A 174,888-nucleotide genomic window follows, 5' to 3' on the forward strand; every position below is an offset into this window, starting at 1 on the left:
TCTCAAGATAGGTAGAAACTATAATAATAAAGGACGAAAATAATGTAGTTTTTGTAGCTGGTCTTATTCCTTTAAATTCTGCCATTCTAAAAAATTCTAATAATGCTAAATATGTAAGCAACGCAGTTGCCAACGTAAAAAACCATCCCCCCAACAAAACAACAATTAAACCAAAAATTCCTATAATTAATCCGCTTCTTAATCTCATATGAAATTGCTATGTTTCTAAGACTCTTATATTAAAATTTACCAGATCCTTGTTACATAAACTTTGATTATTTATCCAATTAAACCTATCTATATCAATTTTTTCGCCAGGAACTAGTAAAGGTATCCCAGGAGGATAAGGGCAAATAATATCTCCAGATATTTTATTTAATGATTGTGAGAAAGGAATATTCCGACTCTTACTTCTCCAAGCAATTCCAATTTCGATTTCGGGAGCTTGAACTAATTTAAAGGGCGATCTGAGCACTTCTAAACTTTTTGATTTTTTGGAATTTAATAGTAATTTTCTCCATAACTTTTCAAATAAATTAAGAAAATCTTTTTGATTTCCAAATCCCAAGCAAAAAGTGAGAGTCATCATTTCTGGCAATTCGGCAATAAGGCCATTTTTATAAAAAAATTTATCAGCAGCAAAACCATCAATCCCAGCCTCAGAGGTATTTACTACAATTTTTAGGGGGTCTTGAGTTTCTATGAGAGGAATATTTCTTTGAATTAATTTTTTATAGATACTTTTTGCCTCTAATATTCTTTTTTGATATTTTGATAAACTTTTTTTATTAAGCCAGTCCCGAATAGACTCTTCACAAGAAGAAAGTAATAAGGAACTTGGACTGGTAGTTTGAAGCAAATTAATACTTTTGATTAAATTACCTTCATTTATTAGATTGCCTTTGTACCAAAGTACCGCCGTTTGAGTTAATCCATTGAGCGACTTATGCAATGAATTAACGACTAAATCAGCGTTTGAGGATAAGGCCGGTTCTGGCAGATTAAGGTTTTCACAAAAAAGGAAATATGAACCATGGGCTTCATCAACTAAAACAGGTAAATTTTTTTGATGACAACAATCTATTAAAGGCTCTAAATCACTGGCATAACCATGATAAGAGGGATTTACAAGAATAACCCCTGCAATTTTATTCTCATCAAAATTTAATTTTTTAAATACATTTTCCAACCAAATTTTTGTAATTGGTTTGTAATGACCGGTTTCGGTTGAATACTCTAGGTCAAAAAATATTGGATTTATATTCTGCATCGCACAGATTTTTATAACACTTATATGAACATTTCTAGGCATTAGGATATTTTCGCCTGGATTTGCCATTGCGATTACTGCCGATTGTATTAATCCGGAAGCTCCATTAACTCCAAAAAAACATCCTTTAGCTCCAAATTTGTGGGAGAATTCTCTTTGAGATTTAGCAATCAATCCGCTTTGGGATAGTGGGGAACCTATCTCTGGTAGTTCGGGCAGGTCCCAATACCCGGGTGGATATTTTAATAACTTTACTAATTTCTTTGGTAAAGCTGCCCCTCTGTTATGAGCGGGAAAGAATAAAGACTTTAAAAACTTTTTAGTCAGAAAGGATGAAATGCTCATAAAGTATTATTGACATATATAGAATGGTCTACATGGTAATGTTTTTTGATACTTTTTAACTTTAATGAAAAGTTCTTATTCGAAATATTCAGCAAAATATGACTTATTTTGGTTAATTTTGAGACCATGGATCTTTATCCCAAGAGTTTTATATATCCTTTTAACTTTTATTTTTCTTTTTTTAAGAATACTTTTTCAAGGTAACAGTAAAAATAAAAATGTACAAAAAAATCTCTCGAAATATCTTTTTGATGTAATAACAGATTTAGGCCCTTGTTTCATCAAATTAGGCCAAGCACTCTCAACTAGACCAGATCTTGTTAGACAAGATTGGCTTACAGAACTTACAAAATTACAAGATAATCTCCCAGCATTTGATCACAAAATTGCGTTAAAAATCATTGAAGAGGAACTTGGAACCCCTGCTGATGAATTATTTGAAGAGTTTCCAGATAGTCCTATTGCTTCAGCAAGCTTAGGTCAAGTTTATAAAGCAAAATTAAATAATTCTTATCTAGCTGTGAAAGTACAGCGGCCAAATTTATACTTTCTCATAAGAAGGGATGTTGTAATTTTAAGGTTTTTAGGAACTTTTTTATCCCCACTTTTACCTTTAAATATAGGTGTTGGAATTGGAGAAATAATAGATGAATTCGGTAAGGCACTTTTTGATGAAATTGACTATCAAAAAGAGGCCGAAAATGCTTTGCGATTTGCTAATTTATTTAAAGAAAACCCAAATATTTTTATACCTAAATTAGAAAAACAGTTTTCTTCCAAAAAGGTAATCACAACTTCTTGGATTGATGGAGTTAAGTTAAGAGATCGAGCTTTACTAGAGGAAAATAACTTAATACCTGCTTCGTTTATAAAAACATGTGTAATTAGTGGACTGCAGCAATTATTTGAATTTGGATATTTTCATGCAGACCCACATCCTGGAAATATGTTTGCTCTAAAAGGAGGAAATGCAGATTGTGGAAATTTAGCTTATGTTGATTTCGGAATGATGGATACTATTACAAATTCAGATAGACTTACTCTTATTAAGGCAATTGTTCACATAATAAATGAAGAATATTATCTCCTAGCAGAAGATTTCCAGAAATTAGGTTTTTTAACCAAAGAACAAGATCTTCAAAAACTTGTTGAACCATTAAAAGAAGTTCTAGGAGGATCTTTTGGCGCTGAGGTTGGTAATTTTAATCTTAAAAATGTAACTGACAAATTCTCAAAACTAATGTATTCCTATCCTTTCAGAGTTCCCAGTAGGTTTGCCTTAATAATAAGAGCCGTAGTTAGTCAAGAAGGTTTAGCACTAAGGTTAGATCCTGAATTTAAAATTTTAAAAATAGCTTATCCATATATTGCTAAAAAACTATTGACCGATAATTCTGATGAGATTTTAGACATCCTTTTAGAAGTCGTTTTTGATAAAAAAGGTCAAATCCAAGTAGAAAAAGTTGAAAGTTTATTAAATATTTTATTTAGAGATTCAGAAAATATTAATTCAGATCTGATACCCGTTGCGAACGCTGGATTGAAATTATTTGTCAGTAAAAAAGGATCCGAAGTTAGGAAGAATCTTCTTTTAAGTCTTATAAAAGATGAAAAATTAGAATTTACTGATGCAAAAAAACTCTTAGCTTTAATTAGAGATACTTTTAGCCCTCTGAATATTGCAAAAAGTGCAGTACAAAATATTATTTCTACAGTTTAGTTTATATTTAATTTGATTAACTTAATTATGATTTTAATTCGATTAGAATTGGATGTAATGTTTAAAAAATAAGAAGTAAAAAGTATTATTTTTTTTTTGGAAATTAAATGAATATTTTGAAAAATCTCTTTTTACTTAACAAAAAATCTGAAAAAAATAAAGATTTAATTTCTGGACTGGTTGATCAATATACTGAAATTTCAAAGTTAGTAAAAGAAGCAAGAATGCAACAAAACCTTACAGTTAAAGAATTGTCATACATTTCAAAAATTCCTGAACGAATAATAAACTCTATTGAAAATAATAATAAAAATATTAGGCCAGATTATCCTTTTATAAGATCTATTCTAATTAAATTAGAGGAATGCTTAGTATTAAAAAAAAATACATTATTAGATTTAGCAGTTAAGGAAAGAAAAATTTTAAAGAAAGAGGGAAAGAAATTTGTGTTCAGGAAATTCGATCTTATCAATACATGGCAAGGAAGTCTTTTGTATTTTTTTATATTAGTTCTAACTATATTTTTATTGAAGAGATACTTTATTTTAAATGTAAATGTCATAGAGATTCAAAATATTGAAAATCAAATCATTGATAAATAATTTTTAACAAGATCTACTTTATAGTTCTCCCAAAATTATTTCCTAGCTCGCTAAACATTCTTATATTATCTTCTATTTCTTCTAAAGGACGATTTAACTTCCATTTCCAGTTATTTTTTGTGGTCCCAGGTTTGTTTAATCTACTTGAATCGTCTAGAGATAATAGATCTTGTAATGGGGCGATAAAGAGATTAGCATTTGTCTCCATCCCAATTTCGATTAAATCCCAAGAAGGATTCTCTGCAAATTTATACTCATCTTTTATTCTTTTTTTGGATTCATAATCTAAATTTTCCCACCATGAAAGAGAAGTAGAGTTGTCGTGAGTACCTGTATAAACAACCCAATTTTCTCCTTCAATATTTTTGGGCAAATAAGGATTATCTTCATTGCCATCGAAAGCGAATTGTAATATTTTCATGCCAGGCAGTTCAAAATTTTCCCTTAAATTCTCTACATCTGGAGTTATTACTCCTAGATCCTCCGCAATAATTGGTAGATAGTTAACCCCTAGATCCTTTTTTACTTTATTTAATAATGTTTTACCTGGAGAATTTATCCATTTGCCAATAATTGCTGTTTTAGAACTGCCACTAACTCTCCAGTAACCTGCTAAACCCCTGAAATGATCAAATCTTAATATGTCCACAAGTTCAAATTGTCTTTGAAATCTTTTTCTCCACCAATTGAAACTAGTCCTTTTATGCTTTGACCAAAAGTAAGTTGGGGTACCCCATAATTGTCCTGTTGAAGAAAAATAATCAGGTGGAACACCACTTTGAAAGATTAAATCTCCATTTTTAAAAATTGAAAATAATGATTTATTACTCCACACATCTGCACTGTCTCTGGAGACATAAAAAGGCAAATCTCCTATCAGCTTAATATTTCTTGAGTTTGCAAAGGTTTTAATGTCGCTCCATTGCTCATCAAGATGCCACTGTATTAATTTTTTAATAAGTATTTCTTCACTTTTTTTCTTAATCCACGATTTTAAGAAACTTTTATTTTTTATTTTAAATTCTTTAGGCCATTCCCACCAAGGCAACATATTAAATTCTTCTCTTATAACAACAAATGTTGCATAATCCTCAACCCAAGAATTTTTACTGATCCATTTGTTGAAGTTTATTTTTCTTTCTTCAGATTGTGAACTCCAACCTTGCAAAAGGAGGAGACCTAATTTCTTTGTTAAGTCATCAGCAATATCAAATTCAAAATGATCTTTATTCTGATTAGTTGGAACTAGATTTTCTTTATCTGAAATGAAGATAAAACCTTTTTCGATTAAATCATCTATATCCAAAAACCATGGGTTTAGTGCAAAACTAGATGGGGAGCTATATGGAGAACCAGTAGAGTCAGTAGGTGTAAGAGGTAAAAATTGCCAGTATTCAATTCCATGCTTATGTAGTTTTTTAATCCACTCTTTAGCTCCTTTACCAAAAGTTCCACATACTCTTCCTCCTGGAATAGATGTTGGATGCATAAGTACGCCTAATGATTTTTTTGCAATAATTGAATCTTTAGGCATGTTTAAATATTTTTTGATCCTTTACACTTAAAGTGTTTTTGATTCTCTAAATTCAACCATATACAAATTTTATTTAATTGACAAATATCATGCCTAGTTTTAAGTCTAAAAAAAAATTTCTAATTTTTAATAAACAATTTTTTGCTTAATTGATGTAAATTTTGAAAACATCTAGTCATTATCTTTTGCGAAATTCACATAAACGACTACGATAAGAATATGGTTTTATGGTGCAAATTTCGTGACAAGTTTTATCACGGCAATGCAGAATAAAGAATCGAACTTTAATCTAACTAACAGTAGATTAAGGCTTGTAAGTGGAACAACAAATCCTAAATTAGCTGAAGAAATTGCATCATACTTAGGTATTAAAAATGTACCTTTAATATCTAAAAGATTTGCAGATGGAGAACTTTATGTTCAGATTCAGCAATCTATTAGAGGTTGCGATGTATTCCTTATCCAACCTACGTGCGCTCCTGTAAACGATAGTTTAATGGAGCTTATGATAATGGTGGACGCATGTAAGAGAGCGTCTGCAAGACAAATAACGGCTGTAATTCCTTATTTTGGATATGCAAGGGCAGATAGGAAGACCTCAGGAAGAGAGTCAATAACTGCAAAACTAACTGCTAATTTACTAGAGAAATCAGGAGTTGATAGAGTTCTTGCTATGGACTTACACTCGGCTCAAATACAAGGCTACTTTGATATACCATGCGATCATATTTACGGCTCACCTGTATTAATTGATTATCTAGAAACTTTAAATCTAGAAGAAATAGTTGTAGTCTCTCCTGATGTAGGCGGGGTGGCAAGAGCAAGAGCATTTGCAAAATTAATGAATGATGCGCCCTTGGCTATCATAGATAAACGAAGATCTGCTCATAATATCGCAGAAAGTCTAACCGTTATTGGTGAAGTCAAAGGTAAAACAGCTATTCTTATAGACGACATGATAGACACCGGAGGTACAATTTGTTCTGGGGCAAATTTACTAAAAAAAGAAGGAGCTAATAGAATATTTGCATGTGCCTCACATGCTGTATTTTCTCCTCCTTCTTATGAAAGATTAAGTACAAAGAATCTTTTCGAACAAGTTATTGTGACTAATAGCATACCAGTTATACATAAAGATAATTTTCCTCAGTTAAAAGTTCTTTCTGTCGCAAATATGCTGGGGGAAGCTATTTGGAGAATCCACGAAGAAAGTTCTGTTAGTTCTATGTTTAGATAAAAGAAATTATTTTTTTATAACCCTTGTAATTTCTTGAGTCTTTCAGTTTCAATTTTAAATTGTTTTTCTATTTTTTCAGGAACATTATCTGGACATACTTGAAGAGCTGATTCAACTAATTGCAGAGATGCAATAAATTGTAATTGTTTCATATCAACTGTTTGTTCTTTCTTCTTCTCTATTATTTTCCCTCCATGTTTTTGTGATACTACTGATGCGAACGTTGCTGAGGCAACGTTTAATGTTTTTGGGAAATCTAAATCAAATCCTTTTCTTGTCGCATTACATAGAAATGAAACACCCATCCCATGATATAAATCTAAATCATTTTTATTGGCAGGTGAATTTTTAACATTTGCATTTACTTTATTAAATTCATTATTTGCATCAAAGAAAAAATATGAAAAAATTAGAGGGATTGCAAAAATTCTAGAAATTTTAAAACTCATATTTGATTTATTTTTATTCATATCACTTAAAGATAACATTTTTTATTTTTTAAATTAAATCTGCCAACAGAATTTATTTAATAATTTTAATTTCGTGATGATTTTCTACTATTTTAAGCATATCTTTGTTCCATGAATATATAACTCTAAATCTATAATTATCAGAATCTACAAGTCTTGTATGTTCAAGAATATACCAATCTTTGTAAGAAGATTCAAAAATCATTTCGTGTTCGTCGACTTGCTTAATATTTGAAATACCTTCATCATTACTTAAATAAAAATTTTCCCTCTTAAGTTGATGGCCTTTTAAAAATGCATGCATTTCTCCTCGTTCTTTATACTGGGGATTTTCGTCAAAGAAATTGTATTTTTTTTCTGGATACCAAGTAAATTTATAATGCGACTCCCATTCTGATTTACTCTCAAGAGCTTGAATATTTATATTCATAATTAAATTATAAGTTTTTTGTGCTTCATCGAGAAAATACGTTCTATTAGATTTCCATAATCCAATATTCCTAGAAAACCACCTTTTTAAATTGCTATTTAAATTGATTTCAGGAGGGTTTTCACCAAAATGTGAATTTTTCTTTGGATTAATAGCAACCATTTATAAAAAAGTCATATTTATTTAATAGCCTATATGTAAAATAAAAAAAAATATCTTAAGGTGTTTATAAGGATTAACAGCTTTTCAACACTTCAGAGGAATTCATTTGAATGATAAAAAAGAGCTAAAACTAATACTTATAGCAGCTAGAAATCAACTTTCTAGTAGTGATATTAAGTCCCTAATAGCTTACTTAGAATCAGATGATTGTGAATTTAAGATATCTCTTCAGATCTCTGAACCCACAGAGCAGCCAGAATTACTTGAACTACATAGATTAGTCGCTATTCCTGCTCTTATAAAGCTTTCCCCAGCTCCAAAGCAAATATTTGCTGGAAGTAATATTTTCTCTCAATTGCAAAAATGGTTACCAAGGTGGTCACAGGAAGGCTTAACTAAAAATCTTGGCATTAATTTGCAGCCATCTAAAATTGATTCAATAAGAACTCAAAAAGAATTTCTATTGGAAGACGAACTTCTTGTTTTAAGACAAGAAAATGAGACATTAACAAAAAGAATAGAATCTCAGGAAAGATTATTAAGAATGGTCGCGCATGAATTAAGAACACCTTTAACTGCTGCTACCTTAGCTGTTCAAAGTCAAAAACTCGGACAAATAGATATTTCAAAATTACAGGAGGTAATTAAAAGAAGACTTGAAGAGATTGAACTCTTATCTCAAGATCTTTTGGAGGTTGGAACAACTAAATGGGAAGCATTATTTAATCCTCAGAAAATTGATTTAGGTAATATTAGTGCTGAAGTAATACTCGAATTAGAAAAATTCTGGAGATTAAGGAATATTGAAATTGATACTGATATTCCATCTGATCTGCCAAGTGTGTTTGCAGATCAAAGAAGAATGAGGCAAGTATTTTTAAATTTAATTGAAAATGCTATTAAATTTTCTAAAGATTCTGGATCTATAAAAATCACTATGATTCATAAGACAAATCAATGGGTAGAAATAACAATTTGTGACAAAGGTGCAGGTATTCCTTTGAGCGAACAAAAAAGAATTTTTCTTGATAGGGTTAGACTTCCCCAGACTTCTGAAGGAACTTCAGGATTTGGTATAGGGTTATCAGTATGTAGGAGAATAGTACAAGTCCATGGAGGAAGAATATGGGTGGTATCTGAAGTTGGAGAAGGTTCCTGCTTCCATTTCACAGTTCCTGTGTGGCAAGGACAAAACAAAGAGCAACAATACTTGACGAAAGGCTAGCCTTACTCTTAGTTTTTAATAAGCTGTTATGCTAATTTCCTGGCCCCATCGTCTAGAGGCCTAGGACACCTCCCTTTCACGGAGGCGACAGGGGTTCGAATCCCCTTGGGGCTATTAATTTAAATTTATAACGATCTTTTTGATGATTTTGCTTGCCTGTCTACGGCAATTAAATTTTCTGAAAGATCCTTTTTTAGTCTTTTCTCTATCATCCCTATTGGCATCCACTGACAACCTTGAACAGTAAGATCATAAATTAATGAGTTTGTTGAAGTATTTTTAATATTTTGAATTTTCCAACTACCCTCAAACTTTCTAAAATCTCCTTTTATTAAATTAAATTTTAAGAGGCCAAGCTCCTTATCCTCAAATAAATCTATAGTTACTTCAGCTGAAAACTTCATGCCAAGGAAATCCTGAGCTCCAACTTGTTTAAGATGGACATTATTTCCCTTCTGAAATATTTTTTTGCTCGATAAAAGATTTGGTATGTACAGATTTAGCCGATCATAATCTGTTAAAACACTCCACAAAGAATCAAAACTCGCAGAAGTTGTAAGTTGAGCTGCCAGTCGTCTTGTCCCGCCGGAAAACTTCTCCATCGTCTGCTCAATTGTCCTGTAATCATTGTTCTTAGAATGATCTTCTGATTCTTGAGGATTATTCATAAATGAATTTTTTAATTAGATAAAAAATTATTTCTGTGTAACTATACTGATAAAAACAACAAATACTGAAAAATTAAAATAATTTCTTTTATTTATCCCGATCTCAAAACGTAACCATTTTTGTAAAATCACTACAAATTAAACTACAAATTGATAATCTTTTATAAAAGAAATCTAAAAAATGTATTCACAAGCAAAAGTAATCGCAGGCGGATTAGCTCATATACCAGTAGTAATAGCTGTTTTTTATTTTATACTCACAACTTTTAATAAAAGAGCTTTAAAATTTGTTGAAGAAGCCAAAACAAAAAAACCTGAGTCAAAAGCTGTGGAACCTAAAAAAGTCGCTGTTTCAAAAATAGAAGCTCCAAAAGCAGAAGCTCCAAAAATAGTTAAGAAAAAACATGCAGATGTGCCAGTCAATATTTATCGTCCAAAAACACCATATGAGGGAACAGTCATTGAAAACTATAGTCTTCTCAAAGAGGGAGCAATTGGTAGAGTTAATCACATAACTTTCGACCTTAAAGATAGTGATCCATTTTTAAATTATGTAGAAGGTCAAAGTATTGGTATCATGCCTGCTGGTGAAGATGCTAATGGAAAACCTCATAAATTAAGACTATACTCAATAGCTAGCACTAGACATGGTGATGACTTTAATGGAAATACAGTTTCTCTTTGTGTAAGACAGCTTCAGTATGAAAAAGATGGTGAAACCATTAATGGTGTCTGCTCTACTTACTTATGTGATATTAAGCCTGGAGATAAAGTAAAAATAACAGGTCCTGTTGGTAAGGAAATGCTTCTCCCTGATGAAGAGGACGCAAACATTGTTATGTTGGCAACTGGAACAGGAATAGCACCAATGAGGGCTTATTTAAGAAGAATGTTCGAACCAACTGAAAAAGAAAAAAATAAATGGAATTTCAAAGGTAAAGCTTGGTTATTTATGGGCGCTCCAAAATCAGCTAATTTGTTATACGAAGAAGATCTTCAAAGATACATTGCTGAGAATCCAGATAATTTTAAATATACAAAAGCTATTAGTCGCGAGCAGCAAAATACAAAAGGTGGAAGAATGTACATTCAAGACAGAGTTTTAGAGTCAGCTAATGAACTGTTCAATATGATTGAAGATGAAAAGACACATATATATCTATGTGGATTAAAGGGTATGGAACCAGGAATAGATGAAGCAATGACTAAGGCAGCAGAAGAAAAAGGATTGAACTGGTCAGAATTAAGACCTCAACTAAAAAAAGCAGGAAGATGGCACGTAGAAACTTACTAAATCTTTGATATTTAGATTTAAGCTTCGCCAATTAAATACTTTTTGGTTTAGACACAATATGTAGCTAATATTTAAAAAAAAGAGGATTTTAAATAAAGAATACTAAAAATATGCCTTCAACTTTAAGGAATCCTCTAAGATTAGGTTTGCGGCAGGAAAGAGTTATATCTCCACAATGTTTAGTAATTTTTGGCGCTAGTGGAGACCTTACTCATAGAAAATTAATACCAGCCTTATTTGAACTCTATTTGCAAAGAAGAATTCCTAGTGAATTTGGAATAGTTGGTTGTGCGAGAAGACCTTGGACTGATAATGATTTTAGAGAAAAGATGAAAGTAAAGTTATCAAATCAAATATATGGTAAAGAAAGGGAGTGGGATCAATTTTCTAATTATCTTTTCTATGAACCAGTTGACCTACAACAAAGTGATCATGTCGTAAGGCTTTCTAGAAGATTAAATGAAATTGATAAAACACAAGCTACTCATGGGAATAGAACATTTTATTTATCAGTATCTCCAAATTTCTATGCAAGTGGATGTAAAGCTCTTAAAGGGGCTGGTCTTTTAGAAGACCCTAAGAAAAGTCGTTTAGTAATTGAAAAACCTTTTGGAAGAGATTATTCAAGTGCAAAAAAATTGAATAAGATCGTTCAAAGTTGCGCTGAAGAAAGTCAGATTTATAGGATTGATCATTATTTAGGTAAAGAGACGGTTCAGAATATTCTTGTTTTGAGGTTTGCTAACACTATCTTTGAACCAATCTGGAATAGGAATTATATATCAAGTGTTCAAATTACTTCATCTGAAACAGTTGGTGTTGAAGATAGAGCAGGTTATTACGAAAGCTCTGGTGCTTTACGGGATATGCTTCAAAATCATATGACTCAAATGCTTGCAGTTACTGCAATGGAACCTCCCGGAAAATTTGAACCAGAAGCAATAAGAAATGAAAAAGCTAAGGTTCTTCAAGCTTCAAAACTTGCTGACGAAAATGAACCGTGGAATTGTTGTATAAGAGGTCAATATGGAGAGGGAGGGAATATTTCAAATCGACTCAAAGGATATAGGCAGGAAGATGGTGTTAATAGTAATAGCACAACAGAAACTTATATTGCGACAAAAGTTTTCGTGGATAACTGGCGTTGGCAAGGGGTTCCTTTTTATTTGAGAACAGGTAAAAGACTTCCTAAAAGATTGGGAGAAATAGTCTTGACTTTTAAAGATGTTCCTGTTCATTTATTTGAATCAACAATAATAAATCCTGCCCCAAATCAACTTATCCTTAGAATTCAGCCAAATGAAGGTGCTACTTTCAAATTTGAGGTAAAATCTCCTGGTTCTGGAATGAAATCAAGACCTGTTGAGATGGAATTCTCTTATGATGAATCGTTTGGAGAACCCTCTGATGAAGGCTATGTAAGATTATTAGCTGATGCGATGCTTTCTGACCCAACCTTATTTACTCGAAGTGATGAAGTTGAGGCAGCCTGGAAACTGTATACGCCATTAATTGAATTGATGGATAATTCTCCTTGGAAGTTACCTATTTATAATTATGAATCTATGACGTGGGGTCCTCCAGAATCTGATCAATTAATTTCAAAAGATAATATTTTCTGGCGTAGACCTTAACAATGAAACCTCAACTAACACTCCAAACCCCTTTAGAGCTGCCTTATCAGGAAATTTCTAACTACCTTAATAAATTATGGATTTCAGAAGATAAAGATAATAGTGGAGCTAATACTTTTACATTAATGGTCTGGCAGCCTGCTTGGCTAGAACAATGTTTGGTTCAAAAAGGATTAGTAAATGGACCAATTACTGGAAATTTAAGTCCAGAGATAATTGAAGTTGCTAAAAAATTTATATTAGATCAAGGACTTCCTATCACTACTTCGCTCAATAGTGAAGAATTATTGAATTTGTTAAAGGAAAATTTATCTAATAAAGATTTTGAAGATTTAAGAGGACAATTTTTTGAATCATCAATAAGTACATTGAATCCAAGAAGATTAATAACTCTAGCGCCAACATTAAATAAAAATTCAGATGTCAAAACTTTTGTATCCGCCTACTGTCCTTTAAGTGATATGCCAGCTATGCAAACTATATGTGGGGATTTAGTTGTTATTAGGGGGGACTCGGCTTCAATATCTAATAAAGGATTAAAAATAATTGATGAATTATCTATTGCTGAATTACCTTCATGGTTGTGGTGGAATGGAAGCTTGGATGAATCGCCTGAAATCTTCGAGTATTTCACTAATTCTGGCCAAAGGTTAATAATTGATACTGCTCTTGGATCGCCTGCAAGATGTTTAAAAGTTTTAGATCAATTAAATAAGTCCAATAAAGCTATTAATGATTTGAATTGGGTTAGATTGAAAAATTGGAGGGAATCATTGGCAATGATTTTTGATCCGCCTTCGAGGAGACCAATTTTAGATCATATTACTGATATTGACATTGATATTGCAGGAGATCATATGATTCAAGCTTTGTTTTTGATTTCATGGATTAGCGATAAACTTGGTTGGTCTTTCCTAAGAGTTGAAAGGGATACCGACTCAACAAAAATAGAGTTTGAAAGAATTAATGGCGAAAAAATTTCTGCAACAATTAATCCCTTATCTTTGGGAAATCCAAGTATTCATTTAGGACAAGTTATTGGATTGAGGCTGATTTCAAAAATTAGTGAGGTTCAAAAAAATAACACTTGTGTAATACTTGGCTGTGAATCAGTGGAATGCATGAGACTTGAAGCAGGGGGAATGGCAAATATGGAATTAATAGAACAAGTTGTTCCAAATTCTTTTTCTACATCAGAGTATGATGTTAGTAAATTATTGGGAAGTAGTAGAGGAAATACAAGTCCTCTTTTTGAAAATTCTATTAAAATAGCCCTTCAAATATTTAATGGTTTTAAAAACTAATAGATGCCTTGTGTAATATCTTCTCCTTCAACTGATAGTGGAAAAACTACTTTATCTCTTTTGCTATCTTGTTGGGCGTTCTCAAAAGGTATAAAGATACAAACTTTCAAAGTTGGCCCAGATTATCTTGATCAACAACAACTTAGTTCGATTGGCCAGCCTATTTGTAGAAATTTAGATATTTTTTTAAGTGGTGAGGAATGGGTTCAAGAAAGTTTTTTTAAACATTCTTTGAAATATGAATTCTCATTAATTGAAGGAGCGATGGGTCTATTTGATGGATTAGGTCCAACAACTTATTCCAGCACAGCAAATATCTCTAAACTTCTCAATGCTCCAATAATTTTTATTGTTAATGCTAGAGGTCAAGTAGCTTCTCTTTTAGCGACAATTAGAGGTTTTAGAGATTTCGATAGTGAGTTGTCAATAGTAGGAATTATATTTAACAACGTTAATTCAGATAGACATAAAAAATTAATAAAAGAAGTTTTTAAAAATGAAGACTTCGAAATTCTTGGTTTTTTACCATCTGATTCAAAAATAACTTTAAACAAAGCTAATTTAGGTTTAATATCTCCAATCGATAATGGAAAAGAAATTGATGTTGAATACTTTGCGAATTTTGCCGAAAGAAATCTTGATGTATTTTCCCTTATTAAATTCCTGAAATCTCCTCAAAAGAAAATATTAAATTCTGTTAATTTTAAAGATTTTAAAATTGATAAAACTAAACCTATCGCAATTGCAGAAGATAAAATCTTTCATTTTCAATACCCTGAAACTAAGGAGTTTTTGAGTGAAATAGGCATACCATTGATTTCATGGAGTATTTATGATGATGAAGAAATACCTAATGAGGCTTCTTCTTTAATTATTCCTGGGGGGTTTCCTGAAAAATATGCTGATCATATAAGTAACTCTACAAAAAGCTTAAATTCGTTAAGGAAATTCCGCAAAAATGGATTTATATATGCAGAGTGCGGAGGGATGATGATTTTAGGAGACTTTATAAAAGATGAAAATGGTAATAATCATAAAATGAGTGGCATACTCCCTTTTAGATCAAAGAAAAGTAAACTTTCAGTAGGTTATAGATACATTCAGGGTTTAAAAGATACTCCGATGATTAAACGAAATCAATTAATTAGAGGACATGAATTTCATTATTGGGAAATTGAAAATAATTTATCTGAACCTGATTTTGGAAAAGCTGAGCATCAAAAGAAACTTTCTTCCCCATGGAAAATTAAATCTTGGAAAACCGAATACAAAAATGAAGGCTTTTTTGATGAAAAATTACATGCAAGTTGGATTCACTTACATTTGCCAAGTTCTCCAGAACTCGCAAAAAACTTTATAGATACCACCCAAATTACTTTTTCAAAGCATTCTTAATTTGTTATCAAATCAAATATTTTGAGAGGTGAACCTAAAAAAAACATTCCAGGCAAAGTGATTAATGGTCCTAAAAAACTCCCCACCAAGACCTCAATTTTTGTATGACCCAGGGTTTCTTTTAACAGTAATTCAGATTGAGGTTCTAATTTTTTTGATAGTTTATTAATTTCTGCAGCTTGAATTCCAGCTGATTTTCGAACACCACTAGCGTCATACATAATTATAAGTGCTACCGCAACTGATAATGCGAATATTGAGCTATCAAATCCTAATTCATAACCTATACCAGATGTAGCACCAGTTATTAAGGCGGAATGACTTGAGGGCATACCACCCGTCTCGAACATAATCCCAAATCTTATCTCTCCAGTTGAAAGGAAATTGAATACAATTTTAAAAAATTGAGCTAGCAAACAGGATAATAGGCTCCAGAAAAGAACTGAATTATTAAAAAAAGAAAAAAAATCAGACATAAATTAAAAATAATTATCTGTCTCTATTTGTAATAAAGTCGGCTAATGATATTAAATACTTTGCATCTGCACCCCAAGGTTGTATTGCTTTTTTTGCTTTTTCAACTAAATCAAATGCTCTTTTCTTTGACTCCTCCATTCCAAGTAATTTAGGGTAAGTAGTTTTGTCAGCTAAAAGATCTTTGCCGGCAGTTTTCCCAAGCTTTTCACTGCTGGAAGTTAAATCAAGAATATCATCTATTATTTGGAAGGCTAAACCAATTCCCTCTGCATATGTAGTCAGAGCTTGTAATAGTTTTTCGTTAGCTCCTGCGATCATCGCGCCTGTTCTTACGCAGGCCTTTAATAAAGCCCCAGTCTTGTGAAGATGAATATATTCGAGAGTTTCAAGGTCGACTTCTTTACCTTCGCATTCCAAATCAACAACTTGTCCCCCTACTAGGCCTGGTGCACCAGCAACTAGGGATAATTCTCCAACTACATTTAATAATCTATTTGGATCGACTCCAGGGCTTCTTAAAGAGACCATTTCAAAGGCCCTTGTTAATAAAGCGTCGCCTGCAAGAATAGCTATTGCATCTCCGTATACTTTATGATTTGTCGGCCTACCTCTCCTCAAGTCATCATTATCCATGGCGGGTAGATCATCATGAATCAAGGACATTGTATGGATCATTTCTATTGCTACCGCAGTAGGAACTGCAAGAGATGGTTCTCCTCCAGCCAGTGAGCAAGATGCTAAACATAAAATTGGACGTATTCTTTTCCCTCCAGCTAAGAGGGAATATCTCATTGACTCTCTCAATATTTCTGGATTCTCAGGGCCCAAGGAAAAATCAAGTGCTTCTTCTACAACTTTTTTAGTGTTTTTAAGATATTTTTCAAAATCAGAAATGCTATTTATAACTTCAGTCATTTTATACCTTCAGTAAAAAAAAAATCATCTTGGAGTTTATGGCAAAAGGTCATTAAGTGTTGATGATAAACCAAATTGTTTTTGCCAGCTAAAAATAGTATTTACAAGTAACATTGTTACTGTCATTGGTCCAACTCCTCCTGGTACAGGTGTGTAAGCAAAAACTTTAGAAATTACATCTTCTAATAATACATCGCCGCATAATCTAGTTTTATTTTTATCTAAACTTTTTAATCTATGTATCCCAACATCAATAATTATTGCTCCTTCTTTCACAAAACTGGAATCTACAAGATTGGGTTTTCCTGCAGCCGCAATTAGAATGTCGGCTTCTTTACAAACTTTATTCAAATTTAATGTTTTAGAGTGAGTAATTGTTACCGTGCTATTTAGATTCAATAACATAAGTGATAGGGGTTTCCCAACAAGCAAACTTCTTCCTATGACAACAATTTTCTTCCCTTCAATTGCAATATTTTGGGATCTCAATAAATTAATAATTCCTGCTGGCGTGCATGATCTCATCGCAGGCTCATTTTTCACTAGTTTGCCGATGTTTACCTCATTTAGTCCATCTACATCTTTGCTTGGATTAATATGGCTGATCAGTTTTTGCTCGTCAAACTTCTTTGGGATGGGAAGTTGTAGTAACATGCCATCAATATCCTTATCAGAATTAAGTTTGATTATTAATTGTTCAACTTCTTTTTGCTCTACATTATCTTTTAGATGAAAGATAAAGCTCTTTATTCCAATCCTTGAACATGCTTTTTCCTTATTATTAACGTAAACACCACTTGCAGGGTCTTCACCTATCCTTATTACAGCTAAACCGGGAGCTCTTTTTGCAATTTTTTTATTACTGGAGATATAATCAGTTAATCTTTCTTCGATTTCAAGAGATAATTTTTTACCGTCTAATTTTAATGACATTTAGAAAAACATCTCCTTTTTACCCCTAGCATGCCTATAATTTTAAATTATTCAAATAGATTTATCTATATTCTGTGCAAAACATCACAACTATCTTAAAGAAATTGCTTTATCTGTGGAGGCGAAGTCAAGTTCCAGTAAAACAACCAATTAAAATTTCAAGGATAGATAATCTCATAATTTTTTTAGTATGCATTTTAATTTCAGTAATTTCTTCTTATAAATTACTTCTTATCTCGCCTTTAAATTCTGCAGATATTTTTTCTTGGTTTTGGACCTTTACTGAAATACTTATTAGTTGCGAAGTTTTGATATTAGTTTCAAAAAAAGAAAATCCTACAATTTCTTCAAGACAGATCTTCTTGATCATTAACCTTCTTTTAGCAGTACAAGTTACGAAATTAGCCTTAGCTTCAACCATAAGTCCATTATCTATGATAATTCCACCGGCATTAATAATATCTCAAGGAATGGGAAGCATAACATCTTTAGCTTGGGTATCAATAGCGAGTCTTATTTGGCCTGAACCAGAAATTATTATCAATAACAATTTATTTTTTATTTTATTAGTTTGTGCTTCAATAGTATCTCTTCTTGGAGGAAGAATAAGAAGTAGAGCTCAGTTACTTCAACTATCCATTTTTGTTCCCATTGGATCGTTATTGAGTCAATGGATATTTATAGGTAAAGATAAAATATCTTTTTTTAATAAGCAAGATTTTGTTTTAGCAAATGGGGATATATTTTCTGATTCCTTGCTATTGGCAATAGCTATGCTTTTTACAATCTTATTTATGCCCATTTTTGAATCGATATTCGGATTATTAACCAAAGCAAGATTACTCGAATTGGCTGATAAGGAGAAACCTCTAATTAGAAGATTGTCTCTAGAAGCTCCTGGCACTTTTGAACATACCTTACTTATATGTGGTTTAGCGGAGGAAGCAACAAGAATGATTGGTGGAGATATTGATCTAATTAAAACTGGAGCTTTATATCATGATGTTGGCAAATTACATGCACCTAATTGGTTTATTGAAAATCAGGATGGTTCAAAAAATCCTCATGACGAATTAGATGATCCGATTAAAAGTGCAGAAGTATTACAAGCTCACGTTGATGAAGGATTGAAATTTGCAAGAAAAAATAGACTACCTAAATTGATAGCTAATTTTATTCCTGAACATCAAGGTACCCTTAAAATGGGATATTTTTTTCAAAAAGCTAAAGAAAAAAATCTAAACATTAATGAATATTATTTTAGATACAAAGGTCCTATTCCTCAGTCTAAAGAAACAGCTATTTTAATGCTTGCCGATGGATGTGAAGCAGCACTAAGAGCTATGAATATTAATGCATCTGATAAAGAAGCTTTGAAAACAATTTCTAATATTATCTACTCACGTAAAAAAGATGGGCAATTAGATGATAGTAATTTATCGAAAGGTGAAATTTTTCTAATAAAAAGGTCATTCTTGAATGTGTGGAAAAGAATTAGACACAGAAGAATTCAGTATCCAACTAACAAGAATAATACTTTTTCTTAATTTTCAATTTATAACCTAATACTTCTTCGATGTTTTGGATTACACCAATAAAGAAGAGCTAACGTACTTAATAATGTTGTTATCAGAGTAAACCCACCAACTCCATAAATGTCTTTAAGAGTTATGAGCCTTACAACTGAATAAGGACCCATACCAGAAATTACCATTGATAAAGATACCAAAGTTAAAGTTACTCCCCATTTTCTCTCTGCTAAAAGAGCTGCTGAAGAAACTATTCCAACAATTGCAGCAGGCCATCCAAGACTTATGGCGAGAGTTATATTCGCAACTTTTAGTGGAGGCCCATAACTTATTATTAACGCGATTATTGGAAGTGCAATTATGTTGCCGATTAAGCCAACCCACGAAAGTGCCCAATATCCAAATACCCTTTCTCTCATTATTTACTGCTTTAACTATTAATTTAATCTACATTATTAAGAGACTATTTTTAATGCTACTTAATAATGCTAAGAAAATTATTTAATTTGCAGGATTAGATAGAAATTTATTATCAGAATTCTCTAAATTATCAAATTGTGGATGAATTGAATTTTTTTTCTCAGAAAATACAAGTCTATTTAAAGCATTTACGTAAGCATTCGCTGCAGCAACTACAACATCTGTATCAGCAGAATGACCAGAATATATTTTATTATCTCTTCTTATTCTTATTGTTACTTCGCCCAAAGCATCAATTCCTTCTGTTACCGACTTAACAGAAAATTCAATTAATTCATTAGGAACTTTAGCTAATTTATTTAAAGCCTCGCATACAGCATCTACGGGTCCAGTGCCTATTGATACAGCAGTATCCTCACTATTATCTTCTGTGTTTAGAAGCGAAATGGTGGCAGTAGGTTTTGAGGCGTTACCACAACTTACTTGTACAAGACTTAATTGAAATTTAGCTTCTGGGAGCTGTACTTGTTCACTAACAATTGCTTCTAAGTCTCTATCAGTAATTTCTCTTTTCCTGTCAGCTAAATCCTTAAAACGTGCAAAAGCATCATTTAAATCTTCTCGGCTTAAGTCATAGCCCATTTCTTCTAGTCTTGCTCTTACTGCACTTCTTCCACTTAGTTTCCCTAAGGATATTTTGTTGTCACTCAAACCAACAGTTTTTGCATCGATAATTTCGTAAGTTAGTCTATTTTTTAAAACCCCATCCTGATGAATTCCTGATTCATGTGCGAAAGCGTTAGCTCCCACAATTGCTTTATTAGGTTGTACAGTCATTCCAGTTAGGTTAGAAACAAGTCTAGAGGTTTTTGTTATTTCTTCTGTTCTTATAGCCGTAAGAGGAGTTGGGGAATCTGGATTTCTTTTGAAAAAACTATTAAAAAAACTTTTCCTAACATGAAGTGCCATTACTAATTCTTCTAGAGAGGCATTTCCGGCTCTTTCACCAATTCCATTGATCGTACATTCAAGTTGTCTTGCGCCATTTTTTACTGCCTCAAGAAAATTGGCTACTGCTAAACCTAAATCATTATGACCATGAACCGAGATTACTGCATCATCAATATTTGGAACATTTTTATTTATATCGGCAATTAGTTTGCCAAATTCACTAGGAGTAGTAAATCCAACAGTATCAGGGATATTTATTGTTGTCGCTCCTGCAGAAATTGCCAGTTGAATCACTTCGTATAAAAAATCAGGATCACTCCTTGAGGCATCTTCACAAGAAAACTCAATATCATCTACTAATGATTTTGCATAATTAACCATTTCTGGAACTATTTGAAGAACATCTTTTCTGGATTTTTTAAGTTTATGTTTAAGATGAATATCACTTGTTGCAATAAAAGTATGTATTCTTTTCTTGGGAGCTGGACTTACTGCTTCGAAACATGCTTTTATATCTCCTTTAGACGCTCTAGCTAAACCGCATATTATAGGACCATTTTCTTTCCCTACAGCATTAGCAATTTTATTAACAGCTTTAAAATCTCCTGAACTTGCGAAAGGGAATCCAGCTTCAATAACATCTACTCCTAATCTTGCTAATTGATGGGCGATAGCAAGTTTTTCTTCGAGATTTAAACTTGCACCAGGAGATTGCTCTCCATCTCGAAGAGTTGTATCAAATATTAAAATTCTTCCAGTATCTTTTGACATCAAAGGGAATATACTAAGCTTATATTAAGCTAATTAAAAAAATTTGACTAGATTTAGATCAATAAAAATTTGCTGAAAGTTTAAAACTTAAACAATATTGGTTAAAATTCTGAAAAAAAAATCAAATACTTAAATTTTTAAAGTATTCTTTTAAGATTAAAGCCTTCTTTTTGTAGAAAATAATTTCGATTTTTTATAGAACTTTAGGCATAAATTTAAAAAGTATGAATGGGCAATACTCTAAAAATAATCTTTTAGGCCAGCTAGCGATAGTTTTACATGCTCATCTTCCTTATGTCAGAAAAAATGAAAAAAACTCCTTAGAAGAGGATTGGTTATTTCAGGCGATTTTGGAATGTTATATACCACTACTTCAATCAATAGAATCTTCCAAAAATGAAAATCCTTTAAATACCAAACTTACTATTAGTTTGTCTCCAACATTATTATCACTTCTAAATAATAAAAAAATTCAAGAAACATTCCCAGGCTGGATTGAAACAAGAAAAGATTTCTTAAACGAACTGCCAAAAGAAGAAAAAAATGCCTCTAGATTTTTAATGAATAACCTTAATGACAAATACTTGTATTGGCAAAAATGTTCTGGAAATTTAATTGAGAAGTTTAGAGTTTTAAAAAACTCTGGAAATTTGGATATTCTTACTTGTGCTGCTACACACGGATATTTGCCCATTTTAAGGGAGAATCCAGAAACTGTTAAAGGACAAATCAATACAGCCATTAGGAACCATGAAAATATTTTTGGAACTAAGCCTTTTGGTATATGGTTACCTGAATGTGCATATTATGAGAATTTAGATGAAATACTATCTAATTCCGGAATTAGATACGCTATTTTAGATGGCCACGGTATTCTAAACGCTACACCAAGGCCTAGGTATGGTGTTTACGCTCCAATATGCTCGAAAAAAGGAGTGGCCTTCTTTGGAAGAGATAGTGAGTCAACATTGCCCGTTTGGTCTGCAAAAGATGGGTTCCCGGGAGACAAAGTTTATAGGGAATTTCATAAAGATTTGGGATGGGAATTACCTATCTCCAAACTCCAAAAGAAAGGTATCTCAACTAAAAGACCTTTGGGTTTGAAGTTTCATAAGATTACAGATGATAAGGCTCCATTAGGGGAAAAGGCGTTTTACTTAGATAAAGAAGCCAAAAAGAAAGTTGCAGAACATGCTGATTCTTATCTTCTCGCGAGATCCAAACAATTAGAAAAATTAACATTATCCTCTTCCTTTAAGCCCTTATTGGTAGCTCCATTTGATGCAGAGTTATTTGGTCATTGGTGGTATGAGGGACCTTTTTTTATTGAAAATATTTTAAAGAACTCTACTAAATATTCAATAAAGCTTACAAATTTAAAAGAATTCTTACTTCAAAAGCCAAATCTTCAGATTTGCGATCCATCACCATCAAGCTGGGGACAAGGAGGTTACCATAATTACTGGATTAATGATGCAAATGCATGGATTGTTCCAGAGATCACAAAAGCAGGCTCAACTTTCGTAGATTTATGCTCGAAAAATTTTAAAAATGAATTATCTCAAAGACTTTTTAAGCAAGCAGCTAGAGAATTACTTCTCTCTGAGTCATCTGATTGGAGTTTTATCCTAAGAGCCGGAACTACAACTGAGCTTGCAAAAGAAAGGATAGAAAGACATTTGTTCAGGTTCTGGAAAATAGTTGAAATGATTAAAAATCATTCCAATATTAATTTAAAATTTCTTGAAGATATTGAGGAAGAAGATAAAGTTTTCCCAGATATTAATATTGATGATTGGCGAAAATAAAAATTACTAATTTAACTTAAGCATTCCTAGTTTTACTTTTAGAGGTGAATTTATAAACATCTTAGTCATAACGTAAATTAGTTTTGGAAGTGGAAGTGTATTAGTAAGAAAACCTACCCATTCATTGGTCGATAATCTAAAGAAATTTGAGAAAAAGCTTCTTAATCTACTTTCGTCAAAACTCATCAGTCTTCTTAAACCATATTGGTAAAGTTTATGCCTTTGTATTAACTCGTAAGGCCATAGGATCTCCCAACCTTTTGTTGCCAGTTCAAGAGAACTGAGATTAGGTTCTTTTAAAAAGATCGCTAATTTTTTTGCAAGGAGCGGAGCTCTTCTTAATAAAGATCCGATCATGTATCCTGATGCAGGATGCACCATGCTTGCAGACCCTCCAAAACCAAGTACAAACTGTTTTTTAAATGGGAGGGGTAAATTCATTGGGAAAAGGCAATTCTCTTCATGAAAAATTTCACTTACCTGAATACCCTTATTATTTAATCTTTTAAAAAGTCTTTTTTTTAGATTTTCTTGGGATAAGGCAGGATAACTAGCTAATGATGTTTCTTCAACAAAAAAAGTTTCATTTCCAAGATCCATTGCATAAAGAAAGGAAGGAGATGATAACTTTTCTTCATTGTTTAAATGATTTGGACGAAAATCCATTAAAACAAACTGATCCTTATTAACTGGTGGCGATGAAAATTTACCGACAATCCCATACGCAGCTTGTTGAGCGACTTCATTTTGGAATGGTCTTTTTATGAAATTACTTTTATGACCACTTGCATCAATGACTAACCTCGCTTTTATTCTTCTACCTGAAAAACAAATCACCTCAGATAGTTTATTTTTCTCTTTAATATCTTTTGCTGTTTCATTGAACCATTCAATTCCGTTACACTTTTTTAAAAGTTCATTTTGAAAAGCTTCTTGATTTATCAAACCATAATCGTAATTATGTTTTGTAGGATTATCTCCTTTTATATTTTCGCCATTCCCAAAAAAACTAACTGTTTTGCACCACCGATGAGATAACAAAGACTCTAATCCTAATTCCTCTAATTCAGAAGCCCAAATACCATATGTATTCTCCCATCTTTCATTTGGAGATTTGGTTGATATACCCTTAATATTTAGATCTTGCTTTGCTAACTCTGAAGCCAAGCATAGTGCTGCAGGCCCAGAACCTAAAATTAGAATATCAAGTATTTCCATATTAACTAATAAATCATTGTCTTTTAATTTTCTACACCTTGGTTGAATTGGTCTGTTTCTTCTGTCTGTTCATGAGGAACTAATACAACTTCTGATAAATGATCACCCTCATCTAATCTTTGTAATTTTACTCCAGTAGCGGCTCTAGATTGCTGGGATATTTTATCTGCTTTTGTTCTAACTATCACGCCTTTTTCGGTCACAAAAAGTAATTCTTCTCCTTCTCCAAGGACCTTCAAACAAACTAATGCATCATCTTTAATCCTGAATTTTATCGCTCTCAAACCCATGCCTGCTCTTTTTTGTAATCTAAACTGAGTTACAGGTACTCTTTTGCCCAGTCCAAATGCACTGGCTATTAGTACCCAAGGACCCTCTGAAGAGTTAACTTCAAGATTTTCATCAGACTCTTTCGTGAGATCTTCACTTTTAGCTAATTGATCAACTAAATCAGATGTTAAAACATCCATAGATACAAGATTGTCTCCTTTCCTAAGGTTCATAGATTTAACCCCCCTTGCGGTCCTGCCTAGAGGCCTTAATTCGTTAATATCTAGTCTGAAATGAATCGCCATTCCCGTTCTTGATCCAATCAAAACACTGTCACCTTCTTTTGATAATCTAACCCAAGTTAAAGCATCTCCATCTTCAAGATTTATTCCTATTAATCCATTAGATCGGATTTTTGAGAAAGCAGAAAGTGAAGTTCTTTTTATAAATCCAGCCTTTGTAAGCATTAATAGATAACAATCGTTATTAAAAGAATCTACTGCAACTAACGAGGTTATCTTTTCTTCTCTTGGTATTGGGAGAAGTTGAACGGAAGGAGTACCTTTAGCTGTTCTGCTACTCATGGGAACTCTATATGCTGGCAAAGCATAAGATATCCCTCTATCACTAAAAAGCAAAAGAGTATCATGATCATTGCAGCTTATAAATAGTTTTACTTCATCATCTTCTTGCGTTTTTGTTCCCGCTTTACCTCTAGACCCACGACTTGTAGATTCGAATTCATTAACAGGCATTCTTTTTAAATAACCTGCTTCAGTCAATAAAACTACAGATCTGTCATTAGCTATAAGATCAATATCATCTAGACCACCGCCTAAATCAAGTATTTCTGTTTTTCTTGGAGAGGAAAATCTTTCATCGATTTTATTAAGTTCTTCAAGAATAATTTCAAAAATTCTTTCTTTACTATTTAATATTTGCTGATACAAGTTGATTTTTTTGGTTAACTCATCATGTTCCCCTTTAATTTTATCTGCTTCTAATGCTGTTAATCTTCTTAATTGCATTTGTAAAATGGCTTCTGCCTGTGTGGCAGATAACTCATGATCAGTTTGTAATTTTTCTCTGGCTGAAACTGTATCTTTTGCGGATCTAATTAGATTAATAATCTCATCCATAGAACCCAATGCTAATAAAAGACCTTTTATAATGTGATCCCTCTCTTCAGCCTTTTTTAATAAAAATCCTGTTCTTCGTCTAATTGTCTCCACTCTGAAGTCTAGAAAAACATCTAACATTTTTCTAAGTGAAAGTGTTGTGGGTTCTCCTTTTACTAAAGCAAGGATATTTGCACTAAAGTTATTTTGTAGAGGTGTTAACTTAAATAAATTATTTAAAACTACTTGTGGGTAGGCATCCCTTTTTAATTCAATAACAATCCTCATTCCGTCTCTATCACTTTCATCTCTAATATCAGAAATACCTTCCAATTTTTTTTCATTAACCAGATCAGCAATTCTTTCTATCAATGCCGCTTTATTAGTTTGAAATGGGAGCTCTGTAATTATTACTGCATCTTTTTCTGCTCTACCACTTGATTTAATTTGCTCAATATTTGCTACACCTCTCATAGTTATTGAACCCCTTCCTGTCTTGAAAGTTTCTCTGATACCATCTCTGCCTAAGATTTGACCACCTGTGGGGAAGTCAGGGCCCTTAATTATTTCAAAAAGTTCTCTATCTTCAATCGAAGGGTTATTAATGATTGATTTAAGGCCATTAATTAATTCCCCTAGGTTATGAGGTGGAATATTAGTTGCCATTCCTACTGCTATTCCAGATGATCCATTTAAAAGTAGTTGAGGAATCCTAGCAGGTAAAACTGTTGGTTCTTGCTGAGAACCGTCAAAATTATCGGCGAAATCTACAGTTTCAGATTCAATATCCTCTAATAAACTTTCATCTGTAAGAGACTGTAAACGAGATTCTGTATATCTCATCGCTGCTGGAGGGTCGTTATCAACAGAACCAAAGTTTCCATGGCCATCTATGAGTGGCATCCTCATAGAGAAGTCCTGAGCCATCCTAACCAAAGCATCATAAACAGCAGTATCGCCATGAGGGTGGTATTTACCTAGTACTTCTCCAACAACTCTTGCACATTTTCTGTATGGTCTACCGCTAGTTAAACCAAGTTCATACATTGCATAAAGAATTCTTCTATGAACAGGTTTTAATCCATCTCTTGCATCTGGAAGAGCACGACCAACTATAACGCTCATTGCATACTCAAGGTATGAGCGAGACATCTCATTTCTTAGGTCAGTTTGAATAATTCGGTCGTTATCTTCGCTTAATCCTGAGTTATCAGAATCTAAAATATCAGACATATTAAAATCCTTTCTTTAATAATAATCCCTGAATGTCATAATGAATAAAAAAAAATATTTATTTAATTCCCAAATACTTACATTTACACACAAATCAAAATAAAACCTGTTGTTTTTGAATAAACCTTGGCTTATTACCCCTTTAGTTGTTAATTTAATCAAAATAAAGAGAAAAATTCCGTGAATATTGAACTTGGTTTAAATAAAAAAGTCAGAAGGGCTTATGGCATTGATGAAATTGCTTTAGTCCCTGGAAATAGAACACTTGATTACGATTTGACTAATCCTTCTTGGTCAATAGGTGATATCAAAAGAGAAGTACCGATCATAGCTAGTGCCATGGACAGTGTTGTAGATGTCAATACGGCTGTAGAACTCACAAAATTAGGTTGCCTAGGGGTTATTAATATGGAAGGCATACAAACAAGATATGAAAATCCTGATGAAATATTGAACCAAATAGCATCAGTTGGGAAAAATGATTTTGTTCCGTTAATGCAGAAAATATACAGTGAACCCGTCAAAGAGGGATTGATTTTACATAGAATAAATGAGGTCAAAGAAAGAGGAGGTATTGCTGCTCTTAGTGGTACTCCTCAAGCTGCTATTAAGTTTAAAGAAACACTTAATAATTCCAAAATAGATTTATTTTTTCTTCAAGGAACAGTTGTTTCAACTGAACATCTCGGTAAGGAAGGTAAGGAAACCTTAAATATTAAAGATCTTTGCCAATCTATGAATATCCCAGTTGTAGCGGGAAATTGTGTTACTTACGAAGTTGCAAAACTTCTCATGGAAGCTGGAGTTGCAGGATTAATGGTTGGGATAGGGCCTGGAGCAGCATGTACATCAAGAGGCGTATTGGGAATTGGAATCCCTCAAGCAACTGCAATAGCTGATTGTAGTGCGGCAAGAAATGATTACTTTAAAGAAAGCGGTCGTTATATTCCTATTATTGGTGATGGAGGAATTGTAACGGGCGGAGATATCTGTAAATGTTTAGCATGTGGAGCAGATGCTGTAATGATTGGATCCCCAATAGCTAAATCCTCAAACGCTCCAGGTAAAGGATTTCACTGGGGTATGGCTACCCCAAGTCCAATATTGCCAAGGGGCACAAGAATTGAAGTTGGTTCCACAGGATCCTTAGAAAGAATAATTAAAGGCCCTGCTTTACTTGATGATGGGACGCACAACTTATTAGGGGCTATTAGAACCTCAATGAGTACTCTTGGGGCAAAAAATATTAAAGAAATGCAAGAAGTTGAAATAGTTATCGCACCATCGCTTCTTACAGAGGGTAAGGTTTATCAAAAAGCTCAGCAGCTTGGGATGGGTAAGTAGTTCATCTAGAGCAAAATCATAAAACCTTAGTTAATTAAGTATTAAATTGAAAAAATTTCTAATTAAGAGTTATTATGAAATGATGGGGGAAACCCCATACTCCTCACACACTAAATCGCCCGATTAATCGGGCTTTTTTTTAGATATTTTGTTACTTATATTATTTTATCTGTAATGAAATCATCACTTAAAAGAATTGCCTGCTAAATTTTCAAAAAGGAATACTTAAATTATGTCATCAGCTCCAGCCGTAACTGATTCTTCATTTGACAAAGATGTACTGCAAAGTGATCTACCAGTATTGGTTGATTTTTGGGCACCATGGTGCGGTCCATGTAGGATGGTCGCTCCAGTTGTAGAAGAAATCTCAAAAGACTTTGAAGGAAAAATTAAAGTTTTTAAATTAAATACAGATGAGAATCCAAATGTAGCCAGTCAATATGGAATTAGAAGTATTCCTACATTAATGATCTTTAAAGGAGGTCAAAAGGTTGATACAGTTGTTGGTGCAGTGCCAAAAGCAACTCTTTCGAGCACTTTAACTAAGCATTTATAAATCCTAAAGCTTTGCATAAAATTGGACTAATAGACTATGGAATGGGTAATATTCATTCTGTGACAAAATCTCTAGAAAGTCTTGGAGAAGAAATTATATTAATTAAAAACTTTAATGATTCCAATCTTTGTAAGGCGATAATACTTCCTGGAGTTGGAGCATTTGATCCAGCGATGAATAATCTCATAAATACTGATTTGATAAATGATTTGAAAAATTGGATTAAAAGTGGGAAGTCCTTTTTTGGTATATGCTTAGGTCTCCAACTCCTTTTTGAATCTAGTGATGAAGGAAAAGTTCAAGGGCTGGGAATTTTAAAAGGAAAAATACAAAAAATACCCAATATTGTTAACCAAAGAATCCCACACATGGGTTGGTGCCAACTTTTACCTACAAAAAAAAATACTTTATTTGGGACTGAAGAGTTCAATAATTGGGTCTATTTTGTACATTCCTATCATGCAATCCCAGATGATTTAAATATTATTGCAGCTCAGGTTAATTATGGATCTGAAAAATTAACTGCAATGATTGAGAATGATAATTTATTGGCCTGTCAATTTCATCCGGAAAAATCTGGAAAAACCGGTGAAAAACTTTTGAGAAGATGGCTGAGTAATATTCAATAAAAGATGTTTAGGGATGAAAACTAACTTAAGGTTAATAGGTGGTAAAAAACTCCAAAGTCCAAATAATTCTTATACCAGACCTACAACTTTGAGAGTGAGAGAGGCCATATTTAATATATTGAATAATAGAGTTGAAAATAGTAACTGGTTAGATTTATTTAGTGGAACAGGGTCCATATCTTGCGAAGCCTATAATCATGGGGCAAGCAAAATACTTGCAATTGAAAAAAACAAAATCAACTCAAAAATTTGCTTAGAAAATTTACTCTCGTTGGAGAATATAGAGAATAGGAAAAAAGATATCGAAGTTATTTGTAAAGACGTTTTGAAATGGACAAAACCAAATTATGAAAGAAACTTATCATCTAGAAATATGGATTTAAACAAATTAAAATTTGATTTTGTTTATCTAGATCCTCCCTACGATGTTGATTTCCATGAATTAGTCTTAAATCAATTATTCAATTGTAATTTTTTAAAAAAAGATTCAACAGTTATTTGTGAACATTCTCCAAAACTATTTATTAAAAAAAGTACTTTGTGGGAAACTATAGATATAAGAAATTATGGGCAATCCAAATTAACATTTTTAATCAATGTCCAGCATCCCTGAACCTCTTCTGTATTGATTCCATGCACTTACGAATAATCCAAGAAGAGTTATTGGAACTAAACCTAAAACAATTCCACATAGAAGAGGCTCGATCATTTTTTGCTTTTTTTGAATTTCTTAACCACAATTGTTACATAGAGACTATTTTTTGTGTCAACATCTTCATCAACTGCAGCAGAAAGAGACTTTAAAAAAGAATTCTTAAAAATTGTTTTTATTGTATTTGGATTTTTATTGATTTGTTTTTCAATATATTTCCTGAATCATCATGAAAATAACAAATATATTATTAAAACTCTCAAACTTAATGGCTCTGCTGAGGAAGGAGATGCTCTTTTTAAGATAAATTGTGTTGGATGTCATGGCATTACAGCAAGAGGATTAGTGGGCCCAGACCTTCACTCAATAACTAAACGTTTGAATGATAAAGAGATAATAAAACAAGTTACTGGAGGCCTAACTCCCCCTATGCCTAGTTTTGAAATTGATCCTGTAAATATGTCCAACTTATTGAAATATCTTCATAGCCTTGAATAATTTTGGGAAAAAATTTTTCTAATTTAAAGGTAATATTAGTTGAACCAAATGGCCCTTTAAATGTAGGGAGCGTTGCAAGATTATGCAGTAATTTTGAAGTTGATGAATTAAGAATTGTTTCTCCTAAATGCGACATATTTTCTTTAGAAGCAAAAAAAATGGCTCTTAAAGGTCAAAAATTTCTTAAACATTGTAAGGTTTTTGATAATATTCAAAATGCAATTTTTGATTGTGATTTGGTTCTAGCATCTTGTGGAAGGATTGATGTAAATAAAGATTCATTTTTTGTATCTTCTGAAGATATATTTGATTGGACTTTATCCTTTAAGAAGATTAATAATTTAGCAATTATATTTGGAAGAGAAGATAGAGGTTTAACTAACAGTGAATTGCTTTTGGCAAATAAAACTTTTAATATTCCAACTTCCCAGAATAATCCTTCATTAAATCTTTCTCACGCTGTTTCAATAGTTTTGTATGAATTAAATAAGTCTTCTAAAAAGAATTTAAATAATGAATTAAAAGTTTTTAACTTAGCATCATCGAAAGAAGTACATGATACATTTGTTGAGATAGAGGAAATGCTTTTGGGAGTTGGATATCTCTTAAAACATACCTCCAAGGCAAAAATCAGTAAATTTAAGAATTTTATTTTGAGAGCAAATACATCAATGCATGAAATAAATGTTTTAAGAGGTATTGTCCATCAAATAAACTGGTTTTTGAATAATTCAAAACAAAATAAGTAATTATAAATTTGATTAGTTATAACTCACTACTTGTTTTAATTTGAAAGGAATATTTACTAAAAACAATTTCTGAAGTAGCATCTATGGATTATTTGAATATTTAAGAAAACTAAAACTGTGCCTACAACAAAGAAAAGAAGAGTTTTTCCTTTTACAGCAGTAATAGGTCAAGAAGAAATGAAATTAGCTCTCTTGTTAAATGTTATTGATCCAAGAATTGGAGGAGTGATGATAATGGGTGATAGAGGGACTGGAAAGTCTACTACAATAAGAGCCTTAGCTGATTTGTTGCCTGCAATCGATGTTGTTAAAGACGATCCATATAATAGTTCACTAGTCGATCCTGATTTACAAAGTAAAGAGGTTTTGGAAAAAATTACTCAAGGAGAAAATCTAGAAAGTATTCAAAAACAAGTGCCTATGGTTGACTTGCCTTTAGGAGCTACTGAAGACAGGCTTTGTGGAACTATAGATATAGAGAAAGCTTTGAGCGAAGGTGTTAAGGCATTCGAACCAGGTCTATTAGCAAAAGCTAATAGGGGTTTACTATACGTTGATGAAGTGAATTTACTTGATGATCATTTAGTTGATGTACTTTTAGATTCGGCCGCTTCCGGATGGAATACAGTTGAAAGGGAGGGGGTCTCAGTTCGACATCCTGCGAGGTTTGTTCTTATTGGTTCAGGAAATCCAGAAGAAGGTGAATTAAGGCCTCAACTATTGGACAGGTTTGGAATGAGTGTTGAAGTTAAGACAGTTAGAGATGCTGAATTAAGAGTTCAAGTAGTAGATCAAAGGACTTCGTTTGACGATAATCCTGATGAGTTTTCATTAAGTGTTGAGAAGCAACAGGATGAACTTCAACAAAAGGTTATTAAAGCACAAGAAATATTAAATTCTGTACAGATGGACGATGACCTAAGGTTGAATATTTCTGCAATCTGCGGGGAACTAGATGTTGATGGTTTACGTGGAGATATTGTTACGAATAGGTCTGCAAGGGCAATTGCAGCTTTTGAGGGTAGAACTGAAGTTCAAGAAGATGACATAGCAAGGGTTATTTCTTGTTCATTAAGACATAGACTAAGAAAAGATCCTCTAGAACAAGTTGATTCAGGTGAAAGAGTCATTCAAGCTTTTTGTAAAGTATTCGATTTAGATGAAAAAGAGAATCTTTCAAAATTTCAATTATCTGCTGAAGCTTAATAACAGTGAGAATAATTGGGATTGACCCTGGATTGGCTCGAGTTGGTTATGGAATAATTGAAGTAAAAAATGAAAGCAAGATATTATTAGATTGCGGCGTTATTGAAACAGGTAAAGATAAAAAAGAAGAAGATAGACTTTATGAGATATTCCAAGATCTTAATGAATTAATAAATCATTGGAACCCAACTGCAGCAGCTGTAGAAAAATTTTTCTTTTACAGGTCAAGCACTACCATTAGTGTGGTTCAGGCTAGAGGCGTGATTATGATGGTATTGGCATCCAAAAAAATTCAAGTTAGTGAATATGCACCTGCTCAGATAAAATTAACAATTGCTGGTTCTGGAAAGGCATCGAAGAAAGATATTCTTGATGCTGTTATGAATAACTTAGATCTTAATAAACCTCCAAAACCTGATGATTCGGCAGATGCATTGGCGATAGCACTCACAAAACTAAATGAAGATGGCTTTAACTGAAAATTTGATATGAAGATCTTCGAAAATAAGAAATTGGAGAGGGATACATTTAGAAAACTAAGAGATGGGATTTCTCTTAATCAAAGAGAAAATGTAGAAAAAAATGTAAGATTGTATATTGATTCATTTGTAAAAGAACATAAAAATATTGGTTATATAGCAATATATTGGCCTCTTAAAAATGAAGTAGATATAAGAAGTCTTAAGGAAAAATTTACTTTAGCTTTGCCTAGATGTAAAGAAAAAAAAGAGTTGTTATTTTATCCATGGGATAGAAAACCTCTTACCAAGGATTTTGAGGGGATACTAAGTCCAAATAACTCTTGCCCATTAAGTCATTTGCAGATAAGCATGATACTTGTTCCATGTCTTTCCGTTGATAAAAATTTAACAAGATTAGGTTATGGAGGAGGTTATTTTGATAAATTAAGGAGAGATAATGATTGGAGAAATGTCCCATGCATTGGAGTATTAACTTCTAATTGTGTAAGTACGATTCCATTAACAAGAGCTGAGTGGGATATTCCTTTATCTGGCTTTATCACAGAAAAAGAAATATTTGTATAATAGAAGACTAATAAAGTGTTTAATTTATATTTTTAAAAAATGGAAAATCAAGAAAAATTCGATAATTTATCCAAATTAATAGATAAGTTAAAGAAGTCAGAAGATCCAAAAAGAAAATATGAATACATTTTGTGGTTAGGCAAAAAACTGAAAGAACCAGATAGTGAAATCCTTGTTGAAGAGAATAAAGTTAAGGGATGCGTTTCAGAAGTTTTTGTTAAGGCAAATATTAAAGGAGGTAAATTATTTTGGGAAGGATATTCTGATGCTCTAATAACCAGGGGTTTATTAGCATTTTTAATTACTGGGTTAAATGAATTAACACCAAATGAAGTTGTTGAAATAGATAAGAAATTTATTGAAGATACTGGTTTGAAAGCAAGTTTAACACCTTCACGATCAAATGGTTTTTTAAATATATTATTGAAAATGCAGTCTCAAGCAAATGAATTTTTGTAGGTCTAATAATATAAAATTAAATTCAAAGTAAAAAGAAATAAACAATGAGAAAATGCAAAATTGGTATTGTAGGTTTTGGAACTGTAGGTTCAGGGATTTATAAAATATTAACTTCTGAACTTGATTCACATCCAATTCTAAAAGAAATAGAAATTTCAAAAATAGCAGTTAAAGATCTAAATAAAAAAAGAGATATTGAGCTAGATAAAAATTTATTAACTGATGATCCATTTAAATTAATTAATGACCCATCCATAGATGTAATTGTTGAAGTAATGGGTGGGGTTGATTTAGCGAAAGAAATTATTCTGCAATCATTAAAATTAGGTAAATCTGTTGTTACCGCAAACAAAGCAGTTATTGCGAGATATGGAGAAGAAATATATAAAACTGCATCTAAGGAAGGAGTGTATATATTGTCAGAAGCCGCTGTTTGCGGGGGGATTCCAATAATTGAACCCTTAAAAAGATCATTAAAAAGTAACAGTATAAAAAAAATGGTTGGGATAATAAATGGCACAACAAATTTTATTCTTTCAAAGATGGCAAATGAAAAAGCTGATTATAAGGAGACTTTAAAATTGGCCCAAAGCCTTGGTTACGCAGAATTTGATCCAACTGCAGATGTTGAGGGCCATGATGCTGCTGATAAGATTTCAATCCTTAGTGAACTCGCATTTGGAGGAAAAATCAAAAGAGAGGAGATACATTGTGAGGGTATTAGTAAAATTAATCTCAAGGATATCGAATATGCCAATAAATTAGGATTTGAAATAAAACTTTTAGCGCTCTCAGATAGGGGACAAACAAATAGTAATGATTCACTTGCTTTGAATATTTGGGTAGGACCTTCTTTAATTCCAAAATCTCATCCATTGGCAACAGTTAAGGGAGTTAACAATGCCTTATTGATAGAGGCTGATCCTCTTGGAGAGATAATGTTGTATGGTCCAGGTGCAGGGAGTGGCCCCACTGCTGCATCTGTAGTATCAGATATATTAAATCTGCATGCTGCCTCAGTAAAAAATAATAATTCAGTCGACCCATTGTTATCTTTTGATTTCTGGAGAACCTGTCATATCATAGAATCTTCACAAATAAACAAAAAAAATTACCTTAGAATTATTTGTCTTGATAGTCCAGGCGTCATAGGAAAGATTGGAGATATTTTTGGAAAGAATAATGTATCAATCGAATCAATTGTTCAACTTGATGCAAGTGAGGACAAAGCAGAAATTGTCGTTATTACTCATGAGGTGAATAATGGAGATTTTGAGAAATCGAAAGATGAAATAAATTCGCTAAATGAAGTCAAAATTATTGCAAGTCAATTAAGTTGTATTTAAAAAAATAGTTTGCAAATTTCTTTATAGCTTGGTAAACCGAAGAAAGTAAGTGTTTGGCTTTAACAACTTAATGATTCATTCAAAACTATTAGACAGTGAAAATAATAATAATTTAATTTCTTCTGAAAACCTTTATAAAGGTGCTTGTGTAAAAATTAAAAATAGCAATAAGACTTTTCAAGTAATTGGTTTAAATATAAGTAAAGAAATTTGTTGGGTGAGAGAGTGGCCTTTTGCCTGTAATTCTAAAAAAACATTTGCTTTAGAAATAAATCAAATAACCTTACAAATTTTCTGCTCAAATAATTCTTCAGAAAAACTAAGTAATTATGAAATATGAAAAAAAAAGTTGTTTTATCAATATTTATTATTTTAGTTTCTTTTTTACAGAATTCTTGCGGCTCAAAAAGAATATCTAAAAAAATCATAGTAGCAAGTTCTGGAAAAATTGAATCTTTAGATCCAGCTAGAGCAAATACTCTTAAAGCAATTCAATTAATCAGTTCTCTTGGAGATACATTATATGAATTAAATACTGATGGAGAATTAATCCCTCAATTAGCCTCGGGGATGCCAGTTATTTCAAAGGATAGACTTCAAATAACTATCAATTTAAGAAAGGATGTTTTTTTTCATGATGGAACTGCATTTAACTCAAATGCTATGAAGTTTACCTTTGATAGATTCAAAAGAATTGGAACGATGAACTATATTTTAGGAAATAAGATTAAATCAATAGAAACGCCAAGTGAATATTCAGTCAAAATAAATTTGAATAAACCATCAAGTTCTTTAAATGGTTTACTAACATCAGTAAATTTAACTCCAATATCACCTACATTTTACAAACAATATTCTGATAAGTTTCTTAATAAAAAATTTGTTGGTACTGGCAAGTATGTGCTGACTAGTTTTTCTAATGAAGTTCAATCAATTGATCCATATTTGAATTATTGGGGTGAAAAGCCCTTGAATTACGGCGTTAATTTTGTGGGATATTCAAATTCATCATCTCTTTTTGGGGCTTTAAAAAGTAAACAAATTGACGTGCTTTTATCAAATTCAATTGATGATAGTCAGAGAAAAAGTTTAAATAATTTAAGCAAAAATAAACAGTTTAATGAAGGTAATAGCCCTTTCACTGAATTAAGTTTTATAAGCCTTAAAACTAGTTCTTATCCCCTAAATAATCTTAATTTAAGACTTGCTTTGGCAAAAAGTCTTAATAGAAAATTGATTAGTGAGAAAGTAAGTTATGGATTAAGAAAGCCCTCTAGATCAATTATTCCACCAATATTAAAAAAAGATAATCAAGAACTGTGGCCTAAATACGATTATTTAGAAGCAAGAAGGTTATTGCAAAAAGAAAATTATTGCAATGGAAATATTCTAAAAATACCCCTTACTTATAGATCGAATGTACCAGCTGACAAGCTTATTGCTCTGACATGGCAAGAAGAAATTAATAGTTCTTTGAAAGATTGTATTGATATTGAACTCAATGGGGTTGAATCTACAACAGTTTATAAGAATTTAAGTTTAGGAATTTATACGGCAGTTCTTCTCGATTGGACTGGAGCTTATTCAGATCCAGAAGCCTATCTCACCCCTCTTTTAAGTTGTAATGAAATAGTTGATGGCATATGTAAAAAAGGAGAATCAGTTTACAGCGGTAGTTTTTGGGGATCTAATAAAGTGGAAAGTTTATTTCTTGAGAGTGAAAAAATAGGTGGAATTAAAAGATTAGAAAAACTTGTTGAAATTGAAAAAATAGCAGCACGTTCAATACCTTATATTCCTATTTGGATATCCTCTCAAAAAGCATGGTCACAAAATAAAATATCAAAGCCTATTTTTAATGGTGCAGGAATAATTTCATTGAGTGACCTTGAGTTAATTAATGAGTAGAAATTTAAATAAACTACTAAATTATTCCCTATTAAAAATTTCATTAATACCCTTAATGTTATGGATAATTTCTTCATTAGTTTTTATTTTATTAAGAGTTGCTCCCGGCGATCCTGTCGATGCAATACTTGGGACTGGTGCAGATGAGGTTTCTAGGGAACTTCTAAGAAATAAATTGGGACTAAATGAACCTTTAATAAATCAATATTTTTCATATATTAAAAATATATTGCACTTAGATTTTGGTCAATCTCTTAGTACCCAAGAGCCTGTCCTTAATATTATTATTAAGTCATTGCCTGCAAGTCTTGAGCTTGGATTCTTTTCAATATTAAGTGCCACACTAATAGGATTCCCATTGGGATTACTTGGCTTAAGAAATAGAGGGAAAAAGACTGATTATTTTACGAGAATATTAGGAATTGCCACATATGCGATCCCTCCTTTTTGGGGTGCAATGTTAGCGCAATTATTATTTTCTGTATTTTTTAATATTTCCCCAATTGGAGGTAGATTTCCAATATTTCAACAACAACCTCAAATTACAGGTTTTCTAGTTTTAGATAGTATTCTTTCAAAAAATATTATTGCCTTGAAAGATAGTCTTTATCATCTCGCCCTTCCTTCGATTACCCTTGGCTTTTTATTAAGTGGTATATTCAGCCGCTCATTAAGAGTAAATTTGGATAAGACATTAAAAAGTGATTATGTAAATGCTGCTATATGTAGAGGAATATCAAGGAAAAAAATATTTTTAAACCATGCATTGCCTAATGCTCTATTGCCAATTGTCACTATTTCTGGCTTGACTATGGCCTCATTAGCAGGAGGTGCTCTATTGTTCGAGGTAACTTTTTCATGGCCAGGTATTGCTTTAAGATTGCATGAAGCTATTTCTCAAAGAGACTATACCTTGGTTCAAGGAATTGTAATTTTTACCTCTATGCTCATAGTTTCTTTAAATCTCTTCGTAGATATTTTAATCGCATATTTAGATCCACGAATAGAGTACTAATTTTTGGAAATTTCTTTTATTGTTTCAAGATCTAAAAGATGGAAATCAAGTCCTAAATCTCTTTGGTTTTTAACTACTGTAGGGATCTTTTGGTCTTTAATATTTTTTAAAAATTCAACTATAAATTTCTTAGATAAATCTTGAACTAATATTGGTTCTGAACCAATAAAAGATTCACTTATTTTGAAAACATCATTATTTTCTTCATGGCTTTTATTAATTCTTATGGGAGAAAAATGACTTGCCCCTTCAATAATTAAAAATCTATTTGATGGATTATTTAAAGCAGAAAAGACTCTAAATTGTTCATTCATCAATGGTGTTATAAGGTCAAACGTACCACCTATTAGAAGAGTTGGTATTTTAATGCCTGTACTATTTTCTTTTGGCCATAATAAACTGCCAAATGAATTAAAACCTATAATCGCACTGGCCTTACTAGTGTTATTTTTCTTAGGGAATGGTATTTCGCTCAACTGACATTGAAGTAATTTAGATAAATTTGTTACTGCAAAGTCTTTTAATGCCGAATCGCAATTTTCTTCTAGTTGATCAGTAGGTTTATTGCCTTCATATAAAAGTGCAATTAAGGCACCAAGTGAATGCCCCATTAAAATATAAGAATCATTAGGTAAATCAAATTCTCCATTTTGATGAGCTTTTAATACAGCATCTAAATCTTTAATTCTATATAAGAAAAAGTCTGCACTTCCTGGAATTGTTCCCTTACCTTCAAGAACTTCTAAGAATGAATCTAAATTACTCCCTCTATGATCTATGAATAATATTGGCCAACCTCTTTTAGCCAATTCGTTGCCTATCCATTTGAAATTATTAATTTCGCCTCCAAGTCCTGGCATAAAAATTACCAGTTCTTTATCATCATTTGTTTTACTGTTTTTCCATATTTCAATTTCAAAAGGTTTTGCTCGGTGTGAGGCATTAATTTTTTTATCAATTTTTATTAGATCTTGAGTTGATTCTTTTTCGGTTTTTTTAAAGGAATTATGGGTCGTTTTTTCAAGTTTATTTAATTTGGATAAAAGTTCTTGTTGCATTGATAATTCATTTTTCCAAGATGAAATTATCAAAATTAAATTATCAATATCTAGTGAAATTTCTTCTGATGGTAATGCCTTTATGATTTCTAGAGTTGAAACTTCTTTTTTTTGATCTAATAAATTTTCAATAGTATTATATATTTCTGTTCCATTATTGTCATTTGGAACTTTAATGCTTTTGCTTAATTCTGTAAGAATTTTGCGCCCTATCCAACTTCTTAATATTTCTCTATTTAATCCCTCTTCTTTGAAAACTGGAAATTCTAAAAATTTTGATAATTCAAAAACCCTCATAAATCCATTTTTTTTTAACCAAATTAATAATTCTGTTGAATCATCTTTGTATTTTTCTAATTTTGATAATTGTTCTATAGTAAGAGGGATTTCCATCTCTTCAAACTTAATATTTATCTTTTCAGCAGCTTTTAAACCATTATTAAAAAATAAACCACAAAAACTAAAAAAAATTATAAAAATGTATTTCACTAGTGATTAGTCCAAATAGTTTACAAATTAGCAAAAATTGGTGGATTCAATTTCCATATCATTTGAGGTTAATAACCAAGATAAGATTTTTCGCTGCATTTGGAGCAGGAGGTGTTATTTATTTAACATCACTTATTTTTAATAACCTAGGATTATCGGCAACAGATATTGGCTTGGGGTTTACCATTTCAGCAATAATTGGAACTCTAACAAGACTCTTTACAGGTAATTATCTTAATAAAACAGGGAAAATACAATTTCCAATAATTTCTTCTTCAATACTAAGTATTGTCTCTAGCTTATGCCTCATTTTTTCTAGAGATACTTTTTTGTACATAATTGGACAATCACTTGTTGGGGCTGCTGCAGGCATATATTGGCCTGCTGCCGAGTTTGGGGTACCCTATTTTTGTCATCCTATCGAAACACGCAAAGCGTATGCACTTGTTAGAAGTTCGGAGGCTTTAGGAATATTTCTAGGGGTATTCTTAGGGGGGTATATGACGAATTTTTTGTATTCTAAATCAATTTTTATTAATGATATATTTTGTATGATAGCAATCATATATTTAATATCTAGAAATAGTTCTTCTATTAAAAGTAACTTAGAAAATTTCCAAAAAAAATTAGTAGATCCAATTAATCAGGGACAATTGAAATGGAATAAAAATTCAACAATAATAATTTTATCTATTTTATTGATAACTACCTCCTTAGCTCTGATTCAAGTAACTTTGCCTCTGGATCTTGTTAAAGGTGGAGTATATCGCAATGCATTGAGCAAAGAAATTATTAGTCTTATAATTTCTATTCAGTTAATTTTATTGTTGTTTTTACAATGGCCTGTCGGTTCTTGGATATCTAAGAAAGGAAGATTATATGGCTTGAAATTTAGTTTAATAAATTTCTCTTTCGCTTCATTTTTATTATTTATTTCTAGTTATCTAAATATTCCAGCATTTTATTTAATTTCTTTTTCATTGATATTAGTAAGCTTAGGGACTGCTTCATTTCTTCCAACTTCAACAGATGTCGTTTTCAGAATAGCTCCTTCAAACAAAAAAGGTTTTGCACTTGCTCTACTATCACAATGTTTCGCTATGGGTTATTTTTTTGGACCATATATTTCGGGACGAATATTAGATATATTTGGTTATGCATCAATAATCTGGCTTTCCATTTCATGTTGTTGCTTTATTGCATTTGCAATTCTATTTAAAAGATTATTTAATTAATCCTTTCTAATTCAATAATTCTTCTCTCTCTTAGAAATAAGAAAAAAGGTGCAGAGAATGCGAAGGCTATAAAAAAAGTTCCAATATATACAACCCACATATTCTTCATGTTTAGTTTTTTTGATTCATTTAATATCCATATAAAAATAGCGCTTGCACCTACTAATAAGTCTCTAGAAATTGACTGTGCTGCAGGGTTTGCATTCGCTAAAGAAATGAAGTTATTTATATCAAAGCTGTTTCCATATTCCCTAGCAAATTCTAAATTTGCCATCATTGGCAGTACAGCACCCAAAATTGATAGAAAAAGGTAAAGATAAGATAGTATCTGTTTATTATCTTTTAAAATGTTAAATGAATTCACTTGTCAAAAATATTTCTTTTAATAATAGTATTTAAAAGCTTATGGTTGTTGAAAAGAATAATAATATTGAAGACTATAAATTAAAAAAAGGAAATTTAAATCTTGCTGTGGTTGGTCATATTGAGTGGATAAATTTCTTAAAGGTTGATCAATTACCAAAACCCGGAGTCATTTCTCATTCTGAAAAGTCCCTTGAGTATCCAGCTGGTGGTGGCTCCATTATCGCAAAAATACTTTCTGATTTAACTTCAAACCAAATTCATTTTTTTACGTCATTAGGTAATGATGAATATGGAGATAAGTGTTTCAAGATTCTCTCAAATATGGGAATTAAGATGCATGTAGCTTGCCGTGACAAACCAACTAGAAGAGGATTTAGTTTAATTGACTCTAAGGGTGAAAGAGCAATAACAGTTATTGGTGAAAGGTTGGCTCCAACTCATAAAGACAAGTTGGAATGGAATATTTTAAAAAAAATGGACGGAATTTTTATTACGGCATCTGATTCAGAGATTTTTAAAATGGCTAGATCAGCTTCAATACTTTGTACGACACCAAGGGTAGGATTAAACACAATTAATAAATCAAATGTTCTTTTAGATGGATTGATAGGCAGTAATCTTGATCCCGGAGAAGTTTTTTCTTTTTCTGATTTATCTTTAAAACCCAAATATACTATTAAAACCGAGGGAGAGAAGGGAGGTATTCTATTTCCAGGAGGAAGATATAAAGCTCTTAAAAACAAAAAATTAAAGGTTGATTCTTATGGATGTGGTGATTCTTTTGCTGCGGGTATTCTTTATGGAATGGCATCAAAATGGGATATAGATAAAAGTTTAAATCTTGCTAAAGTAATGGGAAGAGACGCTAGTGAATTTTTCGGTCCATATGCAAATAGTTACTAAAAATAATTGATTTCAGACTTATATGAGTAATTTAGTTAGCAAAAATAAAAATCTACTTGTAGAAAACATTATTCTTTTCTTTTTATTTACTGTTTTTATAGTTTTTAAATCTTTAAAAACTTTATCAAAAATTTTTACCTACGGAATCATAAAAAAAGAGATATTAACTAATAAAAGTGACTTAGGAGTAGATATTAAAATAAAAATTAAGTAATGAAAATATTTTTAGTTTTTCTAATTTTAGGAGTTATTTTTTTTGGCTTCAAAAAAATTAATTCTAAAAAACCAAAGAATCTAAAATTAGATAAATTTAAAAATAAACTGCAGAGCACGCAAACAAATATTGATAGAATTTTTTTAAGAGAGGAAGAAAAAACCTTTTCAAATCCTAATATAAATATTTATATTGGAGTTTATGATAACGAAGAAAATATCAATAGAAAATCCAATATACACAGAGCAAGGCTTTCAAAATTTAAGAAATCAAAATTAAATGGTGAGATGTTATTTCAAGACGAAGAACAAAGGATTTATAAATTTAATAATGGTAAGAAAGTTTACTTATAATTTTAATGCTAACTACACTCAAGACTTTCTCTAGTTGAAACGCCTGTTGTTGGATTTATTCCATCCGCAATTTCACAAAGATTTCTTTGGTCTTCGCTGTCAAGAATAGCGTAAGAAAAATCTGCTCCTTCTATTTGAGCTCCTGCAAAACTGCTGCCTGATGCGATCATATTTATTAAAACGGCATTTCTAAGATCTGTTTTTTGGAAATTAACTCGATCAGAAAGAGTATCGGTTAGGTCAATTCCATTTAAATTAGAACCTTTTAAATCAGATAGAGTTAAGGTTGTCCCATGTAAATCGACGTCACTGAAATCTGCATCTCTTGCCACTGCTCCAGCTATAGATGACAAATGAAGATCCTCTCCATGGAAATCAAATCCTGTAATATTAGATCTTACATAACTTGGAACTTCATCACCTTCTCCCTTAACAGCAACATTCGCTCCAGCAAGAACTGGAGAGGATAAAACTAAAAAAGAAAAAGTTATGCATAAAAAATATTTTAAAAAACTTAAAAATTTCATATTAAAAAATCGGAATAAATTTATTTTATAACAATTAGATAATTTTTTAAATTGATGTATAAATTTGGAACTCGTTTTTAAGATTATTTAACACTGTAAATTTTAAATCTAGGCTCTAGATTGGTTATACAATCTAAAAGTTTTTTGTTGTCTTTGCTATTCGTAACCTTAAATTCAGATTCAACTGTACCTTCTTTATCTCTAATGGCTTGATTTAAAACTATGGAACCGTTTTCATCAGATACTGATCTATGAAAAGTTCCTCTAGGTATTCTTAGAATATATCCGCAAGATTCTAATCTAACTTTATAAAAAGGATAATCCCAGCCAAAATTCACAAGAAAAAATGTTCTTCCTCCAGAGATAGCCAGTAGATTATCTTCTTGATTGTGATGTATGTAAAATTGCCAATTATTAAATTTTTCATCATTTGGCGGACTAACTGCAGGACCACTGTGAATAACTAAATCTCTATAGTTTGATTCATTAACACTAATATCAAAAAATCTTACATCTTTTGTATCGCGAAATTTTTCATAGCTTATCAATTCAAACATTTTTGATTTGTTTGATTTGATAACTGGAATTTCTAAGCTTGAGTTCAATTTTCTTTAAAGGTTAAACAAATGAAAACAGATATATATATCCAAGAACGTATCAATTAACACTAAAAAAGAAACATATTATTATTTATGTTTTTTGTTATTTTAAGAAATTAAATATTTAGTGTTTATTTAATTTCAAGAGGTTTGATTTCCCAGGATAAAGTATTTTCTAAATTATTTTTTCCTATAAAGTTTCCTGTAATTACAGAGGTTAAATTAGATTTTGAAGATGATACCAATGTTAAATATCTATCATCTATTAATCCTTTCCCGCTTGGATCAAAACCTCTCCAACCAGCACCAGGAATATATAATTCAGCCCAAGCGTGTAAATCCAACTCAGAGGGTAACGGATCTTCAAAATGATAACCACTTACAAACCTACTTGGGATACCTATAGACCTGCAAGCTTCAACCATCAGCATTGCTAAATCTCTGCATGAACCTATACGTTCCCTAAGTGTTCTGCTAGCCGGCCATGCTGGACCTGTATGTCTTTTGGTATATTTAACCCGATCCTGAATAATCTCTATTAACTGGTAAGTAAATGATAATGCGTTATTAATGCTTCCTGCTAAGGCTTCTTGGGCAAGTTCTACAGCAGAGGGGTCGTGTTGCCCATTAGGCATCCATCCCTCTAATGCTCCCTGCAAATCTCTGTTAATAATACTTCTACAAAAAGGTAATGTTAAATCTCTATTTTTAACTCCATCAATAATGTTTGGATGTTTAATAGTTTCAACTTCACTGATTGATTCAATAATTAAATTTTCTGTTAATCCATTGAATCTAATTCTATTAATCTCTTCTCCGCTGGCAGCAAGTAATGGATAAATAATTTCTGGTTCTGGGGTTATTTTTAATTCAAAATTCTTTAGCTTTTGGAATCCATTTGACCTTGGCTTTATACATAATCTATGCTCGCCTAATTGAACAGGGTCTTCGTATTTATATTCAAGTTTGTGAATGTATTTAATTCTCATTAATAAACTTATTAATTAATAAAATATTTTTCTTGAATGAGATCATTTAATTTATTTAAATCTATTTGCAATGAATCGATTGCCTCATGCAAACCATCATTAATTATATCTTCAATTCTGATATAACTCCACTTTGCTTTAAGCAAACCTCTCATGCATTCTAATTCTGATGGATTTTCAATACTTGGAGATGTATCTATTGTTTTAAGAGTATTGCTTATCCCATCAAGACAGTATCTTACTGATCTAGGGAAAATTGGATCAAGTAAAAGAAATCTCGCAACTGAATTAGGCTTTATAGAATTTTGCACTGCTTTCCTAAACATTTGATAAGCTCCAGCTGAACGTAAAAGAGCAATCCATTGCAGCTCATCAAGAACTCCTCCAAGTTCATCTAAGCTGGGTAGGAGTAAATAATATTTAACATCTAAAATTCTTGATGTTTTGTCAGCTCTTTCGATTAATCTACCAAGTATGCTGAATCTCCAGGCAAGATCTTTGCTTAAAGTCGCATCTGTAATTCCATAAAAAAGCTGACATTCCCTCCTTATTTCACTTAATTGTTCTTGTCTTGGTTTATTCCATATGGCTTCTCCTTCTTGCATATTCCAATATAAAATATTAATTTGTTCCCACATTTCGGTGGTCATGACATCTCTGATTTGTCTTGCATTTTCTCTTGCCATTTGAATGCAAGAAATTATGCTATTTGGATTTAAACGATCTCTTATTAAAAAATTAATAACGTCATCAGGTTTTTTCTCTGGGAATCTTTTATCAAAAGATTCTCTGTCACTAGAAGCGTCAATTAACGGTAGCCAGGGTTCTGCACTTCCTGGCGGACAATCTAATGACATTGCTTCGCTTACTTCAACGAAACGAGATATGTTTTCAGCGCGTTCTAAATAACGATTGATCCAATAAAGAGATTCTGCTACACGACTTAAAAGCATATTATTTACCTACAACCCATGTATCTTTGCATCCTCCACCTTGAGAAGAATTAACGACTAATGATCCTTTTTTTAATGCTACTCTCGTTAGCCCGCCTGGGCTAACCCATGAATCTTTTCCTCTTAAGATATATGGTCTTAAATCAACATGACATGGATATAGTTCTCCATCACATAACGATGGCACAGTAGATAATTCTAATGTTGGTTGTGCTATGAAATTTCTAGGATTATTTTTAATTTTATTAGAGAATTCTTCTATCTCACTCGTTGTTGAGTGAGGGCCAATTAACATTCCATAACCCCCAGCTTCTGCGACAGACTTAACAACAAGTTTTGATAAATTTTCTAGAACATATTCACGATCCTTTTGATAATGACAAATATACGTTTCTACATTCTTAATAATAATATCTTCATCAAGATAATATTTAATCATTTTGGGAACAAAAGAATAAATCATTTTGTCATCTGCTATTCCAGTACCAGGTGCATTTGCTAAAGCAACATGACCTGCCTTAAAAACATCAAGTAATCCGCTAACACCAAGGCAGGAATCTTTTCTGAAATTAAGAGGATCTAAGAAATCATCATCAATTCGCCTATAAATGACATCTACTCTTTTTAATCCAGAGGTAGTTTTTAAATATACATAATCATCATTACAAACTAAGTCATGACCTTGAACTAGTTGGATGCCCATTTCTTGAGCTAGATAACTATGTTCAAAATAAGCACTATTAAAAATTCCTGGAGTTAGTAAAACTATCTTGGGAGTATCTGTCCAAACTGCAAGTTCTTGAAGAGTTTTTAAAAGATATGATGGATATTCATCAATTGGTTTTACTATTCTTCCAGAGAAAAGATTAGGAAAAATATTCTTCATAACTAATCTATTTTCTAAAAAATAAGCAACTCCAGAAGGGCATCTTAAATTATCTTCTAAAACATGCCAATCTCCTTTTCTATCCCTTATTAAATCAAGTCCTGAAATTTGACACCATTTATTTAGTGGAGGTTTGAAACCTATCATCTGAGGTCTCCAACCTTCTGAACTCTCTATTAATTCTCTTGGAATTATTCCATCATTTATTATTTTTTGAGAATTATAAATATCATCTAGGAATAAATCTATTGCCTCAAGCCTTTGTTTTAGGCCTTTTTCTAACGTTACCCAATCATCTTTACTAATTATTCTGGGAAGTGGATCAAAAGGTAATATTCTCTCAGTACCTTTTAAACCAGTATCGTTTAATCTAAAAGTTGCACCATGTCTTAGTAATAATTTTTTTGCGGCAGAGTGATTCCTGTTTAATTCTTCAAGTCCCATATTATCTAAAGATGAAAGAAGTGGAATCAATATTTCTCTAGCAGAGTTAACATTATCCTTAAAGTATTCATCAAAACTATTTTTAGGCTGATAACTTGAAAACATATATTTCATCGTTTAGTAACTTTTACTTTAGCTTTATATCTTTATTCGTATTTATGGCTACCAAAAATAATATCTCTTGACTAGATCTATATCATTATTTTGATCATTGCAGTATATTTCTTAAAAATCTAAAAAGCATGGGTTCTAGTAATTGGCAATTTGTTTTTTTTAGATATTTCGCAAGCTTTCTTTTTATCCTCTCTCATAGTTTGCTGGTTCTTGATCATCTGCCAGTAGGGGCGGCACTTCACGGACTTGGGGAAGTTTTTATTGCACCTTGGGCTTTTAGGGAAAGAGCATGGGATCTTGTTGTTATTGCAGTTTTATTTTTCTTCTTCGATATCTGGGGACTTATAAACACTCCTTGGAATTAACTGATATTATTTATTTACTAAATCTGGGAAAATCATAATAAAAAATGAATTCTTATTTTAATCAAATTTATAAAATAATTTTTCTTTTATTATTTATTAATAGTTCCAATTTACATGCACATAATTTATTTAATGGTGGTTGCAAAGAACATTGTGGGCATAAAGTTAAAGTAATAAGTAATAAAAACAAATTAAAAAATATTGATGATCAAATAAATATTGAAAGTAAAAATTCTTGTTTAAATAAATCACTTTGTAGAGGTTGACCTCTTGAGATTTTTTTAATTGTTTTAAGCAGTTTGATCTTTGATAATTATCATTAAATTACCATTTGCTTGATAATTTTTATTAGGAGGATTTATTTGATTTTTAATTAAAAAAATAAAAGTATAAATCAACGGTAGAAGTAATGATGAAGCAGCAACTAAAGCGATTATTTGGTTTAACTTAATATATGGTTTTTTTACGAGATCCTCTCCGCATAATCCACAAATCAAATTTCCTTTTAAGGATTGTTTTTGAAATTGATATTTAGGATTGCAATATGGGCAATAATATCGAACCATTTTTAAATTTTATTGTTTTAATCATTATCTATAAAACTGGAAGAAAGTCATCTTAATAAAAAAAAGAGGGCTTATTAAAGCCCTCTTTTATCTCTTACTTATATTTTTTACTGAAGTTAATAACGCACCTAAATCATGGATCCTTGTTGCTAACTTCTATTAAGCTAATGCTCACCAAAATTAACTAATTGTCTTTAACTGGGGCAAAAACTCTAGAATTAAGCTTGTTTCTTAAAGGGCACCTAAACGATGCAGAAGAAGGAAGCTTAGACATTAATAAAAAATAATTGGAGCAGTTAATTAAATTAGTTCGGTTTATTCCGAAATTTCAGGCAGGCTATCGATCATTTTGAAAGACCTCCTAGAACTCAACAATATAAAATTAGGAAAATATCTCACTAAAGACAATCCGTTTTTATACGCATTGCTTTTTAATTAAAAATGTCCGAGAGTAGTAATCAATCGTACTAATTTTTTTGAGGTATTTTTAGTAAGTTTTGCTTATTTCTTTTGATATTTAATTCGACTATCTTAATTTTAAATAATTGAGGTTATCTTTTATGAAGCAGTCGAAAGAAGTTAGTAAAACTGATGAATCTAATCCTGTAGATGAATATTTTCAATGTCTCTCATATTGCGATATTCACCCAAAAGGAATAGATAATGACTGTGAGGTCATTTGTATGGAAAGACATTTAAAAGCCAACTATTGGTAATTATAAATTTCTACTTTTTACTTAAATCCCTTTGAAAAAAGGTTAGTACGAACTTTAAATTTCCATACATTTACAACACCTTTTGCATTAACTGCTGCAAGTGCACAATCATCAGGTCTCCAAGATATTGCCCCTACTAAATCTCCAGCGAATGCCGCCCCAACGGGATCACCATTGCCGTCATTCTTTAGGAAACTTGCGACAACAGAACCATCCCTAGATCCTGAGGCTACGAGCATACCTTTATTTGAAAAGGCTAGGCTCGAAATGGGTTCTGTATGGTGACATAGCTCTCCTGGCATAGTCCCTTCTGGACCATTTCCTATAAAGCTCCAAACTGTAATTCTTTCACTGCCACTAGTTGCTAATAATTTTCCGCTGTCATCAAAAGAAAGATGACTTGGTTTACCAGGGTATCCAGTCATTTCGGCATCCATTCCTGTTGATCTTCTCCAAAAATGAACAGAATTGTCTTGACTCCCACAGGCGACTATATCTCCATCGGGGCTTAATTCCATAGATACCAATGATCCTTGCCATTCGAGTTTTTGATTCGTTTTATTATTAACTATGTCAAAGAATGTCACTCTTCCATAGCAAGCAGTTGCTAGCTCATTTTTATTTGACCACGTTATTGCACTTACTGTGCTCGGATGGTCTTCCGAGATCCATTTCTCTTCACCAATTTCATTAAAAACATATACTTTTTTTGAGGAAGCTATGGCAAGAAATAAACCGTCATTAGACCACTTGAGGTGTTCTACCCAACCTTTGCCAAGATCAAGTGTTTTAATAACTTTACCTTCATGGCAATTACAAATTTGAACATTTCCATCCTGACCTGATGATGCAAAAATTTCACCCTCTGGATGAATTGCCATTGCTAGTAGACCACCAGAGTGAGTATTTTCTTTTTTCCAAATAATTTTTCCAGTATCTCCTTCGAATGCAAAAATACCACCTGCTACGTCACCAACAATAAATTGTTTTCCTTTAAGAGCCCAACCACATGCTATGGCGTAATCGTTAACTTCAGCAGTCCATCCTTCATGGAACATGCCTCTTGGGCTAAATGGTTCTATATCAGGCATTTATCAAAGCCTTCTTGCATCTCTTTCTCATTTAAATTTCTACCGATAAAAACAAGTTGATTTCTACGAGGTTCGTTACCCCATTCTTTATCAGGTTGTGCAGTAAATAACATGTGAACTCCCTGGAAAACTATTCTCCTTGGGTTACCTGAGTAACTTATGAAACCTTTAGTTCTGAATATATCCACTCCTTTTTCTGATAGAAGTCTTCCCATCCAAGTATTTAGTTTTTCTGGGTCAACATCTCCAAAACGCTCTATAGCAATTGAGCCTACTTCATCATCATGTTCGTGCTCTGCTTGCCAGAATCTTTCAGTATTAAATGGAATCTCTTTATTTTCGCCACTTTTAATGACTTTCATATTGAATTCTTCAGCAGTATGCTGTGTAAACAAACCTATTTTTGTTGGTTTTTCTATGTTCAGGATGAAGGATTTATTTCCTTTATCCTCCAATTTGAGATTTATATGTTCTCCATATGGGATAGTATTTCCAGGATCTAAACTATTAGCTTTTTCTGCATAAAGTCTCACAGAGGATTCAGCACCATCTTTAAGTTCCTCTTCACTCTCTCCTTGGTTAGCGAGGGCTACTAAGGACATTTCTGGATCGGGTCCTTCTTCTAGCATTAATTCATATTTACCTGCATCAAGATCGTAAACACCTGTCCATTCAAAAGGATATTCTGGTTCAAGGAATGTTGGCCTGCGTTTAAGGATCTGATCAAGATCAAATGCACTTAGATTTAAGACTGTTTCAATTGGTACTTTGGCATTCTCGGCTCTAATAATGCGAGTCATTCGATTCATATCTCTCAATCTTGATTCAAGGGTATCTAATGCATCATCAGAGACTAAATCAGTTTTATTAAGGACAAGAACATCTGCAAATGCCACTTGTTCTGAACTTTCTTCACTCCTGCCTAGCTGTTGATCAATATGTGCAGCATCAACTAAAGTCACAATTCCATCAAGAGTAAATTCAGAACTAATCTCTTCATCCATGAAAAAAGTCTGAGCAACTGGGCCTGGATCTGCTAATCCTGTAGTTTCCACTAAAACATAGTCAAACTTATCTCTTCTTTTCATAAGGTTGCCAAGGACTCTTATTAAATCACCGCGAACAGTACAACAAATGCACCCGTTTGACATCTCAAATACTTCTTCATCGGCATTAATTACGAGACCTTGATCTATACCTACTTCACCGTATTCATTCTCTATTACGGCTATTCTTTTCCCGTGCTCTTCACTTAAAATTCTATTAAGCAAAGTAGTCTTCCCTGAACCTAAGAAGCCAGTGAGGATGGTTACGGGAACTTTATCTTTGATGCTCATTTACTGATTTTTACTATATAAACAATAGTTTAATAATAGTAATAATAAAAAATGAAAACCGTTTTTATTAGAAAAATTTAATCTGAAAGTTTGTACCATTCAGACTCAAGATTGGAGCCAGATTCTTTATCACAACTTCCACCTAATGAATCAACAATTGTACAAGTATTGTGAACAGCTACTGAAACAGTATTACCATCCATCATCAATCCATCAACAAATATTTGATCAGGAGAAATAGGAATAGAACTTTGTCTGCTTAGATTTCTTAACAGTTTGGAAGCAGGTTTTTGCTCTGGGAAAAGAGCCAAAACATTATCTTCTTTAAGTTCTTTAAGTACAGACTTTATATTTTCCGGTCTTAAGCTTGAGGAGTCTCCAAGAAAGTCAAGTAAACTAATGGTTTCAAAACCAAAAGCATCACCGTAGTATTCCATCGCCTTGTGTTTAGACACAATTACTCTGTTCTCCTCAGGAATGGAGCCTACTTGTTCGACGATCCAACTATCCAAGTCTTCCAAGATAGAATCAGCCTTTTCAAATCTTTCATTAATTTGCTTTCTTATGCTTCTCTTAGAAGCATCCTTCTTTAAACTTTCGTTTATAATGTTTCCCATTTTTATAATGTTATGAGGATCATGCCAGACATGAGGATCTAGTCCTCCATGATCATGATGATGATGCCCCTCTCCTTCATCTGGTACTTGTGCTATCGGCTCTACATCACTATTCAATGCGTCTTTAAAAAAGTGCTCATTTGCCTCAAACTCAAAAGGCATGTGTTCAGTAAAGAATGTATATTGACCATCTTCTTTAATTTCCACGTTGAAAACTGTGCTTTCTTTTCGTTGATCAAAGTTAAGCACAAAAGCTTTATTACTTGCTGTAAGAGTCCCATTATTATTTCTCTTTGTTGAGAATCTAGATCCTAATAGTTCTTTAGCTAAATCTTCCGATCCCTCTATGTCATTAGATTTTAGAATTACCATTTTCATTGCAGGATCTGCATATTCGCCATCAACTTTTGCGAATGACCATTTGTAGGATCCTTTAGATAACTGGAATTTACCTGCCCATTCAAAAGCTCCTTCAGCGTGGTCATCATGTCCACCATGATCTGAGTGATCGTCATGACCTCCATGATCAGAGTGGTTATCTACCTTAGCTGAATGTTCAGCGTGATCATCATGTCCCGAATGATCAGAGTGGTCATCTACTTCTATTGCGCTAACACCTATAACAACTGTTTGCTTTTTGCTTTCCCAATTTCTCATACTTGGAGTCATTTCTTTACCAAGAGTGAATACTTTATCGGCGTTATTAAGTAATTGAGCTTGTCTTGGATTGATCTTAAAGTCATGAACATCCTGCTTTCTATCTACTAAGCATGTAACCTCGTCTGAAGGTAATGCAATTGATTTAACTAAATCACAAACTAGTGGTTCTACTGCTACGTAAGACTTTTCCTTAGCCAAAACATCCTGCCCAAAACCAGAAAATATTATTGTTCCTGCTATCACGGAATTTTTGATTATTGAATTACTTGAATTTTTTTTATTTGTTAAAAGTCTTTTCAAAATTGACATAAAAAATTATTAAATACTTAAAAATGATAATCATTTTCATTATACATAGCAAGTAAAAGTATCAAATGTTATGAAAATAATACGCAACTTGTATTATTGGTAAGCTTGTAAAGTGACTTTTTTAAAAGATTAATTAATGGCTACTTTAGTCGCTGAAAATTTAACCTTTGCATACTCAAAAAAAAGTAAGCCAGTTTTGAATAAGGTATCGGTTGAGATTAAACCTGGAACTCTAACAGCGTTAGTTGGCCCAAATGGCGCAGGTAAATCAACTCTTTTGAGAATTTTGCAAGGACAAAATACTCCAGATAAAGGCGAAATAAAAATTGATGGTGAAAATTTATATAGATCTAGAGCTCTTGTGGCACTTATGCCTCAAAGAAGTTCTATGAATTGGAAGTTCCCCATCACAGTTGAAAAATTGATATCTCTTGGTCAAATAAAGTATTCAAAATCAAGAAGTAATAACCCATTTCAAATTAAGACTCTTCTAGCATATCCTAATTCATGGATTAATAAATGTTGTGAATTAGAGGCGACAATGCAGAGAGTAGGCATTGCAAGTTTGGCGAATAGAAGACTCGATTCTCTTTCAGGAGGACAGCAGCAAAGAGCTCTATTAGCAAAAACTCTTATGTCCCCGGCAAAAATATTTCTTTTAGATGAACCTTGTGCAGCTTTGGACCCACCTGCGAAGGAGGATTTTCTTAAAATTGTTCGTCAACTTGCCGATGCCGGACTTTCTTTGCTCGTAAGTAGCCATGATTGGGGCGATTCTTTAAATAACTATGATCAAGTAATCGTTCTTGATAAAAGTGTTTTGGCAGTTGGTAGTCCTGACCAAATACAAGATAAATTAGAAGCAATAAACATTAGCTCTATAAACGAAAATAATTTCTGTGATTAGAGAATGTTACTTTTTAATTCTGAGCTTGATAACAGTTTTGGCAAAGCCCGAAATACTCCAGGGTATGAAACAACAATTGGAATTTCTTTGGATTTGTTTTGGGTGTATGAATATCTTTTACCGGGCATCCTTCCATTTTTGATGTCTCACCACATTGAACACAGGTCAAATGATGAATATCTCTATCTACGGGAGTGTAAAGAACCTCTCCAGTTGGGAGATGTCTAGAACGTATTAAGCCATGCTTTATCAGAACTTGAAGATTCCTGTAAACAGTCGTCAGTCCCATAGCCTTTCCGCTTTCTATCAATTGTCTATGCAACTCTTGACCAGTCAATTCATCCTCGCATTTATTAAGTTCTTCAAGAAGTTGTTCTTGTCTTTTGGTAATGTCAGACTTAGTTACCATTGTTTCCGAAATCTTTTTTTGTCCCGTATTTTTGATCATACCGAATCATTCGAATAATGTCTTTTATTAATAACAACTGGTGGCTGGTTCCATTAATAATAACTATATTCTCTGGGATTTTATGCCCAGCTATGGGAACTGTATTAATCACGCATAAGAGATTATTACAAGTTAATTTAATCTCTCATTGTGTGTTGCCTGGACTTGCTCTCGCATTAGCGCTTGGAATTCACCCCTCAATTGGTGGTGTTATAAGTGGTCTTCTGGGCTCAGTAATTGCGGAAAGTTTAACTAATAGAAAAAGTGAAAATTATGAAGCAGTTATGAATACTATTCTCGCTGGAATGCTTGGATTTGGGGTCCTTATAATCCCTTTACTCGGAATAAGGATTGATTTGGAGGCAGTATTATTTGGCGATTTATTGACAGCAAATTTTGGAGATTTACTGAGAACAATTATTGCTTTTTTAGTATTTATACTTTTAATGACTTTTGGATATGAAAAAGTTGTTTATGTGGGATTGGATCCAGAAGGTGCATCCGCGAGCGGTATAAACGTTTCTTTATTGAATCTTGCTTTGAGTTTAACAACGGCATTAGTAATTGTAAGTTCAATGTCAGCAGTGGGAGTAATTCTCGTTATTGCTCTTCTTTCTACCCCAACACTGTTAGGGCTTAATAAGGCTCATAGTTTAAGAATTGCAATGATGAGGTCTTCATTTTTTGGATTATGTATCTCACTTTTGGGCTTTATTCTCTCTATAGTCTTTAATTTGTCGCCTGGACCTGCAATTAGTGTTATTTGTGTCGCATCTCTTTTGATTCCTAAACTTCGTAAATAATTAAATCTTAAATGTCCAATCAGAGTTCAATGCTTGAGCTTCTGGATTGTTTTTTAAAGCTAATTCCATAGCCTCTTTTTTATTATTAGCTATAACAACTTCATCAAATTCCTTTCCATTTTTTTTGAGACTTACTTTGAAACGCATAAAAATTTTTTAATTAATCAAAAGTTAACCACTAAGCAAATAGATTTAAATACTTTTAAAAGTTAATTGATGAAATAGAAACTTTAGTTATTTTGAAGTTTTTCTACTACAGATTCTTTCTCAATTTTAGCTACATCTTGTAATCCATTAGCATCAAACCAAGGAGCGTTTTCCCAATTAAATCCTTCACCAAACGTATTATCGGGAGCAGCTACGTACCAGTGACATGAAGAATCGGGAACATCTACAGCACATTTTGACCAGTCAGCTTCCCACTGTGGAACTTGTACCCACATCACAGATGCTAATAAAAAAGAAAAAATAAAATTCATAATTATCGGTTAGCAAAATTTTGAAAGATTTTTTTCACATTCTTTCTTTCTTTTCTTCCAGTAATTCTCAAGTATTTGATATTTATGCTTATTTTTGAATTGACTTAAATGAATATTATTCTGATTAAGAACTGAAGTATTTTTGATTTTCATGACTCAAGCTGTCTACGTAGAACATATTTAAGACACTTTATAGATTTTTTGAAGTGAATTTATACTTAATTTTGTCTTACTTTTGTGTAGGTAAGTATTTTTCGGGATTATTTTCAATATAAGTAAGCGAATATTTGACAATACCTACTATTACTGAAAAAAGAGCAATTGCCGAAATAAGAAAAATGATTTTTTTGTAAATGCTTTTCATTAATTTTTTATGTTTTTGATTATTTTTTTCATCAACGCCCAATTTTTCTGAAAGATTTAAATAATTAGTAATTTATACTGTAGCCTTTTAAATTACCTACGGAGTAAATTAAATACATCAGAAACTCCTCACACACTTTTTTCTGATAACTTTAAAAGTACTCAACTGCAATGTTTGAGTACTTTTTGTATTTTTTTGCGATGTGACAGTTAAGATAGAGGTCTATTAGGCATTACATATTTTGAAATTAAGTGTGATATTAAGTTTGTGTGTAGGAGGAATTGATTCATTTCAGTGGAAACAAGGAAACACTTGATTTAAATCAATTTTAAAAAGATCTCTCTCTGAGGGGTCTTTTTTTTTGGGTTATTAGAAATAAATATTAAATTCTGAATATAAAAACATATATGCTTTCTTCCAAAATAATTAGATACGTCATTACAAATTAGTAATTTAATTCGTTAGATTATGCTTCGTTAAATATTTCTGTTAATGAAAATACTTTTTTTAGCAATTTTAATTTGTTCAAGCTTTTTATTCCCTTCTTCATCATTTGCCTCACATGTAGAACTAAAACCTTGTGTAGAGATCGCTCATTGTGTACGCGAAGAATGGGAGGTTAACAATATTGAGAAACCTTTTGAAGAGATTAAAACATTTATCGAAAACACTCCAAGAACTGAGATTGTAGAAATAGATGGCGATTATCTTCATGCTGAGGCAACCAGTAAATGGATGAAGTATGTAGACGACTTAGAAGTATCCTTTCTACCTGAATCAAACATCTTATCAATAAGATCAGAATCAAGAGTTGGAGAAAGTGATTTGGGAGTGAATCAAAAAAGAGTTGATTTACTAAAATCAAAAATGTTTTAAGATAAAAAAGTTAAAAAAAATTTTATTTTTATTGTTTTTTGTATAACTTTTCCATTTTTAAAAAAAATTAGCAGATAAAAAAGTGATAATTGTCATCATGCCTTGAATAATGGCAAATTTATTAGATTTTCTCTGAAAAGATGATCATAAATTTTATATATTTATTGTTATCTAGTTTTGTTTTTTTCTGGTTTTATATAAATATTAAAAAAACTGGAGTTAAATGGATAATCAAAGGTCTTTTGCAAATTGGAATATTGGTATTATTCATTGGAGGGTTTTTCAAAATATTTTTCACCTTACCCCCTAATTTATTTATAAAAATATTTTTTTTTATTATTTATACATGGTGCACTGTTGGAATAAATGTAAATTTCATGATCCCTTTGATTAGTTTGATTGACCAAAAAATAGTAAAAAAATAAAACTAAAATATGCCTTAATTCTCAGTACAAAAATAAATCTATTTCTTTAATCTGCAATATTAAAATTTATAGGATTTATTTTTTCCTTTTGAAAGTCTTTTTCTTGTATACCTAGTCTTTAATGCCAAGTCTGTCATTATATATATTCCAAATAAAAGAAGGATTATTCCAATAAAGTATTTCATTATTTTTTATGTAATTACTATGTTTGAGATTTATAATTATGCCAACTAATTTTAATATCTATTTCTTGAGATAAATTTCTTGTGACTGGACATTCTTTGGAAGCTTTTTTCAAAAAATCAATAGTTTCATTAGAAGTGTTCTTTGGTATAAAAATATCTATTATTAGTTCTTTTATCTTCCTCTCGCTATTTTGTGTCATTACTTTTTCAATATTTAAATATATACCTTTCAAATCAAATCCTTTCAATTTAGCTTTGATGGCCATAATGGTTAGCAGGCAAGTACCTAGAGATGTTGCTAATAAATCAGTTGGAGAAAAACTTTCACCTTTACCGCAGTGATCTAAAGGTGCATCAGTTCTAATAAGACTTCCAGATTGTAGATGAATAGCCTCACAGTTTAAATTTCCTAAATAAGAACATTTAACTTTAGTCATTTTAAAAAATTAAATTAGGAAAATATTATTAGTAAAAAATTATGGAACATAACAAGATTATTGATGAGAAATTTTTTATTTGCATATTAGTGGAGTATTAAGGAAATTCATCATTCAAGTTTTGAAATCAGTTTTTATATCCATATTCCTCTAAGCAATACTCAATTAATTCAATTGATTTATTAAGAGTTCTTTTATTTTTATTTTCTAGATCGAAACATTCATTTAAAACACGTATAGATTCATTTAAGAATGATTCTTCTTTATTTTTTATATCTTTAACTTGATTTATATAAATTAATTTTTTAATCCCAATTAGGGAAAATATGATTATTGATATTGTAAAAATTGCTATTTTGAATTTATTCATACAATTAGTTATTACCAATATTTTAATTTACTTAATATCTGAAAACTTTACATAGCTTATAGAACTAAGTAATTACATACGTAGCTGCTGTTATTGCTATGGCAGTAATTGAAATGAAGATGTATGGAACAACCTTTAAAGGTATATATAGATTATTTTTAGACATAACTAGAACCTTTATACAAATAATTACATTCCCTTTAAACTTTATAAGTCTTCAAATATACAAATTAATTTTCTTTGTATAAATTCAATCCTTTTAAAGATTAACAAATTTATATTCATTGAATTTTCATTAAATAAAGTATCTCTAAATCTTGTCTTGAGTCCGATATTTTTCTTTTTAAAAAGATTAATTCTTCTTGGCTCATTTTTGATTCTTTTATAATCAATTCTGCTTGTTCAATAGCATGTTCTATATTTCTAATTTTAATATCTCTTATTGAGGGATCATCTTTACATGCTTTTTTAGTATTTGCATCTAACATATGTACGAAAATATTACCTTGAATATAATCTAATTTAAAACTTCATTATGCTACAACCGCAAATTTAATTAAAATAAATTATTATTAAATTAAGAACTTTAACCTTAGCTAACCCTCTCTTCAATTGATCGAGTGGGTTTTTTTTATGGTGTAATATACTCCTAGCATTTACTATTAATTTGGAAGATTCAAAACTTAATCCTGAGGAAAATAATTCAATCGAATCGTTCCCCAATTTGAATGAAGACAATAAAGATCTTAATGAGGGGAATAAAAAAGAAGAAAATGTTAAGGCATTTACAGAATTTCTAGAGAAAGCAAGTAATCAAGATTCTTCAGAAGAAAAAGTAAAACTTGATTCTGAACAACAAAAACTAAAAATTGACAAATCACTTTTTAAAAGATTTCTTAATAATGGATTTGATGGCATTTCAACTAATCCAAACTATAAAATGTTGGCATTATTAATAGTCCTTTTAATTAATCTGTCTCTATTTTTTGTAATTGGCAATATGGGTAAAGCGTTTTTAAGAAGTGCAGGAATTATGGGTTAAAAATTATTTATTTCTTTTTGGATATTCATCTTTACAATTTTGATTCTTCAAATGAAACTGTGATATTTTCTTGTCAAATTAATATTTAAAAAAAATTTGGATAATAAAGAGCCAGAAAATCCAGTAGTTTATCTTTCTAATTTAGTCAAAAAATTAGATGTAAAAAACAGAAATGGTTTAGTAGCCTTAGCAATAGTAAACCTTTTAGTGATTCTTTTATTTAAATTTTATTTAAAAGGATCAGGATTATTATCTTGAATTTAACTGCTGGTAGTATTATTCAGCATTCTCAAATTGTTTTGCTAATCTAAATGCCTTCTTAATTATTAGAAAGCCACCATATGCTCCTGCCAGTAAAGGTAATACTATTAAAGGGTTAGGGGAATAATTTGAATAATTTTTCACACCCTCAACATATTCATAACCTGAGCATTTAAGAAATATAAAGCTAAAAAATGTGATACTCCAACCAATGATTGATAAAAAGCCACCTTTTTTATCTCCTTCGTAGAATCTGTCTAGACCTAAGCCCCAACCTCCTATTAGGAATATTCCTCTAACAACTGAATTTTTTTCTTGATTTCTAAGCATAATAAAAAAATGTTCATAATGAACATAACCTATTTGTATTTAAGATGTGAGATGTTTTTATTAATTAATCTTTAAAATAAATTTTTGATGGTTTTTTTTTAATTACAAAATTATTATTCAGTGTTTTAGTTAACCATTAGAGATTGTATTTGAATTCAACATGGAAATTGAAGGCCTTATATAAATAAAAATAGACCCATACATATCCTGCATTATTCTCATTTCATCGTCTAAATATACAATTGAAACCTGGCAATTTGGCGATTCTTTATTCCAAGGTAACTTATTCCATACCTCTTTAACTGGATACCATCTATCCATAAGTAATTCACTAAATAATGGAATCTTATTAAGTCCATCAACTTTGGAAACTTTTGTCTTTTGTAAGTTCATATCAAGTAAATTATTTCTTAAAACTAAATCACTTGCTACGGTTATTACTCTTCCACCAAAAGTAGGCAATAGTTTGAACCAACCCAAGATAGGAATTGTTGTGAGCCCAAATATTGTAGTGTCAAAAGTAGATATAAATTCTTTTTTTTCAAAATCAATCTTTTGAGCAATTCTCCCAATAGTTGATATGCCAAAGGATCCTACTTGCAATTGATGTAATTTAAAAAAAAGATTACTTTTAAATTCATCATTTAATGCCTTTTCAATAGCAAGGAAGAAAGGAGAACTTCGAAATAATTCAACATTAGAAAAAATCAATTCCCACTCTCCAGACAATAATTCTTCTGACATTTCAAAACTAAAATCCTTAAGAGCATCAATCAATTTATCCATTTCATTAGCTTTTTCCTCATACATAGGAGAAATTAATTTATTTAATCTTTGCCCTCTATCTGTAACAGCAGCTATTTTATATATATTTGACTTTATCTCTCCAATTTCTTTCATAATTACAATACAAGAAATACTGATTAATCTTAGGAATTTAATTTGAAGTTGATGGCAATTTTAATAATGCTGGTAATAAAATCAATTAATATTCTCCCCACCTTTTACCAATATCAAAACCCCATTCAGTGGTTAATCTAATTACTTCATCATGATTCTTGCATTTTGAAAGGGATAACTTTTTACTAGGATTATTTTTTATTAGCTCAGCAATTTGATTAAGTTGCTCTATTTTTTTTAGAAAATTACTTAGATCTTTATCTGACATTTATCTAGGAAGTAAATTTTTGATCATAAGTAAATATGTAATAAAGAACCCAGGCAACACCAATAATAAGAATTGCAATCATTATATTTACTGACCAAACCACTTCTATCATGAAATTTTTCTTATATATTTTTAATATATCCAAAATTTAAATTAAATTAACCGTTAATAATTTAAAACAAGAACAATACACTACTTTTGCTAAGTGTATAAAATAGTCTTAAATAGTTTAAAAATTATGGGAGAAGCTAAGAGAAGGGAAGAGTTAGGCTTACCACCTAGAGAAAAGAAAAAGGAAAAACAAATATCGAAAAATCAACTAAACAAAATTTTAAATAAATATCCTTATTTACCTTTCATTTTAGGTTTTTCATTACTAGCAATATTAATTATCGATTTAGTTAATTACTACAAATAGATATATAAAAAGGGGATACTTTTAGCAGAAGAGAAGATTATCTTCGCAATTGCGAAATTATTTTTCCATAATAAAAATAAAACTCATGAAACCGATTAACACCTCATGCGCCTTAATTTTAGGGGTACTAACTTTGTTTTCAACATCTAATGCAAATGCAGGTGGCTGCAGTTCTCACACTGAGAAGAAGGCAGAAATTGAATGCTTGTCTGATGATAAAAAATGTATAGAAGCGAAAAAAGAATCACTATACAAAGTTGAGGCCTAAATGTTTGATAATATTGGAACTGCTCTAGTACAGGCATTAGGCTTCTTTGCTGTTTTTGGTTTTTTTGTATATCAAACTTTATTTGCAGATAGCAAACCCAAAAATTCAAAATCAAATCCTAAAAAAACAAAGATTTCCGACAAAAAAGAATCAATTAAAAAAGAACCTAAAAAAGGCTTATTTAACAGAAAATCTAAACCTGTTGAAGAGAATTTAACAGTCCAAAAAAAGGGATTATTTGGGAGAAAAAAAGAAGTTATTAAAGAAGAGATTAAACCAAAGAAAAAAGGTTGGTTTAAATAGGTAAAGGTACTTAAACTCTTTTTTGATATCTTTTATACAAAAACTTTTTTTAGTAACTTTATAATTTATATAAGATAATAACCAAAATGAACCATAGAGAAATCACAAAAAAATATAGCGAATTACTTAACAGGGCTGAGTTTGCTACTGGCCGTAAGGAAGTTGTAGGTCTTTTAAAAAAAGCTGCCAAATTGAAATCTCAGATTGAAATCAATTATTAGATTTTAAAATTAGTTTAATTCTAAATGTAAAAAATTTTTTTAAATAAGTTTTTACATGAGATAATCTGCTTAGATTATTTTTCTTATGAATAAAAAAGGTTATACAACCGAAAGCGGTGGTAGACAAAATGGTTTTGCAATTGAACCAGAAATTAATCCCATATCAGAAGGCGAATCAAAGAAATCCATATTTTTGTTTATTGGAATATTATTACCTTTTCTAATAGGCGGTTTTTATTATTTAAGGACTCTGAATATATTCAGATAATTTATAAGCCATTTTTAGTAATATAATCTTCTGAGCTAACAATATCTTGCATTAAGCTCTCTGATGAAGGATTAAATCCATTTTGCTCTAAAAAAGATTTAACCTTTTCAAATTTTTGCTGAATTTTTTTTGTATATGGAGTTGTCATCAAATAATCGTCCTTTTCTGTTGAATAGTTCATTTGATTAACGAATTACTTTTACAATTAAATTTTGCAAAATATGCTATTGCTGGTGAAGTTATAAATATTACATAAATAATTTAATAGTAATAAATACTTATAAGTTGATTGTGTGAGGTTGATATGGGTTGATTTTTTTAAAAAGTACTTATAGTAACTAGTTCCATTAAATCTCTAGACTGCAGATATTTTTGAAATACTTCAGAATAAAATGCTTTTTTAGCAGCAAATTTTGATTCGAATTCAATTACTAATCCAAGCTGCCCTCCATCCCATTCATTTGAGGTTGATTCTTGTATTAAATCTCTTTTTACTATTACTCCTCCCACAGATTTAATCCAAGGCAATACTGTCCTTATATATTCCAGAAATAAATCAGCATTTGGAATTGAAATTTTCTTAAGCCAATAGCTCTTTGTCATCAAATCAACATATTCTGGGTAGAATATAGCACATGGAGGTAAGTATTTATCCTTAGCTATATACTCCAGCTTTTATTAAATGGAAACCGAAAGTGATTTATTAAATTTACTTCTTAAATCTCCAAATTCAGAGGGTATACGTAATATTGCCGAACAACTTGAAATTGATCATAATTTTTCCTTTAGCAAAGATAGAAATGATTTGCAGGGTGTTTGGGAGCTCAGGTGGAGTAGTTCTAATAGTCCTTTTTTAAAATATTCTCCTCTCATTGATAACCTTCAAATTCTTGATCCCTTTAATTTAAATGGTCTTAATTTACTTAAACCTAGAGGAATAAGATCAATTATTGGTACTGGTATTTTAATAAGACTTAATTACATTAATGAAAAAAAAATTGGGGTCAAATTTACACATGCTGGTGTTATAGGTCCTAAATTTGGAAGAAAAAATATAAAGGTTATGAAAGAAATTAATAATGAACAATTAGGGTGGTTAGAGATAACTTATTTAAGTAATAATCTTAGAATTTGCAGAGGTGATAAAGGAACTTTATTTGTTTTAAGAAAAATAAATTCTCCGACTTTATTCAATAATTTTAAAGAATTTATTAAAATCTATTAGAAATATAAATTAATTCTTTATCCAAATAGACTTTAATACGAAATAAATTGGTAAATATTTAAATGATTCTTTAGGTATTTCATAACTTAAGAATTTTAATGCTTCTTCTAACCAGTAACCAATATCAAATCCTAAAAGAATTTTTTCTACAACAAACCAAAATTCTTTATCAAATATAATTCTGAAATTTAAGTAAATATATTCCCAATGAAAGGTATTCCAATATTGGGTTAAAAATGAGGATAAAATAAGCCAAAGTGATATAAATATAAAACTTTTAAGAAATTTATAAAATTTTTTCATATAACAGCAACTGTCTTATTGAATTTCAAATATCCCTTATTATTATTATGATCAAATTTTATTTCCATGAAATATATCCAAAAAGATATAAAAATATTGCAAAAATAGTAAATTTTTGTGGAATTAATAATCTATTCTTCTTTTTTTAGATTCTGGGCCTTTATATTTTTATTCTTAAGAAAAAATCCTAAAAACAGAAAAGCAAAATATATTAGTAAACTAATGGCAAAAATTAAAACTATCTTTGAAATATCCATAAAAGATTTTTAACATAAATTACAGCATTTTTTGCAAAGTTTTATCTATGGTTATGATTTTTCATTTATCACGATAACGAACTTCAATTATTAAGCTAATAATAATATTTAAATCATATGCAAGTAGCTTTTGCCTGGAGCCTTTGTCTATCAGTTGGTGTTGTTTTATTATCAATTATTCCATTAACTATAGGGAGAGTTAAAGCGGGATATTCTGTTGAAAATATGTCTGCTCCAAGGGCTTTATTCGATGAATTACCTTCTTTTGGAAAAAGAGCAGTTTGGTGTCATCAGAATTGTTGGGAAAGTATTTCACTACATGCACCCGCATGTCTTCTTTGTTTGATGACTTTAACTGACTCTAATATTGCAATAATTGCAGCATTGATTCATCCTATTTTTCGTTTTTTATATATTGGTGCATATGTATTTAATATCCCCACAGCTAGAGGTTTAATGTGGGCCTCAGGTATTTTTACAACACTTTTGCTTTACAAAGAGGGCTTAAATCAATTGATATAAATTATTTAAACAATAAATTTTTCTAAATCTTTTAATTGATATTCATTGATTAGTTCTACTTTATTTGATTTTGCTAGTTGATGAGCAGACTTTGTAAAGCCAGATTTTGAGACTATTATTGCATGTGTACCTTTCCAAAATAATTTACCAGCTGAAATTTCCTGAACTGCTTTATTTCCAATGGCTTTTTCATGATCTTTGCATTGTATACATATTCTCAAATCATTTATTGACGCAATTAAGTCAACCCCTTGATCTCCTGTATTAGGGGTTTCTTTTACTTCCCAGCCATTTTGTTTGAGAATTTCCATACAATGATTTTCAAATCTAATACCTTTTTTGTAGTTTCCCTTGTTTTTACTTGAGTAGTTTTTTTCTATTAGGTTTAAGCATGATTTCTCTATTTGACTTGCTATGAAGACAAACCAATCTTCAGTCTCGAGTTTTCTAATAGATCCAACTATCTCATCATCAATAGTGGGATTTTCATTACAATATGATCTCCACTTTTTGAAAAATAATTCCACATTGCCAAATTTTTTTAAGATTACTTTTTCCCAGAAGTATGGTATACCCTCTTTAAATCGTTTAGATCCATTAAATATATTTTTCTCAATGGCTTTTTCATCAAGAGGTGGATTGCCAATCCATTTTTTATAATCCTCGTTACCGTAAGCATCTATTTCCCTTAATCTGATCCTCTCCTCTAACAAATTGTATTTGTTCTCGTCTATTAAATTATTAATTGTTTGAATAAAGAAATTGGAATTTAAGGCATTATTTATTTTTAACTTTTTCTTTTTAATTTGATAATCTCTCACAATTATAAAAATTAAAAAAATGATAAAAATAATTAAAATAAAAAAAAATTTCATTAAAGATTTTTATTTTCTATCTAAAAAGTTTTTGTTTTTCTAATAACAAAATTATTTTTTGTTATTACTGAAGATTCATTTACTTCAAACCCATTAATTGCTGATATTTCTCCTTTTATGCCTTCTAATGTTAATTGCTCGATAATCCCTTTTATTACTTCATCCTCGACCAATTTTCTATCAATTCTTTCAGGTGTAATATCTGTAAGCCATTTTGAGGTCTTTTTTTTTACTACCTCTGTAGGGTTAGTTATTTTTAAGTAGATAGCCATTTTTTAAGTCATTCAGTTGAATTATAAGCATTAAATCTTCTTAACTTTTATTATTGTCATTACTTTCCCACTCAAGAAATTGAAAAACAAAAATTGCAAAGATAGAGAAAAATACTATAAATAACCCTAACCATCCTATAAATTTGTGCTCTGTAAAAAGATTTGTGAGCATTGATTTTTCTTGATATCTTGATTCCATTTCATATTGATAAGAATCAATAACTTGAAATATATTCATAATTAATAAATTAATAAATCGTTTAATTAGTGGATAATAATTTCAACCGTTTAATTTACTAAAAGCTTCCGATAAGAAATCTGGCCTTTTTCTTATTATAGAAAAATTCAGTTTATTTATTAAGACTAAATTGACTTCGGCAATCGTTAAGATTTCATTTTTCTTGTTAAGAAATTCTGAAATTACATTAATCCTAGGACTTTTATTAATATTGAATTCGCTCTCGATTATTATTTTTTCACCAAGAAATAAAGGAGATTTATATTTTATTGAAGTATTGATTAAAGGTAAATCAAAGCCATTTTTAGTTAGTTCGAAATAGCTTATACCTACTTCCGAAAGTGCATTTATTCGGCTTTCTTCAAGCCAATTAAAATATTTACCGTGCCACATCACGCCTGCATGATCTACATCTTGAGGTAAAACAATTTTTTCTATTTTCCAAACTGGTTTCGAGTTCATCTTTTATTTAAAAAATATTTTTATTCAATGAAATAAAATTATTTTGATATTGTAGATTAATTTTGTTTATTAACATAAGAATCATCAAGACTATATTTATAAAGTTATGTTTAATCGTAAAAATAGAAGTAGAAAAATGAAGAAGATTTTTCAATGGGAAGAATATTTAAATTGGAAAAATATGTCAAAGGAACAGAAATTAAATTTTAAGAGGGCGTGCTTGTTCCCATTTCTCGTATATATAGTTTATGTTTTTCTTAATCATTACTCCTTGGCAATTCTTTTGTTACTAGGTCTTTATTTTTTAATTAGATTTAAAAATAGAAATAAATTGGGAAGATGAATATTTTTTTATTTTGATTTATTTAGATTTGTTTTAAAATTATATAGATTTTCTAAATAACTTTATTGGCGTATGACAATAGTATTAGATAAATTTTTTTTATGAAAAGAATTATTTTGTTTTTATGTGTATTAGTTTTTTCAATATTTTCTAATACGAATAATTTATTAGCAAAAGAAATTGAAAATAACATTAAAGATAATATTTCTAATGAAATTGAAGAAATTAAGCCTGATAATAAAAAAAATAATATTTCTAATTCTTCAGCAGAAGATATTTTTGGTGATGAACAAACTTTTCCATTCGTTGCAGGTTTGGGAAAAAATGCAGCCCATTGATTTCAATGTTCTTGATAATTTTGAAAAAGATTTTTTAAATACAAATGAAAGGTCTTAGGGTTCTAGAGCTTTCTGAAGCACTTAATGTTGATAGCGCTGATTTATTGGCTGTTTGTGCAATTTTAAAAATAAAAGCCACATCTAGATTAAGCATGCTTTCATTTGAAGAATGTAAAAAGATAACTGATTACTATGAAAATAAAAATTAGAATTTTTTTATAAATTATTTTATTTTTTAATGTCTTTAATCATTGATACTAAAGTTGAATGAATTTCTTCTTCAGATATTTCATTTTTAAAATTGATAATTGCTGATTGACCATCGTAATTGATTTTTATATAACTATTATTAATTTCTTCCATATAAGCATTCTCAAATCTTGATATCTTTCCATAATGAATAAGATATTTGTGCACTGAATCTATGTGATCATTGTTCATGTGATCACAAACTCTTTTACTTGTTTCTTTACTAATAATTTTCATTTAAAAAATAAATTTGTTTTAAGCTAATCAATTTTTTTCATTATTCAAAGTTTTAATCATTTTAATTATTAAATTTTTAACTTCATTTTTATCAACAGCTCTAACCAAGTTATTTCTCAAATTTGATGCTCCTTTAAAGTCTTTGCATGTCCATGAGATATGTTTCCTTGCAATTAGCAATCCGTGATCTCCTTTTTCTTTGATTAATTCATCAAGATGCTCAATAATTAAATATAGTTTTTCTTCTGTGTTTGGTTCTTTAAAATTTTTATTTTCTCTAAGGGCATAATCTATTTCTCCTATTTTCCAAGGGGATCCTAAAATTCCTCGTCCAATCATTACACCATCAGCATTTGTTTTTTTTAAACAATTAAGAGCGTCATCTGGATTTTTGATATCTCCATTAGCAATTACTGGAATTTCCAACAACTTTTTAAGTCTCCCGATCATTTCCCAATCTGACTTGCCTGAAAAACCCTGTTTTCTTGTTCTTCCATGAAGTGTGATCATCGTTGCTCCCGCATCTTGAAGTTTAAATAAGAAATCCTCTATATTTTCTTCTTTGCTATCCCATCCGAGTCGTGTTTTTACTGTTACTGGAACCCTAACAGCTTTAACAACATTTTTGACTAACTCTATAGCAAGTTTTCGATCTTTAATTAAAGCACTGCCTCCACCTTTTTTTGCAATTTTTTTTACTGGACATCCCATATTTATATCAATTAAGAAAGCTCCAGAGTCCTCAGCTTGTTTCGCAGCTTCAGAAACTGCATATGGCCTATTATCAAATATTTGTACTCCAATTGGACCTTCTTCTAAATCTATTTGATTGATTTTTTGTGTGCCATATCCTTTTTTAAGACTTGTGGCATTTATCATTTCTGTAAAAAGTAAAGAGTTTGGAGCCCATTTACGTACAAGTCGTCTAAAAATGTTATCTGTAACTCCTGCTAATGGCGATAGCATTACCTTACTCGTAATTATCCTGTTAATTCCCCTTCCTTTTAGTCTTATATTTGAAGACATATAATTTAAATTTATTTAATCTTTGTTTATTATAAATTCAGATATAGAGCTGATTTTATGTTTTCTATTTATTTCTTAATTTATAATAAGTGCTTTTACTTAAAAAGGCCTAATTGATTTTTTTTTTTGCTAGTTTATGTTGAGTTGAAATTTAAAAAGGAAATTTTTTCTTGTTTATATTAGTATCTATTTTTCTTCCAATAATTATTTTTATTGCACCTATAAATGTAAATGCTATACAAGGTAATTTAGATTTATCAAGTGCTCAAACTTCAGTAGGCAAAAGATTTGCTAAAGTTTTTTGTGATGCTAAGAGGGAAGGTTTAGATTCTGATTTTGCTAGTGAATATGCTTTGAATAATACATATTTGAAATTTGTAGCATTTCCAGATGATGACGAATATTTGGCTGATTTATGGCACTTCACTCATAATAATATATTAGATAATTGTGGTGAATTTGTAGATATAAATGATCTAAAAGACCTAGAGATTTTTTTTAAAGAAGAAGGTTTAATTGCATCAAATAGGGAACTATATTTACCAACTTTTGAGAATAATTAGATTAAATTTTTAGCATGTACTAAAATATAAATAGAATATGAAATTTTATGAAACTATTAGGTTTAAATTCACCTGAAATATTCATAATATTAGTAATTTTGCTTTCAATTTTAGGTCCAAAAAGAGTTGAAAAAGGTTTCTTATTATTCAAAAAACTATTAAAGTTCCTCTTAAGTAAAGATGAAGATCAAAGCTCAGCAAATTCACAAGTAAAATCAGAGGAACCAGAAGAAAGTGAGGTTAAAGAAGAAACAATAGAGTCAGAGGTAAAATCAGAGGAACCAGAAGAAAGAGAAGTTAAAGAAGAAACAATAGAGTCAGAAGTAAAATCAGAGGAACCAGAAGAAAGTGAGGTTAAAGAAGAAACAATAGAGTCAGAGGTAAAATCAGAGGAACCAGAAGAAAGAGAAGTTAAAGAAGAAACAATAGAGTCAGAAGTAAAATCAGAGGAACCAGAAGAAAGAGAAGTTAAAGATGAAATAATAGAGCCAGAAGTAAAATCAGAGGAACCAGAAGAAAGAGAAGTTAAAGATGAAATAATAGAGCCAGAAGTAAAATCAGAGGAACCAGAAGAAAGAGAAGTTAAAGATGAAATAATAGAGCCAGAGGTAAAATCAATTAAACCTAAAAAAAGAACTGTTAAAGATGAAATAATAGACGTAGAAGTTGATTCTGATAATAAATAAGATTTAAAGTAAATAAAAGGATACAGGCCAAGCTTGAATCTTAAAAAAAGGAAATTTTAGGATAATTTCCTTTTTTTTGAATTAAGTATAAAAGTCTTATTTTTAATATTTTAATTTGAATTATAAGAAGGTTTTTATGAATCTAAAGCTACTTCTATGGCTGCGATTAAGTTTTCGTCAAATGGTTTAACACCTGGCTTGAATCTTGCAATTACTTTACTATCTTTCCCTATCAGAAACTTCTCGAAGTTCCATTCAACATCTCCTACAGGTTCAGTTTTGTTAAGGGTTGTGTATGGTTCTGTGGTGCTGCCTTTGGCATGAACTTTTTCATAGATTTCAAACTTAACTCCATATTTTGTTGTGCAAAAATCTTGTATTTCTGAAAGAGAGTCGGGTTCTTGTTTTCCAAAATCATTACAAGGAAATGCAAGTATTCTTAGGCCTTTGCTTGAATATAAATCATGTAGCTTTTGAAGATCCTCATATTGAGCGGTATTCCCGCAATAACTAGCTACATTAACAACTAAAATTACTTCCCCTGAATATTCACCTAGTTTTATGGATGATCCGTCTGCGGAAAGAACAGTAGTATTTTGTACGTCAACTTGCATGTCTAAAAAAATTCACCCCTTGAAGATAACATTGTATAGACTTTATTGTGTTTAATTTATATGGTAGTTTTGTTTATTTCTTTTATAAGTTTTAATTTTTCATCTATTAAACCATTTATAATTAATATTATTAATCAGTTTAAATTTGGACCCTTTAGACCCACTTACTGAAATTATATATTCCGGTCAAGGATTTTCATCTGCAATTGCTTTAGAAAGAATTATTTGGGCAATGATTGGAATCTTTTTTTTGGGATCAATTTCAAGATCAATAACTAATAGTATTCGAAGTCAAAATTGGTTTGGTAGAAATTTTTTATTTAGTTATTCTAAAGATAAAAAAATTACAGATGATAAATCTTCACAACCTTTTGGTGATGAGGAATAAGTTTTATATATATGAAAGAATCAATTTTTTCTAAAAAGAGAATTTTGTTACTTGGTAGTGGCGAGCTTGGAAAAGAATTAGTAATAGAATCCAAAAGATTAGGATTAGAAGTTATTGCAATTGATCGATATGAAAAAGCTCCGGCAATGCAAGTTGCTGATTATTCAAGAGTAATTGATATGGGAGATAAAAATATTTTAAAAAATGTCATAAAAGAATTTAAGCCTGATTATGTTGTTCCAGAAATAGAGGCACTTTCAATTGAAGCCCTAAAAGAACTCGAGGATGAAGGATTCAATATTGTTCCCAACGCTAGGACTGTAGAAATTACAATGAATAGAGATAAAATTAGAGACTTAGCTTCTAAAGATTTAAAAATTAAAACTGCAAAGTTTGATTATATTTTTGAATTTGATGATTTAGAAAAAAAAGCAGATGAAATTGGATTCCCACTTTTACTTAAGCCTTTAATGAGCTCTTCAGGAAAAGGGCAGAGTTTGGTTGAAACAAAAAATGATTTACAAAATGCTTGGAAACAGGCACAAGCAAATTCAAGAGGAAAGGTTAAGGGTGTAATTATTGAAGAATTTATTAATTTTGATTTTGAGTTTACTCTTTTATCTGTAAGAAAAGAAAATGGTGAAAATATTTTTTGTTTACCAATTGGACATCTTCAATCTAATGGAGACTATCAATGTAGTTGGCAACCCTTAGAGATCAAGAAGTCCTTAATTATTGAAGCTAAGAGAATGACAAGTAGAATATTAAATAATCTTAATGGAGCTGGATTATACGGAGTAGAATTTTTTATAAAAGGAAGTGAGGTTATATTTTCAGAATTATCTCCCAGACCACACGACACTGGTATGGTTACATTAGTTAGTCAAAATATTAATGAATTTGAATTACATTTAAGGGCTTTTTTAAATTTACCAATACCGCGTATAGATCTAATAGAGCCCTCTGCAACCAGAGTTATACTCTCAAACCAAGAGTATCCTAATCCTATTTATGAGGGTCTTAATGAAGCTTTAGAATTTGAAAAGACCAAAGTGCTGATATTTGGCAAACCAGTTTCCAGAAAAGGCAGAAGAATGGGTGTTGTTCTCTCATCAAATTCTGACATTAATTTGGCTAGAAAAAATGCAGATGAAGCTGCTCTTAAAATAAAAGTCAGTACTACATAAATATTAAATAAAAATAACGAAAAAAATACTTATTTCCTTTGTTTTTGTTAAGTGTCTCTCTGAGTATTATTTAAATATGTTCTCTCTTTCTCAATGATAGAAAATTATAAAGGTTGGGATATAACTTTAAATTGGGATAATAAAAATTATCTCGAGAGGGATACTACTAAAAATAATTTTTTTAATCAAAAGGAAAAATGGATTGGGGTTCACTTAAATGGTGAAAAAATCTATGGCTCTTCTCTGAAAGAAATTAGACATATTATTGATTACCCTAGCTTGCATGCAAGGTAGGGTAAAAGATTTTATTAATTATCCTGATTATTTTCATTATCTTCAATTAGTTCATTAGCAAGTTTTCTTAAATCTCCCTTAATCGAGACCCATGTAAAGGCAATTATAAAAATTGAAGCAGATATTGCAACAGTGATTTTTTCGACAGGGGACATTCCAAGTGCAATAGCAAACATTTCAAACCAAATACTAATTTTTTATTATATTGAATTTTTTTAAATAGTTAGAAACAATTTTTTTTTTGCAATGATATTTAATTAATCAAAATATAATAAATAAAATTTAAATTACTTATTTTATTTATTGTTTCTGATTTCAATTTTATTCAGTAAGATTAAATTATGGAAAAAAAAAAGTGCCCCCAATGTAAAAATTTAATTTTAAATACTTCTCCAACATGTTTATATTGTGGTAGACCTAATAAATTTATAACTAAGGAATACGTAAATAAAAAGTGGAATAGAGATAATAATAAAAATGTATTTGATTATATTTTTATTAATAAGTATATTGTATTTATTTTATTATTAATATTTACAATCGTTATTATTAAATTTATTTAAATATCATCAAAAATCACTCTATTATTGCATCTAAAACTTCTTTTGTATTTTTTGATAGTTTATTTTTTTTAATCTCCTTTATTGTTTCTATCATATTACTTTTGTAAGGTTCTGAATAATAATTATATCTACTAAATACTTTTATAAAACGGGAAATTACTATTGGATTTAATTTATCAAATTCAATTATCTTTTTTGCAATATATTTATAACCAGAACCATTAATCGCATGAAAAGTACTATTTCTTGTTACGAATGTATTTAATATAGCTCTTAAAGTGTTTGGCGATTTTGAATCAAAAAACTTATTTTCAAATAATTTTTCAATAATGCTTGTTTTTTCATCAATTTCTATAGATGCATTAAATGAGAACCAACTATCCAAAACGACACTATTATTTTTCCATTTATTGAAGAATATATTTGAAATAATTTTTCTTTCAGGACAATTAATTCTACTGAAAGAATTCATTGCAGCTTTTGCTAGCGTCATAGAATTACTATCGACATAATTAATTATTGTGCCTTTAATTTCCCTATCATCACTGCTTAAGAGTAGTTTCCAAATAGTTTCGATTAGTTTTCTTTCATTTTTACCTTCTGGCCAAACTTTATCTAGATTTTTCTCTATTTCTTGGAGCTTACAATGTAATTCTTCTTTTAATTTGGTACCGAATAAATGATTTAATTCGTCAATAGTTTTATATATCTTTAAAGGGTCTATATTTTCTATCTCCGATTCAATTTCAGCAAATGTCGGAATACTTAGTAATTCTGATAAAAGGGATAAATTAATATCTTTATTTTTTATAAATGTTATTAAGGTGCTTATTAATTTATTTTCAATTTTATGATCTGGTTTTTCATCTAATCTGCATAAAATAATTTTTTTATAAAATACTTTTACAGTATTAGTTAGTGTAAAAAAATCTTTTTCATATTCTAAGATTAAAAATTTTTCATCCAAGGTAGTGTCTGATTCCCACTCAACAGGTGAAGAGAATTCGCGAAAATAAGTTACTAAAGGAATTTGGATGTGAGATCTTAAATTTCTAAAAATGAATTCTTGTTTTTTTGTTTTTAAAACAACTGTTTTTTCTATCGTTATATTATCACCGCAATATATAGCCAGATTTATAGGAATTATTAGTGGTAAATCATTATATGGGTTCTTCTTTATTGGATTACTTTGTGAGGCTTCAATTGTAAGTTTTTCTCCTGTTTGATCCCAGATTCTCTTGAATTTAATTTTTGGAGTTCCATTTTGCTTGTACCAGATTTTAAACTTTTCAGGATCAATTTCCTTATTGTGCTCTAAAATTTTATCGACAAATTGGTCTATTGTTGCTGCCTTTCCATCATATGTTGAGATGTAATTACTAAATCCCCTATAGAAATTTTCATCTTTTACAAGCTTATTAAGCATTCTAATTATTTCTGCACCTTTCTCGTAAATCGTGGTCGTATAGAAATTGTCTATTTCTTGGTATCTCTCTGGCATTACAGGATGTGATGTTGGACCAGAATCCTCTCTAAATTGACTTCTCCTAAGAAATTTCGCATCATCAAGTCTCTTGATTTCGCAATTATGAACATCTGCAGTGAATTGTTGATCTCTGAATACTGTTAAGCCCTCTTTTAGAGATAGTTGAAACCAATCCCTACAAGTCACTCTATTCCCCGTCCAATTATGGAAGTATTCATGGGCGATCACGCCCTCAATTCTTTCTAATTCTTCATCAGTTGTTGTTTCAGAATTAGCGAGTATTAGTTTTGAGTTGAAAATATTGAGACTTTTATTTTCCATTGCTCCCATATTAAAGTGCCTGACTGCAACAATATTGAATAATGACAAATCGTATTCAAGGTTATATTTATCCTCGTCCCACTTCATAGATTTCTGTAATGAACTTATTGCATGTTGAACATATTTTTCATCGCCATATTCAACATAAATATTTATTTTTACTTTTTTATTCGATTTTGTTATGAAATTGTCTTTTACACAATTAAGTTTTCCTGCTACCAATGCAAATAGATATGAGGGTTTCGGATATGGGTCTTCCCAAATTATTTCATGTCGATTATTTGCAAGATTATTTTCTTTTACGACGTTACCATTTGAAAGTAAGACAGGGTAATCATTTTTGTCTGCCTCAATTCTCACGGTGTATTTGCTTAGAATATCAGGCCTATCAGAGTGAAAACTTATCCTTCTAAATCCCTCCGCCTCACATTGCGTAGTTATAATCCCATTGCTCTCATACATTCCTAAAAGAGATGTATTTTCCTTAGGTTTAATTATGCCTTCTATTTTTAATAAAAAATTATCTTTGTTTATATTTTCAATTTTTAAATTATTTTTTTGCTGTTTGTAGTATTCCTTTCCCAGTAGTAAGTCATCTATAAATATTTTTTTTATTAATATATCTGTACCATCAAGAATTAGATTTCCGGTATTCTTATTTTTTTTAACCAATTTTAGTTTGGTCGTAACATTTACAGCATTTTTCTTAATTACGAAGTCCAAAAAGATTTCTGGAATTTCATAATCAAAAACTTTGTAATCTTCAAGTTTTACATATCTTGAAATATTATTTTGGTTTTTTGGATTGTTCATCTATACAAAGACGTTCAGAAGTTAAAAAATCTAGAATACTTATTTTGAAATTATAAGTTTGGCTTGTTATCTTCTGTTTCACAAAAATGTGTTTTAACCTCCCCAGAAGGTAGTAATTCGTATAAAGAAGGATTATTTATGTCAGGCGATCCGTCCTTATTATATTGATACCTCCAGTCCCATTTTTTATCTGTAAAGGAAATATAATCTTTTCTTAGAGAATATGGGAGCATAAGCTTTTTTTTATTCCAATTAATATTTATAAATGCTCCTGGCTTTAACTCAGATATCTTTTTTACTATAGAAAAGTCACCATTAATATTATTTCTCATAACAAGATCAAGCTTTGAATTTTCACATACATAGCTATTATTTAAAGCTAATAAAAGTATTGAGGTAATAAAAAATGAATGAATTTTTTGAGCTCCTTTTAAAGTAGATTTACTTTCAAGCTAAATGACTTAATTAAAGATCTTTTAGGATCGTTTTAAATCATAATAGATTGCATACTCTTTAGATCTACAAGATTACAATCTAATTCCTCTTCATAATCCTGAACTGAAATAAAATTATTTAAAAAACCTGAATATTTTGCATCTCCACCTATGGTGCTTGAAAGTATATATTTTGGATTGAATTTGTTAATCAATTTAGGGATTACATCAGCACCTCTTACAAAAGAACCAACTAGGGGTAATTCTAAATTTTTAGTAGGAGTAATAACTGCATCAAGACTTTGATTGTTTAAATTTTCATCAAGATATCCATGGGGTTCTATATAAAACCCATTATCTAGATCGTCTTTAACAATATATCCGTTTTCTATTTGTGGCACTGGAGCACCAGCAGTTGCTTCAAAACTTAAATTAAGAAGATTTGTCTTTTCAGTTGGCTTAATCACTTTAATTGAACTAAAACCAATTTTTTTTAATGTTTCAACAGCACTTTTAGGGCAAATTATAGGAATATCCTTTCTGAACATTTCTAATGTTGGAACGTGACAGTGGTCAGGTAATCCTTGGGTTAACAAAATAATATCTATTTTTTTATCTATTGAAATTTCTTCTTCTAATGATCCTTTAAAAAACCACTCACCTGGAGGAAATATTAAATCTCCCTTGAGCCAAGGATCAATAATTAAATTTGTTTTTTTAAATTTTATAAGCCAACCATTTGAACCAAGGTAGGTCGCTTCAAAAGTCATTATCAATTAATTGTTTTATTAGACTATAAGGTACTTTTGGCTTTATCGAGAAATTAATAATAAAGATTAGTTTGCTTCATTTAAGATTTGAAATGACTTTCTTTTTAGATTAAATATTAAAACTTGATTATCTTTATAATTAATCTCGAAGTTTTCTTTTTCTAGCATTTGTATTGGTATTAGAGCTAATCCTCCTGTTCCTGAAAATATGATTGGCATGGTGCTATTTTTAGTCCCATTCATTTTTTGTAAGTCAATAGCTTGAGAAACTATTTTTCTGGCTTTATCAAATCCGTAGTCTTCTATTAATTCAGGCCATAAAAAGTTAACTAATTCATATTTCGAAAACTCAATTTGTACTGTTTTCATTAAAAAATAATAGATATATAGCGATTAAAAGATAAAAATATAAAATTAATTACTATTTTTAAACCTATCCATGACTAGTTGCAACATATCCACTACATCACCATCAGTTAAATTTAAATCCTTCTTTAAATCATTACAGGTTAAATTCATTTCAAGTGCCGCTTCAGCCATATGATTAACTTTTTGGTTATCACCGCCCAATGAAATAAAGGGATTGAAGTTTTCTATCATTTAATACTTGTTGTTACCACCTAGTTCTAGCTAAGAAATAATCAATTATCATTTATTGAAACAGAAGCTTATAAATATGTTATTTAATATTTAGAAAGGTTTTATTTTTATACTAGGGATATTGATATACCTTTTGATATCAATGCAAATCTTCTGGCTCTGACTAGTAAAGGAAATATCAAATTTGTTCGTTTAGTTGATTTAAACACTCTAGATAGTATCAAAAGTAAACTACTTGAGGGATTATTTATTTGTTTGCAAATAGTATTAATTGCATCTGCCCCATGAAAGATCTCTTCATCTTTCAGGAGAATAGCTCCTTTATCAAGGTCATAACCTTTATCTAGGAGGGATTTAATTAGAGTTAAATTTTTACGACCATCCAAAATTTTAATATTATTTAACTTGCTTTTGATCTCAAGAAGCTCAGCAAAATGATTGCAAAATGGGCATTCTCCGTCATAAATAAAGGTATAGTTGGAAGTCATTAGAAAAAACAGTCTTGATGGTATTAAAGTGCGCCAACAAAATAGTAATGCATTGATAATAAAATAAATAATAAAAAATTTGTGGATTTTTTAAAAGGGATAGCTAAACGATTCTAATAATTACGAAGAAATGTCTCAATATAGGTATATTTTTCATAAAAATCTGTATGCTTACTCGAAGATATTATGTTTTAAAATCATGAATTTATTAGCTTCTTTTGCTTTAGGTGGTTTCAATCCTTGGGCTGCAGGCTTTGGAATTGGTTCTTTAGTCCTTTTTGGTCTTGTTGGTCTTGTTGCTGGTCCAAACCTAAAGAATTTTGACCCTGATGCATAAATCATCACATTTAATATAGATTTTTAAAAGGCTCATTTGAGTCTTTTTTTATGCGGTTTTTTAAATTTATTTTTAGAATTGATATAAATTACATTCCGTCAAAAATGTTGTTGAATCCTTTTTATCCATTTACTTTTCTGAAAATCTCTTCTCTTAAAGCCACTATTGTTTTTTTATCAATACTTTTAATTAAATCAAATTTGCTCAGATTAAAAGGGGGTCTAATAGGAGGTCTTTTTGCCTTGATACTCATATCAGGGATTTTTGCCTCTAGTGCCATAGCTTTAGGATCTTTAGTTTATGTCTATCGATTAAAGAACAAATCTAATTCTGATGATAATCAAATGCAGGATTTAGAAACTGTAAATGTTTAAGATATTTTGTGAATAAAATTCAGATGGATAACCTAAAATGGAGTTCCAGGTACAAAATGCAAGACTAAAAATCCAAAACCGGCAGCAAAAACTATTGATACTGCGATGATAAGGAGACCAGATGCCATCCCCCCTTCGTTAAACGCCATTTAGTTAGTTATTTTTAAATTAATAATAGAACATATTTGTTCCCAGGTAATAGTTCTAATTACTCATATATCATCCAAATCTATTATTAATGGTGAATAAAAGTAAAAAGATGGAAGTTAATGAGATGATAAAACCAAATATTATTAATGGAGTAGATTTGACGTTTTCTTCCTTCTTAAGCTTATTTTTTGAAGAATCAAAATTTTTATCTTTTTTTTTATAAATAAGATTGGAAAAAGGTTTAATCACGATAATTTTTAGATTTAAGCTAATTAAACTAAAGTTTTGAACAAATCTTTATGATAATCAACAACATTTTGACAACTTATTACAGGTGTAAATTCCATATGAATTCCAAATTTGGCTCTCCATGGAGCAAAATGCTCGAAAATTTCTTTATCACTCTCTGCCTTACATAAACAAACTACTCTACCCTCCCCAGGAGCATGAACTCTAAATAACATTTCAAATTTATCTGTTTTGTCTGATTTTGCAATTTCACCGTTTTCCCAAGCTTCTACGAATAATTGATAAGCTTTCACTTGATTCTCAATATCAGGGAATTGGCAGTCAGCAAGAAATAATTGCATTGGAGTATTTTAGGGTTTTACTCATTATCCCTCAAATACTTATTTATTAATGGGACTGTTTGAATTTGAAGATCAGAAAAAAAATATTTTCCTAAATAAAGTGCGAAGAGAGAGTCTCAAGGAATTTTCCAATATCTTTTTTATATAAACTATCTGTGATTTTTAAAGAGAATAATTCATAATCATTTTTATCTTTTTTTTTATCAAAATTTATATTTCCCTTTAATGAAATATTTTTCATGATTTTATTGATCACTATTTAAAATTTAAACAAATATAAGTAAAAGACAAATTTCTTTACATTATGTTTTTTATGAGAGAAGATTCTAAGTCTATTAAATAATAATTAATTTATTTAAAAGTTAACTAATTTTTCTAAAATAAATAAGAAAGAATTAGTTAAAGAAAAAATTACAGTTAATAGAGATGCAATAACGGGTAATAAATTGAACCACAATTGTGAAGTTGTCATTTTTGAATCAATAGGCAGAAAATTGTTTCTTTTTTTAATTCTTATTTGTAACCAAAAAATAGATAATGGATAAATAATTCTTGAGAAAGTAATTAATATCGAAGGCAAAATCCCTTTGTATGAATAAAGTACAAATCCTGAAAAAAAGTATAATGCCCAAATTAGAACCCTTTGAATCAGAATTAATCCCTTGCTTTTGCGAGACATTATTAATTAATTAATTTTTATAATTTTAGTCATTTTATATCTTTCAAAAAAAATGTTATTTATAATAACTTTTTCTTTACGTATAATTTTCCATTCATTTTTAAGAAATAATTCATAACTTATTAAGCTCGCTTCAGTGTAAAGAGAGTCTAAACCTTCTCTCTTTGATTCATCTTCTAATTTATGTAGTAACTTAGAGCCGTAGCCTTTTCTTTGGAATTCACCTTTACAGTAAAATAGAGAAATTCTGTCAATGGGATATCTTGTAGCAAAAGCAATAATAATGCCTTGTTTACTTATTAGCCATCCTTTTCCTTTAATTATTGACTTATCAAAATTTGGGTTATTCCAAGCTTGGCTTGACCAGGCTCTTTTTTGTTCTTTACTATAAATTTTTTCATCTAAAGATTGAATTGAATCAAAATAAACCTTCTTTAATTCCAGTTGATCTTTAATGGTAATTTGTCTTAAATTCATATATAAATCTATTATTTAATATGCCTAGTAAAAATATAGTGGCAATTGGGGGAGGGGGGTTTGGACGTTCATTAGGATCTCTTGAAATTGAAAAATATATAGTTTCTTTGAGTAATAAAAAAAGACCTAAAATTTGCTTTATTCCAACAGCATCTGGCGATAGTAGTTTGTACAAACTAAATTTTTATAGAGCATTTTCTAAACTTGATTGTATAACAAGCCATATTGATTTTTTCTCTAGAACAGAAAACTTAGAAGAGATAGTTTTAACTCAAGACATCATTTATGTTGGCGGAGGAAATACAAAAAGTATGTTAGCTGTTTGGAAAGAATGGAATTTACATAAAATTTTGCGAAATGCTTATGAAAAAGGAATTGTAATGAGTGGTGTAAGTGCTGGGGCTATTTGTTGGTTTGATAAAGGTATAACTGATTCTTATGCTAGAGAATTAGCTATAATTGATTGCTTAGGAATAGTTGAAGGTATTGCCTGCCCGCATTTCGATGAAGAGAAAGAGAGGGAACCTTACGTTAATGATGTTATTCAGAAAGAAATTATTAAATCTTGTATATGTATTGAGGGCAATTGTGCCTTGCATATTAAAAATGATTTTGACTATACCTCAATTGATTTTGGTAATGGTAAAAACTGTTTTAGAGTTGCAAGGGAAAATAATATAGTAAAGAAAAAAATTATTTGAAAAATATTTTTAATATCTTTAGATCTCATCATTCTTTGAGATAGAAGTAAATTCAATCCCTTTGTATTTTACGAAAGATGCAGTCCATACTTCTTTTGAGAGATTGCCAAGGTATTTTATAAACTGTTGTGTATCTCCATCTCTTATCCATTCTGATTTAATGAATGGAAGTTCTTTCTGCATTCTTTTAGGATGCATATGAACTAGTAGCAAACCTTTTTCTTCAGAAGCCCTTTTTAAAGCACCTTCATCACTTCTTTGAAATACTCTCATTAGAAGATTTAAAATTACCTCTTCACCAAGTTTCTTGAAATTTTCTGATTCCTCTAAATTATCTTTAATTTCTTTACCTCCAAGAGGCATTGCTCTTACTAAGTTTTGCTCTATTAAAGCTATTGCAATTAGATAATCTTGGCTAGCCATATTCTAAAATAATACTTTTTTGTTATTCTAACCTCTCGAGTTCATGAAAATCTTTCATGGATTAAATATCTGCGATAAGAAGAATGGAAATAATTTATAAATTATTTTCCAATACAACTAAACTATTATTTTAATTTAATTAGTAAAATTAAAAATTTATTTGTCATGAGGTTTTTTTTATTTTTATTTTTCGGTATTTTTGTAGGTCTTTATTTATCATGGCCCGGTTTAGTAATACCAGAAAATTGGAAATGTTTTAATCAAATTATTACAAAATCTGCAGAAGATAAAATTTCTTTAAAAGCTGCATTAGAGATTTCTCCCAGTTATTTTCTAAAAGCTAAGAATAAAAAGACGACTTCCAAAATAAAAATCGTAGCGGATGCGTGTTTTCGTTAATATGTTGAGTGACTAAATAAGACTACTAAATAATGAACAATAATATAAGATTTGAATTGTCATTTAAAAATATTTCTCAGTTAGACGATAAACTTAATTTCTGCAAATTAAATAATATCAAAAATATTAATATTCCATGTAAAGGACTTATAAAGAAGGATTTATTTAATTCAACTATTAAATATATATCAGAAAACTATAATGAATTTAATGTGACCTATCACTATAGTCTTTATCATCAATATGCAAAAAATAAAGAAGATTCTTATAAGGAATTTTTAGGTTTTGTTAAAAGATCTCAGAATAATAAAAATTTTGAAATTCTACTTGTGTCGGGATCAAATAAGAAAAAAAACTTTGACTCAGTTGATGTATTAGCTTATTTAAAAAAAGAAAAAAATTTAAAAGTTAAATTAGGTATAGCTTACAATCCATATTTGAAAAAATATTATAATATTTTTTCAGAAAGGGATAGGTTCGAAAAAAAAATTTCAACTGGTTTAATAAATTCAATTTGGTTTCAATATGGTACAGATATTAAAGTTCTTCAGAATGAGTTGACTTATCTTAAAAACTTAGCAAAAGAAGAAAAATTAAATTTATTTGGAAGTTTATTTATTCCATCTAAACAATTTATAGCACGGTTTAAATTTCGTCCTTGGAAAGAGGTATATATATCTGAAAAGTGTTTATATGCCTTGGAGAATTTTTGTGATTTCACAAACGATTTAGTTAGTTTTTATAAAAAAAATCATATTACACCTGTAATTGAATCTGATTTTTCATCATCAAAGAAACTCGATTCTGTTTATAGTTTTTTAAAAATTAAAGATAATTTCTGTCAATATTAAATCTATGAAAAGTGATGTTACATATGACTTATTAATAATAGGTGGTGGCATATCTGCGTGTGTTTTCGCTTCACAGTATCTGAAAAATAATATTACAAAAAAAGTTGGATTAATTGAAATTGGTCGTGGACTTGGAGGGAGATCAAGTACAAGAATAAGCAAAAAATATGAAGGATGGAAACTAAATCATGGTTCTCCAAATTTTAATATATCTAATAGTAAAAATAATCTTCTATTAAAAAGATATATTGATGAATTATTGAGAAATAAATATATAAAAATTGACGACTCAGAAATAATTTTTTTAAATGAAGATTCTAATTTAGAAACTATAAAAAAATCTGAATTTTCTTGCGGGGTTAATTATTTATCTCTAGATTCCATGAGTGAATTATCGAAAAAGATAATTGAGTCAAATAATTTAAAAGAGGAAATTGATTTTTTCTTTGAAACTTTAATCGTTGATATGGAGTTTAATGATAAGGAATGGTTACTAACATCAAAAAATGGCGACAAATTCAAGTCTAAATATCTAATTTGTTCAACTAATTTGTTGTTACATAATAGGTCTTTAAAAATATTAAACCTAAATCAAATTCCATTAAGAAAAGCAATTCCTATTAATAGTGATAAAAAAATAGATTTACTATTAAATTTCTTAGAAAACCAAACATTTATTCCCAGGTTAACTTTTCTAATTTATACAAATGAAAATTATAGTTATAAAGATTATTATTCTAAAAAACAAAGGTATTTTTATTTAAAAAATAATTTAGAAAAAAAATATAGATTTGAAAGAATTATTTTTCAGCTGCAAGATAATAATAAATTAGGAATTGTAGTACATACAAAAAACTTAGAGTTAATTAATTCTTATATAAGTGCAAAAGATGATGAAGTTTTTAAACAAAAAATAATTAAAAATTTCAATAAATTGTTTGAAGAGAATTCTTTAGTACATAAATTAACTTATGATGAAAACATATCTATTATGAAATGGAGGGCTTCACAGCCTTCTGGCCTTGCCGTACCATTATCTTTACAATTTAGTAGAAAATATAAAATTGGATTTTGCGGAGACTGGTTTGAAGGAGATGGATTCGGCAGAATTGAAGGCTCAATTTTAAGTGCTTTAATATTAGAGAAAAAAATAAAAGAATTAATTAAATAATTTTTTCATAATTTGAGCTACATCAGTGTTTTGTTCAATAATGAATTTGTTTGTATTATTTTTTATGCTATGAGGTTTGAATTTTTCATAATAAATGCTCCATGATTTTAAGAAATCATGCTCAGCTTGTTTTTTATTCTTTCCCCTTTCTTTTATATCTCTTTGGATAACTCTTTTCATGCACTCATTTTTTTTAGTTTTTATTTCTAAAAAAATATAATCCTTATTATTTAAAGTGTTTGAGAATTCCTTAGCAAATATACCTTCAACAATTAAAAAACTAATATTATTTGTTTCGTTTAAGATATTCTGAATTGTTTTATTTTCGAAATTATAATAACGATCATAGATTGAAATTCCATTCTTATAAATAAAATCAAAATCTTTTTTGAATAGTTCGTTATTAAAACTAATACTTCTATCAAAAAAACCTTCTATAAATTTTGGTAGTAATTTACTTATTAACCCTGTCTTATAGTAATTGTCGGTACTTAAAACAATACCATTTTTATTTTTTTGTATTATTTGATTTGATAAAGTTGTTTTTCCGCTTCCGGAAGGTCCACTTATAAAAATAAGCTTCATTTTTATGATCTGTTCTTTAATAAGATTTTAACTTTACTATCAATAAATACCTTTAAATTTTGAATATACATTTGAACTTTTTTAGTTTTTAAAATAATTTAAAATACCTTGCAATGGCTCGTAAGCTTGCATAAATATTAAATGTGTGTCTTTATATAATTGTAAATAAATTATTTCTATGCAGTTATTTTTTATCATGTTATAAATTCCTCTAGAATTTGATAAAATTAAAATGAATAGCTAATTTTATTACTAATATATTGTAATGATTTCTAAATTTCTCAGCAAACTAAAATCAACTTTATTTAAAAGGGAAGTAACTTCTGAAACCCCTTTAAAGAAAGAAAAAAAAGCAGCAAAGTCTGCAAAAACAAAAACAAAAACAAAAACAAAATCAAAAACCAAAGCAGTAAATTCTAAGAAAAATATTGAAACTTTGACTACACTTCCAGGTGTTGGAGCAAAAAGCGCAAAAGCTTTGTATGAGGCGGGATTTAAAACAACAAAGGCAGTTATCGCTGCAGATGAAAAAGATCTTCTTGCTGTATCAGGCGTTGGAATAAATCTTGTTAAGAAGCTTAAAAAGCTTAAGTAGTTAAAATTTTATTTTTAAACCTATTTTTAAAAAATTTGTAATATCAAATCACAATCAAAAAATTTATGAGATCTAGCAGATTATCTTCTTCTTGCTTTTCTTCTCTGTTGCAACTTTCTTTTATATTTTTCAATAGGTGTTTCGTGATGTCTTAGTCTTTTTAAATCTGCAAAGATTCCTGACTTAGATACTTGTCTTTTAAATCTTCTAAGGGCTGACTCAATACCCTCGTTCTCTCCAACTGTAACTTGTGTCAAAATTTTCTAAATAAATGATATTCTAGCACTTAAACAGATACATTCAAACTCAAAACATCTAATTAAGAGTTATTCGTTTATTTGGCTAATTTTTTGCCCACTCCATAAATCTTTTTTTATTACTTTTTATGTCTTGTAATGATTCAAAATAATATTTTTCCCAATTATCTTTAGGCAGGCCAAGAAATAACATAAGGTTTAATGGGTATTGATTGCTATCAGTACAATTTCTAAAATCATCCCTGAATAAAAAGATTTCCTTTTTTAGAGCAATTGCGATACCCAATTCAATCATTACACCTTCATCTGGAGGATTTCCATTAACAATCGCAAAAATACAATCACATTCTTTTAAATCATTGAAATTACTATTAGCAACTTCATATGCCCATTGACTTTTTTGTTGTGTTATTAGTTTTGCTCTCTCAAAAGGTTCAAATACTTCTACATTTAAATCATTAAAGATTTCAATAAATTCATTTAAAAGTGTTTTAGTTTGTTTTGAAAATCCATATGGATTTGCCAAATATAATTTCTTACTCAACTTAAACCTCTTTTTTTGATGTACTCTTCGCGGTCACTTTTTGAATTTAAAGTATTTTCCCAAGGAAAAACAATCCATTGACTTTTTTTTGTTACGTGCACTGTATTCCACCATGTAGGTTTGATTTTACTAAATAATACAAAAAACATAGCTCCTTCAATATTCTTGAAGCTTGTCAATGTAATGCCTGTTTCATAAACATCATCTACTATTAGTGAATTCTTTATTGGCTCTGAAATTAATTCAATTTTTAATTTATGGCTTAGTGCTACAGCAAGACATAATCCGCCACGAGGAACTCCATATATCCCAGAAAATTCCTTAAACCTACATTTATTAGCTATTTGTTCTACGCTCTTATCAAATTCGCTCCAAGTAAAAAAACTTATCATCTTAATTTTCGTTTTTTTCTGTTGTAGTAGCGTAATTTGAAGCAATTACACTTAAAAGTGCTACTACTTGCTCATTTGGACAATTAGTATTTTTTTTTAAATTTTCACATTCATTTATTATCTTAGCGTATGTATCCTCAACTATCCCGTTCATTTGCTCGATGCTAAAAGAATATGGTTTATTCATTATTTAATTATTAGTTATTTTATTTTTACTTAAATATCCAACGAAGTAAATATTTTTAGTATTTAAAGATAAATTTATTCCCACATGGGGTCATTGAATTTTTCATTTTTAAGTGAAGAAGGAACATAAGTATGTAAAGTTTCAATTTTTATAGCCCATTTTTTAGAGTTTCCCTTTAAACTTTTACTTTCAATTAGGTTTGTTAGGGAAATCCTTTTTCTAACTTTAAGAAGTCCTAAACAAGCTTCCCAGGCTTCATGATTTTTATAAATATTTAGCCAAAAATCAAAAATATTTTCCAAGATTTCTAAAGGGATATCAAATGGAATCCCTATTGAAGGTTTTGCAATTAAATAATTTTTGTTTCTTAGTTCATTTAATAAATTATTTACGTTTAAATTAATAGCTAAAAGAATGTCTTTTGCTGATTCATTACCTATTAATTCTTTTCTATGGCAATCTAAAAGATTTTCATCCTCAAGGATATTTTCATCGCAATTTTTTATTCCCACAATCCAAAACCCTTCTCCATTATTCACTCCACTAGCAAGAAATAGATATTGAGGTGAATTCTCCAAGATTTTAAATAGTTTTGTCCATTTTTAACATTATTTGCTTGATATGAAAATAATTTAGCTATGCAATTAACAATATGAAGTCCTCGTAAAAAAAAATTTGTTGTTATAGTTAAATTTTTAGAAAATGTTTGATTTAAGAGAACTAACATTAATGTTTTTAGATCCTACTGATTTAATAATTAATAATATAAATAAATATCTTTATAGTAATAAAGCAATTAAGTTTATTTTTTCTTAGGAAATAATTTTCCAATTTTTTCCTTTTGCAAGTATTCCTTTTTAGTTCTTATTTTTTTGTCTTCTAAAGATTCTTTATTAGTACTTACAGCATAAATAATATAGAAAATCATGCCAGTAAATATTAATCCTACAAAAATTATGAATATTCCTATAGGTTCACTTGGACTGAATATTTTAAGATCTAAAGTTGTATTTAGGGAAATTATCATCAATAAACTAATTCCTTAAATAAATTTTATAGAAATCTAATTGATTTCCTCGTATCCGTAATATGTTGCATTGTCAGAATTTTTATACCCATTAGCCGCTTCCTGTAAGTTTTGACTATCAATTTTTCTTGCTTTAGCATGAATCATATTGAATGGGAAAATCACAGCTCCTACAAAAAAATGAAGAATTAAGAAATCTGAAGGTAATCCATTTGTCCAATCAGGAAAAAAGAGCAATGTCATCAATGATTCGTACATATTTGTAATCAATAAACCTCTGACTATTATTGCTGAACTTATCGCAATACTTTTAATTATTAATAAATTGAAATTTAATTTTCTTTATATAATTATCAGATTTAATTGAAAAGACAATCTTGAAATACTATTATATTATTTAAAAGTTTTGATTAATAGCTGTTGTTAAAATTATTTTTTGGATTTCTTTTATTTATAAATTTTCAATTAAAACCTGCAATAGGTTTAACTTTTGATACGTCCGATCCTAGTGTTAGTTTCCTACAAAATAGGATCTCTAATAATTTCTCTAAGAAATATTGCAATGCTATTCAAAATGGTTTTTCTAAAGATGAAGCAATGAAATCAGCTATTATAAAAACTGAAAACATTATATCTTTTTCTTATAATCCACAGAAAAAATGGATTGAGAAAAGTGACTTGGCCAACCAAATCGCATTACAAGTAGTAAATAACTGTGGACCTTCATTTGGATTAATTGGAAAGGATGGAGTAAATTACTTTAAATCATATTTTCTAGAAATTTACGAAAAAACTACTCCTGACAAAAATTTTTCTAGATAAATTAGGTTAATGAACAATATTTCAGATAAATTAGTAGTAACAATCATATTGATTACTATTCTTTTTGTTTTTGGATTGATTTTTTCAGTAAAGTCACCAGAAAGAAAGATTATAGATTCGCCAATAATTTGGAAAGATGACTATTCTAATATTTCGCTTTACAGGAGCAATAAAATAAATTCAGAAATAGAAAGAATATTTTAAATGATAATTCATTATTTACCTAATTAGAAAGATCCTATTCAACAATATAAAAATATTATTTAGAATCTCAATCAATTTATCATTTCATTTTCAATTTAAGTAGTTCAAAAGAACTGACGCAAGTTTCAAGTCTTCATTAAACCATGCTCGTATCGCCATAGCTCTTCGAGGATCATAAAAAATTTGTTTTCTGTACCAACTAAGAACTTCTGAATCTGATTTCTTCCCATTACATGACAAACAACATGGCACGCAATTACTTGTACTGCTAATCCCACCTTTTGACATTGGGTGAAGGTGGTCAAGTGATTCTGAGGGTTTACCGCAATAAATACATTTATAGTTAGTAAGTTTATTAAGTGACTCTTTCCAATTTTTATTACTTATCTTGGGACAAAACTGATCAAGATAAATTGCATCTTGTTTATGCATAAAACTCTTGATATCCTTCTTGATGATAACAGTTTTTTTTGAAAGTATGATTGAATGATAAGGTGAGACTTTTTAAATCATATGCTTCTTATGAAAAGAATAATTTTCACTTATTAATACAAAGGCAATTTATGGTTAATGCTTTATTTATTAACAATATTATTAGGAAATTTTGATCATTCTTTACTTAAAAGTATTTATATCTTTTTGATATCGTTTTTTTCTAATACGTTCTCAGCGATTTCTGGAGGAGGAGCAGGATTAATACAATTGCCTGCATTAATTTTATCTGGAGTTCCTTATTATCAGGCTCTGGCTAGTCATAAATTAGCAACAGTAGCACTAGGAATAGGGGGTTCCTTACGAAATCACAAATCATTAGGTAATGATATAAGTGTTGCTTGGCAAATTTTAATTTTTGGATTGCCAGGAGTAATTTTAGGGGCTTCTGTAGTTGAATATATATCAGAAAAGTACTTGTACTTAATTTTAGGAATAATATCCATATTACTAGCATTTTACTCATTCCTTAAACCAAATTTAGGTTTAACATCTGGTTACAAAAAGCTTAATTTTGTTCATAAAATTAGATTTTTAATTTTTATTTTTCTTATAGGTATATTAAATGGCTCTATTTCTTCAGGAACTGGATTGCTTGTAACAATACTTTTAATAAAAACTTTTGAAATGGATTTTCTTCGAGCTATAAGTATGACATTCTTTACTGTTGGGATTTTTTGGAATTTTATAGGAGCAGTTTTTTTGGCAAGAATAGGATCGGTTCCTTTGAATATGTTGATAGTGTTAATAATTGGATCCTTTACAGGAGGATATTTCGGAGCTCACCTGTCAAAATTAAATGGGAATATTCGAATTAAAAAAACTTTTATAACAGTTTGCATTTTGGTTGGTATTAGCTTATTGATTAAATCCATAAAAATTTTTTTGTAAATTAATTGAGAATTTCAATAAATTTGTATTTAAAAAGGCTAAATAAGGTTAATTAGTTAACAAATTAAATTCATTCTTATTATGCATTGGCAAAGTGGTTAATGAATAACTCTTTTTATCAAATAATAATTTTAAAGAGACCTTGTCTAAAAACCATAAAAAAAGGCCTCACATATGTGTGGCCGGGTGATGGGGAACCTTATTTTTAAACCAATTTCTTAAAAAATGCAACCCCCTATCTATAGCGCTAACTAACTCATTTTCATACACTACAGATAGTGCTTTAATTATTTTCTTGTATATAAATTCAAAAATTCTAAAAAAATTTTGTAATCTAAGAGATTATGAGTAAAAATCCTATTTTAGGATTTCAAATGTTTTTGGGTAATTTTACTTGTTAAAAATATCCTGCACAGTATCATTCGTAAGAACTTTGCTAGTAAAAAGCTTTAATGATTGAATTAACTTTACTAACTCTTTTAAATTATGTTGGGGATAATTTCTGTGAGTATAGAAATCTAGGTCATGATAACTATAAATCTTTACTTCTTTCCTACAGTGATGCAAGTAATAAGTTTGGACCATTAGAAGTTAAAAAGGTCATTGAGAAGTCAGATAATTTTAAAGTTACGGCTGTTGCTATTGCTGCAATAAAATGCCCTCAGCATATAGTTAAGTAATGAAGTTTGAATTAAAAACTGAAAATAATAATTATTCAAAATCAATTTCAGTATTTTTCGGTATATTTTTTTTTCTCACTTTAATAATAATCCTTTGTGATGTTGCTCTCAAATTAGGAATTATATCTAGAAATCATAAAATCGAATACAACTGTAGGCTTCTATCTGTTGAAAAATCTAAACCTCATTTTAAGAAATTATCTAGGATTTCTAATTTGAAAAGTAAACAACAAATTTGGGAATTTTGCAGGGAGGTTATTAAATAATAGTTAGCTAGATGCTGATGAATAGAACTTTAATGCAAATAACCAGAACTTTCTTGAAGTTATAAGAAATACTGAAGCAACAATAACTTCAAGCAATATTTTCCACGATTGAGAAAGTCCAAGAAAAACTTCAGAAGGAATTGTAGTAATAAAAGCAATAGGAATGAAAATACTAAAAAAAACTCTTAAAGAAAATGAAAATGAATTTAGAGGAAATCTTCCAATATAAAGAAATGATCTTAATACTTCTATTGCATTCCAAGTCTTAACAAACCAAATAGTAGTAGTAGAGATAAAAAACCATATGCTATATAAAATACAAACCGAGCAGCTTATCGTAATCAAGGATAGGGTCAGAAAACTTAAACTTAAATTTATTTGATTTATTCTTATGCAGAAGAGCAACAAGAAAAATCCAAGCATTATTTCTAAAAATCCAGATGGATTTATTTTTTTTAACGAAATAAAAAATTGACTATCAATAGGTTTTAAAAGTACGAAGTCTAATGTTCCTTCTCTTATGTGTTTAACTATTTCTGTAAGATTAGGGTTGAACCATGTATTTGTTATTCCATTCAAAATTGTATAAATAGCTTGGATTATTAGTACCTGTTCAAATTTCCACCCTCCAATATAGCCACTATTTTGAAAAAAAATAGATAATAGAAAAATGCTACCTACTAAACTTAAAATTGCAGTAAATAGATCAATTAATATATTTGTTTTATACTCCAACTCGGAAGCTAAAGAAGTGTGTAAGAATTTTTTATAAACTTTTAGATATTTTCTTAAATTCATGACCCCATTGCGGTATATTTTTTCGTTCCTTCAAACCAGATTTTCTTAAATAATGGGAAAAGTAAAAAAATCCATAGGATTTGCATACTTAAGCCTCCACTAATATTTGTTTCATTGCCTGACAGTAAGTTCGCAGGGAAATCAATTAGATATGGAAAAGGAGTCAAATAAATCCATGATTTAACATATGTAGGAAATGAAACTACTGGTGCTAGAAGACCTGAGAGAAATAAAGTTGGAATAAATAACAATCTTTCTATAGATGATGCTTTCTCCGTCCAGAAACATAGACATGCAACTATTGACTGAATTAAAAATTGAATCAAGAAGGATAAGAAAGTAGATACTATCGATAAGAGTAAAATACCTAAATTTGGTATCCATATACTTTCTGGATTAAAAATAAAAAAGAAAAATGCGATTATTAGTGCGAAAGGGAATCTTGTTATTTGTTCAGCAAGATGTTGTGCAAGATATCTGAAAAATGGATTTAAAGGTTGGATTAAATACGGAGATACTTTCCCAAGAAGAGAATCCTCTTCAAAACTAAATACAACCCAAACTACAGAAAACTGTCTTACAAAAAAAGCACATAAGAAATACCTAGAAAGCAATACATCACTTATGTTTATGGATTCATTTAGATTATTGTTTGTCCAAATATTTAACATGAAAAAAGGAATAATCCCTGAAATTGCCCATAATGCAATTTCTACCCTATATTCCAACATGTTTGAATATTGGACTTTTAATAAGGTGAACATTTTACGTTTAATTAAATTAGATAGCATAATCTTTTTTTATTAATACCTTCCCAATAACTTCATCTATGGGTGGCTCATTTATAAAAAGATCTTCAATATCAAAATTATTTAGGATGGTTTTTAGTGAAGAGGTAATAGAATTGTTTTCAATTTTTATAGTGATTTCATTCTTTATTTTATTTTTAACAGTAAAACCTGAATTTTCTAGTTTAATTGCATCCTCTTCTGAGCGACAAACTATTAATATTTCTTTGACAGGAGAAAGTTTTTTTAATAACTGGTCAAGTTTTCCATCATATGATATTGCCCCTTCTTGTACACATATAACTCTTTTGCATAGAGATGTAATATCTTTCATGTAATGACTGGTTAGGCATATCGTTGCATTAGTTTCTTTATTATATTTTTGAAGGAATTTTCTTAAATTTCTCTGTGCATTAATATCTAATCCAAGTGTGGGCTCGTCTAAAAATAGAATATTTGGTTCATGTATCAAAGCTGCTAGTAATTCTGATTTCATACGCTGACCTAATGAAAGTTTTCTAACAGGTATGAATAGCTCTTGATCAATTTCCAGCATTTCTGATAGTTTTTTTATTCTCTTTTTAGCTTCGAATTTATCTAAGTCATATATTGAGGCATTCAAATAGAATGATTCAATTGGCGGAAGATCCCAAATAAGCTGTTGCTTTTGTCCCATTATTAAGGTGATATTCTTCAGGAAATTTTCTTTTCTTCTGAAAGGTAAGTAGCCTGAAACCAATATCGAACCTTCACTTGGATAAATTAAGCCACAAAGCATTTTTAATATTGTTGTTTTCCCTGCTCCATTTGCACCTAGAAAACCAACTATTTCTCCTTCTTTAATTTCAAAACTTATATCTTTTATAACTTTTAAACTTTTTGTTTGTCTTCTAAAAAAATGTTTAATTGTCCCTTTTAAGCCTGGTTCTTTGGAAGAGATGTCAAATGACTTAGATAAATTTCTTACATCGATAATATTTTGTACCATTTAAATTTTTAATTACTGAAATTTTATATTTAAATAAATTGTTTAATTACTTTCATTTTAGAAAATTTTTTAATCACTTAAAAAATATCTTTAAACGATACAACCAGCCATATAAAAAAGTTAATTGGATTAAGTAAATCGCTTACCTTATTTTTATTTTCATAATTTAATCCTCTTAAAAAATCATATATAAAATTACTATTCACTTTTTTATAATTATTTTTTTTAATTACATTACCATTTTCGTCGAGAAGATCGATTTCATCCTCAAAAAACCATTGTTCTTTTCCATTAGATAATTGCAAGACAACTCCAATACCTTTGCCATCAGTTATTCTGAAATCACTTATCTTACCCAATGAAGAAACATTAATCGCATCAATAGTTTCTTTAGTAAGTCTATCCTTAGATAGTTGTAGGTTAACTTGAACAGAATTTCCTATTTTAACCTTATCTAAAATTGACATTTTTAGGTTATTATACTTAGTGATAAAGGATTTATGTGATTAATTCAGAATTATTGATTTTTTTCAATAATTACGATTTTTTTAAAACAGCTTCAAGGATTCTTTTAATTGAAATTGTTAGTACTCTCAAAAATACAAAAAACAGACCTAACCAACCTAATATGACAGCTATTGATAACATGTTTGAACCCAAATCACGCTGTAGAAAATTCTGCATATAATTATTAATTATTCTAAATTATATAAATTTTACTCTACTTTATTAAATTACTTTTTAAAGCTGTAAATGTTTAAAATTCAGATTTTTTAAATTCTTTTTCTTTGACTTATTTAATAGATATGATTTGTGAGTTAAGATTCATATAGAAAAATATTTTAATATTTTGGACCTATCTTTGAATTCATACATTGGAATACTTTTTATCATTACTGGCCTAATAGTTAGGGTTGACTTGAAATTCTCTATTGAAAAAGATTTCAAATAATTTTTAATAAACTCTTTTTAGTTAAGACTTTATAATCTTTACTTTTATAATTTCTGTAACTTCTGCAAAAAACTAAAAAAAGCAGCTTTGAAGCTGCTTCTAAATGGTGGCGGGGGGGAGATTTGAACTTCCGACCTTCGGGTTATGAGCCCGACGAGCTACCAGACTGCTCTACCCCGCGACATATACATAGCATACATCTGAAAGGGTTATTTTTTCCTGTTTTTTAGGATTCTTGGAATTTTACTTTACCTTTAACTTCAAGTCGCACTCCTTCAGAAAAATTAAACACCTTTTCTTCGATGTCTTGAATTCTTAAGTCAGATATCCACTCTAACTGTTTTAATAAGTGAAGACTAACAGCATGCTTTGCTCTTTTTGAACCGTCTTCTACTTTTAAAGCTAAACCTATACCTTCATTTACTTTACATAAACACTGTATTCCCTCAGCTCCACCTTTGCCTATAACGTTCCCATGAGAAGCTTTAATTATTTCTGAATCAAATTTATTGTTATCACCTATCATTATTGGGTTTATTGTCATAGCTCTACTGATTTGCTCTAACTCAGCATTTTCGGAACTACTAAGAAGTGAATATAACCTCGACATTTCTAATAGTTTTAAATAAAGAGTGGGCGCACCACAATCATCACGTTCTGCGTTTATTTCAGATAAAGGGATTTGAAGCAATTCAGAAACAATTCTGAAGATTTCTATTTGAAGAGGATGATCCCCTTTTAAGTAACTATCTAATGGCCAATTCATTTTTTTGCATGTAGCTAAAAAAGCAGCATGTTTCCCCGAACAATTATGTTCTAATGGACTTGTCTTTGATTTTGGACACTTAAGATTATTAATATCAATGTCGTATTCCCATAAAATTTTGAATGCTTCCCTTGAATGAAGTTTTGATCCACTATGTGACCCGCATGCTAAAGCAATTGATTTTGATTCATTATTGAATTTTGATGAGGCTCCACTACTTACGAAAGGTATTGCTTGAAAAGGTTTTAGTGCGGACCTTATGAAACTTTTATATTCTGGATTTCCTGCGCACATTAGAACCCTCCCTTTTTTATCAGTAATAACAGCATGAATCTTGTGGATCGACTCAATATTTGATCCTCTTATTAAGGTTGCTTGTAAGGGGGGATTGTTAGAAGTGTAGAGGTTTTTGAAATTAGAACTCATTTAGAAATTGTTGTATTGAAAAATCAAAATACCAGACAAAGCTAAGACTGAAATAATAGAAAAAATTTGAATTAAATTTTTTAAAATTGGTTTTACCTCGATTGTGGCTATAAGTGATTCTTTTTCTTTTAAAACTAATGGCTTTTTCCATACTTGACCGTCATACCAACCGGACTCCTCGTACTCTACTTTTTCAGATATTAATCTATTAAATATATGATTCCAACCTAGATATAATCTTATTGAAATTAAAAGAGGTATTGATAAGCTGCCAAAAAAACTTAATAGAATATATTTTAGAATGGACGTTTTGAAATATACACTACCTGAAGAAATAACAAGAAATAGAACAAAAGCAACTACCCAGAACTTTATTAATATAAGAATTAGTGACTTTTTTGTTTTTGGCCAAGAAAAAATTTTAGATTTTGATAATTCTATGAATTCATTTGTGGGTTGCTGCTCTCTAGGGACAGGACATTTAGATTGATTCATAAAATAAAATTATGGAAATAAAAGATTATCTCCATTACTCCAGAATGATTCGAGGTCATAGTATTTTCTTATTTCTGGTTGAAAAATATTTACTATCAAATCACCATAATCGAGTAAAGCCCATTTCGCTTCGTTTATCCCTTCTTTTCGTATAGGTTCAATTTTAGCCTTTTCTCTAAGCTCTCCCTCTACAGAGTTAGTTATAGATCTAACCTGTACATCAGATAATCCTTCTGCAATTAAAATCCATTCACTTATAAATGATACTTTGTCAATTTTTATAAGTTTTATATCTCTTGCTTTTTTTTCATCACACGCTTTGGCTGCTATTAAAACCAAACTTTTATTGTCCATAAACATTTTCACTTGAAACTGATTTCTCTGAGCCTTCTTGCTGAGATAATTCTGATCTTGCTTTTTCTGCACTTTTTCTTAAGGCATCTAACCTATCTTCAAAGAAACTTCTTTTTTTCTTTTTTCGTGTCTTCTCTATTAGCTCCTTTAATGCTCCTCCAAGGCTTTTATAAGCATTTGGAACGCTGTATCCAAATCTACAAGCAAGATCTATAGCTCTTTCATCTGCATAAATAGCATCTTGAAGCTTTTTTTCAGAATTATTTTTTAAATATAATCTATATCCTGCAAAACTTGATAAACCAAGAGCAAGTAATAAAAGTAACCCATCTTGCACCCACAACTCTCCTATTGCCCCTCCAAGTCCTATTGCAAGAGCGGCCATTTCCCATCCATCTCTTGGAATCGTGTCATTTTGGATTTTTCCAACCTCGTGCCAAAATAATAAATTTCTATGGTCAATAGCAAAGTTATCCCATTCATCTAAATCTATTTGAATTTCTACTTCGTCACGACCGATTTCCTCAAGTGTGATTAAAGGTGGATCTATAGCTGCAGCAGCTTCAACAAATACCCAACTTTCATTCTCTGGAGGCAACAAACTTTTAAGTCGCTGAAGTTCGCTCATAAAAAATTAATTTCTTTCAATACTATAGAAACAAATGTTGCTTTTCAAGTAACTTGATTAACATCTGATGATTTATAAGTAGCATGAGATAAATGTTCGTTTAAATTATGCCTCAAAGAGGTGATCTTAAAAAAATTCTTATTCTAGGTTCGGGACCAATTGTTATAGGTCAAGCATGCGAATTTGATTACTCTGGTACTCAAGCTTGCAAAGCATTAAGAAATGCTGGTTATGAAATTGTCTTGATAAATTCAAATCCAGCATCAATAATGACAGATCCTGATATTGCAAGCAAAACATATATTGAACCATTGACTCCTGAAATAGTTTCTCAGATCATTCTAAGAGAAAAACCTGATGCGATTCTTCCTACTATGGGAGGTCAAACCGCTTTGAATCTTGTGGTTAAATTATCAGAGTCAGATTTTTTAAAACAAAACAATATTGAATTAATTGGAGCTGATTTAATAGCTATTAATAAAGCTGAAGATAGGAAATTATTTAAAGAATCGATGGAGAAAATAAATGTAAATGTTTGTCCATCTGGTATTGCATCTAACCTAGATGAAGCTATTGAGGTATCAAAAAAAATTAGTTCCTATCCTCTTATAATCAGGCCTGCGTTTACTTTAGGCGGTGTAGGTGGTGGAATTGCTTTTAACCTTGAAGAACTTGTCGAGTTGTGCAAATCAGGTTTAGAGGAAAGTCCAAGCAATCAAATATTAATTGAAAAATCACTCATTGGATGGAAGGAGTATGAACTAGAGGTAATGAGAGATACTGCTGACAATGTCGTAATAGTTTGCAGTATTGAAAATTTAGACCCAATGGGTATCCACACTGGAGATTCGATTACTGTAGCTCCTGCACAGACTTTAACAGATAAGGAGTATCAGAGGTTGCGGGATTTGTCATTGAAGATTATTAGAGAGGTGGGAGTTGAAACAGGAGGCAGTAATATTCAATTTGCAGTAAATCCATCTGATGGAGAAGTAATTGTTATAGAAATGAATCCTCGTGTAAGTAGATCCTCTGCTTTGGCAAGTAAAGCAACTGGATTCCCCATAGCTAAGATTGCAGCTTTATTATCTGTTGGCTATACACTTGATGAGATTATTAATGACATTACAAAAAAAACACCTGCATGTTTTGAGCCATCAATAGATTATGTAGTTACTAAGATCCCAAGATTTGCTTTTGAAAAGTTTAAAGGCTCATCAAATACTTTAAGCACTGCCATGAAATCTGTTGGTGAGTCAATGGCAATAGGACGTTCCTTTGAAGAATCATTTCAGAAAGCATTAAGGTCATTAGAAGTAGGTGTTTTTGGATGGGAATGTGATTCACAAGATGAATTCAAAGATGAGAGTCAAATTAAAAATAGTTTAAGAAAACCAACATCTGAAAGAATTCTCCTAATTAAAAAAGCTATGCAGCTTGGGAAAACTAATAACTATATTCAAGAAGTTACAAATATAGATTTATGGTTTATCGAAAAATTACGTAATATCTTTAATTTTGAAAATGATTTCTTGAAAGATAAGGAACTTTATACCCTAGATAGGGATTTGATGTTACATGCTAAACAATTAGGCTTTTCAGATCAACAGATAGCAAAGTTAACTAATTCTGAGTTTTTTGAAGTAAGAAGATATAGAAAAAAACTTAATATAATTCCAATTTATAAAACTGTTGATACTTGTTCAGCAGAATTCTCTTCCTCAACTCCCTATCATTATTCAACTTACGAAGAATCTTTCATTAATTCTAATTCCCAAATTTTTGATAGCGAGATTTCAGAAAATAGTAAATCAAAAAAAATTATGATTTTAGGGGGAGGTCCAAACAGAATTGGTCAAGGAATAGAATTTGATTACTGTTGTTGTCATGCATCATATCAATCTTCTACAAATGGCTATAAAACAATAATGGTTAATAGTAATCCTGAAACTGTATCAACAGATTATGATACTAGCGATATTTTATATTTTGAACCTGTAACTTTGGAGGATGTGCTTAACATAATAGAAGCTGAAAATCCTTATGGATTGATTGTTCAATTTGGAGGTCAAACTCCACTGAAATTATCATTACCTTTATATGAATGGCTTAAATCTAATGATGGGATCAGAACTGGATCAAAAATACTTGGGACTTCTCCAATCTCTATTGATTTAGCGGAAGATAGAGAGGAATTTACAAAAATTCTTGAAGAATTATGTATTAGACAACCTTTAAACGGTATTGCACGTAATCACAATGAAGCAGAAATAGTAGCAAAAAATATAGGATTCCCCTTGGTTGTAAGACCTTCTTATGTTTTAGGTGGAAGGGCAATGGAAATTGTTAAAGATGAAAATGAATTATCGAGATACATTTCTGAAGCAGTTAAGGTATCACCTGATCATCCAATCCTTCTTGATCAATATTTGAATAATGCAATTGAGATAGATGTTGATGCTTTATGCGATTCAGAGGGTTCGGTTGTAATTGCTGGACTAATGGAACATGTGGAACCTGCAGGAATTCATTCAGGAGATTCAGCTTGTTGCTTACCCTCCATTTCTCTTTCAAAATCCACAATAGAAAATGTAAGGAACTGGACTAAATTAATTGCACAAAGATTAAATGTTGTTGGTTTAATTAATTTGCAATTTGCAGTAATAAATACAAATAACAAAGAAAATCAATTATTTATTCTCGAAGCAAATCCAAGAGCATCCAGGACAGTTCCATTTGTTTCCAAAGCTATAGGTAAACCAGTTGCAAAATTAGCTACTCAGTTAATGCAGGGTTTTACATTAGAAGATCTCAATTTCACAGAAGAATTTTCTCCAAAATATCAAGCAGTAAAAGAGGCTGTTTTACCTTTTAAAAGATTTCCTGGCTCTGATACATTACTTGGTCCTGAAATGAGATCTACTGGAGAAGTAATGGGTTTAGCTAAAGATTTTGGAATTGCTTATGCCAAGTCGGAATTGGCAGCAGGTAATGGTGTTCCTTCAGAAGGAGTTGCTTTTTTATCAACAAATGATTTAGATAAAAAAAATCTTGAGGAAGTTGCTCGAGAACTTTTGAATTTAGGATTTAAATTAATCGCAACAAAAGGTACATCTTCATATTTGATTAATTTAGGAATTCAAGTTGAAGAAGTGTTAAAAGTTCATGAAGGAAGACCAAATATTGAGGACCTAATACGTTCGGGTCTTGTTCAATTAATAATTAATACTCCAATTGGCTCACAGGCTCTTCATGATGATGCTTATTTAAGACGTGCCGCTTTAGAATATAATATTCCAACTTTTACAACTATTCCGGGAGCAAAGGCAGCAATTAAGGCGATTAAAGCTTTGCAATGCAATAAAATCAATACTTACTCTCTACAAGAAATACATAATTATTAAAAATTTTATTCTAAGTTTTTTAGCTTTTCTCTTAATTGATTAACTAAAGAGTTTCGACTAATTGAAATTAATTTGAGAGTGTCTTGATGCATTTTAAGTTGTGTCTCCGCTATTTGTAGTACTTTTATAGATTCTTTTATTTCATTAGAAAGTTCATTTATTAAATATTTTTTGCCTTCAAAGGTTAAAACTGGATTTGCAAAATCATTTGTGTTTTCGCTCATGGATTTACTTTTTTTATAAATAAAATAGAACTATAATTTTTTAATCAATTGTTTTTCACATAATTCTTTATAAATTCCTGGTTTATTTATTAAATCAATATGTTTTCCAACTTCAATAATTTCACCTTTATCAAAAACAACTATTTTATTGGCCTCTTGAGTAGTAGCTAATCTATGAGCAATCACAATAACTGTTCTATTTTTCATAGCTCTATTAAGACCTTTTTGTACTTCAGATTCTGATTCTGCATCTAACGCACTTGTGGCCTCATCTAAAAGAAGAATTGAGGGGTTCCCGAGTATGGCTCTTGCAATTGCTATCCTCTGGATCTGACCACCTGAGAAATTTGATCCTCTTTCAGTTATCTCAGTTTCATACTTCTCAGGAAGCTTTTGAATGAAGTTGTGAGCGTTTGCTTTTCTTGCTGATTCTATAACTTCTTCTTTGGTAAAATCCCTGCCCATTCTTATTACATCAATAATGGTTCCTGAAAATAAAAAAGGCTGTTGTTGTACTAATGCAATGTTTTTTCTAATATCTTTTGTATTTAATATTTTGAGATTTTCATCATCTATAAAAATGTCTCCATTATTTGGAGTTATAAACTTTAATATCAAAGCCAACATTGTACTTTTACCAGCTCCAGAAGCTCCAACAAATGCTGTGACTTCCCCTCTTTTAATTTCTAAATTGATATTTTTAAGCACTTGATTATCTTTTTTGTATGCGAAATTTACTTTCTTAAAAACTATCTTGCCTTCAAAATTGGATATCTTTTGTAAATTTTCTTTTTCATCTTCGACAGGTTCTTGATTTATGCTTTTCAACCTTTTTATTGAGGCTTCTGCCTGTTTATAGTCATTAAAATTTGTACTTACATGGCTTATTGGATCAATAAGCATTAAAATGGCTGCAAAAAAACTACTAAATTCTTCACTTGTTAGAAGGCCTAGATTTATTCTTGCGGCTCCTAAACCTAATATTGCTAAAATTCCAAATGCTTCAACAAATCCAACAACGGGATGTTGAAATGCAAGTAGTTTTAATGTTTTATATTTTGCTTTTTTATTTGTACTTAATCTTTTATAAAATCTTTTTTCAATCCAATTTTCTGCGGCAAAAGCTCTTATCGTGGACATTCCATTTATAGATTCACCTATTAAACCTGCTAAATTACTTGTTGATTCTTGACTTTTTTCAGATGCTAATAAAACTCTTCTTCCAAAAGTGTTAACTGAAAGAATAATCAATGGTGCTAAAACGAAAGTTGATACTGTTAATGACCAGTCTAAATAAAACATATAGATTATTACCGCTAACAACTGTAAAGTGCATGGAATAGTATCTTGAGCTGTTTTATAGATTACTTCGCTTACCCTGTCTGCATCCTCAGTAAGTCTATATGTGATGTCCCCAGCTGAAATATTTTCAACAAAATTCATCTTTATTTTTTGAATTCTTCTAAATAAATTTCCCCTCATCACTTCACTAATTTCTAAAGATGGTTTTGCTATGAATACATCCTGTCCAAATTGTGCAGTTTTCTGAACTAAAAATACAAATAAAGACTTTATTATTATGCTAGAAACTTTTGAGAGATCACCTGACCCAATTGCTGGGATTAAGTTTCCAGCTAGATAAGCTAATAAAGGCCAACAAGCTACATAAATAAGCATGCATATAAAACCCTTGATAAACCTATTTGAATATGGTCTGACAGGTGGTATTAGTCTCAAGATGTTATATATTTAATTCTTTATCCTACTTTATCAATATCTTTGGGTATAAAAAACAATGAAATTGGATCAATTCTTAAAATGGAAAAATTTGGTATCTTCTGGTGGTGAAGCAAAAATTTTTATTAAATCCGGCTCTGTTAAGGTTAATGGCGTAATTGAGACTAGGAGAGGAAGGAAGTTAAACAAGGGAGATAAAGTAATATTTCTAAAAAATGAATTAATTTTTGAATAGTTAGCTTATTCAACTCACTTTGTATTAGTATATTTTTCTTGGAGATAGTATTTTGAGAAAATCTGTAATTGCTGGTAATTGGAAAATGCACATGACTTGTGCTGAAGCTAAATCCTTTTTAGAAGAGTTTATTCCTTTAATTAAAAACATAAAAGACGATCGAAAAGTAATCATTGCTCCACCTTTTACAGCTATTTCAACCTTTTCTAATCATTCTGATTTTAATTATATAAATATTTCTAGTCAAAATATTCATTGGGAAGATCAAGGAGCATTTACTGCAGAAATATCTCCAAAAATGCTTCTTGAACATGGTGTCTCATATGCAATCGTTGGACATAGTGAACCAAGGAAATACTTTAGTGAAAGTGATGAACAAATTAATAAAAGAGCAGTTTTTGCTCAGTCTAGTGGACTTACTCCAATAGTTTGTGTAGGAGAAACATTAGAACAAAGGGAGAGAGGAGAAGCTGATAGGGTTATTACTAGACAGGTTGAACAAGGATTAGAAAATACAGATCCATCTAATTTAATTGTTGCCTATGAACCAATATGGGCTATTGGCACTGGTAAAACATGTGAGGCTGAAGATGCTAATAAGATATGTTCTTTGATTCGTAAATTAATAGGTTTTGATGATGTAATTATTCAATATGGAGGATCTGTTAAACCTAATAATATTGACGAAATCATGTCAATGAGTGATATAGATGGGGTTTTAGTTGGAGGGGCTTCATTAGATCCAAATAGTTTTGCGAGAATTGCAAATTATCAATAAGAAAAATCCATGGCCAAATGGCTGGGGTCAAAAAACTTCAATTATGGGAGTTATTAATTTAACTCCTGATTCATTTAGTGATGGTGGGGAATTAAACTCTTCAAAAAAAGTTTTAGATCAAGTAAATCATTTCTTGAGTAATGGTGTTGATGTTATTGATCTTGGCGCTCAAAGTACGAGGCCTGGGGCTGAAGAAGTTGGATCTAGTATAGAAATAAAAAGATTGATCCCATATCTAAAATTAATAAAATCTGAATTTCCAGATGTTTTAATTTCTATTGATACTTTTAATTCAGAAGTGGCTTACGAAGCTCTTTTAAATGGTGCTAATTGGATAAATGATGTCACGGGAGGAAGAAGAGATATAAAAATTTTGGATGTTGTATCAAAATTCAACTGTCCATTCGTAATAACTCATAGTCGTGGTAATAGTCAAAATATGAATCAACTCTCTAATTACCAGAATGTATTGATTGATGTTAAGTGCTCGCTTGATAATTTAATAAAGAATGCTTTAGAAAAAAATATATCTGAAAGGAATATAATAGTTGATCCTGGAATTGGTTTTTCAAAGGATATCAATCATAATTTGGAAATCTTGAGAAACCTAGATGTATTTAAAAAATGGGATTTGCCAATTTTGATAGGTGCATCTAGGAAGAGATTTATAGGAGAAATTTTGAATGAGAAAAATCCAAAAGAAAGGGATATAGGAACACTAGCAATAAGTTGTCTTTGTTCTCAATTTAATATTGACATTGTGAGAGTTCACAACGTAAAACTAAATTATCAAATCCTAAAAGTAGCTGATAGTATTTACAGAGAATAATAAATTTATTATTCTTTAACCCCTTCGATTTTATCCTCTACCTCTTGATATAGTTCTTTCAACTTTTCTATATTCTCATCTGAAGTTTCCCAATATCCCCTGCCATTTACTTCTAGCAGTGTTCCAACAATTCTTCTGAAACTATTAGGATTAAGATCCATTAATCTTTTCCTCATCTCTTCGTCATTTATAAATGTTTCATTAGTTTCTTCATATACAAAATTATCTACTTGTCCACTTGTCGCACTCCATCCAAGAGTATAATTAAGTCTGTTAGAAAGTTCTCTAACTCCTTCGTAGCCAGATTTGAGCATACCTTCATACCACTTAGGATTTAAAAGTTTTGTTCTTGAGTCTAATCTGATAGTTTCTCCAAGTGTTCTAACTTGAGCATTAGAAGTGGTTGTATCCGCTATGTAGCTACTTGGTTCTTTTCCGTCATCTCTTAATGTCTTGATCAATTTTGTTGGATCCGAATCAAAATAATGACTAACATCTGTTAATGAAATCTCTGAAGAATCAAGGTTTTGAAAAGTAACATCTGCTGTTTTCATTACTGACTCAAATACCTCTCTTTTTTGATTCATCTCTCCTGGATTATCTGCATTAAAAGCATATGTTTTGCGTGATAAATACATTTCTTGTAATTCATTTTCTTCCTCCCATGTTGAATTTTCTACGGCTAAATTAACATTTGAACTATAACTTCCACTTGCATTAGAGAATACTCTCGCTGAAGCTTCTCTGATAGAAGTACCTTCTTTTTCTGCTTGTTCTAGTGAATGTTTCCTTACAAAATTAGATTCCAATGGTTCATCAGCTTCAGCTGCTAATTTTACTGCCTGATCTATTAATGCCATTTGATTGATAAATAGATCTCTGAATACTCCTGAACAGTTAACAACTACATCTATTCTTGGTCTACCTAATTCTTCTAAGGGGATTAATTCTAGTTTGTTAATTCTTCCAACAGAATCTGGTTTTGGTTTTACCCCAACAAACCATAAGATTTGTGCAAGTGATTCTCCGTAAGTTTTGATGTTATCGGTACCCCATAAAACACAGGCTATTGTTTCAGGCCAAGTTCCTTGTTCTTCTTTTTGCCTTTCAATTAATTTGTCAACAACAGATTTCGCTGCTGCTACAGCTGCTGTAGTTGGGATTGATTGAGGATCAAGTGCATGGATATTTTTACCACTGGGCAAAACACCTGGATTTCTTATGGGATCTCCACCTGGTCCAGGTAAAACATAATTTCCATCTAGTGCTTTAATGAGGCTATCCATTTCTTTGTCTGCGCAGACCTGTTCCAGACAGAAAAGTAAGTAATCAAATAATTTATTTAATTCTTTCTGATTAACTTCATTAAATCCATTAAATCTGCAGACTCTTAGCCAAGGGGTAGGTAGATTTAGACCAAAAACTTTTAGTAAATCGAACAGTTTAGAAAGAAGTGATTTTTCTAAATAAACTCTGCCATCAACAATTTTTAAAGAGTTGACCATCGCAAAAATTGATTCTCTTGCTGTCTTTATGATTTTTTCATTTAACTCTACAAATTTAAGTTCACCTTTATTGTTACCATCATAAATTTGTTCAATAGTTAGACCGATGGATTCTGCGAGTAATCCAGGAAGAGATCTTAATCCTTCTTGTTCTCTCTCTAAAGATGCGATATTTACAAGTGTTGCAACAGCTTCTTCTGCTGTTGGAGCTTCTCCAATAGTATGAAGACCGCAAGGTAACAATCTACTTTCAATTTCCATCAACTGTTTATAGACATTACCAACAAATAAATCTCTTTCATCTATTGAAAGTTCTTCAACGTCTTTTGAAGGAAGCTCTACATCTTTGTCGAGGTTACATTGTTTAGAAGTTTCAACTATTGCATTAACAATTTGAATACCCCTGCTATTTTCTCTTAATTGCTGATAAGAACCAACGAGTTCACTTAGTTCTTTAAGACCTTTATAGAGTCCTGCATTTTCCGCTGGAGGAGTCAGATAACTAATAGTTGAAGCATATCCTCTTCTCTTCGCAATTGTTGCTTCAGATGGATTATTCGCAGCATAGTAATACAAATTAGGCAATGATCCAATGAGAGAATCCGGATAGCAAGTTTCACTCATGCCCATCTGCTTCCCTGGCATAAATTCAAGTGAGCCGTGAGTTCCAAAATGAAGAACAGCATCAGCCCCCCAGATTTTTTCTACATACGTGTAATAAGCAGCAAAACCATGATGAGGGCTAGCACTTCTTGAATAGAGCAATCTCATGGGATCACCTTCATAACCAAATGTAGGTTGAACTCCAATAAAAACATTTCCAAAATGTTTTCCATAGATAAGGAGGTTTTGTCCATCACTATTAAGGTTTCCAGGAGGTTTACCCCAATTTTCTTCAAGTCTTTGTGAATACGGTGTGAACTCTTCGTATTCTTTTACTGACATCTTGTGAGCAATATTTAACTCTGGGGAACCATCCATCGCTTCAGGGTTGTTAATTACTTTTTCCATTAATTCTTTTGAATTACTTGGAAGTTCATCTATTTGGTATCCTTTCGATTTCATTTCAAGCAGTACTCTATAAATTGAACCAAAAACATTCAAGTATGCTGCCGTACCAACATTTCCTTTGTCTGGTGGAAAACTAAATACTGTGATGGCTAGTTTTTTATCCTTTCTTTGTTTAACTCTTAAAGTTGACCATTTTATGGCTCTTTCAGCGATTACATCAACTCTATCTTGGAGCGTATGGGCCTTACCTGTAGCATCATCACGACCTGAGAGGATAATAGGTTCAATAGCACCATCAAGCTCTGGAATTGCAATCTGAAGAGCTACCTGAACAGGGTGTAAACCTAGATCACTATCTTCCCATTCTTGTGTGGTTTGGAATACTAATGGAAGTGCAACCATATAGGGTCTGTTTAACCTTTTTAAGGCTTCAATAGCTTTAGGATGATCTTGTCTTGCTGGCCCACCAACTAGTGCAAATCCTGTTAGAGATACAACTCCATCTACTATAGGTTGATCGTTATTTATGGAATCATAATAAAATTCGTTAACTGGTTTAGAAAAATCTAGACCTCCGCAGAAGATAGGTAGTACTCTGGCTCCTCTGTATTCCAATTCTTGAATAACGGCAACGTAATGAGCATCATCTCCCGTAACAATATGACTCCTTTGCAGCACTAAGCCTATTGTTGGAGTTTTGTCATCTTTAGGGTTTATATCTTTCCTATTATTTTCCCAATTTTGATATTCTTTAAGACTTTCAAACATGCAAGGAGCAAGAGGATGCCAAATTCCTAAATCTGGGAATGTTTCAGGATCTTGAATCTTGAATTCTTCTATTTGATCTTTTATGATCTCTGAAACAGCATACTTTTCAGAAATCATTAACAAGAAGTTCTTTAAGTTCTCAGTGGTGCCACCTAACCAGTACTGAAAACTAAGAATAAATGTTCTGGCATCCTGAGCTTTCTCTACTGGAAGATATTTAAGTATTGAAGGTAGCGTATTTAATAACTTCAACATTGAATCTTGGAAACTTGCACCATCAGATTCTTTCTTCTTTTTTATTAAATCTCCAATAATACTTTTAGATTGACCAAGTTGGGCCATACTAAATGAACCTAGCTTATTTAATCTCATTACCTCTGGCATGGAGGGGAAAACAATTGATGCTTTAAGTTTGTCTTTAAATGGAGATACTGCATCAACTACTTTTTGAGCAAGGTCTTCAATGAAAATTAGAGAAGCAACGAATATATCTGCATTAGCTATATCTTCTTTAAAATCTTCAAAATTACTATCATTCCTAAGTTCTTCTATAAGATAGCCGCTAAGATCTATACCTATTGGCCCATTCATTTTATTTATTGACTTTGCAGCTTCCGTTAAGGAATTTTGGTATTGTGGCTCAAGGACAACATAAACTGCTTTTATTACAATTTTGTGTTTGTTATCCTCAACAGGAGATACTCTGCGGTTTGCTGAGCGGACCTGCGTAAACATTGATTTTCTTTAAGTATTTCTACCAGCCTACGAATGAAAAGACGTTATTGTGTGCAATATAAATAGCGTGTAACAACCTTTAAAAAAAAATTTTTTAAAAAAATGACTGAAAATTCTAAAAAACCCATACCAGTACTAGTTTCCGGAGCATTAGGTAGAATGGGTAGCGAAGTTGTTAATACCGTATTAAATTCTACAGATTGTGAACTTGTTGCTGCAATCGACATAAACGAAAAGAACAATGGCTCAAATATTTCTGAATTATTGAAGGTAAAAAATAGTGATATTTTAGTTTCAAATGATTTTGAAGGAACTTTATGTTCTGTTAGTCAAAATTACAGAAATGAAAGAATCAAACCTGTGTTGGTTGATTTTACTCATCCTGATTCTGTTTATGAAAATACCCGATCAGCTATTGCATATGGGGTATCACCAGTTGTAGGAACTACAGGTCTAAGCCCTTCGCAAATACAAGATTTGTCTGTTTTTGCTCAGAAAGCATCGGTTGGTTGTGCAATAATTCCTAATTTTTCAGTAGGTATGGTTCTTCTTCAGCAAGCGGCATCTGTAGCTGCAAAGTTTTACGACAATATTGAATTAATTGAGATGCATCATAATCAAAAAGCTGATTCTCCTAGTGGGACGTGTATAAAAACTGCAGAAATGATTGAAGAATATCCAAAGAAATTTAATCAGAATTTAGTAAAAGAGTCTGAGTCATTGAAAGGTGTACGAGGCGGGCTCAGAGATTCAGGAATTAATATACATTCTGTACGATTACCAGGCTTACTCGCTCATCAGTTAGTAATTATGGGATCTCCAGGTGAAACATACACAATTAAACATGACACTATTGATAGGAAGGCATATATGCCAGGAGTTTTACAGGCTATTAAAAAAATTGGTAATTATGAAACTTTAGTTTACGGACTTGAAAAATTGATTTTTTAAAATGATAATTCCAATTAATTCAAGTCAAATTTCAAAACTTATTCCTGCAGTTGGTACAGGAAGTCAATTTAAGTACGCTTTGGGGAATCCTAGAAAAATTCTTCAAAGAATAATAGTTTCTTCAATTGGTGGATTTATCTCATTAATTATTAGTTCGACTGGAGATCAAACTAATAATTTCTGGTTATTCCTATGTGTAGGTTTCTTTTTGTATATCATCTGGGGCCCTATTCTTGAATCAAGTAGAAAAAACTTGCAATTAAGAAAATATAAATTTTTTTCTATATTTGATGGATATGTATCAGATATTTATAAAACAGAAAAGCTTGAGAGTTCAAGAGAACAATCTAATAGGCAAGGTCGATTAGAAGTTATCGAAAACAAAAGGACTTGGTTAGTACTTGAATTAGAAGATGAAGATGGTTATTTAGAAAAATTAAGTTTTCCTATGGAAAATAAGCACAGTCAAATTAGGGTTGGTTCGAATATTAGATGTTTAATAACATCTGATAACCGCAATTTTGACAGAGATTTTTATTTGACCGATGCTTGGCTTCCTGAAATTAACTTATGGGTTGGTGAGTACCCCTATTTATTAAGACCAGCATTTGAGGAAATTTGCTATATTTATCTGAATAGATAGTTGATGCTTATATAATACGATGAAAAATAAATTGAATTTTAAAATTGTTGGATCAGGGCCCACAGGTTTATTACTTTCAATTGCACTTTCAAAATTTGAATGCAATATTTTTTTAACTGATTTATTAACAAAAGATAGATTAATTGATAAAGATAAAACTTATGCAATTACTCACTCAACAAGAAAAATCTTATCTAAATTCAGACTTTGGGAAAAATTAGAACCATTTTTATTTGGCTTTGACACCCTTTCAATTTCAGATAGCGTAACTTCTGCTTTCACCAATTTATCAACTTCTGACTTAGATGATGATATAAGTTCTGCCGAAAATATTGGCTGGGTAGTTAAACATTCGGATCTCATGAACGTATTTTTTCAAGAGATTGACAATTATGAAAATATTTTTTTTATAACACCACAGAGATTGTTACGTAAAAAAATATTATTTGACTATCAATTCTTTTCAACAGGAGCAAACTCACTTGATAAAAAATTCATAGATTTTGTTGATATAAAAAAATCCTATAGTCAGTCTTGTTTAACTTTTAAAGTTTCTCTTAGAGGTCATTGTGAAAAACGAGCTTATGAAATTTTTAGAAAAGAAGGCCCACTTGCATTATTACCTTTAGAAAAAAAATTATATCAAGTAATATGGACTTCCAGTACATCAAAGGCAATTGAAAGGTTGAATTCTGACAAGAATTTTTTAATGGATAATTTATCAACAATCTTGCCTAATGAATTTAAGTTGGATCAAATAATTGGCGAATTTAATATTTTTCCTGTTTCATTATCCTTAAATTTACCAGTTTTAAATTTTAAAAAATTAGTTTTTGTAGGAGATGCATTTCATACATTTCATCCTGTTGGTGGTCAGGGTCTAAATACTTGCTGGAGAGATGTTAATACTATTTATGATCTTTTTAATAAAAATACTGCTATTACTAAATTGCAATTGAGATTATTTAAATTTAAGTATTTTTCAAGCAGAATTTTAGATATTATTGTCACTATTTTTATAACTGACTCGTTGATATCACTTTTTGCTAATCGAAACGTTTTTTTATTTCCAATAAGGAAATTTTCATTTTTACTTTTAAATAAATTTTTTTTTACAAGAAAATTAGTCCTTAATCAAATGACTAAATCTCTCTTTTACTCAAGTATTAAATAGAATTCATGAATAATTATTTATCTAGAGAAATGATAATTTATTTATTTAATGTATTAGGTTTAGATGAATCTACTATTGAACTTGGTATAAAATTATCTATAAAAAATAACACTCCATTACCAATATTATTATGGAGTTATGGAATGCTAACTATTGAAGAACTAGATAAGTTATATTCATTTTTATTTCAAAAAATGGATTAATAATTCTGTTATAATTCTTTTATATTTAATCGAGAACAATTACAGCTTTAACTAAGGGAAATCAGGTATCAAGACAATCTATAGAGAAGCTTGATTTATTATTAATAATCCTAGAAACTATTGATTTAAATGGTATTCAATCCCTTTACGCTTTATCAGATAGACTTGATTTAAATGATGTTCTACCAAATAAAATTACTATTTGGAAATTAAGGAATAATAATCCATTGAGAAAATCCTATGTCAACAACAATATTAAAGTAAACGAATTCGATGCCTTAATTAAAATCACCGTTGAAATGTCTAAATATTTATATCCTTATATCAGAGAGATACTGAAATCTAAAGAAGATATTAAAGAGAATTCAATTATTTGGAATGATTTTAATAAGAGATTTATTGAGTTGATTAAAGAGAGATTTAATGTAGATAGTATGAGAGTGAAAAAGCTTTTAAATCAAGCTGAAAATGGTGAGATTATAATAAAATCTTTGCTTATTTTATCTTTTTGTATTTCAAATCAGGGTTATCAAAAGTTGAAGAATTTTTTATACGATTTTTAATATGATGCAAAATAAATTGTCATTTCATCAATCTTCAGTAAGTCTCGAAATAATCGGATTGCCAGATTATTCCAATAATGAAAATAAAGATCAAATATCTATAATTTCTCAATGGAAATTAACTATAGTTGATAAACCACTTATTGAAGGCAAAATTGAACATTTATGGCCTATTATGGATGCTTTTTATATTTATTCAAATCTTTTAATCAAAAACGAAATTCCAATATATGAGTCAAAATTAATCGATATAAAAGCCGATAATATCCACATACATAATATTGTTCTCAAGAGTTCTAAAGCAAATGTAAAGCCTTTAGTTCTAAAGATTGGTAATTCATTGCTTTCAGATACCATAAATTGTTTTGATCAGTTAAATGAATCGCCAAAAGTAAGAATAAAAAAAACAGATACACTTACTAAAATTCCAAAAAAATTAAAATTTGGGTTAAATAAAAAAGTCAAATTTTTCAATTTCTTTATTCCACCATTTTTTGCAATTTGCTCTTTAATTCTATTCTCCTCTTCTTTTATTTATTTTTATAGTCCTTTTGAAAATATAGAAAAAAAAGAACTAACAAATCCTAAATAAAGAGCAATTAGCATCTTAAATACAAACACGATACTATAGGTTAATTTATTCTCAGAGTTATTTAAATTTTTCTTTGAGCTTTGATTTATGGCAGATTTAAACATCCCAAATTTGAATATTAAACCTGATAAATATATTTTTAAAAAAAAATTAAATTTAAGAAGAAAATCTAAAAGAAGACTATTTACTGAATCTTTCTTTTTATTTATTTTGAGTCTTTTATTAGTTTATATAAATTATTTAATTCCTAATAAAAATTTGCTGTTACAAAATTTACCTTCGACATTTAATAAATCTTTTTTATTATTGATTGATCTCTTTTCATATCTCTATGAGATATTTTTGGTGATTTTTATTTTTGTATCTTCTTTTACTGCTCTTATTTTAATGATAGGTTCAATTAATAGATTATTTAAAGTCTCAAAGAGAAAGTCAAAACAAATTGTTTATAAATAATTTCAAATAGGCTGCATTAGGCCTCCACTTCCTGAATCTGAATCATCATCATCATTTTCTGTTTCTTCTCCAAATAATGCAAATATGCCTAATACAATTGATGAAAGAATAATTGATAAGGGTAAAATCGAAGTTTGGATTCCGACGTCTATATATTCACCCATAAAATAAATAAATTTTTATAAACCTAACCGAAATCAAACTGATTCGCGGATTTTAAATAATTATTTAATAATTTAATCCGTTTTAATAAGTTCTTTATCGAAATTCTTTATTTCTCTTTCAAAAGAATCGAACCACAACATTAGTTGATCAATTTGATTTTGAATTTCAGTTGCACCTAAGCCCCTTATAGTAATGATTGAAAATTGATCGCCTTCAATAAAATTAAATTTATTTTGAACACTACTTGCCAAAGAATTTTTAAGAATTTTGAAAGTAGAATTTTTTAATTTTGTCTCTATCAAGATGTTTGGCTTTTTGAGCTTTATCTTATTAAAACCACATTTTTTAGCTAGTAACTTTAGTCTCATTATCATAATTAAGGACTCAACAGGTTTGGGTAAGTTTCCATATCTATTAACCCAGTCTGTAGCTAATTCAGTTAATTCATCATTATTTGAACATTCAGTAACAGATTTGTAAGCTTCAAGCTTCTCTTCTCTGTTTAATATCCATGTTGCAGGTATAAATGCATTTATTGGTAGATCAATTTGAGTGTCGTTAACTTCAGGTATTTCTTGCCCGCTGATTTCTGAAATAGCCTCATGGAGCATTTCTATATATAAATCATATCCAATAGCATTAACCTTTCCACTTTGTTCTTCTCCTAGTAAACTACCAACACCTCTTATTTCCATATCTTTCATTGCAAGTTGGTATCCACTACCTAGTTCTGAAAAGTCTTTTATCGCTTTCAATCTTTGTTTTGCAGCGTCTTTAATTTTATTTATATTTGGATAAAATAACCAAGCATATGCTTGTACACCGCTTCTACCAACTCTTCCTCTAAGTTGATAAAGTTGTGAAAGGCCAAATTTGTGAGAATCTTCAATAATGATTGTATTTACTTTAGGGATGTCTAATCCACTTTCAATTATCGTTGTGCATATCATTAGATCTACTTCTCCATTATTAAAAGCAATCATTGCATTTTCAAGCTCTGTTTCGTTCATTTGCCCATGAGCAATAATAAATTTTAAGCTGGGAAACATATTTTTTAATTTGTTTACAGCTTGATCTATATCAGAAATTCTTGGAAGAACATAAAAAATTTGACCTCCCCTATCAAGTTCTTGATTAATTGCAGTTCTTATAACATCCATATCTATTTCAGATAAATACGTTTTTATTGATCTTCTTGATGGTGGAGGAGTGTTTAATAAGCTCATTTGTCTTAGTCCAGATAAGCTCATATAAAGAGTTCTTGGAATTGGAGTTGCCGAGAGAGTTAAAACGTCTATGTTGGTTTTGATTTTTTTTATTTTCTCCTTTTGCCTTACTCCAAATCTTTGTTCTTCATCAATAACTAGTAGTCCTAAGTTTTTAATTTCTATTTCTTTTCCTAAAATTTGGTGCGTTGCTACAACTAAATCAATTTTGTTATTTTTCAAACCTGCATAGATTTCCTTTCTTTCATTAACAGTTTTGAATCTATTGAGTAATGATACTTTTATTGGGTAAGGTGAAAATCTATTACTTATTGTTCTCCAATGTTGCTGAGCTAGGATTGTTGTAGGTGCTAGTAGTATTACTTGTTTGCCTGATGTAATAGCCTTAAAAATAGCCCGAACAGCTACTTCTGTTTTACCAAATCCTACATCTCCACAAACTAGCCTATCCATTGGCTTATCGCTTTCCATATCAGATTTTATTTCTTCTACAGCAGTAATTTGGTCAGGTGTTGGTTGATAAGGGAATGATTCCTCTAATTCATCTTGCCAAGGACCATCTTCTGGGAAAATGTAACCCTTTAATTTTTCTCTCTTTGCATAAAGTTTTAAAATATCGACAGCAACTTTTTTGATTTGTTTTTTATTTTTTTCTTTTATTTTTTCCCATTCTGTCCCTCCTAATTTATTTATTTTCGGCTTTATTTTTCCGCTTGATCTATATCTGTTAACACTACCAAGTTGATCAGCGGCAATACTTATCTTTCCATCTTGATACTGAATGACTAAATAATCTCTTGACTCTCCCGTTATATTTATTTTTTCTATTTTTATAAATTTTCCTATTCCATGATTTTTATGAACTATAAAATCACCGGGACTAATTTTATTTACATTTATATTTGAATTGACACTTCTTTTTTTTCTTCTTATGAATACATTATTAAAAAGAAATTGTTGTGAAAATAATTCTCTATCTGTTATCAGGACAACTTTCCATATCGGAAGATAAAACCCCTCGATTTCGTAATTGTTCTTATTTTTTAAAATTAGAGGCGTTGAATTATTAATTGACTTATATGCTTCATCAATATCATTAGGATTGTTTAAGAAGTTTACATTACATTCGTGCTCAAAAAGTAAAGTGCTTGTTCTCAATGGTTGTGCTGATAATATCCATACTTTTTCATTATTTTTTATATTTTTATTTATATCATTGGATAATTTCCCTACATTTTTTGAGTATGAATTTAATCTTTTATCGTTTAACAAAAATCTATTATCAATATTGTTTTTAGATTCAAATTCATAAAATTTTATTAAATTAAAATTTCCTAGTGAATTTAATATTTTGTCAAACATTAAATGCAAATTAGGTTTGGCCTCTAAATTAATGTCATTATTTTTAAGGTTTTCATTTAATTCATACGTACAATTATCAAAATTACTTTCTGAATCTAGATACCAATTATTTGCAAATTTTTTACAATCTTCTAATTCATCAATTACAAGTATTGTTTCCCTATTTATATAATCTATTATGTTTGAGGGTTCCTCTTCAATTATTCCTAAATAACGATCAAGATTATTTTTATTTATATCTTCTGAATTAAAAAGATTGTTCTTAGATAAATTATTTAACTTATCTTTTATTAGCAAATCAAATCCAGCCTGTATTATTTCAATATTATTTATACTTTCTAATGTTTTCTGTGTATTGGGATCATATTCTCTTATTTTCTCAATTACATTATCAAAAAATTCTAATCTTATTGGAAACTCATTATTGACAGGATAAATATCTATTATTTCTCCTCTCCTACTCCAAAATCCTTCAGTGGAAGTTACATTATCCTTCGTATAGCCCAGCAAAGTAAGTTTATTTGCTAATTCTTGAATCTCGATTTGAATCCCTTTTTGCAAATCTAACTTGTTTTCAATTAATAGGTTTTTATTTATTAGATGAGGTTGTAGTGATCTCTCAGTTGATATAACAATATTTAGTTCATTTTTCTCTTTTTTTATTAATTTGGATAAAACAGTAAGCTGACTAAATTCAATCTCTTTGGATTTATTAATTGATGAGTATGGTAGATGTTCTGTTGGAGGATAATATAAAACTGCTTTGTCATTTATACTTTCAAAATAACCAATCCATTTGTAGGCAATTTCTACATTAGGACAAATTAATAATATATTTCTCCCCTCTTTTTTTGCGATACTTTCTAATATTATTGATTTTGCATATCTACTTGAACCAACAATATTTAATTCATTATTTTTTGAAATTCTTTTTATTAATTCAGAAGTAATTTGTGAGTTCGAAATATAATCAACTAAAGTATTTAAACTCATTTATAACTATCAATCTTGATTACAAATAACCGATACATTATATTAGATTTTATACTGATTGTGGATAATATTTGATGGATTCAGCCGCAATAAATTCTTTTATACCCACACTAGATCAGGTAGACAGTTGGTACGAAATCTTTACACTTTTACCAATATTAATTGCTCTAGAATTATTATTATCGGCAGATAATGCTGTAGCACTAGCTTCTCTTACTAAATCCCTCGATAGTTCAGAATTAAGGTCAAGAGCCTTAAATATTGGTATAACAATATCTTTATTATTTAGAATTATTCTAATCATATTATCTAATATTCTCCTAAAATTTATTCTCATTAGAGTTTTTGCTGGTTTTTATTTAATTTATTTATTCTTCTCTAATGTTTTTTTAAATTCAGATATAGAAAACGCTGAAAATGGGACAGATAATAATAAAAATAATTTTAGGTTCTTAAGGGTTGTAGCTCTTCTTTCAATTACTGATTTTGCTTTTTCCATAGATAGTATCACTACCGCAGTAGCTATCAGTGATCAATACATATTAATTATATTTGGAGCAGTGATTGGAGTATTAGCCTTAAGATTTACATCGGGGATTTTTCTGAAACTTCTTGATATATTTTCTAGATTAGAAACAGCCGGTTACGTAGCGATTTTAATAGTTGGGATTAAACTTTTACTAAATACGTTAATTAAAGAATCTATTCTTCCAGACTATTATTTTTATTTTTTGATTCTTTTTGCTTTCATTTGGGGATTCTCTAAAAAAGAATCTAAAACTTAATCTGAGAGATATTCACCTACTGATGGCTTTAGCTGTTGTATCAATTGCTTTTTGCTAGATATGTTTTTGCCTTCAAGTTTTGCTTCTAACAAAAGAATCGGTTCAGTTTTAGTTGAAATTATTATTCCTTCATTTTCTATTACAGCAAGAATAATACCTGGTCTTGAATAATTGCTCATGAAAAGGTATTTTTCATTTTTAATTTCATCACTACTCAAAACTTTGATTTTAAGTATTTTTAGGTTCTTACCTTTAAAAGTTGTATTTGCTCGTGGGTATAATCCTTTTATTTTTTGAGAAATTTCAATTGCCTCATTACCCCAATCAACTCTAAAGTCTGATTTTTCAATCATTCTTGCATAAGTAATTTCTCTTCCAAGGGAAGTTTGTTTTGTTAATTTGGAATTAGTATTTTTATAAATATTTTCTTCGAGAAGTGATGTGGCATTTATAAATAATTTTGCAGATAAAATACTAAGTTTTTCCGATAGTGTTTTTAAATTATCGTCATTACCAATTTTAATTTTGTCTTCTAATAATAAGTCGCCAGTATCTAGTCCCTCATCCATTTTCATAATTCCTACACCAGTAAATTCATCGCCTTTTATTAGTGACCATTGGATCGGGGCTGCGCCACGCCATCTTGGAAGCAATGAAGCATGTGCGTTCCAACATCCAAATTTTGGGATTTCCAATATCTCTTTGGGTAATATTTTCCCGTAAGCTATAACAATAAATAAATCACAAGATAGCGATTTAAGTTCATTTATAAAATGTATATTGTCCCTGATTTTTGCTGGAGTATAAATTTTTATAGATTCTTGCTCGGCAAAGCTTTTAACAGGTGAGGATATTAATTTATTTCCCCTAGATCTTTTCTTATCGGGTTGGCTAACTACTCCAATTACCTCGTGCTTAGATTTAATAAAAATATCAAGGCTCGCAATTGAATATTCAGGTGTTCCCCAGAATATTATTCTCACGCGTCACCAGTTATTGATAATTCATCTACCCATATATGTGGAGAAATTCCACTTGTTGTTACTTCTTGGTTTGATTCAATATTTACTATATTCTTCAAAAGATATTTGATATCGCCCGCAACAGTAGCAGATTCTATTGAGATTTTTTTACCATTTTTATAGAGCCATCCATCAAATGGAAGAGAGAATGAACCTTGACTTGCCCTGACACCTGCATGTATAGCATTTAATTCTTCAATATAAACAAATTCCCCTTCATAAGTTGAGTGATCTAATGATGTTTTTAGATCTGCGTTTTTCTCTGATTTCTCAACTACTATCCAATCAGGAGATACTGAGACTTTTGATCCTAGTCCAGCATGTCCTGTGGGGATTGTTTTAAATATTCTTGCAGTTGATTCAGAATGTATAAAATTTTGAAGTCTCCCTTTGTTAATTAAACATAGTCTTTTGGTAGGAGTTCCCTCTCCATCAAATGGTGATGAAGAAATATTTTTTTCGTGAAGTCCATCATCATAAATATTAAGTGCTTCTGTAGAAAGTTTCTCTCCTATAGAATTTTTATTAGATAAGCTAACTCCATCTAAAATGCTCCTAGCATTAAACATTGAACTAAAGGCATTTATGATCGTTAAAAAAGACTCTGGTGAAAAACATATTAAATATTTATCAGTTTTGATAGATGAATAATTTAAATGAGAAATTGTTTTATTAGAAGCGTCTTTGATACACGACTCTATGTCTATATCTTCAACTCCATATCCAAGTTTTACAGAACCCGAGCTACGAGGTTTCTTATCTTTCTCTTCTGCTCTTGCATATAAATAAAGTGCAGCTTGACTTTTGGTATAGCTCCGAAAGGCACCATCACTATTTGCATAAACTCTCTCATAAAAACTCTCAGAAAGACCATTATACGGAACAGATTTTATGGATTCATGGCTTTCTAATAGTTTTACTTCCGCTTCTCTTAAAAGAGTAAGTAATTTTTTTATTCCAACAGGATTTCTTTTTTTTGAGTCCTTAACTTCAATAGGATCTTTGGCTAGTGGTGAGAATTCTGTTATTTCATTCTTGTTACCAAAATCTGATGCGATATTTGCTTGATTTAGAGCTTTTTTAATGCCAGATTCACTGATATCACTAGTTGTTGTAATACCAACTAAATTAGATTCGTTCCAAACTCTTATAGTTAAAATTTGCTTTTCTGATGCCTTAAGTTGTTTAGCCTCACCTTTATCTACTTGTACAGAATAATCATTAGAAAAGCTTGCACCATAATCCCACTTTTTAAGATTTAGAGAATCTGCAGCTTCAGAGATTTGAATAGTAATTTCTTTTGAATTCATTCCTATCTTCCTCCAACAGTGATTGAATCAACCTTAATATGAGGTTGGCCAACAGTTACATTGACACTTCCACTGATAGATCCACAAAATCCAGGCGCTAATTCGAGGTCATTTCCACACATTGATATTTTTGGCATAACTTCTTTTGCCTCACCAATCAAAGTTGCTCCCTTTACTGGATTAGTTAATTTTCCATTTTTAATAAGATATCCTTCTTCTACTGCAAAATTAAATTGTCCTGTAGCACCTACACTGCCACCACCCATTGATTTGCAGTAAAGACCATCACTAATACTGTTGATTAAATCCTCTTTTGAGTGCTCACCTTTAGCTATATAAGTATTTCTCATTCGTGAAGCTGCAGCAAAAGAATAATTTTGTCTTCTTCCACTTCCTGTTCTTTTATGGCCAGTTCTTAATTCACCTGCCCTGTCAGATATGAATTTTTTTAAAATTCCATCTTTTATAAGAACTGATTTTTCGGGTTCCATACCTTCATCATCTACTGATAATGAACCAAAGGATCCTTCTGAAATTCCTTCGTCTATTGCTGTTACAGATTCATGTGCAATTTTTTCATTCAATTTGTTCTCAAATGGGGTTGTTCCTCTCTCTATTTGAGTCGTTTCAAGTAAATGACCGCAGGCTTCGTGGAATATAACGCCACCAAATTTATTAGCTAATACAACAGGCATTTGTCCCGCATCGACATAATCTGCGTACAACATGTTCATTGAGCTTTCAAATACATCATTAGCTGCTTTTTCGTTATCCCATAATCTGAATTCATGAGGCATTCCTGACGATCCAAATCTTCTACTTCCACTAGATCTATATTGGGCATCACTAGCAATCACGTTGAGTCCAACTGTTTGATGCAACCTAATATCTGAGACATAGGTTCCATCGCTGGAGGCTATAATTACTTCCTGTAGATTTCTAGAGTAACTTCCTTTTCTAGTTATTATTTTATTATTTTTTTTTAGAGACTTCGTGCTGACTAATAGTTTTTCACTTATCTCATGTATAGATGGGACTTCATTAATCCATTTTTTCTTAGATAAACTATAGTCCCTATGTTTATCAAGACCGTTAAATACTTCTATTTTTTTATTATCTGTTATGTCTAACATCTCAATAGCCTGAGATACCGACCTCATCAAGCCATTCTTTGTTAAATCATTTGTACTTACAAAACCATCCTTTTTATCTTTGAAGATTCTAATACCAGCACCTCTTCCAAATGATGGACTTACACTTGTAATGAAATCCTCTTCAGCTAGAACGCTTGAGTTGTCTGTATTCTCTATAAATATTTCTACAAAATCAGCACCAAGTCCAATTCCGTAGAAAATGATTTCTTCTAATAAATCTTTATTGCAACTACCAAAAACGATTTCATTTGATTTGATTTGTGACGAAAGCATATGAGTCTATAAATCTTCTCTGGATTAAAGATTATCTAATCGAAGGTTGGAAATCTTTGCTATCAAGAGGTTTTAATAAGTATAGTCTTAATAGCTGGTAACCGTTTGATAAATATTTAGGTAATTTTTTAAAAGTTTTAGATACTTTATTTCCATCACTGTTTGCAATATCAGAAAGAACCTTATTATTCTCTACTATTTTATCTAATCTGCCATAAAAAGATTTATCATAAACGTCCATTACTACAGGGAAAACTCTAGCTGCAGTTTCATTTGTTTTATTAATAACAAACTGGTCGTAATCTCTGGCATCTAAACCTAAAGAACTGTAGAAATCTTTTTTAATTCCCAAATCCCTTGCATACATAGTTGCAAATACAGCTAATAGAAAGAACCTAGACCATAACTTGGATGTTAATGGAAGATTATTCAAGAAATATCTAAACCTATGGAAGTAGTCGAATAATGGGTGTGTAAAAGTAGAGCCGCCAATGGTAATTTTTTGACTTAATGATTTAACAGTACGTGGCTGTGCTTTCATTAATGCGTCAAAGAAATCCCCATGTCTATTTTCATCTTGACACCAATTTTCAAAGTAATTAAATAGTGGAAAAATTTTGCTATCAGGGTTCTTTTCGAGATGCCTATAAATTGCTATATATCTCCAATAACCTATTTTTTCGGATAAATAAGTAGCGTAAAAAATACTTCTTGGAGGGAAATAAGTGTAATCTTTATTGGCTGTTAAAAAACCTAAATCTAACTGAAGTCCAAAGTCACTCATAGATTTATTCAAGAAACCTGCATGTCTAGCTTCGTCTCTGGCCATATGGGCAAAACATTCGGCAAGAAGAGGGTTTTTGACTTTAATCCTTTTGCTAAGCTCCTTGTAAAGTAAAAAACCTGAAAATTCTGAAGTACAACTTCCCTCGAGAAAATCAACAAAAAGCTCTCTTGTCTCAGGATCTAATTTATCTGCAGCGCCTTCAAATTCACTATTTCTTACAAAATGATGTCTATTGTAATCTTTCCTAAATTCCTCACATATAGCTTCCAATTCCTCCTCGTTTATTGATAAATCCATATTTTCCATAGCCTCAAAGTCTGTTGTATAGAATCTTGGAGACAAAATTGTTTCTTTTGCTGGTATCTTTCCATTATTAATATCTTTTTTATTTTTTGATTCAACAGTTGATTGAGCCATTTTTTATTCGGTTTATTAATACTATTATTTACTATGATTTGTATTTTCGAGGGAAAAGTTAACTTGGTGTTATTGTTTTTCTAATTAACTCCTATTAACTTTTGCCCATTCAATCTTTGAAGTACTCTTGAAATTATTAATTTTAGGGTAATCCTTTTTTCATCAATAAGAAAAGATTCAATAATACTGGGTTGTTGATTAGGTTTTGATAAAGAAATACTTTTTAATGAACTAATGTCATCTCTCTCAAAGGATAACCAAAAGTTACATGTATCTTTAATTTCACAATTTATTACCCAACATTTATCTCCAGCAATAGGTCTATTTGTGTTAGTGAGTTTAATATTGTTTATTTCTAATCCTCTTTGATTAATTTCCTCAGTAAGTGAAGGAATTAGGTGTATGTTAATAAATTCTTGGAAAGGCTTTTTCTCTACTGGGAGTTCTTTTTTGGGTTTTGTTATAGGTTTTTCGGGGGTATTATTTTCATTTTTTATAACAACTTTAGTAGCAGAATCACCATTATTTATGTCTATATTGATAACTTTTTCTGATTTAGGTACTTTTATTTCCTCAGAGTTTGATTTAGTAGTATTGTCAGATATTTCTTTATTTAATTTATTATTTTTGTCTAAATTTTCTTCCATAAAAAAAAGTGTTTACTCCATTATAAATTAAAAAAACATTTTTTAATTAATTTATTTTTCTACCAATCATTATCTGCATTATCCCAGTCATCTTTAATATCTTGATTTGAATAACTTTGATCTTTTTTTAAATTATTATCATTCATATTTTTGACTACTCTGTAATTAACAGAAATTGTTGGTTGAGTTTCTCTAATATCCCTTTGTGGCGGCATCTCAACGTTTGGTTCCATTTCTTCCTCATTATTATTAGATACAAAATCATCTTCCACATTTTCGAAAGTATTTTTTCTGAAATTAGTACTAATAATTGTTGTATTCAATAAAGTGCTTACAAATAAACCAGAAAAAAACGAAATACTGATTAACTTACCTATACTTACTTCTTGAAGGGTCCATTTTAAGTATCTATATGAAGTCTTCTGATTATTATTTGTATATAATAAAATTTGAAAAATTATTATTAAAAAAAGAGTTAAAAGTAAATATTTTTTCTTAAACATAATTATAAAATGTTAGCTTAATTTTTTTTGGTTAATATTTCCATAATATATTTTGTGAAAATTTCTTTATGTTAATTCTAAATCAATTTGATATTTAAGAATATCGACTTTTATTATTTTTACTTCTATTGCATCTCCAACTTTATATGATTTTTTAGATTTTCTTCCAATCAATAGATTTTGCCTTGACCTGTATTCATACCAATCATTATTAAGAGTGCTTACGTGTACTAAACCCTCTACATTTAGTTCTGATATCTCAACAAAGAAACCATATGTTTGCACTGATAAAATAAACCCACTATAAATATTACCTAGTAATTTTTCTGCTTTTCTTACTTTTTTTATATTTATCAAATTAGATTTATATTGGTTAACTTTGTACTTGAATTCATTAAGTTTATCTATCACAAACTTGTTAAATAATATTTCTAGATTTTTTGATGTTGATGAATTAAATATATCCCAATTTACTAGGTCTAATGAATTACTTTCCGATATATTGATTGCATCAATATTACTTTTCTTTGATTTCTTACCATTTATTATCATATTAAAAATACAGTACTGGTTAATTAGATTAATGAAGTCAAATCCAGGAACTGTCCATGGAGAAATAAATAATTTTTCTGATTCATCATTATCAGGATCATTAGATATCAACCTTATTTCATTGTCCTTAAATTCATTAATTAGAAGTTTATGTAAGATTCTTTTTTTATTATCGTCGTCACATAATTTAATTACTTGACTAAATGTCAAATTGCCATCTTCATTAAGCTCTACATCATTATCAATAAATTCTGAATATTTGATAATTTCATTAGCATTAATGTGATCTATTTCATTTGAAGTGTATCCTGCACTTTTTAAACCATATTGATTTGAATGTTTGAACCATATTAAATTAGCTTCATATAGTATTGGTGAAAGGTAAGTTTGGCAATCTTCTTTATTTAATGTTTCAAAATATCCTTTTGAATATTCAGCTGGATTGTGAATAAAAAATTCTTCTAGTGCTTCAATCTTATTCAGTGGCGCAGGAATTTCCACCTTACCCTCCAAAAGATGGTTTTCTCTGAATGAACATGAAATTTCTAGTATTTTATCTAAATCGTCGACATATTCCTTTATAGGTTTTAATACCCGAGAGGTTATTCTTGATTTGCTTTTTCTAGATAGAAGCGCGTCAGTATGATCACTTCCAACAATAAGAGTGCATTTAACTAAAGTAAGATGAAATGACCAATCAATTATTTCATTATCACTATTTAAATTTACACAGAGGCTTATTGCTTCATTCTTTTCGCCAAATTTAAATTCAGAATCATTTCTTATGGCTTCACCAAGGTGGTTTTGCCAATCATTTAATAAGGGTAATGATTCAAAGCCTTTGAAAAATATTTCTAGAGATTTTTTACTATTAAGATCTACTCTTTCTGCAAGATTATTTGTATGTATCCATAATTTAGTATTTTTATTTTTTCCATGCTCTATTTGTATCATTGGGAGCATTGGAGAGTTATTAGAATTCCAACTTTTGAATAAATAAGAGTTTTTATCTGTAAGGTCTATTCTCTCCCTTTGTTCTATTTTTTTTGATTCAATATTATTTAAATCGTATGATTTAACGATATTGCTTTTAGATAGAACAAATTCTGTATCATAGTCTTCATTATTGTTTAGTTTTAGTTCTTTTATCACATGACCTAGTCCTTCTTCTTGACCTATGGGGAATCTATCAATCTCAACTTTTACTATATTCTTTTTGTCTGGATTGAAAGTGTATTTTTCATTCTCTTTTGGAAGTTTAATTTTAGAAAGGATCCTATCGTCAATTGGGATTCCATATACATCATTGTTTATTATTTCTACTTTAGAAAGAAGTATTTGATTTGATCTTTCAAGAATACAATCAACTATTCCTTCAGGTGATCTTCTTCTATATCCCTCTTTTATTATCCTTACTAAAACTTTATCTCCATTCCATGCATGGTTAAGTAGATTTTCTTTAATGTAGATATCTTCTTTGTCTTTTCCTCTCACAGCAAAGCAATAGCCTTTGCTACTACATCTTATTTTGGCGACAAGATGATCATTATCCTTTATGCATGTATATTCATCATTTTCATTTTTATTAATTATTTCAAGTGTTTTTAGAGCTGTTAAAGCAATATCTAATTTATCTTTATCAGATTTCTTTGTTATTTTTAATAATCTGCATAATTTTTTATATTCTAACCCATCTGACTGATTAAGATTATCAATTATTGAAGATGATGTGAACATGATCTAAATAAAATTATAAATCAATTTAGGGGTATACACTTCATTATTACACCTTATTATCCAAGCTTAAAACTATTTATTTTCTTTCTCTTCTTTTTCTTCTTGTTCGATTTTGAAAGAGTTGATAAAAAGCCTTATACCAATGATGAAAAATGTAATGGAGGCTATTGTCTTAAGAACTACTTCTGGTAAAAAACTTGAAATAGACCCACCTGTTAAAGCTCCTAGTAAACTTGCAAAAACAAGTGCTGAAGAAGATCCTAGAAAAACTGCTAATGGTTTATTTGAAGTGCCACTTATAGTTAAAGTAGCTAGTTGAGTTTTGTCACCTAATTCAGCTATGAAAACAGTTAGAAATGTTGATACTAATAAACTTAAAATCATTTATAAATAATTTTTGAATGTTTCGTAAGCTAAAAATATACTTATCAATATCATTAAAGTACCAGTAGATAAAGCAAATTTGCTAGGAGATATTTTTTTTGATACCCATTTACCAATAAGAACTCCTACTATGCTAGAGCTTATTAATGCTAGAGAACTTCCAAGAAAAACAATTATTGGCCTGCCCGATTCAGCAGAAAGCATTAATGTGGCTATCTGAGTTTTATCGCCAAGTTCAGCAATAAAAATTGTTGTAAAAGTCGTTATAAATATTGAAAAAAAACTTTTTTCTAGATTGTTTTCTTTTTTTTCTATTTTACTATTCATTTTTCTGAAACAGCAATTCTAAAAGTTTTCATCTCTTTACTTTGGTATCCATAATTTGATGAAATATGTTGTTTGCAGCAATCTATTAAAAATTTATCACCAGATTTTAAATATCCTTTAAATGAAGTTGAAAATTCAATTACCCGGCAAAAATGTGGTCTGGTTTCATAAATTAAGCATTTTTTATTTTCTCTGTCCAGGTTTTTACACCAACCGTCTTTAGCTGTCATCGAATTTATCAAAGCTATATCTTCTTTGTTAAGTTTGTTAGCCAATTCGCTTCTTTCATTCAAATCGAATTTACAACAAGCTCCACAATTTTCTATACATGTCCATGATTTCATAATTTAATTCAATCTTGTAACGTATCAGTACAGTTTCTTCATTTATTTGTAAAAATAGTATCACAAAACATATTCATTAATCATGGCAACACTTATTCCATTGGCTGTAGTTGCGTTAGCAGGACCAGCAATTATTGCTCTTGTATTTTACCGTAAATAAAAGTAATTCTTTTTGGTGGCTTATCTGGAGGGTGTTTATTGGGATTTAGATGGTACCATCGCAAATACTGAATTAGAGGCCCATTTACCTGCTTTTAATAATGCTTTTAATGACCTTGGTATTGATTGGGATTGGGATACTAAAACATATATAAAACTTCTGAAGATAAATGGGGGCAAAAATAGGATTGCTTATTACGCTAAATCTAATAATGATAATTTGTCAGAAGATTTAATTCTCAAAATTCATGAAACAAAGCAGTTTCATTATTTAGAAATTATAAAAAAAAATTTGGTTAGTTTAAAAACTGGTGTTTTTAGATTAATAAATGAATTACATACAAAAAAAGTAAGACAATTTATTGTTACTTCAAGTTCAAGAATTCAAGTCAATCTACTTGTTGATCATCTTTTTAATGGCTTCAACCCTTTTGAGTTCATTATTTCAAGCGAAGACGTTGAATTAAAGAAACCAAATCCATTACCATATTTAAAGGCAATCCAATTAAGTGGTATAAACAAAAACAACTCAATTGTTTTTGAAGATTCCAATCCAGGATTGAAATCTTCCTTGGCAGCTAACTTGCCAACAATTTTTGTTCATTCAAATATCCCAGTTGTTCTTGAGGAAAATATTAAATTAGATTGTATTTTAGACAGTCTTGGTGATCAGAATAATGTGGCAAATGTAATTAAAGGCCCTAAACTAAAAAAATCATATGTTGACTATAACTTTCTGAGTAATTATTTAGTGTCTTTTAATAATGCAAAAAACTAATTTTTCAAAAATTACCTACCAGTTTAATAAATTATTTTTTGGTTTTCTAAGTGATACTTGGAGAACAAAATCTATTGGTCTAATTTCTGTTTTGACAGGTTATTTTTTGTTCGCAAATTTTATTACAAAATTTATATCTGAAGGTAAAAATGAGTTGATAATGGTCCCAATAATTATTATTTTTATTGAAATCATTATACGAATTAAACCTAACACAAGTTCAAAATTTTATTATCTATGGACAGTAGTTGATAAATTAAGAATTGGTGCAATTTATGCCGTTATACTTGAAGCATTTAAATTAGGATCTTAAAAGCTACTCTTCTTCTTCTTCTTCAATAGGATAAACAAATCCTTGAGCTTTCCCAGTTAAAACTGATTTACCTAAAGATATAGCTTTTTGAGCTGCTATTGCTGCTTTTCCTTTCCAAACAGCGTGCCTTTGGTTCCTTTTGCTTTTTGATTTTTTCTTCTTTGGTACAGCCATTCTGTTTCTTTATTTCCATATAATAATATAACCTTTAACTGGTTATCTCCAAAACTTTTGAGTATATTTTGTTTATATACGTCAATTTTTTAAATAAGCATATATGCTTCATTAATCACTTATAAAGATAGTGTTTAGATCAAAATTCTCATATTCAGATTCTAAATCAAGTTATTCGGATCTTCTAGAAGATATAGAGACGGGGAAAATAGAATCAATATTTTTCTATCCAAGACAGAGAGAAATTGATGTTCTGTATAAAAATGGTGATAAATTTAAAATACCTATCCTTTACAACGATCAATTAATCCTTGAAAAGGTTACTGAAAATAAGGTAAATCTAACTATTAACAATAGTAGAAAAGAAGCCTCAGCTGCTAATTCATTTGCTTCAATAAGTCTTTTCTTGATTTTCATATTAGCTATAGTTTTAATACTGAGGAGTACATCAAAATTGGCTTCCAGAGCTTTTGGTTTTACTAAAAATCAAACTAAATTTGTAACTATTGATGATGTAGAAACGAGATTCGATGATGTAGCTGGCGTGCCTGAAGCCGCTGAGGAATTAAAAGAGGTAATAACATTTTTGAAAGAACCTAAGAAATTTGAAAATCTTGGAGCAAAAGTTCCTAAGGGAGTTCTTTTAATAGGCCCACCAGGAACAGGTAAAACATTATTAGCTAAAGCAATTGCTGGTGAATCAGGAGTGCCTTTTCTCTCAATATCGGCATCAGAGTTTGTAGAACTTTTTGTTGGTGTTGGAGCAAGCCGAGTTCGTGATCTGTTCTCTAAGGCTAAGGAAAAATCTCCTTGTATAATTTTCATTGATGAAATTGATTCCATTGGTAGGCAAAGAGGCTCTGGGATCGGAGGTGGAAATGATGAAAGAGAACAAACCCTTAATCAGCTTCTAACTGAATTAGATGGTTTTGCTGATAATTCTGGGATAATTGTTTTAGCAGCTACAAATAGACCAGATATTTTGGATGCAGCACTATTAAGACCAGGTAGATTTGATAGGAAAATTGAAGTAATGCTTCCAGATTTAGATGGAAGAAAAAAAATTCTTTCAGTTCACTCACTTTCCAAACCACTTTCAAGCGAAGTTGACTTAGGATATTGGGCTTCTAGAACAGTTGGATTTTCGGGAGCAGATCTTGCAAACTTGATGAACGAGAGTGCTATTCACTGTGCAAGAGACGAATCTAAATTAATCAGTGACCTTCATATAGAAAATGCTCTTGATAAAATTACTATTGGCCTGAGAAGCTCATTAATAACTTCTCCTAATATGAAAAAAATTATTGCTTATAATGAAGTTGGTAGAGCAATTGTATCTGCTGCAAGAAATGGAATTGAATCAGTTGATAAAATTACGATTTTACCTAGATCTGGATCTATAGGAGGATATACAAAAATATGCCCTGACGAAGATGTAATTTCTAGTGGATTGATTTCAAAAAAACTATTATTTTCAAAAATTGAAATTGCTCTAGCTGGAAGAGCAGCAGAAACGATAGTTTTTGGTGAAGGTGAAATTACACAATGCTCCATAAATGATATCTCTTATGCGACAAATATCGTAAGGGAAATGGTTACAAAATATGGATTTTCAATTATTGGTCCAATTTCAATGGATTCTGATAATAATGAAATGTATTTAGGAGATGGATTATTTAGAAGAAAGCCTCTGATAGCAGAAAATACCAGTTCTAGAATTGATAATGAAATCATAAATATTTCTAAAATTTCATTAAATAATTCAATAAAAATATTGAAAAAAAATAGAGTCTTACTAGATAAATTAGTTGACATACTTTTAAATCAAGAAACTATAGATAAAGAAGTTTTTAAATTAACAACTTCTAAATTGTTGAAAGTTTGATTTAATTGCTTTAAATTAAAAAAAATATTTTCTTGATAATTAAAAACAACACAACTAAGTTATTAGTTACGCTTTCATTTTTACTTATTCTTCCTTTTATACAAAAACAATGGTTAAATTTGTATTCACTCAATATTAATGTTATTTCCTTTTATTCAATCATTTACTATTTGAGTGGTGCAATATGTCCATCTTTGGTGTATATAAACTCTTTAAAAAACTATACTTATTATAATTTTACAAGGAATAAAATTCATAGTATAAAAATAATTAAAGGAAAAAGATTACTATTCTTAGTAGCAATAAATTTAATATTTCTCTCTTACTTAATTGCTGAATATATATATATAAATTTTGATTTTATATTTAATTTATTTCTTGAAGGAATTAATGTACCAAAACCGGATATTCCACAGTTAAGTTTTTTCATATTTTTAATTTCTATCCTATTAATTTTTAAGAAATCTAGGTTTCTGTTAAAAAAAATAATATTGGTAAATTTTATTTTGATTTCTTTCTATCTTTGGCATCTTCAAATTAATAATATTAGTGTTGATGATCAGTTTTATATTTATAGATATTTTGGTTTAAATGACTTAAATTTAATTAATCTTTTTATCCTAGTCGCCATAGAAATTTTTTTCTATACGTGGTCCTTCTTATCATATAAAACTAATTTGAGCGATTGGATCGTACCAAAACCTCAAAAGGGGGATTTTATCCCCTTTTTGAATATATTTATTTTTTATTTTTTTATAATTATTTACTACTCAATACTTACTTAAATGTTTCTAATTCTTCTATAGGGCAGAAAAATATTCCTTACTACCTTTGGGGTCCTCTAACATTGTTTTCTCCCCGGGTGTCCAGTTTGCTGGACATACTTCATCAGGGTTTGAGGCAACATATTGATAACCTTGAAGGATCCTTAGCGTTTCATCAACATTTCTACCTACAGGAGCCTTGTTAACAGTCGTATGCATAACTACTCCTTCTGGATTGATAAGAAATAAACCTCTATCGGCCTCTCCATCATCATTAAGAACATTGTAAGCTTGGCAAATTTCTCTTTTTAAGTCAGAAACTAACGGGTAGTTAATATCACCTATTCCGCCTTCATTTCTTGGGGTTTGTATCCAAGCCAAATGACAGTGTTTGCTATCAACTGACACTCCAAGTATTTCAGTATTAAGAGCTGAGAAATCTTGGTATCTATCACTAAATGCAGTAATTTCAGTTGGACACACAAATGTAAAATCTAGTGGGTAGAAGAATAAAACAACCCATTTACCTCTTAGACCTGAAAGTGTAACCTCCTTAAACTCTTGATCATATACTGCTGTAGCACTAAAGTCTGGTGCTTCTTGGCCAACTCTTAAGCTCATGAAAAAATTTGTCCTTAATTTAAATTATGTATGGTCTTAATGACCGTAATAAGTATTATAATTTTATTGATAATGAATTAGCAAGTTTTTTTTTAATTCAATGAAATGGCATTATTCCTTTACTAGGAAATTTACAATTTTGAATCACAATAAACTTTTAAAAAATCTCAAAAAGGAGTTAATTAAATATCCCATTAACAGGCTTGACAATAAAAATTCTAATTAAAAGAAATTTTATTTTATTTAAGATTCCTTAAAATCTAACTCTCTATAATTAGAAATATTCTTTTTAATATTTTTAATTATGGCTAAATATATTGAAAGACTAAAGGAAAAAATTAAAATAAAAAAATTTGATACTAATCAGCCAGTTGGAGCTTGGATTTTCGTTGTAATTTTGAATATAGTTGGATTTGCGGGTTATTTTTACTTAAAGGTAAATCATATACAACTAGGTAGTTAAAAACTTATCTTATTTCCTTCTTAATTGAGCGACAAAAATTTTTTAGTCTTTCATTCCTCGTTAAGTCAGGTAAAGTCCAAATTGATTCCGTCTCAGGTAATTGATCTATGCTCCATTCTTTGAATTCTTCTATTATCGAATCATTATTTAATTTTGATGTATACTTTTTTCGTTTTTTTAAATATTTTCTTATCACTGTAAGATTTGTCTTTATATATTCCCTCATAAAAAATAGTTAGTCTTATATTAATCTATCATTTAGGAAGTTCTGCTTTAAAGAAAAGATTAATTAGACATTTTGAACTGCTTGAAAAAGTCCAAACGAATAACCTCCAATTAAAATCCAGCCAAGGACGCTTGATATTATTGTAGATCTTCTATTATGTCTCCTTAAAGCTGATTCAATCATTTCATTAACTTCATCTCTATTAAGGTATTCTTTCTTAGAGTTTTTTTTCATTTTTTCTTTTTACAATAAACGAATTTATAAGAAAGTGAGCTTATGATATTTTCTTATAAGTAAAAGTTTTATTTTTAATGATTGTATAAATATTTTTTTTATTTAGCATAAAATATATAATAAAATTTTAAGAGAAATTTTTAAAATTATAAGATAAAGTATTTGAATTGAAGGATCATAGCTTTTTATACAAATAATGAATATTAATGATAAATCTGTTTTAGAAATGCTTAATAAACTTATTGTTATTAATAGGCTAAATAAAAGTCAAATTCTTCAAATGGTTAATTTAGCTTCAATATCAAATGATATCAATGATTTAAAGGATAACTTGAAATGGGAAAGTTCTAAATCATTTAATCAAAATATTTAAAATACATAAACTTATTGTTTTATAATTATTAATTCTTGAAATTTACATAAGAGATACTTAAGTTAATTCAATTAATTAAGAGTTTTATAAATAATTTATATAAGCTATTCAAATAAATTTTTGAAAGTAATTTTCCTGATAAGAAACTTGCTCTTGATTACTATAATTAAGAGTTGTTTTCTTATCCTTGCTAAATGATTTAATTAATATTGTAGAAGTGATTATTATTATTAGTATTATTAGTAAATCTCCAACAGTAACCCCTCTCTCCTTAAGATTCATGATAAAACATATATTTTGTTTAAATATAGCCTTTATTATTTAATAAACTAATATTTTTTACAAACTTGCTAAAAACACATATGAAGGAAATATAAAAAGAATATAAAAATATTGAGTCTATAACCTTTTAAGTCTTATAAAAAAAATAGATAAATTGATTATATGGAAGTCAAAAAAAAAATTAGTAGTTCTAACACTCCTTATTTTTTCTCTAAAGAGATGATTATCACAAAAAAATCACTTAACGAAAATCAACTCAAATTTACTTATCAAAAACAGTTAATCTCTGATCTAGATAATAAGCACAAGGAATGGTCAAAATCGATTAACAGTAAATTTTAAAAGCTTTCGTTGATTATATTTAAAAGTTTATTTCTTTTAATTGTATTTTTTTCTTCCCAATTAAGTGTTACTTCATCATTAATGATAGGTTTTGCTTCATAAGCTAGATACCAAAGAATAAATCCGACAGGAAATAATAAAATATGCATAGCAAAATTAGTTGACTTAAATCAAATATAGTGCAACACTTATTATGTGCAAGTGTCACACTAATTTTTTTTATTATGCCCTCTCCGAGGAAAAGAATTGGTTTTTTGCCAAGTGAAGAAGTGCATGAAATTATTGAAAAATTGTGCACAGCTAATGAGTTTAGCCAGTCAAAAGTCACAGGTTTATTGGTTGAAGAAGCGTTAAGGTCTAGAGGTGTGTTAAGTGAATCTTATGGTCAAAATCAAAATAATAATAATGATTTTATAAACTTTTCTTTTGATCACGAAACATTTTCTGAAAATAATAGTTCTTCACTTAATGTGGACGAATATGCAGTTAATAAAAAAGTATTATCTGATGATATCAAAATGATGCATGAATTTATTGAGTTTAAGTATTTTAAGAAAGTTATGAAGCGAAATAACAACATTATTGAATAAATAGTGTCACACTATTAATGTTTATATAAGAATGCTTTTCAATGGAATTTAGAAGTTATGCAGAGATAAATATTTTTTAAGATTTCTAATCAATTTCTTAAATAAGGATCCAAAATAAATTGAATCTTTAAAATTCAGCGGACTAAATCCTCGTGGAGATATGAACCTTAGCCCGCTTTAAAAAAATAGCAATAAAAAAATATAAATACAATAAGTATGTAAATTTACTTTTGATTTAAAATTGGATTATAAAAACTCTAAATATAAATGGCTGTAAGTGAATTAAATGAAGATACACAGGATCAAATATGTGATCTTCTTGAAAATCTTCAGCAAATAGAGAAACTTAAAAATAAAGATATACGAATTTTGCTTGATAAGGTAGTAAGAAAATATGGAGGAAAAGTAGTAAATAAATGAAACACCTATTAATCCCACTATTAGTTTTGCTTCCTTTACCAAGTGTTGTAAATAGCTCCCACTTAAATAATCAGAGAGAACTTATAGTCACCTCAGAAAGCACTAGGGAATCAATAAAGTTAGCAAAATACCTTAAAGATAATGGTGTAGTTAAATATTCAGCATATTGGTGTCCTAATTGCCTTAATCAAAGTGAATTATTTGGTAAGCAAGCTTATAGAGAACTTAATGTTGTTGAATGTGCAAGAGATGGCATAAACAGTCAAACTCAGTTATGTATTGATAAAAAAATTAAAGGGTTTCCCACGTGGGAAATAAATGGAAAACTAATTTTAGGTGTACTTTCACTAAAAGAGTTATCAAAGTTGACTGGATTTAAGAATTAAGGAAAATGTAAAATGATTAATGTCTAGATATTAAATGTTATTTCTTGAGTACCTTTCATACATCCACCAGTTGGATAGTTAATTACTTTTTTTGATATTATTCCAATACTTATAGCAACTATTCCAATACCAAATAAAGCTCTTGATCTTTTGCTTGTGATGAGATGTTTCATTGGGTATTTATTAATTAATAAATATCAGGGATCATTATAACGGGGATTTTTTTATTAAAAAAACAAGTAACCCTAAATCTATAATTTTTTAAAATAAGTTTTAGATATTAGATACCTTGATAATCCTTAATCAATAAATGCTTTTATATCTTTTTTTCAGTATTTTTATTTTGTATTTGACAGTCTTTTTATAATTAAAATGAGACTTTTATTTTTTTATGAAAAATAAAGAATTTAATGTAACTCAAGGTATGGCTTTGTTACTTTTGAAGCCATTAAATTTACCCGCTAACTACGTCCTAAATCTCATAATTTATATAACTAATCCTAGTAACAAAATTGGATACTAATAGTCTTCCCAAACTGGTTTGGTTCTTCTCCAACCTTGAGCGATTAACTTTCTCCATTCATCTCTAGCTTTATCAACTTTAAGTTCTTCTCTGGTTGTCATAAGAGGTGGTTCTTTTCCTAAAACACCAAGAATTCTTCCAGAGTCAATAAACATATATTCAAAAAATTTATCTTTATTTTGATTATTCTTTGAAAACCTTTTAACCCTTGAACGATTCGAATTTATAAGCCAATAATTTTCTGTCAATCTTTCTTATTTTATGTTTTCTCAATTGGAGCCATTGTTAATCCTTTGCTGATTAGTTGCTCATTATATAGCTCTGCTTGTTCAAGATTACCTCTCCATACCTCTGCAGATCCTGTCTTGTCAACTTTAATGGTTAGATCCCATGCCCTTTGTTCACTTATGCTTGGGATTATTTTTAGAAGACAATTTGCGACATGCTGAAACGTATTAAAATTGTCATCAAGAACTATAACTCTTGCTTCTGGATATTTTGTTTTAGATTTTTTTGGATCTAAGACTGTGCCGAGTGAATTAACCATTATTGTCTTTAATAATTTAATTAAATTAAAATTTCTCCTATGTTGTTCAATTGAAAAGTATTGAAAATGTCTCGAGCGTGACTTGAACACGCGACCTGCGGGCTATGAATCCGCCGCTCTAACCAGCTGAGCTACCGAGACATGGGAATATTGTAAGGCATTGGTTGTACTTAATTACCATTTTGAAAATTTATTTGTTTGTGGGCCTCATATATAGCAATTCCACATGCTACAGAAAGGTTTAGACTTCTAACACCTTTTTGATCATTGTTTCCAGTCTGTATATTCGGCATAAATATTGATAATAAAAAGTCGCTTTTATCAATAATGGAATCGGGTAATCCTAAATCTTCTCTCCCAAATAGCAAAATATCATCTTGCTTAAATTTAAAATCCTTCAAATATAATCCATTTTTTTTACTAAAAGAAATTATTCTTTTTGTTGATTTTGACGCTAAAAAATTTTCAAAATTCTCATACTGATTAACAGTAACTAGAGGCCAATAGTCTAATCCTGCTCTTTTTAAATATTTATCTTCTAGCTTAAAACCCAAGGGCTCTATAAGATTTAAAGGTATATTAAATGCAGCACATGATCTGGCAATATTACCAGTATTTTGCGGGATTCTAGGTTCAAAAAGAGCGACTTCCAATTTTAAGTAGGTATTTCAATACTTATTTCATCTATTTTGATTGCTCTGCCGTTTATGGCCAGCCAATTATCTTTTGATATTTTTGTTATTCTCTTTTGAAGTTCGCCGATTCTCTCAATATATGTATTACCAATTTTATATTCAGAGACCAAACTCCAACCTACTTGTTCTCCAACAATAATTGTTATGCTTTTTCTTTTTATTAAGAGACTTATAAGTGAATTAATTTTTGTTGACCATTTATTTTGTTCCTTGCCAATACTTTTCATAACGAATCCCCCAATAGAATCTATTAATAATGGACCTTCTTCATTCCTTAATGTATTTAATAGATCTGTAGTTTCTATTAATTTCCAATCTTTTGGCCTTCTTTTTCGATGTAAATTAATTTTATCTTGCCATTCTTTATCATCCAAATTGTTTTCAGATAAGGCAACATATGATAATTTCTTTACCTCCTTTGCAAGATGCTCCGCGAATTCACTTTTCCCACTCTTTGTCCCCCCTGTAATAAAAACTATATGAGATGAAAATTCACTAATATTTAAATCCTTGGCATTCATAAATTCTCTTTTATTTAGAGAAATACCACCATGTTGCTAGAGGAATGATTGTGGCAGCAATTAACAAACCTATAACTATATAAGTAGCAGTTGAACTCTCAGTATCTTTTGATCTCATAGTGTTAAAATTTGGATCCACTACAGGGTTGTCGATAGATGAAGGCTGACTTTTTTCGTAATTTATAACAGTCTTCTGTTGAGTAATACCAAAATATTTATTTATAGTATTAATTTCATTTGCGTATGTAGTAGAAGGGATAAGAATAAAAATAAAGCCAGTAAAGATAAGGGAAAGTATATATTTATTGATGTTTAGTTTCATTTTGAGACGTTTTGGTTAATTATATATTAAAAACCATATGTTTGAGTAATTTTAAATCTACTAAACAATATAATATTTGCATAATTTAATTAGAAATAACATATTTAAAATATGGGATTCAATGGGAAATCATTAATATCAGTCGGTGTTATACTCTTTATTTTTCAGATAGCAAATTTCATTTCAATAAAAACAATCACTCCTGAGCTTGAAAGAGCACAAGTGTTAGCTGCAATTGCTTCGTTAATTATTATATTGATAGGTTTTTTATTTAAACAATTCCAACCCATAGCTGGTGAGAAAGCTGTTTTAAAAGGAGAAAATAAGTTTCTCTTTGATAGAAACATGCCGGATGAAGTTATTGATGAACTTGCATGGGGTTCTGAAGCGATATTAACTTCTACAGCAGCAGCAGCAATATTAATCCACAATGATGGCGTTAATATATTGAGGAGGGGTATCACTTCAGGTAATGATTTTAAACCCGGGGAAACTTGTCTGAGATCTATTAAAGATATGAAATTAATATCATTAGCAAACACTAAATTTTATCCTGGAAGAGATGAATTTTATAACTTTTGCGCTGAAATTCCTTCTATTTTAATTGTACCTATAAATAATAAGGCTTTCATATTGATAGGAGGCTGGAGTGCAAAGTGTTTTACGAAATCTGATGAAAAATGGATTAATAACTGGTCCAAAAAAATTAATAATATTTTCTCAAATAATAAAATTTAAAAATATATTATTGATTTAATTCTTTTATCTTTTGCTTCAAAGCTTACTGATTCTGTATTTAAATTATAGAAAGCATTTTCTGAGTTTATTTCGTACTTATTTTCGTTATTTTTATCTTTAATAATATATTTTACTGGATTGAAAAATTCAATTATGTTATCTGAACCCAATATGGCTTTTCCTGAATTTAAGATGATGTTTTGATTTTCATATCTTATATTTCCCTCTAATAGAAAGTTAGTATTTTCTATATTCCAAATAAAATTATCAGCATTTAAAATATCTTCATTATTTTTTAAAGTTTTTAATTTAACATTCCCTTTTAATTTCAAGAGTTTATTATTGTCTGATAAAGTAGATTCTTCTGAACTAATAATATATTTAGTTTCATTCCCATTAAGAATATTAATAGTAGGTTTTTTTAATTCGAATTTTAATTCAATATTGTCATAACTTGAATTTGGACTGGTAATAGAATATATTTTATCTCCACTTTTAGAGAATATAGTCATATCTAAACTGTCTATTTTTTGTATAACTTTATTTGCATCAATTACATTTGGGGCGCAACCAAGCATAAATAATGGAAGGAAAATTATTAATCTATAATTTTTGCTCATACTCAAGTTTATTTAAGATTGGAGCGGGTTTAGGAAGACTTGAGTTGCTAACTAATAATCCCCAAATTAATTGTTTTTTCCAAGGAATTTCCTCTCTGTATATAGAGCCAAGTTGTTCATTGATTTTTATAGATAATTCGGGCAATAAAGGTAGTAGTAATAATCCTATTATTCTGGTACTTTCTAAAACGTTATAAATAATTTCTTTAACTAGAGGTAGATTATCTTTCTCTTTTATTAGCACCCATGGCTGATTATCATTCAAATACAAATTTGTTTTAATTGCTAGGCTAAGTACTTCATTAGCTGCTAAATCTAATTTGTAGTTATCAAAGTTATAAATATAGTTTTCAACTGCAATTTTGGCGAAATTCTCTAATTTATTTTCACTCAAAAATTTTTCATTATTTGGCACTTTATTATCAAACCATTTTCTGGACATAGATGATGTTCTATTTAATAAATTACCAATAGTATTAGCTAAGTCATTATTGATGATGTCAACAAATCTTTTATCTTGAAAATCTCCATCATTGCCTAATGATATGTCTTTAATGAGGTACCACCTTACAGGATCATTTCCATATTTTGTAAGCAATAAATCAGGGTCCAGTACATTTCCTAAGCTTTTACCCATTTTTTGACCCTCTCTTGTAAGAAATCCGTGCCCAAAAACCTTTTTAGGAACTTTCATTTTGGCAGAAATGAGCATTGCAGGCCAATATACAGCATGGAATCTCAGAATATCCTTACCAATTAAATGAACGTCAGCTGGCCATCCTCCATTAATTGATTTTTCCAATGAATGTTCTGTCGCATCAGAACTAATAGCACTTACATATCCAAGTAAAGCATCAAACCACACATAAAAGGTATGGTTATCGTAACCAGGGACTGGAATTCCCCACGTAACATTTGTTCTTGAAATTGAAAAATCCTTTAAACCTCTTGAAACAAAATTTATTATTTCATTCTTTCTTTCTATTGGCTCTATAAAAGAAGGTTCGTTGATTATTTTCTCGATTTCTTTTTGATATTTTGAAAGCCTAAAAAAGAGATTCTCTTCATTTTTCCATTCTAGATTTTTTTGATGTATTGGACACTTGTATGTTGTTGAATTTTCTGGATTATCTTTAAATTCTTCACAACCGACACAATACCAACCTTTTTGAACTCCCATATAGATATCGTTTGATGCTTTTACTCTTTCATAAAATTCATTAACAACAAATTCATGATTTTTTGAGCTTGTTCTTATAAATTTGTCAAAGGATATATTCCAATCTTTCCAATTATTATTAAAGACTTCTGAGATTTCATCGCAATGTGACTTTGGCTCAATACCCTTTTCATTAGCTGTTCTTTGTATTTTTAAACCATGTTCATCAACACCAGTTATGAAAATAACTTCTTCACCTACAAGCCTTTTATACCTAGCTATTGAATCACAAATTATTGTTGTATATACACTTCCTAAATGAGGTTTATCATTAACATAGTATAAAGGTGTAGTAATGACAAAAGTCATAAAGCTTTTTTATTTATACTAACAGATATTTTTTAAACTAATAACAACCCATTATATTGATTATCTTATTAATAAATAAATTCTAAAAGATTACTATCATTTATAATATATTTAACTTTATATATTTTATTACTGTATATTTCTATTGATACAAAAAGAGTAATAAGTATTTCTAGTGAATAATCTGGAAAATAAACTAAAGCAATATTTTTTTTATGATTAATCCACTTAACGAAAATAATTTTATAAAAAGCTTTTTTTTCATTCTTAAAAAATAATTTTAAATACTTAAATTTATCATTTTTAAATATATTATTATTTTCTGATTGTCTATTTTTTGAATAATCAATAATCGAAGAGACTGTTTCTTTACTAAGAACTTCGTAATTATTAATTTTGTTATAAACTTGCCTTTGTATAACTAAATCAAGATATCTTCTTAGTGGTGATGTACATTGTACATACATTTTAAGGCCTAACGATTCATGGATTCCAGGCTTAGTAGTTATGTAACTTCTTCCCATATATTGTTTTAATATTATATATTTAATATCACTATCATTATATTTATTGAGAATTTCAGATGGATTGCAGTTTATTTTTTGAATCCTAAATGCAGCTGCTAAATCATATTTATCTATAAATAAACTTGTTACATAACCCATTAATATCATTGATTCTGCAATTATAATTTGTGATATTGTTTTCTCTAATTTAGTTAGTATAATCTTATTCTTATATAATTTAATTTTATTATTAGGACTTTCAAAAATAATTGCTCCTTGTTCCTTTCTAAATTTAATACTTTTTTCTAATAATTTTTTAATCTCAATTAATTCTATTTCTTCTTTGGGTTCTATTTCTAATATTTCATTTGCATCTTCATATGTTAATTGATATTTTGGTTTTATTATTGCTTCAGTTATTTCATATTTATTTATTGATCCGTCGTCATTGAATTCTATTGCTGCACTAATAGTTTCTGAAACTTTATTTTGAGCTAGATTTGCCTTTTCAAGAATATCCTTAGGAAGCATTGGGACATATTGATCAATTAAATATAAACTGCTATTTCTCTTTCTTGCATTTAAATCAACATTAGAGTCATGCAAAAAGAGTTTGCATGGATTACTAATATGTATCCATAAATTTTTTTTATTTCCTTCTTTTATTTCTAATGAAATAGCGTCATCAACCTCATGTGGATCATCAGAGTCAATAATATATGTTTTTAAATCAGTTAAATCTTTCAAATATTTGAAATATTAATTATATTGCCAACTATATTCAATATGAAATTATCCTTCAGGATTAACAAAGGGTAAAAGAGCTACAATTCTGGCTCTCTTAACAGCTAATGTGAGATCTCTTTGTTGCTTAGAGGTTAAACCTGTCATTCTTCTTGGTAGGATTTTGCCCCTCTCAGTTATGAATTTTTTTAGTAGTTCTACATCCTTATAGTCAATAGGATCTCCCGGTTTGATAGGTGATAATTGTTTTTTAAAAATTGAATTAGGCATGATTTGATTTGATTACTTAATTTCTTTGTGAATTGTCATTCTGTTTAAGTGAGGATTAAACTTTTTTAGTTCTAATCTTTCGGTTGTATTTCTACGATTCTTTTCAGTAGTATATCTTGAGACACCATTTGATCTCTTAGGATCTGTGCTTGTCCTAGCTTCAGTACATTCCAGGGTCACTACAACTCTTGTCCCTTTTTTGGCCATTTTAATTAATACTTTATTGTATAATTTTCTATTGTACATCTTCAACAAACTTTTTTGAAGATATACTTATTTCTTTTCTCATCATTGATTAAAAAATATATATGAAAGTTTCTCAAAATTGGTTGAAAAATTTAGTAGAAATTACTTCTACTCCTGAAGATCTCTCTGAGAAATTATCTATTGGTGGATTTGAGGTTGAATCATTAGAAGATTGTTCAAAAAATGTAAATGGTGTTGTTTTAGGAAAGGTATTATCTGTTTTAAAACACGAAGGATCTGACAAACTTTCAATTTGCCAAGTCGATATTGGTAATTCAAAGAATTTACAAATTATCTGTGGTGCGCGCAATATTAAACCAAATATTTATGTCTATGTTGCTACTGTCGGCGCGAAATTAAATGCAGTTGATTTAACTATTAAAAGAAGTGAAATTAGAGGTGTCATGAGTGAAGGAATGATATGTTCACTGCAAGAACTGGGTTTAGAGGACTCTAGCGAAGGGATAGAGATCATTGATGAAGATTTGGCCCTAAAACATGAATTAGGCACTCCAGGGTCTGACTTGCTTCAATTAAATGATTTTATATATGATTTAGCCATTACAGCTAATAGACCTGATGGAATGTCTGTTATAGGTATAGCCCGTGAAATTTCTGCCCTTTTAGAATCCACCTTAAATTTTCCAGAATTAAACCATAAATACAATATTCATTTACTTAAGGGAATTAAACTTTGTCCAGAGGCTATAGAATCTAATTGCATTTATACAATAAGCTGCATTGATGGAGTAAATGGAGAGAAATTATCGCCAAATTGGCTTAAAGACCGTATAGAAAAATCAGGTATAAAATCTATTAATCTTTTAGTTGATTTGACAAATTATATTCTATTAGAACAAGGTCAACCTTTGCATGCATTTGATAAAGATAAATTGTCAAACTTAATTGGTAAGGAAGTTTCTCCAGAAGATTTCTCTGTAAGAAATGGTAAGGATAACGAAAGCCTTATTTGCTTAGATGGTAAAGAATATGATTTAAATGAAAATATCACAGTTATTACTTGTTGTGATAAACCAGTAGCTATTGCAGGGGTTATAGGCGGCTTAGAGACTTCTGTAAGTAATACTACCTCATCTATTTACCTTGAAGGCGCTGTTTTTAATCCAGTTGCTATAAGAAAATCTTCCAAGGCGGCTGGCATAAGAACAGAATCTAGCAGCAGGTATGAAAAAGGGATTTCATCAAAAAATACAATAAGTGCAGTAACAAGGGCAATTAATCTTTTGGAAGAATATTTTTCTATTAATTCACCAATCATCAATACTTCAAATTTAATAAGTAATGAGGATATATTTATTAAACTACGGAGAAATCGAATACATAAAATTCTTGGTCCACTAATTATTAACGATCAATTTGAAAAAAGAAATTTATCTGATAATGAAATAGTTGATAAATTAACACTCATAGGTTGTACTTTAAAGAATAAAGAATATGGCTGGGATGTAGCAGTAATTCCTAATAGATCTCATGATTTAACAAGAGAAATAGATTTAATTGAAGAAATAGCAAGATTAATAGGGTATGACAGATTCGACTTAAAACTTCCTAATCCAATTAAGCCTGGAAAATTGTCATCAGAACAGTTGGCATTGAGAAAAGTAAAAAATGGTTTTATAGAAAATGGTTTTAACGAGGTACTAAGCTACTCTCTTGTTCCTGAAGATGATGAAAAACTCATAAAGATTTCTAATCCTTTGTTATTAGAAACAAGCTGTCTTAGAGATAATATCTGGAAAGAACATTTGGAGATAGTGAACCGCAATATAAAAGCTGGACAAGCAAGTTGTTATATATTTGAAATTGGAAATGTTTTTCAAAAGAAAACTGAGTTCATTCAAGAAGAAGTTTTGAATGGTGCGATTTATGGAAATAAAAAATTTGGAAAATGGACAAATTCGGGGAAGGATAACGATCTTAATTATTTCCAGGCCAGAGGAAAGTTAAAGGAGGCTCTATCATCTTTGAACATAAAAATTGATGATAAACCTACTGATTCAATTTATTTTCTTCATCCAGGAAGAACAGCAAAATTAGTTATTGAAGGAAAAGATGCAGGTTATTTTGGTGAAATACATCCCAAACTAATATTAGAAAAGAAGTCATTAAAAAAAGTTTATTTATTTAACATAAACGTTTCTAACCTCTTGGGAGCTAGTACAAGAAAAAATAAATGGATTCCAATATATAAGCAATACCCAATTGTTCCAAAAATGGAAAGGGATATAAATTTTGTTTTCAGTAAGAAATTTCTAATTAGCGAAATAACATCACAAATAAGAAAAACTGGAAAAAATCTCTTAGAGGATGTAAATTTACTTGATGTTTTTGAAGATACTAAATTTGGAGATGATCATATAAGTTATACATTTAGATTATCTTATAGAGATAAAGAAAAAACATTACTGGACTCTGACATTACATCAATACATTCACATATCATTTCTAATGTTGAAAAATGTTTTAACACTAAATTGAGGAATTAAATGTATCGCTAATCTTATATGAGACTTAAAATAAGTCTATATATAATTCTTATATAAGATAGATAATAATCCTATAAAAGTAATTAATGTTGTATGATTAAAGCTCATGATTAATCTACTGTCTCTACTTCTATCTTCAGTGCTGTGGGTGCAAGTCCCTCAGTGGTCAGATGATTGGTCAAAATGTGCTGTTGACGTACCAGATGCATCATGTCACTGGTATATAACTGCACCAGATAATACTTTTGGCGATGGTTTTGATTGGGCTAGCGCCCCTTGGTTTGATGCTAATGGATTAAGTGATGTCCCTAGTATTGATAGGCAAACTGTCATTGAGAAGCTTCAATCTAAGTAGTACTGTCTTTAAGGCAGTACAACAGGACACAAATTCCAGTAATAGCAAGCTTTTCTAGCCTTTATTAATTTCCTGGACATTAAAAGGACATAATTTATAGGTTTATTAATCAACTTTTAATTTTCCCCAAGAATTAATCAGTTTGGAGATGGTTCATTCAAATTGATTAATTAATTTATCTTAATTATCTATATTGAGACTAAATTATAGACTTATAATAAGTCTTATATAAGAAATACTATACAAATATTTTTTAAAAAATAAATTTAATTTTAATTTCATTTATACATCATTTATGTTTCTTTAAGATTGAATAAAAATAATTTATGAAAATGAGCAAAAGTAAATTAACATTAATCTTATATGAGACTATTAAGTAGACTTATGAAAAGTCTTATTTGAGAATTAGTATACTAATTTCTATATAGATTTTTTAGCAATTGATACGCTTCATTTAATTTTCTCATTTGATCTGTTGATCCTCCTGCATCTGGATGCGTCTCTAAGGCTATTGATTTATAGGCCTCCCTAATTTTACGGAAAGTATGAGCAGATCCTGCGGATGTTGATAAATTCAATAATTTAAGTGCTCCATGTACTGTCATTGTTGAGTCCAAAGTTTCAAATGAATTAGATATATTATTTCGCTTAAATCTACTTACAAATCTTCTCATAAGTGTTGGTATTCTATTTATCAGATCTGATGTAGCAAAAGGGTCTTCTAAAACGCCAATCATTAATAAAACAATTTCAAGGGATGGATTTTTCATTATCCAAAATGGGCATAATTCTGACATTAATTTATTGGCTGCACTCCACGTAAAGGGTAGATTTTCAGTCCCATCAAGATTAGGCCATATATCCTTTTCAAACCAATCCATCGAAGCTTCTACTACATGATCATTAGGAACTGATCCATATAAGGTTTTCCAATGACTAATTAACTCAATTCGACATTTTATTAATTCAGTTTCTTTAATTGTATTAATTTGAATATCATTAATATTCTCCTTTAATTTTTCACTATTAATACTTCTTCTGAGATTCTTTACTTTTTTTTCAACAAAATTGGGAAGGCTTATGTTTGAGTTGGCTTTTTCTTTATATTGATTGTTATTTGTAAATCTTTTATTCAAAGATATCTCATTAACTTCTTTTTTTACGTCTGATTTAATTAATACCAATGCAGTATCTTCATCAATATTTATATTTTCATTATTTTTATTCTCGTTAAAGTCTATTTCTTGCTGTTGGTTCTTAGGTAGTAAATCATCTTCTTGGAGAAGTTCTTTAAGTATCTTTTCTATTACAGGTCCTCTTGCTCTAAATCCCCACTCTTTTCGTAATTGATCAAACCTGGAAATTAGTTCCTCAGGTAAATCAATTGAAATTCTTTTCGTATTTGAATTTTCAGGAATATTCAATAATATTTTCTTGAATAGTATGGAATTTATTTAATTTTATTCAAAAAATATTGAAAGTCCATACGGAATATTGTTTTTAAATTAAAACCAATTTATTTTTATCTCACGAGTCAATTAAGTATCTTTATATAATTAGTGCAAAAAATGATTAATTGTTTTTTCAAGTCATCTAATGAAAAAAAGAGTTTTTATCAACATAAGCAATTAGAAATGCTCAATTATATTAAGGATTCACTTGAACGTAAAATTGCCTCGGTGACAGCATCCATAGAAGTTCTAGAAAGCCAAATAAGCAGGGATAAAGAAGTTGAAGTAACTAACTAGTATTCAAACAAAACTTTCTAAAAGTTTTTCAGGACCAAATTTCTTTAAATAATTAATATTTGAATTTTCAGTTACTAATAGATATCCTGCAAATCCTAAACCGTTAATACTGAAACCATGAATATGATCATACTTTCTTTTTATAATAGCGATCCATTTATTAGTTATTAAAATGTTGTAAGGATATATCGGTTTCTTATCAACAATAGGATCCCCAAGCCCTAATTTGTTGCATAATTCTAAGTAAAATTCAAAAAGACATGATGGATTTTCTAAAAAATTAAATTTGGATACAATAATATTTTTTTTAAGCTTACTATCTAGATCTTGATTTGAGTTCATCTCTAAAAACCACTTTTCTCTAGGGCATGTTACCTCACCTTTAGATCTACGCAGAAGTTGAAAATGCCTGTGAGGTTGACTTGCTCCCGCAATTGGAGAACTATTGAAAAACCATAATCCACTAGTATCTTTATTAACTTGTTGGATCGCTCTCCAATCCTTAATATCTAACCATCCATTTTGAGGTTTCCATTCATTTGTAATAAGTAAAATATGACCTTTTTGTACAGGGTACTTATTTAATATTAGTTGATGATTATCACCAATTTTATCAATTTCTAGTATCTTTTCCCAAGGACAAAATGGATTTTGCTTAGGACCATAAATTTTTTTTTTATTAAATTTTGAAGTATCGAGTTTCCTAATTATGAAGTCGTCTTTTACATATAAATCTCTTGTAATAATATCAGTTTTGAGAGGATATAATGATTCATCATCAATTGATAATCGAGTTTGTTCTAGCGCTTTTTTCCAATATATTTCTAAACTCATTTAAAAAAATTTATCATTATCATTTTAAAAAAAAAAATAAACTTGTAATTATTTTTTATTAAATTGATATTCTTTCAATTTTTCCAGAGGTACTGATTCTAAGACTACAATATTCGTTGATTCTAATATGACTTTTGGTGCAAGACCGTCTAATAATGCTTGCTTCCACCTATCAAGACAAATACACCAATGATCACCATCCTTTAGTCCTGGGAAGGAATAAATAGGCATGGGAGTTATTAAATCATTACCCTGTGATTTACTATATTTCAGGAAATTATCATCCATTACACAACATATGGAATGATTTCCTCCATCATTTTTGTCATAGTTGCAAAATCCATCTCTGAACCACCCTGTCATAGGGGCGCAACTACAAATCTCAATTTCTTCTCCAAGGACATTTAACTGATTTTGATTATTTATGGTCATAGGTTTTTTAATAATAATAAAACACCAACATTTCTTTAAAAAAGGTTGACGAGTATGGGGGGTAAGGAGGTAATAATTCTAATAAGGTTTTTTTCATTATGGATTGGGACTTTACTGAAAACATTGCATTTAAAGCCCTTTATGAAGCTTTTAAAGATAGTGATGAAACTTCCGCATTAGAATTTTTATCTAGTGATGGTGCTTCATATTATCTTGAGTTAACACAGGATGCCGCGGGTGAGGGACTTGATCTGGGTGATAATGAAATGATGGAAGAACTGCAGGAAGAAATTATCGAATATTTAGAAAACAACTAAAAATTCAGCTTAAGCACTGAAATATTTAGCTTTTGAGTGTAATGAAATGATAGCTGTAGTACTTTGTTCTGGATGGAGTTGTTCAGATTCATCCATGGTCAAGTTTATTCTTTTTGCATCCAACAATGATAATTGTATGTTTGAATCAGATACTTTTGGACATGCAGGATAACCAAATGAATATCTAGCTCCTCTATATTTTTGAGCTAGTATTTCTCTATTTTTGTATGGTTCTTCAGATCTAAAACCACATTCAATACGAATTAATGCATGGACATACTCAGCTAGAGCTTCTGCTAATTGCACTGTAAGTCCATGGAATAACAAATAATCGCTATATTTATCTTCTTTAAATAATTTTTGAGAATATTCACTAGCAATATCGCCCATGGTTACTGCCTGCATAGGAAATATATCTATCGGTTTATCATTTTTCAAATCACAATAAAAGTCAGCTATGCATAGATTATTCCCAGATTTTTGTCTTGGAAAATTAAATTGAGAAATTTTATTTAATGATTTCTTATCAAATAAGAAAATACTATTATCTTTTCTCCCGCACTTGAAATATCCATAAACTGCTTTGGGTGAAATAAGTTTTTTTTCTATAATTGTCTCTAACCATTTATCTAACAATGGTTTAGCATATGAATCCAAATAGTTATTGTATTCATCTACGCTTTGGTTTTTTCCTTTTTTTATTTGCCATTGTCCGCTAAATAGAGCTTTTGTATCTAAATAAAAAATTAATTTATTTAAATCTATATCAACGTCGTTCAAGACTTTCGTTCCCAAGAAAGGAGCTTTAATTGGTTCTTCTTCATTTATAAATTTAGATCTTATAAAATTTTCTTTTAAATTTAATTTGGAAGTCTCGGTATTTATTGATATTGATTCTTTAACAGCTTGAGAGTTGGATTTTGGTGAGGCTAAATTAATATTTATACCCTTATTGTTTATGAAACCCTCTGTATTTGACCAATTACCCTTTTTTTTATTATCCATATATTCATTCATGAATTTAAGATCAGTGAACGCATCTTTTCCGTACAATATTTTCCCTTTATATATTTTGCTGCAGTCCTCATTTACAAATTTTGGGGTTAAGGCTGCGCCTCCTAATATTACTGGTACACTAATATCTTCATTGTTAAAAGCCTCTAAATTATCTTTCATAAATGCAGTTGATTTAACAAGTAATCCGCTCATAGCTATGCAATCTGCATTGTGCTTCTTTTGTGCATCTATAATTGCTGAAACATCTTGCTTTATTCCAAGATTTATAACGTCATAACCATTATTAGTAAGTATTATATCTACCAAATTTTTTCCAATATCATGTACATCGCCTTTGACAGTCGCAATTAAGAGTTTTCCATTTGATATATTTTCATCTACAGTTTCCATATGTGGTTCTAAAATTGAAACCGCAAATTTCATTGTTTCAGCGGATTGGAGTACAAATGGTAATTGCATTTGACCTGAGCCAAATAAATCTCCTACAACTTTCATCCCATCTAGTAAAAAGGTATTAATTATTTCAAGAGGTTTATATTTTTTTAACGCTTTATTTAATTGATCCTCTAATCCTATTTTTTCTCCATCAATAATATGATTTTTCAGACTTTCTTCAAGAGTAAGGTTTTTATTTTCTGAAGATGCTTTTTTGAAATCTTGAATAGATAAATCTTGAAAAGCCTTTGTTAATTCTACTAATGGATCATAAATACAAATATCATCTTCAAATTTTCTTTTATCATAAATCAAATCTAGGCAAAGCTTTTTAGTTTCTTCAGAAATTTTTGATAATGGCAAAATTTTATTTGGTGCGATGATAGCAGAATCTAATCCTGCTTTAATGCATTCATCTAAAAATATTGAATTTAGATTAATTCTTGATAATGGTGAAAGACCAAAACTTATGTTTGATATCCCAAGTATGATATGAATATCTGGGAAATTTTCACGAATTTTTAATATAGCACTAATAGTTTCTTTAGCGTTTAATCTATCTTCTTCTATCCCTGTAGATATTGGCAAAGCTAATGGATCAAAAAATAACTCATAATCTGACAAACCACATTCTCTTGTTCTATTAATCGCTCGTTTGACAATCTTATATTTTTTTTCTGAATTCCTTGCCATTCCATCTTCATCAATTGTTCCGACTACAAGACCTGATCCGTACCCTAAGGCTAAATTTAGAACTTGATCAAACCTTTCATTGCCATCTTCGTAATTGGTTGAATTTATAATACATTTACCACCAGCTGACTTTAATCCACTTTCCATTTTGTCAGCATCTGTAGAGTCAATCATTAATGGTAAATTTATATTGGTAACTAGTCTTGAAGTTATTTCTTTCATATCTTTCACCCCGTCTCTGCCTACATAATCGACATTTACATCAAGAACATGAGCGTTTTCTTTTTGCTGTTGCTTGGCAATTGCAACTAAGCCATCCCAATCGTCGTTATTTAATAACTCCCTTACCTTTTTCGATCCACTTGCATTTAATCTTTCTCCTACTATCAAAATTGAATTGTCTTGTTTATATGGCACAGAGTTATATATTGATGAGGCAGATGGAGTAAAACCGTTTGAAATTTCTTTTCCATTATTGTTATTCCTTTCATTATCGATAATTTCATCAATTATTGAAGAAAGGTATTTTATATGTTCAGGTGTTGTCCCACAACATCCACCTATTAATTGAACATTAAAGTCATATATAAAATTCATTAACTGCATCTTTAATTCTATTGGCTTTAATCTATAGTGAGCTACACCACCAATATTTTCAGGAAGACCTGCATTGGGAATACAGCTTATAGCGAAGGGAGAATTTTCAGACAAATATTTAATATGTTCCTTCATTTGCTCAGGACCAGTTGCACAATTAAGTCCAAGGATATCTATATTAAATGGCTCTAATATTGTTAATGCAGAAGCAATATCAGATCCAACAAGCATAGTACCTGTTGTTTCCATTGTTATAGATACCATTAAAGGTATCTCAATATTTTTACTTTTAAGAATTTCTTTTGATGCTAATAAGGCAGATTTAATTTGTAAAACATCCTGACAAGTTTCAATCAAAAGAAGATCAACTCCTCCATCTATAAGACCATAAATTTGTTCTTTATATGATTGCTTTAATTCATCAAATTCTATATGTCCTAAGGTGGGTAATTTAGTTGTTGGGCCAATTGAACCTGCTACAAACCTTGGTTTATCAACTGATGAGTATTTGGCGGCAGCTTTTTTTGCTATAAATGCGGCAGTTTTATTTATCTCATAAGCCTTATCCGCAATATCATATTCATCAAGAACTATTGAGGAGGCTCCAAATGTATTAGTTTCTATAACATGACAACCTGCTTCTAAAAATGAATTATGAACCTTCTCAACTATCTCCGGCGATGATAAAACAAGGTTTTCATTACATCCCTCTAATTCTTTTCCTCCAAAGTCATCTGCAGTAAGATTTAAGTTCTGAAATGATGTTCCAGTACCTCCGTCAAAAATAATTAATGGTTTTTCATCTCTATTTAGATAGGTCCTGAAAGATTCCATTTTTAGGTGAAAATTAATTTATTTTAGTGAAATTCTTGTTACCCAATTATCATAGTCTTGAGAACGACCTTCTGTTATTTCTATAAGCTTACTTTTTAATTTATTCATTATTGGTCTTTCAACATTTAATTCAGTTGATTCAATTTTTTTAACTGGTGTAATTTTTGCTGCTGTACCAGTTAGAAAAACTTCATCTGCTATTAATAATTCTGTTTTATCAACAGGCCTCTCAATTACATTTATTCCAAATGATTTTGCTAATTCAATTACACTAGCTCTAGTAATCCCCTCAAGGATATCTTGATCAACACCAGGAGTGATTAAGTCTCCATTCCTTACAATAAATAAATTCATACCACTAGCTTCGCTTACCTTACCACTTGAATTTAATAGCAGGGCTTCATCAAAACCTGATAAGCTAGCCTCTGTTTTGGCCAATGAACTAGTAATATATGCTCCACTTATTTTTCCTCTTAAGGGGAGAGATCTATCTTCTTGTCTTGTCCAACTACTCATTCTACAAGAAACACCATCAGGGGATAGATAATCTCCTAGTTCAATACAATAAATAAAGAAATCTGTTTCAATATTGTGTAACCTTGGCGCTATACCTAAATCGCTTGTGTATACAAATGGTCTTATATAAATAGGTTTTTCTGGCTTGTTTCTTTTTATAACTTCTTCTAAGGCTTTAAAAATATATTCTTCAGAAATATCAGTTAAGAGTAATTTTGCACTTTGAGATAATCTTTTTATATGTTTATCAGTTCTAAACAAAAGGAATTCTTCTTTGTTTGTTGGGTTAGGTATCGCGCGCATTCCACCAAATGCAGCAGTACCGTAATGTAGTGCATGAGTAGCTATTGATATTTTTGCTTCTTTAAATGAAATACATTTACCTTCGAACCAGGCGTATGGAAGAAATTCATGCATATTTAATTTATTTAATTAAGGTAAACTTGTTTTATCCTACTTACGTATTCTAAACCTTATTTATATATAAAAATGCACAGGATATTAAATGTAGCAGGAAATGAAAAGAATAAGGATGATTTAATTGAGCAACCAGCTGCAGATTTTATTTTTATAACAAGTGTCAAGGCTGATTTAAATCTTATATCAAACTTATTGTTAGAAAAAGAATTTGCTTCATTAAAAAATAATATAAGAGCTTTAGAAATTTCTAATTTAAATTCCTCAGCTCAAATAGATAATTATTTATTAAAAACAATAAATTATGCAAAAGTTGTCGTACTTAGAATATTTGGAGATAAAGGTACATGGAACTATGGAATTGAACAACTTTTAAATTGGCAAGCAGTTAATAAAAAAAGGAAGTTAGTAATCCTGTCAGGTACCATTGATCAGGAAATTTCCTTATGTGAAATAAGTAGTATAGATAAAAATATTGCATTAAATATTTCTAGATTACTAAGATCTGGAGGACTGGAAAATTATAGAAAGTTTCTTAATTGTTTAAATTATTTAGTTGTAGATGAAAAATTAATTCCTGATGATTTTTTGAATATTACTTTTTATGCAGATCCCTACTTATATGATTGGAAAAATGAAAAAGGCGAAAAGATAGGAATAATATCCTATAAATCACTTTTTTTGGCTAATGAAATTGAAGTAAACGAAAAACTTAACTTGCAATTAAGAAAATGCGGACTATCTCCTAAAACATTTTTTATTTCAACACTAAAAGATCATCTTATTCAAAAGAAATTAATAGGCATTTTTAAAAAAGAAGATATTAAACTAATAATTACCACAACTTCATTTTCTTCATCTCAAATCAAAAATAACGATTTAATTGAAAATTCAACAAATATTTTTACTTCTCTAAAAATTCCAATTTTACAACTTCTTTCTTCTAATAGATCAAGAAAAAAGTGGTTAAATTCATCTATTGGAATGAATTCATCTGATTTATTAATGCAAATAATTATTCCCGAATTTGATGGAAGAATTACTACTTGTCCTTCAGCATTTAAAGAAATTATTTCTAAGAAAAATACATTATATAGTGAAATAACTAGTTACAAAGCTGATCAAGTAGGTATTCAATGGATTTCAAAATTTGCAACAAATTATGTGAAACTTCAGAAACTTAATAATTTTGATAAAAGAATTTGTTTAGTAATAAGTAATTATCCTGTAAAGAACGGAAGAATCGGTAATGGAGTTGGTCTAAATACACCATCTTCAATAATAAATATTCTAAATTGGTTAAAAGAAGAAGGTTATGACCTTGGATCTTGTAATTTTCCTCAAGATTCTTCGGAATTAATGTCAATGCTTATAAAAACTAGAACTAATGATATTGAATCTCAAAATAATAAACCATTAGATTATTTACCACTTAGTGAATATTTAAATTATTGGAATTATTTAGAACATGATCCCAAAAATATTATTGTTAGTCGTTGGGGTAAACCATCTGATGCGATCGATTTAGATAATAAAGGCTTCTCAATAAATGGTATTAGATTTGGAAAAATAACATTATTGATTCAACCTCAAAGAGGTTATGACGCTTTCACTGATAGAGATATTCATTCTCCCGATCTTCCACCTCCCCATAGATATTTAGCACAATATTTTTGGATTGAAAAAGTTTTTAATGCAAATGCTATGTGCCATATTGGTAAACATGGGACTCTTGAATGGTTACCTGGTAAATCTATAGGTTTAAGCAATAAATGTTTTCCAAATATTATTTGTCCCGCAATACCAAACATATATCCCTTTATCGTAAATGATCCTGGAGAAGGATCCCAAGCTAAAAGAAGAACTGCTGCAACAATTATTGATCATTTAACCCCCCCTTTGGATAGGTCAGAATTATATGGAAAATATTCAACATTAGAATATTATTTAGACGAATATTTTGAAGCAAAATTATTAAATTCTAATCGGATTGAAATAATAGAAAAATCCATTTTTGAATTAATTAAAAAAGATTTTAGCGAAATTACTTTAAAGAATAATAATAATCATATAGAAGAAATTGATTCCTTTCTTTGCAAAATTAAAGAATCTCAAATTAGGACAGGTTTGCATATTTTTGGCAATCGGCAGAATGAGATTAATGAAATAAATTTATTCTTGTGTATTGCGAGAGTACCAAATGCCAACCGAATTGGTGTTATTCAATATATAGCAAAACATTTAAAACTAGATTTGAATCCTTGGACAAATCAATATGATCAAATGTTAAGTGAAAAGGATAAAAAAATATTATTGAATTTTTCCAACAAAAACATTTTAAACTTTAGAATGGCTATTGATTTTCTGGAACAACAAGCAAAGTATTTAATATATTTGTTTTTTTACAAGAAGAATACCAATATAAAAAATCTAGAAAAATATAAAAATCAGAAAATAATAGACTATTTCTTTAATGAAAAGAAACATAATAAGTATTTTTTATTATTAAAAAAAGAGATTCTATATCCAATCATTAATTCTTCATATAATGAGAAATTATCATTTATTAATTCATTAAATGGACAATATGTAAAAAGTGGTCCATCAGGAGCCCCTACGAGAGGTAAAACCGAAACTTTACCCACTGGTAAAAATTTCTTTTCAGTTGATTCGAGAGGACTGCCAACTGAATCAGCATGGAGTGTTGGCTGTCAGTCCGCTTCACAAATACTTGATTTATACAAACAAGATAATGGAGAAGATTTAAAAAATATAGCAATATCTGTATGGGCAACATCCACAATGAGAAATGGTGGTGAAGACATTTGTCAAATACTATATTTATTAGGAGTACAGCCTATTTGGGATGGGCCTTCAAGAAGAGTAGTTGATCTAGAAATCATTCCTTTATCTGTTCTCGAAAGACCAAGGGTTGATGTTACTTTAAGGATTTCGGGAATGTTTAGAGATGCATTTCCACAGTTAGTTAAATTAACTTCTAAAGCAATAAATCTTGTTTCTAATCTTAATGAGGATAATAAATTTAACCCTCTTGCTGGGGCATCAAGGGAAGGTAATTCAATTAATCGTATATTTGGGTCAGCGCCAGGTTCATATGGAGCTGGTCTGCAAGAACTAATTTCAAATTCTAATTGGGATAATATTGATGATTTTGGAGAATCTTTTCTTAATTGGAGTAAGTGGATTTATAGTGATAATCTTGAACCTATAGAGGATAAAAAATCATTAGAAAATGCTCTTAAAAATGTACAGTTAGTTGTTCATAACCAAGATAATAAGGAACATGATATTTTAGATTCCGATGATTATTATCAGTTTCAGGGCGGATTATCTTCAGCAGTAAAGAAATTGAGCGGTAAATTACCTGAAATGTATCATGGCGATTTATCAAAATATGGATTGTCTAAAATATCAAAATTACAAGATGAAATTAATAAAGTTGTTATATCAAGAATACTTAACCCTAAATGGATAAATGGAATGAAGGATAATGGTTATAAAGGAGCGTTTGAATTTTCTGCTACACTAGATTACTTATATGCTTTTGATGCTTCTACTGAAGTAGTCTCAGATTGGTGTTATGAGGAAGTTTATAAATCATGGTTATGTGATCTGGATCTTAAGAATTTTTTTCTAGAGAATAATCCATGGGCTTTAAGAGATATTGCACAAAGATTTCTTGAAATTGTCAATAGAAAAATGTGGAATAATTGTTCATCAGATGTCATTGAGAATTTAAAGAATATACTTATTAATACTGATTCAATCATTGAAAAAAACGAATTCTGAATTATCTACCTAATAGCGAAAGTCCATGACTATCTGTTCCGCATGTTTTTAGCATTGAATATTTATCTGCTAATTTATCTATTTCTGAACATACAAATAAACTAGGATTCCATACTTCATTAAGTTCATAATCGTACCAAACCTCTATTCCATCAATACCTTGTATTTTGGCCTCGGGAATTAATTTATAAAAGGGAATCCTGTATCTCGCTGGATGTGCAAGAAATGATAAACCACCAGCTAAATTTATTGCTTTAATAACTGATTTAATATTTAAATCATTACCTATTGGTGACTCTCCAAGGATGTATGGATTTAGATATTTACTTTTTATATCTATTCCCAATCCAATTACATGTACTAAACATCCTAGAATCAAACAATTAATTTCTATTCCCGAAATTAATGTAAAAGAATCTTTAGGATAATTTTTGAGTATATTATTTTTTTTTATATATTCATGAGCTTTAATTGTATGATGATCGGTTATTGATAAAAATTTCAAGTTATTTTTATAAGCTTGTTCTAAAAGTTCATATGGTTCTAGACTTCCATCACTAAATTTTGTATGACAGTGAAAATTAATATTTTTAGGACAACTATTTTTATTAATATTAGAAGTTAATTTTACTAAGTCTTCCCTATTCATTACTTAATGAATTTTCATTTTTTTTTCTAATCTTTGCATATAATTGTATTGAAGCCAACATAAAAATAATTAGTCCAACTACACTCCATGAAGCAACACTAGTTGGAAAATTATTTTTAAAAATAACTAAAAGTACGATTATAAATAATAATAAAGTAGGCAATTCATTTAATAATCTAAGGTTTTTTGCTGAAATGGTTGAAGCGCCATTTTGTAATGAATACATTATTTTATAACAATAAGAATGATAAATTACTAATGCTAAAACAAAAGAAATTTTAATTTGTAACCACTTCTCACTTAACCAACTTGGTTGCATAATAACCATGCATATAGCCATACTTAAAGCTAATATCATCCCAGGTGTTGTGATTATATTAGCCAGCCTTTTTTCCATCAAGGTGTATTGTTTATTAAAGGCAATTTTTAATTCTTTATCCATATTTTTGGATTCTTCATGGTATATAAAAAGCCTTACTAAATAAAAAAGTCCCGCAAACCAAACGATTACACCCATAATGTGAAGTGATTTAAACCAGAGATATGCTTCAGCTGTCAAATTACTAGATTAATTTAAAAATATATATTTTTAATATAGTTATATTTAACAATATCAAGAAATCTATTTTTCAAAAATTAATTAATATTTATAACTCGTTAAAATATTCATATATATCATTTACTGAATTTTTTCCAAGTCCTTTAACTTTTGATAAATCCTCTTTACTAGCTATTCTTATCGCGTCTATTGATTTAAAATGCTCAAGCAATTCTCTTATTCTTGATGGTCCTAATCCACTGATTTGTGACAATTGAGATCTATTCATTCTCTTAGATCTTTTGTCTCTATGAAAAGATAATGCAAATCTATGTGCTTCATCTCTTACCCTTCTTAATAGAAGAACTCCTTTTTGATTTTCATCAGTATCAAGAGACTTAGTAAAGCCTGGAATAAATATTTCTTCATTTTTTTTTGCTAATGAACATATAGTTACTTCTTCCTCAAGATTTAATTCTTTTAATGCTTTAATAGCTGCATTTAACTGTCCTTTTCCTCCATCAATCATTATTAAATCAGGCCAATCTGATAGAAGTTCATTGTCTAATTTACTATTCGTTTTATCATTTAATATTGAAAAATCCCCTCCACTTTTTTTAAATCTTGACCATTTTTTAAACCTTCTATGTATTACTTCATATATCGAAGCAAAATCATCACTATGTCCTACAAAAACGTTTGGATCTTTTATTTTATATTTCCTATAATCCTGTTTAGAAGGAATCCCATCAATAAAAACGACTTGTGATGCTACAGGGTCACTACCTTGTATATGGCTAATATCATAACCTTCAATTCTTTTAGGTTGTTCGCTTAATTCAAGTATTTGGGCAAGATCCTCAATTGATGATTCATTATCTTGTATCCCATTTAATATTCTATCTAATTCCAATTTCGCATTTTTTAAAACCATTTCTACAGTTTCATGTTTTTTATTTCTTTTTGGGATTAAGATTTTTACTTTCTTTTTTCTTAGCTCCGTTAACCAATCCTCTATGGTTGCTTGTTTTGGAAGGTTATATTGAATAAGAATTTCTGATGGTATTTCTACGGCTTCAACATTCATATAATGCTCTTCTAATATCTTTTGTAAAATAAGATTTTCATCTTCATTATTTAATTTTTGACTATAGCCAATCCTTCCAATAAGCTTACCAGATCTCATTTGGAAAATTTGTATACTAGCTACATTTTTTTCTGAAACTATTCCAAAGATGTCTCTATTGATTGAAGAATCAGGTATTGATATTTTTTGTGATTCAGTTAATAATTTTAAACCTGAAATTTGGTCTCTTATTTTTGCTGCATTTTCATAATCTAAATCATTTGAAAATTGCAACATTTTTTTTTGTAAAAATATTTCTAAGTCATCATTCCTTCCTTGAAATATCATAGATACTTGTTTCATTATTTTTTTATAATCGTCAGATGATATTACCTCTTGGCAAACACCTGGACATCTTCCTATTGAATAATTTAAACAAGTTCTATCTTTATAAACTGGCCTTGGCCTTTGTCTAAGTGGAAATATTTTTTTTATCGTAAATAATGTTCTCCTTAATAATCCGACATCTACATAAGGTCCATAATATCTATCTAAATTATTTCTATTTCTTCTTCTTCTTGTAATAAATATTCGAGGATATTTTTCGCTCCAAGTTATGCAAAGATATGGATATTTCTTATCATCCTTCAAAAGAATATTAAAATATGGTTTGTTTGTTTTTATTAAATTTGACTCTAAATTTAGTGCTTCATATTCGCTATCTGTGACTATAATTTCTATCTCAGTTATTTGACGAACCATCAAACTTAATCTTGGAGTTAAATCTGAAAAATTATTAAAATAACTACTTACTCTACTGCGTAGTTTTTTAGATTTACCAATATAAAGTAAATTATTATCTATATCTTTAAAAAGATAGCAACCAGATGACTTTGGAATTTCGGATAATCTTGATTTTAGTAATTCTTTATTATTAATTAATTTATATTCAATTTTAAAATTATATTTGTTATTTATTGTTTCTATAGAGGAATTACTCATATATAAAGATTAACCTCCATAATTCCAGCCAGTTGAAGATAAATTTAGAGAGTCAACATCATTATTCAAATAAGCAGATTGAACTTCTCCTACAAAAACTGTATGGTCTCCATGAATAACACTTCCAACAACATTACATTCAACTCCACCAACACTATCAACTAAAATAGGCAATCCAAGTTCACCTAAATTAAATTCAACAGATTCAAATCTGCCTCCTAATGCTTTTTGGGGTTTAAAGAAAACAGCTGCTAGATCTTTTTGATCACTTTTGAGGACATTTAATGAGAACTTATTGGTGGACTTTATTATTTCATGACTAGAACCTTCTGCTCTAACAGCCATTACGACTAATGGGGGAGTGAAAGAACCTTGAGTCACCCAACTAGCAGTAAATCCATTCACTTCATTTTTATCTTCGTCTCTAACTCCACAAATAAATAATCCGTGAGGTATTTTTCTTAATAAGATTTTTTTTGCTTCTAGATTTAATGTCATAATTGATATATCTAATAAACTTATTTTAACTAAATTTCTTATTCGAACATAATAAATTCATGAAAATTCTTTATCCTGGTACATTTGATCCTTTAACAAACGGGCATATTGATTTAATAGAAAGAGCTGAAAAAATATTTGGCAATCTAGTAGTTGCTGTTTTAGAAAATACTTCTAAAACACCAACATTTAATTTTGAAAGAAGAATAATACAAATAAAAAATTCTCTTTCTCATTTACCTAATATTGAAGTTATTTCTTATTCTGGTCTAACTGTAGATTGTGCAAATGATCTAAAAGCTAATCTTATTCTTAGAGGCTTAAGAGCAATGAGTGATTTTGAGTATGAACTTCAGATTGCTCATACAAATAAATCTCTTAATAATGATATTGAAACTATATTTTTATCGACAAATACAAATTATAGTTTTCTCAGTAGTTCTTTAGTAAAAGAAGTTGCAAAATTTGGTGGTGAAATTAATCACATGGTACCCCCCTCTGTTGAGAGGGATTTAAAAGAATATTTTAAATAATATTTTTATTAACAAGATTTCAAGTAATAAAGATCACGTAATAATTTAAAAGCTTTTTCTTTATCAATTTTATTAGAATTTTGGATAATGCTTATAATTATTGGCCTTTCATTTTTATATAAAAAGCCAGATAATGCAAAGACATTTGAAAGAGTCCCAGTTTTGCCAAAAAACTTTCCAGATAATTCACTATTTACAAATCTTTTAGCTAATGTTCCTCTTACTCCAGTAATTGAAAGTGTAGATTGATAAGCTTTAAAATCATTAAAATATCTCATTTTATCTAAAAACAATACAACTAACCTTGTTGTAATTTTATTTTTTCGAGACAAGCCACTAGCATCTGCAAAGTATGATTTAGTTGTAGGGAGGCCTTTATTTTCAAGCCATCTTTTCAATTTTATATAGTCATTATCGTTCCATGTATTTGAGGCATTTTTAAAGAGAGATTCAGCTGTAAAATTATGGCTTTCAGAATTTGTTAGAGTTAATAATGAAATAATTGGAGTTGAATATATTTTATTTATCTCTTTAATATTTTTTAAATAAAAAGTTTTTTCTGAATCAAAAATATCTATATATATTTTTGAATTTGGAAATTTATTGTTTAAATAATTTTTAATAAAAATTTTTAATGAATAAATATCATCATATTTATTGTGATTACTTTCTATTGCAAGAGATGTAATTGGAGATCCATATTCGTAAAGTTTATCAGTATTTGTCCAACCATTAGGCCAATATAATTTTGAATCAATTTCTACAATATTAAAGTTAATAATTTTATTTTCTTTAACATTTGAAATTAGTTCGATTATATTTTCATAATTAAGATCTGGATCACCTTGACCGTGTAAATAATAATCGTTTTTATTTTTAAATAAGGAAGTTTTTAAATTATTATTTAATTTATATTTACTTAAAACATAAGCTGATGAGAATAATTTTTGATTAGATGCCGGCAACCTTGGAACATCCTCATTGTAAGAACTTATTATTTCCCCTTTATTATTAATAATTGATACACTAAAAGAATCATCAAGCGTTTGATTCAATAAAGCATCATAAGTAGGACATATTTTGTTTTTAGTAATTATTCCCGGGAAATTAAAATAAATACTATTTAAAATAGTTATTTTCTGATTTGCTAATAAATATCTTATTAAGAAAGGAGATGTTACTAATACAAGAACAAATAAGAATAATGAATAAATTTTTTTTATCACATTCAATCTATAAATTTACAAAAATAGATTCATTGTCGGGTTTAATTTCAAATTCTTTTTTAAAAAAATATCTTTTATTTTCTTCTTTGAATAGCAACCAGTTATTTGGATAAATATGCATAAGAGCAGCTTTATTTAAAGGCTGCAGAAAATAAATATTTTTCCATGTTTTGACAAAGTTTTTACGTCGCTCTCTAATAACACTGCCTATGCCAATATTGGCATCTTCAAATTTTGGATTTAATGAATAATGCGTACCTTGATAATTATCAGACATTGGTTCAAATGAATCGAAATCATATGGCTGAGGTAGTATCGATATCATTGCACTATCTATATTATTTATATTATTTGATTCATTAAATGATTTAAAAGTAAAAATTTTATCTTTGATATCTGGATAGTCTCTTTGTGCCAAAGCCACAGCACCTTGATCCGCAAATGTTATAAATACATTATTATTTTTAGACAATATCTTGTAAATAGTTATTCCAATTCTATTAAACTTCAATCCTTCAAAATTAAATTCTATAGTAAATCTTTTATTTGAATCTAATAAACTTGGAATAATTGCATCCTCCATATTCTTAAGAGATTCATTTAAATCTTTAGGTAGTCTGTAATTGGTTTCCATTAAAATTTTTCAATACATTTTTGAATAAGTTCTAAAAATTTATCTATTTCTGACTTATTGTTTATTGAACCTAAAGTAACACGAATATTTGAATATAGTTCATCATCTTTTAAACCAATATTTTTAAGTGTTGAGCTAGGTTTCCCAGATGAACTTGAACAAGCACTTCCACTACTTATGGCTATTTTATTTTCTGACATGAAATTAACAATCTTATAGGCCCTTATAGGCTCAAATAGTTTATTTAATAGTAGAAACGAAATATGATTGGGAAGTCTATGGTTTATACTACCCGTAATCTTTATATGATTATTATCCTTAATTTTTTGATAAAAATAATTTTTGAGTTTATTAATATTATTAGAAGGGAATTCAGTTATGTAATCATATAATTTTATTTTTCCTTTAATATTCTTTAATGATTCATACATTCCAGCGATTAATGGCAAAGCTTGTGTCCCTTGTCTAATTGAAAATTCCTGAGTAAGTGATATGTCATTATTTTTTAAAATTTGTCTAGACTTTTCTTTTGTTAAAAGAATACCGATCCCTTTTGGACCTCCAAATTTATGAGCAGATAAACTTAAAAAATCACATCTAAGATCTTTCCAACTGAATATTCCATTACTTAATATTTGAGTTCCATCTAAATGAAACATTATATTTAATTCTTCACATTTGGTACCAATAAATTGAACAGGTTGTATTGTCCCAATTTCACTTTGTCCCCAAATAATTGATACAAGCTTAGTATCTTTGTTTAAAATGTTTTCGATATTAGAAATATTTAAAATTCCATCATTATTTACCGCCCATTCGTAAATATCCCAATTTTGTTTTCTTAGTTTATTAGCACAAATATTTGTTGCTTGATGTTCAACATTTGAAATAACAACCCTAGCATTTTTAAAGTTCTCATAAATATTATTAAATACAATATTTGTCGATTCCGAAGAACCAGATGTAAAAATTATATCCTCTGCATCTGCTTCAAATATATAAGCAATTTTAGATCTAATTTGTTCAAGATATGTAGAGCAATTTATCCCTAGCTCATATGTAGATGAAGGGTTATGCCAATAATTCTTGTAAGTTGAATTAATTATATTTAAAACATTCTCAGATAATGGAGTTGTGGATGCATTATCTAAATAAATAAAATTATTTTCCATTAATTTACTAATATTGATCCTGAGAAAACCTTTTTAGCATTACCGGTCATCATTACTTCACAATCGTCTTTTGACCAATCAATTTTAAGATTACCTCCTGGTAAGGTTACTATGGTTTGTGAATTACAAAGGCCTAACTTATAAGCTGCTACATGGATAGCACAGGCACCTGTTCCACAAGCTAAGGTTGCTCCTGCACCCCTTTCCCATACTTTTACTTTGATATTATCTCTATTTAAAATCTGACAAAAATGTACATTAGTTTTTTCAGGAAATAATTGATTTTTTTCAAATATAGGACCAAGTCTGGAGAGAACAATTGACTCTATGTCTTTTACAAAGAATATTAAATGAGGATTTCCCATCCCTACGGCATAACCCATATTATTAAAATCTTTCTCAATAAATTCGTGTGAAGGAATTGAATTTATTTTTTTTTCAATTGTTGTTGGAATATTTTGACATTCTAAAATTGGAACTCCCATTTTTACTGTAATTTCATCATTTATATATTTTGCAATTTTTAAACCTGCTTTAGTCTCAATTTTATATTCTATATTTTTATTATTCATTGAATCATTTACGTGGAGATATTCAACTAAACACCTAATTCCGTTTCCACACATTTGTGCTTCAGAACCATCAGAATTAAAAATTATCATTTTTGCATAATTATCTTCATTAGGTTCTTCTATAAAAATCACACCATCTGCTCCAATACCAAATTGCCTGTTGCAAATTTTTTTTATATCAAATTTTTTATTTGTCTTGAAATTTTTATATAATTCATTTCCTCTAGAATCTATTATTACGAAATCATTACCGTTACCTTGATATTTTTCAAAAGTTATATTTTTCATTTGTAGATAATATATTTTAAATTTTAATTATAAATTATTCCTTTTAACAATCTATTTCTATTTTATACAATGGATATTAAAATAATAATTTAACAAATAAAAATTAAGTGATTTCTCCCGATAAACAATATGAGTCTGATACCAATTTATATAATCCATCTGAAATAGAAAAAAAATGGCAGTCAATATGGACAGAAAACAATTTATACAAAACCGATGAATTAACTGAGAATAGCGATAAATTTTATGCCTTATCAATGTTTCCCTACCCTTCAGGTAATCTTCATATGGGACATGTTAGGAATTATGTTATTACAGACTTAATAGCTCGATTCCAAAGATTTAAGGGCAAATCTGTTCTACATCCAATGGGTTGGGACGCTTTTGGTTTGCCTGCTGAGAATGCAGCGATTGAAAGAGGAATTAGTCCAAGTGTCTGGACTAAAAAAAATATTTCTCATATGAAGTCACAATTAAAGCTTTTGGGACTATCAGTTGATTGGGATAGGGAATTTGCAACATGTGATGAAAATTATTATATTTGGACTCAATATCTATTTTTAGAGTTATACAAGGCTGGTCTTGTATATCAAAAGGAATCAGAAGTTAATTGGGATCCTATAGATAATACAGTCCTAGCGAATGAACAAGTTGATTCAGATGGTAAATCTTGGAGATCTGGGGCAGTAGTTGAAAAAAAATTATTAAAGCAATGGTTTTTAAGAATTACTAATTATGCGGATGAGTTATTGAAGGATTTAGAAAAATTAGATAACTGGCCAGAAAGAGTAAAAATAATGCAAGATAATTGGATTGGAAAGTCAATTGGTACAAATATTAATTTCAATATAAATACCAATCCAGAAGAGAAAATTACTGTATTTACAACAAGGCCAGATACTTTATTTGGAGTTACTTATTTAGCAATTTCTGTTAATCATTCATTAGTAAAAAATATTTCTGATCAAGAAACATTACAAAATATAGAAAATCTTAAACAATATTTGAAAAATAATAAAAATAACGAACTTGAAAAAATTGGTATAAAAACTAACTTAACAGCAATAAATCCAGTTAATTCTGAACCTATTTCTATTTGGGTGGCAAGTTATGTTCTCGATGAATACGGTACAGGTGCTGTTATGGGCGTGCCTGCTCATGATCTAAGAGATTTTGAATTTGCAAAGAAAAATAATATTGATATTAAACAGGTAATAATAAAGGATAAAAGTGAACAAAATAAAGAGCTTGAAGAAGCTTATGTAGAAAAAGGATATCTTATTAATTCAAATCAATACAATGGCATAGAAAATACTATTGCTAAAATAAAAATTTCAGAGGAGGGAGTAAATAATGGATGGGCTGAAAATAAGATTCAATATCGTCTAAGAGATTGGTTAATCTCTAGACAAAGATATTGGGGATGTCCGATACCCATAGTTAATTGCAAAAAATGTGGATCTGTTCCATTAAAGCAATCGGAATTACCTGTGTCCTTACCAAAAGATATAGAAATCTCGGCTAACAAGATTAATGCTTTAGGTGATAATAATAATTGGATAAATACTACATGTCCAAAATGTGGAATAGAAGCAAGAAAAGAAACTGATACTATGGACACTTTCATGTGTTCATCATGGTATTTTTTAAGATATCCATCTTCAAAATGTTCTAATAAGCCATTTGAAAAGATTGAAATCAATAAGTGGTTGCCTGTAGATCAATATGTTGGAGGGGTAGAGCATGCAATATTGCACTTGTTATATGCAAGATTTTTCACTAAAGCCTTGAGGGATAATGAACTATTTGAAATTGATGAACCTTTCAAAAAACTATTAACGCAAGGAATGGTTCAGGCGGCAGCCTATAAAAACAATAAAACTGGTAAATATGTTTCTCCTTCCGATATAACTGACTTATCAAATCCTACAGATCCAATTGACAATTCTAAACTCGATGTTCTTTTCGAGAAGATGTCTAAGTCTAAATATAATGGAATAGACCCTGAATCAGTAATTAAAAAATATGGAGCAGATACAGCAAGAATGTTTATATTATTTAAAGCACCACCAGAAAAAGATTTGGAATGGGGAGATACAGATGTTGAAGGACAATTTAGATTTTTAAGCAGGATTTGGAAGCTTTATATAAATTGTGCAAAAGATGTAAATAGTAAATCTAATTCCTATCCAGATAAAGAAAAAAGTTTAATAAAGTCAATGAATGTCGCTATAAAAGAAATTTCAAATGACATATTAAATAACCAATTTAATACTGCGATTTCAGAACTAATGAAGTTTTATAATTCATTATCAAATTCCATTAATGACGTAAACAATAATTTAAAAATTGATGCTTTAAAAACATTTTGTATTTTGTTGGCTCCATTTGCACCTCATATTGCAGAAGAAATATGGCATCTTATAGGATTTAAAAAATCTGTACATTTAGAACACTGGCCTTCATTTAATGCCGAGGCACTAAAGGAAGATTCATATGAACTAGTAATACAAGTGAATGGAAAAGTTAGAGACAAAGTAAATATTAATAATGATATGAGTGAAGATCAAATTAAAGAATTGACTGTAAAAAGACCTAACATTTTAAAATGGACTCAAGATAAGGAAATAAGAAAAATAATTATTGTTAAAGGAAAAATTATGAATATTGTTGTTTAAGAATTTATTTTTTGAATAACTAATGAATTTGGATTTGACCAATCGCCTTTAACTAAATAATTATCATTACCGAAACACATTTCACGGAGTATAAAAAATATAGGTTCACTAACTGAATTATCAAATAATGATGTTATGTCATTTATAGAATATTCTCCACCTTCATCTAATAAATTACTTACTTTTTGTTGATACTCAATAATATTTGCAGCTGCTTTCTTTCCAGCTTCAACTCCAGGTTGATCATATGCATTTATATTTACCAATTCAGCGTAGAAGGATACAGCCCTCTCAAATAAAGCGATTAAGGCCCCTAGTGAAAAACAATTTAACTTTTCTAAAGTAATAGTGATACTTTGTCTGTCTTCACTAGAGAGTGCTGATCTGGTTCCTTGCAAAAAACCAGAAAGATATTCTTTAGGATTCTCTTTTTCATCAAAAATATTAGTAGATGGAGAATCTAATAATTCAATAAAAATACAAAAGAAATTATCAATACCATCTCTCAGTTGTTGAACATAAGCATGCTGATCTGTAGATCCTTTATTACCAAAAACGGAAATACCTTGATTAACTACTTCACCATTCCTATTAAATTTCTTACCTAATGATTCCATTACTAATTGCTGAAGATATTTACTAAATACCTGTAACCTATCTCTATATGGTAATACGACCATATCTCTCTTCCCAACGCCATCTCCAGTTAAATACCAAGCAGATGACAATAATGCTGCGGGATTATTTTTAAAATCACTTATACGCGTGGCCTCATCCATTAATGATGCACCTCTAATGAATTCAAATATATTTTCATTAATAAGAGCTAATGGAAGTAATCCCACAGAGCTTGTAATACTTGTTCTTCCTCCAACCCAATCTTGCAAATTAAATATTTTTAACCAATTTTCAGAAGTGGCCTTTTTAAATAATTTACTATCTTTCATCGTTATGGCTATAGCATTAGAATTCCATTCAAGAGAATTATTTTCACAATGACTTTTAATAATTTCCATAGCAATTCTAGGTTCAGGCGTACCACCTGATTTGCTTACTACTACAAATAATGTTGTGGATAATTTTTCAGATAACTCTTCTAACTTTTCGCTAATTAAAAAAGGATCAACATTATCGATATAAGAAAAATTTAAGCCTCTAGAGCACTTCTGCAGTGACTCTGTAATAAGTAATGGTCCTAAACCACTTCCACCAATTCCAATCCATAAAACATCAGTATAGTTCTGTTGATATTTATTCTTAATATCTCCATTTAAAATTTCTTTCCCAAAATCAGAGATTGAATCAATATCTGCGCTAATTTCTTCACCTATTTTTGAAGATGGTGAAATTGATGGATTTCTAAGCCAATAATGTCCAACTTGTCTATTTTCATCAATATTTGAGATTGCACCATTTTCTAATTCTTTTATTGATGAAAATACATCTTCAAATTTCTCTTCTAAATTTTTTATTTCTTCATTTGTGAAATTAATTTTGCTTATGTCTAACCAAATATTTAATTTTTTATCAAACCAAAGATAATTACAAAATTTATCCCATGAGTTTAAATCTCCATTCATAATATATATTTGTTTCCTTTAGTTATTTTCTAATTATATCTATACGAATAGTACATAGATTTGATTCATTTAAAATTGTTTAAATTTATATTTTCAAATAAATATGTTTTTGAATATAAATAATTAAAGGAGAGGGTTTATTTTATTTCATATGAATTTATCATTGGATAAAAACCTTGGATAAATCATTTAATTACATAATTTCGCCTGAGATATCTGAATTTAGAAAATTTTCACCAAAATTAAAAATAGGTGTACTTGCTTCTGGAAGAGGAACTAACTTTCAGGAGTTAATTAACCTATCAGAAAAAGGCGAATTAGATGTAGATATTAAAGTTCTCATTACTAACAAGGATGATGCAGGTTGTATAAAAAGAGCTGAAAGTGTAAAAATACCTCACAAAATAATAAGGGACAATGACTTTCCGCATAAAGAGCTATTTGAATTAGAAATTGTAAATAATTTAATTAATCATGATGTTGAACTTGTTGTTATGGCAGGCTGGATGAAAATTGTCACTCCATTTTTTATTAATAAATTCAAGAACAAGATTATAAATATTCACCCTTCATTACTTCCTGCATATAAAGGTGGTTCTGCTATAAAGGACTCCATATTAAATGGTTCCAAAATAACTGGTTGTTCAGTACATTTTGTTGAAGAGGAGGTAGATAGTGGATCATTGATAATGCAGGCTGCATTGTCAATTAGAGATGATGATGATACTGAATCACTTTCAAAAAGAATACATATGCTTGAGCATAAAATTTTACCTCTCTCAATCTCTCATGCTGGTTTTTTGATAAGAAATAATTTTATGGAAAATTATTAGTTAAATCAAGACCTTCATTCATTGAAAATCCGCTAATAATGTTTAAATTTTGTATTGCTTGGCCAGTCTGTCCTTTTAACAAATTATCAATTACAGATAATATAATTATCCTTCCATTTCGAATATCAACTTTAACAGAAAGAAAAATTTGGTTTGTGTTTTTAACCCATTTTGTTGATGGAAATGTATCTACAGGTAAGACTTTAATATTTTTGAAATTTCTATAATAATTATCCAATAGAATTCTGCAATCATCAGAAGTTAGTCCTGGGTCTCTTAATCTCCCATATATAGTCGAATGCATACCCCTTACAATTGGAACTAAATGAGGTGTAAAAAGCAATTCGATTTTATTTCCGGAAATTAATGATGCTACTTGCTCGATCTCTGATGTATGTCTATGGTTTATCAATCCATATGCTGATAGACCTTCTCCACATTCTGATAAGAGTAGCTTTTGGTTTGGTTCTCTACCACCTCCAGAAGTTCCGCTTTTAGAATCAATTACTATACCTTCATTTTCAATAATTCCCTGCGAGAGATAAGGAACTAATGGAATCAGAGCAGATGTTGGATAACATCCTGGACATGCAATTAATCTTCCTTTTGAAATGGCTTCTTTATTTATTTCAGGAAGTCCGTAGACCGCCTCTTTACACAAATCATTGTCATTCCTTTTATAAATAGCAGCTTCTTTGGAATATACTTTTTTCCATTCATCTAAAGATTTATATCTATAATCAGCAGATAAATCAATAACTTTAAGTCCTCTATCTAATAATTTCCTCGTCAATGTTGAAGATAGTCCATTTGGTAAGCAAAGCAAAGCAACATCAGCATTTTTTGAAATATTATCTACTGAAATTTCTTCTATATAAGGATCATTTTCTAAATAAATAAAAGGAAAATTATCATTCCACTTTGAACCAGATGTTTTATTTCCACCTAAAAATGAAATATTGTATTTTTTATTTTTCTTTAAAAGATTTACCGCTTGAATACCGCCGTAACCAGTAGCACCTACTATTGCAACATTCATTTCTTTGAATTGGCAGACTTTGAGATAGGATTATAAAGTGTTGAATTTAAGGTAAGTAAAACACTATTTTTCTATATTGATAGGAATAATGAAAGAAACAAGTCCCAAATCAAATAATGGAACAATTTTGGATATAAATGAATCATTTAAAATTGAATTTGATCCTATCAGCGATGCGTTAGCAGCTATAAGAAATGGAGAATGCATTATTGTTGTAGATGATGAAAGAAGAGAAAATGAAGGAGATTTAATATGTGCAGCGCAGTTTGCAACTCCACAACAAATTAATTTTATGGCTACTGAGGGACGTGGTCTTATATGCCTAGCTATGCAAGGAGAAAAGCTTGATTCTTTAGAGTTACCATTGATGGTAGATAGAAATACAGATGAAAACCAAACAGCTTTTACGATATCAATTGATGCTGGACCTGAAAACAATGTTACTACAGGAATTTCCGCTGAAGACAGGGCAAAGACAATTCAAGTTGCTATAAACCCAAATACAAAACCTGATGATTTAAGGAGGCCAGGACATATTTTCCCATTAAGAGCTAAAAAAGGTGGAGTTTTAAAAAGGGCAGGTCATACCGAAGCAGCAGTAGATATTGCGGCAATGTCAGGTCTTTACCCTGCTGGAGTTATTTGCGAAATACAAAATCCTGACGGTTCCATGTCAAGACTTCCACAACTTAAAGAGTATGCAAAACAGTGGGGAATGAAATTAATATCCATAGCTGATTTAATAAGTTATCGGTTTCAAAATGAGAGATTTGTATTTAGAAAATCCGATGCTGTACTTCCAAGTATTTTTGGTAATTTCAAAGCTTATGGATATGTTAATGAACTTGATGGTTCAGAGCATGTTGCATTAGTTAAACAAAAATCATCAAAATTAAGCGAGCCTGTACTAGTAAGAATGCATTCAGAGTGCTTAACAGGCGATGCTTTTGGATCTTTACGTTGTGATTGCAGACCCCAGTTAGAGGCTGCTTTATCAAGGATAGAAAAGGAGGAAGAAGGAGTTGTTGTTTACTTGAGACAAGAAGGTAGAGGTATTGGTCTAATAAATAAATTAAAAGCTTATAGTCTACAGGATGGTGGATTAGATACTGTAGAAGCTAATGAAAGATTAGGTTTTCCAGCTGATCTCAGAAATTATGGAGTAGGTGCGCAGATATTAACTGATCTAGGTATAAAAAAACTGAAATTACTTACAAACAATCCTAGAAAGATTGCTGGATTAGGTGGATATGGAATAGAGGTTATTGAGAGAGTACCATTAGTAATTTGTCCAAATGATAATAATGCAGAATATTTGAGTGTAAAAAAAACGAAGTTGGGCCACATGATTGATGAAGATAATCCTAATTCCAGGAATATCGATCCATTTATATCAATTTTTCTTGATGGGAAATATAAATCTATTGATCTAGTTCCAATAAAAAATAAAGTTATTAAATTCTGTAGTGATATGAACATTAATATTAAACTAGAAAGTACTCCAAGGTTATTGGCTTTTTGGAATCGCCCAAAATTAGTTTGGAGAATTTTGCATGATCAGAATAGAACCAATTCCAACATTACTGATGAAGAAATAAAGAATATAGAATTATTTATTCAGTTTTTATCCAACTATGAAAATAGTACGAAGATTGGAATTATTGTTTCAAGAAATATTGAACAAGCATTACACCCAAAAAGCAGCATTAAATTAATCAATACTAAATTTACAATAAATAATGAAATCTTATATTCATCTACAAGAAAATTTAATCTAGATAAAGAGACATTTAGTATTGTTTTTGAAGGCTAAAACTACTTTAAGGTTGCCTTTAAAATTTTTGACCCATTAGTAAGCTTTAGCACTACATCCATATCATCAGTCTTACCAAAAACTGTATGAACTCCATCGAGATGAGGCTGTGGTTCATAAACTATGAAAAACTGACTGCCACCTGTATCCTTTCCTGCATGAGCCATAGAAAGTGAGCCTTTTAGATGTTTATTGGAATTAATTTCACATTTTATATTATATCCAGGCCCACCAGTTCCTGGCATACCTGATGCTCCATCACGAGTATTTGGACATCCACCCTGAGCCATAAATCCAGGAATAACTCTGTGAAATGCTAGACCATCATAAAAACCATCACTAATTAGGCTCGTGAAGTTTTTAACTGTATTAGGTGCGTCTTCAGCGAAAAATTCAATATTAATGTTGCCAACTTCTGTTTCAAATAATGCAGTTGTCATGTTTTATTTATTTTGTAATTAATAAATATTTTAGTAGCTAAAGCAACTTTTCAAGGTTTTCCTTAATAGTGTTTATATCAATGCTATCTTTATTACTATTTTTGTCTTCCTCCCAATTTTCAACTTCTAGGTTTTTCTGGGGTGGTGAAATTAATAACCTATCTTCCGCGGTTTTAGGTACAAAATTTTTTTCTACTAATTTGCATTCATAATCTAATTTAATACAGAAATCTTTTATTTCCTCTATATTGATTATCTCAACCGTTGGCAAAGGAAAATCTTGAGCTTCTAGAAGACCACAATATCTTGTAGCATCATCCTTATCTTCAAACATAAGAACAATTGTCCTTCCTTTAAGTTCGATTGAATGAATCCCTTCCTTATCTGTTCCTGAATTATATAAAAGAACAAATACGTTCATAAGTATCGATTTTTCTATTTATATAATATTTGATTAAGAATCAGAAAGTGATAATTCTTGCAATCTTGTATATAAAGCAATTTCTTCATCATTAATATCAGCAGGTATAACTACTAGGATTTCAATATATTGATCACCTATATAATCTTCGAAAGATAAACCCCTCCCTTTCAAACGTAACATTCTTCCCGTAGATGATTTTGGTGGTACTTGAAGAGTGACATTTCCATCAAGGGTAGGAACCTCTACTGCACAACCAAGAAGAGCATCATGAGGAAATAACTCTAATTTATATAAAACTCTTAAACCATCAATTCTTAGACCGCTTTCCGTTTGAACTTTTAACTGTAGATAATGATCTTTACCTCCTCTTGCAATATTTTCAAGTCTTAATCGCCATCCATCTCCAGCAAATGGTGGTGTATCAACTTCTACTACAGTTTCATCCTCAAGCTCAATTAAAATTGAAGCTCCATTTAAGGCCTCATCAGGAGTTAATTCAATAATTGTCTCGATATCTTGGTGGAGTTTAACTGGAGGTGGCTCTTCTGGAGAGGTTGTAGGATAATCATGATTATTAAATTCGTCATTATTTGTATTTATCGATTCATCATCGAATGATTCGTCATCATATTCATCGTAATTCTTTGGTGAATATTCATATCCAAATAATGAATCAAGATAATCTTGAAAGTCAGGAAAACCTTTCTCGAAATTATTATTTTCTTTATCATCCTGGTTTTTTTCATCCGAACTATTTTTTCTTACATTAGGATCACG

Annotated in this window: 215 protein-coding genes and 3 tRNA genes (1 of these 218 only partly in view); 93 read left to right on the top strand and 125 right to left on the bottom strand. The window is 29.8% G+C overall.

From position 1 onward, the window contains the following. Window positions 1-208, bottom strand: the 5' end (the start) of a protein-coding gene (locus BS621_RS08155) for a phosphatidate cytidylyltransferase (RefSeq protein WP_077142464.1). Its footprint begins 650 nt before the window's first position; only the first 208 of its 858 coding nucleotides appear in the window; the start codon lies at window positions 206-208; the stop codon falls past the left edge of the window. Window positions 209-217: 9 nt separating this feature from the next. Continuing rightward, window positions 218-1,615, bottom strand: coding sequence for an aminotransferase class I/II-fold pyridoxal phosphate-dependent enzyme (locus BS621_RS08160; protein WP_077142465.1), 1,398 nt, complete (start codon window positions 1,613-1,615; stop codon window positions 218-220). A gap of 64 nt (window positions 1,616-1,679) precedes the next feature. Between BS621_RS08160 and BS621_RS08165 the strand changes: the two genes are divergently transcribed. Both BS621_RS08165 and BS621_RS08170 read left to right on the top strand, forming a co-directional pair. After that, window positions 1,680-3,335 (top strand): ABC1 kinase family protein, encoded by a 1,656-nt coding sequence (locus BS621_RS08165; protein ID WP_077142466.1) that lies wholly within the window; start codon window positions 1,680-1,682, stop codon window positions 3,333-3,335. A gap of 107 nt (window positions 3,336-3,442) precedes the next feature. Further along, a complete protein-coding gene (locus tag BS621_RS08170; protein ID WP_077142467.1) occupies window positions 3,443-3,937 on the top strand; it encodes a helix-turn-helix domain-containing protein in 495 nt (164 codons plus the stop codon). 13 nt (window positions 3,938-3,950) lie between these two features. Here the strand turns inward: BS621_RS08170 and malQ are convergent, their stop codons facing one another. Further along, window positions 3,951-5,471 (bottom strand): 4-alpha-glucanotransferase, encoded by a 1,521-nt coding sequence (gene malQ, locus BS621_RS08175; RefSeq protein WP_077142468.1) that lies wholly within the window; start codon window positions 5,469-5,471, stop codon window positions 3,951-3,953. Between the two features lie 241 nt (window positions 5,472-5,712). On the opposite strand from malQ, the gene BS621_RS08180 reads away from it, so the two are divergent. After that, complete coding sequence (locus tag BS621_RS08180; protein WP_077142469.1) at window positions 5,713-6,708, top strand: ribose-phosphate pyrophosphokinase; 996 nt, start codon at window positions 5,713-5,715, stop codon at window positions 6,706-6,708. 14 nt (window positions 6,709-6,722) lie between these two features. Here BS621_RS08180 and BS621_RS08185 read toward each other — a convergent pair whose 3' ends face one another. Then, entirely contained in the window at window positions 6,723-7,196 is a 474-nt protein-coding gene (locus BS621_RS08185) for a Villin headpiece domain-containing protein (protein ID WP_225866696.1), read from the bottom strand. 34 nt (window positions 7,197-7,230) lie between these two features. Continuing rightward, window positions 7,231-7,770, bottom strand: a complete 540-nt coding sequence (locus BS621_RS08190) for a hypothetical protein (protein WP_077142470.1) — start codon at window positions 7,768-7,770, stop codon at window positions 7,231-7,233. 106 nt (window positions 7,771-7,876) lie between these two features. Here BS621_RS08190 and BS621_RS08195 point away from each other — a divergent pair, with 106 nt between their 5' ends. Together BS621_RS08195 and BS621_RS08200 are read left to right on the top strand one after the other, a co-directional pair. Next, window positions 7,877-8,995, top strand: coding sequence for a histidine kinase (locus BS621_RS08195; RefSeq protein WP_077142471.1), 1,119 nt, complete (start codon window positions 7,877-7,879; stop codon window positions 8,993-8,995). A gap of 41 nt (window positions 8,996-9,036) precedes the next feature. Next, a tRNA-Glu gene (locus BS621_RS08200) sits at window positions 9,037-9,109 on the top strand. 11 nt (window positions 9,110-9,120) lie between these two features. Here the strand turns inward: BS621_RS08200 and BS621_RS08205 are convergent. Then, window positions 9,121-9,663, bottom strand: coding sequence for an SRPBCC family protein (locus tag BS621_RS08205; RefSeq protein WP_077142472.1), 543 nt, complete (start codon window positions 9,661-9,663; stop codon window positions 9,121-9,123). A 181-nt stretch (window positions 9,664-9,844) separates the two neighbouring features. Between BS621_RS08205 and BS621_RS08210 the strand changes: the two genes are divergently transcribed. The 4 genes from BS621_RS08210 (at window position 9,845) to BS621_RS08225 (ending at window position 15,290) form a co-directional block, all read left to right on the top strand. Continuing rightward, window positions 9,845-10,957 carry an FAD-binding oxidoreductase gene (locus tag BS621_RS08210; protein WP_077142473.1) on the top strand — a complete coding sequence of 371 codons (1,113 nt, stop codon included), beginning with the start codon at window positions 9,845-9,847 and terminating at the stop codon, window positions 10,955-10,957. 110 nt (window positions 10,958-11,067) lie between these two features. After that, the gene (zwf, locus tag BS621_RS08215; protein ID WP_077142474.1) at window positions 11,068-12,591 is read left to right on the top strand and encodes a glucose-6-phosphate dehydrogenase; all 1,524 of its coding nucleotides are present in this window, start codon (window positions 11,068-11,070) and stop codon (window positions 12,589-12,591) included. Between the two features lie 2 nt (window positions 12,592-12,593). Next, window positions 12,594-13,895, top strand: coding sequence for a glucose-6-phosphate dehydrogenase assembly protein OpcA (locus tag BS621_RS08220; RefSeq protein ID WP_077142475.1), 1,302 nt, complete (start codon window positions 12,594-12,596; stop codon window positions 13,893-13,895). A 3-nt stretch (window positions 13,896-13,898) separates the two neighbouring features. Continuing rightward, complete coding sequence (locus tag BS621_RS08225) at window positions 13,899-15,290, top strand: cobyrinate a,c-diamide synthase (RefSeq protein WP_077142476.1); 1,392 nt, start codon at window positions 13,899-13,901, stop codon at window positions 15,288-15,290. On the opposite strand, the gene BS621_RS08230 is transcribed toward BS621_RS08225, so the two are convergent. The 3 genes from BS621_RS08230 to folD are packed head-to-tail and all read right to left on the bottom strand — an operon-like array spanning window position 15,287 to window position 17,615. Further along, window positions 15,287-15,766, bottom strand: coding sequence for a divergent PAP2 family protein (locus BS621_RS08230; protein ID WP_077142477.1), 480 nt, complete (start codon window positions 15,764-15,766; stop codon window positions 15,287-15,289). The two genes, BS621_RS08225 and BS621_RS08230, sit on opposite strands and share 4 nt — an antisense overlap. Before the next feature lie 13 nt (window positions 15,767-15,779). Next, the gene (gene crtE / locus BS621_RS08235; RefSeq protein ID WP_077142478.1) at window positions 15,780-16,682 is read right to left on the bottom strand and encodes a geranylgeranyl diphosphate synthase CrtE; all 903 of its coding nucleotides are present in this window, start codon (window positions 16,680-16,682) and stop codon (window positions 15,780-15,782) included. A 36-nt stretch (window positions 16,683-16,718) separates the two neighbouring features. Further along, window positions 16,719-17,615, bottom strand: a complete 897-nt coding sequence (gene folD, locus BS621_RS08240; protein WP_077142479.1) for a bifunctional methylenetetrahydrofolate dehydrogenase/methenyltetrahydrofolate cyclohydrolase FolD — start codon at window positions 17,613-17,615, stop codon at window positions 16,719-16,721. 74 nt (window positions 17,616-17,689) lie between these two features. On the opposite strand from folD, the gene BS621_RS08245 reads away from it, so the two are divergent. Further along, complete coding sequence (locus tag BS621_RS08245; protein ID WP_077142480.1) at window positions 17,690-19,162, top strand: HDIG domain-containing metalloprotein; 1,473 nt, start codon at window positions 17,690-17,692, stop codon at window positions 19,160-19,162. An 8-nt stretch (window positions 19,163-19,170) separates the two neighbouring features. On the opposite strand, the gene BS621_RS08250 is transcribed toward BS621_RS08245, so the two are convergent. Together BS621_RS08250 and BS621_RS08255 are read right to left on the bottom strand one after the other, a co-directional pair. Further along, complete coding sequence (locus BS621_RS08250; protein ID WP_077142481.1) at window positions 19,171-19,563, bottom strand: hypothetical protein; 393 nt, start codon at window positions 19,561-19,563, stop codon at window positions 19,171-19,173. An 82-nt stretch (window positions 19,564-19,645) separates the two neighbouring features. Beyond that, window positions 19,646-21,286, bottom strand: coding sequence for a 2-isopropylmalate synthase (locus BS621_RS08255; protein ID WP_077142482.1), 1,641 nt, complete (start codon window positions 21,284-21,286; stop codon window positions 19,646-19,648). 224 nt (window positions 21,287-21,510) lie between these two features. On the opposite strand from BS621_RS08255, the gene BS621_RS08260 reads away from it, so the two are divergent. Further along, window positions 21,511-23,094: a glycoside hydrolase family 57 protein gene (locus BS621_RS08260; RefSeq protein WP_077142483.1), complete on the top strand. Its 1,584-nt coding sequence runs from the start codon at window positions 21,511-21,513 to the stop codon at window positions 23,092-23,094. A gap of 6 nt (window positions 23,095-23,100) precedes the next feature. Here BS621_RS08260 and crtL read toward each other — a convergent pair whose 3' ends face one another. Both crtL and gyrA read right to left on the bottom strand, forming a co-directional pair. Further along, window positions 23,101-24,312: a lycopene beta cyclase gene (gene crtL / locus BS621_RS08265; RefSeq protein ID WP_077142484.1), complete on the bottom strand. Its 1,212-nt coding sequence runs from the start codon at window positions 24,310-24,312 to the stop codon at window positions 23,101-23,103. 23 nt (window positions 24,313-24,335) lie between these two features. Further along, on the bottom strand, window positions 24,336-26,933 hold the full coding sequence (gene gyrA, locus BS621_RS08270) for a DNA gyrase subunit A (protein WP_077142485.1): 2,598 nt from the start codon (window positions 26,931-26,933) through the stop codon (window positions 24,336-24,338). A 180-nt stretch (window positions 26,934-27,113) separates the two neighbouring features. Between gyrA and BS621_RS08275 the strand changes: the two genes are divergently transcribed. From BS621_RS08275 to rsmD, 4 genes are all read left to right on the top strand, one after another. Then, window positions 27,114-28,277, top strand: coding sequence for a GuaB3 family IMP dehydrogenase-related protein (locus tag BS621_RS08275; protein WP_077142486.1), 1,164 nt, complete (start codon window positions 27,114-27,116; stop codon window positions 28,275-28,277). A 232-nt stretch (window positions 28,278-28,509) separates the two neighbouring features. Further along, window positions 28,510-28,833: a thioredoxin gene (gene trxA / locus BS621_RS08280; RefSeq protein ID WP_011376622.1), complete on the top strand. Its 324-nt coding sequence runs from the start codon at window positions 28,510-28,512 to the stop codon at window positions 28,831-28,833. An 11-nt stretch (window positions 28,834-28,844) separates the two neighbouring features. After that, entirely contained in the window at window positions 28,845-29,462 is a 618-nt protein-coding gene (gene hisH / locus BS621_RS08285) for an imidazole glycerol phosphate synthase subunit HisH (protein ID WP_077142487.1), read from the top strand. A 13-nt stretch (window positions 29,463-29,475) separates the two neighbouring features. Beyond that, window positions 29,476-30,075, top strand: a complete 600-nt coding sequence (gene rsmD / locus BS621_RS08290) for a 16S rRNA (guanine(966)-N(2))-methyltransferase RsmD (RefSeq protein WP_077142488.1) — start codon at window positions 29,476-29,478, stop codon at window positions 30,073-30,075. On the opposite strand, the gene petG is transcribed toward rsmD, so the two are convergent. Further along, complete coding sequence (gene petG / locus BS621_RS08295; RefSeq protein ID WP_011376619.1) at window positions 30,052-30,171, bottom strand: cytochrome b6-f complex subunit V; 120 nt, start codon at window positions 30,169-30,171, stop codon at window positions 30,052-30,054. The genes rsmD and petG overlap by 24 nt on opposite strands. A 54-nt stretch (window positions 30,172-30,225) precedes the next feature. Here petG and BS621_RS08300 point away from each other — a divergent pair, with 54 nt between their 5' ends. The 10 genes from BS621_RS08300 (at window position 30,226) to BS621_RS08345 (ending at window position 38,341) form a co-directional block, all read left to right on the top strand. After that, complete coding sequence (locus tag BS621_RS08300; protein ID WP_077142489.1) at window positions 30,226-30,612, top strand: c-type cytochrome; 387 nt, start codon at window positions 30,226-30,228, stop codon at window positions 30,610-30,612. Continuing rightward, a complete protein-coding gene (locus tag BS621_RS08305; protein ID WP_077142490.1) occupies window positions 30,609-31,361 on the top strand; it encodes an RNA methyltransferase in 753 nt (250 codons plus the stop codon). Before BS621_RS08300 ends, BS621_RS08305 begins: the two co-directional genes overlap by 4 nt. 117 nt (window positions 31,362-31,478) lie before the next feature. Next, a complete protein-coding gene (gene bchI / locus BS621_RS08310) occupies window positions 31,479-32,567 on the top strand; it encodes a magnesium chelatase ATPase subunit I (protein ID WP_011818593.1) in 1,089 nt (362 codons plus the stop codon). 5 nt (window positions 32,568-32,572) lie between these two features. Then, the gene (gene ruvC / locus BS621_RS08315; protein WP_077142491.1) at window positions 32,573-33,046 is read left to right on the top strand and encodes a crossover junction endodeoxyribonuclease RuvC; all 474 of its coding nucleotides are present in this window, start codon (window positions 32,573-32,575) and stop codon (window positions 33,044-33,046) included. A 9-nt stretch (window positions 33,047-33,055) separates the two neighbouring features. Further along, on the top strand, window positions 33,056-33,613 hold the full coding sequence (locus BS621_RS08320) for a 5-formyltetrahydrofolate cyclo-ligase (protein WP_077142492.1): 558 nt from the start codon (window positions 33,056-33,058) through the stop codon (window positions 33,611-33,613). Between the two features lie 39 nt (window positions 33,614-33,652). Continuing rightward, entirely contained in the window at window positions 33,653-34,072 is a 420-nt protein-coding gene (locus BS621_RS08325; protein ID WP_077142493.1) for a SufE family protein, read from the top strand. Between the two features lie 44 nt (window positions 34,073-34,116). After that, window positions 34,117-35,418, top strand: a complete 1,302-nt coding sequence (locus tag BS621_RS08330) for a homoserine dehydrogenase (protein ID WP_077142494.1) — start codon at window positions 34,117-34,119, stop codon at window positions 35,416-35,418. 49 nt (window positions 35,419-35,467) lie between these two features. Further along, window positions 35,468-35,758 (top strand): hypothetical protein, encoded by a 291-nt coding sequence (locus BS621_RS08335; protein WP_077142495.1) that lies wholly within the window; start codon window positions 35,468-35,470, stop codon window positions 35,756-35,758. Further along, window positions 35,755-37,326, top strand: coding sequence for an ABC transporter substrate-binding protein (locus tag BS621_RS08340; RefSeq protein WP_077142496.1), 1,572 nt, complete (start codon window positions 35,755-35,757; stop codon window positions 37,324-37,326). Before BS621_RS08335 ends, BS621_RS08340 begins: the two co-directional genes overlap by 4 nt. After that, window positions 37,319-38,341 carry an ABC transporter permease gene (locus BS621_RS08345; RefSeq protein WP_077142497.1) on the top strand — a complete coding sequence of 341 codons (1,023 nt, stop codon included), beginning with the start codon at window positions 37,319-37,321 and terminating at the stop codon, window positions 38,339-38,341. The genes BS621_RS08340 and BS621_RS08345 overlap by 8 nt, the downstream gene beginning before the upstream one ends. Here BS621_RS08345 and BS621_RS08350 read toward each other — a convergent pair. Continuing rightward, on the bottom strand, window positions 38,338-39,888 hold the full coding sequence (locus BS621_RS08350; RefSeq protein ID WP_077142498.1) for an alpha/beta fold hydrolase: 1,551 nt from the start codon (window positions 39,886-39,888) through the stop codon (window positions 38,338-38,340). The genes BS621_RS08345 and BS621_RS08350 overlap by 4 nt on opposite strands. Window positions 39,889-39,890: 2 nt before the next feature. On the opposite strand from BS621_RS08350, the gene BS621_RS08355 reads away from it, so the two are divergent. Next, a complete protein-coding gene (locus BS621_RS08355) occupies window positions 39,891-41,123 on the top strand; it encodes an MFS transporter (RefSeq protein ID WP_077142499.1) in 1,233 nt (410 codons plus the stop codon). Here the strand turns inward: BS621_RS08355 and BS621_RS08360 are convergent. Beyond that, on the bottom strand, window positions 41,116-41,487 hold the full coding sequence (locus BS621_RS08360) for a DUF2834 domain-containing protein (protein WP_077142500.1): 372 nt from the start codon (window positions 41,485-41,487) through the stop codon (window positions 41,116-41,118). The two genes, BS621_RS08355 and BS621_RS08360, sit on opposite strands and share 8 nt — an antisense overlap. Before the next feature lie 41 nt (window positions 41,488-41,528). Between BS621_RS08360 and BS621_RS08365 the strand changes: the two genes are divergently transcribed. The 3 genes from BS621_RS08365 to BS621_RS08375 are packed head-to-tail and all read left to right on the top strand — an operon-like array spanning window position 41,529 to window position 42,959. Next, the gene (locus tag BS621_RS08365) at window positions 41,529-42,392 is read left to right on the top strand and encodes a carbohydrate kinase family protein (RefSeq protein ID WP_077142501.1); all 864 of its coding nucleotides are present in this window, start codon (window positions 41,529-41,531) and stop codon (window positions 42,390-42,392) included. A gap of 22 nt (window positions 42,393-42,414) precedes the next feature. Continuing rightward, a complete protein-coding gene (locus tag BS621_RS08370) occupies window positions 42,415-42,606 on the top strand; it encodes a hypothetical protein (protein WP_077142502.1) in 192 nt (63 codons plus the stop codon). Then, on the top strand, window positions 42,606-42,959 hold the full coding sequence (locus BS621_RS08375) for a hypothetical protein (protein WP_077142503.1): 354 nt from the start codon (window positions 42,606-42,608) through the stop codon (window positions 42,957-42,959). The genes BS621_RS08370 and BS621_RS08375 overlap by 1 nt, the downstream gene beginning before the upstream one ends. A gap of 8 nt (window positions 42,960-42,967) precedes the next feature. Here BS621_RS08375 and BS621_RS08380 read toward each other — a convergent pair whose 3' ends face one another. From BS621_RS08380 to BS621_RS08400, 5 genes are all read right to left on the bottom strand, one after another. Beyond that, window positions 42,968-43,486: a pentapeptide repeat-containing protein gene (locus tag BS621_RS08380; RefSeq protein WP_077142504.1), complete on the bottom strand. Its 519-nt coding sequence runs from the start codon at window positions 43,484-43,486 to the stop codon at window positions 42,968-42,970. Between the two features lie 83 nt (window positions 43,487-43,569). After that, window positions 43,570-44,043 (bottom strand): HNH endonuclease, encoded by a 474-nt coding sequence (locus BS621_RS08385; protein WP_077142698.1) that lies wholly within the window; start codon window positions 44,041-44,043, stop codon window positions 43,570-43,572. A 173-nt stretch (window positions 44,044-44,216) separates the two neighbouring features. Then, window positions 44,217-45,074 carry a transglutaminase family protein gene (locus BS621_RS08390; protein ID WP_077142505.1) on the bottom strand — a complete coding sequence of 286 codons (858 nt, stop codon included), beginning with the start codon at window positions 45,072-45,074 and terminating at the stop codon, window positions 44,217-44,219. Between the two features lie 11 nt (window positions 45,075-45,085). Then, window positions 45,086-46,027 carry an alpha-E domain-containing protein gene (locus tag BS621_RS08395; RefSeq protein WP_077142506.1) on the bottom strand — a complete coding sequence of 314 codons (942 nt, stop codon included), beginning with the start codon at window positions 46,025-46,027 and terminating at the stop codon, window positions 45,086-45,088. 1 nt (window position 46,028) lies between these two features. Beyond that, on the bottom strand, window positions 46,029-47,471 hold the full coding sequence (locus BS621_RS08400; protein ID WP_077142507.1) for a circularly permuted type 2 ATP-grasp protein: 1,443 nt from the start codon (window positions 47,469-47,471) through the stop codon (window positions 46,029-46,031). 128 nt (window positions 47,472-47,599) lie between these two features. Between BS621_RS08400 and BS621_RS08405 the strand changes: the two genes are divergently transcribed. Beyond that, the gene (locus tag BS621_RS08405; RefSeq protein ID WP_025894642.1) at window positions 47,600-47,836 is read left to right on the top strand and encodes a hypothetical protein; all 237 of its coding nucleotides are present in this window, start codon (window positions 47,600-47,602) and stop codon (window positions 47,834-47,836) included. Window positions 47,837-47,880: 44 nt separating this feature from the next. After that, window positions 47,881-48,102, top strand: coding sequence for a hypothetical protein (locus tag BS621_RS08410; RefSeq protein ID WP_077142508.1), 222 nt, complete (start codon window positions 47,881-47,883; stop codon window positions 48,100-48,102). Window positions 48,103-48,126: 24 nt separating this feature from the next. On the opposite strand, the gene BS621_RS08415 is transcribed toward BS621_RS08410, so the two are convergent. Then, window positions 48,127-48,402 carry a DNA gyrase gene (locus tag BS621_RS08415; protein WP_077142509.1) on the bottom strand — a complete coding sequence of 92 codons (276 nt, stop codon included), beginning with the start codon at window positions 48,400-48,402 and terminating at the stop codon, window positions 48,127-48,129. Between the two features lie 560 nt (window positions 48,403-48,962). On the opposite strand from BS621_RS08415, the gene BS621_RS09595 reads away from it, so the two are divergent. Next, on the top strand, window positions 48,963-49,118 hold the full coding sequence (locus BS621_RS09595) for a hypothetical protein (protein ID WP_198025624.1): 156 nt from the start codon (window positions 48,963-48,965) through the stop codon (window positions 49,116-49,118). Window positions 49,119-49,135: 17 nt separating this feature from the next. Here the strand turns inward: BS621_RS09595 and BS621_RS08420 are convergent, their stop codons facing one another. The 3 genes from BS621_RS08420 to BS621_RS08430 all read right to left on the bottom strand — a co-directional run bounded on the left by BS621_RS08420 (window position 49,136) and on the right by BS621_RS08430 (window position 53,132). After that, window positions 49,136-50,209, bottom strand: coding sequence for a WD40 repeat domain-containing protein (locus BS621_RS08420; RefSeq protein WP_077142510.1), 1,074 nt, complete (start codon window positions 50,207-50,209; stop codon window positions 49,136-49,138). Then, window positions 50,197-51,546 carry a CobW family GTP-binding protein gene (locus BS621_RS08425; protein WP_077142511.1) on the bottom strand — a complete coding sequence of 450 codons (1,350 nt, stop codon included), beginning with the start codon at window positions 51,544-51,546 and terminating at the stop codon, window positions 50,197-50,199. Before BS621_RS08425 ends, BS621_RS08420 begins: the two co-directional genes overlap by 13 nt. 77 nt (window positions 51,547-51,623) lie before the next feature. Next, complete coding sequence (locus BS621_RS08430) at window positions 51,624-53,132, bottom strand: metal ABC transporter solute-binding protein, Zn/Mn family (RefSeq protein WP_077142512.1); 1,509 nt, start codon at window positions 53,130-53,132, stop codon at window positions 51,624-51,626. A 136-nt stretch (window positions 53,133-53,268) separates the two neighbouring features. Here BS621_RS08430 and BS621_RS08435 point away from each other — a divergent pair, with 136 nt between their 5' ends. After that, on the top strand, window positions 53,269-54,039 hold the full coding sequence (locus BS621_RS08435; RefSeq protein ID WP_077142513.1) for an ABC transporter ATP-binding protein: 771 nt from the start codon (window positions 53,269-53,271) through the stop codon (window positions 54,037-54,039). 13 nt (window positions 54,040-54,052) lie between these two features. On the opposite strand, the gene BS621_RS08440 is transcribed toward BS621_RS08435, so the two are convergent. Further along, complete coding sequence (locus BS621_RS08440) at window positions 54,053-54,487, bottom strand: Fur family transcriptional regulator (protein ID WP_011863091.1); 435 nt, start codon at window positions 54,485-54,487, stop codon at window positions 54,053-54,055. 17 nt (window positions 54,488-54,504) lie between these two features. Between BS621_RS08440 and BS621_RS08445 the strand changes: the two genes are divergently transcribed. Beyond that, window positions 54,505-55,290 carry a metal ABC transporter permease gene (locus BS621_RS08445; protein ID WP_077142514.1) on the top strand — a complete coding sequence of 262 codons (786 nt, stop codon included), beginning with the start codon at window positions 54,505-54,507 and terminating at the stop codon, window positions 55,288-55,290. On the opposite strand, the gene BS621_RS09600 is transcribed toward BS621_RS08445, so the two are convergent. Together BS621_RS09600 and BS621_RS08450 are read right to left on the bottom strand one after the other, a co-directional pair. Then, window positions 55,291-55,437 (bottom strand): hypothetical protein, encoded by a 147-nt coding sequence (locus BS621_RS09600; RefSeq protein WP_167315824.1) that lies wholly within the window; start codon window positions 55,435-55,437, stop codon window positions 55,291-55,293. Between the two features lie 83 nt (window positions 55,438-55,520). Next, a complete protein-coding gene (locus tag BS621_RS08450; protein WP_011376589.1) occupies window positions 55,521-55,769 on the bottom strand; it encodes a hypothetical protein in 249 nt (82 codons plus the stop codon). A gap of 856 nt (window positions 55,770-56,625) precedes the next feature. Here BS621_RS08450 and BS621_RS08455 point away from each other — a divergent pair. Then, complete coding sequence (locus BS621_RS08455; protein ID WP_025926616.1) at window positions 56,626-57,009, top strand: DUF1499 domain-containing protein; 384 nt, start codon at window positions 56,626-56,628, stop codon at window positions 57,007-57,009. Window positions 57,010-57,636: 627 nt separating this feature from the next. On the opposite strand, the gene BS621_RS08465 is transcribed toward BS621_RS08455, so the two are convergent. The 3 genes from BS621_RS08465 to BS621_RS08475 form a co-directional block, all read right to left on the bottom strand. Next, window positions 57,637-58,056, bottom strand: a complete 420-nt coding sequence (locus BS621_RS08465) for an OsmC family protein (RefSeq protein WP_077142516.1) — start codon at window positions 58,054-58,056, stop codon at window positions 57,637-57,639. 127 nt (window positions 58,057-58,183) lie between these two features. Then, window positions 58,184-58,426, bottom strand: a complete 243-nt coding sequence (locus BS621_RS08470) for a hypothetical protein (RefSeq protein ID WP_025933639.1) — start codon at window positions 58,424-58,426, stop codon at window positions 58,184-58,186. A gap of 281 nt (window positions 58,427-58,707) precedes the next feature. Continuing rightward, a complete protein-coding gene (locus tag BS621_RS08475) occupies window positions 58,708-58,914 on the bottom strand; it encodes a hypothetical protein (protein WP_077142517.1) in 207 nt (68 codons plus the stop codon). Between the two features lie 179 nt (window positions 58,915-59,093). Here BS621_RS08475 and BS621_RS08480 point away from each other — a divergent pair, with 179 nt between their 5' ends. Together BS621_RS08480 and BS621_RS09605 are read left to right on the top strand one after the other, a co-directional pair. After that, the gene (locus tag BS621_RS08480) at window positions 59,094-59,468 is read left to right on the top strand and encodes a hypothetical protein (RefSeq protein WP_077142518.1); all 375 of its coding nucleotides are present in this window, start codon (window positions 59,094-59,096) and stop codon (window positions 59,466-59,468) included. A gap of 96 nt (window positions 59,469-59,564) precedes the next feature. Beyond that, window positions 59,565-59,726, top strand: a complete 162-nt coding sequence (locus BS621_RS09605) for a hypothetical protein (RefSeq protein WP_011818555.1) — start codon at window positions 59,565-59,567, stop codon at window positions 59,724-59,726. Between the two features lie 18 nt (window positions 59,727-59,744). Here the strand turns inward: BS621_RS09605 and BS621_RS08485 are convergent, their stop codons facing one another. The 3 genes from BS621_RS08485 to BS621_RS08495 form a co-directional block, all read right to left on the bottom strand. Then, a complete protein-coding gene (locus BS621_RS08485) occupies window positions 59,745-60,059 on the bottom strand; it encodes a hypothetical protein (protein ID WP_025923302.1) in 315 nt (104 codons plus the stop codon). A gap of 129 nt (window positions 60,060-60,188) precedes the next feature. Then, the gene (locus BS621_RS08490; RefSeq protein WP_077142519.1) at window positions 60,189-60,959 is read right to left on the bottom strand and encodes a PAP/fibrillin family protein; all 771 of its coding nucleotides are present in this window, start codon (window positions 60,957-60,959) and stop codon (window positions 60,189-60,191) included. An 85-nt stretch (window positions 60,960-61,044) separates the two neighbouring features. Further along, complete coding sequence (locus BS621_RS08495; RefSeq protein ID WP_011863077.1) at window positions 61,045-61,227, bottom strand: Nif11 family protein; 183 nt, start codon at window positions 61,225-61,227, stop codon at window positions 61,045-61,047. 238 nt (window positions 61,228-61,465) lie between these two features. On the opposite strand from BS621_RS08495, the gene BS621_RS08500 reads away from it, so the two are divergent. The 5 genes from BS621_RS08500 to BS621_RS08515 all read left to right on the top strand — a co-directional run bounded on the left by BS621_RS08500 (window position 61,466) and on the right by BS621_RS08515 (window position 62,705). Continuing rightward, window positions 61,466-61,645 (top strand): DUF2839 family protein, encoded by a 180-nt coding sequence (locus BS621_RS08500; RefSeq protein ID WP_025970256.1) that lies wholly within the window; start codon window positions 61,466-61,468, stop codon window positions 61,643-61,645. A gap of 85 nt (window positions 61,646-61,730) precedes the next feature. After that, window positions 61,731-61,913: a hypothetical protein gene (locus tag BS621_RS08505; protein ID WP_225866698.1), complete on the top strand. Its 183-nt coding sequence runs from the start codon at window positions 61,731-61,733 to the stop codon at window positions 61,911-61,913. Next, the gene (locus BS621_RS08510) at window positions 61,914-62,216 is read left to right on the top strand and encodes a hypothetical protein (protein ID WP_025970254.1); all 303 of its coding nucleotides are present in this window, start codon (window positions 61,914-61,916) and stop codon (window positions 62,214-62,216) included. A gap of 86 nt (window positions 62,217-62,302) precedes the next feature. After that, window positions 62,303-62,437, top strand: a complete 135-nt coding sequence (locus BS621_RS09740; protein WP_257787466.1) for a hypothetical protein — start codon at window positions 62,303-62,305, stop codon at window positions 62,435-62,437. Window positions 62,438-62,522: 85 nt separating this feature from the next. Further along, a complete protein-coding gene (locus BS621_RS08515; RefSeq protein ID WP_025970253.1) occupies window positions 62,523-62,705 on the top strand; it encodes a hypothetical protein in 183 nt (60 codons plus the stop codon). 1 nt (window position 62,706) lies between these two features. Here the strand turns inward: BS621_RS08515 and BS621_RS08520 are convergent, their stop codons facing one another. Further along, window positions 62,707-62,886, bottom strand: a complete 180-nt coding sequence (locus BS621_RS08520) for a hypothetical protein (RefSeq protein WP_077142521.1) — start codon at window positions 62,884-62,886, stop codon at window positions 62,707-62,709. Window positions 62,887-63,023: 137 nt separating this feature from the next. Next, window positions 63,024-63,308, bottom strand: coding sequence for a DUF1330 domain-containing protein (locus BS621_RS08525; RefSeq protein WP_077142522.1), 285 nt, complete (start codon window positions 63,306-63,308; stop codon window positions 63,024-63,026). Window positions 63,309-63,387: 79 nt separating this feature from the next. On the opposite strand from BS621_RS08525, the gene BS621_RS08530 reads away from it, so the two are divergent. Then, window positions 63,388-63,930: a PAP/fibrillin family protein gene (locus BS621_RS08530; RefSeq protein WP_077142523.1), complete on the top strand. Its 543-nt coding sequence runs from the start codon at window positions 63,388-63,390 to the stop codon at window positions 63,928-63,930. Between the two features lie 9 nt (window positions 63,931-63,939). Here BS621_RS08530 and BS621_RS08535 read toward each other — a convergent pair whose 3' ends face one another. After that, window positions 63,940-64,233 carry a hypothetical protein gene (locus BS621_RS08535; protein ID WP_025970251.1) on the bottom strand — a complete coding sequence of 98 codons (294 nt, stop codon included), beginning with the start codon at window positions 64,231-64,233 and terminating at the stop codon, window positions 63,940-63,942. A 374-nt stretch (window positions 64,234-64,607) separates the two neighbouring features. Here BS621_RS08535 and BS621_RS08540 point away from each other — a divergent pair, with 374 nt between their 5' ends. Beyond that, window positions 64,608-65,012 carry an MAPEG family protein gene (locus BS621_RS08540; protein ID WP_077142524.1) on the top strand — a complete coding sequence of 135 codons (405 nt, stop codon included), beginning with the start codon at window positions 64,608-64,610 and terminating at the stop codon, window positions 65,010-65,012. A gap of 5 nt (window positions 65,013-65,017) precedes the next feature. Here BS621_RS08540 and BS621_RS08545 read toward each other — a convergent pair whose 3' ends face one another. From BS621_RS08545 to BS621_RS08560, 4 genes are read right to left on the bottom strand one after another with little or no spacing between them, the layout of a single operon-like run. Continuing rightward, the gene (locus tag BS621_RS08545; RefSeq protein WP_077142525.1) at window positions 65,018-65,887 is read right to left on the bottom strand and encodes a restriction endonuclease; all 870 of its coding nucleotides are present in this window, start codon (window positions 65,885-65,887) and stop codon (window positions 65,018-65,020) included. A gap of 20 nt (window positions 65,888-65,907) precedes the next feature. Next, entirely contained in the window at window positions 65,908-66,159 is a 252-nt protein-coding gene (locus BS621_RS08550) for a hypothetical protein (RefSeq protein WP_011818540.1), read from the bottom strand. 40 nt (window positions 66,160-66,199) lie between these two features. Further along, complete coding sequence (locus BS621_RS08555) at window positions 66,200-66,397, bottom strand: hypothetical protein (RefSeq protein ID WP_011818539.1); 198 nt, start codon at window positions 66,395-66,397, stop codon at window positions 66,200-66,202. A gap of 42 nt (window positions 66,398-66,439) precedes the next feature. After that, a complete protein-coding gene (locus tag BS621_RS08560) occupies window positions 66,440-66,859 on the bottom strand; it encodes an acyl-CoA thioesterase (RefSeq protein ID WP_077142526.1) in 420 nt (139 codons plus the stop codon). Between the two features lie 444 nt (window positions 66,860-67,303). On the opposite strand from BS621_RS08560, the gene BS621_RS08570 reads away from it, so the two are divergent. Further along, window positions 67,304-67,540 carry a hypothetical protein gene (locus BS621_RS08570; RefSeq protein ID WP_025891743.1) on the top strand — a complete coding sequence of 79 codons (237 nt, stop codon included), beginning with the start codon at window positions 67,304-67,306 and terminating at the stop codon, window positions 67,538-67,540. Window positions 67,541-67,584: 44 nt separating this feature from the next. Beyond that, window positions 67,585-67,749 (top strand): translation initiation factor IF-2 N-terminal domain-containing protein, encoded by a 165-nt coding sequence (locus BS621_RS09290; protein WP_072165436.1) that lies wholly within the window; start codon window positions 67,585-67,587, stop codon window positions 67,747-67,749. 19 nt (window positions 67,750-67,768) lie between these two features. Here BS621_RS09290 and BS621_RS08580 read toward each other — a convergent pair whose 3' ends face one another. Next, window positions 67,769-68,026 (bottom strand): DUF2470 domain-containing protein, encoded by a 258-nt coding sequence (locus tag BS621_RS08580; RefSeq protein ID WP_011818534.1) that lies wholly within the window; start codon window positions 68,024-68,026, stop codon window positions 67,769-67,771. Window positions 68,027-68,053: 27 nt separating this feature from the next. Then, entirely contained in the window at window positions 68,054-69,052 is a 999-nt protein-coding gene (dusB, locus tag BS621_RS08585; protein ID WP_077142528.1) for a tRNA dihydrouridine synthase DusB, read from the bottom strand. Window positions 69,053-69,222: 170 nt separating this feature from the next. On the opposite strand from dusB, the gene BS621_RS08590 reads away from it, so the two are divergent. After that, window positions 69,223-69,615, top strand: coding sequence for a hypothetical protein (locus BS621_RS08590; protein WP_077142529.1), 393 nt, complete (start codon window positions 69,223-69,225; stop codon window positions 69,613-69,615). A 47-nt stretch (window positions 69,616-69,662) separates the two neighbouring features. Then, complete coding sequence (locus BS621_RS08595; RefSeq protein ID WP_077142530.1) at window positions 69,663-70,301, top strand: cell surface protein; 639 nt, start codon at window positions 69,663-69,665, stop codon at window positions 70,299-70,301. 134 nt (window positions 70,302-70,435) lie between these two features. Here the strand turns inward: BS621_RS08595 and BS621_RS08600 are convergent, their stop codons facing one another. Then, on the bottom strand, window positions 70,436-70,915 hold the full coding sequence (locus tag BS621_RS08600) for a glutathione peroxidase (RefSeq protein ID WP_077142531.1): 480 nt from the start codon (window positions 70,913-70,915) through the stop codon (window positions 70,436-70,438). A 145-nt stretch (window positions 70,916-71,060) separates the two neighbouring features. Between BS621_RS08600 and BS621_RS08605 the strand changes: the two genes are divergently transcribed. From BS621_RS08605 to BS621_RS08615, 3 genes are all read left to right on the top strand, one after another. Further along, the gene (locus BS621_RS08605; protein WP_077142532.1) at window positions 71,061-71,303 is read left to right on the top strand and encodes a lectin subunit alpha; all 243 of its coding nucleotides are present in this window, start codon (window positions 71,061-71,063) and stop codon (window positions 71,301-71,303) included. An 11-nt stretch (window positions 71,304-71,314) separates the two neighbouring features. Next, window positions 71,315-72,490 (top strand): formate-dependent phosphoribosylglycinamide formyltransferase, encoded by a 1,176-nt coding sequence (gene purT / locus BS621_RS08610; RefSeq protein WP_077142533.1) that lies wholly within the window; start codon window positions 71,315-71,317, stop codon window positions 72,488-72,490. 93 nt (window positions 72,491-72,583) lie between these two features. Further along, a complete protein-coding gene (locus BS621_RS08615) occupies window positions 72,584-72,784 on the top strand; it encodes a hypothetical protein (RefSeq protein ID WP_077142534.1) in 201 nt (66 codons plus the stop codon). A 14-nt stretch (window positions 72,785-72,798) separates the two neighbouring features. On the opposite strand, the gene BS621_RS08620 is transcribed toward BS621_RS08615, so the two are convergent. The 7 genes from BS621_RS08620 to BS621_RS08655 form a co-directional block, all read right to left on the bottom strand. After that, a complete protein-coding gene (locus tag BS621_RS08620; RefSeq protein ID WP_025933616.1) occupies window positions 72,799-72,960 on the bottom strand; it encodes a hypothetical protein in 162 nt (53 codons plus the stop codon). Between the two features lie 400 nt (window positions 72,961-73,360). Next, window positions 73,361-75,967, bottom strand: coding sequence for an aminopeptidase N (gene pepN / locus BS621_RS08630; protein ID WP_077142536.1), 2,607 nt, complete (start codon window positions 75,965-75,967; stop codon window positions 73,361-73,363). A 50-nt stretch (window positions 75,968-76,017) separates the two neighbouring features. Next, on the bottom strand, window positions 76,018-76,299 hold the full coding sequence (locus BS621_RS08635; RefSeq protein WP_077142537.1) for a hypothetical protein: 282 nt from the start codon (window positions 76,297-76,299) through the stop codon (window positions 76,018-76,020). Between the two features lie 155 nt (window positions 76,300-76,454). Beyond that, window positions 76,455-77,171, bottom strand: coding sequence for an MBL fold metallo-hydrolase (locus BS621_RS08640; RefSeq protein ID WP_077142538.1), 717 nt, complete (start codon window positions 77,169-77,171; stop codon window positions 76,455-76,457). A 66-nt stretch (window positions 77,172-77,237) separates the two neighbouring features. Then, complete coding sequence (locus BS621_RS08645; RefSeq protein ID WP_075536664.1) at window positions 77,238-77,540, bottom strand: hypothetical protein; 303 nt, start codon at window positions 77,538-77,540, stop codon at window positions 77,238-77,240. Window positions 77,541-77,585: 45 nt separating this feature from the next. Next, complete coding sequence (locus BS621_RS08650) at window positions 77,586-77,771, bottom strand: hypothetical protein (protein ID WP_011818521.1); 186 nt, start codon at window positions 77,769-77,771, stop codon at window positions 77,586-77,588. A gap of 107 nt (window positions 77,772-77,878) precedes the next feature. Further along, on the bottom strand, window positions 77,879-78,259 hold the full coding sequence (locus BS621_RS08655) for a DCC1-like thiol-disulfide oxidoreductase family protein (RefSeq protein WP_077142539.1): 381 nt from the start codon (window positions 78,257-78,259) through the stop codon (window positions 77,879-77,881). 199 nt (window positions 78,260-78,458) lie between these two features. Here BS621_RS08655 and BS621_RS08660 point away from each other — a divergent pair, with 199 nt between their 5' ends. After that, on the top strand, window positions 78,459-78,596 hold the full coding sequence (locus tag BS621_RS08660; RefSeq protein WP_002806597.1) for a hypothetical protein: 138 nt from the start codon (window positions 78,459-78,461) through the stop codon (window positions 78,594-78,596). Window positions 78,597-78,700: 104 nt separating this feature from the next. Continuing rightward, complete coding sequence (locus BS621_RS08665) at window positions 78,701-78,970, top strand: hypothetical protein (protein WP_077142541.1); 270 nt, start codon at window positions 78,701-78,703, stop codon at window positions 78,968-78,970. Window positions 78,971-79,392: 422 nt separating this feature from the next. On the opposite strand, the gene BS621_RS08675 is transcribed toward BS621_RS08665, so the two are convergent. The 4 genes from BS621_RS08675 to BS621_RS08685 all read right to left on the bottom strand — a co-directional run bounded on the left by BS621_RS08675 (window position 79,393) and on the right by BS621_RS08685 (window position 80,866). Continuing rightward, on the bottom strand, window positions 79,393-79,710 hold the full coding sequence (locus BS621_RS08675; protein ID WP_077142543.1) for a DUF3303 domain-containing protein: 318 nt from the start codon (window positions 79,708-79,710) through the stop codon (window positions 79,393-79,395). 91 nt (window positions 79,711-79,801) lie between these two features. Next, entirely contained in the window at window positions 79,802-79,951 is a 150-nt protein-coding gene (locus BS621_RS09610) for a hypothetical protein (RefSeq protein ID WP_198025623.1), read from the bottom strand. 114 nt (window positions 79,952-80,065) lie between these two features. Beyond that, complete coding sequence (locus BS621_RS08680) at window positions 80,066-80,389, bottom strand: hypothetical protein (protein ID WP_077142544.1); 324 nt, start codon at window positions 80,387-80,389, stop codon at window positions 80,066-80,068. 6 nt (window positions 80,390-80,395) lie between these two features. Further along, window positions 80,396-80,866 (bottom strand): GNAT family N-acetyltransferase, encoded by a 471-nt coding sequence (locus BS621_RS08685; RefSeq protein WP_077142545.1) that lies wholly within the window; start codon window positions 80,864-80,866, stop codon window positions 80,396-80,398. A 20-nt stretch (window positions 80,867-80,886) separates the two neighbouring features. Between BS621_RS08685 and BS621_RS08690 the strand changes: the two genes are divergently transcribed. Next, window positions 80,887-81,567, top strand: a complete 681-nt coding sequence (locus BS621_RS08690; RefSeq protein ID WP_077142546.1) for a peptidase E — start codon at window positions 80,887-80,889, stop codon at window positions 81,565-81,567. 18 nt (window positions 81,568-81,585) lie between these two features. Here BS621_RS08690 and BS621_RS08695 read toward each other — a convergent pair whose 3' ends face one another. Then, entirely contained in the window at window positions 81,586-81,990 is a 405-nt protein-coding gene (locus BS621_RS08695) for a hypothetical protein (protein WP_077142547.1), read from the bottom strand. Window positions 81,991-82,155: 165 nt separating this feature from the next. Between BS621_RS08695 and BS621_RS08700 the strand changes: the two genes are divergently transcribed. The 3 genes from BS621_RS08700 to BS621_RS08710 are packed head-to-tail and all read left to right on the top strand — an operon-like array spanning window position 82,156 to window position 84,411. Beyond that, window positions 82,156-82,389: a hypothetical protein gene (locus tag BS621_RS08700; RefSeq protein ID WP_077142548.1), complete on the top strand. Its 234-nt coding sequence runs from the start codon at window positions 82,156-82,158 to the stop codon at window positions 82,387-82,389. 32 nt (window positions 82,390-82,421) lie between these two features. After that, window positions 82,422-83,240, top strand: coding sequence for a hypothetical protein (locus tag BS621_RS08705; RefSeq protein ID WP_077142549.1), 819 nt, complete (start codon window positions 82,422-82,424; stop codon window positions 83,238-83,240). Between the two features lie 4 nt (window positions 83,241-83,244). Further along, on the top strand, window positions 83,245-84,411 hold the full coding sequence (locus BS621_RS08710; RefSeq protein WP_077142550.1) for an NAD(P)-binding protein: 1,167 nt from the start codon (window positions 83,245-83,247) through the stop codon (window positions 84,409-84,411). On the opposite strand, the gene BS621_RS08715 is transcribed toward BS621_RS08710, so the two are convergent. After that, entirely contained in the window at window positions 84,400-84,996 is a 597-nt protein-coding gene (locus BS621_RS08715) for a uridine kinase family protein (RefSeq protein WP_077142551.1), read from the bottom strand. The two genes, BS621_RS08710 and BS621_RS08715, sit on opposite strands and share 12 nt — an antisense overlap. Before the next feature lie 265 nt (window positions 84,997-85,261). Here BS621_RS08715 and BS621_RS08720 point away from each other — a divergent pair, with 265 nt between their 5' ends. Further along, complete coding sequence (locus BS621_RS08720; RefSeq protein WP_077142552.1) at window positions 85,262-85,591, top strand: helix-hairpin-helix domain-containing protein; 330 nt, start codon at window positions 85,262-85,264, stop codon at window positions 85,589-85,591. Between the two features lie 80 nt (window positions 85,592-85,671). On the opposite strand, the gene rpsU is transcribed toward BS621_RS08720, so the two are convergent. From rpsU to BS621_RS08755, 7 genes are all read right to left on the bottom strand, one after another. Then, window positions 85,672-85,848 (bottom strand): 30S ribosomal protein S21, encoded by a 177-nt coding sequence (gene rpsU / locus BS621_RS08725; RefSeq protein WP_002806486.1) that lies wholly within the window; start codon window positions 85,846-85,848, stop codon window positions 85,672-85,674. Between the two features lie 85 nt (window positions 85,849-85,933). Then, window positions 85,934-86,392, bottom strand: coding sequence for a nucleoside 2-deoxyribosyltransferase (locus BS621_RS08730; protein ID WP_077142553.1), 459 nt, complete (start codon window positions 86,390-86,392; stop codon window positions 85,934-85,936). Continuing rightward, window positions 86,389-86,784 (bottom strand): phosphoribosyltransferase, encoded by a 396-nt coding sequence (locus BS621_RS08735; protein ID WP_083703273.1) that lies wholly within the window; start codon window positions 86,782-86,784, stop codon window positions 86,389-86,391. The genes BS621_RS08730 and BS621_RS08735 overlap by 4 nt, the downstream gene beginning before the upstream one ends. Before the next feature lies 1 nt (window position 86,785). Then, window positions 86,786-86,938 carry a hypothetical protein gene (locus BS621_RS08740; protein WP_225866699.1) on the bottom strand — a complete coding sequence of 51 codons (153 nt, stop codon included), beginning with the start codon at window positions 86,936-86,938 and terminating at the stop codon, window positions 86,786-86,788. 107 nt (window positions 86,939-87,045) lie between these two features. After that, window positions 87,046-87,549: a josephin gene (locus BS621_RS08745; RefSeq protein ID WP_077142555.1), complete on the bottom strand. Its 504-nt coding sequence runs from the start codon at window positions 87,547-87,549 to the stop codon at window positions 87,046-87,048. Between the two features lie 224 nt (window positions 87,550-87,773). After that, a complete protein-coding gene (locus BS621_RS08750) occupies window positions 87,774-87,998 on the bottom strand; it encodes a hypothetical protein (RefSeq protein WP_029977712.1) in 225 nt (74 codons plus the stop codon). A gap of 36 nt (window positions 87,999-88,034) precedes the next feature. Further along, window positions 88,035-88,241 (bottom strand): hypothetical protein, encoded by a 207-nt coding sequence (locus tag BS621_RS08755; RefSeq protein ID WP_225866700.1) that lies wholly within the window; start codon window positions 88,239-88,241, stop codon window positions 88,035-88,037. 177 nt (window positions 88,242-88,418) lie between these two features. Here BS621_RS08755 and BS621_RS08760 point away from each other — a divergent pair, with 177 nt between their 5' ends. Both BS621_RS08760 and BS621_RS08765 read left to right on the top strand, forming a co-directional pair. Further along, entirely contained in the window at window positions 88,419-88,820 is a 402-nt protein-coding gene (locus BS621_RS08760) for a hypothetical protein (RefSeq protein ID WP_077142556.1), read from the top strand. Between the two features lie 9 nt (window positions 88,821-88,829). After that, complete coding sequence (locus BS621_RS08765; RefSeq protein ID WP_077142557.1) at window positions 88,830-89,024, top strand: hypothetical protein; 195 nt, start codon at window positions 88,830-88,832, stop codon at window positions 89,022-89,024. 90 nt (window positions 89,025-89,114) lie between these two features. Here the strand turns inward: BS621_RS08765 and BS621_RS08770 are convergent, their stop codons facing one another. Then, window positions 89,115-89,456: an HNH endonuclease gene (locus BS621_RS08770; protein ID WP_077142558.1), complete on the bottom strand. Its 342-nt coding sequence runs from the start codon at window positions 89,454-89,456 to the stop codon at window positions 89,115-89,117. Between the two features lie 138 nt (window positions 89,457-89,594). On the opposite strand from BS621_RS08770, the gene BS621_RS08775 reads away from it, so the two are divergent. The 3 genes from BS621_RS08775 to BS621_RS08785 all read left to right on the top strand — a co-directional run bounded on the left by BS621_RS08775 (window position 89,595) and on the right by BS621_RS08785 (window position 91,353). Beyond that, window positions 89,595-90,407 carry a sulfite exporter TauE/SafE family protein gene (locus tag BS621_RS08775; protein WP_077142559.1) on the top strand — a complete coding sequence of 271 codons (813 nt, stop codon included), beginning with the start codon at window positions 89,595-89,597 and terminating at the stop codon, window positions 90,405-90,407. A 452-nt stretch (window positions 90,408-90,859) separates the two neighbouring features. Then, window positions 90,860-91,087, top strand: a complete 228-nt coding sequence (locus BS621_RS08780; RefSeq protein ID WP_025931952.1) for a hypothetical protein — start codon at window positions 90,860-90,862, stop codon at window positions 91,085-91,087. Further along, window positions 91,087-91,353 (top strand): hypothetical protein, encoded by a 267-nt coding sequence (locus BS621_RS08785; protein ID WP_077142560.1) that lies wholly within the window; start codon window positions 91,087-91,089, stop codon window positions 91,351-91,353. The genes BS621_RS08780 and BS621_RS08785 overlap by 1 nt, the downstream gene beginning before the upstream one ends. Before the next feature lie 3 nt (window positions 91,354-91,356). Here the strand turns inward: BS621_RS08785 and BS621_RS08790 are convergent, their stop codons facing one another. The 10 genes from BS621_RS08790 to BS621_RS08830 form a co-directional block, all read right to left on the bottom strand. Then, the gene (locus BS621_RS08790) at window positions 91,357-92,151 is read right to left on the bottom strand and encodes an ABC transporter permease (protein WP_077142561.1); all 795 of its coding nucleotides are present in this window, start codon (window positions 92,149-92,151) and stop codon (window positions 91,357-91,359) included. Beyond that, window positions 92,148-92,942 (bottom strand): ABC transporter permease, encoded by a 795-nt coding sequence (locus BS621_RS08795; RefSeq protein ID WP_077142562.1) that lies wholly within the window; start codon window positions 92,940-92,942, stop codon window positions 92,148-92,150. The genes BS621_RS08790 and BS621_RS08795 overlap by 4 nt, the downstream gene beginning before the upstream one ends. Next, window positions 92,932-93,927: an ABC transporter ATP-binding protein gene (locus BS621_RS08800; RefSeq protein WP_077142563.1), complete on the bottom strand. Its 996-nt coding sequence runs from the start codon at window positions 93,925-93,927 to the stop codon at window positions 92,932-92,934. Before BS621_RS08800 ends, BS621_RS08795 begins: the two co-directional genes overlap by 11 nt. A 77-nt stretch (window positions 93,928-94,004) precedes the next feature. Beyond that, window positions 94,005-94,394: a cytochrome b6-f complex subunit PetP gene (petP, locus tag BS621_RS08805; protein WP_077142564.1), complete on the bottom strand. Its 390-nt coding sequence runs from the start codon at window positions 94,392-94,394 to the stop codon at window positions 94,005-94,007. 70 nt (window positions 94,395-94,464) lie between these two features. Further along, window positions 94,465-94,611 (bottom strand): hypothetical protein, encoded by a 147-nt coding sequence (locus tag BS621_RS09615; protein ID WP_198025622.1) that lies wholly within the window; start codon window positions 94,609-94,611, stop codon window positions 94,465-94,467. Between the two features lie 372 nt (window positions 94,612-94,983). Then, a tRNA-Met gene (locus BS621_RS08810) sits at window positions 94,984-95,060 on the bottom strand. Between the two features lie 45 nt (window positions 95,061-95,105). Further along, window positions 95,106-96,071, bottom strand: a complete 966-nt coding sequence (locus tag BS621_RS08815; protein ID WP_077142565.1) for an asparaginase — start codon at window positions 96,069-96,071, stop codon at window positions 95,106-95,108. Further along, window positions 96,072-96,566, bottom strand: coding sequence for a CGLD27 family protein (locus tag BS621_RS08820; protein WP_077142566.1), 495 nt, complete (start codon window positions 96,564-96,566; stop codon window positions 96,072-96,074). It abuts the gene before it with no gap. Between the two features lie 9 nt (window positions 96,567-96,575). Beyond that, complete coding sequence (rsfS, locus tag BS621_RS08825) at window positions 96,576-96,920, bottom strand: ribosome silencing factor (protein WP_025881603.1); 345 nt, start codon at window positions 96,918-96,920, stop codon at window positions 96,576-96,578. Beyond that, entirely contained in the window at window positions 96,910-97,548 is a 639-nt protein-coding gene (locus BS621_RS08830) for a DUF3318 domain-containing protein (RefSeq protein WP_025931944.1), read from the bottom strand. The genes rsfS and BS621_RS08830 overlap by 11 nt, the downstream gene beginning before the upstream one ends. A gap of 107 nt (window positions 97,549-97,655) precedes the next feature. Between BS621_RS08830 and carB the strand changes: the two genes are divergently transcribed. Continuing rightward, window positions 97,656-100,952, top strand: a complete 3,297-nt coding sequence (gene carB / locus BS621_RS08835) for a carbamoyl-phosphate synthase large subunit (RefSeq protein ID WP_077142567.1) — start codon at window positions 97,656-97,658, stop codon at window positions 100,950-100,952. A 5-nt stretch (window positions 100,953-100,957) separates the two neighbouring features. Here carB and BS621_RS08840 read toward each other — a convergent pair whose 3' ends face one another. Together BS621_RS08840 and BS621_RS08845 are read right to left on the bottom strand one after the other, a co-directional pair. After that, window positions 100,958-101,176 (bottom strand): DUF6447 family protein, encoded by a 219-nt coding sequence (locus BS621_RS08840; RefSeq protein ID WP_025931942.1) that lies wholly within the window; start codon window positions 101,174-101,176, stop codon window positions 100,958-100,960. 30 nt (window positions 101,177-101,206) lie between these two features. Next, window positions 101,207-102,853, bottom strand: coding sequence for an ABC transporter ATP-binding protein (locus BS621_RS08845; protein ID WP_237071844.1), 1,647 nt, complete (start codon window positions 102,851-102,853; stop codon window positions 101,207-101,209). Between the two features lie 118 nt (window positions 102,854-102,971). On the opposite strand from BS621_RS08845, the gene BS621_RS08850 reads away from it, so the two are divergent. Genes BS621_RS08850 through folP form a run of 3 tightly spaced genes read left to right on the top strand, consistent with a single transcriptional unit; the run spans window position 102,972 to window position 104,755 of the window. Beyond that, complete coding sequence (locus BS621_RS08850) at window positions 102,972-103,148, top strand: RNA-binding S4 domain-containing protein (RefSeq protein WP_002807913.1); 177 nt, start codon at window positions 102,972-102,974, stop codon at window positions 103,146-103,148. A gap of 52 nt (window positions 103,149-103,200) precedes the next feature. Continuing rightward, on the top strand, window positions 103,201-103,926 hold the full coding sequence (gene tpiA / locus BS621_RS08855; protein WP_077142569.1) for a triose-phosphate isomerase: 726 nt from the start codon (window positions 103,201-103,203) through the stop codon (window positions 103,924-103,926). Then, on the top strand, window positions 103,910-104,755 hold the full coding sequence (gene folP / locus BS621_RS08860) for a dihydropteroate synthase (protein ID WP_077142570.1): 846 nt from the start codon (window positions 103,910-103,912) through the stop codon (window positions 104,753-104,755). Before tpiA ends, folP begins: the two co-directional genes overlap by 17 nt. Before the next feature lie 8 nt (window positions 104,756-104,763). Here the strand turns inward: folP and BS621_RS08865 are convergent, their stop codons facing one another. Then, entirely contained in the window at window positions 104,764-108,774 is a 4,011-nt protein-coding gene (locus BS621_RS08865) for a magnesium chelatase subunit H (protein ID WP_077142571.1), read from the bottom strand. Between the two features lie 102 nt (window positions 108,775-108,876). Between BS621_RS08865 and dapB the strand changes: the two genes are divergently transcribed. The 6 genes from dapB to BS621_RS08895 all read left to right on the top strand — a co-directional run bounded on the left by dapB (window position 108,877) and on the right by BS621_RS08895 (window position 112,900). Next, window positions 108,877-109,725, top strand: coding sequence for a 4-hydroxy-tetrahydrodipicolinate reductase (dapB, locus tag BS621_RS08870; protein WP_077142572.1), 849 nt, complete (start codon window positions 108,877-108,879; stop codon window positions 109,723-109,725). A gap of 1 nt (window position 109,726) precedes the next feature. Beyond that, on the top strand, window positions 109,727-110,368 hold the full coding sequence (locus BS621_RS08875) for a hypothetical protein (RefSeq protein ID WP_077142573.1): 642 nt from the start codon (window positions 109,727-109,729) through the stop codon (window positions 110,366-110,368). A 19-nt stretch (window positions 110,369-110,387) separates the two neighbouring features. Continuing rightward, on the top strand, window positions 110,388-111,542 hold the full coding sequence (locus BS621_RS08880) for an FAD-dependent monooxygenase (RefSeq protein ID WP_077142574.1): 1,155 nt from the start codon (window positions 110,388-110,390) through the stop codon (window positions 111,540-111,542). 5 nt (window positions 111,543-111,547) lie between these two features. Continuing rightward, entirely contained in the window at window positions 111,548-111,745 is a 198-nt protein-coding gene (locus BS621_RS08885; protein ID WP_025881567.1) for a DUF2949 domain-containing protein, read from the top strand. Between the two features lie 80 nt (window positions 111,746-111,825). After that, window positions 111,826-112,308: a DUF3038 domain-containing protein gene (locus BS621_RS08890; RefSeq protein WP_077142575.1), complete on the top strand. Its 483-nt coding sequence runs from the start codon at window positions 111,826-111,828 to the stop codon at window positions 112,306-112,308. 1 nt (window position 112,309) lies between these two features. Further along, a complete protein-coding gene (locus BS621_RS08895; protein WP_198025621.1) occupies window positions 112,310-112,900 on the top strand; it encodes a DUF4335 domain-containing protein in 591 nt (196 codons plus the stop codon). 458 nt (window positions 112,901-113,358) lie between these two features. On the opposite strand, the gene BS621_RS09620 is transcribed toward BS621_RS08895, so the two are convergent. Together BS621_RS09620 and mfd are read right to left on the bottom strand one after the other, a co-directional pair. Continuing rightward, window positions 113,359-113,520 (bottom strand): hypothetical protein, encoded by a 162-nt coding sequence (locus BS621_RS09620; protein WP_011818467.1) that lies wholly within the window; start codon window positions 113,518-113,520, stop codon window positions 113,359-113,361. 72 nt (window positions 113,521-113,592) lie between these two features. Beyond that, window positions 113,593-117,102, bottom strand: coding sequence for a transcription-repair coupling factor (mfd, locus tag BS621_RS08905; RefSeq protein WP_077142577.1), 3,510 nt, complete (start codon window positions 117,100-117,102; stop codon window positions 113,593-113,595). 74 nt (window positions 117,103-117,176) lie between these two features. Between mfd and BS621_RS08910 the strand changes: the two genes are divergently transcribed. After that, complete coding sequence (locus BS621_RS08910) at window positions 117,177-117,887, top strand: TerC family protein (RefSeq protein ID WP_077142578.1); 711 nt, start codon at window positions 117,177-117,179, stop codon at window positions 117,885-117,887. Here BS621_RS08910 and fmt read toward each other — a convergent pair. The 10 genes from fmt to BS621_RS08960 all read right to left on the bottom strand — a co-directional run bounded on the left by fmt (window position 117,884) and on the right by BS621_RS08960 (window position 127,344). After that, entirely contained in the window at window positions 117,884-118,870 is a 987-nt protein-coding gene (gene fmt / locus BS621_RS08915) for a methionyl-tRNA formyltransferase (RefSeq protein ID WP_077142579.1), read from the bottom strand. The genes BS621_RS08910 and fmt overlap by 4 nt on opposite strands. Further along, entirely contained in the window at window positions 118,867-120,219 is a 1,353-nt protein-coding gene (locus tag BS621_RS08920) for a TldD/PmbA family protein (RefSeq protein WP_077142580.1), read from the bottom strand. Before BS621_RS08920 ends, fmt begins: the two co-directional genes overlap by 4 nt. A 2-nt stretch (window positions 120,220-120,221) precedes the next feature. Next, window positions 120,222-121,646 (bottom strand): TldD/PmbA family protein, encoded by a 1,425-nt coding sequence (locus tag BS621_RS08925; RefSeq protein WP_077142581.1) that lies wholly within the window; start codon window positions 121,644-121,646, stop codon window positions 120,222-120,224. 31 nt (window positions 121,647-121,677) lie between these two features. Beyond that, a complete protein-coding gene (gene acsF, locus BS621_RS08930) occupies window positions 121,678-122,850 on the bottom strand; it encodes a magnesium-protoporphyrin IX monomethyl ester (oxidative) cyclase (RefSeq protein WP_077142582.1) in 1,173 nt (390 codons plus the stop codon). 80 nt (window positions 122,851-122,930) lie between these two features. Further along, a complete protein-coding gene (locus BS621_RS08935) occupies window positions 122,931-123,497 on the bottom strand; it encodes a DUF2996 domain-containing protein (protein WP_077142583.1) in 567 nt (188 codons plus the stop codon). Window positions 123,498-123,556: 59 nt separating this feature from the next. Further along, on the bottom strand, window positions 123,557-124,000 hold the full coding sequence (locus BS621_RS08940; protein WP_077142584.1) for a hypothetical protein: 444 nt from the start codon (window positions 123,998-124,000) through the stop codon (window positions 123,557-123,559). A 66-nt stretch (window positions 124,001-124,066) separates the two neighbouring features. Continuing rightward, the gene (locus BS621_RS08945; protein ID WP_077142585.1) at window positions 124,067-126,289 is read right to left on the bottom strand and encodes an RNB domain-containing ribonuclease; all 2,223 of its coding nucleotides are present in this window, start codon (window positions 126,287-126,289) and stop codon (window positions 124,067-124,069) included. A 72-nt stretch (window positions 126,290-126,361) separates the two neighbouring features. After that, entirely contained in the window at window positions 126,362-126,673 is a 312-nt protein-coding gene (locus tag BS621_RS08950; RefSeq protein ID WP_077142586.1) for a TMEM165/GDT1 family protein, read from the bottom strand. Beyond that, complete coding sequence (locus BS621_RS08955) at window positions 126,674-127,000, bottom strand: TMEM165/GDT1 family protein (RefSeq protein WP_077142587.1); 327 nt, start codon at window positions 126,998-127,000, stop codon at window positions 126,674-126,676. Continuing rightward, window positions 126,997-127,344, bottom strand: a complete 348-nt coding sequence (locus BS621_RS08960; protein ID WP_077142588.1) for a YkgJ family cysteine cluster protein — start codon at window positions 127,342-127,344, stop codon at window positions 126,997-126,999. Before BS621_RS08960 ends, BS621_RS08955 begins: the two co-directional genes overlap by 4 nt. An 82-nt stretch (window positions 127,345-127,426) precedes the next feature. Between BS621_RS08960 and psb30 the strand changes: the two genes are divergently transcribed. Genes psb30 through BS621_RS08970 form a run of 3 tightly spaced genes read left to right on the top strand, consistent with a single transcriptional unit; the run spans window position 127,427 to window position 128,594 of the window. Beyond that, window positions 127,427-127,504 carry a photosystem II reaction center protein Ycf12/Psb30 gene (gene psb30 / locus BS621_RS09750; RefSeq protein ID WP_144010216.1) on the top strand — a complete coding sequence of 26 codons (78 nt, stop codon included), beginning with the start codon at window positions 127,427-127,429 and terminating at the stop codon, window positions 127,502-127,504. A gap of 15 nt (window positions 127,505-127,519) precedes the next feature. Then, entirely contained in the window at window positions 127,520-128,281 is a 762-nt protein-coding gene (locus tag BS621_RS08965) for an HAD-IA family hydrolase (RefSeq protein WP_077142589.1), read from the top strand. Then, window positions 128,268-128,594, top strand: coding sequence for a DUF565 domain-containing protein (locus BS621_RS08970; protein WP_077142590.1), 327 nt, complete (start codon window positions 128,268-128,270; stop codon window positions 128,592-128,594). Before BS621_RS08965 ends, BS621_RS08970 begins: the two co-directional genes overlap by 14 nt. A 3-nt stretch (window positions 128,595-128,597) precedes the next feature. Here BS621_RS08970 and rpmF read toward each other — a convergent pair whose 3' ends face one another. Beyond that, complete coding sequence (gene rpmF / locus BS621_RS08975) at window positions 128,598-128,768, bottom strand: 50S ribosomal protein L32 (protein ID WP_002805281.1); 171 nt, start codon at window positions 128,766-128,768, stop codon at window positions 128,598-128,600. Between the two features lie 130 nt (window positions 128,769-128,898). Between rpmF and ftsH the strand changes: the two genes are divergently transcribed. Further along, window positions 128,899-130,653: an ATP-dependent zinc metalloprotease FtsH gene (ftsH, locus tag BS621_RS08980; protein ID WP_077142591.1), complete on the top strand. Its 1,755-nt coding sequence runs from the start codon at window positions 128,899-128,901 to the stop codon at window positions 130,651-130,653. An 800-nt stretch (window positions 130,654-131,453) separates the two neighbouring features. Here the strand turns inward: ftsH and BS621_RS08990 are convergent. Next, window positions 131,454-132,038 (bottom strand): peroxiredoxin, encoded by a 585-nt coding sequence (locus BS621_RS08990; protein WP_077142593.1) that lies wholly within the window; start codon window positions 132,036-132,038, stop codon window positions 131,454-131,456. A gap of 304 nt (window positions 132,039-132,342) precedes the next feature. On the opposite strand from BS621_RS08990, the gene BS621_RS09625 reads away from it, so the two are divergent. Further along, window positions 132,343-132,501: a hypothetical protein gene (locus tag BS621_RS09625; protein WP_198025620.1), complete on the top strand. Its 159-nt coding sequence runs from the start codon at window positions 132,343-132,345 to the stop codon at window positions 132,499-132,501. A 4-nt stretch (window positions 132,502-132,505) separates the two neighbouring features. Here BS621_RS09625 and BS621_RS08995 read toward each other — a convergent pair whose 3' ends face one another. Both BS621_RS08995 and BS621_RS09630 read right to left on the bottom strand, forming a co-directional pair. Beyond that, window positions 132,506-132,727 carry a hypothetical protein gene (locus tag BS621_RS08995; protein ID WP_077142594.1) on the bottom strand — a complete coding sequence of 74 codons (222 nt, stop codon included), beginning with the start codon at window positions 132,725-132,727 and terminating at the stop codon, window positions 132,506-132,508. Window positions 132,728-132,790: 63 nt separating this feature from the next. After that, the gene (locus tag BS621_RS09630; RefSeq protein ID WP_011818447.1) at window positions 132,791-132,961 is read right to left on the bottom strand and encodes a hypothetical protein; all 171 of its coding nucleotides are present in this window, start codon (window positions 132,959-132,961) and stop codon (window positions 132,791-132,793) included. A gap of 196 nt (window positions 132,962-133,157) precedes the next feature. Between BS621_RS09630 and BS621_RS09635 the strand changes: the two genes are divergently transcribed. Next, window positions 133,158-133,334: a hypothetical protein gene (locus BS621_RS09635; protein WP_198025619.1), complete on the top strand. Its 177-nt coding sequence runs from the start codon at window positions 133,158-133,160 to the stop codon at window positions 133,332-133,334. A 620-nt stretch (window positions 133,335-133,954) separates the two neighbouring features. On the opposite strand, the gene BS621_RS09640 is transcribed toward BS621_RS09635, so the two are convergent. Continuing rightward, window positions 133,955-134,107, bottom strand: a complete 153-nt coding sequence (locus tag BS621_RS09640; RefSeq protein ID WP_011818444.1) for a hypothetical protein — start codon at window positions 134,105-134,107, stop codon at window positions 133,955-133,957. Window positions 134,108-134,182: 75 nt separating this feature from the next. On the opposite strand from BS621_RS09640, the gene BS621_RS09005 reads away from it, so the two are divergent. From BS621_RS09005 to BS621_RS09010, 3 genes are all read left to right on the top strand, one after another. Continuing rightward, the gene (locus tag BS621_RS09005) at window positions 134,183-134,548 is read left to right on the top strand and encodes a hypothetical protein (RefSeq protein ID WP_077142595.1); all 366 of its coding nucleotides are present in this window, start codon (window positions 134,183-134,185) and stop codon (window positions 134,546-134,548) included. Window positions 134,549-134,815: 267 nt separating this feature from the next. After that, complete coding sequence (locus tag BS621_RS09645) at window positions 134,816-134,968, top strand: hypothetical protein (RefSeq protein ID WP_011818442.1); 153 nt, start codon at window positions 134,816-134,818, stop codon at window positions 134,966-134,968. Further along, window positions 134,965-135,354 (top strand): hypothetical protein, encoded by a 390-nt coding sequence (locus tag BS621_RS09010; protein ID WP_077142596.1) that lies wholly within the window; start codon window positions 134,965-134,967, stop codon window positions 135,352-135,354. Before BS621_RS09645 ends, BS621_RS09010 begins: the two co-directional genes overlap by 4 nt. Before the next feature lie 23 nt (window positions 135,355-135,377). Here the strand turns inward: BS621_RS09010 and BS621_RS09650 are convergent, their stop codons facing one another. After that, entirely contained in the window at window positions 135,378-135,527 is a 150-nt protein-coding gene (locus tag BS621_RS09650) for a hypothetical protein (protein WP_198025618.1), read from the bottom strand. Between the two features lie 218 nt (window positions 135,528-135,745). Here BS621_RS09650 and BS621_RS09745 point away from each other — a divergent pair, with 218 nt between their 5' ends. Further along, window positions 135,746-135,877 (top strand): hypothetical protein, encoded by a 132-nt coding sequence (locus BS621_RS09745; RefSeq protein WP_257787467.1) that lies wholly within the window; start codon window positions 135,746-135,748, stop codon window positions 135,875-135,877. Here BS621_RS09745 and BS621_RS09015 read toward each other — a convergent pair. The 6 genes from BS621_RS09015 to BS621_RS09040 form a co-directional block, all read right to left on the bottom strand. After that, window positions 135,874-136,125, bottom strand: a complete 252-nt coding sequence (locus BS621_RS09015; protein ID WP_025931916.1) for a DUF1651 domain-containing protein — start codon at window positions 136,123-136,125, stop codon at window positions 135,874-135,876. The genes BS621_RS09745 and BS621_RS09015 overlap by 4 nt on opposite strands. An 11-nt stretch (window positions 136,126-136,136) precedes the next feature. Continuing rightward, complete coding sequence (gene clpS / locus BS621_RS09020) at window positions 136,137-136,424, bottom strand: ATP-dependent Clp protease adapter ClpS (protein ID WP_077142597.1); 288 nt, start codon at window positions 136,422-136,424, stop codon at window positions 136,137-136,139. A 67-nt stretch (window positions 136,425-136,491) separates the two neighbouring features. Then, window positions 136,492-136,565: transfer RNA gene (locus BS621_RS09025), tRNA-Met, on the bottom strand. Between the two features lie 29 nt (window positions 136,566-136,594). Further along, a complete protein-coding gene (locus BS621_RS09030) occupies window positions 136,595-137,077 on the bottom strand; it encodes a tRNA (cytidine(34)-2'-O)-methyltransferase (RefSeq protein ID WP_077142598.1) in 483 nt (160 codons plus the stop codon). Between the two features lie 2 nt (window positions 137,078-137,079). Beyond that, window positions 137,080-137,640 carry a bifunctional adenosylcobinamide kinase/adenosylcobinamide-phosphate guanylyltransferase gene (locus tag BS621_RS09035; RefSeq protein ID WP_077142599.1) on the bottom strand — a complete coding sequence of 187 codons (561 nt, stop codon included), beginning with the start codon at window positions 137,638-137,640 and terminating at the stop codon, window positions 137,080-137,082. A 10-nt stretch (window positions 137,641-137,650) separates the two neighbouring features. After that, window positions 137,651-137,962 carry a fusion glycoprotein F0 gene (locus BS621_RS09040; protein WP_077142600.1) on the bottom strand — a complete coding sequence of 104 codons (312 nt, stop codon included), beginning with the start codon at window positions 137,960-137,962 and terminating at the stop codon, window positions 137,651-137,653. 111 nt (window positions 137,963-138,073) lie between these two features. Here BS621_RS09040 and BS621_RS09045 point away from each other — a divergent pair, with 111 nt between their 5' ends. After that, complete coding sequence (locus tag BS621_RS09045) at window positions 138,074-138,700, top strand: cofactor assembly of complex C subunit B (protein WP_077142601.1); 627 nt, start codon at window positions 138,074-138,076, stop codon at window positions 138,698-138,700. On the opposite strand, the gene lptC is transcribed toward BS621_RS09045, so the two are convergent. From lptC to rpmG, 5 genes are all read right to left on the bottom strand, one after another. After that, complete coding sequence (lptC, locus tag BS621_RS09050) at window positions 138,697-139,320, bottom strand: LPS export ABC transporter periplasmic protein LptC (protein WP_225866701.1); 624 nt, start codon at window positions 139,318-139,320, stop codon at window positions 138,697-138,699. The two genes, BS621_RS09045 and lptC, sit on opposite strands and share 4 nt — an antisense overlap. Beyond that, window positions 139,304-140,848: a methionine--tRNA ligase gene (locus BS621_RS09055; protein WP_077142602.1), complete on the bottom strand. Its 1,545-nt coding sequence runs from the start codon at window positions 140,846-140,848 to the stop codon at window positions 139,304-139,306. The genes lptC and BS621_RS09055 overlap by 17 nt, the downstream gene beginning before the upstream one ends. A gap of 68 nt (window positions 140,849-140,916) precedes the next feature. Further along, window positions 140,917-142,101, bottom strand: coding sequence for a ribonuclease catalytic domain-containing protein (locus BS621_RS09060; protein WP_077142603.1), 1,185 nt, complete (start codon window positions 142,099-142,101; stop codon window positions 140,917-140,919). Window positions 142,102-142,146: 45 nt separating this feature from the next. Beyond that, a complete protein-coding gene (gene rpsR, locus BS621_RS09065; RefSeq protein ID WP_002806014.1) occupies window positions 142,147-142,368 on the bottom strand; it encodes a 30S ribosomal protein S18 in 222 nt (73 codons plus the stop codon). Window positions 142,369-142,380: 12 nt separating this feature from the next. Beyond that, the gene (gene rpmG, locus BS621_RS09070) at window positions 142,381-142,575 is read right to left on the bottom strand and encodes a 50S ribosomal protein L33 (protein WP_002805540.1); all 195 of its coding nucleotides are present in this window, start codon (window positions 142,573-142,575) and stop codon (window positions 142,381-142,383) included. A gap of 101 nt (window positions 142,576-142,676) precedes the next feature. Between rpmG and pheT the strand changes: the two genes are divergently transcribed. Beyond that, the gene (pheT, locus tag BS621_RS09075) at window positions 142,677-145,121 is read left to right on the top strand and encodes a phenylalanine--tRNA ligase subunit beta (protein ID WP_077142604.1); all 2,445 of its coding nucleotides are present in this window, start codon (window positions 142,677-142,679) and stop codon (window positions 145,119-145,121) included. Window positions 145,122-145,227: 106 nt separating this feature from the next. Further along, window positions 145,228-145,476 carry a hypothetical protein gene (locus BS621_RS09080; protein WP_077142605.1) on the top strand — a complete coding sequence of 83 codons (249 nt, stop codon included), beginning with the start codon at window positions 145,228-145,230 and terminating at the stop codon, window positions 145,474-145,476. A gap of 413 nt (window positions 145,477-145,889) precedes the next feature. Here BS621_RS09080 and BS621_RS09085 read toward each other — a convergent pair whose 3' ends face one another. The 3 genes from BS621_RS09085 to BS621_RS09100 all read right to left on the bottom strand — a co-directional run bounded on the left by BS621_RS09085 (window position 145,890) and on the right by BS621_RS09100 (window position 148,490). Next, window positions 145,890-146,900 (bottom strand): molecular chaperone DnaJ, encoded by a 1,011-nt coding sequence (locus tag BS621_RS09085; protein WP_077142606.1) that lies wholly within the window; start codon window positions 146,898-146,900, stop codon window positions 145,890-145,892. Between the two features lie 327 nt (window positions 146,901-147,227). Next, a complete protein-coding gene (locus BS621_RS09095; RefSeq protein WP_077142608.1) occupies window positions 147,228-148,058 on the bottom strand; it encodes a DUF4922 domain-containing protein in 831 nt (276 codons plus the stop codon). A gap of 48 nt (window positions 148,059-148,106) precedes the next feature. Beyond that, on the bottom strand, window positions 148,107-148,490 hold the full coding sequence (locus tag BS621_RS09100) for a DUF2237 family protein (protein ID WP_025923183.1): 384 nt from the start codon (window positions 148,488-148,490) through the stop codon (window positions 148,107-148,109). Between the two features lie 98 nt (window positions 148,491-148,588). Between BS621_RS09100 and BS621_RS09105 the strand changes: the two genes are divergently transcribed. Continuing rightward, entirely contained in the window at window positions 148,589-148,807 is a 219-nt protein-coding gene (locus tag BS621_RS09105; protein WP_032517111.1) for a hypothetical protein, read from the top strand. 9 nt (window positions 148,808-148,816) lie between these two features. On the opposite strand, the gene metH is transcribed toward BS621_RS09105, so the two are convergent. Next, window positions 148,817-152,383, bottom strand: a complete 3,567-nt coding sequence (gene metH / locus BS621_RS09110) for a methionine synthase (RefSeq protein WP_077142609.1) — start codon at window positions 152,381-152,383, stop codon at window positions 148,817-148,819. A gap of 18 nt (window positions 152,384-152,401) precedes the next feature. Continuing rightward, a complete protein-coding gene (locus tag BS621_RS09115) occupies window positions 152,402-153,316 on the bottom strand; it encodes a branched-chain amino acid transaminase (RefSeq protein WP_077142610.1) in 915 nt (304 codons plus the stop codon). A gap of 72 nt (window positions 153,317-153,388) precedes the next feature. Between BS621_RS09115 and cobN the strand changes: the two genes are divergently transcribed. After that, window positions 153,389-157,126 carry a cobaltochelatase subunit CobN gene (gene cobN / locus BS621_RS09120; protein ID WP_077142611.1) on the top strand — a complete coding sequence of 1,246 codons (3,738 nt, stop codon included), beginning with the start codon at window positions 153,389-153,391 and terminating at the stop codon, window positions 157,124-157,126. Between the two features lies 1 nt (window position 157,127). Here the strand turns inward: cobN and BS621_RS09125 are convergent, their stop codons facing one another. The 4 genes from BS621_RS09125 to BS621_RS09140 all read right to left on the bottom strand — a co-directional run bounded on the left by BS621_RS09125 (window position 157,128) and on the right by BS621_RS09140 (window position 160,879). Next, the gene (locus BS621_RS09125) at window positions 157,128-157,775 is read right to left on the bottom strand and encodes a PHP domain-containing protein (RefSeq protein WP_025923179.1); all 648 of its coding nucleotides are present in this window, start codon (window positions 157,773-157,775) and stop codon (window positions 157,128-157,130) included. Further along, complete coding sequence (gene hemJ / locus BS621_RS09130) at window positions 157,768-158,334, bottom strand: protoporphyrinogen oxidase HemJ (RefSeq protein WP_077142612.1); 567 nt, start codon at window positions 158,332-158,334, stop codon at window positions 157,768-157,770. The genes BS621_RS09125 and hemJ overlap by 8 nt, the downstream gene beginning before the upstream one ends. Window positions 158,335-158,422: 88 nt before the next feature. Continuing rightward, window positions 158,423-160,381, bottom strand: coding sequence for an excinuclease ABC subunit UvrC (uvrC, locus tag BS621_RS09135; protein WP_077142613.1), 1,959 nt, complete (start codon window positions 160,379-160,381; stop codon window positions 158,423-158,425). Between the two features lie 9 nt (window positions 160,382-160,390). Next, window positions 160,391-160,879, bottom strand: coding sequence for a flavin reductase family protein (locus BS621_RS09140; protein WP_025894516.1), 489 nt, complete (start codon window positions 160,877-160,879; stop codon window positions 160,391-160,393). A gap of 59 nt (window positions 160,880-160,938) precedes the next feature. Here BS621_RS09140 and coaD point away from each other — a divergent pair, with 59 nt between their 5' ends. After that, window positions 160,939-161,412: a pantetheine-phosphate adenylyltransferase gene (coaD, locus tag BS621_RS09145; protein WP_077142614.1), complete on the top strand. Its 474-nt coding sequence runs from the start codon at window positions 160,939-160,941 to the stop codon at window positions 161,410-161,412. An 8-nt stretch (window positions 161,413-161,420) separates the two neighbouring features. Here the strand turns inward: coaD and BS621_RS09150 are convergent, their stop codons facing one another. From BS621_RS09150 to dapF, 4 genes are read right to left on the bottom strand one after another with little or no spacing between them, the layout of a single operon-like run. After that, window positions 161,421-162,638: a D-alanyl-D-alanine carboxypeptidase gene (locus BS621_RS09150; protein ID WP_077142702.1), complete on the bottom strand. Its 1,218-nt coding sequence runs from the start codon at window positions 162,636-162,638 to the stop codon at window positions 161,421-161,423. A 7-nt stretch (window positions 162,639-162,645) separates the two neighbouring features. Next, window positions 162,646-163,272 carry a DUF1995 family protein gene (locus BS621_RS09155; protein ID WP_011818414.1) on the bottom strand — a complete coding sequence of 209 codons (627 nt, stop codon included), beginning with the start codon at window positions 163,270-163,272 and terminating at the stop codon, window positions 162,646-162,648. Beyond that, entirely contained in the window at window positions 163,272-164,444 is a 1,173-nt protein-coding gene (locus BS621_RS09160; protein WP_077142615.1) for a cysteine desulfurase family protein, read from the bottom strand. The genes BS621_RS09155 and BS621_RS09160 overlap by 1 nt, the downstream gene beginning before the upstream one ends. Then, the gene (gene dapF, locus BS621_RS09165) at window positions 164,444-165,304 is read right to left on the bottom strand and encodes a diaminopimelate epimerase (RefSeq protein WP_077142616.1); all 861 of its coding nucleotides are present in this window, start codon (window positions 165,302-165,304) and stop codon (window positions 164,444-164,446) included. Before dapF ends, BS621_RS09160 begins: the two co-directional genes overlap by 1 nt. A gap of 107 nt (window positions 165,305-165,411) precedes the next feature. Here dapF and leuS point away from each other — a divergent pair, with 107 nt between their 5' ends. Further along, a complete protein-coding gene (gene leuS, locus BS621_RS09170) occupies window positions 165,412-167,982 on the top strand; it encodes a leucine--tRNA ligase (protein WP_077142617.1) in 2,571 nt (856 codons plus the stop codon). On the opposite strand, the gene BS621_RS09175 is transcribed toward leuS, so the two are convergent. Beyond that, window positions 167,979-169,562: a glucose-6-phosphate isomerase gene (locus tag BS621_RS09175; protein WP_077142618.1), complete on the bottom strand. Its 1,584-nt coding sequence runs from the start codon at window positions 169,560-169,562 to the stop codon at window positions 167,979-167,981. The genes leuS and BS621_RS09175 overlap by 4 nt on opposite strands. 176 nt (window positions 169,563-169,738) lie before the next feature. Here BS621_RS09175 and purN point away from each other — a divergent pair, with 176 nt between their 5' ends. Beyond that, a complete protein-coding gene (gene purN / locus BS621_RS09180; RefSeq protein ID WP_077142619.1) occupies window positions 169,739-170,395 on the top strand; it encodes a phosphoribosylglycinamide formyltransferase in 657 nt (218 codons plus the stop codon). Here the strand turns inward: purN and argC are convergent. Further along, the gene (gene argC, locus BS621_RS09185) at window positions 170,379-171,434 is read right to left on the bottom strand and encodes an N-acetyl-gamma-glutamyl-phosphate reductase (protein WP_077142620.1); all 1,056 of its coding nucleotides are present in this window, start codon (window positions 171,432-171,434) and stop codon (window positions 170,379-170,381) included. The two genes, purN and argC, sit on opposite strands and share 17 nt — an antisense overlap. Window positions 171,435-171,522: 88 nt before the next feature. Between argC and ribBA the strand changes: the two genes are divergently transcribed. After that, window positions 171,523-173,247, top strand: a complete 1,725-nt coding sequence (ribBA, locus tag BS621_RS09190; RefSeq protein WP_077142621.1) for a bifunctional 3,4-dihydroxy-2-butanone-4-phosphate synthase/GTP cyclohydrolase II — start codon at window positions 171,523-171,525, stop codon at window positions 173,245-173,247. A 2-nt stretch (window positions 173,248-173,249) separates the two neighbouring features. On the opposite strand, the gene BS621_RS09195 is transcribed toward ribBA, so the two are convergent. The 3 genes from BS621_RS09195 to BS621_RS09205 all read right to left on the bottom strand — a co-directional run. Continuing rightward, window positions 173,250-173,687, bottom strand: a complete 438-nt coding sequence (locus BS621_RS09195; RefSeq protein ID WP_077142622.1) for a peptidylprolyl isomerase — start codon at window positions 173,685-173,687, stop codon at window positions 173,250-173,252. A 37-nt stretch (window positions 173,688-173,724) separates the two neighbouring features. Then, window positions 173,725-174,108 carry a DUF3110 domain-containing protein gene (locus BS621_RS09200; protein WP_077142623.1) on the bottom strand — a complete coding sequence of 128 codons (384 nt, stop codon included), beginning with the start codon at window positions 174,106-174,108 and terminating at the stop codon, window positions 173,725-173,727. Window positions 174,109-174,141: 33 nt separating this feature from the next. After that, the coding region (locus tag BS621_RS09205; protein ID WP_077142624.1) for a DnaJ C-terminal domain-containing protein at window positions 174,142-174,888 on the bottom strand (747 nt) is incomplete at its 5' end.

The organism is Prochlorococcus sp. RS04 (assembly GCF_001989455.1).
GTDB lineage: Bacteria > Cyanobacteriota > Cyanobacteriia > PCC-6307 > Cyanobiaceae > Prochlorococcus_A.

What these genes read in the sequence shown, in the direction of transcription:
- BS621_RS08320 (WP_077142492.1), top strand. Translation starts at nt 33,056, where the DNA reads ATGAAGATCTTCGAAAATAAGAAATTGGAGAGGGATACATTTAGAAAA.
- BS621_RS08160 (WP_077142465.1), bottom strand. Translation starts at nt 1,615, where the DNA reads ATGAGCATTTCATCCTTTCTGACTAAAAAGTTTTTAAAGTCTTTATTC.
- BS621_RS09055 (WP_077142602.1), bottom strand. Translation starts at nt 140,848, where the DNA reads ATGACTTTTGTCATTACTACACCTTTATACTATGTTAATGATAAACCT.
- BS621_RS08255 (WP_077142482.1), bottom strand. Translation starts at nt 21,286, where the DNA reads ATGTCAAAAGATACTGGAAGAATTTTAATATTTGATACAACTCTTCGA.
- cobN (WP_077142611.1), top strand. Translation starts at nt 153,389, where the DNA reads ATGCACAGGATATTAAATGTAGCAGGAAATGAAAAGAATAAGGATGAT.
- gyrA (WP_077142485.1), bottom strand. Translation starts at nt 26,933, where the DNA reads ATGTCTGATATTTTAGATTCTGATAACTCAGGATTAAGCGAAGATAAC.
- BS621_RS08655 (WP_077142539.1), bottom strand. Translation starts at nt 78,259, where the DNA reads ATGACTTCCAACTATACCTTTATTTATGACGGAGAATGCCCATTTTGC.
- crtE (WP_077142478.1), bottom strand. Translation starts at nt 16,682, where the DNA reads ATGACTGAAGTTATAAATAGCATTTCTGATTTTGAAAAATATCTTAAA.
- petG (WP_011376619.1), bottom strand. Translation starts at nt 30,171, where the DNA reads ATGATCGAGCCTCTTCTATGTGGAATTGTTTTAGGTTTAGTTCCAATA.
- BS621_RS08470 (WP_025933639.1), bottom strand. Translation starts at nt 58,426, where the DNA reads ATGAATAAATTCAAAATAGCAATTTTTACAATATCAATAATCATATTT.
- BS621_RS08490 (WP_077142519.1), bottom strand. Translation starts at nt 60,959, where the DNA reads ATGAAAGAAATTGGAGAGATAAAGTCAAATATATATAAAATAGCTGCT.
- BS621_RS08665 (WP_077142541.1), top strand. Translation starts at nt 78,701, where the DNA reads ATGTTGTTGAATCCTTTTTATCCATTTACTTTTCTGAAAATCTCTTCT.
- BS621_RS08600 (WP_077142531.1), bottom strand. Translation starts at nt 70,915, where the DNA reads ATGCAAGTTGACGTACAAAATACTACTGTTCTTTCCGCAGACGGATCA.
- BS621_RS08640 (WP_077142538.1), bottom strand. Translation starts at nt 77,171, where the DNA reads ATGACTTTTGAAGCGACCTACCTTGGTTCAAATGGTTGGCTTATAAAA.
- BS621_RS09600 (WP_167315824.1), bottom strand. Translation starts at nt 55,437, where the DNA reads ATGCGTTTCAAAGTAAGTCTCAAAAAAAATGGAAAGGAATTTGATGAA.
- BS621_RS09175 (WP_077142618.1), bottom strand. Translation starts at nt 169,562, where the DNA reads ATGAATGGAGATTTAAACTCATGGGATAAATTTTGTAATTATCTTTGG.
- dapB (WP_077142572.1), top strand. Translation starts at nt 108,877, where the DNA reads ATGACTGAAAATTCTAAAAAACCCATACCAGTACTAGTTTCCGGAGCA.
- BS621_RS08205 (WP_077142472.1), bottom strand. Translation starts at nt 9,663, where the DNA reads ATGAATAATCCTCAAGAATCAGAAGATCATTCTAAGAACAATGATTAC.
- metH (WP_077142609.1), bottom strand. Translation starts at nt 152,383, where the DNA reads ATGGAATCTTTCAGGACCTATCTAAATAGAGATGAAAAACCATTAATT.
- BS621_RS08690 (WP_077142546.1), top strand. Translation starts at nt 80,887, where the DNA reads ATGCCTAGTAAAAATATAGTGGCAATTGGGGGAGGGGGGTTTGGACGT.
- BS621_RS08755 (WP_225866700.1), bottom strand. Translation starts at nt 88,241, where the DNA reads ATGACATTGCTCTTTTTTCCTGATTGGACAAATGGATTACCTTCAGAT.
- BS621_RS08865 (WP_077142571.1), bottom strand. Translation starts at nt 108,774, where the DNA reads ATGTTTACGCAGGTCCGCTCAGCAAACCGCAGAGTATCTCCTGTTGAG.
- BS621_RS08950 (WP_077142586.1), bottom strand. Translation starts at nt 126,673, where the DNA reads ATGATTTTAAGTTTATTAGTATCAACATTTCTAACTGTTTTCATAGCT.
- BS621_RS08345 (WP_077142497.1), top strand. Translation starts at nt 37,319, where the DNA reads ATGAGTAGAAATTTAAATAAACTACTAAATTATTCCCTATTAAAAATT.
- BS621_RS08580 (WP_011818534.1), bottom strand. Translation starts at nt 68,026, where the DNA reads ATGAAAATTATTAGTAAAGAAACAAGTAAAAGAGTTTGTGATCACATG.
- BS621_RS08620 (WP_025933616.1), bottom strand. Translation starts at nt 72,960, where the DNA reads ATGTTTGCTATTGCACTTGGAATGTCCCCTGTCGAAAAAATCACTGTT.
- BS621_RS09740 (WP_257787466.1), top strand. Translation starts at nt 62,303, where the DNA reads ATGAACCATAGAGAAATCACAAAAAAATATAGCGAATTACTTAACAGG.
- BS621_RS08785 (WP_077142560.1), top strand. Translation starts at nt 91,087, where the DNA reads ATGAAGTTTGAATTAAAAACTGAAAATAATAATTATTCAAAATCAATT.
- BS621_RS08650 (WP_011818521.1), bottom strand. Translation starts at nt 77,771, where the DNA reads ATGATAGAAAACTTCAATCCCTTTATTTCATTGGGCGGTGATAACCAA.
- BS621_RS08485 (WP_025923302.1), bottom strand. Translation starts at nt 60,059, where the DNA reads ATGCTTAGAAATCAAGAAAAAAATTCAGTTGTTAGAGGAATATTCCTA.
- BS621_RS08390 (WP_077142505.1), bottom strand. Translation starts at nt 45,074, where the DNA reads ATGAGAATTAAATACATTCACAAACTTGAATATAAATACGAAGACCCT.
- dusB (WP_077142528.1), bottom strand. Translation starts at nt 69,052, where the DNA reads ATGTCTTCAAATATAAGACTAAAAGGAAGGGGAATTAACAGGATAATT.
- BS621_RS08330 (WP_077142494.1), top strand. Translation starts at nt 34,117, where the DNA reads ATGAGAAAATGCAAAATTGGTATTGTAGGTTTTGGAACTGTAGGTTCA.
- BS621_RS09640 (WP_011818444.1), bottom strand. Translation starts at nt 134,107, where the DNA reads ATGCATATTTTATTATTTCCTGTCGGATTTATTCTTTGGTATCTAGCT.
- BS621_RS08550 (WP_011818540.1), bottom strand. Translation starts at nt 66,159, where the DNA reads ATGGCTATCTACTTAAAAATAACTAACCCTACAGAGGTAGTAAAAAAA.
- BS621_RS08750 (WP_029977712.1), bottom strand. Translation starts at nt 87,998, where the DNA reads ATGATAATTTCCCTAAATACAACTTTAGATCTTAAAATATTCAGTCCA.
- BS621_RS08960 (WP_077142588.1), bottom strand. Translation starts at nt 127,344, where the DNA reads ATGAAATCATGGACATGTATAGAAAATTGTGGAGCTTGTTGTAAATTC.
- BS621_RS09040 (WP_077142600.1), bottom strand. Translation starts at nt 137,962, where the DNA reads ATGAAACTAAACATCAATAAATATATACTTTCCCTTATCTTTACTGGC.
- BS621_RS09610 (WP_198025623.1), bottom strand. Translation starts at nt 79,951, where the DNA reads ATGAAAAATATTTCATTAAAGGGAAATATAAATTTTGATAAAAAAAAA.
- BS621_RS09745 (WP_257787467.1), top strand. Translation starts at nt 135,746, where the DNA reads ATGAAAAATAAAGAATTTAATGTAACTCAAGGTATGGCTTTGTTACTT.
- BS621_RS08220 (WP_077142475.1), top strand. Translation starts at nt 12,594, where the DNA reads ATGAAACCTCAACTAACACTCCAAACCCCTTTAGAGCTGCCTTATCAG.
- BS621_RS08260 (WP_077142483.1), top strand. Translation starts at nt 21,511, where the DNA reads ATGAATGGGCAATACTCTAAAAATAATCTTTTAGGCCAGCTAGCGATA.
- BS621_RS08595 (WP_077142530.1), top strand. Translation starts at nt 69,663, where the DNA reads ATGAAACTATTAGGTTTAAATTCACCTGAAATATTCATAATATTAGTA.
- folD (WP_077142479.1), bottom strand. Translation starts at nt 17,615, where the DNA reads ATGTCATTAAAATTAGACGGTAAAAAATTATCTCTTGAAATCGAAGAA.
- BS621_RS08380 (WP_077142504.1), bottom strand. Translation starts at nt 43,486, where the DNA reads ATGAAATTTTTAAGTTTTTTAAAATATTTTTTATGCATAACTTTTTCT.
- BS621_RS09095 (WP_077142608.1), bottom strand. Translation starts at nt 148,058, where the DNA reads ATGAGTTTAGAAATATATTGGAAAAAAGCGCTAGAACAAACTCGATTA.
- BS621_RS09080 (WP_077142605.1), top strand. Translation starts at nt 145,228, where the DNA reads ATGATTAATCTACTGTCTCTACTTCTATCTTCAGTGCTGTGGGTGCAA.
- BS621_RS09630 (WP_011818447.1), bottom strand. Translation starts at nt 132,961, where the DNA reads ATGAAAAAAAACTCTAAGAAAGAATACCTTAATAGAGATGAAGTTAAT.
- BS621_RS08450 (WP_011376589.1), bottom strand. Translation starts at nt 55,769, where the DNA reads ATGAATTTTATTTTTTCTTTTTTATTAGCATCTGTGATGTGGGTACAA.
- rsfS (WP_025881603.1), bottom strand. Translation starts at nt 96,920, where the DNA reads ATGGACAATAAAAGTTTGGTTTTAATAGCAGCCAAAGCGTGTGATGAA.
- BS621_RS08740 (WP_225866699.1), bottom strand. Translation starts at nt 86,938, where the DNA reads ATGAACGGGATAGTTGAGGATACATACGCTAAGATAATAAATGAATGT.
- rpmG (WP_002805540.1), bottom strand. Translation starts at nt 142,575, where the DNA reads ATGGCCAAAAAAGGGACAAGAGTTGTAGTGACCCTGGAATGTACTGAA.
- psb30 (WP_144010216.1), top strand. Translation starts at nt 127,427, where the DNA reads ATGGCAACACTTATTCCATTGGCTGTAGTTGCGTTAGCAGGACCAGCA.
- BS621_RS09005 (WP_077142595.1), top strand. Translation starts at nt 134,183, where the DNA reads ATGCCCTCTCCGAGGAAAAGAATTGGTTTTTTGCCAAGTGAAGAAGTG.
- BS621_RS08430 (WP_077142512.1), bottom strand. Translation starts at nt 53,132, where the DNA reads ATGTCAATTTTGAAAAGACTTTTAACAAATAAAAAAAATTCAAGTAAT.
- BS621_RS08970 (WP_077142590.1), top strand. Translation starts at nt 128,268, where the DNA reads ATGCAAAAAACTAATTTTTCAAAAATTACCTACCAGTTTAATAAATTA.
- rpsR (WP_002806014.1), bottom strand. Translation starts at nt 142,368, where the DNA reads ATGCCTAATTCAATTTTTAAAAAACAATTATCACCTATCAAACCGGGA.
- BS621_RS09140 (WP_025894516.1), bottom strand. Translation starts at nt 160,879, where the DNA reads ATGACATTAAATCTAGAAGCAAAAAAAATCTTATTAAGAAAAATACCT.
- BS621_RS08435 (WP_077142513.1), top strand. Translation starts at nt 53,269, where the DNA reads ATGGCTACTTTAGTCGCTGAAAATTTAACCTTTGCATACTCAAAAAAA.
- BS621_RS08710 (WP_077142550.1), top strand. Translation starts at nt 83,245, where the DNA reads ATGAAAAGTGATGTTACATATGACTTATTAATAATAGGTGGTGGCATA.
- BS621_RS08700 (WP_077142548.1), top strand. Translation starts at nt 82,156, where the DNA reads ATGAGGTTTTTTTTATTTTTATTTTTCGGTATTTTTGTAGGTCTTTAT.
- BS621_RS08775 (WP_077142559.1), top strand. Translation starts at nt 89,595, where the DNA reads ATGCTTTATTTATTAACAATATTATTAGGAAATTTTGATCATTCTTTA.
- BS621_RS09155 (WP_011818414.1), bottom strand. Translation starts at nt 163,272, where the DNA reads ATGGAAACCAATTACAGACTACCTAAAGATTTAAATGAATCTCTTAAG.
- BS621_RS08495 (WP_011863077.1), bottom strand. Translation starts at nt 61,227, where the DNA reads ATGTCAGATAAAGATCTAAGTAATTTTCTAAAAAAAATAGAGCAACTT.
- BS621_RS08735 (WP_083703273.1), bottom strand. Translation starts at nt 86,784, where the DNA reads ATGATAAGTTTTTTTACTTGGAGCGAATTTGATAAGAGCGTAGAACAA.
- BS621_RS08935 (WP_077142583.1), bottom strand. Translation starts at nt 123,497, where the DNA reads ATGGAAGAAAATTTAGACAAAAATAATAAATTAAATAAAGAAATATCT.
- BS621_RS08405 (WP_025894642.1), top strand. Translation starts at nt 47,600, where the DNA reads ATGGGTTCTAGTAATTGGCAATTTGTTTTTTTTAGATATTTCGCAAGC.
- BS621_RS08525 (WP_077142522.1), bottom strand. Translation starts at nt 63,308, where the DNA reads ATGACAAAGAGCTATTGGCTTAAGAAAATTTCAATTCCAAATGCTGAT.
- BS621_RS08635 (WP_077142537.1), bottom strand. Translation starts at nt 76,299, where the DNA reads ATGAGAAATAATATTAATGGTGACTTTTCTATAGTAAAAAAGATATCT.
- pepN (WP_077142536.1), bottom strand. Translation starts at nt 75,967, where the DNA reads ATGAACAATCCAAAAAACCAAAATAATATTTCAAGATATGTAAAACTT.
- BS621_RS09010 (WP_077142596.1), top strand. Translation starts at nt 134,965, where the DNA reads ATGAAACACCTATTAATCCCACTATTAGTTTTGCTTCCTTTACCAAGT.
- BS621_RS08425 (WP_077142511.1), bottom strand. Translation starts at nt 51,546, where the DNA reads ATGAGCATCAAAGATAAAGTTCCCGTAACCATCCTCACTGGCTTCTTA.
- BS621_RS08615 (WP_077142534.1), top strand. Translation starts at nt 72,584, where the DNA reads ATGATAGAAAATTATAAAGGTTGGGATATAACTTTAAATTGGGATAAT.
- BS621_RS08720 (WP_077142552.1), top strand. Translation starts at nt 85,262, where the DNA reads ATGATTTCTAAATTTCTCAGCAAACTAAAATCAACTTTATTTAAAAGG.
- petP (WP_077142564.1), bottom strand. Translation starts at nt 94,394, where the DNA reads ATGTCAATTTTAGATAAGGTTAAAATAGGAAATTCTGTTCAAGTTAAC.
- BS621_RS08465 (WP_077142516.1), bottom strand. Translation starts at nt 58,056, where the DNA reads ATGACTAAAGTTAAATGTTCTTATTTAGGAAATTTAAACTGTGAGGCT.
- BS621_RS08830 (WP_025931944.1), bottom strand. Translation starts at nt 97,548, where the DNA reads ATGAGCGAACTTCAGCGACTTAAAAGTTTGTTGCCTCCAGAGAATGAA.
- BS621_RS09100 (WP_025923183.1), bottom strand. Translation starts at nt 148,490, where the DNA reads ATGACCATAAATAATCAAAATCAGTTAAATGTCCTTGGAGAAGAAATT.
- BS621_RS08945 (WP_077142585.1), bottom strand. Translation starts at nt 126,289, where the DNA reads ATGTTCACATCATCTTCAATAATTGATAATCTTAATCAGTCAGATGGG.
- BS621_RS08185 (WP_225866696.1), bottom strand. Translation starts at nt 7,196, where the DNA reads ATGTTATCTTTAAGTGATATGAATAAAAATAAATCAAATATGAGTTTT.
- BS621_RS08395 (WP_077142506.1), bottom strand. Translation starts at nt 46,027, where the DNA reads ATGCTTTTAAGTCGTGTAGCAGAATCTCTTTATTGGATCAATCGTTAT.
- BS621_RS08940 (WP_077142584.1), bottom strand. Translation starts at nt 124,000, where the DNA reads ATGTTTAAGAAAAAATATTTACTTTTAACTCTTTTTTTAATAATAATT.
- BS621_RS08920 (WP_077142580.1), bottom strand. Translation starts at nt 120,219, where the DNA reads ATGAATTCAAAAGAAATTACTATTCAAATCTCTGAAGCTGCAGATTCT.
- acsF (WP_077142582.1), bottom strand. Translation starts at nt 122,850, where the DNA reads ATGGCTCAATCAACTGTTGAATCAAAAAATAAAAAAGATATTAATAAT.
- BS621_RS08500 (WP_025970256.1), top strand. Translation starts at nt 61,466, where the DNA reads ATGGGAGAAGCTAAGAGAAGGGAAGAGTTAGGCTTACCACCTAGAGAA.
- BS621_RS08445 (WP_077142514.1), top strand. Translation starts at nt 54,505, where the DNA reads ATGTCTTTTATTAATAACAACTGGTGGCTGGTTCCATTAATAATAACT.
- BS621_RS09160 (WP_077142615.1), bottom strand. Translation starts at nt 164,444, where the DNA reads ATGGAAAATAATTTTATTTATTTAGATAATGCATCCACAACTCCATTA.
- BS621_RS08675 (WP_077142543.1), bottom strand. Translation starts at nt 79,710, where the DNA reads ATGCAATTATTTCTTGCTGACTGCCAATTCCCTGATATTGAGAATCAA.
- BS621_RS08880 (WP_077142574.1), top strand. Translation starts at nt 110,388, where the DNA reads ATGAAAAATAAATTGAATTTTAAAATTGTTGGATCAGGGCCCACAGGT.
- BS621_RS08765 (WP_077142557.1), top strand. Translation starts at nt 88,830, where the DNA reads ATGAACAATATTTCAGATAAATTAGTAGTAACAATCATATTGATTACT.
- BS621_RS08325 (WP_077142493.1), top strand. Translation starts at nt 33,653, where the DNA reads ATGGAAAATCAAGAAAAATTCGATAATTTATCCAAATTAATAGATAAG.
- purT (WP_077142533.1), top strand. Translation starts at nt 71,315, where the DNA reads ATGAAAGAATCAATTTTTTCTAAAAAGAGAATTTTGTTACTTGGTAGT.
- BS621_RS08515 (WP_025970253.1), top strand. Translation starts at nt 62,523, where the DNA reads ATGAATAAAAAAGGTTATACAACCGAAAGCGGTGGTAGACAAAATGGT.
- BS621_RS08510 (WP_025970254.1), top strand. Translation starts at nt 61,914, where the DNA reads ATGTTTGATAATATTGGAACTGCTCTAGTACAGGCATTAGGCTTCTTT.
- BS621_RS08210 (WP_077142473.1), top strand. Translation starts at nt 9,845, where the DNA reads ATGTATTCACAAGCAAAAGTAATCGCAGGCGGATTAGCTCATATACCA.
- argC (WP_077142620.1), bottom strand. Translation starts at nt 171,434, where the DNA reads ATGAATGTTGCAATAGTAGGTGCTACTGGTTACGGCGGTATTCAAGCG.
- BS621_RS08800 (WP_077142563.1), bottom strand. Translation starts at nt 93,927, where the DNA reads ATGGTACAAAATATTATCGATGTAAGAAATTTATCTAAGTCATTTGAC.
- BS621_RS08505 (WP_225866698.1), top strand. Translation starts at nt 61,731, where the DNA reads ATGAAACCGATTAACACCTCATGCGCCTTAATTTTAGGGGTACTAACT.
- BS621_RS08715 (WP_077142551.1), bottom strand. Translation starts at nt 84,996, where the DNA reads ATGAAGCTTATTTTTATAAGTGGACCTTCCGGAAGCGGAAAAACAACT.
- BS621_RS08560 (WP_077142526.1), bottom strand. Translation starts at nt 66,859, where the DNA reads ATGAACTCGAAACCAGTTTGGAAAATAGAAAAAATTGTTTTACCTCAA.
- BS621_RS08415 (WP_077142509.1), bottom strand. Translation starts at nt 48,402, where the DNA reads ATGGTTCGATATTATTGCCCATATTGCAATCCTAAATATCAATTTCAA.
- crtL (WP_077142484.1), bottom strand. Translation starts at nt 24,312, where the DNA reads ATGGAAATACTTGATATTCTAATTTTAGGTTCTGGGCCTGCAGCACTA.
- BS621_RS09045 (WP_077142601.1), top strand. Translation starts at nt 138,074, where the DNA reads ATGGGATTCAATGGGAAATCATTAATATCAGTCGGTGTTATACTCTTT.
- BS621_RS08645 (WP_075536664.1), bottom strand. Translation starts at nt 77,540, where the DNA reads ATGAAAACAGTACAAATTGAGTTTTCGAAATATGAATTAGTTAACTTT.
- BS621_RS09125 (WP_025923179.1), bottom strand. Translation starts at nt 157,775, where the DNA reads ATGAATAGGGAAGACTTAGTAAAATTAACTTCTAATATTAATAAAAAT.
- rsmD (WP_077142488.1), top strand. Translation starts at nt 29,476, where the DNA reads ATGAAAACTAACTTAAGGTTAATAGGTGGTAAAAAACTCCAAAGTCCA.
- BS621_RS08410 (WP_077142508.1), top strand. Translation starts at nt 47,881, where the DNA reads ATGAATTCTTATTTTAATCAAATTTATAAAATAATTTTTCTTTTATTA.
- BS621_RS08875 (WP_077142573.1), top strand. Translation starts at nt 109,727, where the DNA reads ATGATAATTCCAATTAATTCAAGTCAAATTTCAAAACTTATTCCTGCA.
- BS621_RS08225 (WP_077142476.1), top strand. Translation starts at nt 13,899, where the DNA reads ATGCCTTGTGTAATATCTTCTCCTTCAACTGATAGTGGAAAAACTACT.
- clpS (WP_077142597.1), bottom strand. Translation starts at nt 136,424, where the DNA reads ATGGTTAATTCACTCGGCACAGTCTTAGATCCAAAAAAATCTAAAACA.
- BS621_RS09635 (WP_198025619.1), top strand. Translation starts at nt 133,158, where the DNA reads ATGAATATTAATGATAAATCTGTTTTAGAAATGCTTAATAAACTTATT.
- BS621_RS08370 (WP_077142502.1), top strand. Translation starts at nt 42,415, where the DNA reads ATGAGTAATTTAGTTAGCAAAAATAAAAATCTACTTGTAGAAAACATT.
- BS621_RS08885 (WP_025881567.1), top strand. Translation starts at nt 111,548, where the DNA reads ATGAATAATTATTTATCTAGAGAAATGATAATTTATTTATTTAATGTA.
- BS621_RS08170 (WP_077142467.1), top strand. Translation starts at nt 3,443, where the DNA reads ATGAATATTTTGAAAAATCTCTTTTTACTTAACAAAAAATCTGAAAAA.
- BS621_RS08455 (WP_025926616.1), top strand. Translation starts at nt 56,626, where the DNA reads ATGAAAATACTTTTTTTAGCAATTTTAATTTGTTCAAGCTTTTTATTC.
- BS621_RS08790 (WP_077142561.1), bottom strand. Translation starts at nt 92,151, where the DNA reads ATGAATTTAAGAAAATATCTAAAAGTTTATAAAAAATTCTTACACACT.
- BS621_RS08165 (WP_077142466.1), top strand. Translation starts at nt 1,680, where the DNA reads ATGAAAAGTTCTTATTCGAAATATTCAGCAAAATATGACTTATTTTGG.
- BS621_RS08555 (WP_011818539.1), bottom strand. Translation starts at nt 66,397, where the DNA reads ATGAATATATTTCAAGTTATTGATTCTTATCAATATGAAATGGAATCA.
- BS621_RS08375 (WP_077142503.1), top strand. Translation starts at nt 42,606, where the DNA reads ATGAAAATATTTTTAGTTTTTCTAATTTTAGGAGTTATTTTTTTTGGC.
- BS621_RS09115 (WP_077142610.1), bottom strand. Translation starts at nt 153,316, where the DNA reads ATGCATGAATTTCTTCCATACGCCTGGTTCGAAGGTAAATGTATTTCA.
- BS621_RS08955 (WP_077142587.1), bottom strand. Translation starts at nt 127,000, where the DNA reads ATGAATAGTAAAATAGAAAAAAAAGAAAACAATCTAGAAAAAAGTTTT.
- rpmF (WP_002805281.1), bottom strand. Translation starts at nt 128,768, where the DNA reads ATGGCTGTACCAAAGAAGAAAAAATCAAAAAGCAAAAGGAACCAAAGG.
- coaD (WP_077142614.1), top strand. Translation starts at nt 160,939, where the DNA reads ATGAAAATTCTTTATCCTGGTACATTTGATCCTTTAACAAACGGGCAT.
- lptC (WP_225866701.1), bottom strand. Translation starts at nt 139,320, where the DNA reads ATGAGCAAAAATTATAGATTAATAATTTTCCTTCCATTATTTATGCTT.
- zwf (WP_077142474.1), top strand. Translation starts at nt 11,068, where the DNA reads ATGCCTTCAACTTTAAGGAATCCTCTAAGATTAGGTTTGCGGCAGGAA.
- BS621_RS09595 (WP_198025624.1), top strand. Translation starts at nt 48,963, where the DNA reads ATGAAGCAGTCGAAAGAAGTTAGTAAAACTGATGAATCTAATCCTGTA.
- BS621_RS08660 (WP_002806597.1), top strand. Translation starts at nt 78,459, where the DNA reads ATGAATTTATTAGCTTCTTTTGCTTTAGGTGGTTTCAATCCTTGGGCT.
- BS621_RS08365 (WP_077142501.1), top strand. Translation starts at nt 41,529, where the DNA reads ATGGTTGTTGAAAAGAATAATAATATTGAAGACTATAAATTAAAAAAA.
- BS621_RS08545 (WP_077142525.1), bottom strand. Translation starts at nt 65,887, where the DNA reads ATGAAATTTTTTTTTATTTTAATTATTTTTATCATTTTTTTAATTTTT.
- BS621_RS09625 (WP_198025620.1), top strand. Translation starts at nt 132,343, where the DNA reads ATGGCTAAATATATTGAAAGACTAAAGGAAAAAATTAAAATAAAAAAA.
- BS621_RS08895 (WP_198025621.1), top strand. Translation starts at nt 112,310, where the DNA reads ATGATGCAAAATAAATTGTCATTTCATCAATCTTCAGTAAGTCTCGAA.
- BS621_RS09650 (WP_198025618.1), bottom strand. Translation starts at nt 135,527, where the DNA reads ATGAAACATCTCATCACAAGCAAAAGATCAAGAGCTTTATTTGGTATT.
- BS621_RS08840 (WP_025931942.1), bottom strand. Translation starts at nt 101,176, where the DNA reads ATGAGCGAAAACACAAATGATTTTGCAAATCCAGTTTTAACCTTTGAA.
- ribBA (WP_077142621.1), top strand. Translation starts at nt 171,523, where the DNA reads ATGAAAGAAACAAGTCCCAAATCAAATAATGGAACAATTTTGGATATA.
- BS621_RS08770 (WP_077142558.1), bottom strand. Translation starts at nt 89,456, where the DNA reads ATGCATAAACAAGATGCAATTTATCTTGATCAGTTTTGTCCCAAGATA.
- BS621_RS09035 (WP_077142599.1), bottom strand. Translation starts at nt 137,640, where the DNA reads ATGAATGCCAAGGATTTAAATATTAGTGAATTTTCATCTCATATAGTT.
- trxA (WP_011376622.1), top strand. Translation starts at nt 28,510, where the DNA reads ATGTCATCAGCTCCAGCCGTAACTGATTCTTCATTTGACAAAGATGTA.
- pheT (WP_077142604.1), top strand. Translation starts at nt 142,677, where the DNA reads ATGAAAGTTTCTCAAAATTGGTTGAAAAATTTAGTAGAAATTACTTCT.
- BS621_RS08780 (WP_025931952.1), top strand. Translation starts at nt 90,860, where the DNA reads ATGATTGAATTAACTTTACTAACTCTTTTAAATTATGTTGGGGATAAT.
- BS621_RS08340 (WP_077142496.1), top strand. Translation starts at nt 35,755, where the DNA reads ATGAAAAAAAAAGTTGTTTTATCAATATTTATTATTTTAGTTTCTTTT.
- carB (WP_077142567.1), top strand. Translation starts at nt 97,656, where the DNA reads ATGCCTCAAAGAGGTGATCTTAAAAAAATTCTTATTCTAGGTTCGGGA.
- BS621_RS09195 (WP_077142622.1), bottom strand. Translation starts at nt 173,687, where the DNA reads ATGACAACTGCATTATTTGAAACAGAAGTTGGCAACATTAATATTGAA.
- BS621_RS08385 (WP_077142698.1), bottom strand. Translation starts at nt 44,043, where the DNA reads ATGTTTGAATTGATAAGCTATGAAAAATTTCGCGATACAAAAGATGTA.
- BS621_RS08795 (WP_077142562.1), bottom strand. Translation starts at nt 92,942, where the DNA reads ATGCTATCTAATTTAATTAAACGTAAAATGTTCACCTTATTAAAAGTC.
- BS621_RS08530 (WP_077142523.1), top strand. Translation starts at nt 63,388, where the DNA reads ATGGAAACCGAAAGTGATTTATTAAATTTACTTCTTAAATCTCCAAAT.
- BS621_RS08680 (WP_077142544.1), bottom strand. Translation starts at nt 80,389, where the DNA reads ATGTCTCGCAAAAGCAAGGGATTAATTCTGATTCAAAGGGTTCTAATT.
- uvrC (WP_077142613.1), bottom strand. Translation starts at nt 160,381, where the DNA reads ATGAGTAATTCCTCTATAGAAACAATAAATAACAAATATAATTTTAAA.
- BS621_RS08400 (WP_077142507.1), bottom strand. Translation starts at nt 47,471, where the DNA reads ATGAAATATATGTTTTCAAGTTATCAGCCTAAAAATAGTTTTGATGAA.
- BS621_RS08520 (WP_077142521.1), bottom strand. Translation starts at nt 62,886, where the DNA reads ATGAACTATTCAACAGAAAAGGACGATTATTTGATGACAACTCCATAT.
- BS621_RS08570 (WP_025891743.1), top strand. Translation starts at nt 67,304, where the DNA reads ATGAAAAGAATTATTTTGTTTTTATGTGTATTAGTTTTTTCAATATTT.
- BS621_RS08815 (WP_077142565.1), bottom strand. Translation starts at nt 96,071, where the DNA reads ATGAGTTCTAATTTCAAAAACCTCTACACTTCTAACAATCCCCCCTTA.
- BS621_RS08420 (WP_077142510.1), bottom strand. Translation starts at nt 50,209, where the DNA reads ATGCCTGATATAGAACCATTTAGCCCAAGAGGCATGTTCCATGAAGGA.
- BS621_RS09290 (WP_072165436.1), top strand. Translation starts at nt 67,585, where the DNA reads ATGAAAGGTCTTAGGGTTCTAGAGCTTTCTGAAGCACTTAATGTTGAT.
- BS621_RS09620 (WP_011818467.1), bottom strand. Translation starts at nt 113,520, where the DNA reads ATGGGTGAATATATAGACGTCGGAATCCAAACTTCGATTTTACCCTTA.
- mfd (WP_077142577.1), bottom strand. Translation starts at nt 117,102, where the DNA reads ATGAGTTTAAATACTTTAGTTGATTATATTTCGAACTCACAAATTACT.
- BS621_RS08250 (WP_077142481.1), bottom strand. Translation starts at nt 19,563, where the DNA reads ATGAGAGAAAGGGTATTTGGATATTGGGCACTTTCGTGGGTTGGCTTA.
- dapF (WP_077142616.1), bottom strand. Translation starts at nt 165,304, where the DNA reads ATGAAAAATATAACTTTTGAAAAATATCAAGGTAACGGTAATGATTTC.
- BS621_RS09200 (WP_077142623.1), bottom strand. Translation starts at nt 174,108, where the DNA reads ATGAACGTATTTGTTCTTTTATATAATTCAGGAACAGATAAGGAAGGG.
- BS621_RS08990 (WP_077142593.1), bottom strand. Translation starts at nt 132,038, where the DNA reads ATGAGCTTAAGAGTTGGCCAAGAAGCACCAGACTTTAGTGCTACAGCA.
- BS621_RS08540 (WP_077142524.1), top strand. Translation starts at nt 64,608, where the DNA reads ATGCAAGTAGCTTTTGCCTGGAGCCTTTGTCTATCAGTTGGTGTTGTT.
- BS621_RS09615 (WP_198025622.1), bottom strand. Translation starts at nt 94,611, where the DNA reads ATGCAGAATTTTCTACAGCGTGATTTGGGTTCAAACATGTTATCAATA.
- BS621_RS08475 (WP_077142517.1), bottom strand. Translation starts at nt 58,914, where the DNA reads ATGTTAGATGCAAATACTAAAAAAGCATGTAAAGATGATCCCTCAATA.
- BS621_RS08925 (WP_077142581.1), bottom strand. Translation starts at nt 121,646, where the DNA reads ATGCTTTCGTCACAAATCAAATCAAATGAAATCGTTTTTGGTAGTTGC.
- BS621_RS08820 (WP_077142566.1), bottom strand. Translation starts at nt 96,566, where the DNA reads ATGAATCAATCTAAATGTCCTGTCCCTAGAGAGCAGCAACCCACAAAT.
- BS621_RS08230 (WP_077142477.1), bottom strand. Translation starts at nt 15,766, where the DNA reads ATGTCTGATTTTTTTTCTTTTTTTAATAATTCAGTTCTTTTCTGGAGC.
- BS621_RS08995 (WP_077142594.1), bottom strand. Translation starts at nt 132,727, where the DNA reads ATGAGGGAATATATAAAGACAAATCTTACAGTGATAAGAAAATATTTA.
- BS621_RS08685 (WP_077142545.1), bottom strand. Translation starts at nt 80,866, where the DNA reads ATGAATTTAAGACAAATTACCATTAAAGATCAACTGGAATTAAAGAAG.
- BS621_RS08705 (WP_077142549.1), top strand. Translation starts at nt 82,422, where the DNA reads ATGAACAATAATATAAGATTTGAATTGTCATTTAAAAATATTTCTCAG.
- BS621_RS08440 (WP_011863091.1), bottom strand. Translation starts at nt 54,487, where the DNA reads ATGATCAAAAATACGGGACAAAAAAAGATTTCGGAAACAATGGTAACT.
- BS621_RS09105 (WP_032517111.1), top strand. Translation starts at nt 148,589, where the DNA reads ATGGATTGGGACTTTACTGAAAACATTGCATTTAAAGCCCTTTATGAA.
- BS621_RS08190 (WP_077142470.1), bottom strand. Translation starts at nt 7,770, where the DNA reads ATGGTTGCTATTAATCCAAAGAAAAATTCACATTTTGGTGAAAACCCT.
- BS621_RS08695 (WP_077142547.1), bottom strand. Translation starts at nt 81,990, where the DNA reads ATGGCTAGCCAAGATTATCTAATTGCAATAGCTTTAATAGAGCAAAAC.
- BS621_RS08850 (WP_002807913.1), top strand. Translation starts at nt 102,972, where the DNA reads ATGAAATTGGATCAATTCTTAAAATGGAAAAATTTGGTATCTTCTGGT.
- BS621_RS09645 (WP_011818442.1), top strand. Translation starts at nt 134,816, where the DNA reads ATGGCTGTAAGTGAATTAAATGAAGATACACAGGATCAAATATGTGAT.
- BS621_RS08535 (WP_025970251.1), bottom strand. Translation starts at nt 64,233, where the DNA reads ATGAAAAAATTTTATAAATTTCTTAAAAGTTTTATATTTATATCACTT.
- malQ (WP_077142468.1), bottom strand. Translation starts at nt 5,471, where the DNA reads ATGCCTAAAGATTCAATTATTGCAAAAAAATCATTAGGCGTACTTATG.
- BS621_RS08910 (WP_077142578.1), top strand. Translation starts at nt 117,177, where the DNA reads ATGGATTCAGCCGCAATAAATTCTTTTATACCCACACTAGATCAGGTA.
- BS621_RS08845 (WP_237071844.1), bottom strand. Translation starts at nt 102,853, where the DNA reads ATGCTTATTTATGTAGCTTGTTGGCCTTTATTAGCTTATCTAGCTGGA.